Genomic DNA, 230,686 nt, shown 5'->3' on the forward strand with positions numbered 1-230,686 from the left:
CGGCTACTGCCGGTGTCATATAAAAATAAGAGGCAGACCAGTCTTTCTGATTAGCCTTATTATTTGTTTTGAAGATAGTGGTATCAATAGGTAATGATGCCTCAAACCTCTTCCTTGCCACGGGGTCTGTGATCATTCCCAATAGTTCAGACCTTAATTTTCCCAGCTCAATATGTAATGAATCGCCGGCCTTTCCCGGGTCAGTCATTACCCTTGTAGCAGCCTCCAGGTCATCTTCTTTAAAAGTACTGTCTTCCGGGTTCCATTCTGCTGCATGTAATACCCTGTCTTTCAATCCCCTTATATAATTTATTACGCTCTCGGACCTTGTTTGTGCCTGTTGTGCCAGAGGAAACCATTCATTTGCACGGGTTTTTGTACTCTCATCTTTTAAAGCCTCATTAAATGCTGCAAAAATGTTTTTATTTTTTTGTTCTATAGTTGCACTTGCTGCCGTTAAGCTATGGTCAACTGTTTTAAAAGCATTCAAAATCTCAGCCGATACATTTAGCGCCAGCAATGCTGTAAGCACTATGTACATCAGGTTGATCATTTTTTGCCGTGGCTCTTTAGGTAATGCCATAAAAAATCAGTATCTGTAATTTGTTTAAAGTTGAAATTATTATGCCTTTGCACCCTGCATTGCGCTAATCATATTGCCATATATCTGGTTTAACCTGCCAAGGTTATTTGCCAGCGTTGCAATTTGCTCTTTGGCTTTTATTGCATCCGTAGCTGTTGTATTCATGGCATTGGAGGCTTCATTCAGCTTTCCGTAAAACTGGTTAAGCGCTTTAAGATGATTATTGCTTTCCTGTAATTCCAACTCATAAATAGTATTTAAAGAAGATAAGTTCTTCGTTAAAACCTGGATTTGTTCATGAAACACTTTAGCGCCCTCAGAAGCATTGTTGAATGAGTTAGCTGAATTGGCCATGCCGGAATATGCGCTTTTAACGGCATCGAGCGCCTGCGCTGCTTCTTTTGTTTTTTGGGTATAATCGCCGGTGGCTTTTACCACGTCGCTTATTTCACCCATTTTTTCAACGGTGGTGCCCAATTTCTGAAAACCGGCGCTCAGCTTGCCCAGGTTTGCAGGCGTAATATCTGCTTCTTCAAGCATTTTTTCCATCGTTTTTAATGCGGGGTTTCCCTGTGGCACCGCGGCCGCAGCGCCAGCCAGCTTTACCTGGTGATCGTCTATAGCCGGATAATACATATATAATATGCCATATACCAGGAATACCGCAGCTTCAGTGCCCAAACCCAGTTTCAGGAAGAAATCTGCTGATGCGGTATGTAATAATTTTTGTAATGCACCCCATATAACAACTGCTGCTGCTATGGATACAAAGATGTCAACGACTCTGCTAACTTTTGGAGGAATTGCGGCTGCCATAACTTTATTTTTTATTGAAGGGTTTTACCTTTTTATATGATATTGAATTTTTACTATTTCCTGTATTGTGCCGGAAGATCGATAACACACCTGAACCCTATATAAGATTTGGTGGTATCCTGATATTCATACTGCCGGGTGCTGGTTTGAAGATAAAAACCAACATCCTTCCAGCTTCCGCCCCTTATTACCTTGCGTTTCATGCTTGGAGGATCTGTATCCAGCGCATTCCACTGAACATCCGGGTTCATGTCGTGCTGAAAATTATACGAACCTTCATAAAACAAAGAGTTTGTCCACTCAGAAACATTACCGGCCATATTATATAAGCCAAAATCGTTTGGCCAGTAGCTATCTGCCCTAACTGTATAAAAACCACCATCTTCAGGATAATTGCCGCGGCCAGGTTTAAAATTGGCCAGCAAACACCCTTTCTTATTTCTCAAATAATAATTACCCCATGGAAACATAGATTGTGTGCGGCCGCCTCTTGCTGCATATTCCCACTCTGCTTCTGACGGCAGGCGGAAATCGCTTTCCGGCGCTTTTTTATGACCTTCCAGATAACTGTTGAGATAATGGGTGCGCCAGTGGCAAAAAGCATTTGCCTGTTTCCAGTTTACGCCTACTACCGGATATTCGCCGTAAGAAGGGTGGGCGAAATATCTTTTGGTCATCGGTTCATTATAGGAATAAGAGAAATCCCTCATCCAGCATAATGTATCGGGGTAAATTTTTTGATTATAGCGATAGATGAAATCTTTACGCGGACGGCCTGCATTTTCCCTTTTTGCCGCTTCTTTTAAATTAAAACCCTGAACATTGTAAACAATCATATCAGGGTCTATATCCATTTTACCATATAACCTGTTATCAGGAGTGAGAATAAGATCGTTCAGTTTTTCGAGGGTTCCCTTATCGCCCCATTTAATGGAGGCGGCTCTTTTCCAGTCAATTGCAGTATCGCCGCCTGTTCCCGTTTTCATAAATCCTAAGCGAACGGCTGCAAGCGAATCCCTTACCCAGTAAACAAACTGGCGATATTCATTATTGGTAATTTCTGTTTTATCCATCCAAAACCCGCTGATAGAAACTTGTTTATTGCGTGCAGTGAAGTTATAATTCACATCTTCATCGCTGGGCCCCATGTGAAATGTACCCGGCGGAATATAAGACATGCCAAGCGGCCGCGTCATACTGCTTCTTGCAGCAGGCGCCACACCATGCAACTGACCATCACCAGCGATTGATTTCGACTTTCCCGATTTATTACAACTAACCACAGCTGTTGATAAAGCAGCAAGAAGTAATATTACAAAGCTTTGGTTTTTCATCCGTTTTCCTTGTTTCTGGCAAATTTTTGAATATGATTATCAATTGCAGATGTTAAAATTATTTTTATCCGGCTCTGCATAAGAAATATCAACGCTTAATAACACAAATTATTTTGTTGGTTGAAACTTTTTGTTATAAATCTTTAATTAATTGATTCTTAAATTCCTCAAAGCTGCCTGCAGGTTGAAGACAGTTATAATCTTCACAAATATATATTTTAGTTTGATTTGGTAAAATTACTTTTCCCTTAAGCAAAGGCCATTCTTCGTCCGGCTGGCCGGCACCCTGTATAACCTTTAAAGGAATGTGCTCCCTCAAAATTTTCTTTACCAAAGTAGTATAACCTTCCGCCATTACCACAATTTCTTTCAAACCATATACTAATAAAAGCATATTTAAATTCCATCTGGCGAAAGAAACCGGGTATTTCCCGGCGAAGTTGCCTATATACAGAATCATATCTTCCGACCGTTTCCTCCATTCGGGCAAATCAAAATAAACGGAAAGTTTGAGCAGATTTTCAGCCATCAATGCGTTGCCGGAAGGTGTGGCGCCATCATATAACTCAATCTTTCGAAGCAGCACATCTTTTTGGTTAACAGGAGTAAAATAAAAAAAGCGGTTATCCCTGTCGCTGAAAAGCTCAATGCATTTTTCACATAAAGTTTTGGCTTTCAATAAATAATCATTATTTGCGGTTACCTGTGCCAGCAAGATATATGCTTTTATGAGTGCGGCATAATCATCTGCAAAAGCAGGTTGCGGGTTGGCCGTTTTATTCCAGCTATGCAATAAGACGCTATCGCTTGAATGAAACAGGTATTTCTCAATAAAAGCAATATTATTTTGGGCGAGATTTAAATAGGCCTCATTGCCGAATGCAGCGTAAGCTTTGCATAAAGCAGTCAACATCAACGCATTCCACGATAGCAGCACTTTATTATCCAACCCCGGCTTTACACGTTTTTGCCTTGCCTTTAATAAAGTTCCTTTCGCATTTTCAAGTAGAAATGCAAGTTTCTCTTTATTTATTCCCAGGGAAGCTGCTACTGCTTCCGGGGTTTCAGGTTGCCACAAAATATTGGCGTCTTCCCAATTACCTGTTTCTGAAATATTAAATACCTGGCAAAATATTTCACTGTCTTCCCCCAGAAGTTCATCAATTTCCTGTTTGTTCCACACATAATATTTTCCTTCAACGCCTTCGCTGTCTGCATCAAGTGCACTGTAAAATCCACCTTCAGGATCAGTTAATTCAGTTTCAACAAAACCGATTGTTTCGGCTACAACTTTTGCGTAGGCATTATTTTTTGTGACTTGATAAGCTTCTGTATAAACATCAATCAGCAAAGCATTGTCGTACAGCATTTTTTCAAAATGCGGAATTTGCCAGCGCCTGTCGGTACTATACCGGCAAAAACCCCCGCCAAGATGATCGTAAATGCCGCCCATCATCATTTTATCAAGGGATAATAGCGCTGTTTTTAATGACCGCTCATTCCCGGAAAAGAAATAATCACGGAGCAAAAACAATATAGAAAATGTTTGCGGGAATTTTGGCGCCTGCCCAAAACCGCCCCATTCCCCATCTGCAACTTTTATAAGGTTCTCTGCAATTGCATTTGTTGTTGTTTTACCTATTGGAGGAGCTGCATTATTTAAATCCAGGCTATTGGCTTTCTGCAAATGCTGTGTAAGCGTTTCTGCCTGTTTGGTTATATCACCGCTTCTTTCATTATAAGCCTTGGAAATGGCCAACAAAACCTGCTGCCAGCTATTGCGGTTCATCATTGGTTTTGGAGGAAAATAGGTTCCGCCATAAAATGGCATCAGGCCTGGTGTTAAAAAAACATTTAGCGGCCATCCGCCACTGCCTGTAAGCGCCTGTACGGCATCCATATAAATATGATCAATATCCGGCCTTTCTTCCCTGTCTATCTTAATATTAATAAAGTTCTCGTTCATTATCTGCGCGGTTGCTTCATCCTCAAAACTTTCGCGTTCCATAACATGGCACCAATGGCAGGCAGAATAACCAATGCTAACCAATACCGGCTTATTTTCTTCCTTTGCTTTTTTAAGCGCTTCTTCACCCCAGGCATACCAGTTTACAGGATTGTGCGCATGCTGCAGCAGATAAGGGCTTGTTTCGTTTATAAGATTATTGGTGTATTTATGCTGAGTCATGTTGAATCCGTTTCTTCTAAAAATAAAAAATCCCGCTTTAACGGGATCTTTTAAAGCTTTATAGAGTTCTTACTTCTTTTTTGATTTGGAAGAAAGATAATTATCCAATGCAGAAATCATGCTTGGAGTTTGTGGCGCCGGAGCTTTAATCTCAACCTCCAAACCCGCCGCTTCGCCGGCTTTAACAGTGTTGTTTCCAAAGGCACCTATTAAAGTTCCGTTTTGTATAAACTTTGGATAGTTATCAAAAAGGCTGCGAATACCGCTTGGCGTAAAAAAACAGATAATATCAAAACTATTAGAGTCCATCACCACACGAACATCGTTGCTCACGGAGCGGTACATGAATGCAAGCTGAAAATCGCAGTTATTATTTTTCAACCAGCCTACAATTTCATTGTCCTGCTGATTTTCACTGCACACATATAAAAATTTCTCGTTCTCTTTATGTTTATTAATTACATCAAACATGCTTTTATTGGTACCATCGGTGCCATAAAAAACCTTGCGTTTGCGGTAAAGAATAAATTTCTGAAGATAGAGTGCCACAGCCTCAGTAATGCAGAAATATTTATTGTCCTGGCTAATAGAAACCTTCATTTCATCACACATCCTGAAAAAATGATCTATAGCATTGCGGCTTGTAAATATTATTGCTGAATATACATTTATATCAATCTTCTGCTTACGAAACTCCCTTGCTGAAATAGCTTCAAGTTTTATAAATGGATGGAAAGTTAACTTAACTGAATACTTGCGTTCTAATTCAAAGTAGGGAGATTTTTCGCTCTCGGGCTTTGGCTGAGTAATTAAAACTTGTACGGATCCTTTACCAGTAGATTTCTTTTCACCGTTTTTAATCATGCGTAGTGCTCGATTTATATAATAATTTATCTAATGCTGGTTTGCTGAAATAAAACCTTGTAAATGACAAGCAACGGTATTATTTCCACAGCGCAAAGGTAAACAAAAAAGTGAAACGCGGTTACACTAAGGTTTTTGCGGATGCGGGCTAATGAAACAATATATCTTACTGCCAGCGAAAAAACTACCAGGCATAACACTATTGTTATGGCTATGCTTTTTATTCCGTCGCTTGAATAAGCTATTAAAAACAAAAGCGGTATAACCAGTATGCCAAGCAGTTTGTTTACAAGAAAAACAACAAACCTGTATTCTGTGGCCGCTTCCTTTGCATTAAATACCCAGCCTGTGAAACTTATAACAAGATATTTTACGCTGTATGCCAATAATAAAATGCCTGTAGAATAAACAAATAATTCCCAAAAAGGCAGTGATGACCATTTTTCAGACCCGGCATATAAAGTAATAAAAATGCCACCGCATAAAGCAAACAATATGTTCAGCATAAAGGCAGGAAAAAAGTTTTGCGCCATTTGCTCCCGTGTTTGTGTTTGCCTGAAAGTTGCCTGGAAAGACAATGTAAAAATGCTGTCGAAATATTTGGGAAATGCAGCTTTTATAAGTGAAAGAAAGAACAGGATAAAAATGAGGATATAAAAAATTTCATCAGAGTTAGTAGCAGCTTTCTCTATGCCGGGCATTAACTTAATTTTTTTGGCTGGGGCTGAATCTTTTTTTGCAGCAGCTATTGCAGCCAGCCTTATCGAATCATGTTTAAGCGAATCTCTTTGCAGCGAATCGCGCTGTAATGAATCTGCACTATTTGGTTTAATTATTAATACACGCGTTGAATCTTTAACTGAATCAATTTTCTTAACAGAAGCTTTCGTACCAGAATCTTTAAGCGTTGCAGCATTCTTTTTTATTTGGTTCGTTTGAACAGTATCAGCCGCTTTCTTTCGGATACTTGTATCATTCAGCTTTTTCTGAATACCTGTATCATTCTTTTTTTTGCGAATGCCCGTATCCGTTAGTTTGCCGGGAATAATGGTGTCATGCAATGTTCTGCGAGCATTGGTGTCATTAATTTTTTTACGGCTTCCTGTATCCTGTGCCAACAGGAAAACAGGCAGCATCAAAAAAAATAATATTGCTGATAAATGTTTCAAAAGAATGCGCAAAAGTAATTTACCCAAACAAACAAGCATGCACATTTATACATTCATCGCCTAAATTTTTATTAAACTATTTTTGCAGCGGGCATTTATCCTAAACAACTTTATTAAAACACAATGGCAGGCATTTATATTCATATCCCTTTTTGCAGAAAAGCCTGTCACTATTGCAATTTTCATTTCTCTGTTTCGCAAAAGCTGCTGCCGCAAATGATAAATGCAATTGCCCATGAAATAATATTAAGGCATGAATACCTGAAAGAAAAAATTGAAACAATTTATTTCGGTGGCGGAACGCCATCGCTGCTGCAGCCGGATGATATTAATTTATTAATGGATAAAATGTTTTCAATTTTTGATGTTGAGCCTGATGCAGAAATTACACTGGAAGCAAATCCTGATGATATAACTGCACATAAATTATTAGCATGGAAAAGCGCGGGTATAAACCGGCTGAGCATTGGCACACAAAGTTTTTTAGAAGCCGACCTGCAATGGATGAACCGCGCCCATAATGCACAGCAGGCTTATGAAAGCCTTAAGCTTGCCATGCAAAATGGGTTTACAAATATTTCAACAGATTTTATTTACGGCACACCTGATTTAACCAATGAACAATGGCTGCAAAACCTTGAAACAGCGCAGGAATTAAACATTCCGCATCTTTCCTGCTATGCACTTACAGTTGAGCCAAATACGGCACTAAAAAAAATGATTGATTTGCAGAAAAAGAAAGATGTTGATGCAGAAAAGCAAAGCATTCAATTTGAATTATTGATGCAATGGGCCGCAAATAAAGGATATGAGCATTATGAAATTTCAAATTTTGCAAAACCTGGTTTCAAAAGCAGGCACAATAGCAGTTACTGGCAGGGAAAACACTACCTTGGTTTAGGGCCTTCGGCACATTCCTTTAATGGCAATACAAGACAATGGAACATTTCCAACAACGCATTATATATTGAAAGCATTAATAAAAATATCGTGCCGTTTGAAAAAGAAGAGCTTTCATCAACCCAAAAAATTAATGAATATTTAATGACGGCGTTAAGAACAAATGAAGGCATTGTATTGCCTCATCTTGAATTGTTATCAGATAAAGAAATTACAGCCGGTATTATTAAAGATGCACAAAGGTTTATCCGGCAACATTTGCTGGAAAGAAAAAACGATGCGTTAATACTTACATCAAAAGGAAAGTTGTTTGCAGATGGCATTGCAGCAGGCCTGTTCAGGTAAACATTTTATTTCAACCTGTATATAAGCCTTCCGTCAATAAAATCAGCCACCTGCTTATGTGCCAAAAGATTTATACCTATTGACCACCTGTTTTTTATGTTATACGTTAATCCCCAGCGATGATAAATTGTGTGATACAAATCGCGGTATGTTGTGTTGTAAACTTTTGTTTGCTTATGAATATAAAAGCCAAGCTCCTGGCTAAATGTAAACCTGTTCAATAAAAACCTGTGGCCAATTAATAAACCTGCAAAGGTGTTAGAAGAAGTATCGCCAACAACATATTCTTTTGTACTGCGCAAACCATCATCATAATAAATTTCTGCACCGGCAGTTAGCGCATCAATATTGCTTATTTGCTTTATGGCTGTAACAGATGTTCCTATTAAAAAATTTCTTGCAGCAGACGTATCTCTTTTATACCCGCTTTTGGGTGAATAAAATACGGCTGCTTCAAAATGCATGGGCTGATGGCGCCACGAAGTATCACTTGCATGTTTGTACACAGGCAGCCGGGTGGAATAAGCATAATACTGCAACCCGATGGATGCATTGATATAGTTTACACCAGCATTCGGTTCTTTAAATCCTGCATTCGAAGCATGAAAAAAACCACCCATTCCATATAAAGCAAAATGTTTACTGACAGGATAAGAAAGGCCAAGGTTTAACTGGAGATAGCTGTTAATATGCGTGCTGTAACTATGATTGAAAGGGTTTTTAATTTCATCATAAGGATTGGTAAAATAAGCCAGCCCGCCGCTTGCACGCAGCAATAATTTTAAACTATTGCCAACACGAAAATTTGGTTCAACAAAATAAGATAAGGCATAAGCCTGTCCTAAGAAATTACGGTTATAATTTGTGTAAGTAAAGCTGAAGCCGGTACGCGGATAAGAATTGTACCTGTTCTTTATAATACTATCAGTATGTAAATGCGAATACTCCAGTTCAAAACCATAAGGATTCACACCTTTTACATTTTCTACATGAACACTGTGGGCAAACATAAACCCAAAATGATAGCGGGCCGCTAACACAACCTGCTTTAAACTATCAGTATTATATCTCTTTTGTGCATTGGTATTTATGAATGCAGCAAGCAAAAAAAACAGCAACAGTTTTCGTAGAAGCATAGGCGAGTAGCTTCAAATGTAAAAAACAATTAAAGTTTTTGCAACAGTTCAAGGAATAAATGCATCCCTTTTAATTTTTCTTCTGAAACTTTATAAGAAATATTCTGCGTGTAATACGTATGCATATCATAGAAATCACAGGAAACATTCTGCAATACAGCATCAATGTTATTAATGCCTTCTGCATTTTTTTCATTAAATAATTTAAGAAAATCTGCAGGCAATTCCTTATTAGCTATCCAGGCTGCAAACACAAACGGCAAACCTGTCATGGCTATCCATTCGCCGGAAAGATCATAAATAAATTTTGATTTCTTTCTTTGCTTCAATGCCCGGTCGCCAATTAAAACGCCTGCCGTTGTACCTTTAATGTCTTCTGAAAAATCTTTTTGCGCATCTTCCATCACAATATTTTTTTTCCAGTGATTTTTCAGCAATACTTTAAAAAGGTTAACTGAAGTTCTGCTTTGATAGTCGAGCAAAACTTTTTCAACCTTATCTATTTCCACATCACTGAACAAACAAACGGAAGCCACATTGCCTTCCGCGCCAATACAATAATCTGAAACAATATGATATTCTTTTAACTGTGGTATTATTGCTACTGGCACAAGGCCCACATCAATGTCGCCATCAACCAATTGTCTTGCTATTTTGGAAGGATACTCTTTTATGAGTTCAATTTGCTGCATTAACCCGGCTGAATGTTCTACTCCAAATAATAAAGGTTTTGTATTAAGATAACTTACTGCCCCAACTTTAATCTTCTTCAATTGTTTAAATTAATTTTGCGTGCAAAAATAAACAGTCGGCAGCCGATAGTCAACAGTCAATAGTTAAAAAAGATGCTGTTGATATTGGCCATTGACGATGGACTGACAAATTATGGAACTTAATAATCTTACTGCCATTTCCCCGGTTGATGGCCGCTATCGCAAGCAGGTTGCACAACTTGATGAATATTTTTCAGAGTATGCTTTAATTAAATACCGCGTGCTTATTGAAATACGTTATTTTATTTTTCTGTCTGAAAAAAAGTTTTTTAAGCTCGATGCAAAGACGAAACAAAAACTGAATGCCATTGCAGAAAACTTTAGCCTGGGTGATGCTGAACAAATAAAACAAATTGAGGCAGTTACCAATCATGATGTGAAAGCCGTTGAATATTTTCTGAAACAGGAAATGGAGAAAACAGGCATTGCTGCTGAAAAGGAATGGGTGCATTTCGGGCTCACTTCACAGGACATTAATAATACAGCTATACCGCTAAGTTGGAAAAACTGTTTGGAACAGGAATATCTGCCTGCTGTTATCAATCTCCAGAAAAAAATAAACACGCTTGCTGAAAGCTGGAAAAACATTCCAATGCTGGCCCACACACACGGGCAGCCTGCATCGCCAACAAAACTCGGAAAAGAGTTTATGGTTTTTGTTGAACGTTTGCAAAACCAGGTGCAACTATTATCCGAAATTCCGGTTGCAGCAAAATTCGGCGGAGCCACCGGCAATTTTAATGCACATAAAATTGCATTTCCAAAAACTGACTGGTTAAAATTTGGCAATGAATTTATAGAAAGCCTCGGCATGCAGCGCCTTCAACACACCACACAAATTGAACATTACGATTATTTCGCAGCTTATTTTGATGGCATAAAACGCATTAATAATATTCTGATTGATTTATGCCGCGATATGTGGATGTATATAAGCATGGAATATTTTAAACAGAAGGTAAAGAAGAATGAAGTAGGCTCATCGGCCATGCCGCATAAAGTAAACCCGATTGATTTTGAAAATGCAGAAGGAAACCTGGGAATGGCCAATGCTATATTTGAACATTTTGCTGCAAAGCTGCCTGTAAGCCGTTTGCAAAGAGACCTCACTGATTCTACTGTTTTAAGAAATCTCGGTGTCCCTGTTGCACACACGCTTATTTCAATACGGTCAATTGAAAAAGGATTGGACAAGCTGCTGCTGAATGAACAAAAACTGAATGACGACCTTGAAGACAACTGGGCGGTTGTGGCCGAAGCTATTCAAACCATTTTAAGAAGGGAAAATTATCCAAACCCTTACGAGGCGCTGAAAGCGTTAACACGCGGTAATGCGGCGATTAATAAAACATCTATTCATAAATTTATTGACGGGCTTAAAATAAACGCTTCAATAAAAAAAGAACTGAAAAAAATTACGCCGCAAAACTATACAGGCATATAGCTTTTTGCCAATGCCTGTATTAAACAAACGCCTCCTGGCTTATTGCTTTGGTAAGCTTTAATCCTTCTTTTAAAACCTCCGGCCTTTTTAAAGATTCGATGGCTTCATTTGCCAGGCTGTTCAAAAGCTGCTTTTCTGCCTGCTTGTTTTGTTGTATAAGCCTCCTGGTTACTACAATCCGCAACAAAGTAGAAAGTTCCACTTTATGTTGCATCTGGTTTCTTTTTCTGTAAGTCATAATAGTATTTTTATAGGTTATTAATTGCAGCGCAAAATTGAAAATTATTGCAATGGGTAAAAAGCTCATTAAGGTAAAATGCAATTATTAAGCAACGAGGTGCTGAAAATTGAGTTTAAATTGAAAAGAGGAATATACCGGATTTGGATAATTATTAAAAGCTTATAAATATGTATAGAGGTAATTGCTGTGCAAATAATTTTTACTATTAGGTTTTAGCATTTATTTTTGCGGAAAATTAAATCTGATGGCTGAGCATAAATCTTCTGCAAACTATTGGCTTCGTTTTGTTGGCTGGTTAGTAGTTTTAGCTTTGTTTATTATTTTCTATCCCCAGTTATTGTGGATGTCTTTCCCGGGCATTGTCACCAATTTTGTGCTCGCACTTGGTTTAATGGATCTATAATTTATCCCATTAAATCAAGCAGTTCCTGCAATTCTCCATCGGTTTTTACCAATACATCCCTGGCTTTGCTGCCAAGGTTAGGCCCTACCACACCTGCCTGCTCCAGTTGGTCCATCAATCTTCCTGCGCGGTTGTAGCCTAATTTCATCCTGCGTTGTATAAGCGAAGTGCTTCCCATCTGGTTTTGAACAATCAGGCGTGCTGCATCTTCAAACAAGGGGTCACGATCACTTAGATCAAAATCTTTCCCATCCATCTCTTTTTCATCAGTATATTCCGGTAACTGGAATGCCTGCGGATAAGCTTGCTGTTCGCCAATAAATTCGCATACTTTTTCAACTTCAGGTGTATCAACAAAAGCACATTGTAAGCGCGTAAGTTCACCGTTATAACTAATCAGCATATCACCTTTGCCAATTAATTGTTCTGCGCCACCTGTATCAAGAATAGTGCGGCTGTCAATTTTAGATGAAACTTTAAACGCAATACGCGCAGGAAAATTAGCTTTAATAGTGCCTGTAATAATATTCACTGAAGGCCGTTGTGTAGCAATGATCAAATGAATGCCCACGGCACGGGCCAACTGCGCCAAACGTGCAATCGGCATTTCAATTTCCTTGCCTGCCGTCATAATTAAATCTGCAAATTCGTCAATTACCAATACAATAAATGGTAAAAATTCATGCCCCTTTTTCGGGTTGAGTTTACGATTTACAAATTTTTCGTTGTACTCTTTAATGTTGCGGCAACTGGCTTCTTTCAATAAATCATAACGGATATCCATTAATGTTGCCAATGCATTTAAAGTATGCACCACTTTTTTTGTATCCGTAATAATAGGCTCTTCTTCGCCTGGAAGCTTGGCAAGAAAATGCCGTTCAATAACCCGGTACAAACTCAACTCTACTTTCTTCGGATCAACCAAAATAAACTTTAGCTGCGATGGATGTTTTTTATACAGCAGGGAAACAAGCAGCGTATTTATACCAACCGATTTACCTTGCCCTGTTGCACCGGCCATTAATAAATGCGGCATGGCAGCAAGGTCAACAATAAAGTTTTCGTTATCAATTTTTTTACCAAGAGCAATGGGCAGTGAATAATTATTGTTTTTAAATTTTTCACTGTTCAGCAAAGTTTTCATGCTCACAATCGTCTTCTTCAGGTTAGGTACTTCTATACCAACCGTGCCGCGGCCGGGAATAGGGGCAATGATGCGAATGCCTAATGCTGCAAGGCTTAAAGCAATATCATCTTCCAGGTTTTTAATACGGCTGATGCGCACGCCCGGAGCCGGAACAATTTCATATAAAGTAACAGTGGGGCCCACCGTTGCCGCGATGCGCTGTATTAGAATATCATAGTTTTTTAGCGTATCTATAATTTGGTTCTTATTGGCTTCCAGCTCTGCCGGGTCATGTACAATTTTTTCACTGCCATGGGTTTCCAGTAAACTTAATTCCGGGTAATTATAATTGCGTAAATCTAAAGTGGGGTCGTAATTAACGGTTGCTAATTCATCGCTTCTTATTTCCAAAGCATGATCGTCAATCTGGATTTCTTTTGGTTCTTCAACAATTTGTTCATCTTCTCCTTCATCTTCAATAACCTCCTTTATTTCAAGCTCCATTTCAGTTGGCTGCAACGGCTTTTTCTGTTTCTGGTTATCTTTTGCAAGCCTTTCATTTTCCCCTGAATTTTCTATATGAATCAGCGGTGTTTCCATTTCTGTGCCGCTGTTTGTTTCATTTTTCTCTATTAAACCCAGGCCGGTTGATTCTTCGTTTGCTTCGGGCATGATAACAACGATGTTGCCATCTTCATGCACACCAGGCTTATCATTTTTAAGCTTGTTATTGTTGGTTAAAACATCATTTGCTCCGGTAGCATACTTTTCGTTTATTGAAACAGATTCCTCAGGTGTGTAATAAATATCATCATACTCTTCATTGAATATATTTTTATCATCCTGAAAAGAAGTTGCATTTTCAGTTGGTGTTAACTGTTGCTTTAATTTTCTTTCGGGCAACTTAAAACTGGGATTAAACCTCCATATAATATAAGCGAGAAAAACAACAATGAGCAGAGCGGCCGTGCCCACATTGCCAATTAACCGTACAAGCCCATCAACCATCAGGTCGCCGGCGGCGCCGCCCCAGGCAAAATTCCTGCCGAAGAAGAATGAAAATACAACGCTTAAAACAATGAGGCCGGCAATAAGATATCGCAGGTTACGGGCAAGGTTAAAAACCTTCTTTCCAAATAAAAGATTTACGCCTAACACGAAGAAGAAGGTGCAAAATAAAAAGGAAGCGATGCCGAAGCCGTCATTCATAAACAAGTCGGAAGCATAAGCACCAAGCACACCCAGCAGGTTATCTACATGCACATTATCGCGCACAAAAACACTTAATCCTGCTGCCACTTCATCCTGATCCTGTTGCCATGTAAAAAAGTAAGAAAGAAAAGCTATAGTAAGAAATGCACAAATAAGCAGGCTTACTGCGCCGGCTATTTTCGAAGTACGTTCATCTTTTACAACTTCTTTTATTGTTACTTCCTGTTCTTTATCAGGATTCAGTTTTTCAGCGCTGGGCGCTTTACTATTTTTCTTTTTTAACCTGTTAGCCATACCTCAATACAACAACAAATATAACGGAGTTAAATAAAGGGTTATTATTCTTTGAAAGGAGTGTGCGTAATTACCGGCGGTAAAAATAGTTTTCAACAATGAAGCAAATACGGTTTGCAATGGTTATAGCCATGACGGATATAACTATGAGAAAACGAATAACACTTGCTAATGAATATTAATAAGCGTTCTCTTCCCCTTTGAATATATTGAATATGGTAAGAAATATTATTCTTATATCAAGCATTAACGACCAGTTCTCCATATACCATATATCATGCTCTACTCTTTTCTCCATCAATACCGGGTTTGAGGTTTCACCGCGATAACCGTTTATTTGCGCCCAGCCTGTTACACCAGGCTTTAAAAAATGGCGAATCATATACTGCTCAATTAATTTGCTGTATTCTTCTGTATGCTTTAGCATGTGGGGGCGCGGGCCGCAAAGGCTCATGTCGCCCATGAATACATTAAAAAATTGAGGAAATTCATCAAGGCTTGTTTTTCGCATAAAAGCCCCGATTTTAGTAATGCGGCTATCATTCTTTTTGGCTTGCTTATAATCGCTGTCTTTATTAACCGCCATGCTGCGGAATTTCATACAGCGAAAAGTTTTATTATCCTTACCGGAACGATCCTGTATAAAAAAAACCGGCCCCTTTGAAGATAATTTAATCAGTATGCCTAATAAAGGTGTAAGCCATGACATTACGAAGATGATAACCAAACTGCTCACTATTATATCAAAAGCCCTTTTCTTAACGCGGTTAAAGAAAATATCCAACGGCTCATTTCGTAAAGCCATAATGGACATCTGGTTTAATTTATCAACTTCCACCAGGTTATAAACAGCGTTTGCTGGTGAAGTGCCTGCAGCAACAAAACGAAGGCGCACCATATTAGCTTCAGCCTTTTTTACCAGTTCAGGCAATTCAGGATGTTCAGAAGGCAAAACAGTAGAATAAATTTCACGCACTTTATTTTCAACGGCGTAATTAACACAATCCTTTATAGGAAAGAAAGGATCTTTTGTATCAGGCTGTTTAACGCCTGTGCCGTCAGAAAAAAAAGCAAGCAGCTCGTAAAATTTATCATTCTTATGAAAGTATTCGGCAAGCTGCTGGGCTTTATCATTATAGCCAATGATTGCTATTCGCCGGGGCGGCACCGTTTTAACGGTTATATTTTTTAAGAAGAATTCAGCTAAATAAGTTTGAAAGAAACGACTTATCAAAACAAAAAAGCCAGCTGTTACAAAATAAGCGGTGGCTGTACGGTTAAGAAATTCCAGTTTAAAGAAACCGTAGTTTATGAGTTGCATTAAACCATATAAAAAAAGTATTTGCACAGCAAGCACACGCCATGACTGGCGATAAGTTCTTTCAATTTCTGAAATTATATTATAAGTGTATAACCTGAAAAAATAGGCTATGCAAAGCCAGGATACATTAACTGTTATAATAGATAAAACAAAAAAAGAAATATTGTAATTATTGTAAGATATTAAAATACTTATTGTAGCAGCAAGGTTTATAAGCACAAAATCGGTAAGCAATAATACTGAACGTAAAAATTGAAATTCTTTGTTGCCCATTTTAATAAATTAAATAATTTTCACAGGGGCATCCGTTTCCAACCCTGGGTCAGGACTTGCAAAAATAGTGGATTAAAGTTTAAAATAAGCCAGAAATGTGCAGTTTTAAAAACCGGCACATTTTGCATGTAAAGAAAAACATAACTAACAATACAAATTCAATAATCATATTATTAAAATATTATGAGTTGCGTGCTTTGCCTTTGAATAAGATTTTATACATGCTTATAATCTCCAGCACGTGCTGTAAGAATTAGCAAAAAGATTTTACATAAGCTATCTTTATTAAACAAAACAAGGCTTAAAAAGATTGCTTATCTATTTTTTCAACTATAACATCTATGTTCAAAAAAGCTTTAATCACCGGCATTACCGGCCAGGATGGCGCTTATCTTACCGAATTATTGTTATCGAAAGGGTATGAAGTGCATGGTATAAAACGAAGAAGCTCTTCATTTAATACAGACCGCATAGACCATCTGTACCAGGACCCGCACGATAAAAATGTGCGGCTTAAACTGCATTATGGCGATCTTACAGATTCAGCCAATCTTATCCGCATCATACAGGAAGTTCAGCCCGATGAAATTTATAACCTTGGCGCCATGAGCCATGTAAAGGTGAGTTTTGATACACCTGAATATACAGCCAATGCTGATGGCATCGGTACGCTGAGAATACTGGAAGCCATAAGGTTATTGGGATTGATTAAAAAGACCCGCATTTACCAGGCTTCTACTTCTGAACTTTATGGCCTGGTGCAGGAGATACCCCAGAAAGAAACCACACCTTTTTATCCCCGTTCACCTTATGGGGTAGCTAAATTGTATGCTTACTGGATTACGGTAAATTACCGCGAATCTTACGGTATGTATGCCTGCAATGGCATCCTGTTTAACCATGAAAGCCCTTTGCGCGGTGAAACTTTTGTGAGCCGGAAAATTACCCGTGGTGTTGCCAAGATAGCGCTCGGCATGCAGGATAAATTATACATGGGAAACCTTGATGCCAAACGTGACTGGGGCCATGCTAAAGATTATGTGGAAGCTATGTGGCGCATACTACAACAAGAATCTCCTGATGACTATGTAATTGCCACAGGCATTACAACCGAAGTGCGTGAATTTGTAAGAATGGCTTTTGCCGAGCTCGGCATTACCATTGAATTCGAAGGAAAGGGTGATAAAGAAAAAGGTATTGTAGCCGCATGTTCAAACCCGGATTATGTACTGGAAACAGGAAGAGAAGTCGTTTGCATAGATCCTGCTTATTACAGGCCTGCAGAAGTTGAAATATTAATAGGCGATGCTACCAAAGCTAAAACAAAACTGCAATGGGAACCGGCATACACCCTTGCAACAATGGTGAAAGAAATGATGTGGTGTGACATTGAATTATTCAACAGGGAAAAACTATTGAAAGACGCAGGTTATATAATAAAAAATCAATTTGAGTGATCTTACTGTAAAATTCAAAAGCCGCCCTGAAGCGCAAATAACTATATCCAAAGTGAAGCCAATGCCAGCAATAAAGCAGGGATCATAACCATCACGCCTATCTTCAGAAACCGCCAGGCACTTACATCATGGCCTTCACGGCGCAATGCTGTAAGCCATAGAATAGTAGCAAGCGATCCGGTTACAGATAAATTTGGGCCGAGGTCAATCCCAATCAAAACTGCATTTCTTACAATAACAGGCACTGATGCTGTTTGTAATACGCTGCCGGCAATTAATCCTGCAGGAAGATTATTGGTAAAATTAGATGCAATGCCAATTCCGGCGCCACTTGTAATGGCGGCGCTGTTAGGCGATGTTGCCGTATAATGCATCAGAACATTAGTGATATTTCCTATTAAACCGGTTTTAATTAAAGCTTCTACAATTACAAACAGTCCTGCAACAAGCGGTAATATGCTCCACGAAATACCTTTAATTACATTTAAAGGTGATTCACGGGCAATCAACAAAACAATCAATGATGTTACAGCACCTGTTATCAATGTTGGCAAACCTAATTGTATATGAAAAGCAGATGCGAGTAACAATACTATAGCTGCCACACAAATACCACGGGCCGCCGCTTTTCCGCCTCTTGTTAAACGCGGCATTTCTATATTGGATTCTATAGGCTGCCTCAAAAATTTTCGCTGGGATTTATACAGCATTAAATAAGTAATGCCAATTGAAATGATTGAAGGCAGAATAAAATGCTCCAGCCAAACGAGTAACGACGGCAAATGCTTTCCATAAATTACAAGGTTTGCCGGGTTTGATATAGGCAACACAAACGAAGCCGCGTTGGCAATGAAAGCACATATAAAAAGATAGGGCATAGATTGTTTAACCTTTGCCGCTTTCATAGAGGCTGCTACGGCAGGCGTAAGCACAACAGCAGTGGCATCGTTGGATAAAAAAACCGTAACGATAATGCCCACCAGGTAAATCATTATAAACAATCTTCTGGCTGAACCATTTGCATGCTTTGTGGCTACCGCCGCCAGCCATTCAAACAATTTTTCTTCCCTTGCTGTTTCAGCCAGCAACATCATACCAGTAAGAAATAAATATACATCGGCGCCTTTTGCAATACCGGTGAATGCTTCCGCAGGAGAAATAAGCTGGGTTATTAATAAGATGAAAGCGGCGCATACAACCCAAATTGCCTCGTTTAATTTAAACGGCCTTATAATTACAAAGGCTGTTGTTATTATGGCTATAATCCAGATTGCTGCGTTGGGATTCATGTAATGAAGCCGCGAAATTATTGCTTAAATAATTGCGTATTGTATTTTAATAAATAATCTTCCACGGCAGGCCAATATGTTTAAAAGCAGAATGTTTAGAAACCTATATCTTTCACGCAAAAAATAATATGAGAAAGCTTGTGTATATTTTATTGCCTGTAATGATGAGCTGTAATACTTCAACCAGCATAATAAATATGAATGGCGCTTACACAATGGAAAAACAAAATTTTAAAGGCAACGATATTGATACGAGTTCAGTTGAAAACAACCAGCTTAAAATTTATGCAGGCAATGTTATGATGTACACGCTTGTAAACCCATTGCAGGATGTTTCCGCATTTGCAGTAGGAAAATTTTCTGTTAATGGAGATAAGCTGATAGAAAATATTACATATAACGCTACAGAAAACCTTCAAAGCGCCGACGTGTTTTCGGATACAGTGAACATTATAAAAAATGATACGGGTTATGTACAAACGATGTCGAAGGTAATGTCTGATAAAGGCGAAATAAAGATTACGGAAACCTACAAGTCAGCCGGTACCAACACACCTTCGTTGCTTGATGGAATCTGGAAACAGGTTTCTTCTTATGCCCTGCGCGGTAGCGATACCATTAAACACAGCGATATTGAATACAAAGCTTTTTATGCGGGGTATTTTTCGTATGGGGATTATTATACGGATTCCATACAGCAAAAAAGAACAGGCATCAGTTACGGAACATTTTCTATGGATAGCAACAACAACCTTACAGAAACCATTACCGCTTCAACCTGGCCGGAATTGAATGGAAAAACTTTTGTGCTGGATATTACAATCAATGACAGTGATGGCTTTACGCAAACGACGACTAATGCAACCGGGGATAAAGAAATTTCGGTGTATGAGAGGGTGAAATGATAAGAAGATAATTTTTATGTTGCCAGCTTTTGTGTTTTAATTAAGCACGGTTGTGTCACTCCCTTGTACTGATGTTTTTTATGGTGTCAATAGACCGTTTGCAAAAATCTTGTTTAATTACAGTGATTCTTTCACGCAATTCTCTGCGAAGAAGTGCGACGAAGTAGAGATTTTCAAAAGACATAAATTGATTCAATTACTCACAACAAAAAGTTCTTGTTCGGTTGTCTCCTCATCTGTTCCATTTTCCTTTTTAAATTTTTCTAATTCATCAATTAAATTAAATAAGCGTGCTTTCGCTTTACTTATTAAAGTAAAATATCGCATTGGTATAATTGTGATTGGACCTTCTTCAGATTTATCTTCTGCATTTGCATCAATACTTGACCCAAGAACGTAACAAGTAATTTTTGTATTACGATCGACCTTTCCACTTTTTCTTATTTCACGAGCATAATACATTGCTTGATCTTTTTCTTCACTTGATATTTGAAAGCCACCTCTTTTTAATTCAACAATTACTACTGCGCCAATGCTATTTATTTCGTGATCTTCATTAAAGGCATCTCTAGAATATATACCAATAGAAGCATTTGGCAGAATCACAAAATCAGGTCTTCTTTTTGGATTATCAATAACTCTTTCAGCAAAGAAATTTCTTATAATTGTTGATAATGTTCTATTTGAAATAAAACTTATCGACTCGAATTCTGGTCCAAAAATCCATAAACCTCTTTCAAACAAAGGTTGCAAGTCATGCAGTTCATCAGTCGTTGAATTATCAACAAGTCGTTCTAATTCTGTTACTAATTCCAGTCTCCATTTTAAGACGTTCAAAACCTTTTTAATATCGGTAATCGACCATTCTGCAAGTACAATATTTAACTCATCTATGTTGCCATGATTGAATTTTGATAACTTATCAAGTAGTGCATATCCAGACCTCGACTTTTCCATTACAGCAAGAACTTTAACTGTAGTTTCTAATTCATTTAAACCGAAAGTGGGGCAATCTTTTTGTAACTGATCAATAACATCACTAATTTCTTCTTTGACAAAATTTGGAAGGTTTCCTACATATTCTTTACTCGCAATAAAAGCTTCTGTTTTTCTTTCTTTGCGTGTCTCTGCTAGTAATAACAACAAATCATCATTAATAAAGTCTAATATATCTTGTCTGATTTTTAATATCTGAATTAGCATGAAATCCAGACCAATCTTGTTTGACAAAAGGTTTCAAAAAATCTGCTTCAATAACGTAAACATATTTTTTTGCTATTGGGTTTCTGCCATCTATTAATCTTCCATTAACTCCATCCCATGAAGGCGTGCCGACAAGTCTTCTTTGAACCCACCAAGCAACACCTTGTTGTTGTGTAGTTTTATATTTCTCTCCTTCAAACCTTCGAATTATGACTTTGCCAAGGTTTTCATAAGGGAATTCTTTTATAATATTTTGCGCATTTAAATCCATCAAATCAACTTTCGTAGTATTAACAATAATTGTAAATTCCGGATCAGCAACGAATTTTGATCCTATTAAATCAACAATACTTTGTTCGCGCAACTCATTGTTCTTTAAAATTCTTCCACTGATAGTTGTTCCGTGCCCTTTTTTCGGTTTTGTATCTTCAATTTTAATTTCAAATGGCTTGTCTGACTTAGATCTTTTGATAGAAGCTTTGGTGTAAATGTTATCTTTTATTGTTTCAAGTGTATATCCATCACAAAAGCAAAACATGGCATGTCTACCAACTCCGTTTTTTCCAAAAGCTAAGCGTTTTTTATTCTTACTGCCTGATGGAAATGTGACATCTTTACCTTGATGTTTAATTCTATTGTAATGAAGGTTGTTCCATCTTAACTTAAACTCTTCTGTTGTTAAACCAGTTCCATTATCTTTTATAAAAAATATATCATTGTTTTCTTCAGGATATCTAATCTCAACTTTAGTTGCACCAGCATCCCATGAATTTGCAACAAGCTCGATTATTGCTACACGAGGGTCTTGTATAATTTGACCTGCATGATAATCAAGAAAATTTTCTTCAAAAAGTAAAGGGATTGATTCACCATCTGGCTTAGCCATCATAAAAAGTTTATTGCTAATGTAATTAACACTTGTCATAAAAATTATCTTTATCTAATCCTTTCAAAAAATATTATATCATTTTTACTTACACCCTCACTCAATAAAAATCTTTTCATCTCTTCATCAAAACAAGAGCTCGAAACAATAAACTCATCAACTTCATCATCTGTTGGCGGCATAGCAAATTCATAAAAGAATTGATTTTCTTTTGCTGCACGTATTTCATCAATACTTACACGTAAAACATCAGCAATCATTTGCCGCAATTGTTTGCACGTTAAATTCATTCCAAACTTCTTAATCCATAAATCTTTTAATCCTAAAAATCCCGGTTCAGACAACTAAAACAACCGCCCCTGCGCATCGCCCGGCCTTTTAAACAAGCTTCTGTCCAAACTCCAGTCTTCTGCATTCATACCATAAAGTTTTCCATACTTGCGGTATTGCTGTGCCACTAATTGCGCAATCGGGCCTTCACCGCGCATACGCACACCCCAGCGCGTATCATTCACTTTGCCATCATGACTTTTTTCAATTAAATGCCAAACCTTATCTGCGCGTTCGGGAAAGTTTTTATAGAGCCAGTCGCGAAACAAAAATTTGATAGCGCCATTCAAACGTATAAACGTATAAGCTGTAAACGTTGCGCCATTATCCCTTGCCGCTTTCATGATGCGTTGCATTTCATGTTCATTCAATCCCGGTATCATTGGTCCCATCATAATGCCCATGCGCACGCCGGCAGAACTTAATTCATTGATCACCTTTAATTTTTGTTTGGCCGTTGTGGTCCGCGGTTCCATCACGCGTCTTAAATCTTCATTAAACGACGTTATAGACACCATGGCCGAAACAATATTCTTCCTGCCCATATCGGCCAGCACATCTTTATCTTTTAATATCCATGAATTTTTGGTAAGAATACCCACAGGCTGATTAAACTCGTTACATACTTCCAGTAAGCCTCTTGTTAAACGATATTTTTGTTCGGCAGGCTGGTAACAATCTGTATTGCCGCTTAACATGATGGGCGTGGCATCCCACTTCGGATGTTGTAAAAATTTACGCAATAACTGCGGCGCATTTTTCTTCACGATGATCTTTTGCTCAAAGTCTATTCCGGCGCTGTAACCCCAGTATTCATGCACATTGCGGGCATAACAATATATACAGCCATGTTCGCAGCCGGCATAAGGGTTCATACTGTAACTCATGCCCACATCAGGGCTTTCCACTTTGTTTACAATCGTTTTTACTTCCTGTTCCAGGTAAACGGTGGGCAATGTTTTTTCTTCCCAATCGTCAATGGCTTCAACATGTTCTTTGCTTACTTCATTAATTAAAAATTTGTTTTTTGTATTGAATTGTGCGCCGCGGCCATGATGATAGGTTGCCGCCTCGTCATGGTCTTTCGGGCGTGGTTTGGCATTGGGATTATCGGTTATGTTTTTCATGGACAATATTTTTAATTCACTTTGGTTTTTTAATGTTTGGCATTTATTTTCTCTGTACTTTTTAAACTACGCACAACTAACTATTAGAAATAAATAAACGTTGTTGCACAGAGGCACCCCTCTCCACTCCGTGGAGAGGGGCCGGGGGTGAGGTGTATCAATAAAATCTTTGCACTTTGCCATGTTTATCTTTCTGGTTGAATTCACTTTTGTTTTTTGTCACAAACAGACTTCGTTCCAATACATGTATTACGCAGGTTACCACGCCCCACACATGGCTGCGGTCATCAAAATTGTGAAGCTGGATATTACTCATGCGCTTATTGGCGCAGAGCAGTTCTACATACGTTGGGTTGCGTTGCAGCCTTCGCACCAATAACTCACCATCGAGTATGGCAACGATCAGTTTCCCGCTGGCTGGCCTTATGCTGCGGTCAACAATTAGAACATCGCCATTAAAAATGCCGTCTTCCATCATCGCATCGCCATTCATGCGAAAGAAAAAAGTGGCAGGCTTGTTTAAAATAAGCTGCTCGTTCAAATCAATACCGCGTTCCATATAATCATCGGCAGCAGCGGCAAAGCCATTGGCATTAGCCGTTTTTACATCGTGTTGTGAAAAGTTTTTGCTGCCGGCATAAGCGGCCTTATAACCTGGTTGTGTTTCCATATTGCAATATTTTTATGACTAATTTTTTTAGCAAATCTAAACTAAATGAATTAGCTTAGCGCTTTAGTAAGTAAAAAAAACAAATTGTATATATATGGAACAGCAAGTATTTTTTTCATCCGGTTTGCAGTTTGGAATGCCCAAATTTTTTGAATATTTATTAGTGGTTCATCCGGGCCAGGAAGTCTTTAGCCAGATAAAAGCGGAAAAGGAAAATTTTTCGCTGGAGTACAATGTGAGCATCGCAAGAAAAACACAACCGCATATAACGATTGCCAACTTTTTGGCTAAGGAAGCCATGGAAGAAACGCTGATTAAATGGATGTATAAGATCATCAGCCATCACAAAAGCTTTGATGTGATGATCAATAATTTCAGCGGGTTTCCGTCATCAAAAACTGTGTATGCACGCATCCAGGATCATGAGCCTTTTAAACAACTGGCAATCTCATTAAGGAAAATAAATGAGTACATTAATGATAATGGTTTTCCCAATGCCAAACTTATCAATCATCCGCATATAACAATTGCAAGAAGCCTGCAGCAACAAGTGTATGAAAAAGCCATTATGGATTATTCACGCAAAACATTCAATGCCCGCTTTGTGGTTGATGAGCTGGTCTTATTAAAGCGCCAGAATCAATATGACAAGTGCAGGCAGGTAAGCGTATTCAGGCTTGGCACGGCGTTGAATTAATGTGTCTGAACCGGGATTTGGATGGATTAAAGGATTAGCAGGATTAAGGGCAAAGCGGTTATGAAAATAGCATCTAAAAGTTTTAGAAGCTTGAAGAAGATTTTATGCAATTGCACCTAACCATCAAGGAACTACAGCTGAAGAATCAGCAGCACAAAAGATTAATCAAGGCGAAAGAAAAAAAGTGCGAATATCTTTTTTTCTTGAACTTCTCCTGCCCGACTGATGCCAGTCAGGCGGGGATCTTTTCCTTCAAGAAATTAAAATCTTCTGCCATAGGTTTTTCGTTTTGTAGTATTTCAACCCTTTCCCTTTTAAAGAAACTGAAATAAAGAAAACAATCATTAAAGTAAAAGTTCCCGTTTAGGGATAGGCATGAAAAATCCATTCATTATACAGGAATATTTAAGTGAGGCGGAAGCAAGGGCAGAAAAACATGTTTTACCTGCTGAATACTTATTAGTACTGCAGCCGCATGAAGCGCTTTGGGACGAAATCAAATCCATCAAAGAAAAATTTGCAACCGATTATAGCTGCGAACAGGCAAGAAAAGGTTTACCGCATATAACACTTGCCAGGTTCAAACAATTTCAATCAACAGAAACCCATATCAGGCATCATTTAAGAAATAATGCAAGAACCATAGCGCCGTTTAAAATTGAGCTGAAAGATTTTGGCAGCTTTCCATCGCATACTATCTATATAAATATCGCAAGCAAAGTGCCCATAATGAATGCCGTAAAAACCTTACGGCAAAACGCACAGAAATTTATGAAGATGGATAAAGACAATAAACCGCATTTCATAACGGAACCTCATTTAACTATCGCCAGGAAGTTACAGCCCTGGCAATACGAAAAGAGCTGGCTGGAATATGAACATGCCAATTTTCACGGCAGGTTTATTGCCGGTTATGCATTGCTTTTAAAAAGAAAGGCAGGTGAATATTATAAGCAGGTAGAAAAGTTTGCGTTTGAAGGTGTGAAAGAAGAAGTAAAACAGGCAAATTTATTTGACGCTGAAACTCCAGCCCTAAGAGTTAAGTGAGTCGCTAAAAATATAACCAACATGCAGCATCAGGAAACAATAGCACAACCGCACACGCCTACCGGTTCCCTTTCGAGAGGACGGAGGAGATATGCCGTTGTTGATTGCAACAGTTTCTATTGTTCGGCGGAACGTGTTTTTCGCCCGGAGCTGGCAGATAAACCGGTTATTGTTTTAAGTAATAATGATGGTTGTATCGTGAGCCGCAGTGATGAAGCCAAAGCTTTCGGCGTTGAAATGGCCGGCCCATATTTTAAGGCAAAGGAAATAATTGAAAGAAATAATATCACTACGTTTTCATCCAATTACAATTTATATGGCGATATGAGCTGGCGTGTAATGGAAACATTACGCATAATAATGGGCGAACAAAATGTGGAAGTATATTCTGTGGATGAAGCCTTTATTAACATGGATGCTGTGCCTTTTGAAGAACTTGATTTTGCTGCCTTGCAAATAAGAGAAACCGTTGAACAATGGACCGGCGTAAAAGTATCTGTTGGCGTGGCGCCTACAAAAACGCTGAGCAAGGTGGCCAATCATATTGCCAAACTTGATAAAGAGAAAACAAACTGTGTTACGGTTTTAAAAACAATGGAAGACGTAAACAGCGCCCTGTATAAAACACCTGTAGGCGATGTGTGGGGTGTGGGAAAGCAATATGCCAATAAACTGAAAGCCTTTGGCATCTATGATGCTTATCATTTAACCCAAATGCCTGAAGAATGGGCAAGAAAAAACCTGGGCGGTGTGGTGGGTTTGCGTTTGATAAAAGAACTGAAAGGCGAACCTTTTATCGTGATGGATGAAGAACTCGTTCAGAAAAAAATGATTGCTACCACACGCATGTTTGGCGCACCTGTAAAAGACAAACAAAGTATTAAAGAAGCTGTTGCTACCTATACATCAAGAGCCGCCGAAAAGCTGCGCCGCCAATTCGGCGCAGCTTCTGCGATAAGTGCATTTGTTGTTCCTAAAATGCCACGCTCAGGCGATGGCCATTTTTCGCACGGGCCAACTATTAGTGATCGCATTATGTTGCCGCATCCCACCTGTGTTACAAGTGAATTAATAAAAGCTGCCATGAAAATTATCGACCGCATTTATGAAGAAGGAAAGCTGTATAAAAAAGCGGGCGTTATGTTAAGCGGCATTATACAGGATACTTCTGTACAGGGAGATTTTTTTATTCCGAAAGAAAAAAACAATAACCGTATGCTTATGAGCATGATGGACAACATCAACTTTAGTATGCGGGATGACATACTGAAATTTGCCGCCAGCGGCACTAACCGCAACTGGAAAATGCGCCAGGAATTCCGCAGCCCGAGATATACTTCAAGATGGGACGAGTTATGTGAAGTGAGGTAACGATGAATTTGAAACCATAGCTGCCATAAAAATTCAACTGTACAAGTGTTGCGACGCAACCGTGCTTAACCGAAGTTCAATAGCTGGTCACCAAAAAAATTAAATAAAGATTAGTATGCCGGTTGAATTTTAATGCACACATTTGTTGCATGCAACTGCAGTTACAAAACATTGTTCCAACGCCTTTAAAAGATAAATTGCTGCAACGGCATTCTGATGTGTGGAATAAACAATTGCAATTAAATAATGCGGAATACATAAAAATTAAGGCGCCAAGCGGCACAGGCAAAACCACGCTCGTGCATATTCTCTATAAGCTGCGCAAGGATTATGATGGCAATGTTTTGCTGGATGATAAAAACCTTGCTACATTAAATGCAGATGAACTTGCCTTGCTGCGCCAGCAAAATATCAGCATCATTTTCCAGGACCTGCGGTTATTTCCTAATCTTACAGCGCGTGAAAATATTGAGCTCAACCGTGTATTGCAGCAGCCGTTGTATGAAAGCAATATGACTGATGAAATGGCGGCGCTGCTGGGCATTATGCACATCTTACATCAAAAAGCATCTATGTGCAGTTATGGTGAGCAGCAACGCGTTGCCATTATCCGCGCATTGATGCAGCCTTTTAAATGGCTGATAATGGATGAGCCTTTCAGTCATTTGGATAAGCATAATATTAATAAAGCTTCCGCTTTAATTGATGCGGAATGTAAAAAACGCAATGCCGGTTTTTTGTTGACCGATTTGGAAGACGATGAACATTTTAATTATACTCGATTGTTGAACTTATAAATTTTCTTGCCCCTCTCTTTTGGAGAGGGGTTGGGGTGAGGTTTTATGCTTAATCAACTTTTAAAAAAACTTATTCATGCAAGCAGCGGCCGCAGCCGCAATGCAATGGCTATCGTTGGTTTGTCTATTGCTTTGCTGCTTATATTATCTGCCGTGCAAATACAGGCAAATTATCAGCAGCTTTTATACACCAAAACCAGCCAGGACAGCATTGCAGACTTCCTCGTTATTAATAAAACTGTTACCGATAAAAACGTTGGCGCTGCCACTTTAAGTAATGCAGAAATAAATGATTTAAAACAACAACCATTCATTGAAAAAATAGGCACGCTCACACCCAGCCGTTTTAAAGTGGGCATACAAAGCATCAGCAAACAAATTCCTTTTTACAGCGACTTCTTTTTTGAAAGTGTGCCCGATGAATTTCTTGATGTAAACACACCGGCCTGGCAATGGAATGAAACCAGCAATTACATTCCAATGATCATTCCCAACATGTTTTTGGATATGTATAATTTTGGTTTTGCGCAAAGCCAGCACCTTCCACAGCTTTCACAGGATTTAATCACCAGCCTGCCTGTACAAATAAATATACAAACGCCAACAGGCACAGTAAACTATTATGGTAAAGTAGTTGGTTTCAGCGACCGTATTTCTTCTGTATTAGTGCCACAGCCATTCATGGATTGGGCCAATAAAAAATTCGGCGAAGCCATAAACCAACAGCCATCCCGCGTTATCATACAAACAAAAGATGCAGCAAGCCCGCAACTGGCCGGCTATTTAAAAGCGCATAATCTTTCAACCAATACAGAAAAAACGAGGTTTGAAAAATACCGCGGCATTATTACTACCGTTGTTGCTATTTCGTGGGTAATGGGCGGGCTCATGTTTTTATTTGCATTAATCGTGCTTACATTGTTTATACAACTTGCCATTGCATCAGCCAAAGAAGAAATTTATTTGCTCGTAACATTAGGTGCTTCACCTAAACAATTGCAACGTTTTTTACGCAGGCAGTTTCTTCCTGCCAATATTATTACCGTTATTGTTACGCTTGCAATAGTTGCGGCCTTACAGTTCACGCTGCAGAAAATATTGGCAACCCAAAATATTTATATAAGTGCTTATATATCTCTTTACACAATTATTGCTGCATTCATTATACTGTTACTTATTGGTTTTGTAAACAACCGCGCTATAAAAAAGTATATTCATTACAATAACTGATTTTATACTGCGTATAAATATTTTTATGTTACCGGCAGATTAACTAATGGCAGCACGGTTGCGTCGCATTACCGTCAACTGCATATTTTCATGGCGGCAACGGTTTCCTGTTCCTGCGTCAATATTTATTTTTTATTTCGGCGTAAAGCAATTTGTAGATTTGAACTATTATTGAGCGTATGGCTGAAGAGCACAAATTACCCACCATAAAAGAGATCGCCCAAAGGCTTAATATATCTGTATCCACTGTATCACGGGCTTTACACGATCATCCAAGCATTGGCCTGCGCACCAAGATGCGGGTGCAGCAATTGGCTGATGAATTAGGTTATGAGCCTAATAAAATTGCCATCTTCTTCAAACAAAGAAAAACGTATGCCATTGGCGTTGTGCTGCCCAGCTTAATCGAAGAGTTCTTTTCAAAAGCCATCAGTGGTATAGAAGATGTGGCCAGAAAAAATAAATATCATGTTTTCATTGGCCAGTCGCACGATGATGTGGAGATGGAAAAAGAAATTATTACTGCAATGAAAGACCAGCATGTGGATGGTTTAATTGTGAGCTTAAGCAAGCAAACGAAAAATTATGACCATTTTATGGCGCTGGAAAAATATAATATACCTGTTGTGTTTTTTGACCGGGTGCCTTCGCTATCCAATGTGCATAAAGTGGCATTTGATATGGTGAATGGCACTAAACAAATGCTTGAGTTTCTAATTAAAAAAGGACATCGGCGCATTGGTATTTTAAACGGCCCTGAAGAAATGATCTCATCCAAAGAACGCACTGAAACCTATAAACAGGTAATGATAAAAAACAGGATAAAGATAGATATGAGCTTGGTAGAATCAACTGATCTTTCACTGGAATCCACTGCTACGGCTGTTGAAAAAATGCTGTCTTTAAAACCCAGGCCAACCGCCGTAGTTGCGATCAATGATTATGTGGCGCTGGATGGTATTCGCCACGCAAAAAAATTAAACCTTGAATTAAATAAAGACATAACATTTGTGAGCTATGCCAATATTCCCATTACCTCTTTTTTGCAAGACCCGCCATTTGCATCGGTAGAACAATATCCTTATAAACAAGGCAGCATGGCGGCTGAAATTTTAATTGAACTGATGAACAATTCTTCTACATCTGAAAGTTTCCATAATATTCTTATTAACGGCGATCTTGTAATACACGCAACCGGGGAATAACCTATACATGAAAATACAGCAACCGTTTGCGCATTATTTTGCATTAATAGTTTTATATGTTTGGCTTCAGAAAAGGTTTACTTCTCATACTGCCTAAACTGAAATTATGATGAACGATATTTTACAGGCTTATGGTTTAATTACGCCTGGTTCCATTAAACCATTTGGGGACGGTTTAATTAACCATACATGGAAGATTGAAGATGAAAAAGGCAGTTTCATTTTACAAAAAATAAACACAGGCGTATTTAAGCATCCTGAATATATTTCAGAAAACATTAAAGCCGTTTCAGGCTATCTTTCGGTTCATCATCCCGCCTATTTTTTTTGCACACCAGTAACCACTACGCAGCTTGACGATCTTGTTTATACCAGTGAAGGCTGTTTCAGAATGTATCCTTTTATTAAAAATTCTCATACCATTAATGTAGCGGAAAATGCAGGGCAGGCATTTGAAGCGGCAAGAATGTTTGGAGAGCTTACAAAATTGCTGGCTGGTTTTCCGGTAGATAAATTGAAGATAACACTGCCCGATTTTCATAATATATCTCTTCGCTACAACGATTTCCTTAAAGCTGTTGTGCATGGTAATAAAGAACGTATTCAACAGTCTTCATCGCTTATAAATTTTTTAAAGAGCCAGCAGCATATTGTTGCAGAATATGAGCAGCTAAAAACATCCGGCGCTTTAAAACCAAGGGTCACTCATCACGATACCAAGATTAATAATGTATTGCTTGATGATAATAACAAAGGCATTTGCGTAATTGACCTCGACACTTTAATGCCCGGCTATTTTATAAGTGATGTGGGCGATATGATGCGTACTTATATTTCACCTTTTGGCGAAGAAGAAAAGAATTTTTCAAAACTTGAAATGCGGGAAGATTATTTTACCGCCATTGCTGAAGGCTACCTGTACGAAATGCGCAATGAATTAAATGAAGCTGAATTAAATCATTTTGTTTTTGCAGGAAAGTTTATGATCTACATGCAGGCATTGCGCTTTCTTACCGATTATCTTAATAATGACATTTACTATGGCCGTAAATATGAAGAACACAATTTTGTGCGTGCCGGCAACCAGGTGCATTTACTGCAATTGCTGATTGAGAAAGAAGCCAGGTTTCAGGAAATTACCAATCGTATCACTTTTCCTAAAAAAACCACCAGGCAAAACCATTAATTAACAACGCCACCGCTACCCTGATTTGTATATATTAAATTCACATAAACGATCCTTTAAAAACTTAATGCCCGGGTTTACTTCTCAAACATAATATTCATTGCTAACTTGCGCCTTGCATGTTTCAATCAAAAAAAAATATAATTGTTGGCAGAAACCCGGTTACAGAAGCGCTGCGGCAGCAATCGGGCGTTGATAAAATACTGCTGTTTAAAAATGCTTCCGGCGATGTGATCAATGAAATAAGAAAACTGGCGAGGGAACAAAATATTCCTGTTCAATATGTACCGAATGAAAAGCTGAACAGCCTTACCAATATCAATCACCAGGGCGTAATCGCCTATCGCTCAGCCGTTACTTACCAGGACCTTCAATCTGTTATCGACTGGGTAAATGATAAAGGTGAAACAGCGTTATTGTTAATGCTTGACGGCGTTACCGATGTGCGGAATATTGGCGCCATCGCCCGCAGCGCTGTTTGCTGCGGGGCACATGCCATTATTATTCCCGATAAAGGCGTTGGCGCTTTAAACGAAGATGCCGTAAAAAGCAGCGCCGGCGCTTTGGAGAAATTAAATATTTGCCGCGTAAACAGCTTGCTGAAGGCCGTGGATGATTTACACCTGAACGGCATTAAGGTTTTTACAAGTGAAATGAATGCAAAGCAAAAACCATATGAACTTGACCTCGCCGGGCCATGCTGCATCATTATGGGCAATGAAGAAAAAGGCGTTCAGTCTTATTTATCCAAAGCCGCCGATGCACATTTCACCATTCCCATGAAAGGTGAATTTGACTCGCTGAATGTTTCGGTTGCCGCAGGCATTATTTTGTATGAAACAATGAAACAAAGATTATAAATGGTTTGGGCACATTCATTTGTTTTATTAATAATTTTATATTTATTAGTAACTGATTGAAAAGCTTTGCTATAACTTCGCGGCGCAATAACACGCTGTTAATACAACGAGATGCTTAGAAAATCATGGTGGAAAATATTGAGTTTTGTTTTGCTGATGTACACTTGTATCATGGGCTTTCTCGTAAAAATACCGGTGCTCGACGGCCGGTTGCAGCAATCTATCCGTAACTTATTTTTCCATGTGCCCATGTGGTTTTGCATGATGGTGCTTTTCACGGTTTCTGTTATTTATGCAATTAAATCCTTAAACTCCGGCAAAATAATTCACGATCATTATGCAACTGAATATGCCCGCAGTGGTATTGTGTTTGGCGTTTTAGGGTTGATAACCGGGTCCATCTGGGCAAAATATCAATGGGGTGCATTCTGGAGCAGCGACCCCAAACAAAACGGCGCTGCTATTGCCATATTAATTTACCTGGCTTATTTTGTTTTAAGAGGCTCTGTTGATGATGAGAACAAACGTACGCGCTTAAGCGCTGTGTACAACATATTTGCTTTTGCCATGCTTTTTCCAACCATCTGGATTTTACCGCGATTGACAGAATCATTGCACCCGGGCGGGCAGGGCAGCGAAGGCAACCCCGCCTTGAATGGTTCAGACCTTGCACCACAAATGCGCCTGGTTTTCTGGCCGGCTGTTATTGGCTGGACCTTACTGGGCGTTTGGATAACCACCTTAAGAATAAGGTTACAATTGTATAAAGAAAAATTATTTGAATATGCTTAGGAAATTAGCGCTTCTTCTCTCTTTTTATTTTATAGCAGCAGGCAGCTATGCCCAGCAAATGGATTTATCAAAGGAAGAGCCTACTGATTTCATGAATGGCAGCGGGAAAATTTTTGTGGTAATGGCAGTGGCTGTTGTAATTGTTTTAGGGTTATTTATTTACATAATTAACCTCGACAGGAAGATTTCTAAACTTGAAAAAGAACGTCCTTCGAAAAGCTAAAAATTTTTTATTCATAAAAAACAAATGTTCATTAGTCTAATTTAAAATAATCTAACGATGGCAGACAAACACTATAATTTCTTTGAAAGTGTAACCCGGAGCTTTGACAAAGCAGCAAAGTTTACCCAATGGGAAAAGGGTATTCTCGATCAGATTAAAGCCTGCAACGCCGTTTACCGCATGCGGTTTCCCATTAAACGAGATGATGGTTCTATTGAGGTAATTGAAGCATACCGTGCTCAGCATTCACATCATAAAACACCCTGCAAGGGTGGTATAAGGTACAGCGAACTGGTTGACCAGGATGAAGTAATGGCGCTTGCTGCTTTAATGACCTACAAGTGTGCCATTGTAAACGTACCGTTTGGCGGCGCCAAAGGCGGTATTAAAATTAACCCGAGAGAATTCAGCGCGTGGGAACTGCAGAAAATTACACGACGTTATACTTCAGAATTGGTAAAAAAAGAATTTATCGGCCCGGGTACAGATGTGCCTGCACCCGATTATGGAACGGGTGAACGTGAAATGGCCTGGATACTGGACACTTACATGGCAATGCATCCCGGCGAAGTGGATGCTATGGGTTGTGTTACCGGCAAGCCCGTTGCCCAAGGTGGCGTAAGGGGAAGAAAAGAAGCTACCGGCCTCGGTGTTTTTTATGGCATACGCGAAGTTTGTTCCATGCCTGATGTAATGGAAAAATTAGGGCTTACAACAGGTATTGTTGGCAAGCGCATTGTTGTGCAGGGGCTTGGAAACGTTGGATATCATACCGCTAAATTTTTCAGGGAACATGGCGCCAAAATAGTAGCCATTGCAGAATTCGAAGGCGCTATTTACAATGAAGACGGGCTGAATGAAGAGGCCGTTTTCCAGCACAGGAAGAGCACTAAATCCATATTGGATTTCCCGGGCGCCACGAATTTAAAAGTAACCGGCGATGCACTTGAGCTGGAATGTGATATTCTTATTCCGGCAGCGCTTGAAAATGTTATTAATGGTGATAATGCTGCACGGGTTAAAGCTAAAATTATTGGTGAAGCGGCCAATGGCCCTTTAACACCCGATGCGGATGAAATCCTGTCTAAAAAAGGCGTGCTCGTTATTCCCGATATGTACCTGAATGCCGGCGGCGTAACGGTTTCTTATTTTGAATGGCTGAAAAATTTAAGCCATGTACGCTATGGCAGGATGGAAAAAAGGTTCACCGAAAATTTAAATAAACATATCATTGGCCAGCTGGAAGAACTTACCGGCAAAACCGTTGACAGCCGCGAAAAATTATTAATTGAACATGGGCCGGACGAGGTTGATCTTGTTTACAGCGGGCTTGAACAAACTATGATTGAAGCTACGCGTGAAATTATGGCCTGCTGGCATGCGAACGATAAAATACCTGACATGCGTACTGCAGCTTATGTTGTTGCTATCGATAAGGTAGGAACAAGCTATGCCGAATTAGGCATCTTCCCATAATTGTTACAAAAATTTTTTGGGAGATACACCAGCTTTGTTTGAGGCTGGTGTATCTTTTTTAGAATGGTTTGAAGATTATCTTTTCAAAAGCGTGCCATCAAATAATTTCAGGATACGTTTGTATTCATCTGTCCAACTGCTGGGTTCCACAAAACCATGATCTTCTACCGGGTAAGGCGCTATCTGCCAGTTATCTTTTCCCAGCTCAATCAGGCGTTGTGTTAAGCGCACCGCATCCTGGAAATTTACATTCACATCAACCATTCCATGACAAATGAGTAAATGGTTTTTTAAACCATTTGCGAAATTGATGGGCGAAGAGCGTGCATACGCAATGCTGTCAGTAAAAGGTTCATTTAAAATAGCAGCGGTATATTCATGGTTGTAATGCGCCCAGTCTGTCACCGGCCGCAAAGCTGCGCCCGCTTTGAAAACATCGGGCTGCGTGAACATAGCCATTAGTGTCATAAAACCACCATAGCTGCCGCCATACATGCCAATGCGTGTGGAATCAATCCCAAAATTTTGAACAAGGTAATGGGCGGCATCCACTTCATCATCCAGGTCTTTCCCACCCATATAACGGTAAATGCCGGTGCGCCAGTCGCGGCCATAACCGGCGCTGGCACGGTAATCAACATCCAAAACAGTGTAACCTTTATCAGCCAGCAAATTGTTGAACATCATTTCACGGAAATAATAACTCCACCAGTAATCCACGTTTTGCAGGTAACCGGCGCCATGCACAAAAATTACGGCTGCATTATTCTTTGTGCCGGGCCTCGGCTCATAAATACGCGCATAAACATTGGCGCCATCTCTTGCCTTAAAAGTAAAAATCTTCGTGTCACGCCACGGGTATAGTTTGAAAGAATCGCTCATTGCCTTATTGGTTACCCGCTGCGGCTTTGCACCAGGTTTTATTTCCTGCACATACAATTCCCAAGGCTTGGTTTGATAGGAATAACGATAAGCCAGGTATTTATTATCAGGTGATAAATACATTTCATAGCCGCCGGTGAGCGAAGTGAGTTTTGTTTTATTACTGCCATCAATATTTATCCTGTAAATATTTTGTTTGCCGGGATGCTCTTCGTTTGTTACGATGTAAAAGAACTTTTTATCAGTGCTTAAAATTGCTTTCTGAATTTCATAGTTGCCGCTCGTAACAGCATGCTTTTGATGTGTGTTGAAATTATAAGTGTATAAATGCGAATAGCCGGTTGCTTCGCTTTTAAAATAAAAGCTACTGTTGTTTATCCAGCCAATGTTGGCAGGTTCAAGCCAGGCAATGCCGGGCCCTGCAATCCAGGCATCATCACGCTGGTGATCTATTAAGCTAAGTTTGCCCGTGGCGGCATCCAGCTGCATTATCCAGCGGTCTTTCTGATCAAGCGAAAAAATATCAACTACACACACGCTGCCTTCATCATTCCATAAAACGCTTTCTATGCGCAGCTTTCTTTTATTGCCGGCAGAATCTTTTGCTTCGTTTGGATAATCCTTCACATAACCCGGTGTATAATGAATAAAAGGAATGGAGTCGGTTGAAATTTTTATAACCGTATCTTTCAATTTGTCAAAAACAAAAAAAGAAAAAGTTCCATCGGGCCTGCCAGCTTTTGTGCCCGCTGGTATTTCAGCAGTATATCCATCGCTGGTAACATAGTTGGGAACGATTGCCCGCCTGGCATCAGGATTCCTTTCAAATAAAGTATAGGCAATAAACCTTCCATCGCTGCTTACCGTTAATTGCTGCACGCTTTTATTGCCCGTATAAATCGTGCGAAGCGGCTTTTCTTCTTTGTTATTTTCAAGAAATTCTTTGCGGGCATCTTTTTTATCCTGCCTGCTTTTTATTACGGAAGAAGTACGCAGTGCCTCATCGTTCAGCCATTGCTGCTGTTTGGAAAACTGTTTGTCTTCGGCAGGTGCAGCGCCTTTTTTAAAATGCGCTAACTGTTTTGTATTGCCGGTTAAGGCATTCCATTCATACAGGTCATTATCTAAACGGTAAACAATTTTGTTATCATCTTTCAGAAATACCGGGTCCGATTCTTCTGCTGTTGTTTGCGTAACACGTACAATATTTTGGTTGGCTGTTGCAAGCAGGTAAACATCGTTGTTATGTATAAAAACAATTTTCGTTCTGGCTGCATTATGTCTTCCGTTATTAATATCTTCTGCAAGCTTTGCCGTAAGATAATTCTCCTTTTCTGTGCTGCCGCTTGCAAGCTGATAATTGTAAGCGGAATCGCTGCTGTTATTTTCCGGGTTCCAGCTAAAGTGAATGGATCTGCTATCGTAATTCCAAAATATTTGCGATGGCGAAGTACCAATCCATTTTGGATCACGCATTATTTGTTCAACGGTAAGCTGCGCATAAGAGGCAAAAGGCAACAGCAGCAAAAGTGGCAGAAATTTTTTCATATCGGAGGTAATTAAAAAGAGCCTGTAAAAAACATTGTGAATATAACCCGCTTAAAAGCCTTGCAGAAATTTTTTCGCCGGTTCATTCGTACATTTTTATTTTTCAATAGCCTCATGGAACCTCGCTATGCATATCTCCCTATGTAGCGAAAAGTTATTATGCCCGGTTTCATTCGTATCTGTTGCAATTTTAAGCACAAACAATTCACATTTTAAGTCGGTGTGCTTTTATGCATATATCCGCCTGCGGGCATGTAAACAAATTGATTTAGGTTTGCCTATACGGCGAATAAAACTTTCTCTATATATTGCCGCAAAAAATAAAAGATATACGAATGAAATTCATTGTTTCTTCTTCAGCTTTACTAAAACATCTGCAGCAGATAAACGGTGTGATAAATGCCAATACGGTGTTGCCTATTCTTGAAGATTTTTTGTTTGAAATTGAAGACAAAAAGCTCACCGTTGTTGCTACCGACCTTGAAACAGTGATGGGTGTTCAAATGGATGTGGAAAGTAAAACCGATGGTAAAATTTGCATACCTGCGCGTATTTTGATGGATTCATTAAAAAACATTTCAGACCAGCCGCTTACTTTTAATATAGACAAAAATTTTTCAGTTGAAATTACAAGCGATAACGGTAAGTATAAAATGATGGGTGAAAACCCTGATAACTTTCCCAAAGCGCCCGAAGCGGATGATGCCAACAACTTTACAGTTACCAGCAGCGCTTTGCTCAACGGCATTAATAAAACTTTATTTGCTGTAAGCAACGATGACCTGCGCCCTGCCATGACAGGTATTTTCTTTGAGCTTTCAAAAAATGCAGTGCAGTTTGTTGCAACCGATGCGCACAGGCTTGTTCGTTATAAAAGAACAGATGCTACCAATGCCAATGCAGACAGTTTTATCGTTCCAAAAAAACCTTTGAACCTGCTGAAGAATGCATTGCCTGATAATGATGATGAAATAACCGTAAGCTATAATAACAATCATTTTTTTGTGACGCATGGTGAAACAAGGCTGAGCTGCCGCCTGATAGATGCACGTTTCCCCGATTATAAAGTGGTGATACCGGCAGATAATCCTTATAAGCTTACTGTAAACCGCACCGATTTTCAAAGTGCATTGCGCCGTATTAATATCTTTAGTAATAAAAGCACTAACCAGGTTGTATTAAGCATAAACGGAAGTGAATTGCAGCTTACCGCGCAGGATGTTGATTTCAGTTCAGAAGGTAATGAACGTATGAATTGCGAGTATGACGGGGAAGATTTGCAGATTGCTTTTAATGCTAAATTTTTAATTGAACTTTTAAATGCTTCCGAAAGCGAGAATGTGGTGGTTGAATTATCCACTCCCAATAAAGCCGGTATAATAAAGCCAACTGAAAAAGAGGAGAATGAAGAGCTTTTAATGCTGGTGATGCCACTTATGTTAAACGTATAATATTTGATACAGCTTTATAAAATTAAAGGCCCGGTTTGAGGGCCTTTTTTATTTGACATAAGTATGAACCCTTGTGCGCAGCCTGCATTTTTTATTAAGAACATGCCGCCGTTTCACCTGTTATACAACCCAAAAACAATCTTATCTTTATTCAATATGAAAATAGCTTTGGCTTCACCATTATACCCGGCATCGATATATGACGCTATTAAACAACTGCAGACATTGGTGGAAGATGCGGCCCGGCAAAAAGCAGCCATCATTTGTTTCCCTGAAACCTATATTCCCGGCTATCCGCTTGATTTGGAAAATGTGAAAAAAACTTCGCCGGAAGTTTTAAAAGACGCTTTACAAAAAGCCTGTGAAATAGCAAGAGCAAATTCAATTGCCATTATCCTGCCAATGGATTGGTATGAGGATGAAAACTTTTTGAATGTGGCTTTTGTAATTTCAGGTAAAGGGAATGTGGCAGGTTATCAGCCCAAGGTGCAGCTTGACCCTTCGGAAGATAATGTATGGGTTGCAGGAAAGGGCAGGCAATTATTTGAAGTGCAGGATTTAAAATTTGGCATCGCCATTTGTCATGAAGGTTTTCGTTATCCTGAAACGGTACGGTGGGCGGCAAGGCAAGGCGCATCCATTGTTTTTCATCCGCATTTTGCCGGCAGTGATACTGAAGGTATTGAATTGAAAGAGTGGGGCAATGCGGGCAATCCTTATTATGAAAAAGCCATGATGATGCGTTCCATTGAAAACACTATATACTTTGCCAGCGTAAATTATGCAACCCGCTTCCAGGAATCCGCCACTTCTTTAATAAGCCCTGATGGTAAATGCATTGCCTGGCAGTTATATGGTAAAGCAGGCATATTGGTAGCGGATATTGAACCGGAGTTAGCCACGGGCAGGCTGGCTAAAAGGCTTAAAATAAATTATACCTGAATATTTCAAAGTATAAACAATTCATTATACCAAACCTTAACCATATTCTTAAACAACTTTAGGAAATATCCCATTCATACCTGTAATTTTATATTTTAATTGCGATAGCCCCGGTTTAACCTGATTGAATTATAAACGCTGCATAATTAAGGGATATGATTTTTAATGTGACGGAAAATTTTAATCCACACATTAAATTAAAACATTTTAAACTTCTTCTGGATATTGTATGTATCTTACTTAAGCCCGGGGCTATTAAAGGCTGTTAAAATGAATATTATTTTATTTAGAATTCCTAAATTTAGATGCTAAAGCATGGCGCTGAATATATTGTTTACCTATTGCTGATCTATGGAAAAATTTAGTAAGGAGAGAGCGCTTCAACTATTTAAGCAGAAGCTCAGGACTTTTGCTAACGCGCCGGACGAGGACTTAAATCAATTCGCTAATGTTATGCAAATAAAGCACTTTAACAAGGGCGAAGTGATTTTAAAAGAAGGACAGGTATGCAGGCATTTTTACTTCATCTTACAAGGTTGCATCCGCGGTTTCAGAATGAAAGACGGAAGGGAAGTAAATACAAACTTTTATTTTGAAGAAGACATTGCCAGCGATTTTATAAGCTTCCGTGATGAAACACCATCTAAATTCTATCTTGTTGCATTAGAAGAATGCATCGTTTATTGCGGCAGTAAAAAAGAAGCATCACCTGTTTTTTTAAATGAACCATCGCTTCATGCAATTTTGTTTCGTTTTTTCCAGGCTTTATATTTTAAACAAATGGAACATTCCAATGGATTCAGATTGCTTGATCCCGAAGAGCGTTATAAATATATGCTGGAACGAAACCCTCAATACCTTCAGCGCATTCCTTTAAGTTATCTCGCCTCTTATCTCGGCATGAGCCGCGAAACTTTATCGCGGATACGAAAGAAAAGAAGTTGAATTAATGGCTAATGAAATAGCTGACCGGGTTGCATTATTACAGTGGCGCGGGCTTTGTTTTAAATCAATCACTACTTTCTTATATTCTGCCACTATAAAAGCATAGAGAATTGCGAACCTTTTCATGCGCAATGAAATCTTTATAACAATAATGGTCGTATTTTTTTCTTTATTGAAGCAGGAGCTTACGCTGCCGTGTATAGTAAGAAAATTGAAAAGGATTGATTTTCGCTAATGCGCGATGCGTTTTACATTTGAACAATCATGCAGCTATCAAACAAAACTGTTCTTGTATTGGGCGCCAATTCCGATGTAGCTAAAGAAGCCATCAAATTATATATTAAAGAAGGATGCAGGGTTATAGCCGCATCAAGAAGCACAGATGAATTGAATGCATTTGCTGAACAGCAAGGCTTCATGGCAAATGTAATAGTACAGTATTTTGATGCCACTGCTTTTGATACGCATCAGCAGTTTTATAACAATCTTCCCTTCAAACCAAATATTGTATTGTATGCGGCAGGCTTTTTAAAAAATAATGAACAGGCAATGATTGACTGGGATGGCAGTTTTCAAATGATGAAAGTGCATTACTGCGGCGCTGTTTCTATTTTAAATATTATCGTTAATGATAAAAGTAATACCAGCCTTGAAAAAATTGTTGGTCTTTCTTCGCTTTCGGGTGTAAGGGGCAGGAAAAGCAATTTTATTTATGGCAGTACCAAATCTGCTTTTACACAATACCTTGCTGGCTTAAGGCAATATCTTTTTTCCCGAAATATAAGCGTGCATGTTATTGTAGCGGGATACATACGCAGCAAGATGACAGCCGGTCTTGACTTGCCTGAATCATTAATGCTGGAACCTTCTTTTATAGCAAAGCCAGTTGTTTATACGCCAGCCCGGTTTACTATTGTGCCCGGTTTTAAATGGAAAATTATTTATACTATTTTAAGGTTAATGCCGGAGAAATTAGTGGCGCGGTTGCCTTAACATCGGTTCATTAAATAAAACCATAAAGCCACGCATTTGCAGGGCTTATATTTAAATACATACTTGTAATAAATGTATTTATAATGGTGTTCCGGGCTATTTCTTTTTATCGAAAATGGTATCTATTTTTTTGCCGGCTTTCTTGGCAGCATCGCCCACGGCCTGCCCGGCATCTTTAACTGCATCTTTTGTATCCTGCCATGCATTATCAATAGCTTTTCCGGTTTTATCAAAAAAATTACCTGCCTTATTTACCACTTCTCCTTCCTCTAGTTTTATTGCGGCTTTATCTCTTTTTACTGTACCGTCGTTATAAACTACAACGCCGTTATCCAGCGTAATTTCTTTATCAACCACTACCCAGTCGTCGTTCCGCATTACCATGGTTTTACCATCTTTATAAATAACATCGCCTTCGGAGGGAGTATATACTTCGGTTGCAACAACAGTTGTAGTGTCAGCGGTAATATCGGTATCTGGCATCACTACCATTGTATCTTCAGCAGATGTATCAGATGATGAACTATTACAGGCGGCTAACAGCGCCATAAATACTACAGGAATAAATTTTTTCATGTGTAAGGTTTGGGATTGGATATTAAATTTTCGTGCCAAAAATTCATGCAATTAATACCGGTATTCTTAAAAAGGGGCAAATCTTGTTAAAACAATTATCCATTATTTGGTTGAACATTTTTGCAGGGCAATTCAATTTTTATATGCGTACCCTTACCAATGGCACTGTCAATGGTTAATTGCGCGTTAATCAATTTTGCTCTTTTTCTCAGGTTATGCAATCCTGCACCCGTTCCGTTTTTTAATTTATCATCCACATCAAACCCGTCACCATTATCTGTCACGGTCAGCCTCACTAAATCTTCCTCAGCCAAAAGCATCAGCCTTATTTCTTTGGCATTACTATGTTTTATCATATTATTCAGGATCTCCTGCACCATACGGTATAATATGATCACTTTATCATCTTCCAGAAATAAAATATCACCTTCTTTCTCAAAAATGGCAGTAAACAGTTCTGTTTTATTAATGCGCTCTATTTCTGTTTCTAACGCCTTACAAAGACCAATCTGCGCAACACGTTCACCATTCATGTTTACAGATAAAGTTCTTATATCTGTTATCAATTGATGGGTAAGTTCTTTTATTTCTTCCAGCCTTTGCGCGGTTTTATCTGTATCATTCAGCTTAATAGTATTCAGGTTCATTTTTATAATGCCGGCCACCTGGGCAATATTATCGTGCAGTTCATTGCTTATATGCTGCAGGGTTTGTTCCTGTATTTCAAGTTGGGTTTGGAGAAGGCTATGTTCAAATTGCGTTTCAAGCTGCTGTTTTTCCAATTTAAGCTTAAAAGATTTTTTTTGAAAAATGCCAAAAAAAATAAACAGGGCAACAGAAAGAAGTACTACTATAAGTGTACCGGTTACAACGAGGAATATTATTGTGTTATCATAAGCACCTACAGTGTTGGGCATAGGAAGCCGATTATGTAAGTTGAATATAATAATAAATTAAAACTTCTTTCTATCCACATTACGGCATCGCCTAAAATAATTTGGTTTTCGTTGTATAAATAAGCCCCAACGCCGTATGAAAAAAAGCTGCCGGCAAAAAAGAGAAGGTTACCCGCCGAAATCCAGAACATGGCCCGTTTTGAAAAGCCGAAAGTTGTATCATCCCTGAAGAGCTGAATAAAATATATTATAACCCAAGTAACCATTAAAGGAGACTCGATTAAAACATCAAGATACTTATAAAAATAATTCTGGCCGTTTAGTTGGAACTGGGTAAAAAACGAAAAAATAATAAATGGAAGTATAGAAATTCGGATCAATAGCCTTATCGTTTTTTGCTGTATTAAAGAAGCATACAATATTGACAGTATTGTGTACTCTAAAGGAGTGTAAATGGCAAATAGAAAACCGGAAATGAAATTATTATCAGATAAAAAAAACCTTGCTCCTTCGGTAATTAAACTTGCAAGGAGCAAGGGAATGAGAATCCAGACTTCTTTAGAGAAGCCTGTTATCCTTACTGTCAGAATGAAAAGCGAGGCGGCAATTAATAAATGATATAATAGCTCTAACAAAAATTTACTTTTTATTTAAAAAATCTGATATGTCACCGGGCGAAGAAGCTAATGTAAGGCTGCTTTTAACGCTCCATTTTTCAACACCATAAGTGGCAGGGTCATCTTTGTAATCATCAAGAATTTTTTTTGATTTGTCTGCACCAACAAAACACACTGTAAGGTTGCCATTATCATCAATTCCGAAAAGCCCCAAATAACTATCAAAACCTTTTAGATCAGCGATCGTTTTAAAATCGTCAAACTCACTTTTTGAAATGTAAAACCCGATAGGCTCATTTAAATCAATTTCTGGCGGCCCTGGAATAGTTGATAGAGCTTTGCTAACCTTTTTCATGAAGTCGTAATAATTAATAACGTAGCGTTTAATTTTATTGTACGGTTCCAATTGTTTTAAAGTAAATGGCATAATAGAATGGTTTGATTGTTAAAAAATACTAAGGTTAAAAAAATAAAATGCTTATTAAATTACTCTGTGCAACTTAAGTCTCATTTAAAATACTTGCTATTATTGTACTCTTACCCTGGTCTTAGATGTCATTTGCGAACCGTCTTCCTTTATAATTGTGGCAATTATAAATATATCTCCTTCCAAATCCTGATTTGGTGTAAATGTTGCATTGATTTTATTCCCTGGAACAAATTCTCCGTCAGGAGTTACTGTTCCGGCTTTTTCGCCTGCTAATGTAGTTGCAGAATAGAAGATGTTTTGGCCTGCACTTGGATAACCTTTATGCCTGAAGAGATTTACTTCTATTGGAAGGGTTGTATTTTTTTCCATTACATACTTTTCCGGGTTTATTATTATTGAATCGGGGTAGGCTTTCAGGAAATTAATAATTGTATCCCTTGAATAATCAGTCATTACGGTTGCTTTTAAAAGCACAGGGCCTGCAACTTGTCCTGTTTTCAATTTAAAATCTGCATACCTGTCTGTGTTTGTGGTAACAGACTCAGATTTTGAGGCGCCATTAATTGTACCTTCTGTTGTAGTAAGTGTGACTGACTGGTTAGCTGATGATTGCGGGTTAATCCTTACACGGATTAGTATTTCGGCATCGCTGTCAGCAAATGGATTAATAGGTTCAATTGAAGTAAAAGCTATTATATCATCAGGCTTCAATCCATCGTTAACTGTATAGCCTGAATTTTTTATGCAAGAAGTAATTAGCAGGATTGCTAAAGCAATAATAGGTATAAGTTGCTTTTTCATAGATTTATTTTAAATTAATTATTGCACGGGTTGGGGAAGTGAAACTTGTTTCAAGTTCTTCAGCGATTAATCGGATAAACCCAAACCTTTCACTTACTGTTGAAGGATTGATATTAGTTATGCTCAGTATTTTTTTGAAGGTTTTAAAATCTTTTCCAAATACAAAATTTTGCGTTACGAATTCTTTCCCTTCAAAGCTTAGTTCCGGGTGTGGAACTAATAAGAATTTGACAATAACGTCCGCGCCATCTGTGCCTGAACTTCTTCCTTCAAATGAAAGGTTTAAAATAGTTGTTTCCCCGTCTGGAAGGAAATCCGGAGTTGCTATTGCATTTTTGATTGTCATAATTGAAATATTTAGTGGTTATTTGATTTAGCTTCTTTTTGAAGTGTGGTTAAAGAGTTGGACTGCCCCGAGAGAAGTTTAACAATATTGAGATTGACTGACACGCCAAAGAATGGCGAGGCAACAAATTTTTTATTTGTGATTAGGGGATTTGGATCTTTCATGTAATAAAGCAAGGCGTTTGCGTCCACCTTTAAAAAGGCCCAAGGCCGTATTCCTAATCCCACAAGGCCAGCTTTATTTCCAAATACAGATCCAAGGCCCGAAATTTGACCATTCTTATTTGTGGTAATATCTTCTAATGTTAAGCCTACATTAGCACATAATCTTACTTTAAGGTTATCCCAGCCTTTTACATTTGAAAGCGGAACACTGTTGTTTACCGGACGGGCAAAAAAACTAAATGAAAAATAAGTAAGCCCATTATCAGTTTTTGGGGAATATCCATATCCAAAAGTTTGGGATGTATAAATACCGGCTTCTGTATCGTTATCATATACATTTGAACCCAGCACAGAAGTAAAGAATGTGTTGTTTAAAAAGGCTTCATTTACAACTTTTGGTATAGAGGCTATCGTATTTGAATTAAAAGATTTTAAATTTTTCCTGGTTTCGCTTAATTCGTCATTCACTTGTTTTAATAGCGAGGGGTCTATTTTTTTCAATTGCTGTTCAAACTCAGCATTCAATTTTAATGTATCAGTTCTTTCCAGAAAGCCTGAGAGGGTTTCTCCACTATTCAAATTAAAATAAGGCAACTCATTTTCCACTTTGTATAAAGAAGCAAAAAATTCACTGTTATAATTTAAAGCTTGTTCAATTTCATTTTTCTGTTGTAGCAATTCCGTTTTCTTGCTGCTGTCTTTAGCCAAAGATTTGTCAATTTTTTTCTTCTTTTCATTCAAGATGTTTATTACCAGGTTATCTAATGTAGATAGCCGTTCGGCTGCTTCCGAAAAATCTTTAAGGGCCTGACCTATGGGCTCTTTAGCATCCCTCAATATTTCATCTGCGGCTTTATAATCAATTTTGAAATTTTTAAGGTTGTTATCAGAAAAATAATCTTCATATAATTTATTAAAATCTTCAATGTTGATACCAGGATATTTAGAAGCAAAAAATATCTGTTGAATTTTGCTTACAAATACTTCGTCAACTGACATTGCTTCACTCAAGGAATCTCTTGTCTTTGATTTAAGCCTTGCGGTTTCTTTTACGTTTACATTTACTTTAAAATAATGATTGGGTTTTAAATACTTTGGTACAACTTCAGAAAAAATGCCTGTTTCATCAATTGAACTATCGAGGACTTTAAGAATCAGGGTATCATCATCTTTAACGTTTTTAGTAATATCTGTAATTACTACATCAATCTTTTGATTGGCTTTCATCCCAATTACCCTAAACGTAAACGGCTCATCAAAAGGAAACTTGCTTTTATTTTCAGTAAAGTCTTTTTTGCCCCAGTCAAATTCCACAACTTTCGTTTGCGCATGCGCAAATACAAAAGATAGTAAAAGGAATTTCAATAACACTATTTTTTTAATAGTTGCTTTCATGGTGTTCTTCAATTTTTTAGCGGAGAAATATTAAAATTGATTTTTAAACCTTTGCCAGTTCGCTGATTTTGTTATTGGTGATCCAGCCTATTATTTCTTCATTTTGATTTCCAGTTTCCGTTACAAAAACATCCTGGCATAAAGGATTGTTGATTAGCTTTTGGCTGGCTTCGAATAAAGTAGCAGTCTTTGAAATGTAGGATGCACTTTTGGTAATCTTATTTTTAAGATCATCGTTTGTATTATTTATCATTTGTTCCAACGAAATATCTTCGGGCTTTTTATCCTTTAACTGGTCGTACTTGCTGCTTATAAGTTTTCGTACGAATTCATTCACCGTGCTCTCATGAATTATATATCTGAGTACTTTTTTATCATTAAAAATCGGAAGCCGTTCCCCTTTTTTATTTGTGTCCATAAAATCTATCAGGTCTTTTTGAACATTAATATCTTTATCTTCTTTAGAAACAATATCCTTGTTGAAGCTTATATCGTTAAAGAGTATCATTACGCCGGGATCACTTACTTTAATAGCTTGCAATTTTTGGTCGGAATTTGTGATTTGCTTTACGAGATTGCCGGCCGCTTCAAAATTGGCTTTACCAAAATAAAAAGCTATTACTGTTCCCACCCAGGTTGCAATAACCGGCAATAAAGCATAGAAGGTGCCGGTTATTATACTAGTGGCCTGGCCAATCTTCTGTGGATCACCATCAGCTTGTTTTAGCAAAATAATTCCTGCAATAATTACTACAGTCGCAATAATGGCTAATACGATGCTTCCATAAATGAGTACCTTCGATGCTATGCTCCCACGCAATTTTTCATCGGGAGTGGCTGGTGTTTCTTCTGGCATAAGTTTTATTTTAGTTGCCTACTCTAAATCCCTTTTCGGCATATGGTATATTTACATTTCAAACTTCGATATTGCCAAAGCTTATTCAAACGTGAAAACCTTCAATTCCAACAGGGATTTTCCCCATCAAAACAGCGTATAAAAACGGTATTTACACAGGAAGAATTTAAGAAAGGGATGGTGTTTTCGGTAGCACGGTAGTCAATTATAAACCCGCTACGATATTACTTATTAATGCAGATAATTCCAAAAAATAAATGTATATGCTTTAAAAAAGAGTAATGACAATCCTCCGGGTATTATATAGTAATCAGTTCATAGCCGCAGCATCTGCTTCGTTTTCGTTCATGCCATTAACCGGCTTGTCTGAATAATAAATAGCTTCCACACCCGTAATGCTTTCTTTATCCGAAAGATTTAAAATCTTTAATTCTACAGCATGTTTGCCTGCGGGCAATTTATATTTCCAGGCAAGCTCATAACGGCGCGTAGTATAACTTGCCGGAAGCTCAGGCTTTTCAACCAGCTTGCCATCTACATATAATTCAGTATGAAAAACAAAATCTGTTAAGCTTCCCCATTGTGCTGTGTTGCCTGTTATTACAAAACCGGTTCCTTCATAGTTAAAACTTATGGCATCTTTTTTATCAGACCAGTTAACGGGTATTCTTGCAACCGGGTATAATCCATCAAAACTCTTTTCAAATTTTACAGCAGCGGGCTGTTGTGCTTTGATAGTAATATCGTCGCCAATCACACTTCCGCCATTTCTTTGTATGTTTTCCAACGCATGTTTATAGCCAATATCATACACATCATTAAGGTTCATGGTGGTGTATTTGAAATCTATATCTTCTGCTTCTTTCAATCCCTGTTTCCAGTAAGCCGGAATTTTATCATATCCTAACAAAGTGCCTAATATGCCGCCAACAGTTGAAGGATTGCAATCTGCATCCTGGCCGCATCGCGTTGCTATTTCCAACGATTTTGTAAAGTCATAATTTCCATATAACAAACCAATCACAACATACGCTGCATTTACGGTTGCATCAATATTAAAAGGGTGGAATACACCTTCGGGACAGGAAATATCATTGGCCCATTTTTTCTGCACTTCAAACCATGTGGCCTTCCAGTCGTTTGGATATTGCTTATGCCAGCCAATTACATCGTGAATACATTTATAAAAATTGCTTTGTGCAGGAATTGTTTTCAATGCTTCAGAAACGATATAATTTATATCTGATGAAGTAAATGCCAGCGTATACATGGCGCCTACATATACACCGCCATACCAGCCGTCGCCATAATTCATAATATGGCCAATTTTATCGCTGATGGCAGAGGCAACATTAGGCATGCCGGGACTCATAAGTCCTGCAAAATCGCTTTCTATCTGGTAGTCTATGCAGTCTGCATGTGGATTGTTTTCCCAGTAACCGCTTTGCGGCGCTTTTATGCCATGAAGAATATTATAACGTCCGGCCTGGTTAGCATGCCACAACATATATCCGGCATTGGCATAAGCGTTTGCAAAAGAATCCAGCGGGACATCAAGGCCATATTTTTCAAACACATCCACAAAGGTTAAATCCATATACAAATCATCATACAAACCGGGGTTATATATCATGTTATGTTTAAGCAAAGTATCATTCCATAATAGCTTTTGATAGTCGCCAATGAATGTGCCGTTAAACCGAAATTCATACGGGCCGCCAAATGTTACGCCGATGGTTTGCCCTGCCCAGCCGCCTTTTATTTTATTCTGTAATTGTTGTTTGGTAAAGGTTATATCTTTTGTTTGAGCAATGCCTTGTAAGGATGCAAGAACAGCTATTATGAGTATCATTTTTTTCATACCTGCATTTTATTTTTAGTTGAATTATTTAAATAAAAAACAAATTCATTTCAGGTGTTATAGCGGTTAAAATTGTATCTCATTTCTATGTGGTGCAGATGCCTGCGCACCCATGCGTGTTACAGAAATGGAAGCAGCCTTGCAGGCAAACGTCACCGCATCTAAAACAGGCAACCCCTCTGCAATAGCCACAGCCAATGCCCCGTTAAAAACATCACCGGCGGCTGTTGTATCAACTGCTTCAACAAGGGGCGCTGTTATCATTTCTGTTATTGTATCTGTTACTACCAGCGCACCTTTATCACCGAGAGTGATTATCACAATTCCTACTCCTTTTTGTTTAATAATATTTGCTGCCCGTATAGCAGACCCCATATCATTTATACTAATGCCGGAGAGCATTTCTGCTTCCTTTTTATTGGGTGTTATAATGGCTATATTTTTAAACAATGTTACCGGCAATTCACAAGCCGGTGCAGGGTTCAGAATAACTTTTACATTATTCGCCGATGCAAATGTGGCAACCCAACTAACTGTTTCAACCGGTATCTCAAGTTGCATTAAAACAATGGCTGCTCCTGCAATTTCTTTTGTTGCTTTTTCGAGGTCTTTTGGCGTAAGTGTTGCATTAGCGCCCGATGCAACAGTAATACAGTTGTCTGCATTTTTATCAACTGTTATTAGCGCAACGCCGGAAGGGTTTTTATCATCGGAAACTATAAACTGCGTATTGATGCCTTCTTCTTCAAACAATTGTATTGACTGCTTCCCGAAAATATCATTGCCTGTTTTGCATATCAAAGTAACCTTGCCATTCAGCCTTGCTGCAGCTACAGCCTGGTTAGCACCCTTGCCGCCGGGGTTCATAAAGAAAGTGCCTCCTAAAATAGTTTCACCGGGTTGGGGAAGATGATCTGTTTTTATCACCATATCCGTATTGGAACTTCCTATGATAAATATTGAAGTATTCATAATGGCTGTAACCGTTTTTATTGGAAGAATAAAAATAGAAGAACGTTTCCAGTTTTTGGCAAACGCTTTTAAGTTATAAAGGTTCAGATGCTTTGTGGAACTTACAAATGCCGCAAAAGCTGTTTAAATGTGGCAGGTAAAAATGCACGTAACGAAACACTTTTCATTATTTTCAGCTCTTCTTTAATATTGGTTTCGTTATCCAGGAATTTAAAAACCGCCTGCGGTGAATTGTTTTTAAAAAGCTGCGCAAACAAAACATCGCCACCCATCTTTTTATGTTTTAAAACATTCAGTAAAATGCCATCGTATAAACGAAACCGTTTATCAAACATTGATTGCAACAGCAATGGGTTTTTATCTTTTACCAGCGCTTCAATAATCTTTGCTGAATGTTTTTGAATGAACTGAAAAGTATAACCGCTGCTGCCCTTTGTTTGACCGCCAGCTGTACCAATGTTTATTACTCTTCCTTCGCCTTTTGAAAAAGCATAATTCGTCATGGGAATAATGCCGCTTTCTGTGTGCAGTAGTTTGTATTCATTAATCTCTAATTGCTTATTGATATGATGCGTGAGGGCATTATTATATTCATCATCATTCAAAATATTTTCAGAAAATAAAGTGTATTCAATTAATGCCCGGTTTTTGGCAACAGGTAAAACATACATGAATGCCGTTCCTTTTTCCTGGCTTACCCTGAAATCCATGAACGTTGCAATGCGTGCATCAAAAATATCATCAGCCGTTTCAATAAGCCAGCCCTTAAAATGTTGCCATAAAACATGAACATTTTTTTGACTTAATGCATCCTGTTTCCAGTTATTCAAGATGATACTGTTGAAAAGATAGTTTGAGTAGAATATACTATTGTTTGTTGTTATAGTAGCATATATTTCGTTGCTTGATATTGATTTTATCTCATCATATACAATATCAATATTTGAAAACTGTTTGGCTTTATCTAAAACGATTGCATATAAATCAATGCTGCGGATCATTTTATATTGATAAGGTTCGAGATCGTAACGTGCAGAAAATTCTTTTGAATAAAAATCTATTTGCTGCCAGCGATGATAAACAATATTTTCAAACAAGCCATTTTGCTTTTCCCAAAAACACCAGGTTCTGTCATTGATATTTTTTGCATCCTTATCAATCAATAATATTTTTTTCCGATTGAAGAAAGGATGCAGCATCATCCGGTGCAGAAGGCTAAGACCTGCACATCCTGCACCGGCGATGATATAATCATACTGTTGTTGCAAAGGATATTTGTGTTTACACGTGAATCGTCAAACGCCAATCGTGAAAGCTTTAAAGTCTGATTATTATTGGGGTATATTGACTCTTCAAATCTTTGTGCAAGTTAACGGCCTGACGCTTTGATACAGCTGACCGCGAACAGTTTTTAAAGTAATTCACGCGCTTACATTCACGTCTCACGTTTAACGATTCACGTCATCATTTATAAATAACTAAGATTTGTTTCAGGCGTTAATGCCGTAACAGTTTCATACATTAAACGAATGGTGTTTTCAATATCATCGCGATGCAGCATTTCAACAGTGGTATGCATGTAGCGCAATGGAATTGAAATTAAAACAGAAGGACAACCGTCGTTGGCATAAGCAAAGCTATCTGTATCCGTTCCAGTTGACCGGCTTAGTGTGCGCCATTGCACAGGAATTTTTTTCTTATCAGCAACGCCTTCCACAAACGCTAATAACTTGTTATGAATCGCAGGCGCATACGCTAATGCGGGGCCTTTGCTGCAGGCGATATCACCCTCAATAACTTTATTGATCATGGGCGTTGTTGTATCATGCGTTACATCAGTTACAATAGCAATGTTGGGTTTTATTCTGCGGGCAATCATTTCGGCGCCGCGAAGGCCGATTTCTTCCTGCACCGCATTTACAACATATAAACCAAATGGCAGTTTTGTTTTATTTTGTTTAATAAGCCTTGCTACTTCTGCAATCATAAAACCGCCAACACGGTTATCCATAGCACGGCCAATAAAATAATTGTTTGCCAGCTCATCAAAACCATCCTGGTAAGTAACCACAGCGCCAATATGAATGCCTAAATCCTGCACTTCTTTTTTGCTGCGGGCGCCGCAATCGAGAAATAAATTATCGGGTTTTGGCTGCGGTTCTTTTGCATCGGGTGATGAATGGCGCGTATGAATAGCCGGCCAGCCAAATACAGCTTTTACAGGGCCTTTTCTTCCGTGAATGGTTACACGCATGGCGGGCGCAATCTGGTGGTCAACACCGCCATTGCGTTTAAGATAAATTAAACCCTGGTCGTTTATATAATTTACAAACCAGCTTATTTCATCTGCATGCGCTTCTATCACCACCCTAAACGGCGCATCGGGATTAATTACGCCCACCGCAGTGCCATAAGGATCGGTAAAAGTTGTATCCACATAATCTTTGATATAGTTAAGCCAAGCCTTTTGGCCGCTGCTTTCAAAACCAACAGGCGATGCTGTATTGATATATTCTTTTAAGAAGCTGAGTGAATCTTTGCTGAATACTGTTTTATGCTTTGCTTTTGAATCTTTCTTTGCCATAATGAATGTAATTATAAATTGAAAACTATGTTGCTCAAAGATATGCTGTATGTAACAGTAATGCCACCAAGGCACCAAGGCATAAAGTCTTTATCTTAAGTTTATTTTTTCGTGCTTTAGCGTCTTTGTGGCAAAACACAACTTTTTAAGCCCACTTACTTAAGCATAGATTGATACACGGCATCCATTATATTCATGCGCACTTTTAATGTGCTGAGTTTACCGTTTGATCCGCCTTCGGGATTAACGCGGTTAGAAAGAAATATAAAGATGAGATCGTATTTGGGATCTACCCAAACGCTTATGCCCGTAAAGCCTGTATGGCCAAAAGTTTGCGGCGAAGCGCTTAAGCACGGATATGGAATATCTTCTTTTGCATTATCCTTTTCCGGTTTATCCCAACCCAAACCTCTGCGGCTTATGTTGCTGTGATACGCCGTAAAATAATCTATCGTTTCTTTCTTTAAATAGCGCACGCCATCCCACACACCGCCGTTTAAAAGCATCGTATATAAAATAGCAAGATCGTGCGCATTGCTGAACAAACCTGCATGGCCCGCAACACCGCCAAACATAGCAGAACCCGGATCATGCACATAACCTCTTAATAGTTGCAAACGGAAATATTGTTCATCCTCTGTTGGAGCAATGTTGTTTATGGCAATATGTTCGTTAGGTTTAAAAGTAGTGTTGTATAAATGCATGGGTTTATAGAATGTTTTGGCAACATATTCATTTAAAGGAACACCGGTTAACTGCTCTACTATTTTTCCGAGAAAAATAAAATCATTGTCGCTGTAAACATATCTTTTTGTTGGATATAATTTGCTTTGCAGTATGCGCTGATAAATAGTATCAACCCAGTCTTTGCGCATATACATGGTATCGGCAACATGCACCGTATAAACCGAATCGTCACTATAATGTTCAAAGTAACCCGGTAAAGGATCGCCCTTGGCATCAATTATTTCTTTATAGAATGGTATATAAGCCACCAACCGCGCCTGGTGCAGCAATACATCCCTTAAAGTTAAACCGCTTTTATTAGTGCCGCGAACCCAGGGCAAATAATAACCAAGTGTTTTATCAAGATCGAGCAAACCTTCTTCCCACAACTTCATTACCGATATGGTGGTGGCAGAAATTTTTGTTACAGAAGCAAGGTCATACACTGTTTGCGGCGTTGTTGGTTCATTGGTATAATAAGTGAGTTTACCATAAGCTTTATCCAAAACAATCTTATTATTTTTTACAACCATTACCACGCAGCCCGGTGTTGCATGTTTGGCAATAGCATCACTTGCCAGGCTATCGATTGTATAAAGTTTCGTACTGTCTAAACCCACTTCAGCAGGGCTTGCAGTTTGCAATTCTTTTAAGCCAAGGTTTACAATGCCATCGCCGTAATGAAAAGCATCGCAAACCGTTACAGGTAATTTACCAGATGCCACAAATTCACCCTCAAGCCAGGCAAATGCTGCTTCCTGGAAGATTGCATCATCTTCGTAGCAAGCCATAATATTATCTGCATCGCAAAAATTCTTTAAGGCATAAGGGTTGCCAAACAATAAGGTTAATGCTTTATTGTTAGCCTGCAGATTTTTAATAAGGCCAAGCGCATTTGCTGATAAACCAAAATTTCTTGCAGGGTATTTATTAAAATTATGTACGCCGATTATAACAGCATCATATTTGCCATTAACAGCTTTTTCTATGGAAGCCGCTAACGTAGCATTGTCGTTATAACTCATTAAATAAACATCAGCATTCTTTTCAATTTTAAGAAAAGTGGAAAGAGCGCTGCTTGTATCAAATTCGCCAACGCCTATGTATGCTATTTTCTTGCCGGGCTTAAGCGGAAATACATCAGCATCTTTCAGCCGCAATAAAGTGAAAGCATTTCTTGCAACCTTTCTTCTTAAAGGCAATACATTTTTATTTAAATCTTCATGCAGGTTATTTGGGTTGATATAGCCAGCCTTGTTTAAACCCAGGTTATATTTTGCAAGCAATACTTTTTTTACACGGTTATTAATATCAATTGAATCCAAAATTTTATTGGCGATAGCAGCCTGAATTCTTTGAATAGCCTGCGGTACATCACCGGGTAAACACAACATATCATTGCCGGCCAGTAAAGATTTTACGGCAGCATCACCTTGCGGATAATATTTGGCAACGCCCTGCATTTCCAGCGCATCAGTAAAAGAAATGCCTTTGAAACCAAGATCACGCCTTAAAAGATCAGTTACATTTTTTTGCGATAAAGATGTGGGAAGATGCGGCGTTTTATCAATAGCGGGAATGCTTAAATGCGCAATCATTACGCTGCCCACGCCTTCATTAAACAAAGTTTTGAAAGGATATAATTCAAGTGAATCCAGCGCACCAAACGATTTTGAAATAACCGGTAAGTCAAGATGTGAGTCAACGCTTACGTCGCCGTGGCCTGGAAAATGTTTGGCGCAGGCCATTACATTTTCTTCCTGCATGCCGCGCATTAATTGCGTGCCCAATAAAGCTACTTTGTATTTGTCTTCACCAAAAGAACGGAAATTGATTACAGGATTATTGGGATTATTATTAATGTCAACCACCGGCGCATAATTTACCTGTATGCCCATACGTTTGCATTGATCGCCTATGGCTTTACCCACTTCATAAGCAATGGCTGCATCCTGCACAGCGCCAATGGTAAGCTGATCGGGAAATTTAAAAACGCTGTCTGTCATGCGCATGCCCAAACCCGTTTCGCCATCAATGCAAACCATTAAAGGCGTTTGTGCTATTTGCTGAAAATAATTAATGTAGCCAGCCTGTTTTATTGGGCCACCCTGGAATAAACAAATGGAACCAATGTTATAATCACGAATAAGTTTCTCTACTTTATCATTCAAGTAAACCGGGCGTCCGGAAGCAACCGAGCTTTCGCGTACCACCATTAATTGCGCTATGCGCTGTACAGGCGTTAAAGAATTAAACACACTGTCAACCCATTGTTGCGAAGCTGCAGTTTGTTTATAGAACTTTTGAGCATTTAAAGAATGTAAGCTGATGATGCAGAGCAGGAAAAAGAATGCTTTCTTTAATTTCATTCGTACAAGTTTGTTTTTTCAATGGTCTCATGGAACGCGCTTATCATCCGCTGTGTGTAAAATACATTTTATATAGGCGTTTCATTCGTACTTATTAGTGATGATAAAGATTACCGTTTGTGCAATAATAAAAATTTAAAATAACTAAAGCCTTTAACGTTTTTACAATGTTTGCACAAATCCCGGGGGATTTTGAAAGCCGCGGGGTTTGTTGAGATTGAAACTATATTGCTTTGGCGGGCTATTTGATATATCATTTTAAAAAACGCATGAGCCTTTCTCTCTATAAAAAGAAAAGAAGCTTTACTAAAACACCGGAGCCCACAGGCGGCAAAGCTTTAAAAAATGAATTGCTGTTTGTGGTGCAGAAACACGATGCATCGCGCCTGCACTACGATTTCCGGTTAGAAATGGAAGGTGTTTTGAAAAGCTGGGCTGTGCCAAAAGGGCCTTCCCTCAACCCGGAAGACAAACGTTTGGCCATGATGGTAGAAGATCATCCTTTTGATTACAGAACATTTGAAGGCACTATTCCCGAAGGCAATTATGGCGCAGGCACTGTGATTGTTTGGGATGAAGGCACTTATACACCGCTGGAAGACACAGGCGACAAAAAAGAAAATGAGAAGACCCTGTTGAAACAATTAAAGGCCGGCAGCGTAAAGATCGTGATGCATGGAAAAAAACTAAAAGGTGAATTTGCTTTGGTGAAAACCAATTACCAAGGTGAGAATAGCTGGCTGCTGATTAAGCATAACGATAAATATGCATCTGAGAAAGATGTTACATTAAAAGATAAATCTGTTATTTCTAAAAAAACAATATCGCAGGTTGAAAAAACAAGCAATAAAATATGGGCGGGGAACCGCGCAAAAACAACGGAAAAAAAATCTGCAAAGCAGGTGAACAATAAATCTGCAAAGCAGGTGAACAATGCAAAGACAAAACCTGCAGTTAAAAAACGTGGCGTAACTGTAACAAAAAAGTGAAATCTATTATGCCGGAGTTGTCCGCTGCCCAAATTTCTCCATAATCAGCTTTAATCATAATTTTACCTGTTTTTAAAATTGTTTGAATTCGGTTAACGAATAATAATTTCAGGCAATTTGAGATAGGTTATGTTGTAATTAAAAAAGGAGATTAGAAGCATGGAACAAACAATAGCCTGCGCATCGCAGCAAAATATTAAACCAAGATATCAAAAGCCAAACTGGTTACGTGTAAAATTGCCTATTGGCGAAAATTATAAACATGTACGCAGCCTTGTAGATACGCATAAGCTTCACACTATTTGCGAAAGTGGCAACTGCCCCAATATGGGCGAATGCTGGGGAGCTGGTACGGCAACGTTCATGATATTGGGCAACATTTGTACCCGCAGTTGCGGGTTCTGCGCTGTGGCTACCGGCAGGCCGGAGCCGGTTGATTGGGATGAGCCGCAGCGTGTGGCAGAAGCCATTCATTTAATGAAAGTAAAACACGCTGTAATTACCAGCGTTGACCGTGATGAGTTGAAAGATGGCGGTTCAACTATATGGTATAACACGATCAAAGCTGTAAAAGCCTTAAATCCCGATACAACACTTGAAACGTTAATCCCGGATTTTAAAGGCATACACGAACAAATAGAAAAAGTTGCTGAAGCAGCGCCCGAAGTCATCAGCCATAATATGGAAACTGTTGAACGCCTTACACGCCAGGTCCGCATACAGGCAAAATACCGCCGCAGCCTGGAAGTGCTTAGGTATTTAAAGGAATTAGGCGTTCGCACCAAAACGGGTATTATGCTCGGCCTCGGCGAGACCAAAGAAGAAGTAATTGAAACCATGAACGATCTTGCCGCGGTAAACCTTGATGTGCTTACCCTCGGCCAATACCTGCAGCCCACAACCAGGCATTTGCCGGTTGAACGTTTTGTGCATCCTGATGAATTTGCCGAATTCAGAGAGATAGGCTATTCATTGGGTTTTGATTATGTAGAAAGCGGCCCGCTGGTACGCTCTTCCTATCACAGCGAAAAACATGTGGTGCCAGGCTATGGCAGGCAAATTTGGCTGGGCGAAAAGGTGAATTAATACGCTGTTTCCACAAAAAAGTATTAAATCTGTTTTAAAGAAAGCTTTACAATGCGAAAGCTTTCTTTTTATATTCAATTTACCTATTTTTGCGCCCCGTTTGCGGATGTGGCGAAACTGGCAGACGCACCAGACTTAGGATCTGGCGCCGCAAGGCATGTAGGTTCGATTCCTATCATCCGCACTTTTTTTGTTGTTGACAGGTTTATAAATTATTAGCTGATAGGTGTTTACTTATCAACTTGTCAAACCTTTCAACGATTTAACTTACTACATTATGGCAACTATTACACGCGAAAATATTGGACAGCTTAATGATAAGCTCACCGTAAATCTTTCAAAAGAAGACTATATGCCTTCTTTTGAAAAAAGCTTAAAATCTTATGCAAAAAATGCCAATATCCCCGGTTTTAGAAAAGGGATGGTTCCATCCAGTCTCGTAAAAAAAATGTATGGGCAATCTGTTTTTACAGATGAAGTTTTGCGTACCGTGGAAAAAGAATTGAATAACTACGTTGCTAATGAAAAGCTCGATATTCTTGCGCAGCCCATTCCTTTTGAAAATGATTCGCGCCAGCTTGATATGAACAATGCCGGCGATTACGCTTTTGCATTTGAAATTGGTTTAAAACCCGATATCAATATTAATCCAGGTGAACTTAAAGGCACTTTTTATAAAATACAGGTAGAAGACAATGTGGTGGAAGATGAAGTAAACCGCCTTCGTTCCCGCTATGGTAAAATGACGGAACCTGAAACCGTAAGCAACGAAGAAGATGTTTTGAATGTGAAATTTGCAGAAGCGGATGCTGAAGGCAATGCAATTGAAGGTGGCATTGAAAAAGATAATTCTTTACTGGTTAAATATTTTACGCCTGCAGTGCGGGAGCAACTGATGGGCAAAAAGAAAGATGATACTGTTCTCATTCAGCTTAACAAAGCTTTTGAAGATAAGGAAAGGGATTTTATAATGGAAGACCTTGGTTTGGATAAAGCTGATGCAGCTGCTACGGAGAAATTTTTTAATCTTACTATTACTAAAATTGGTTTTGTAGAAAAGGCTGAATTAAATGAAGAATTCTTCAAGGGCATTTATCCCGAAGGAAATGTAACCAACGAAGAAGAATTTCGCAATGCTGTGAAAGCAGATATTCAGAAATATTACGATGCTCAAAGCAGTAACCAGTTGCAGGATCAGTTATATCATCATTTGATTGATCATGTGCAGGTTGAATTTCCTGAAAAATTCCTGAAACGCTGGCTGGAAGTGAGTTCCGAAAAAGCAAAAACACCGGAAGAAGCCGAGAAAGAATTGCCTACCTTCTTAAACCAGCTTAAATGGACGTTGATCAGCAGCAAGCTGATTAATGAGAATGCCATAACGGTTGAAAGGGATGAGGTTAAAGATTATGCCATAAGGCAGATAAGCAGTTATATGCAGGGCCAAAGCCTGGGCGATATGCCCTGGCTGGATGAATATGCCAACCGCATGCTGAATGATCAGAAATTTGTTGAAGAAACGTATATGCGCCTTCAAACAGAAAAGCTGTTTAAGCTGCTGGAGGAAAAAGCCAATAAAACAGAAGAACCTATTTCGCTGGAAGAATTTGAGAAGAAGGTGCACGATCACCATCATCATTAATGTTAGCAACCGTAATTAGTTGTAAAAAATAAACAAACGGGTTTCAGTAGATTAAGCTGAAACCCGTTTTGATTTGGTATTCAAATTTTTTATTAAACCCGGAGATAAATCTACAATTACACATTTGGGTCATTCAGAATAAGTGTTGTAATGAAGGAATGTTTTCCGGCAATCTTGACTGATGGTGAATTGTTATAATAAATATTGAATCATTTTTAAAATGGTAAATGATTCTGTATGATTTGTAAAGAATTTGCCGGAGATTATCGAATTTATCGGTATAAATCGGTTTTCCTATTTCAGGATATTGCTTGAGAACTTTGATTTTTTCTTTTAATGTTGCAATAAACCTTTTTGCCGCCGTTGGTGAATCAATTGCTATAAAACTATAAATGTTTTTTAAATCATTAAGAGCTGGTCTTGTATAAAACAGGTTCACCATTCTTCAGATAGTTTATCAACCTGGTCTTCAGATAAGACTTCACTTTTTTCCATCGCTGCTAATCCCTTTTTTATTTTTTCAAGCAAAACAATCTCTTCAATAACGAGCTCCACATCCGTGAACTCTTCTTCAGGCATCGCTTCTATAACCTCTATGATTTGGCGCTTACTAATCATAAAATCCTTTATTCAAATTTAACGATTAAACACTAATATAAATTTAAAGTTGTCCTCAATTACATCAGCCATAAATCCCATCAATCACACCTTTAAATTTTTCCAGCACTACTTTTCTTTTCAGGCTCATTTTAGGAGTCATTTCGCCGGTTTCAAGGCTCCATTCGGCGGGCAGCAATTCAAATTTTTTTATCTGTTCCACATGGTTAAATTGCTGGTTCAGCTCTTCCACAACCGTTTCATATTTTTTTAATACTTCAGCATTCTTTACAGCATCCGCGTTAGAAGTGAAAGGAATATTATGCAATTCCATCCAGGTTTTTAAATAAGCAAAAGCGGGAACCACCAAGGCGCTTACAAATTTTTTACCCTCACCCACCACCATTATCTGCTCAATAAAAGGGCTGCCTTTAAATACATTTTCAAGCGCCTGCGGCGCCACATATTTGCCGCCGCTTGTTTTAAAAATCTCTTTTTTGCGGTCGGTTATTTTCAGGAATTTATTATCCACCCATGTCCCGATATCGCCGGTGTGCAGCCAGCCATCAATAACTGTATCGGCTGTAAGGTCGGGGCGCTTGTAATACCCTTTCATTACGGTAGGGCCTTTCACACAAATCTCACCATCTTCAGCAAGCTTTACTTCAAGGCCATCAATTGCAGGCCCAACAGTTCCTATAAGCGAGTCGCCCGGCGAGCTCCACCTGTTTACGGCAATAACAGGGCTGTTTTCCGTGGGGCCGTAGCCTTCATACACAGGTATTTTGGCCGCATTAAAAATGCGCAGCAGTTTTACCTGGCAGGCAGCGCCGCCGGTAATAATAAATTTAATATTGCCCCCAAGTGCTTCCCGCCATTTGCTCAGCACCAGTTTGTTGGCAATAGCAAGTTTTAGTTTATAAAATGATGATGCTGCGGCAGGCGTTGCATACTGTTCGGCAAGGCCAACACTCCAGAAAAACAATTGCTTTTTAATGCCGGTTAGCTGGCGGCCTGTTGTCATAATCCGCTCAAAAACTTTTTCCAGCAAACGCGGAACCGTTGTAAATCCATCGGGTTTAATTTCTTTTAAATTGGCGCCAATGGTATCAAGGCTTTCGGCATAATAAATTCCATTACCGCTAAATAAATAAATGTAGCTAACACATTTCTCAAAAATGTGATTCAACGGCAGAAAGCTCAGCACCTTGTATTGCGGCGCGTCAATAAACGGGAAGCTTTGCTTGCTGAAAATTACGTTGGTATAAATATTTTTATGTGTGAGCATTACACCTTTTGGCGTACCAGTTGTACCTGATGTATAAATAATAGTAGCCAGGTTTTCCGGCGAAATGGTTTTCTTAAGTTCTCCTGTTCTTGCACGGGATGCATCTGTTGCCAGCGCTGAAACAGCGGTCCATTTTTCAACGCCTTCAATATCATCAAAACTGTAAATTTTTTGTAGGGATGGAACATTGGGTTTAATGCTGTTTATTTTATCATACAATTCCTTATTGCTTACAAACATGTATTTAACCAATGCATCATTCAGTATAAATTGAATTTCGTTTATACCGGTTGTGGGGTACAGCGGTACAAGTACAGCGCCGGTTTGCTGTACGGCCAGGTCTGTAAAAATCCATTCGGGCCGGTTGTTACTTATAATGCCTATTTTATCCGATCCTTCATCGCTGTAATCGTTGCCGCTAATGCCTAATTCAATCAGGCCCGCAGTTAATTCGTCAACAATATTTTTTACTTCTTGTGTGCTGTATGTTTTCCATTGTCCATTCTCTTTAGCAGCAAGCATATCCTGTTTGGGAAAATGTTGTAGCTGGTGGTTGATGCAATCGAACAAACGTTTTATTTCCATTCTCAATCGTTGAAAAATAAAAATACAACTTTTGGCAGTTGGAAATCCGGCAATCCGTTTTAATTCACTGGCCGCATAATTAAACGGCCAAAACGAAGTAACACGTTATCTGTTAAATAATTATCATGTTCTTATCATTCAAAAAAATTTAAACAGTTGTTTAAATCCATTTCCTATTTTTGCGCCTTATTTAATTTTTCGTTTTATGCTTTCATGTATAAAACCAAGCTTTACAAAGGGATGGAGTTATGAGCAAGCAACCGGTAATAATTTTATTAGCGTTATATTTCTTTGTTAACCCCGCGCAGGCACAACAAACACAGGACTCAACTTTAACGGCAGCAACATTAAATGAATGCGTGCAATATGCTTTAGCGCACCAGCCACGCATACAGCAGTCGTTACTTGATGAGCAGATTGTTGATGCCAACATAAAAACAAAACTGTCAGAATGGTACCCACAGCTTAACCTTGATTATTCGCTGCAGCATTATTTTAAAACGCCGGTTTCTGTAATAAACGGCACCCCTGTTTCCACTGCCGCCAAAAATTTTTCAACTGCTTATTTTTCTGCTACGCAGAATATTTTTAACAGGGATGTTTTGCTGGCCAGCCAAACTGCAAAGAATGTGCGCACAGAAGCTTCGCAGCTTACAACCAATAATAAAATTTATTTATCGCTTAATGTGAGCAAGGCTTTTTATGACGTACTGCTTTCGCAGCAGCAGATTGATTTGGTTGACCAGGACATAACCCGTTTAAGCAGAAGTGTAAGAGATGCATATAATCAATATAAAGCAGGCGTAGTTGATAAAACAGATTATAAGCGGGCGCAGATTTTACTCAACAATGCGCAGGCTCAAAAGAAGCAATATGCCGAAGCAGTTAAATCAAAATTTTCAGTTTTAAAACTGCTGATGGGCTACCCGCAAAATGGTAGTTTTTCACTGGTGTATGACAGTGTTCAGTTAAGAAATGAAATTTTCCTTGATACGCTTCAGCAGGTAAATTATGAAACCCGCATAGAATACCAGATATTAAAAACCGAACAAAGCTTATTGCAGGCAAACCTCAAATATTATAAATGGGGTTTTATACCTAACATTTCTGCCTTCGGCAATTATAATTTCTATTATGCCAATAACGAGCTTTCCAAACTTTACAAGAACGATTTCCCATCTTCTTATGTGGGCATTTCTTTAGGCTTTCCTATTTTCCAGGGCTTTAAACGTACATCGCAGGTACGAAGCGCTCAGCTAACACTTGACAGGCTGCAATATAATTTTCAGTCATTGCGGGATTCTATTCAATCAGAATATACACAGGCGCTGGCTGCATATAAATCTGTTTTAAACGATTACAATGTGCAGCGTGAAAACCTTGACCTCGCAAACGATGTTTATAATACCATCAACTTACAATACAAAGCAGGCGTAAAAACCTATCTCGAAGTAATAGTGGCAGAAAGCGATTTGCGGGCGGCGCAGGTAAATTACCTGAATGCATTGTATGAAGTGTTGAGCAGCAAACTTGATGTACAAAAAGCACTGGGCATTTTAACTTATTAAGTATGAAACGTCCGTATAAAACGCTTTTTTCATACAGGGGAATGCACATCAGGGCGTTCCATGAGGCCATTAAAAAAACAAATATGCACGAATGAAACAAGGAGCACAAATTTTAGTTTTTTCGACGATGATAGCAGTTGCCGTTGCCTGCGGAACTAAAGAAAACAACCAGCCGCCACAGGCTGCACCGCCTGTATCTGTAAATATTGACACCGTGCAGCAGGCGCCGGCATTATATTACGACCAATATCCCGCCACCATAAATGCATTAAATCAGGTTGATATTCACGCACAGGTGAGCGGTTATATAACCGGTATTTATTTTAAAGACGGGCAGCACGTAACCAAAGGCCAGCGCCTTTATTCAATAGACCAGCAGAAATATGCTGGTGATTATAACCAGGCTATTGCCAATTTAAAAGTGTCAAAGGCTAACCTGGTGAAAGCACAGAAAAATGCTGACCGTTATCTTGAGCTTGATAAAAATGATGCCATTGCAAAGCAAACTGTTGATAATGCACTGGCAGACCTGGAGGCAGCAAAAATGTCTGTAGAAGCCGCAAAGGCAAGCGCTGCCGCCGTTGAAACCAACCTTCGCTATTCAAATATTTATGCCCCATTTAGCGGTGTAATTGGCATTTCACAAGTTAAACTGGGTTCTGCGGTTTCACCCGGCACCACTGTATTAAACACTATTTCATCAGAAACCTCGCTGGCAGTTGATTTTGCCGTAGATGAAAAAGAAATTCCGCGCTTTGTGAAACTGCAGCAACAGGGTGGCGCTGCCGCGGATTCAGTTTTTTCCATTACGTTGCCAGACGGCAGCGTTTACGATAAGCCGGGAAAAATTGCCCTGCTCGACCGTGCTGTTGACCCCCAAACAGGTACTATCCGCACCAGGCTTGAATTTTCCAATCCGGAAGGCGTTTTAAAACCCGGCATGACCTGTAATGTGCGCATAAAAAGCCTTAATAACAATGCCATTCTTATACCCACAAAAGCTATTACTGAACAAATGGGAGAATATTTTGTGTATGTGGTGGGCGATAGCAATAAAGCTGTTCAAACAAAAATTATCCCCGGCATGCAGATAAGAGAAAAGACTGTTGTGAAAGATGGATTAACAGCCGGTGAAAAAATAATAACGGATGGTGTGCAGAAGGTAAGAAGCGGCGCTGTTGTAAAACCAGCAGCCGATTCAGCACAAGTTCATTAAGCTCAATAGGATTTATGCAGTACAAGTGATGCGACGCAACCGTGCTTAACCGGAGTACTGCAGCTGGTAACCAAATAATTATTAAGAAGATTAGAAATGATTGCAGATACTTTTATAAAGCGGCCTGTAACGGCAATAGTTATTTCAATTGTAATTGTGTTGGTTGGTTTACTGGCAATATTGAATTTGCCGGTGAGCCAGTACCCTGAAATTACACCGCCGCAGGTGCAGATAACAGGAAGTTTTACCGGGGCTGATGCTCAAACCGTGGAGCAAACAGTAACCACGCCTATTGAATCGCAGGTGAATGGTTCGCCGGGCATGACCTACATGCAAAGTAACAGCACCAGCGATGGCCGCACAACCATTAATGCTTACTTCGACCTGAAAACCGATCCAAACATTGCCACGCTTGATGTTCAGAACCGCGTAAGCATAGCCTCTCCGCGCCTGCCGGATGAAGTGAAACAACTGGGTATAACCGTGCGTAAACGCAACCCAAGCATCCTCATGCTGGTGGCCATGTATTCTCCCAAGGGCACACACAGCGTACCTTTTATTGATAATTATACTAACATATACATAAGGGATGCATTACTGCGTGTGCCGGGTGTGGGTGATATTTTTACCCGTGCCGATGATTTCAGCATGCGTGTATGGCTGCAGCCCGATAAAATGGGCCAGCTTGGTTTAACCGCATCTGATATTACCAATGCTTTAAGGTCACAGAACGTTCAAATTGCTGCCGGCTCGGTTGGCGCGCCACCGCAGCAGGGCAGCCAGGCTTTTGAATACACCGTGCTTACCAACAGCCGCTTAAGCACAGAGGAAGAATTTAGAAATGTTATTATAAGAACAAACCCTTCAACCGGCGCCATTACTTATTTAAAAGATGTGGCAAGGGTGCAACTGGGTAAATTCAGCTATACCAGTAATTCTTTTGTTGATGGAAAAAAGGCTTCTTATCTCCTGATTTACCAGGCGCCGGGCAGTAATGCGCTTGATGTGGCCGAAGGTATTACCAAACAAATGGAAGTATTGAAAAAATCATTCCCTTATGACGTTGATTATGTGGTTCCATTTGAATCGGTTTCCGTGGTTAAGGTTTCTATTGATGAAGTGGTTAAAACCTTGCTGGAAGCATTGGCCCTGGTAACGTTAGTGGTGTTTTTATTTTTACAGAATTGGAGGGCAACCTTAATTCCCGTGCTTGCAATACCTGTTTCAATCATTGGCACATTTATATTCTTCATCCCGCTTGGATTTACCATTAATACACTAACCATGTTTGGTTTTGTACTGGCCATTGGCATAGTGGTGGATGATGCCATTGTGGTGGTGGAAGCAGTGCAGCATTATATTGATTCGGAAAAAATATCCGCTAAAGATGCCACCGCCAAAGCAATGCGGGATATATCGGGGCCGGTTGTGGCAATAGCATTAATATTGGCTGCGGTGTTTGTGCCGGTAGGCTTTATACCGGGAATTGTGGGCCGGCTGTACCAGCAGTTTGCCATTACCATTGCCATTTCAGTATTGATATCGGCATTTGTGGCTTTATCGCTCACACCAGCCTTGTGTTCAATAATGCTGAAACCTGAGCACCGGGAAGGCTCATCCCGAAATTGGTTAAACAGGTTTTTTTACGGCTTTAATAACTGGTTTCAACGAACAACTTATAAGTATTCAAATGGCGTATTAAAATCAATTAAGTATTCACGTTATGTGATTATAATACTGGTTTGCGTTGCAGTTGGCACCGTATTGCTTTTCAAATCAAAACCCACAGGGTTTTTACCGCAGGAAGATGAAGGCCGTTTATACATTACTTATGAATTGCCGGAAGCCTCTTCTACCGCCCGCAGCCTGGAAACATTACAGAAGATGATGGATATTGTTGGCTCCACGCCAGGCGTTGCCCACTTTGCAGCTTTGGGCGGTTTGAACGTGGTAACCTTTTCAAGCAAGAGTAACAGTGGCACCATCTTCACCCAGCTAAAACCCTGGGACACGAGAAAGGATAAGGCAGAACAATTGAACGGCATTATAGCATCGCTGCAAAAACAATTTGCCGGAATTAAAGAAGCAAATATTGTTGTAATTCCACCCCCCGCAATCCCAGGCCTTGGCTCAACAGGCGGGTTTACTTTTGAATTGCAGCAACAGGAAAGTACAGACAGTATCAAGCAATTTGAACAAGTAGTGCAATCATTTGTAGGCGCATTGAACCAGCGCCCCGAAATAAGCCGTGCATTTAGCTTTTTTACGGCAAAAACACCCGGCTATCGCGTTAAGGTTGACCGGGAAAAATGCGAAAAGATGGGTATAAATATCTCAGATGTTTATAATACGCTTTCAACATTTTTGGGCAGCAGTTATATAAACGACTTTACCATCTATGGCAGGAATTTTCGTGTAATGGCCCAGGCCGACAGCACGTACCGGGAAAATATTCAAAACCTTAATACCTATTATGTGCGCAACCAGCAGGGAACTATGGTGCCTTTAAGCACGTTAATTTCTTATAACACGGTTGAAAATCCGCCGCTGATCTCGCATTTTAATATGTTCAGAACGGCTGAAATAAATGGCAATGCAGCGCCGGGATACAGCAGTGGTGATGCCATTACTGCTTTGCGGGAAACAGCCGATAAAGTTTTGCCGGCTGGCTATGGATACGAGTTTGGCGGTTTATCGAGAGAAGAAGTAAATGCAGGTAATCAGTCAACTTTAATATTTGCACTGTCAATAGTATTTGTATTTCTTTTCCTTGCCGCTTTATATGAAAGCTGGAGTGTACCATTTTCTGTATTGCTGGCAGTGCCGCTTGGCGCTTTTGGCGCTATACTTACATTAAAGTTTACACCAAGCCTTTCCAATAATGTGTATGCGCAGATCGGGTTGATAACGCTCATTGGCCTTGCTGCTAAAAATGCCATACTTATTGTTGAATTTGCCAAAGAACGTGTGGACAATGGAATGGAATTAGTTAAAGCAACCATTGAAGCGGTTCGGTTACGTTTGCGGCCAATATTAATGACGTCCTTTGCATTTATTCTTGGTGTATTACCGCTTGCGTTGGCAAGCGGCGCCGGCGCACAGGCCCGTTCTACCATTGGGTTTACAGTATTAGGCGGTATGTTTTTTGCCACCTTGCTCGGTATTTTTATAATACCTGTATTATATGTGCTGATTACAAAAGTGGCTTACAGGAAGCGCTTAAAACAAAAGCGGGAAATAAGCTTAAGCGAGTAGATAAAAAGAAAGGACCAGGCTATAACTGTTACCCTGGTTTATCGCATAAAACAAGAGATTGTATAAAGGAGAAAGCATCCGACCGGATGCTTTCTCCTTTATATTTTGTTCAGGAAATTTATTAAACAGAACTTTTAATACGTTAATTCATTTTCTTTTTCAGGCTGCTAACCTGTTCCTGCAAATTGTTTACAAGGCCTGCAAGCTGGTTTACATCCCAGCGTTGCTGCGTATTGGCTTTTGTAATTACCATTTGAGCTTTCCAAACTTCAAGAATATCATCTGGATTAACATGGTAAGGCTCGTATTGTGGGTTATCACTCACAAGCGTGAGCTTGTTTTTATAGCGGTTGTTTTTCATAATACGTTTATATACGATGCCTTCATTTTTAGAAACAACTATATAAGTATTATTGGCCCTTATATCATCCATTGCAGCAACCCTTTCCCCAACAATTACGCTGCCGCTTGGCGTGGGCAGCATACTGTCGCCAATTATTTCAAAAGCCCGGTATTCGCCTGGTGCAAGCATAGGCAGCGTGAAAGTATTCAGCTCATCTATAAATTCCGGATCGGCATAACCGGCAAGATAACCGGCAGCAGCCTTAACCGGCACAAATTGTATTTCATTAATATCGCCCTGCAGTTTTAACTGGCGGCGTTTATCAATATAAGAGCCACCGCCTTTAAGCGCGGTGAGGTCTTTAAGCAGCAGTTCATCAAGGCTTAATTTAAAAATACTGCATAAATTTTCCAGTACGTCAAGCCTTGGTTCGGCCCGTTCTTCTTCATACGCGCCTACAAGCGAACGCTTGATTTTTAATTTATGCGCAAACTCTTCCTGCGTCCATCCGCGCAGCTTACGCAAATACTTCAGGTTTTTTCCGGCATAACTCATAGCTAATGCATTTAGCATGCAAAATACTAATTATTTTAGTTTGAATATTGTTTTTGATTAAAATTTTTCATACCCATCAAAGAAAACAAGCCACGCCGTAAAATAATACCGGCGCGGCTTGTTTAGCGTTCACAGCATTTAAGCTTTTGGTTGTTTCTTTTCGCCAAGCATTAATATTTCATTTACCTGAACTTCGGTAACGTACCGCTTGTTGCCATCTTTATCGGTATAGTTCCGGTTTACAAGCTTTCCTTCCAAAGCAATTTCACTGCCTTTAGATAAAAATTGCTCGGCTATTTCTGCCACTTTTCCCCAGGCAATAATATTGTGCCATTGCGTTTCTGTAATCTTTTCACCTTTGGCGCTGCGGTAGGTTTCATCGGTAGCAAGACTAAAACGGGCCATTTTTTTGCCGCTTTCTGTAGTGCGGATTTCGGGTTTATTACCAAGATTCCCAATAAGCTGGACTTTGTTTTTAAGTGCGTACATAAAATAATTTTTACAGTTTTTTAATTTGTTATCTCAATCACCGGCGGCGCCTTGCCGGTTGACAACACAAAGATGAACCGGTGTGAAAGCCTTAGTCGTATTTTATTCGTTTACTCACGGATGTAACCGTTTGTAAACGTTTGTATGTATGAAGTGATTATCTTTATAATGAATGATTGTATATGGAAGAACCTAAAACCTGCCTTCATTGCGGTAAAACCGTAAGAGGCCGCTCTGATAAAAAATTCTGTGATGATTACTGCCGCAATAATTATAATAACCAGCTAAAAGCCTTATCCAATAATTATGTACGCAACATTAATAATGCGCTTGGCAAAAACCGGCGGATATTAGAATCATTTCTTAATGGTGCAGAAGAAACAGGCAAAACCACCAAACAGCATTTACTGCAGCAAGGCTTTTCGTTTAAGTATATTACACATACATACGTAAACAAAAAAGGAAACACCTATTTTTTCTGTTACGATTATGGCTACCTGCAGCTTGACAATGACTGGTATCTTATCGTGCACAGGAAGAATGAATAATACAGATATGTGCTTACTGAAAATTTAGAAAATATCTTTCAATCAATCCTCATAACCGGCCTTATAATTAATAATGCTGCTTCATCTTAATAGCAAGGCACAAAAAATTATGCTGAAACCGAAAATTGCAAATACATTATAGTCATTCGCTTACCTGTTTCAAAAATAATTTTTCTTATAAAGCTTGTTATTATTTAAAATGATAATATATTTAGTGTCTTCTTCTCCAATCTGTACAATTTTAAATACGGCCTTATGGAAACTAATACCAATGCTCTTACTGTTGATGATTTAATCGTGCACTTCCTGAAACTGGAAGGCGTAAAATACATTTTCGGCGTGCCAGGCGGGGGGCTAATGAATATATTAAACACGCTAAAAAATAATGTGAGTGATCTTACATATTTTATTTGCCGGCATGAAACCGGCGCGGCTTATATGGCCGATGGCTATTACCGCGCAACGGGTAACCTGGGTGTTGTTATGGTAACAACGGGGCCCGGCGCAACCAATGCACTTACCGGGATAATGAATGCACAGGCAGATGGTTCAGCAGTATTATTAATTACCGGCGAAATAGACCAGCGATTTTATGGCATGGGTTATTTGCAGGAAGGCATTGATGCCTCACTGGATATTAAAGCCATTTATACGGCCGCTACGGGTTATAGCTCCATTATTACAAGCGGGTCGGATGCCGCAACTATTTTTAAGCAGGCCTTGCGTGATGCTTTATCAATTCCGGGGCAGGCAGCTCATGTAAGCCTTCCTGTAAATGTATCGCTTGAGCCTGTTTCAATTACATCGCTGCCAACTGCTGTCAGCGCTTACCGAACCAGCCCAAAAGGCACTCCTTTAGAAGATGTAAAAACAGCAATGGCATCCTTTCTTACTGCAAAAAAACCGTTATTACTATTGGGCAATGGCTGCAGGCAGGCGCTTTCAGATAATGCCACTTATAAAAGCCTTATACAATTTGTAGAAACTTACGGCATTCCTGTTATAACCACCGCCGATGGTAAAGGCGTTTTTTCTGAATTGCATGATCTTTCATTACGTGTATATGGCATTGCTGATTGCATGTGGCCATATTATTATTTTACGGATAAGGAAACACCATATGATGGCCTGATGGTGATTGGTTCTTCGCTTGGGGAATTATCTACAAATTCCTGGTCGCAAATCCTTGTTCCGCAGGTTGAAAATGCACCTTTTATACAGGTGGATATTAACCAGAAAATAATTGCCCGTTCTTTTGAGGTAACACAAGGCATTGTGGGTGAAGCAGGCGCTTTTATCAATGACCTGGCCAGCTTAATTCCTCAATTTCCTCCCGATGAAGAAGCCGTAACATTAAGGAAGCAGATAATCTCCAACATAAAAAATACCCATTCGCCTTTTGTAGACCCCAGTTTTGATTATAATTCAAATGCGAGCCCCATAAAACCTGCCGCATTAATGCGCGTGCTGCAATCAGGCTTGCCATCCGACAGTAAAATTTTTATAGACGCCGGTAATTGTGTTGGCTGGTCGGTTCATTTTCTTGCGATAGAACCGCCGGCTTCCATATTCACCGCACTTTCCATGGGCCCAATGGGATTTGCCGTGGGTGCTGTTGTGGGCGCTAAAATAGGCTGCCCAAATATTACCTGTGTAGGAATTGTTGGAGATGCAGCCATGCTGATGTTTGGTGCAGAAGTATCAACCGCAGCGCATTATAAAGCAGGCGCCATCTGGATTGTTCTTAACGATAATAACCTCAGTATGGTGAGCCAGGGCATGGAGCATTTTTATCCCGATAATACAAACCCCGGCGTCTGGACGGAATTATACGAATTAGGCAGTCCTGATATTGCAGGCTTTGCCAAAAGTCTTGGTGCAGAGGCCCATATTATTAATTCTCCGCAGGACCTTGAAAACATTCTGCCAACTGTATTAAGCAGGGCGAACAATGATGGCGTTCCACAGGTGATTGTTGCCAATATTGACAGGACAGCCATTCCGCCTTATTATAATGCCGAATACATCGTAACTGCATCTTCTCAAAATAATTAATCACTTCTCATTTTTAAAACATGACTACCAATTTACCTGATTATGATATTGCCATAGTTGGTGGCGGTACATCAGGAATTTACACTGCATGGCGCATGCTGCTTGAAGCAGACAGTTCACCAAAACTTAAGGGATGGAAAGAAAAACGTGGCCGGTTAAAGATTGGCATTTTTGAAAAAAGCAAACGCATTGGCGGAAGAATTTTATCGGCAAAAGCGCCCGGCCTGCCGGATGTTGTATGCGAGATAGGAGGCATGCGTTTTGTTTCTTCACAACAGCTTGTGCAGGGGCTTGTTCAAAATAAACTTAAACTGCCGGTACATGAACAAACAGTTGATGATCCGCATAATATAATCCTGCTTCGGGGTAAATACCTGCGTGAAAGCCAGCTTTCAGATCCGGATGTATTGCCATACCAGTTCACCGATGAAGAAACACAATGGCTAAAAAGCGGCAATAATAATGCGGGGAGTAACTTTTTAGGTTATGCCATCGAAAAACTATTACCTGATATTTTAAAACATATCGGTCCTGGTTTGCGCGATTATCTCGACGCACAGAAAATTGATGGCATTCCATTATACAAGCATGGCTTCTGGAATGTTATAGCGCCTTATTTAAGTCACGAAGCCTACCGGATAGCCGTAACTACTGTCGGTTACGATTGCCTTGGTTTTAACACCAATGCGGTTGACGCTATTTGTGAATACTTCGATTTTACGCCGGGTGTAAAATATTATTTGCTGAATGAAGGATATGAATCTGTTTTCTGGACACTTCAAAAGCAATTTGTGCAGCATGGAGGAGAAGTAATCATGCAAAAATCTCTTACCAGTTTTAACAGCGCCGCCCTGGCTGATGGTTCCACCGGGGTATCCCTTCATTTTGAAAACGAAACACAACCGGTTTCAGCAAGGGCGGTTGTGCTTGCTATGCCGCGAAGAAGCCTGGAACTGCTGGAACAGAAAGGCCCTGTTTTAGATCCGCAGATTGCCCCGCATTTCCAGTTCCTGCTTAATTCGGTTGCACCCATTCACTTGTACAAAATGTTCATCGCATATAATGAGCCCTGGTGGGAAAAAGAAGGCGTTACTGCCGGACGTTCATTAACGGATATACCGATCAGGCAATGTTATTATTGGGGAACCGAAGGCAAACAGCAAGGCGCGGACCCTAATAATACAAATGCCATTCTTATGGTGTATAATGATGCTTTGAGTTCTGATTTCTGGGGCGGGCTAAGGCATATACCGCTTGGCCCCGGCGATGCAAAACTTGAAGATTCTCCACTGGCTTTTAAGCCCAAAACCAATTTGCTTCATACAGCGGCAGTAAAGCAAAATGAATGGGATAACAGGCTTAATGCTAACTGGAAAAAATGTGTTGCCCCAAAAGCAATGGTAAAGGAAATGCACAGGCAGCTAATGATACTGCATAATGTAACCGATGCACCGGAACCGCTTGAAGCAGCATTTGTAGATTGGGGCGATGACCCGTTTGGCGGCGCCGTACATTTCTGGAACCCCGGCTATCAATCTTCAGAAATATTGCAGAAAATGATACAGCCGGTGGAAGATTTCCCCTGTTACATTTGTGGTGAAGCCTATTCCACCAATCAAACCTGGGTAGAAGGCGCACTTCAAACCGCAGAACTTGTTTTAAGAAAATTCGATATTTCCGAACCTGACTGGATTACAAAATCATGAGCACATTAATTCCCCGCATAACCGGCACAGGATGGTCTGTGCCTTCTGCCATACGAAAAAATGATGACCCTATTTTTGACTGGCTGCGCAAAAATTTGCCTGATCAAAATATGTTTGAAGGCTATGATGAACGTCATGTGCTTCAGCCAAACGAAGGATTGATTGATATTATGTTGCCTGCAGCAATTATGGCACTTGAAAACGCCGGCAAAAAACCCTGTGACATTGATATACTGCTGGGCTTCGGCTCCATCAGCGAATACGTTCAGCCAAACATGCTTGTGCAGGTGCATAAAGAATTAGGCTTATCATCCAATACCTGGGTAATACCAATCGGAAATGATTATTCCAATTATGCTTCCTGTCTTTTATTGGCCGATGCTTTGGTAAGGGCAGGAAGAGCGGCGAATATTCTTATCTGCCTTGGCGGTAACTGGACGAGGAATGTGGATTATCATACACCGCAATCCATAAGTGCAGCAGATGGCGCAGGCGCCGCCGTCGTAAGCTTAAGCGATGATGCTTCCAAATGGTTTGTGGCAGATTATTGCACGGTAACCAACAGCGCTAATTATGGAACCATGTTTACAAAGGCTGCGGAATACACTGTTCCTGATTTAGTTGGCTATCCCAAAATATATTCCAATCATTTTTTCCAGATAACAAAAGAAGGGCTAAAGGATTTTGGCACATTCGGTATGCAGCAGGCCATTACATCCGTGCCTGAGCTTTTAAAGAAAAATAATCTTACCGGTGCTGATATAAGTTTTATGCCACATCAAACATCGCAGGTTTTAGTTGATTACTGGTTAAAGCAAATAGTGCCGCAGCCTGCACAATGTTTAAGCACCATAAAAGAATTTGCCAACGTAACTGTAGCAACACATGCTTTAAACCTTGCCTGGTTTGAAGAAAATAAATCAATAGAAAAAGACAATCTTGTGATGCTGGCATTAGGCCCTGATATGCACGCCAACGCGATGCTGTTAAAAAGAAATGCTTAAATGTTTTATACAGCAAACTCCTGTTGCAGGTATTTTACTTTTGCAGCGGCGCCCCAGTTTCCATAAGCTTTAAGGGCACGCTGCAAGCTTTTTTTATAATCAAGGTTATGTTTCTTTTGCATACGCATTAAATGCTCCCATGCCAATGCGCTGTCTTGTATAAATCCTGCTTTTTCTGCACTGGCTGCAGCATCGGCAAACATTTTTTCAGCTTCATTAAACTTATTATCTGCTGCAGCTTTTATAGCCTGTAATAATAATGCTTTATGCAAAAAATTATCGGGGCAGTGCTTCATCCATGCATTAAATTTTTCAATGCTTTTATCCGCAACATCCATCATGGCAGCAGCACCTTCTTTACTATCCATTGCTATATATAAAATGGCTATTGCATAATATTGCTCCAGTTCCATATAACCCGGCTGGCTGAAAAATGCAGGTAATAATGGCAATGCCTTATTTCCCCATTCAATGGCTGCTGCCCAGTTGCCGGCATGCACATGCAACTTTAGTTTTGAAACATAGTAATAAGCTACCTGGTTAAACAAATCGGTTTCGCAAATGCTTGCAATATCTTTTTCTTCATCATACTTTTCATCAGTAAGCGATGTAAGTGAAGCGGTAAGCCCCTTAAAAGCTTTGGCCACCTGCTCTTCATGCTTAAGATGAAATGCTGCATTTACCACCATTTGGTTATTTCTTCCCGCATTATCAACAGCAGTTTTAATAATCTCATCCAGCGCAATGCCTGCTGTGCTTTTGAGCACAACAGTCAGCGATAAATTAAAGCAGGCATAAGTAATATCGCCTGATTTAAACCCTGCATCGGCGCCCTGCTGTGATTGAGAAATAAGCTCTTTTAATGGCCGCATCCATAAAGCTATAAACCAGCAATGAATAAATGTAACTCTCGCCTGCAATGCAAAACCGCTTTTCTTATCAACTGCTATTGCCAGGTTGCTCCATGCAAAAGCAGTTTCGGTATCGCCTGTAATTACTTTATGGATGATGGAATACATGGAATAAACTTCCGCTGCTGCATCGCCGTTTCCATTTTCAAGCGTAAGCAATAAACAGGTTACAGATATAAGTGCAAATATTTCGGGCTGCTGGCCCTGATGCGCAAAAGGAGCCAGCTCTAAAAGCATCCTGATAATGGTTTCAACCCTTGTATTCCGCAGCTTGCGCAGGTTGGTTAAATCTTCAATCTTACGGTTGGTCATCAGGGCGCTTATAACATTTAGCAGCCTGCCTGTTTTTTGCGAAACTGCATCCTTGTCCCGTTCAAATTCCTGGCCAAGCAAGGCCACGCCTTCCAGGCCTATATCAAGCGCCTGTTTAACAAACCCAAGCCTGAATAAACGTATGGCTTCTTTCTCAAGATAAGTTGCTGCCTTTTCATTTTCATCTGCATTCATCCAGTGGTGCGCAACCTGAACATAAAAAAGATTAAGATTGGCTGAAAAATTTTTTTCATACCATTCAGCGCATTTGCGATGAAGATGCCTGCGCTGTTCGCTCAGCGTCATTTCGTATGCCACTTCCGCTGCAACAGCATTATTAAAACTGTAGCCATCAAGATTGTCGACTACTTCTTTATGCGTAAACCCAGACTCCATTACTTCATTTAAAAAAGAAGGCACTAATTTTTTTTCAGAAGCAATAGGATATATGCTGTTTATAATTTTCTCGCTGAAGCGAAACCCTGCAACACTGCCTGCTTTCATGGATAATTGCGAGCCCGGGTTAAGGCGGTCTATCTTCCTGCGCAACGCTCCTCTTACCGTTTCAGGCAATGATATTTTTTGCGTCGTTATATTTTTATTGATGCGGCAATTATCGTTTTCAATCGTTATTAATTCCTGCGTCCGCAACGAATCAGCAAGCTCAATACAAAAGAAAGGATTGCCTTTTGCGATAGCATGCACGCTATTAAAAACTTCTTCAGATATACCTGCAACGCCCAATCTTTCACAAATAAGTTTTGCTTCTTCTTCTTCAGACAAAGCATTTAACACAATTGTTTTACACCCTTTATTTCTTAATAATTCTGTTTGTGCATTACCTGCCGTTTTTTGAAAAGCGAGCACAACAAAACATTGGCGGAGATAATTATTAATGGATTCAATTAGCTGCCATGAATTTTCTTCAAGCCACTGCGCGTCATCAATAATAATTATCAGAGGGTGCTCCTTCGCTTTTTCGTTCAGCAGTTCAAGCAAAAAATTATGTGTTGCTAAAACTCTCTGGCCGCCTGCCATAACCTGCACTTCATTACTGTCTGGTATATTTAAAGGCAATATTGCATTCAGCAGGCAGGCGCGGTAACCATATTTATTTACAAGGTGATCAGCTGCGTCTTCCTGGTATGCATGTAAACCAAGTATGCTAAAAAAAATTTCACTTAGAGCGCCGTATGGTGTGTTGCGCGAAAGAAACTTGCCCGAAGCGGAAACAATATTTATACCCCGCGCTTGCATCCTGGTTTTAAAATCGTCCAGTAATTTCGACTTACCCATTCCGCTATCTCCTTCCACAATTAAAGTATTGCAGGAGGTGCCATTTAAAGCGTTTTCAAAAGCACCTGATAACGCTTCAAGTTCTTTATTTCGGCTAAAGGAGCTATAAACATTTATACCGGAAGATTTTTTTACATTATCATCGGGTTCATATAATGCGGCTTTTTCACGGTGGCCTTTTAAGCTGTATAAAACAGGCGCCTTAAAGTTGATGGATTTGTTGGTTGAACTGTAGGTTAATTTATCACATAAAATTTTGTTTTTTGCTTTTTCTGCGAGACGTTCACTAAGGTTTACCACATCGCCTATAACGGTATATTGCCTTAAAAGATCATTACCAATTATACCGCAGTAAGCCATGCCTGTGCAAACGCCAATATTGTTTTCCATGTCTTCGTTTAAAAACAACTGGTTTATTTGCAATGAAAGGTTCACACCTCTTTCAGGATTATCATTATGCGCCGAAGGTGGCGGGCCAAAGCAAATAAGCATGTTTGATTCTTTCTCATCCATCCAAACCTGGTTTAATAAAGCATCATATTCATGCACAAGGTTTGTTACCATGGCAACGGTGGTTAACAGTTTGCTGCGGTTTTCAGAAGAGTGCATGCTTTCGTTGGGAAGTTTTACAAAAACAATTGTAACAGGCCTTATTTCCGCTATCCATTTAAGGCGTTCCCTGGTAATTGGGAAGGTGAGCGTTTTAGGAACAAAAGCTTTCAGTTTATTAACGGCATCTGCTGTTAACTGCAATTCCTTTACCTGCGGTATAGAAAAACGTTTTGGAATTTCTTTAAGTATATAAGTGTTGTATTCAAGCGGAACAGTTTGTAAATTTTTATCCAGGCATGCAAGCGCTTTTTCAGAAATAAGTATTTCATCGGGCGCTTTATTATGAGATGATAATGTAAGGTCATCGAATACCTGGCCTGAAAAATTAAAGAGCCAGTTGCCATCCACACCTTCCAGCTCCGTCATTTGCCAGTAGCCTGCAGATATAACTGCATGAAGTGATAACAATTCATTACGCTCATTGCGGGTGCTTTTTTTATTGAGTATTTCCTGTGCGCAGGCAGCCGCAACTGCAACGAATTTTTCTGCCTCCTCTTTATCGCCAAGCCACGCAGACATAAGCCCGTCTCCTGCAAAAAATAATGGCTGCCCGCCAAATTCAGTTATAATTTTAAGTAAGGATGAATAATGGTTTTGCAGTATGTCTGTAATGATCTCCACACCATGCAACTGGTCTTTCATAAGCTTGTTGCAAAGGCTTGAGAAATCGCAGATATCTATCCATAATAACGTTGCATAATTTTCAGTTGCAGGCGTTCCAAAATCCCGCAGCGGGTTTTCCGCAAATTGCTTTCGCAATATATAAGGCACAAAACTCACTGACAGCAAATCAGAACTATTCGATTCTTTGCTCTTCTTCATTGTCGTGCACGATTTAAATTATTCTAATTATTAAGGGCATTTGACTTGAAACAGCCAGTTATACAATCATAAGCACTTTTTTTGATGAATAAATACCCTTGTTAGCTGGCAGGAAATAAAGCCACACAATGTATAAAATTTAAAGCATACCTTATTATCATTTTTTATATTTATCCAATGCAGGAAAATGTTTTATTAACCGTCAATTGCGATACAATAAATTTTATTGCATAATCCGCGTTGCAATCTTCACTTCATCGGCAACAATACTGTCAATCATTTCAAATTCGTCGGTTATGCTTTTTAGATTGCGCAGCGAAATACGAACATCGCTTTGAACATCATATAAACCTTCATCAATTTCCTGCTGCCGCTGCTGCAATAGCTTCTGCACTTTATTAGTTATAGGTGCATTGCGGTTTGAGATAACGGTTTTCACAGGTTCTCCGTTTAAGATGCAAACAGTGCGCTTAAATTTTTCGTTTACATTATTTATCAAAGTGTCAAAATCGTCAGCCTTTATATCTTTTCCAAACCTGGTTATTAATGAAGATAAGGCTGCTATATGCGCCGTTAAAATATAACCGCTGGCAACAAACTGGTGATAAAACGAAAGCTTTGTGTCTCTTCTTTTTTCAGAAAGTATGCGCTGAAAATTATCGCTGAGGTTGGCAAGCGCCACAAAAGCTTCTTTTCGCACCGGCGTATAATTTGTTTTGAGCACTTCGGGCTGCCTTAATAAACCTGCTGCAACATTGAAATATTTTTTATTGGCATCAACAAAATTTTTTATGAGGTCTTTTGTTTGCTCGTGCTCCCATAAAGGAAATATCATAAAAGATGCAATGAATGCAATTACACAACCAATAGCAGTATCAATAAGCCTGTCGGTAACAACTACATTGAAATCAGACTGGTTTAAAAAATGAAAGCTGATGATAACGTAAATGGTAATGCAGGTGCAGCTTATGTAATAGTTAAGTTTTAGCAGGCTGTAAGCTATTACCATGGTGCAAAGCAACAGCAGGAAGGCCAGCGTATTATTGTTAATAAAATAGATGAAGGCGAATGATATGATTACACCGGTTATGGTGCCCAGCAAACGTTGTTTATTGCGTGTGCGTGAAATGCTGTAGGCAGGTTTTAATATGGTGGCGATGGTTAATAAGATCCAGTAACCGTGACCGAGCGGGAAGAATAACGAAACAAAATAACCTATAAGCATGGCGATGGTTACACGCAGTGCATGCCTGAACTGGCTTGATTTAAGCGATATATTTCCAATAAGCAGCGATGGAGATAATTCAGTATGTTTTACTTTAAGCTCTGCGCCCGGATAATCTTTATAATACCTTGTGGCAATGGTTTCGTAGCCCGAGAAATAATGAAGCCTTTTTATTCTTTCGCCCACATCCTGCACCGTAAAACGTATTTGCCGCAGTTTAATAAACAAAGGCAGCGTGTTTTTATTAAGCGCTTTCTTTCTTTGCAAAGCAAAAACATTAGAAAGCTTTTTTAGCTGCGCATTAATATCTGTATGTGCTTTTGATTGTTCATTAAACTGGATGGCATAGCCAATGCTGTTTAGCTCCTGGCTAAAAGCATGCAGCGAAGTTTCTATCTCCTGCAAAACTTCTGTATTATCAAAAGCTTTATGTATATCCTTATAATCCTGGTGCAGCGAAATAAGATGTTCAAACAGGTCTGCACTGTCGAGGAACATCATCATTAGTATTCTTCCTTTGGCAGTGGAATCAATCACCATTTCTCTTGTGTTCAGCAGCATTTCACGCATGCTGTCCTGCTCCTGCTGAATAGTGATTTGTTTCAGGCTTAGTTTATTATACAAATATTCATCATCGCGTTTTACTTTAAACAAGGCTGCAAGCGTTTCCACATATTCGGCAATAGAGCGCAGGCTTTCGCCCAACTGTATTTGTATATAACGATATGGCCGCAGGCGGTGCAGCAATAAACTCATTAAAAAATAACACATACCGCCTGCTGTAAACATCAGCCCGTTAAGCCAGGGGCTGCCAAAGCTCGACCGGCTGTCGATATTAAAAATAAAAACCAGCAAGGCAACCAGGCCCACTGAATTGGCACGTTTGCCATAAATACCGATAAGCGAAAAAAACAATCCAAACAATACTATAAAAATGGTTACAAGCACAGGATTGTGATGAAGTGAAATGGCAATTACAACCACTAAAAAATTAAGGCAGATGCTTGCAAGAATGGTATTACGGCGATGGGCAAACGGCCCGGGGCTGTCGGTTGATCCCACAACCAGTGCGCCAAGGGGAATGGCAGACAGCAGGCCCAGCATATCATATTGATATAAAATAAGGGCGGGAATAATGGCTGCCGCAGTTATGCGGATGCCCGTAAATAAATATTGGCTTGAAAATATTTTTTTGAAAGTAAGCTGGTAATCCATGCAGTTTGCAAACTTAAGAAAGTGCCAAAAACTTAAGTATTAAAGATAGCGCTAACAACTGTTTGAATTGATAAAATGAAGTTGTGTACATTTGCGCCCTCCATGGAAATAGAAATATTAAAATCGAAAATTCACCGCGCCGTTATTACGGAAGCAAATTTACAATATGTAGGCAGCTTAACGCTGGATGAAGACCTGATGGATGCCGCCAATATTATTGAGAATGAAAAAGTGCAGGTGGTGAATGTGAACAACGGTTCCAGGCTGGAAACCTATATTATTAAAGGTAAGCGTGGCAGCGGCACCGTTTGTTTAAACGGCCCGGCGGCAAGACATGGCGCTGTAGGCGATATAATAATTGTAATTGCTTACGCCACCATGGAATTTGAAGAAGCCAAAAAATTCAAACCCTGGCTTGTGTTTCCAAAGGAAGGAAACAGGTTGTAAGTTATTCAACCCGTAAATAAATCGATTTGAAAATTGATTTTATGGAACCAGCTATTATTAATTCAATTATAAGCATAACTTTTCTTATCGGATTATCAATATTGTATAATTATTTGGTTAATCGTAGAAAGGGGGTTTCAAAAAAAAATAAATTGATAATAATTGCTTGCACATTTTTGTTGGCATTCGTTATTCAGTTCTTCATAACAAGATTCATCTCTAACCAGGCAGTTCTATTAATATTTTTCGTTTTAGCACCCTTATTAGCATGTTTGCTATTCTCTAAATTATTCCTGCGAAAAGGTATCTATAACAACATTAGGTTCATTAATTCTGTATTGAATGCTACGGCAATTGTTAAATTTTGATTATTCATTTATAATAATCTAATACCATTGTCAAAACTCCCTATCTCGTAACCTTCTTTTAGCTGAAGCCGTTATTTTTGCGCCCAAAATTGAATAGTACTGGCGCGTAATAATGTTAATATAGCTTTGGTTGGTAACCCTAACAGCGGTAAATCCTCCTTATTTAATGCATTAACCGGCCTTAATCAAAAAGTAGGCAATTTCCCGGGCGTTACTGTTGATAAAAAAACAGGCATATCTAATTTAGATGAAAATGCCTCGGCTACTATTATTGACCTGCCCGGCACCTACAGCCTCTACCCGCGCCGCGACGATGAATGGGTAGCTTACAAGGTGCTGCTGCATGCTGATGAAAAAATTCATCCGGAAATAGTTTTACTCGTTGCCGATGCCAGTAACCTGAAACGTAATTTACTTTTCTGCAGCCAGGTGATCGATTTAAAATACCCCGTGGTAATTGCCCTTACCATGATGGACCTTGCCCGCAAAAAAGGCATTGAAATAGATGTTGCCGGTCTTTCTACCGAATTGGGCGTACCCGTAATTGCGGTAAACCCAAGAAAAAATAAGGGTATAGGCGAGCTGAAAAAAGTGCTGGCGCAAACAGCAAAACTGCATCAGCAGCCAAATAAGAGAGATTTTATAGATAACCTTGCGCTGGCGCCTTCCGCTATTGAAAAAGTGAAGCAGACTTTGCCGGGGATCAGCAATTATGAAGGCATCCATTATCTCATCAACCATGAGAATTTCGGCTTGCCCGATACCGTGAACGAAGTAATTGAGCAGGCGGAAATGGACAATAATTTCAATCCATCCAAAACCCAGGCGGAGGAAATCCTGCAACGCTATACGCGCATTAAGCAGGTAATGCAGCAAAACGTGGTAGAGCCCGATCCGCTGCAGCGCAAGTTATTTACGGAGCATCTTGATAATATTCTTTTAAACCGGATGTGGGGTTATATAATCCTGCTGGTGGTTTTATTCGTTTTGTTTCAGAGCATATTCTGGCTGGCGCAATACCCGATGGACTGGATTGACGGCGGCTTTGCGCAGTTGAATGGCTGGCTTAATAACACATTGCCTGCTGCATGGTGGAGCGACCTGCTTATAAACGGCCTGGTTGCGGGCCTTAACGGCATACTTGTTTTTGTGCCGCAGATAATGATATTATTTGGGTTGATAACAATTTTGGAAGATACCGGCTACATGGCCCGCATAAGTTTTTTGAGCGATAAGCTCATGCGCAAAGTGGGCCTGAACGGGAAAAGCGTAATGCCCATGATCAGTGGCTTTGCCTGCGCCGTGCCGGCCATTATGAGCACAAGGAATATTGAAAATAAAAAGGAGCGGTTGCTCACCATACTGGTTACGCCTTTAATGAGCTGCAGCGCCAGGCTACCGGTTTATACCATTCTTATTGCACTGGTAATTCCAAACACTTATTACTTAGGCTTTTTAAGCCTTCAGGGCCTGGTAATGATGGGGCTTTACCTTTTGGGAACAGTAATGGCATTAGTGGTGAGTTATGTGTTCAAGTTCATCATTAAAATGAAAGAGAAAAGCTATTTCATTTTAGAATTGCCCGTTTACCGTGCACCTCGCTGGAAAAATGTGGGCATTACCATGGTTGAAAAAGCCAAAATATTTGTGAGCGAAGCAGGAAGGGTAATTCTTTTCATAAGCCTGATATTATGGTTTTTGAGCAGTTATGGCCCGCCTTCGCGCATGGATGCGGTGAATGAAAAATATACAGTGCAGTTGCAGCAGCAGCAAAATATAAGCAAAGATTCCGTTGCTGAAATTGAAAAGCAATATGCATCGGCAAAGCTGCAGAATTCTTTTGCAGGCATTTTGGGTAAAACAATAGAACCTGTTATAAAGCCCCTGGGTTACGACTGGAAGATTGGTATTGCATTAATAACATCCTTTGCTGCACGGGAAGTTTTTGTTGGCACCATGGCAACCTTGTATAGTGTTGAAGATAAAGATAACAACACCCGCACGTTGCAGGAAAAAATGGAAAGCGCCGTGCATGAAGATGGCCGTAAGGTTTATACGCTGCCCGCAGCTTTATCGTTAATGGTGTTTTATGTTTTTGCCATGCAGTGCATGAGCACACTGGCGATTGTAAAAAGAGAAACCCGTACCTGGAAATGGCCGATTATTCAGTTTGTATATATGACAGGGCTTGCCTATTTAATGAGCCTTCTTGTTTATAACCTGTTTTAATTTCAGGGGTTTCTGAACAGCGCAATCAATATTAGATCTACTATTAAAACAGCAACGATTATAATGCTAAGCCTGTTTTGCAATAGCTTGGCCTGCCTGCTTTTTTCACTTCTTGAATTATAAATATTATAATGACTGAAGTAAAACCATTTATACAAACTTTTATTAGATGTGCTTGAAGAAAACAGCACTGTTTTAAGTATAATTAAAATAAGCAGTATTGCAGTAACTGCATAAATAATGTACTGATAGATCATAGCCATTGAATTTTTTTGTTGCAATGGCAAGCAGGAAACCGAAGCAATATACAAAAACCTGCCTGCTTTAAGGGCCGTAAGCTTTCACAATATCAATATTCCATTTTTCTTAATGTTGGCGCTTTGAACCAGGTTGCAATAACCACAGCTATCGTCATGCAGCCTCCAAAAATTACAGAAGGCACAACGCCTAATAGTTTAGCCATTAAACCGCTTTCAAACTGGCCAAATTCATTGCTGGAATTAATGAACATGGAGTTTACGCTCATTACGCGGCCACGCATATCATCCGGCGTTTTTAGCTGCATAATGGTACCGCGCACAACAACGCTTATCCCATCAAGCATGCCACTTATGAGCAGGGCAATAAAAGAAAGCACAAATAATTTTGATAAAGCAAAACATACAATGCAAACGCCAAAGCCAAACACGGCAAACAATAATTTATAGCCTTGCTTTTTCCGCATGGGAAATGCAGTAAGCAAAATAACGCTGCAAATAGAACCCATATCTGAAGCGCCGTTCAATATGCCAAAGCCTTCTGAACCAACCTTTAAAATATCGCGTGCAAAAACCGGGACCATAGCAACAGCGCCGCCAAAAAGTACAGCGAATAAATCAAGTGATAATGCCCCTAAAATTACTTTGGTTTTAAAAACAAAATTCAACCCTTCTTTTACACTCTCCCATGTTTTCTTTTCGGCCTTTTTATGCATAGGAGGCTTGGGCTTTATAAAAAAAAGAATAATAAATGCAATGATTATAAATGCTGCAATTACACCAAACGTACCGGTGTTACCCAGCATAGCAATTAAAAAACCACCCACCGCATGGCCGCTAACAGAAGCTGATAGATAAGCGCCCTGGTTCCAGGTAGTGGCATTTTGCAAAACATTTTTAGGGACAACCTGCGCCAGTATTACATTAAACACCGGCCCCGCAAATGAACGCACAATGCCGGTGCCAAAAACAATTGAATAAATTAAAACAGCAATAGTATGGTTTGTAAAAAACCCGCCTGCATGTCTTGTGGAAAGCAATAATAAGATTACTACTGCCAAAAAGTATAATGCTATGCCGCGCAACAGCAATTTTCGTTTTTCACTAAGGTCGATAACATGCCCTGCATACAAAGCCAGCGAAACTGCGGGCACTACTTCAGATAAACCTATTAAACCGATAGCGAAAGGCGCATTGGTTAAATTATAAATCCACCAGCCAAGCAATGTGGTGAGCATCCTTAAAGCCATTACAAAAGCAAACCTTCCCATTACAAGGTTTCGGAATTCGGGAATGCGTACAGCTATAAAAGCATCAGAAGATTCTTGTTTACTGCCGGTTGTTATTAAGCTCATGCGTAATTTAATAAAGCCGCAACGGCTTTAAAGCAGGCAAAAGTATTTTAAATTATAACAACCTGCCAGGTTCTTTAAAACTGCAGTATAAACGCAGTGCCTTCATCTTTTACACTATTCACATGAATATTGCCTTTGTGCAGCATCATTATCTGCTTGCATAAACTTAAGCCAATGCCGCTGCCGCTTTTTTTGGTGCTGAAGAAAGGAATGAAAATCTTATCGAGCACTTCGTCTTCAATACCGCTGCCGTTATCAATAACTTTTACCGCAACGCGGTTATGATCGCCACGGCTTGCGGTAAGAATAATTTTTGGTTCCGGTGTTTCTTTCACCGCTTCCATAGCATTCAGTAAAAGATTAATGAGCACCTGTTCAATTAAGTTAATATCTGCCTCTACCTGCAGTTCCGGGTCTTTTAAAATTATTTCAAGGTCAATATTCTTTTGCTGCAATGTTGGCTGCATTAAACGATGTTGCGTTTTAAATAAATCCTTCACATAAAACTTTTGCAAATTGGGCGCCGTTATCATGTTCAGGTTACGGTAGGTTTGCGCAAACTTCAATAAACCTTCGCTCCTGCGTTTAATGGTTTCCATGCCAAGTGAAAGATCTTCAAGTGTGCCCGTTTCATCATCTATTAATTCACTTGAATGTTGCAGCCTGTTTTTTAATGTATCGGCCAGCGATGAAATGGGCGCAACAGAGTTCATTATTTCATGCGTCATTACACGCAATAATTTTTGCCAGGCTTTGCTTTCTGTTTCATCCAGCGCTTCATTCACATTTTGAAATGCAATGAGCTTATACCTTTTATTATTGGTTTGAAAAGCAGTTGCCGAAACAAGTATTTTAAGCGCGTTCCTGTCAATATGAATATCGGTAATAGCACTATCCCCGGGTTTAAGATCCACCACCTGTGCACACAAAACCGCGTCGCGCTTGTCCAGGGATTGGATAGTTTTTAAATAAGGGATCTTTAAAAGTTTTTTCAGCGATTCATTCATCCACATTACGTTACCTGTTTCTATTTCATAAGAGAGGATGCCTGTATCCACCAGTTCCAGTATCTTTTGTAAATATTGATATTGCGTTTCCCGCTCATGGCTGATGAGCTTGAATGCTGAATTAATATCATTAAAACCCTGCCGCAGGTTCTGCACCTCAGCAGGCGCATGCTTTACATCAAAATGCCTTGAAAAATCCCTGTACTGAACGCCCTCCACAAACTGCTGTACTTCAATCTGCGATTTTTTCAAGAATTCATACAACCCATAAGATACGTAAGCCGCACCCAGCAGCACAATAAAGCCAAACAAAAATTGTGACTGCAACAGCAGGTAACAGGCTGCAAATATGAATGCTGAAAGCAGCGAAATGCGGATGATTAACCTTAATCCCGGTCTGTTATATATCATATTTACTTAGCCTCCTGTATAATGCTGTTCTTGTTAAACCCAATTCTTTAGCTGCCTTTGTAATATTGCCATTATGTTTTTCAATAACATGCAGAATTGTATTTTTTTCTATGGTGCTTAATTTATTATCATCATGCTCCGGTGTTTGCGTTATGGCGCTTTCTATGGGTGAGAAAAGCAGGTCTCTTTCTGTAAGCACTTCGCCATCGCTCATAATTATAGCGCGTTCCATGGTATATTGAAGTTCGCGCACATTGCCGGGGAAAGGATACTTCATTAGTTTTTCCAGCGCTGATTTATCTAATTCAATGGCAGCTTTCCTGTATTTGGCTGCATATTGTTTGGCAAAATGTTTGGCCAGTAAAATAATATCTTCTTTGCGCTGGCGCAAAGGTGGCAATGTTATTTCAACGGTGTTGATGCGATAGATCAAATCTTTCCTGAAACGGTTTTCATTTGCCAATTCCTGCAGCGGAACATTGGTAGCACATATCAGCCTTATATCTACAGGAATGGGCTGGTTTGTTCCCAAACGGGTAACCTGCCTGTTTTGCAAAACGGTTAGCAGTTTAGCCTGCTGCTGCAAGCTTATGTTGCCTATTTCATCCAAAAACAATGTGCCGCCGTTGGCTGCTTCAATGCGGCCAATACGGTCTTCCCGCGCATCGGTAAAAGCACCTTTTTTGTGACCGAACAATTCGCTTTCAAATAAGGTTTCGGTTAAGGCGCCCACATCCACTTTTATAAATGGCTGTTTGGCCCTTAACGATTTTTGATGAATAGCTTTTGCCGTTAAATCTTTACCGGTACCGTTCTCTCCCAAAATTAAAATATTGGCATCGGTGGGCGCTATTTTTTCAATCTTGAAAAAAATATTCTTCATGGCCTCGCTTTCAGCGAGCAGTTCTGTGCCAATTAAACTTTCTGCGCCTTCTTTATTAGCGGCTTCACCCGCGGCGCGTTTGGTTTTTTTAATGATGTCTGAAATGTTTGATATCAGCTTTTCATTATGCCAGGGTTTTAAAATAAAATCTGAAGCGCCTTCTTTTAATGAACGAACCGCAAGGTCTATATCTCCGTAAGCTGTTATCATGATAACGCAAACTTCTTTGTTCAGTTCCTTAATTCTTTTAAGCCAATAAATGCCTTCATTGCCGGTGTTAATGGATGACTTAAAATTCATGTCGAGCAATACGAGGTCGAAAGTGTTTTCTCTTAAAAGGGCCGGAAGGTTTTCAGGGTTCTTTTCTGTTACCACCTTTTTCACTTCTGTTTTTAATAATAGCCTCACCGCAATTAAAACATCCGGGTCATCGTCAATTACAAGTATAGATGTATTTTTCAAGCTCATTTTCCTGGTGCAATTTTTAAATTAATTAAAGTAGGGACTGTAAAAATTTATTTTACTGCGGCATTTAAAACATTTGGCATACCACAACGCTAAAATATTGGTTTTTAACTACTGACTGATTTTTAGCGATTTTTTGCCTGTATCAAAACCGGACAGTTTTTGTGTCACAAGCGAACAACAGCTTTAAAACAGTTTGGTGTAAGGTGTTGTTTTTCAACGGGATTTTAAAATTGGCACTTCGCTTTCTTTGCTATTGGCACAAAGATTTTTTATGCAACCTAAAAAAGAAAATTATTGGTTTATGTTCAGGTGGCTATTGTTGCTGAATGTGGTTTTAATAACTGCCATTGTGCTGGCGCACCCGGCTAAAAATAATACCGTGAAAAACGATGAGCCTTGTTGCAATTCAAAAAAAATAAAGGCTGAAGTGCTTAATGCAATAACCGTAAGATTAATGTAATAAAATAATTTTTAAAGTGGACAGAGTTATACAAAAGAAAAAATGGACAACGAAGAGAATTCTCACCATTGCGGGAATTGCAGCCATTGTACTATTAATTGCAGGCAGCATTTATTTTACCAGCGGCGGCAATAAATTAAATGTTGACACAGAACGCATTACTATAAGCGAGGTTACTAAAGGCAAGTTTCAGGAAAATATACCGGTTAATGGCGTGGTGCTGCCACAAACAACTATTTATTTGGACGCAGTTGAAGGCGGCCGCGTTGAAGAGAAATATGTGGACGACGGCGCCATGATGAAGAAAGGCGAACCTATTCTGCGTTTATCCAACACCGATTTGATGATGAACATGATGACCCAGCAAAACCAGGTGTATAATACCTTAACCCAAATGCAGATTAACAATAATGCGGCTCTCCAAAATACAGTGGGCAAACAAACGGCCATGGCTGATGTGGAAAGCCAGTTTAAAGAAGCCGAACGCATTTATAACCTGAATAAAGACCTGTATGCTAAAAAAGCAATAGGCTACCAGGAATATAAGAAATCGGAAAATGATTATAATTATTACCTGCAAAAGAAAAGGCTTTCCGAACAGATATTACAGCAGGATTCTGCTTACAGGCAGCAACAGGCAAAACAAGACAGGCAATCTTACCAGGGCTCGCAGGAAGCTTTGGAAATAATGCAAAAAAAGGTGGGCGATTTAATTGTGCGTGCCCCGGTTGATGGTCAGTTAACATCTCTCGATGCAGAAGTGGGCCAGAATAAAAACAAGGGCGAACGTTTGGGGCAAATAGATGTAATGGGCGGTTATAAAGTGCGTGTGGATGTGGACGAACATTATATTTCGAGGATTTATACCGGCCTGCGCGGCACCTTCACTTTTGCTGACAGCAATTATGTGCTTGAAATAAAGAAAGTTTATACACAGGTAACGAATGGCCGCTTCCAGGTGGATATGGAATTTGTGGGCAAAGTGCCAAAGGGCATTCGCCGCGGCCAGACCCTGCAGATATTACTGGCATTAAGCGATGAACGCACAGCAATACTGCTGCCACAAGGCGGCTTCTACCAGCAAACCGGCGGCAACTGGATATTTAAAGTGAGTGAGGATGGCAGCAGGGCTTACCGCGTGGACATTCAGTTAGGCAATAAAAACACAGACTATTATGAAGTGTTAAGCGGTTTACAGCCCGGCGACAAAGTGGTTACATCAAGCTATGAGAATTATGGCACAGATATGCAGGAGCTGGTGCTGAAGGGGAAATAGCTTGGGGCTGCGAGGTATGGGGTTTCAGGTATGGGGTTTCAGGTAGACGACATTCTTTCAATAAAGGCATAGATCATTTTTCTGATAGTAATAATCTCTTGCTGAAGTTCTTTGAATAGATTTTCAGGAATATAGTTTAAATCTTTCGACAGGATGAATTGATATTCTAACTCTGAACACGAACCTGCTGCAATGAATAAATATCGCTTCATTTCAGCGTTTGAACTTTTGCCGCATCCTTCTGCTATATTAGTTGGAATAGAAGATGAAGATCGGCGCATTTGTGAGGTAAGTGTATAAATTTCCTGTTGCGGAAAAGAAGCCGTGATTGTATAAACTGTAAGAGTGAGTTGATGACTTCTTTGCCAAATATTAAGTTCCTGGAAATCTCTCATAATGACGTAAGTTAATTATTTGTATATTATACAACCAAAGTCAGAAGCTGGCTGAAACCTCATGCCTGAAACCTGACACCAAATAAAAAACAACCAAACATGATAAAGATTTCAGATCTCGAAAAAGTTTATCGCACCGAAGAAGTAGAAACCGTTGCGCTGAATAAATTATCCTTCGAAGTAAAGGATGGAGAATTTGTTGCCGTAATGGGCCCGTCCGGCTGCGGAAAATCTACGCTGCTTAACATTCTTGGCCTGCTCGATGATCCTGATGCCGGCAGCTTTTTATTTAACCAGATTGAAGTGGCACATTTTAATGAACGCAAACGCGCCGACCTGCGCAAGCACAACATCGGCTTCGTATTCCAGAGCTTTAATTTGATTGACGAATTAACCGTATTTGAAAACGTTGAATTGCCATTGATTTATACCGGCGTTAAAACTGCAGAAAGAAAAAAACGTGTGGAAGAAGTGCTGGATAAAGTACAGATCATGCACCGCCGCAACCACTATCCGCAGCAATTATCGGGTGGCCAGCAGCAGCGTGTGGCCGTAGCAAGGGCTGTTGTAAACCATCCCAAATTAATATTGGCAGATGAACCTACCGGTAATCTCGATTCTAATAATGGTAACGAAGTAATGCAACTGCTTACGGAATTAAATGAGCAAGGCACTACCATCGTAATGGTTACGCACAGCGAGCACGATGCACGTTACAGCCACCGCATCATCCGCATGCTGGACGGACAAACGGTTACGGAGAATATATTGATATAGCCTTCAGCAGTCAGCTATCAGCAATATGTCTTACTGAAGGCTGTTTCTGGTTGCAGAAAGCTTGTGTTTATATCAGCCATCATCATATCAGAAATTAATTGCCATGTTCAGAAACTATTTTAAAATAGCCTGGCGCAATTTATGGCGCAGCAAAGGTTTTACGGTTATTAATATCCTTGGGCTTACCATTGGTATTACCTGCACTATACTTATTTTATTGTGGGTGCAGAATGAACTTACATACGATAAGTTTCAAAAGAACTATAATAATATTTACCAGGTAATTGCCAACCGTGATTTTAATAACCAGGTTTTTACTGACAGAAACATGGCGCTGCCGCTTGCTGATGCACTTGAAAAAAACCTGTCGCAGATAAAACATGCTGTAGTCACTACACACCGTCAGCAAAACCTGCTTGCATATAACAACAATAAAATAAAGAAAGAGGGTTACTATGTAAGCGATCATTTTTTTGATATTTTTTCATGGCACTTTGTAAAAGGCAATGCTGCAGCCTTAAAAGACCCCAACTCTATTATACTTACTGAAGATGCCGCAAAGGCATTTTTCGGAGACGCTGATCCTATTAATAAACTGCTTACCATTGATAATAGCCAGTCGGTTAAAGTGGCTGCAGTAGTTAAGCAAGCTCCTGATAATTCTACTTTCCAGTTCGACTGGATAATGCCTTTCAATTATAACGACCCCGGCACGAAAGCTTCTATGAATGAATGGGTAAATTCTTCATGGAATGTATTTATACAGGCAGTACCTGGCGCCGATACGGCTTTATTGAACAAGGACATCACTAAAATAAAAAGGTCGCATGGTCATGATGAAATCAGCAGCTACTTTGTTTTTCCCATGAGCCGCTGGCATTTATACAGCGATTTTGAAAACGGCAAAAACACGGGCGGCATGATTGAGTATGTTCGGTTGTTTTCTATTATTGCTGTTATTATTCTATTGATTGCCTGTATTAATTTCATGAACCTCTCTACTGCAAGAAGCGAAAAGCGTGCAAAGGAAGTTGGCATAAGGAAAACCCTGGGCTCAAACAGGAAACAATTAATTTCCCAATTTTACTGCGAGTCATTTATTTTAACACTGATTGCCTTTGTTCTTGCAATTATTGCCGTTGTTTTATTGCTGCCATCATTCAACTTAATGGTTGATAAACATCTTTCTTTAAATATAATGCAGCCTTCATTCTGGATAACGGCTTTTAGTATTGTTTTGCTTACGGCATTTGTTGCCGGCAATTATCCTGCATTGTATCTTTCTTCATTCAATCCTGTAAAAGTTTTAAAAGGAACAATTATTTCCGGTAAAAAAACAATCTTGCCAAGGCATATACTCGTTGTCTCCCAGTTTGTAATTTCTATATTGCTCATATCTGCAACCATTATTGTTTACCAGCAAATACAACATACAAAAGACCGCGATATGGGTTATAATCCCAACGGCCTTGTAATGATTCCGTCCACACCCGATGTTGATAAAAACTTTACTGTTATAAAACAACAGTTACTTGCATCGGGCATTATTAGCAGCGTTACGAGAACATCATCGCCAATTACTGAAGTTTGGTGGAATACAGGAGCGCCGGACTATGATGGGAAACCTGCAAATACAAATATTATTATGGGTGGATTAGCCACTGATGTAGATTTTGCAAAAACGATGAATGTAAAATTATTGCAGGGGCACGATTTTACGGGCACTCCCTCCGATTCAACCTCTATGATGTTGAACAAAGCGGCAGTAGATGCAATGAAGCTGAAAAACCCGGTTGGCATGCAAATGCGCTATGGCAAAACCTATACGGTAATTGGCGTAACTGATAACGTAATTATGACATCACCGTTTGAACCGGCGTATCCAATGCTAATGGTTTATGATGGAAGCAGCTCCGGCATGGCTACAATGCGTATAAAAAGCGGCGTGCCTGCACAAAAGGCAATTACATTGTTAGAAGTAGTGTTCAAAAAATATAACCCGTCAGTACCTTTTGAATACCAGTTTGTGGACCAGGAGTTTCAAAAGAAATTTATAACTGAAGAATTAATCGGAAAGCTCACGAATATTTTTTCTGTACTGGCAATTTTTATTTGCTGTCTTGGCCTTGCAGGGCTGGCCTCGTTTACCATAGAAAAACGTTTCCGCGAAATAGGCGTACGCAAAGTGCTTGGGGCAAGCGTTCAGCAATTGCTGGTTCTTATTTCAAAAGAGTTTTTAAAGCTTGTTGTAATTGCTTTTATAATTGCCGCACCACTTACCTATTGGCTAATGAACAACTGGCTGCATAATTATAATTATCGCATTACTATACACCTGTGGCTTTTTGCTGTTGTAGGAGTTGCTATGCTAATATTAACCTTAATTGTGGTGAGCTTAAATACAATAAAAGCTGCAATAACTAACCCTGTAAAGAGTTTGAGAACGGAATAAACCGGTCAACGGTCAACGGTAATCCTGGCATCAAAAAATCAGAAACGACTAAAAATGCTAAACAACTTTTTTAAAATCGCATTCAGGAACCTTTGGAAAAATAAAGGCTTTTCATTTATCAATATTGCCGGGCTTGCAGTGGGCATGGCCAGCGCCATCCTCATTTTATTATGGATACAAAATGAAATGAGCCATGATAAATTCTATGCAAAATCAGACAGGATTTATACCCTTAATAACCGCGATAAATTTAATGGCGAATTATGGGCATGGAACTCAACCCCGAAAATTTTAGCGCCTACTATAAAACATGAATTTCCAGATGTGGAAGAAGCGGTGCGTTATAACGATGCTACTTTTTTGTTTACGGTGGGCGAAAAACATTTGAATGTAGCCGGCGGCTTTAGCGATTCGGGTTTCTTCCGTGTATTTGATTTTCCTTTTATAAAAGGCAATCCTAATACGGCTTTGGATAAAATAAACAGCATTGTTATTACAGAAGATCTTTCCAAAAAACTATTTGGCAACGATGATGCTTTGGGCAAGGTTATTAAAATTGACAGCGCTGATTATTTTACCGTAACCGGTGTTTTAAAAAGCCTGCCGAATAATACAATTTTTGGTTTTGAATATTTATTGCCCTGGTCTTACATGAAAAAAATTGGATGGGATGATGAATACTGGGGCAATAATTCCGTAAGAAGTTATGTGCTGCTTAAGCCCAACGTAAAGCAGGCTGACTTTGACAGGAAGATAAAAAATGTAACCATCGATCATACTAAAAATGGCGAAGACCCTTCTACCACGCAGGTGTTTACGCAATTGTTCAGGGACCGCTGGCTATATTCCAAATCAGTAAACGGCCAGTATGTTGGCGGCCGCATTGAAACCGTAAAACTCTTCTTCATAATTGCTGCATTCATTCTTTTAATTGCCTGCATCAACTTTATGAATTTAAGCACGGCGCGCAGTGAAAAGCGTGCAAAAGAAGTAGGCATACGCAAGGTGGCTGGCGCGTATAAATCATCGCTGGTAAGCCAGTTCATCGGCGAAAGCATATTGCTTGCTTTTCTTGCCTTCCTGTTAGCAATTATAATTGTTGAAATAAGTTTACCAGGCTTCAACCACCTGGTTGATAAAAAACTTTACATCGATTTTGGTAATCCTTCTTTCTGGTTGTTTGCCATCGGCTTTGTTGTATTTACCGGCGTACTGGCAGGCAGCTACCCTGCATTTTATCTTTCTTCATTCAAACCGGTAAGTGTATTAAAAGGCACTTTCAAAGCAAGCCATGCATTGGTAACGCCAAGAAAAGTATTGGTTGTTTTGCAGTTCACTTTTGCCATAGCATTAATAATATGCACCATTATTGTTGGCAGGCAGATTAATTATGCGCAAGCACGCGATGCAGGTTATGTGCGTGATAAACTGGTGTACACTTACATACAGGGCGATGTGAACAGGCATTATGATTTAATAAGAAATGATTTGCTGGGCAGCGGCGCCGCTGTAGCCGTTACAAAATCTATGAGCCCCATCACACAGCGCTGGAGCGATAGCTGGGGCTGGGAATGGGATGGCTCTACAGGCGCAGATGATAAAACAGATTTTGTGATGATGGCCGCCGATGCAGATTTTGCAAAAACGATGGGCATTAAATTGGTGGAAGGCAGGGATATAGATGTATATAAATATGCCACTGATTCCACTGCCGCATTGCTTAATGAATCTGCGGTTAAAATAATGCGCTTAAAACATCCGGTAGGCGCTGTAATTAAAGGCCAGGGCGTTGACTGGCATGTGGTAGGCGTTATGAAAGATTTTATTTATGAATCGCCTTATGAAAAGGTAAACCAGTTAATTGTGATGGGCCCTAAATCGTGGTTTAATATCATTCATTTTAAATTGAACCCTGCTAATTCAACAGAGAAAAACCTAAAGCTTGCAGAAGGTGTATTTAAAAAATATAACCCGCAATATCCTGCAACATTCAACTTTGCCGATGAAGGATATGCTTTAAAATTCCAGGAAGAAAAACGTATTGGTACATTGGCGGCTTTATTTGCTGCATTAACCATTTTCATTTCATGCCTGGGCTTATTCGGGCTGGCTACTTACATGGCAGAAAACCGTATAAAAGAAATTGGCGTGCGCAAGGTATTAGGCGCATCTGTAGCAAGCATCACCACTTTATTATCCAAAGATTTTTTGAAGCTGGTAATTATTTCTATTGTTATAGCCACACCGGTTGCATGGTGGGCCATGTATGAATGGCTGAGCAATTACACCTATAAAATTGGCATTGAATGGTGGGTATTTATTGCAGCAGGTTTATTATCGGTTGCCATTGCATTGCTCACGGTAAGCTACCAGGCAATAAAAGCAGCAATTGCAAATCCATCAAAATCGCTGCGTACAGAGTAGTAAAAAAAGAAGCGTATAGCTTCCCGTAAAATTAAAATTCAAAATAGTCGTCCCGCCTTGACTTTTGATTTTTGATTTACAATTTAAAACTGCCTTTATGTTTAAAAACTATCTCACGATTGCATGGCGCAACTTAAAGCGCAATAAAATTTATGCTTTTATCAACATTGCTGGTTTAAGCATTGGCCTGGCCTGCGCCATGCTTATTTTATTGTATGTAAAAGATGAAGTAAGCTTTGACAGGTTTCATAATAATGTTGGTAATATTTATCGCATCGTATCAAAAAACAAGTATAACGGCCAGGAATATAAAAGCACCAATACGGGCTTTTTGCAAGGCTCGCGCTTTACACAAAATGTGCCTGGCATAAAAACGTTTGTGCGTGTGCAAAGCGGGGCTGAAGATATAAAAACCGGCACCGATGTGCAATCGCAGGACCTGCTGTATGTTGATTCAAGCTTCTTTAATGTATTTACGTTTCCGTTAATTGCCGGCAACCCGCAAACCTGTTTAAAAGAGCCGCGTTCCATTGTAATAAGTGAGGATATGGCGAAGAAACAATTTGGCACAACAGATGCCGTTGGCAAAGTAATAATGATTAAGGAAGACAGCGCTTTTCAGCCGTATAAAGTAACTGCCGTTGCCAGGCGCAGCCCGCAAAATTCATCCATTCGCTTTGAAGCGTTATTGCCTTTTAAAGAATCGGCGGACGATGCAAGGAACAATGACAACTGGTATAACTTCTTTTTGAACACATTTGTGGTGCTGCAACCCAGTGCCAATCTTAATACAGTAAATACGGAAATACAAAAGTTTTACGTTCGCGATGCCGGCCAGACTTTTAAGGAAATGACAGAAAAATATGGCGGTGGCGGCACCATGGGCGAATATTTTTTGCAGCCCTATATTGATATACACATGAACCCTGAACTGGGCGCGCAGAATGGAATGGTTAACGGCAGCAACCCAACATACGCTTATATTCTTTCAGGTATTGCCTTATTTGTGTTATTGATTGCATGCATCAATTTCATTAATCTTACGGTAGCGCGTTCAGTAAAGCGCGCAAAAGAAATTGGTATAAGAAAAGTGGTGGGCGGCGAAAGAAAGCAACTCATTCTGCAGTTCCTGGGTGAATCATTTTTGTTGTGCACCATTTCCTTTTTAATGGCCATCTGGCTGGTAATATTGGTATTGCCATTATTCAATAATCTTGCTAACAAAGCGCTTGCCATCAGCTATTTGCTTGATGCAAAACTGGTAGGCGGTTATATAATTCTTTATTTGCTTACAGGCATTTTAGCGGGCTTTTACCCTGCCCTGGTTTTATCGGGTTATAAACCGGTGGATACTTTATATAGCCGCTTTAATATTAAAGGCAAAAACTATTTACAAAAGTCGCTTGTTGTGTTGCAGTTTACGCTGGCGTCGTTCCTCATTATTGCCACATTTACTATTTATACGCAGTTTAATTATTTAACTACGGAAGATTTGGGTTATGATGACAGCAACCTTGTAATACTGCATAAAGACAGGCTTAAACATACGGATGCGGCTTTGTTTAAAAATGAGTTGCTGAAAAATTCAAACATACTTGGCGTTAGCGCAAAAAACGGCGGGCAATGGGGAACGGCTGCAAGAAACGCTATTGATACTACCATTCAATTTGCTTATGAAACGGTGGATGAGCATTACATTCCTTTATTAAAAATTCCATTGTTGCAGGGCCGTAATTTTTCTAAAGATTTTCCGGCAGATTCCACCCAATCTGTTATCGTAAATGAATCTTTTGTAAAGAAAGCCGGATGGAAAACGCCTATCGGGCAAACCGTAAACTTCTGGTACAACAACAATGAAACTTATACAGTAATTGGCGTGGTAAAAGATTATCATTTTGCCTCGCTTAATCAAAAAATAGGGCCGCAACTGTTTACTATGAAGAATGATAATATGTACGGCGATTATTATGTAAAGATTAAACCCGGTTCGGCAACAGCAAGCTTAAAATGGTTACGCAGTAAGTTTAAAGAATTTTACCCGCTAAGCCCATATACCTATAAATTTAAAGATGATGATAACAAGCGTGCCTACGATGATGTTGCCAAATGGAAACAGATAATGTTATTCAGCGCATTCCTTACCATATTTATTTCCTGCATTGGTTTATTTGGATTAAGCGTATTGTCGGCCGAAAAACGTACAAAAGAAATTGGTATAAGAAAAGTATTGGGCGCATCTGTAAATAACGTAGCTGCCATTCTTTCAAAAGATTTTTTAAAGCTGGTAGCCATTGCATTAATTGTTGCTGTTCCTGCGGCATATATGGCCGGTGATAAATGGCTGCAGAATTATCCTTACCGTATTACACAAAGCTGGTGGTTGTTTGCAGGCGCCGCGTTGCTTGTAATAATGATAGCATTAATAACGGTAAGTTTCCAGGCCATAAAAGCGGCGATGGCTAACCCGGTGAAGAGCCTGCGGACAGAATGATAGGATCGTCGGAGATGATAGAATAAAATTGCAAGGCGAAAACGCCTCGCAGAGCAGATTATAAGGATTGCACAACCAGTGAACTGAAGGTATTGAAAGATTTAAAGCTAACCTATGTTATGGATATTGCTGATGGCAAGATTACTGGCTGTTATCCGGGATAATAAAAAACATAGAAAAACACCAAATATATTTTCCATGCTTAGTAATTATATTAAAACCACCGTTCGCAACCTGCGGCGCAATAAAGTAAACACGCTGATAAATATTACAGGGCTTACAGTAAGCATAGCCTGTTGTATTGTTGTATATGTATTTATAAAGAATGAAAAGACATTCGATAATTTTCATTCCAAAGCCAGCCGCACGTACAGGATTGTATTTGATGATAAAACCGGTAATAATATTGAACATGGTGGTTATGTAAGCTTTCCTGTTGCAAAAGCGCTGCGTATCGATTTTCCGCAACTGGAAAATGTTACACAGGTATATGTACGCAACTATGGCGTAATTCAGATTCCATCTGCAAACGATACACGTAAATTATTTGATGAGCAGGAAATAACGTATGCCGACGAATATTTCTTCAAAACCTTCGATTTTCAATTGCTCGCAGGCAATAAGGATAATATTTTAAAATCCCCGGATGAAGTAGTGCTTACAAAAAGGCTTGCTGATAAATTTTTCGGAAAAGAATATGCGGATGCATATAACAGGGTTATTGGTAAAACCATCATCATCAATAAAAAGCCTTACCGTATTTCTGGCGTGCTGAAAGATATGCCGCGTAACAGCAACATTGCCTGCAATATGCTACTGCCATTTAAAGATTTTGAAAGGAATAATGCTGCCACCATGCAGAATTGGATCGACACCTATTCTGAACATTACGTGTTTGTAACGCTGCCTGAAAATTATACCCCGCAACAATTTGATAAAGCGCTTATTGGTTTCAAAAATAAACACCTGCCGGGTGAATATGCAAAGCGTATAACCTGGCATCCGCAGCTATTAACAAAAGTGCATACAGATGAAATGTATGGCGGCACTTATTATGCCACACCGTCTGTTTTAATTATAGCATTTATAACAATGGGCATAATTGTATTGCTTACAGCGTGTATTAATTTCATTAACCTGGCAACCGTGCAATCTTTAAAACGTGCAAAGGAGGTTGGTATAAGAAAAACGCTGGGCAGCAGGAAATACCAGCTCAGGCTGCAGTTTATGATTGAAACTTTTGTGCTTGTATTAATGGCATCAGCTTTTGCCGTGCTGCTGGCCAATTGGTTCCTGCAGCAGTTCAACCAATACCTTTTGTTTATTGTTGATCTTGGTTTGCATATTGATTTCAGCATTATTTTATTTCTTGCTATACTTGGTTTGATTATTACATTTTTTGCGGGATATTATCCTGCAAAAGTTTTATCGGGCTATGAACCGGCGAAAGCATTAAAGGGCGGCATACAAGCAAAATATACAAGTTTTAAAAGCAGGTTCTCCCTGCGCAAAGTATTGGTGGTAACGCAGTTTGTGGTAACGCAATTACTCATCATCGGCACTATAGTAGTTGCATCGCAAATAAAATATTTTTACAGTAAGGATTTGGGTTACGACAAAACAGGCGTATTAAACGTTGAAATGCCTGGCAATGATGAACAGAAGCTGGAACTTTTCAGGCAAACAATTGTGCGTAACGCTAACGTGCGTGACGTGTCGTTTAGTTCGGGCCCGCCAACATCTGCCGGTAACGGCTTTGGAAATATACGCTTGCCGGAAGCGCCTGCGGCAGATAATATTACTATGGAAAGAAAATTTACAGATAACAATTATCTTAAAACATATAAAATTCAATTGCTGGCAGGCAGGGATTTGTGGGAGAATGATAAGGTAACCTTAAGCGACAGTGCTGCCCGCTATAATATTTTAATCAATAATAAAGCTGTTACAGCATTAGGGTTTGCTTCGCCTGAAAAAGCTATAGGTAAAAATATAATTATTAATGACAGGGATGTGGCAACCATTGTTGGAGTTACGAAAGATTTTAATAATGCTGCTTTGCAAAATGAAGTCGCTCCCTGCGTGTTGTTTTATGGCACTAACTGGGTTAGCACAGCAGGTATAAGAATGAACAGGATAAATGATGCTGCAACAAATGATTTCATTCAGAAAGCCTGGGAAGCGGTTTATCCTGACAATATCTATAAATCAATGCCGCTTGATGAATATATGCATAAAAAGGCGTTCTATGTATTGGAAGATATAATGTACAAAGGATTTAAGATTTTTGTTGTGCTTTCCATTATTATCGGCTGCATGGGTTTGTATGGATTGATTGGTTTCCTGGCTGTACAGCGGCAAAAAGAAATAAGCATACGTAAAGTGCTGGGCGCTTCTGCCAAAAAGATTGTTTATATGTTTTCAATAGAATTTTTATGGCTGATAGGCATTGCATTTTTGGTGGCTGCACCACTTGGCTACCTGGCTATGACGTCGTGGCTGCAAGGCTTTGCCTACAGGATAAACTTAAGCCCCGTTTATTTTATAGCAGCCTTTCTTATCTCATTACTCATTGCAACGTTTACGGTAAGCTTTCAATCAATAAAGGCGGCGGTGGCAAACCCTGTGAAGAGTTTACGGAATGAATGAACCGGGCGTGAAGGTTCCGGGGCCGTTTTACTGTCCGCTCATAAGATTGCAACCGTACGGTATCGCACAGTTTTTATGCCGAATTGTATTTCAACTGATTGAAAATTAATTCTTTATCCCTTGGCACAGCTGTTGAAAGCTGAATAAGACTGTTTGGGAAATTTCATACCGGACAGTAATCAGCAAATCCCAACATCATGCTACAGCATTATTTCCCTGTGCGACACTTCGTAAGGACTGCCTGGCGAAACCTTGCCCGCAACAAGGTTTATTCATTCATCAATATTACAGGTATTGCTATTGGCCTTGCCACTTTTTGGCTAATTGCTTTATACGTGGGTGATGAACTGAGTTACGACCACCCGTTTACCAATGCTGACCGTATTTACCGCATAGCACAACATGCCAATTGGGAAGGCGGCAGCATGAACCTTGCTTTAAACCCGCCGCCACTTGCCCCTGCCCTGGCAGAAAAATTTCCGGAGGTTGAACAGGTTGTACGCATAGATGCTGAAGGCGGCGGCGTTATAAAATTTAATAAAGAAGCTCTTAAACAAAACGATATTTTCTTTGCCGATAACAGCTTCTTTAAAATATTCGATTATACATTTTTATATGGCAATGCAGCTTCTGCTTTGTCTCAGCCTAATTCAACAGTTATAACAGAAAGCCTCGCCAAAAAAATATTTGGGGATGTATCCGGAGCCTATAATCAAACTATCTATTTCGACGATAGCGGGCCTGTAAAAATTACGGGTGTTATAAAAGATGTTCCGCAGAATTCACACCTGCAGTTCAGCGGCGCCCGCTCTATGTATGCTATTCCAAACGATCAGAACACCTGGCAAAACCTTTACATGTATGATTATATTCTTTTAAAGAAAGGCGTTGATGTAAATGCGTTTGAAAAAAAGCTGAATGCTTTTGGCATGCAGACGATTGCCAAAGAAATGGGTATTAAGGATTATCGCATGGAACTGCAGCCATTAACTTCTATTCACCTGCACTCTAACCTTCAATATGAGTTTGGCAGCAACAGCAGCATAACCCGCATATATATTTTTATAGCCATCGGTTTTTTGATACTGCTGATTGCCCTCATCAATTATATGAACCTTTCTACGGCGCGTTCATCAACCCGTGTAAAAGAAATAGGGATAAGAAAAGTTATCGGCTCATCCCGCGGCAACCTGGTCGGTTTGTTTATTGCAGAAGCTTTGCTTGTAACATTTATTGCTGCTTTTATTGCAGTCTTTATTGTTGAGGCAAGCATGCCTTTCTTCAACCAGGTATCGGGAAAACAGTTGGACCTGTGGCGCTTTGGCACATTTTATACCATTGCTTTTGTGGGGGCATTTGCATTAATCGCCGGTTTTATCAGCGGCAGTTACCCGGCATTATTTCTCTCTCACTTTAAAACTATCCCATCTTTAAAAGGCCAGTTAGGCAATATGCAAACAAGTGCGCTGCTGCGTAAATCGCTTGTAGTATTTCAATTTGTAATAGCGGTATTTCTTATAAGCGGTTCTTTTATTATTTATAAGCAAATGCAGTATGTAAATAATAAAGACCTTGGCTTTAATAAAGCGCAGGTATTAACCTTTCATATTGATGATATGAAAGTGCGCAACGAAATTCCTGCTTTAAAAAATGCATTACTTCAAAGCCCGTTTATTGAAGATGTGGCAGTTGCCGGAAATGCTATTGGCGATAACTATCTCGGTGGCCACGATTTTGCATTTGAAAAGAATGGCGCGATGCAATCATCATCCACCATGGCAAAGCAATTATATGTGGATGATGATTTTTTGAAAACAATGAACATTCAATTATTACAGGGCCGTAATTTTTCAAAAGATATGCAGACCGATCAATACGGCGCCATGCTTATTAATGAAACATTAATGAAGCAACTGGGTTATACAAATGCTATTGGAAAAAAATCTGAATTCCGGGTAAACCAGTTTGCAGATATGAGCCATCGAAATATTATAGGCGTTGTAAAAGACTTTCATTTTTCATCATTGCAGCACAAAATAGAACCGATGGTATTAATGCTGCCGCCGGCAGCAAATGAACAGGATAATCTTTATGTAAAAATTGCAAAAGGTAAAATTGCGGAAGGCCTCGGTTATCTCAAAAAAACATACACCAAATTCGACAGCCAGAATACCACCGATTTTAATTTTCTTGATGAAGCTTTTGCTAAACAATATGCTGCGGAACAAAAGCAGGAACAACTTTCATTTGTATTTACCATGCTTGCTTTTATAATAGCCTGCCTGGGTTTAACGGGCCTTGTAATGTTTACGGTGTCACAGCGCATAAAAGAAATTGGCATAAGAAAAGTGCTGGGCGCATCTGTTGGTTCGGTAACCATGATGCTGGGTAAAAGTTTTATGCAACTGGTGTTAATAGCAACTGTAATAGCCATGCCGGTTGCCTGGTTTGCCATGCATAAATGGCTGCAGGATTTTGCTTATAGAATTGATATTAAATGGTGGATGTTTTTAATACCCGGTTTGATGGCAATATGTGTGGCGCTGGTTACGGTTTGCACACAAGCGGTAAAAGCAGCTTTGGCAAACCCGGTGAAAAGCTTGAGAACAGAATGATGAGGGTGAATGATAAAGAAATAAATAATCTGTAATTAGTGATAAATAATGAGAACAATAAAATAAATAATGCGAAGTTAAAAGCCTTCAACTTGTAGCATGATAAAAAATAACTTTCCATGTATCAAAACACATTCAAAAAATCCGCAGCATTTAAAATGGGTATCCCGCGAAAAGGGTTAAGCTCAAGCAGGTCTTTATCGCCGGTAATGATGCAAGATGCGTTTATTGCTATGGCAAGCTCAAGAAATTTATTGTCTTCCGGGTCGCGGCAGGCAGTAATAGTTTCAGATATTTCAGAAAAAACAGCAATTTCCCCGTATCCTTCTAAAATGTCTAATCTTGTTTCCAGGGAAATATATTTATCGAATTTATCTCTGATAAATGTGTCACAAAATTCATTATACGTTTCAATGCTTGCTGATACCTTTCCTATCTGTTTCACCCTTTCATACGCAAGCACCGGTTTTGACTGTTGTGAAAGAAATGCACTTATCAGTGTATTTGTATCAATAACAAAAAAACTATTTCTCATTCAGCAATTGTTGAAGAATTTCTTCTGTAAGCCCGTTCCTGGCAGCTTCTGCCCTTGCTTTAGTCAAAAGTTCTTCAAACCACGCTTCTTTATCAATTTGAGAAACAATTTCTATTTGTTTCTCAAAACTTTTTTCAAGCCGCTTTTTAATTTCAGTGGAAGATTTCCGCCATTTTCTGGCTGCAGCATCATCCACTTCAAGCACTATTCTTTCCATTTTGATAAATTTTACTTCCATTCAAATTTACAAACTACTTGTTATGTTTAGAAACTATTTCCCTGCACAACACTTAGTGAAAACCACCCGGCGCTGTTTGTGGAAAAATAAGAATACCGCTGCTGTTATAATTGCATTGGCAACAATCAGTTCCCAGGCCTTAAAAGCAGCTTTGGCAAACCCGGTGAAGAGTTTGAGAACAGAATGAATCGGTCAACAGTCAACGGTCAACAGTCAACAGTCAACCGTAAATCAGACATCAGAAATCTTCTTTTATGTTTAAAAATTATTTCAAAATCATCCGCCGCAGCATGGCCCGCAACAAGGCCATAACTTTTATCAATATTGCAGGGCTCGCATTGGGAATGGCTGTAACCGTTATTATAAGCTTATGGATATGGCGCGAATTGTCGTTCAACAAAAACTTTTCTAACTATAAAAGCATTTCGCAGGTTATGCTTACCGGCACTTTCAGTGGTGAAGTAAGCACAGATGCAGGATGTTCAATACCATTGGCTGCCGAACTGAAGAACAGGTTTGGTTCAGACTTTAAGCAGGTGGTGCTTACTTCAAAAACAGAAGATCATATTCTTGCAATCAGTGATGTGAAACTCAGCGCCAATGGCATTTTTGCCCAGCCGGGGTTTATTGATATGCTTGGCTTTCCGGCCATGAAAGGTTCCGTAAAAACACTGGATGATCCGTCATCAATTATCATCAGCGCTTCGCTTGCAAAAGCTTTGTTTGGCAATAAAGATGCTGTTGGAAAAATTATTAAAATAGATAATAAGGATAACCTGAAAATAACAGGTATTTATAATGATTTTTCTTCAAACTCTTCTTTTGCCAATCTGCAATATATCGGGTCATGGAATTATTTCATGCCAAAGAATGATGAGAAAAATAATGCCTGGAATGTTTGCTGGTATAATTTATATGTGCAGCTGAATAATGGTATTCATAACGATGATGTATCGCAAAAAATAGCTGGTTTAATGAGCGAACATCTTACAGATATAAAACCTGTGTTATTGCTTCACCCAATGGAAAAATGGCATCTGTATTCAACCTTTACAAATGGTGCAAATACAGGCGGCCAGGTTCAGTATGTATGGATGTTTGGGCTGATAGGATTTTTTGTGTTACTGCTGGCATGCATCAATTTTATGAATCTTTCCACAGCACGCAGCAGCAAGCGGGCAAAGGAAATAAGCATTTTAAAAACAATTGGTTCGCCAAGAAAACAACTGGTACTCCGCTTTATTGGCGAATCAGTTATTACAACAATTATTGCATTTATTATAAGCCTGGTTTTAGTACAGGTTAGTTTGCCCTGGTTCAATACACTTATCAGCGCTGATATTACAATACCATTCAATAATATTTATTTCTGCACTGCCAGCATTTTATTTGTGTTAGCCACAGGTATTGCTGCGGGTTTATATCCTGCATTTTATCTTTCTTCTTTCAAGCCTGTTAAAGTATTGAAAGGTGGCTTCCAGGCCGGAAAAGCTGCAGCAGTTTCACGAAAAGCATTGGTAATCGTGCAATTCTTTACTTCCATCTTTTTAATAACCTCAACGCTAATTGTTTTAAAGCAGTTGAATTATGCCAGGAACAGGCCTTTGGGTTATTCAGCAAATGGTTTAATAAATATTGCAATTAAAACACCTGAATTGCAAACGCATTATAATGCTTTCAGAAATGACCTATTGCAGTCAGGCGCTGATGTTAATGTTGCAGCATCTTCAGCGCCTGTAAACCAGTTAAAATTATCAGCAGGCGGATATTCATGGGATGGATTAGACCCTAATGTGCAGCCAGTTTTCGGGACTGTATCGGTTACAGAAGATTTTGCCAATACGGTACAATGGCGTTTTATAAAAGGCCGCAATTTTTCACGCAGTTTTATTACAGATTCATCGGGTGTTATATTGAATAAAAAAGCGCTGGATTATATGAACATTCACGACGCCGTTGGAAAGCAACTCGATTTCCGGGGCAATACTTTTACTATACTCGGCGTAATTGATGATGCCATAATGGGCTCCCCGTTTTCTTCAGTTGTTCCTACTGCTTTCTTTCTTGCGCAGCAGCCGATGAGCTATATAACGGTGAAGCTTTCTCCTTCAATAAGTGCACAACAGGCATTGCAAAAAGTGGAGAAGGTTTTTAAACAATATAGCCCTGCAGTGCCATTTGCATACAGTTTTGTTGATGATGATTATGCCAAACAGTTTCATGCTGTTGAAACAACGGCAACGCTTGCTACGGTGTTTGCTGTGCTGGCGATAACTATATCCTGCCTTGGTTTATATGCGCTGGCTTCATTCATGGCCGAACAGCGCATAAAAGAAATAGGCATCCGCAAAGTGCTGGGCGCATCGGTTACAGGTTTATGGAAATTGCTTACCGGCGAATTTGTTGTGCTGAACATCATTGCCTTTGTACTTGCAGTGCCGGTAGTTTGGTGGAGCATGAATGCATGGCTGAATGGTTATGTATATAGAACAACAATATCGTGGCAGGTGTTTGCTTTTGCAGCTGCTATAACGGTTGTAATAACATTGTTTACAGTAAGCTTCCAGGCAATAAAAGCTGCACTGGCAAACCCGGTAAAAAGTTTGAGAACGGAATAAAAAATAAAATCATGTTTAAACCCTATTTAAAAATTGCGTGGCGTAATCTTTTAAAAAATAAAAGTTTTTCGGCTGTAAATATTATTGGCCTTACCATTGGCATGGCTGCTGTATTATTAATATGGGCCTGGGTGCAGAATGAATTGAATTATGACAGGTTTTATAGCAATAGCAACGATTTATACAAGCTGTATAATAAATATGCCGATAATAATAATATTAATGTTTGGGACGTAACGGCAGGCCCAGCAGCAGCCGCTTTAAAACAAAATTATCCTGAAGTAAAGAATGCAGCCCGCATGTACTGGCCGATAGAAAGATTATTTACTTATGGCGATAAGCGCATCAAATCTTCGGGCAACGATGTAGATGCGCCATTTCTTTCCATGTTTGATTTTCCTTTGGTTGAAGGCAGCAGGAATAATTTGCTTAATGATGGAAATAACATAGTGCTTACGGCAAGCCTCGCTAAAAAGATTTTTGGGGCGGAAGACCCGTTAAATAAAATTATTACAGTAGATGATAAAGAACCTTATAAAGTAACGGGTGTTATAAAAGACCTGCCGGCTAATACCGATTTTAATTTCACTTATCTTATTCCTTTAACCAAAGCAGAGCTTTATTCAAACACCTGGAATTCTTATAGCTATTACAGTTATGTGCAATTGCAGCCCGGCACCGCAGTTAATAGTTTTAATAAAAAGCTGGAAAGTTTTGTAAAGAAATTTGTACCGGATGCAAAAACATCGCTCTTTGTTTATCCTATGTCTCAAATGCACCTGTATTCAAGGTTTGAAAACGGTGTGCCCGTTGGCGGTAAAATTGAAGAAGTGCGGCTGGTGGTTTTTATCGGCCTCATTATTTTACTTATTGCCTGTATCAATTTTATAAACTTAAGCACTGCCCGCAGCCAGAAACGTGCAAAAGAAGTGGGCGTAAGAAAAGTGATTGGCGCAAACCGGCAAAGCCTTGTGATGCAGTTTTTATCTGAATCAATTTTGCTTTCTTTTTTTGCTGGCCTCTTCGCAATAATTATTGTAAAGCTTACACTGCCTGCATTTAGCAATATTATAGGCAAACATTTTACCCTTAATTTTTTTGATCCTATTTTATGGGTTAGTCTCTTTTGTTTCATAGTTCTTACAGGAATGCTTGCCGGCATTTATCCTGCTATTTTTCTTTCTGCATTTAAACCGGTAAACATTTTAAAAAGCGCTTTAAGCGCCGGCAAGCGATCATTCAATCCAAGAAAAGTATTGGTGGTGGCGCAGTTTTCTACAGCCATTATTCTTATTGTATCAACCATTATTGTTTACCGGCAAATACAGTACGTTCAAAAAAGGAATATAGGGTACAACATTAACCGTTTAATAGAAGTGCCTGTTGAAGGTGATATAGATAAAAATTATCAGGTTATAAAAACGGAATTGATTAACAGCGGTGTTGTACAATCCGTTAGCCGGACGGGTTGGGGCATTACCATCGATGGTTCAAATTCAAGCGGCTTTGAATGGGGGAATACAACAGCACAACAAAACAATATTAATTTTTCGCTGGCGCGTACCGAAAACGATTTTATAAAAACACTGGGTTTAACATTGGTTGAGGGGCGTGATATTGATTATGTGCGGTTCCCTTCCGATAGCAATGCGGTGCTGCTAAACGAAACCGCGATAAAGGCAATGGGCTTAAAAAACCCTGTGGGAAAGCATATTAAGCAGGGCAATAAAACTTATATTATTACAGGTGTATTTAAAGATTTTATCGTGGGATCGCCTTATAACGATATTGGCCCTATGATGGTATTTGCGTCAAAGCATTGGCTGTTGAATATGATACTTCGTTTCAATGCTGATAAAAACATACAGCAATGCCTTCAAACAACTGAAACCATATTAAAGAAATATAATCCTGCCTACCCGTTTTCTTACCAGTTTGTTGACCAGGAATACCAGCAAAAATTTACGGATCAACAACAAACGGCTGCTTTGGCAGCATTGTTTTCAGGGCTCGCCATTTTTATTTCCTGCCTGGGATTATTAGGGCTTGCTTCCTATATGGCAGAAACAAGAATAAAAGAAATAGGCATCAGAAAAGTGCTTGGTGCAAGCGCTGTAAGTATAGCGGAATTGTTTTCAACGGAATTTATCACACTGATTGGAATTGCCATAATAATTGCTACACCGGTAACATGGTGGCTGATGAAAAACTGGCTGAATGATTTTACGTACAGAACCGATATTAAATGGTGGTATTTTCTGTTTGCCGGCATGGGCACGCTTATTCTTGCATTGCTTACAGTAAGCTTCCAGGCAATAAAAGCTGCACTGGCAAACCCGGTAAAAAGTTTGAGAACGGAATGAGGCAGCCAACATCAGCAGTTGACGGTCAACCATAAATCAGACATCAAAAAATCAAACATCACAAATCAACTTTTATGTTTAAAAATTATCTCAAAACTGCCTGGCGCAATTTGATGAAGAACAAAGCTTTTTCACTCATTAATATTTCGGGCTTAACCATTGGCATAACTGTTTGCATGATGATATTTCTTTTCATCATGAACGAGTTTAGTGTTGATAATTTTCATAAAGACGGCAGCCGCATTTACCGCGTAATGCGCGGCTTTAAAAATGAAGATAAAGTTCAACGCGTAGCCTATTTATCCGGCATGTATGCACCGGCTATCTTAAACGATTTTAAAGGCCAGGTTGAAAGTGCGGTGCGCATAAGCCAGAATGACAATTTATTTACGGTTGGCAATAAATCTTTTCATGAAAAGAAAGTGATTAATGCAGACAGTAACTTCTTCACCTTCTTTTCATTCCCTTTGGTAAAAGGCAATGCAACAACTGCTTTGCAGGATTTGCATAGTATTGTTTTAACTGAAACAAGCGCCAGGAAATATTTTGGAAGCGTTGATAATGCTGTTGGAAAAATTATCATGCTTGATAAGGGCACACCTTTAAAAGTTACAGGCATTGCAAAAGATGTTCCTTCCAATTCGCATATTGATTTTGACATGGTAGTGCCGCTTGAAAATTATAAAGACAGGAGTTGGATGACTGTTTGGATAAACAACGCGGTTTATACGTATATAAAGCTTGCGCCCAATACAAACCCTGCACAAATTGAAAAACAGTTTCCGCAGTTTATGGAAAAATATATGGGCAGCGATATGCGTAAATATGGCTTTCACCCAATGCTTTCATTAACTGCTTTAAAAGATGTTTATTTTGATAACGCCGCATTCGATTCAGCAAAACATGACGATAAAACCGTTGTATATATTTTTCTTTCCATTGCCGTTTTAATATTGCTGATAGCCTGCATTAATTTTATGAACCTTTCTACCATTCGTGCGGCAGAACGTTCAAAAGAAGTTGGCTTACGCAAAGTATTGGGCGCACTGCGCAATAACCTTGTTTGGCAGTTTATAGGCGAATCTGTTTTAATCACCGCTATTTCCTGCATCATATCCTTAGCGTTATTGCTGGTTGTATTGCCGTGGTATAACCAGCTGCTTGGTTATTCATTAATTGTTTCATTAAACACGTGGCCGCTGTATTTATTTCTTATTGGTGTAATTATAGTGGTTGGCTTTTTAGCGGGCAGTTACCCTGCATTCTTCTTATCAGCATTCTCGCCCATACAGGCATTAAAAGGCAAACTGCGCCTGGGCAAAGGCGGCTCCAGCTTCAGGCAGGCATTGGTTGTGGTTCAATTCAGCATATCGGTTTTTTTAATTGTCGGCACAATCATTATAACCAAACAAATGAGCTTTGTAAAAAACAAACAGCTTGGTTATAATAAAGAACAAACTGTTATTGTGCGCATAGACAATAATGATATTTATAATAACATAAATGCATTTAAAAACAATCTTCAAAACAATAGCAACGTTCAGTCAGTATCGGCAATGTCTGGCGAACCAGGCGGCTTTTTTGATGGTTATGCTTTTGACCTGGAAGGGCACAGCGAACGCATAAATGCAAGAACAGAGTTTGCCGATTTTGAGTTTGCAAAAACATTAGGTTTAAAAGTAATTGCGGGCAGGGATTTTTCAGCGCAATTTCCAACAGATACAGCCAGCGCTGTTTTGATAAATAGAACAGCGGCAACAAAATTTGGATGGACACCTGAACAGGCTATTGGCAAGTGGATAAAAAATACAGTGCGTGATGATGCAAACAGGAAAATTGTTGGTGTGGTTGATGACTTCAATTTTCAATCATTAAAAGAAAATATAGATGCGCTGGTAATTTCACCTGCCGAAGACAGGCGCGTTGTACTAATAAAATTAAAGGCCGGTAATTTACAACAGGGTATAGCGCTTGTAAAAGATGCATACACAAAACTTGTTCCTGCTTATCCTTTTGAATACACATTTCTTGATGAACAGTTTAATGATTTATACAAGAAAGACATTCGCCAGCAAACCATCTTAACTGTATTTGCCATGCTGGCAATTTTTGTTGCGTGCCTTGGTTTGTTTGGGCTTGCTTCATTCACTGCCACAAAACGGTTTAAAGAAATTGGTGTACGAAAAGTGCTGGGATCATCCGTCCAAAACATAGTTGTATTACTTTCAAAAGACTTATTAAAACCCGTATTGATTGCCACCTGCATTGCATTGCCGGTTGGGTATTGGGCGATGAATAAATGGCTGCAAAGCTTTGCATATAAAACTTCGGTGAACTGGTGGGTATTCCTGGCAGCGGCGGCAATCACATTTGGCATTGCCTTTATCACAGTAAGTTTTAAAGCAATAAAGGCAGCAACGGTGAACCCGGTTAAGAGTTTGAGAACGGAATGAGGCAGTCAACGGTAAACCGTAAATCAGGCATCAAAAAATCAAACATCATAAAATCAACTTGTATGTTTAAAAACTATCTCAAAACCGCATGGCGCAGTTTATGGAAAAATAAGTTTTATACCGCCATCAACATTCTTGGTTTGTCCATAGGGTTAACCACTGCCATTTTATTACTGTTATGGATACAGGATGAAAACAGCTATGATAAATTCAATAAAGATTATAACAGGATTTATAACCTGAGCGCCCACTTTGATGCCAACGGCAAGGAACAGGTTTGGGGTGGCGTGCCCGGGCCTTTGTATAAATATGCGCGTGCATTAGCACCTGTGGAAGCCGTTACGCGGGTAAATAGTGATTGGGGGGTAACATTTCATCAGCCAAATGATAAAAAGCTTATTTCAGGCCTTCATATAGCTTATGTGGACAGCAGCTTTTTTTCAATTTTTAATTTTAATACCATTAAAGGTGCGGCCAATAATTTGTTTACCGCTACCAATAATATCTTGCTTACAGAAAGGACAGCGAAAAAAATTTTTGGAACGGATGATGTTGTTGGCAAAGTGGTAAGCTGGGATACGGCAAACTTTATTGTTACAGGTGTGTTGCGCGACTTCCCGCAAAATTCTTCCCTGCGTTTTGATGCGGTATTCCCCATGAGTTTATATGCAAAAATGTTCACAGCTTGGGGCGGCAATGGCGACTGGAAAACCATCGATGAAGATCTTGGTAATTATGCTTATGATACATATGTAAAGCTGCAGCCCAACACCAATTTTGCAACCATTGAAAGCGCTTTAACCAAAGCTTATAAAGATGCACGCAACGGCGACAGCCAAACCAAATTTATGCTGCAGCCCCTGGCTGAAAAACATTTAATATCAGCCGATGGCAATAAATCTGGATTGCGCATTGTACAGGTATTCACCATTATCACCATTTTATTGCTGGCTATTGCTGCCGTTAATTATGTAAACCTGTCAACTGCACGGGCAATAGCAAGGGCCAGGGAAGTAAGTGTGCGCAAAATAATCGGTGCCAATAAATGGCAGCTATTCCTGCAGTTTGTTGCAGAAACAATTATCATATTCATTATTGCCGCAGCATTGGCGCTTGTTTTTGCAGGGCTGCTTATACCTGCTTATAATAATTTATCCGGCAAGTCACTGGAATTTTCGCTTGCCAATCCTTCTGTGTGGATGCTGGTGGGTATTGCCGTTGCAGGCACTTTAATTTTAGCAGGCGTTTACCCGGCTATTCATCTTTCTTCATTCGATCCCATCAATTCATTAAAAGGAAAATTAAACCAAAGCATTGGCAACATTTTATTAAGAAAAATATTGGTGGTTTTCCAGTTCGCTATTTCCGTAATACTAATCATCTGCACGTTGGTCATCGGCCGGCAAATGCAATATATAAGTAAAGTAAACCTGGGGTATAATAAAGAATATGTTTTTACCGTGCCGCTCAGCGATGAAGCGGTTAATCATATTGATGCTGTTAAAGCGGAGCTGAATAAAACACCTGTTATATCATCCACTTCTTTATCGAATGTTTATAATATAGCCGATTACGGCAGCTCAACCGGCGATATAGACTGGCCCGGAAAATCAAAAGACAACAGCATGATTGTAAGCAGCGCCAATGTTGACAAAGATTTTCTTCCTCTGATGAACTTTACATTCATTGAAGGTGGAAACTTTACGGGTACACCCTCTGATACATCTGCTTATGTTGTTAATGAAACCATGGTAAAACAAATGGGCATTAAGCCACCGTATGTAGGCCAGCAAATGAGCCTGCATGATGTGCCCGGCACAATAATCGGTGTAGTAAAAGATTTTCATTTTAAATCTTTAAAAGATAAAATCAGCCCGTTTGTTTTCTGGACACAACGTTGGAAAAGTTTTTTATATGTAAAAACTACTGCAACCGGCGCACAACGGGCGATAAAAGCAGTAGAGAAAATCTATAATAAATATCCCGGTGTAAATCCTTTCACTTACAGTTTTGTTGATTCAAAATTTGATGAGTTGTATAAAAGCGATAACCGCACCAAACTGCTGTTCAACATTTTTGCAGGCATAGCCATATTTATTTCATGTTTGGGTTTACTGGCGCTGGCAACTTATTCGGCACAACTACGCACCAAAGAAATTGGTGTAAGAAAAGTATTAGGCGCAAGTGCTGCAAATATTGTAAGCCTTTTGGGTAAAGATTTTATTGTGTTGGTGATTATAGCTATCGTTATAGCCATTCCGGTTGCCGCTTACAGTATGAATAAATGGCTGGAAAATTTTGCTTACAAAACGGATATAAGTTTCTGGCTGTTTGTAGTGGCGAGTTGTATTGCAGTAGGCATAGCTTTATTAACTATCGGCTTCCAGGCAATAAAAGCAGCGCTGGCAAACCCGGTGAAAAGTTTGCGAACGGAGTGACAGCCCATCCAAACCTTCCTGAAGGGAAGGCTTATAAACAGTTTGATTAAATGAAATAAATTAAATTATTAAACATTCTAAAAGGTCTTCTCCTTAGGAGAGGATTTTATGTTTAAAAACTATCTTAAAACTGCATGGCGAACTATTTCGCACAACAAAATTTATTCAGCCATAAACATACTTGGTTTAACAATAGGTTTATGCGCCTGCATGCTGGTGGCTACTGTTATGCTGGATGACTTGTCGTATGATAAACAATGGAGCCGGAGCAACGACCTCTACCGCATTATTTCAATAAATAAAATGGGCGATGGATTGTATGACCGTTCTTCATCCTCTTTAACAGGGCTGGTAACGGCATTGAAAAATAACTTTCCTGAAGTGGAAGCCGCCGCAGGTATCAGGAATACAGATACAAGATTAAAACTTGATAACAGTGATGCAAACGGCATTGAAGTAACCGCATTATCAGCCGACACTACTGTATGGCAAATGCTGGATTTACATGTGCTTGCCGGCAACCCGCGGCAATACATTGCCGGCGATAACAGGAACCTCATCATCACCGAAAGCTTCCGCAAAAAATTCTTTCCAAATGAAGACCCTGTTGGCAAAACTGTTTACAGCGTGCCGGTATATTCTGATAAATCAAATCCATATATTATTACAGGCGTAATTAAAAACCTGCCCGTAAATTCTGTGATGCGTGCCGAAGCTATTGAGATACACAAACCGAGCAATGATGAATTATACAAAAAACAATATGGTACTTTTTCTGAAAACTATATTTTATTAAAACCAGGCACAAACATTAAGCAATTCACTGCTAAAGTAAATAAATGGTATGCAGGTTTTGTAACAGTTAAAAAACCTTACCAGCATGAGTTTCAGCCCATACAAAATGTTTATCTGCATTCAGATTTTTCAGGTTATCAAACTATAAAAGGCGATTATAAAAACATCTACATTCTTTCAGGCGTAGCTATTTTATTGTTAGTAATTGCCTGCGTGAATTTTGTGAACCTTAGCACCGCAAGGGCATTGCAGCGTTTAAAAGAAACTGGTGTAAGAAAAATATTAGGCGCACAGCGAAAGCAACTGGTGTTTCAATTTCTCATGGAATCTTTCCTGTATTTTTTAATTGCTACAGCGCTGGCAACTATCATTTACCAGGTTTCATTGCCTTCGCTTGAACATTTCATTGGCCACAAGCTTGCACAAACATTCACCGCTTCTTATCATTTATTCCTGTATTGTTATGGCGGCGTGTTGTTCGTAAGCATTATAACAGGCATTTATCCTGCGTTGGTTTTATCTGCATTTAATCCTGCAGCCACTATAAAAGGCGAGTTGCTAAGCAATAGCCGCGGCAGCCAGAACATGGTAAGGAAAAGCCTTGTGGTATTGCAGTTTTCCATGTCTGTTATAGTATTGATTGCTTTGATCGTGGTGCAGCAGCAGGTTTCATTTTTAAAAAATAAAGATGTTGGGTATGATACGCACAACCTGTTAAGCATCGGCCAGGTTTCATGGGCAGGCAAAGGTGAATCATTTAAGAATGAGTTGCTGCAAAACCCGAATGTAGAAGCTGCAAGTATTACCTCATGGTTGCCTACGTTGGGCGCCGGATTCATGAGCTCGGAAATTGATGACCCAAATCATGCAGGTAATAAACTTAAAGTATGGTATATTAATGGCGATGTTGATTTAGATAAGGTGATGGGGCTTCGTTTAATAAAAGGCCGCCTGCTCGATAAAACATACAGCGCAGATATTTTTAACCCCGATTCACTGATGAGCATAAGCGACTCTGCAACGTATGCAAATGCAGCAAATCAGCAATCTTCATTAATTACCGCTTATACAGCAAAAGTATTGCAGGTTAAAGATTTGGGTATGCCGATAAGGCAGGCACACACAACGCCGGTGGGCATTATAAAAGATTTTAATAATGAATCGCTGAAAGAACCTATAAAACCCACTATCATTATTGCAGGCCCATCACCCAACTACGGCGGCATGTTGATAAAAGTAAAGCCGGGGCAGGAAAAAAAGGTAGCGGTGTCTGTTTCAAAACTATGGCGGCAATTTTATCCAAATAAATTACTGGAAATAAAATGGGTGGATGATATGCTGGCTGCGCAATACAAGACGGAAAGCAGGCTGCAACAACTCTTTTCATTCTTTAGCGGGCTAAGCATGTTCCTTGCAGCATTGGGTGTTTTGGGATTGATAATACAGGCCACTGCTCAACGCAAAAAAGAGATAGGGGTTCGTAAAGTTTTGGGCGCTTCCGTTACATCCATTGTTCGATTGTTTTCCATTGATTTTGTAAAGCTGGTTTTAATTGCTGTGCTTATTGCATCACCGGTGGCTTGGTGGCTGATGAATAAATGGTTGCTTGACTTTGCTTATCGCATACACATCAGCGGATGGGTTTTTATAATAGCAGGCGCTATTGCAGTTATAATTGCTTTATTAACTATCAGTATTCAATCCATAAAAGCAGCAATGGCTAATCCAATCAAAAGTTTAAGAACGGAATGATGAGATGAATGCACAGATGCATAATGAATTAATGTCGTTGATTTAAGAAAATACTCAATATTCCCGCCTGACCGAATCAGTCGGGCAGGAACAAAACAATACGCAATGTTCAATTATAAAAACTCTCGCAAATTGAACATTGGTTATTGTATATTTCAAAAATTAAACCTTAAGTAACGACATTGGATGATGATAAATTAAATAACGTGAAGCTCAAAGCTCACAGCCTGAAGCTCGAGCTTACAACTAAAATACAATCACCGTTTTACCAATGGCTTTCCCGCTTTCCTGCAAGCGATGCGCTGCTTTAAGGTTATCAGCGTTTAAACCATGCAATGTTTTATTCAGTGTTGTTTTCAATGTGCCATTATCAAACAACGCCGCAGCCTTATTAAGAATGTTATGCTGTTCTGTCATATCACCTGTTTGAAAAGTAGAACGCGTGAACATTAGCTCCCAGCTAAAGGTTACGCTTTTCCCTTTTAATTTATTTAAAGCAACCGGCTCTGCAGAACCCGTGATGGAAGCAATGTGGCCCTGCGGTTTTATAAGTTCCGCCATAGCATCCCAATAGGTATTGGTATTAACAAAATCGAGGATAAAATCAACATATTTAAAGCCTGCTTTTTGCACTTCGCTCACAAGGTCTTTATGGTTCACTACAATGTCTGCGCCCTGCTGTTTGCACCACTCAACCGTTTCAGGGCGTGAGGCTGTTGCAATCACCTTCAAACCTGCCACCTTCTTTGCTATTTGTATAGCAATAGAACCAACACCGCCGGCGCCACCGATTATTAAAATGCTTTTGTCTTTATCGCTTTCATTAATATGCATGCGGTCAAACATTACTTCCCAGGCTGTAAGCGTTGTAAGCGGCATGGCTGCGGCTTCTGCATCACTTAACCTGGCTGGCTTATTACCGGCAATCCTTTCATCTATTAACTGATATGCTGCATTACTGCCGGGTTTATTAATATCACCTGCATAGTAAACTTCATCGCCCTTTTTAAATAATGTAACTTCATTGCCCACAGCTTCCACAACACCCACAGCATCCCAGCCAATTATCTTTGGTGCATCAAGCACTTTATCCTTTGCACTGTTCTGTCTGATTTTAAAGTCAATCGGGTTTACGCTCACGGCTTTTATTTTTACCAGCAGGTCATGTTCCGCCGGTATGGGGATTGATGTTTCAAAATCAATAAAACTATCTGCCGCTTCTATTGGTAATGATGTTGTAAAGCCAACTGCTTTCATGTTGATATATTTTTTTAAAATGATAATACTTGTTGCTTATATAGCACCTCAAATATAACGGCTGAAGTTTATTTATTTTTTACTTAAGCTGCTGCCGGTTACAGTTGTAACAAGCACGCATTTTTATGCAATAGCTTAACTTTCGTTTTTTAAAAAAAGAAGCACTATGCAAAAAAAGGTTCAGCGTTATGCATCAATTACAGGTTTAAAAAAAGAAGACATAGCTTATTACAAAGAATTGCATGTTGCCGTTTGGCCCGGTGTTTTAAAACAGATAAAGCAAAGCAACATTCAAAACTATTCCATTTACCTGCAGGAAATTGATGGCAAACATTTTCTCTTTAGTTATTTTGAATATACAGGCGATGATTATGATGCGGATATGAAAAGAATGGCGGAAGACCCGGAAACACAGCGCTGGTGGAAAGAAACTGATCCCACGCAAATACCGTTACCTGACGCCGCAGCCAAAGGGCAGATATGGAGTTTTATGGAAGAAGTTTTTCACGAGGATTGATTTGTTTTTTAATATCCTTAATTAAAAACGGGCCTTTGCAATCTTAAAAAGAGGACTTGATAAAAAAAATTGTACGAACTTTGATATAGCTCAAACAATATATTATGGTTATTGAAGCTAAAAAGAAAACAGCAAAAGCTAAAAATAAAAGCAGCAAAGCAAACTTTGCAAAGCGCTCTCATTTTAGAGTAGTGCAAGAGTCTCCGGCAGTTACCAAAATAAATAAAGAAACTATCACTGAGGCTGTTAGAAAAGCCCTTGAAAAAGCTTCATAATAAAAGTAATTGTTTGCGTGCCTAAACAACCGGCTATACCCTGCGAATCACATGTTTTTATCAATTTCCCTTTTGATGAAGAATATAAGCCTCTTTATAAAGCATTGATTTTTGCAATTCACGACTGTGGTTTTGTTGCAAGATGCGCTCTTGAAACTATTGGTGCAGAAGAAGTAAGATTAAACAAGCTGTTTCGGATTATTAATGAATGTCAATATGGAATTCATGATATTTCGAGAGTGGAATTAGGCATGAAAAATAACCTGCCTCGCTTCAATATGCCTTTCGAAGCCGGCATATTTTGGGGCTGCCTTCAATATGGAAACCGAAGGCAAAAAGTAAAAAGAATTATGATAATAGATAGCATTGCTGCACGCTACAAAGATTCTCTGAGTGATATATCGGGCCAGGATATAAAAATTCATAAAGATGAGCCTGAAGAATTAATAAAAATCGTTCGTTCATGGCTCGGAAATAAAACAAATAAAATCCTGCCCGGCGGAACTGAAATGTGGAAGCATTACCAGGAATTTGAAGCAGCATTGCCAACTATTTGTAAGAACCTTTTCATAACACTTGAGGAGATTATCTCAGATGATTACTTTTCAACTTATATAAAGGTAATTGCTGACTGGCTGCGAGAAAAGAAGTATTCAATGTAACCATATATGGAATTGTTTTACACTTTTCCATCACCCTGCTTTCGAAAACCTCAGGATTTTACAGCATTATCTTAAACGCCACCGCATATTTACCAACAGCTTTATGCTGAAGTGAAGAAGGTACACTTAATGTTGTTGCATCGCCTTCTGTTTTGTATTTGATCTTTTCTTTCGGTGCATCCAGCAAAACAATTTTGCTCTTTTTATTCAATGCAATGCCTTTTAAATTGATGGCTGATGGCAACACAACATCATCAGCTTTATCATCACTCAACACATACACATACACCGTTTTTTTATCTTTCGATTGCAGGTATAAAATATTACCATCTTCATAAGGCGCCAATGGTTTTGTAGCATACACAGCTTCTCCATGCACCTTCATCCAGGCGCCGATTTCTTTTAAACGGCTGTATGCTGTATCGCTGTAATCGCCCAGCGGCGAAGGCCCAATGTTCAGCAACAAATTCCCGCCTCTTGATACAATGCGCAGCAATAAATGAATAATGGTATTAGTGGATTTATAATGATCATTCGGCACATAACTCCATGAATTGCCCATGGTAATACAGCTTTCCCAGGGATAAGGTAACGGCTCTTTAGGAACGGTTTGTTCAGGCGTAAGATAATTTTCAAATTCGCCGCTTACAGTCCTGTCAACCACTAATAAACCCGGCTGATGGCTGCGGGCCATTTTAGCAATGCGTGCCATATCAATATCCTGGTTATACCGGATGCCACGCTGCCAGTCAACATTCCTGTCAACAGTTTTTAAAGGCCTTACCCAGCCGCCATCAAGCCAAAGCACATCCACTTTTCCGTAGCCCGTCATTAATTCTTCAATCTGGTTATAGGTATAATCTTTAAACGCGTTCCATTTATCAGGATGTTTCGCCGGATCATAATTTACATTCCTGTCTTTTGGCGGAAAATAAGGCCACCAGTAATCGGGCGAATGCCAGTCTGGCTTGGAAAAATAAGCGCCCGTTAAGAAACCATCTTTGCGAAATGCCTCAAATATTTCCCTGGTTACATTAGCCCTTGCGTTTGATGAAAAAGGTGTTTTGGATGATGTGATCTTATAATCGGTTTGCTTTGTATCAAACATGCAAAAACCATCGTGATGTTTAGTGGTAAATATAACATACTTCATGCCCGCATCTTTTGCTGCCGCCGCCCATTTATCAGGATTAAAATTTACCGGGTTGAATGTGGTTTGCAGGTTTTCGTAAGCTTTTTTATATTCAAAATAGTCTTTTGAATACGGGCCGCGGCGCTGCGTCCAGCCTTCATCTTCCGGGCAAATGCTCCAGCTTTCCACCACGCCCCACTGGCTGTAAGTGCCCCAGTGCATGAATAAACCAAACTTTAAATCCTGCCATTCTTCTATCTTTTTTTCAACCAGCGTATCTGCCGGCTTCACATATTTTGTATTGAAATTATGTTCCTGCGCATTGACGGCAAACGCAAACAACAGCAGGCAGGCAAACGAAAATAATTTTCTCATAATGAATAAAATTTGAAACGCTAAATTATAACTGGCCAGATTTAAACAGGTGTATCAAGAGCCTCTTTTGCTTCTCAAACAACTTAATGTTTTTCTGCCGGAAATATACAGTTTAAAAATTTTTAACGCTTACGATTAAGCTATACAAGCCTAATATTTTTTACTTAATACAGAGTTGCCGATATTCGCAGTTAGAATCAGCTCTTCGTTTATGCGTCTTTCTTTCAACAATACAGAAACAGCATTTGCTTATAAATCCAATAAAGAATTGCAGGCCAGCCGTTTTCTTTTCGGCACTATGAACTACCCCTGGTTTTCTGCACTTGGTGTGAGGGTTACACCCTTTTTAATGAAAACAGGCCTGCCTGTTCATGGTATTATCCGCAAAACCATATTTAAGCAGTTTGTAGGCGGTGAAACGCTGGAACAAACGGCAGATGTTGCAAGAAGATTGGGCGAATATGGCGTTCAGGTAATCCTGGACTATGGCGTTGAAGCAAAAGAAGGCGAAGAAAATTTTGACCATGCAAGAGATGAATTTATCCGCGTTATTAATTATGCGGCCACGCAGCCAAATATTCCTTATATCAGTGTAAAAATTACCGGTATTGCCCGCTTTGAATTATTAAAAATAATGAACTCTGCCCCACGTTTGCGCAGCGGCATTCACGATCATGAGGAAGAAGGCGCTGAATGGGAAAGGGTGCGGGAACGCATGTATGACATTTGTGAAGTGGCAGCAGAAAAAAATGTAGGCGTTTTAATTGATGCAGAAGAAAGCTGGATACAGGACCCCATCGACCGGCTTTCTGTAGAAATGATGGAGATATTCAACCGCGAAAAATGTATTGTGTATAATACCATTCAGCTTTACCGGCACGACAGGCTTAACTTCCTGAGAATGTACCACAGCATTGCAAAGCAAAGAGGTTTTATACTCGGTGTAAAAATTGTTCGCGGTGCTTACATGGAAAAGGAAAGAACGAGGGCGCAGCTAATGGGCTATCCTTCACCTATTCAGCAGGATAAATCCTTCACCGATGGCGACTACAATACAGCCGTTGAATATTGCATTGATAATATCAACGATATAGCCACTATTATAGCCACACATAACGAATACAGCAACCTGCGCGCCGCAGAATTACTGGACGAAAAAGGTATTCCGCATAATCATAAGCATATACATTTTTCACAGCTTTATGGCATGAGCGATAATATAACTTTCAACCTCGCCAAAGCCGGTTATTCTGTGAGTAAATACCTGCCGTTTGGCCCCATTCGTGATGTAATTCCTTACCTTATGCGCCGGGCCCAGGAAAACAGCAGCATTAATGGCCAAACCAGCCGCGAAGTAATTTTAACACGCACAGAATTAAGACGCCGGGCAAAAGCGGCCAAGGCAGCCAAACATGCCGCTAAAGCGAAACCTGCGGTGTAGGAAGCTTCTTAACAATTTCAAATGATAATTCTTTATTCTAATTACAAAGGGCCAATTATCTTCGCGCCCAATAAAGTTCTTGGAAAGGATGATTACGAGAAGAAATATCAGGGTTAAAGTAATGCAGGTTTTATACCAGCTCGACAGCACAGGTAATATTTCAGATAATGAAGCTGTGAAAATTCTTGATACACGGCTCGATCAAACACCCCGCCTCTTTACCTATCTCATTTATTTTCTTACCGAAGTTGCCCGTTACGCAGAAAAAGATGCGGCTATGAGGGCGTCCAAACATCTTGCTACCGCAGAAGATAAAAATGTAAATACAAAGCTTTCCGGCAATACGGTATTGTGGACCATACTGGAAAACCATTCTTACATACAGGCAATGGCTAAATACAAGTTTAGCTTTGATTCTACGGAAGAATTTGTGCGCAGCACGTATGAAACGCTGGTTTCAACAGAAACATATAAAGCATACATTCATTTGCAAAGCAGGGATATTAAAAGTGAAAGGGATATGCTTGCCTATATTTTTTCTGACCTGATGCTGCCCGAAGAAAGCTTTGTGGCGCACATAGAAGAAATTTTCAGCAATTGGGATGATGATGCAGAAATGCTTAACACACTTATGTTAAGCCTGCTGCAAAAACCTTCCGGGTTAAGCCTGCAGCAAATGCCTGATGCAGAAAAGAAAATATTTGCAAAAGAATTACTTCAAACAGCTATCAATAAAAACGATTATATCTCCGGTTTAATTAAAGCCCGGCTGAAAAACTGGGACCCGGAACGCATTGCTGTACTGGACATGATATTGATGCAAATGGGCGTTTGCGAGTTTTTATACTTTCCCACCATTCCACCAAAAGTTACCATTAACGAATATATCGATCTTGCAAAAGATTACAGCACCGCGCAGAGCGGCCATTTTGTAAACGGCATTTTAGATGGCATTCATAAAGACCTGTTGGCGCAAAACAAGATTTTTAAAACAGATTTTAAATCAAAAAAGGCAAATTGAGAAAGCAGTACATTTGCCCTTTAATATGAAATATTTATTTTTTCTTATTATAACAGGCGTTGCCATTGCATCGTGCAACAGCGCTGCAGAAAGCAGCTCAAAAAACCTGGAAGCTTTGCTGAAAGATTCTTCAAAGTTTACCAGCATTCAATGGCAGGACACTGCTATTGATTTTGGCGCGAAGAAGATGGGCGAGGTGGTGAATATTACTTTCACCTGCAAAAACACCGGCGATAAACCCTTGTATTTAATTACGGTGCGCCCAAGCTGCGGCTGCACGGTGGCCGATTATACAAAGGAGCCAATAGCGCCGGGCAAGGAAGGAAAAATTGATGCACAATTCGACACAAAAAAGAGCCATCCGGGCGATGTGCGCAAAACAATATTCATAACGGCAAACAACAGTAACCGTGCACCGCAGTTCCTCGCATTTACAGGCACCATACTGGCCGATTCTTCAGCAAATAAATAATCTCAATTTTTTAATTAATAATTCCGAACAATGACACAAATGCTTACTGTTTTTTTAATGGCTTCGCCAGATGGCGGCCAGCCAAATTCAAGTTTTTCTTTAATAATGATGGGCGCTATTATCCTGGTGTTCTGGTTGTTTATGATCCGCCCACAGGCTAAAAAAGCAAAAGATCAGAAGAAATTTATAGAAAACCTTCAGAAAGGAGATAAAATTGTAACTATAGCAGGCATTCATGGCACGATAAATAAAATAAATGAAGACAACACTTTGCAGCTTGAAACCAGCCCCGGCAGTTATATGAAGATTGAAAGATCTGCTATCAGCATGGAATGGACTGCGCAGATAAATAAATCAACAGCGGACGCAGATAAAAAATAAATTAAGATATTTGCCTTTTTAAATCCGGGGTTTGTAAAAATTCCGGATTTTTTATTTTCATAAAAAACATGCATGCTTAAAATAGGATTAACCGGCGGAATGGGCAGCGGCAAAACAACTGTATCAAAAATATTCAGCGTATTGGGTATTCCTGTTTTTTATGCTGATGAAGCAGCCAAAAACATTATGAATGAAAATGCCGCTTTAAAAAAAGGCATTATTAATTTGTTTGGCAAAGAGGCTTACGTTAATAACATGCTGAACAGGAAGTACATTGCTGATGTTGTTTTTAATGATAAGTTTAAACTCGATCAATTGAATGCACTTGTTCATCCTGTAACTATTGCTGCAGCTGATGAATGGGCAAACGCACAATCATCTGCTTATGTAATTAAAGAAGCAGCTTTAATGTTTGAATCGCCTGCTGCAGCCAGCCTTGATTATATTATTGGCGTATATGCACCACAGCATTTGCGTTTGCAAAGAGTGATGAACCGGGATAATGTTTCGCGGGAAGCAGTGCTTGCCCGCATGAATAACCAGCTTGACGAAACTATTAAAATGAAGCTCTGTGATTTTGTTATCGTTAATGACGAACAAACTGCTGTGCTGCCGCAGGTGCTGGATTTGCATAAGAAGCTTTTGGAGATGGCAGGGTGAAGATTACCCCTAATGAATCTCTGAAAACGGTACATCGGCAATCGCATATTCTTTCCAGTCTTTATAATCAAAATGCCACCATTCATATTCATATACTTTAAACCCTTCGGCTTCCATTTTTGAGCGCAGCAGATCCCGCATTTTTCGCTGCACTGCTGTGCCACCGGTATAATCAGCGTAAGAACGCTCCGTCATCTCATCATAATTGCCCGTCATTTCAATTTCTTTTCCGGTTTTAAGATCATATAAACTTAAGTCAACAGCACAGCCGCGGTTATGCCTTGAACCGTTTTTGGGATTGGCAACAAATTTCTTTTTATCTGCAGGCGTTACATCCCAAAAAAGTTTGGTAATGCTCCAGGGCCTGTAGCCGTCAAACACAACGAGGCCATAACCCAATGGCTTCAGTGCTGCATTTACCCGCACCAATGCTTCAGCGGCCGGTCTTTGCAAAAAAGCCCTTGCTTCTTTATACATAGGCCTTCCAACAAAATTATTGCTGGTGGCATAGCGTATATCCAGATGAATGGTTGGGTCTAACTTAATCAGCTCAACTAAATCAGCCGGCCTGAAATTGCCTGCTTCCTGTGGCGGCTTTGTATGGCAGCTTTCAGCAGAAAATGATACCACGCATATAAACGCTATAAAAATAAATTTCATCTGTATATATTTTATTTTTTGATTTGGCCGGACGGAACTCCGCATATACATTCCTCTATGTGAGAAAAATTTATCTGCTCCGCTTCATACGAATAATTAAACAGCTGACAACTGTGCCCTGATTTAAAAACATCAGTAACAAAGATGCTTACAAAAGAACAGTTTTTCTTATAAATAGAATTGTGGCATGTTTTTTAAACTATCGCTGTCAGAAATGTCTGCGAATAATAGCGGCGATGTTAATATTTATATGCAGATGGCAGCTTCTGTATATTTTTGGCAATTGTAATTAAACTGGCTTATGCTTTATATTCCTTCTGCGGGGCGGTATGAAAATATGCAATATAACAGGTGTGGCAAAAGCGGAATATTGCTGCCAGCTATTTCATTAAGCCTTTCGCACAATTTTGGCACCATTGATATTTTTGAAGACGGCAGGAAGATCGTTCACCATGCTTTTGATAATGGCATTACACATTTTGACCTTTCCAATAACTATGGCCCTGCTGCCGGCAGTGCCGAAGAAAATTTTGGAAGAATACTGAAGCAGGATTTTACAGGCAATCTGCGCGATGAACTGTTTATATCTACCAAAGCCGGGTATGCTATGTGGGAAGGGCCTTATGGCAACTGGGGCTCCCGTAAGCATTTAATGGCAAGCTGCCATCACAGCTTAAAAAGAATGGGGCTTGAATATGTTGATATATTTTATTCTCACCGGCCCGATCCGGAAACTCCGGTTGAGGAAACGATGATGGCATTAGATTACATTGTGAGAAGTGGCAAAGCTTTGTATGCGGGCATTTGCAATTATGATGCTGAACAGGCAAAACAGGCTATTGACATATTAAAAAGCCTGGGCACGCCGTGTTTAATTCACCAGTCTGAGTGCTCTATGTTTATGCGTTGGAATGAAACGCACCTGCCGGAAGTGCTGGAAACAAATGGTGTAGGGCGCATCGCATCTTCATCCAAAGGATTGCTTGCGCACAGAAATTTACAGGGTATTTCTGCAGCTGCTGATAGGGCAAAACCCACTAATTTTTATATTAAAAAGCTAAACGAAATTGCGAGAAAACGCAATCAGTCGCTGGCGCAAATGTCGCTGGCCTGGCTGCTGAAAGATAAAAAAATAACGAGTGCGCTGATCAATGTAAACTCGAAAGAACAGTTGAACGATAATCTTTCAGCCCTCAATAACCTCCGGTTTGCTGAGGAAGAACTTGAGGCCATAGAAAAGGTGTTGGATTAGCCTGATGCTGCATTTATATTAACGCCTATATGAAGATATTCGCAACGTTTATTCTTAGCTGCTTTCCTGCCTTTGCATTAATGGCACAGCAGCCTGTATTTAATCTTAATGAACAGAAAATAGATTCGCTCCTAAGCAAAACTTACCCTGCACATTTACCAGGTATTTCAATTGGTATTGTTGATAATGGTAAAATAGTTTATAATAAAAGTTATGGTATCAGCAGTATAAGCACCGGCAACAAACTCACAGCTTCTTCCAATTTCAACATCTGTTCCTTAACCAAACAATTTACCGCAATAGCCATACTGCAACTGCAGCAAAAACATTTACTTTCTTTAAATGATAAGATCAGCAGGTTTTTCCCTGGTATGAATAAAAAGCTTGCAGACGTTATTACCATTAAACAATTACTAACGCACACTTCGGGCATCCCGGACCATTACGCTTACATTAATACAAGCGGCATGCAGCATGCGTATAATATTGATGTATATAACGCTGTTAAACATGCTGACAGCACATATTTTATGCCGGGCACAAAATTCCGTTACAGCAATACTGCCTATTGTTTGCTTGCACTGATAATAGAAAAATTAAGCGGCAAAACTTATAATGATTATATGGCTGAATATGTATTTAAACCCGCAGGCATGCAGCATACGATTATTTGGAATGAGCAGGCAACAATACAAAACGAAGTAACGGGTTATGAACGCGACAGCCTTGACAATTTAATTCAATCAGGACCTGGTGAACATATATTTTTTTCAACCGAAGGTGATGGTGGCATTTATACTTCTGTTACTGATTATATTAAATGGTTTAAAGCTTTGCAATCCGGCAAAGTATTCAGTAAAACAATTGTTGATGAAGCACGCAACCTTGAATTTATAATAGACAGAAATAAAAAAAACGGCTATGGTTTTGGCTGGTTTATTGATGAGCAGGATGCAGTGCGCAAAGTATATCACAGCGGCGATAACGGCGGTTTCAGAACCTATAGTTTCAGCATACCATCTTTAAATTACCTTGTTGTAATTTTTGCCAACCGCAACGATGTGAATGTTGAACAAATCGTTCAGCAAATTATAAACATGCAGTTTCCTTCATTAAAAAACTTTACACCCATTGAGGTGCTTACTTCATAAAGCGCACAGTTTAAATTTAATCGCCGCACCATTTTCCCGTTTTGCCTCATTATTTCCGTGTTTTGCCTCATTGTTACCATAACTTACAGCTTTAAGTTTTTAATTTGATCATCGATGGTGAACAAACGATCACTAACGGTTTTACTGCATATAATTGGATGTATAGTTTTTTTAGCGTTACCGGTTTTTCTAACTCCGGATTTTCCGCGTTCGCTTAATATTTTTAGCAACAGGCCTACACAAAGAGACCTTATTGCGTATGCATTAATGGTCTCTTTTTTTTACCTGAATTTTTTTGTGCTTATACCAAAGCTGTACGTTACAAAAAAATACGTTTCTTTTTTCAGCATTGTGCTTTTGTGCTTCCTCATTATTTCGCTTACGCCGTCCCTATTCATACCTGATAACAGGAGGCCGGAAGAAAATTTTCAACCCATGCCGCCACCTGCTGTTAATAATCCCAATAATACATCGCCCGGGCCGCAAGATTCTTTAAGAAGAATGCCACCTGAAGAAATGCGCAGGATGCCGCCGCCCCAGCAGTTTAACCGTTATCTTTTTGGCGTTCTTCACTACCTCTTCATTTTTATTGCCATTGTTTTTTTCACACTTATACTAACTATTAACAACAGGCTTAAACAGTCAGAAAAAGAAAAGCTGCAGGCTGAGCTGCGTTATTTAAAGGCACAGATCAACCCGCATTTTTTGTTCAATACACTTAATACTATTTATTCATTTGCCATTGAAAGATCAGCTGCTACAGCAACAGCAGTTGTTAAGCTTTCTGCTATGATGCGCTATATAATTAATGACTCTGGTAAAGATTTTGTTTTGCTTGAACAGGAAGTAAATTATATAAACGATTATATTGAATTACAAAGAATGCGTTTTGGAAATTCTATTGATCTTAATTTCAATATCAAGGGCAATACTTCGGGCAAAATGATTGCGCCGCTGATATTGATCCCTTTTATTGAAAACGCATTTAAATACGGCATAAATGCAGAAGAAGTTTCACTGATAAATATTGATGTAAATATTGATGATAACCAGTTGCAGATGATTGTTGAAAACAATAAGGTTAAGCTTGCAAAAGCACTCGAAGAACGCACCGGCCTGGGTATGGCAAACACAAAAAACAGGTTGCAGCTTGTATATCCCGGCAAGCATATCCTTATAGTTAAAGACGCAGATAAATTTTATGTTTCACTTACATTGAATTTAGAATGATATCAGCCATTGCAATAGATGATGAATTACCTGCATTAAAAGTGCTGGAAAATTTTTGCGGGCAAACAAATTTTATCAGCCTGCTAAAAACTTTTAATAAGCCACATGAGGCTTTAAGGTATTTGCAGCAATTCCCGGTTCCGCTTTTATTTCTCGATATTAATATGCCGGCCTTATCAGGCATAGACCTGTATAAGGCAACCGGCAAAAATGCAATGGCCATATTCACAACTGCATATAGTGAATACGCCGTTGAAGGATTTAATTTAAATGCGGTAGATTATCTTTTAAAGCCCTTTACTTTTGAGCGCTTTATGCAGGCCGTTAATAAAGCACAGGATTATTACAATTATGTGCATGCGCAAAAGCCGGATGAGCAATATATTTTTATACGGGCCGATTACAGCCTTATAAAAATTAAATTAAGCGATATTATTTTTATTGAAAGCCTTGATGATTATTTAAAAATTCATCTGCAAAACCAGCGGCCGGTTGTTGCAAGGTTAACCATGAAGGTTATGCTTGAAAAACTACCCGCAACAGAGTTTATACGTGTGCACCGGTCTTATATTGTATCGCTTAATTATATTCAAACAGTGCGCAATAAAACCATAACCGTTAACGGCGTTAATATACCTGTAAGCAGCAGCTACGAAAACGAATTCTTTAACCGCTTTAACAGGTAAGTTAATAACCTCTGAATTCTTTCCTTTTACCGCAAACATTTCACCGGGGCTGGTTTAATTATAATATTTGAGTTGCATTCCTCATTTAATAAATTAAACCATTATGGAAAGAAAAGAATTTTTAAAAAGAGGCTTTACTACGGCATTAAGCATGGCTGCCATTGCACCAATCATGAAAGCCTGCTCAAAAAATGCGGATTCCGGCTCCACAGATAATACTTCAGGTTCCTGCACTGATACACCTGAAGAAACGGAAGGCCCTTATCCAACACATACACCCTCGTCATTGGTAACAAGCGATATTACCAGCGACCGGAAAGGTGTTCCGCTTTCAATAAACATTACTGTGAACAACAGCAATGCAAGCTGTGCCGCTTTGGCTAATGCAATTGTTGATATATGGCATTGCGATGCCGATGGCAATTACTCTGAATACGGAAGCACGCAAATGCAATCATCTGATTATACATCTGTGCATTTTTTAAGAGGCAGGCAAACAACAAATACCAGCGGCCTGGTAACTTTCACATCAATATTTCCAGGCTGGTACCAGGGCAGGGCAACGCATATACATGTGCACATTTACAGTGCAGACGGCACGTCTCTGCTGGTAACGCAAATTGCCTTTCCGGCAGATGTTTGCAATACTGTTTATACAACAGCTACCACCTATTACACAAAAGGTACGCAGGATACAAGCAATGCGGAAGATGATATTTTCAGAGATTCCCTTGCATATGAATTAGCAACAGTTGAAGGCAACATTACCAATGGTTATACACTTACTCATCTTATAACAGTTGCAGCATGATAGAACAGTGTGAAGCCAAAATATTTTTAGCGAAAGACCGCAGCATAACCACAACTGGCTGGATGAAAAGCTGCGCTTTATTTAAGCAGCCTGCAATTAAAAATTCATTGTACGGCAATTTTTATAATGTGCAGGATGATGTGCTTTCTTCCCGCAGAACATTAAATTTTATTGCAGAAAATGATGCTGACCTTATAATATTACCGGTAGCCGGGTCAATTATTTATAATGACAATTATGGCAACAGTGCTATGATAGAAGGCGGCAAAATGCAATATTTTTCGGTTAAGAAAAATACGCAGGTAAAAATATTTAACCCTTATAACGACGTGTTTGTAAACTTCCTGCGTATATGGCTTAAACCAGGCAGCCTGAATGCTATTATTAACACAGCTTCTTTTTCGTTTGAGCGGGAAAACAATAAAAACAAATTACTGCACCTGTTTGTAAGTTATAATAACGAACAGCAGCCTGTAAATTTTTATATTGGCAAATTCGATGGCCGTAAAGATGTGCTTCACAAGGTTTGCAAACCGGGCAATATGGTTTTTATTTTTGTGATTGATGGCGCCTTTGAAGTGCAGTACCGCCTGCTTGAAACAAGGGATGCGCTCGCTTTATGGAATGTTGACAAAGTTGATATGGAAGCATTATCAAACAACGCTGTTGTATTAATGATTGATATGCCGGCAACAGCATAATAAGCGGGCGGATAGCAATAACAGCGCGCACATCGCTCCGGCCTTATTGCGCTAAATCTTATCTTTTTGTTCAAATACTTCAAGCAAAAGCAATAGTATTTTTGCAACTGATGAGTAAAAAGAAAATAGCTTATTCTGTGCTCGACCTCGCTGCGGTAACCGAAGGTTCAACGCCGGAGCACAGTTTTAAGAAAAGCCTTAAGCTTGCGCAATACACAGAGTCTTTAGGATATACACGTTACTGGCTGGCCGAACATCATAACATGGCCAGCATAGCCAGTTCGGCAACATCGGTATTAATAGGTTATATAGCAGGCGGCACAAAAACTATCCGCGTTGGTTCAGGCGGTATCATGCTGCCTAATCATTCTTCTTTAATTATTGCCGAACAATTTGGTACGTTAGGAAGTTTATATCCCGGCAGGATTGATCTTGGCCTCGGCCGTGCACCAGGCACAGACCAGTTGACTGCAATGGTTATACGCAAAAGCAATAACCTGCGGGCTGAAGATTTTCCGCAGCAGGTAATGGAATTAAAAACGTATTTCTCCAAAGAGAACAGCACCGCCAAAGTAAGGGCTATTCCGGGTGAAGGCGTTGATATTCCAATGTGGATTTTAGGATCAAGTACAGACAGCGCCCATCTCGCTGCTTATTTTGGAATGCCTTATGCTTTTGCCGGCCATTTTGCCCCGGCACAAATGCAAACTGCTTTTAGCATTTATACAAATGAGTTCAAACCTTCGGAGCAATTAAAAGAACCTTATATCATGGCTTGCGTTAACGCTATCGTTGCGGGTACAGACGATGAAGCAAATTACCTGGCCACGTCTGCATACCAGGCTTTTCTTGGCATACTGCGCGATAAACGGCAACTGCTTCAGCCACCTGTAAAAAACATGAACGATTTATGGACTGATGTGGAAGCAGCGCATGTAATGCAAATGCTTTCCGGTTCATTTATCGGCAGCGCTTCAACTATTCAAAAAGATATACAAAGTTTTGTTGCGCAAACCGGCGTTGATGAACTCATGTTCAATGCACATATTTATGATTTTGATGCAAAAATGCATTCCTATAAACTGGTGAGTGAGGTAATGCAAAGTGAGTTTGAAGTGTAAACCGGTCCATCATTTTTAGCCAGGATATGTTACGGCCCTTTTGTCCGCTTTCCGGTTACACACTGTACGATACCGTACAATTTTTTGCTGCATCCGTTTTTACAGGGCATTAGTTTTAAATAAGTTATACAGTGGCATTGTGGTTGTTAAATAGCATTGCATAATTATCACCCGCCAATTTGATGTTGCTTTATGATAAGAAATTTTTTAAAAATAGCCTGGAGAAACCTTGCAAGAAATAAGGTTTATTCTATTATCAATATTACCGGGCTTGCCATTGGCCTCTCGTGTTTTTTGCTGATCACATTGTATGTAATGGATGAGCTGAGTTATGATAGCTATTATCCAAATGCCAAAAATATTTACCGCATTAATTCAGATATACATTTTGGCAGTTCTATCCAGCACACTGCGCAAACCAGCGATGTGATGGGGCAATTGCTTAAAAAAGATTATCCCCAGGTAGAAAGCTATACGCGCATTTATACAAATGATGGTTATAAGCTCATAAGAAAAGGAAATGATTTTATTGATGAAGCGAAAGTGGCCAATGTTGATTCCACTTTTTTTGACATGTTCCGGTTGCCGGCCATTGCAGGTGATGTGCAGCATGGACTGGATGAGCCGAATACGGTTATCATAACTGCATCGGCTGCAAAAAAATATTTTGGAACCACGGATGTTGTTGGCAAAACCATTGAAATAAGAAGCAGTAAAAATCCTTTTTATAAAATAACGGCTGTTATAAAAGATGTTCCGCATAACACACATTTTAATTTCAATTTCTTCTTTTCTATGAAGAACGTAGATTATAAATGGGGACAGGCTTCCAGCCATAATTTTCTTACCTATATACGTTTAAGGCCAGGCACAGACCCTAAAGCTTTTGAAAAAAATTTTGATGCCTATATAGAAAAATATGTGGTGCCTGATGCAAAAAGATTTATGAGCATTAACACCATTGATGAATTCAGAAAGGCAGGCAACAACCTCGAATATTCGTTGATGCCAGTTACAAAAATCCACCTGTATTCAAATCGCAGCTTTGAGATAACACCGAGTGGTAATATTCAATATGTATATATATTTTCTGCTGTTGCGCTGTTTATATTACTCATTGCCTGCATCAATTTTATGAATCTCACCACAGCGCGTTCTGCTAACCGCGCAAAAGAAGTGGGCATAAGAAAAATGTTGGGAACAGAAAGAAAAGGCCTTATATGGCAGTTTCTTTTTGAATCCACAACCATGGTTTTTATTTCACTGGCAATTGCTGTTGCTGTTGTTTATGGAGTACTGCCTTCGTTTAACAGTGTGGCCGATAAGCAAATGAACATTACAGGTTTATTTTCGCCATATATATTGCCAATTCTTATTGCATTGCCTTTTATTGTTGGGCTGATGGCAGGCAGTTATCCTGCATTTTTCCTGTCATCTTTCAAACCCGTTGAAGTATTAAAAGGCAGGCTGAAGCTGGGCAGCAAAAGCGGCGGATTAAGAAGTGTGCTCGTGGTGTTTCAGTTTGCCACATCCATTATTTTAATTGTTGGAACAATTATTATATATGACCAACTGCATTACATTCAAAACAAAAACCTTGGCTATAATAAAGAAGAGGTTCTAATAGTAGATAAAGTATATGCATTAAATAACAATAAGGAAGCTTTTAAAGATGAAGTATTAAAAATGCCCGGCGTTATAAGTGCATCTATCAGCAGCTTTTTGCCGGTTTCCGATTCCTGGAGAAACAGCCATACTTTTTCGAGGGATGCTGTGCTGAATGCTGAAAATGGCATTGAGATACAGAACTGGAAGGTTGATTATGATTATATACCAACATTGGGCATGCAAGTTATAAAGGGAAGAAATTTTTCCAAAGATTTTGGAAGCGATTCTTCAGCGGTTATCATTAATGAAACCACGGCAAAATTTTTAGGGTATGCCGATCCTATTGGCAAAAAAATATACAGCTCTGATGCAGATGGGTATGGTAATACACTAGCCTATACAATTATTGGCGTGGTTAAAAATTTCAATTTTGAATCACTTCATCAGCAAGTGGGCCCGTTATGCCTTATGCTGAACAATAATAATTATGGAGGCTCAGCTATTTTTAAAGTGAATAGCGCACACATTCAAAACCTTATTGCACAAGCAGAAACCAAATGGAAAAGCTTTGCATCCGGGCTGCCTTTCAGCTATCGTTTTTTAAACGAGTCATTCAATCAAATGTACCGTGAAGAACAGCGCGTGGGTAAAATTGCCATTATATTTTCTGCACTGGCAATTTTTATTGCATGCCTTGGTTTATTCGGGCTTGCTACGTTTATAGCAGAACAAAGAACAAAAGAAATAGGCATACGGAAAGTTTTAGGCGCAAGCGTTAATAGCGTTGTAAGCATGCTGGGTAAAGATTTTATAAAGCTGGTGGCTATTGCATTTGTATTCGCAGCGCCACTTGCCTGGTGGGCCATGCATAACTGGCTTAATAATTTTGCTTATCGTATTAATATTGAATGGTGGATGTTTGCTGCAGCAGGCGCCATTGCTTTATTAATTGCATTGATAACAGTGAGCTTCCAGGCCATAAGAGCAGCTCTGGCAAACCCGGTTGAGTCGTTGCGAACAGAGTAACTTTTGGAAAGTTCTGTTCCAAACTTTCCAAAAGTTATAATAATGAATGTTGAATAGTAATAAACAACATTAGCCTCATGCGCATTGCCCGTCGCGCATGGCTCAAATCATTTCAGCAATCACCATATATAAGTAGCCGCAGCGCCTGCTGGTAAACTGGCCAGCGCTGCTTTATCTTTGAACTTTATATTAAAGTTTACGGCTGAAGCGCCATCATTCAATACGAGCAAAACCTTTTTGCCTTCGGGCGTTTTAAAGGCTACATTATATAAACCACCTATTGCATTTGAATTAATTCTTACCGAACCCGCGGGAACAAATTTGGAAACCTGCGCAATAATATAATAAGCTACATTTCTTGTAATGCTGCCATTGATGGTTAAAGCACCTTTGCATTGTGTGCAGCCACCCGGTGTGTGCGGCCCGAAAGATGCATTATTGGCAAGGTTCCATTCAAGCGCAACGCGGCCCCAGTTATTCATTGAACCTATTACCACATTTTTTACATGCCATAAAAAATCGCCGTCAAACTTTCCTTCAGATGAGGTCCACTGTTCTGTAAAGTACACATGTTTATTTGGGAAAGCATTATGTACTGTTGATAAAGCGTTTATATCACCTGCATATAAATGAAATGCAGAGCCATCAACATATTTGGCAGCATCTGCATCGTTTAAAATAGCCAGCGGGTATTCCGGTTTATCACAGTTATGATCATAAACAATTATTTTGGTATTGATATTTGCTGCTGCAAAGGCAGGCCCGAGATTATTCTTAATAAAATTAGCCTCATCGCCGGCAAGCATCAGCATGCTTGGGTTATTGCCCGGATGCAGCGGTTCGTTTTGTGGCGTAATGGCATCTATCGTTATACCTTCAGCTTTCATAGCCTGTATATATTTCACAAAATATTTTGCATATACATCGTAATACTTTGTGTACAGGCTGCCGCCTTTTGTATTGTTGTTGTCTTTCATCCAGGCGGGCGCACTCCAGGGTGTTGCCAGTATTTTTATAGATGGATTAATAGCAACGATTTCTTTTAATAAAGCAATAAGTTCTTTATCGTTTTCAAGGCTGAAGTGCTCAAGGTTTACATCGCCGGCCACATCATCATAACTAAAAACGTCAGCATTTAAATCTGATGCGCCAATGCTGATGCGGAGATAGCTTATGCCCGCAGAATTTGATTTATTACCAAACAATTCCTGTAGAAGATTTGCTTTAGCAGTTGCATCAAGCGAATTGATAGCCTGCGCGCTGCCGCCGGTTAATGTATAACCAAAACCATCAATGGTTTGATAGGTTGTTGTACTGTCAACTGTTATGGTTGAATAGGAATTCGTTGGTGCATTAAATGCTATTGAAGGTTGCTGCAGCAGTAAAACAGTTTGATCGGCTTTTGTTAGCCAGACGATGGCTGAATCCGGGTTAACCGCCGGTGGTTGCTCACCATTATTTGAATTAGTGTTTTTAGAGCAACCTGTAAAAGTTAATGCGGCCAATAATAAAAAAATATTCATACGCATATATTTAATTTAGTTTTTAATTGGCGTGCCGGTTTTATAAAATAATAAGCTGTTATTGTTCCTGGCAATTACTAACAGCTTTTCTCCATTAACCGTGTTCAGCCATTTTATATCGCGGAACTCTCCCTGTACATCGGGTAATATCGCTTTGGTAATACTAGTTTTTTCATCCAGAGAGAATATGGTTGGAAAAAGCGCATCATACCTTCCTTCATAAGGCATGGTTCCATAAAAGTTACCTCCGGCTATATACATATTACCGGGCAGTTGCGCAAAAGCAAATACCGGCGCCTGCTGTAAATCTTTGTTCAAATCAGCTTTTATAAACCCGCCTTTACCATCATTTATAAAACATGCAGAGCCTAAAGTTTCTGCTTTCAATTCAGTATAATCTTTAAATAAATCATAGAAAATATAATCAACCGTTTTACCGGCTACTTCCGCGTATGTTGAATAATATTTTTGCAGCACAGGCATAACTTTCTCCAGTTGGTCTTTTGCAAGAAATGTATATTCTTTCCCATCAATCGTATAACATAAAAGCTGTTCAACACTGCCATTCATATCAAAATCTTTCACATATAGTTTTACCGGGCCATTCTTACCCGCCCATAGTTTTGAATTATATCCCCAGTTGCCTGCAAGAATATCTGTGTTGCCATCTCCATTCACATCTGCTGCAAAAACTGTTTGCCATAAGCCGGTTGAATGCGCAATATCTGCTGCTGTAAATTTCCCATGATCATTCATAAAAACTTTTACCGGCATCCATTCGCCTGTTACAACCAGGTCTGCCCACCCATCGTGATTAAGGTCGGTAAATTTTGCCGATGTTACAACACCAAGGTTGAGCAGCTTTATTGTTTCATAGCCTGCTTCTGTAAACCTGGCTTTGCCATCATTTAAAAAAAGAAAAGAGTTTTGCGGAAGTCCAAAATCATTCGCCAGCGTACTTTCAATGGTACCAATAAAAATATCCGAATCGCCATCATGATCAATATCAGCAATTGCAACACATGATTTGTTGTACAACTTCTGCACCACAAAATCAGTCTTCTTTGTAAAATTGCCTTTGCCATCATTCAAATACAAACGGTCTTCCAGCAACTGAGGTGAATTACCTTGCGGCTTTCCGCCACCGCTTATAACAAGCACGTCTTTAAAGCCATTATTATCCGCATCGAATATTACGGCATCCATATCCTCGTATGCAGCATCACGATTGAATATCGCCGTATCAGCAGCTTTAAATGTTCCGTCTTTTTGCTGCACCATCATGGCGCCTGCATTGTTAGCTGCCCCGCAGGTATAAAAATCATCAAGGCCATCGTTATTAATGTCGCCCACCGCAATCTTTGGCCCGCGGGTACTTTCTTCATGCGGAATTAAATACTGTACGCTAAAATCAGAAAAGTTATCTTCCCTGTGTTTCCAGTTGCAGTTAACCTGTGCTGTAACATCTTCAAGCATTTGTTTTTTAGGAGAGAAAAATATGTTGTACTCAAAAGAATCAGCAGCATTTTTTTCTGCAACAATCAGTGGTTTATTTGCTGCAACATTTTTGATGAGCTGGTATTTTTGATTGGGCCAAACTATTAAAACGCTATCAATAGTTTTTACGGCATCTAACCCAAAATGCAATTTTGTATCGCAGGAAGATTGAAAGCCCCTTGTAAGTATTAATTCGCCATACTGCATTTGATTTATATGCATGCCTATAGAATCTGTGTGCGTGAAAACGTATGCTTTTGCACCTATTCCAAACTTATTCATGCTTTCTCCTTTAAAAGAGATATTGAGCACATTTTTTTTCTTTGATGTGTTCTTCAGTACAACAGCAGGCGAATTAATGCAGTTTATAACAAGATCAAGATTTCCATCACCATCAAGATCTGCATAAGCAGCACCATTATAATATCCTTTCATTTTGCCAGTGCCCCAATCATTGCTTACATCTTTGAAAGAACCGCTGGCATCGTTCTTAAAAAGAAACGGGTGCGATGCACCGTCGGGCATTTTTTCTATAGAAATTTTATCATAAGCATCAGAGGTATTACGGTCTGTTTTTGTTGAAAGATCAGAGATAAATTTTATATAATCCAGGTCGAGTGTACGCTTCACAATGCCGCTTGAAATAAACAGGTCTTTGTTGCCATCATTATCAAAATCTGCAAACAATGGCGCCCAGCTCCAGTCTGTTGCTGCCACACCTGCCATTAAAGCCTCATCGCTAAAACTTTCACCCTTACCATTATTTTTTTGCAGGCAATTTCTTGAAACCTGCTCCTGGTAACCATTTGACCTTATCTTGAAATTATACAATTCAACACTCTCATCGCTGCCATACATCTTCACTGTTTTTTCGTCGGGCGGCAACATGTCAACTGTCACAACATCAGGTTGCCCGTCATTGTTATAATCGGCAATATCATTACCCATGCTAAATCGTGAATAATGCCCGAAGTGTTTTGCACCGCTTTCCGTAAACGTGCCATTACCGTTATTGATATAATAATAATCGTTCTCATGAAAATCATTACCAATATAAATATCGTCCCATCCATCATTATTCATATCTGCAACAGAAATGCCCAGGCCATAACTGATATCGTTTTGATAAATGCCAGCCAACCTCGAAACATCCGTAAACATTCCTGTTGTGTTTATATCATTTCTGTATAAACGATCACCTGCTTTTGAATCAATATCATTGCGATGGCTCGTATCAGCTATATACGTGCCCGGGTTACGCTGTGACTGGTTTAGAACATAACAATCCAGGTCGCCATCATGATCGTAATCAAAAAAGGCAGCCTGTGTTGAATAGGCCACTAATGCTAATCCATATTTCTCCGCGCTTTCAGTAAAAGTGTTATTTCCGTTGTTTATAAATAGTTCATTCCTTCCTTTTAAATGATGCTCGCCGGTCATGGCGCACACATAAATATCCAATAAGCCATCGCCATTCACATCAGCCATCGCAGCACCGGTGCACCAGTCTGAAGTGCCCGCCACGCCTGCTTTCTGAGTTATATCTTCAAATTCAAAATCGCCTTTGTTCAGGTATAGTTTATTACCTGCATGATTGCTTGCCGTAAAATAAATATCAGGTAAACCATCATTGTTTATATCACCAATAGATACACCGCCGCCATTATAATAATAGAGATAGTATAATATGCCGAAAGCGCGATGTTCTTCAGGCTTATTTACAAAACTGATATTTGTTTTTGATGAGGGTAATTGCTCGAAAACACTGCCTGAATTTTTACAGGCTGTTATCGATGCACTTATTATAAGTAAGATAATAAAACTGTTTCTGTAACTTTTAAAAGTCATTTGTTGTTATGATTTCTTCTTTACAGAAGATGAATTTTGTTCTATAAATTTTTTTGTTTCATCGTTATAGATAGTAATGTAATGCGTTCTCATTTTTGCGTTCACTGTTTGCTTGTTTTGCAGTATGAAAGAAATTGAAGTTGATTCCTGCAAGGGCATGTGGCAATCAATACAATTATTCTTTACAACAGCATTTGATAACCCTTCTATTTGTTTATGTTGGCCCGTATGGCAACTCATGCATCGCTTCGAAAACAACGATGCATTCCCTGCCTCATTTTTATGCGGGTCATGACAAGTGGTACACGTCATCGTTTTACTTAACTGAAAACATTTGCTCGCCGATAAAATGCCCAACTGGTTGCCGTGCACATCCATTAAACCTGCATTTCTTGCAGCATCACTTATTGAATAATATTTATTCAAACTGTCGCCTGCAACAAATTGAAAAGGGTTCCTTTTTTCTTCCAGGCGGCCTGCATGACAAACACCGCAAACATCAAGTGATTGTGGTTTTGAAAGTTTATCTGGATTGATAATAAACATACCAATTGAATCATTCGGATGTTTTGTTTCATAAGCAACATGCTTTGCAGCAGGGCCATGACATCTTTCACAGCCAACCGTTAAAATCATTTTGGTTGAATCAAATGCAGGCGGCACATCAGGATTATAATTAATAGCTTCAGCATAAGTGCTGTGGCATTCGAGACAACGCGTGGTAACAGGCCTGTTGAAAATGATAGGCGACAAAGGATAACCCGGGCTGTTTGCCCATTGATGCACTTGTGTGAAATAGGAAACCGGCAGTTCTATAATATGATTGCCGATCCAGGATAAAAAAGTTTGCCCGTTTTTACCAGAACCGATTACAATATCAAACCTCCTGTTTACCACTTCTTTATTGTTGTGATAATAAACCTGGTAGAAACTATCGTTGCGTTTTTCAAGCTTTACAATTTTTCCGGCATCATATTGAAAGCTGTTTTTGCCGGGAATAAAACTGCCTTTTATGGTTTGGGCCGAAGCTGTTTGCGAAGTATAAAAATGAAATGAATTAAAATAGTTTTCTGTTATCTCTTTATGGCAACTGGCGCATGTTTGCGAACCTGCAAACTGATTAAAAGTTACAGTATCAATAATGCTGTTTGATGCAGTTTCCTGTTGTTGATTATTTTTATTTTGATCGCTGATACATTTTGAAAAAATGGTTAAGGCTGTTATAACCAAAGCGCTTATAAGAAAGGTTCTTTTATTTTGAAAGACTTTAATCATTATGCTTATCAACAAAATTAAAAAGCTGCTTTTTTACAGCAGCTTTTTAATCAACAAAGAGAAAATATTATTCTTTATTATCGTATAAACTTTTGATATCCGCTGCGGAAAGCGCCTCGCTATATAGCCTGAACTGATCAATAGCGCCGTTAAAATTGCCCATCCATGTTTGGCCAATATCCTCTGGTGTTTTGCCCAAGGCATACATGCCAGGGCCGCCTACAACAAGGCCTGCGAGTGAAGAAAAATCTAATTTACCACCATTATTATTGAATTTCCCAAAACCGTCTGGTAAATTGGTTGGCGTGGCGCCATCAACATACGGGGTAAGCGTTGAACTTGCTGAATCAAAAACAAATGCAAGATGATGCCAGTTACCATCTAAAACATGCGGCATTCTTTTATCAATATCGGATGCTTTTATAAATTCAAACCACTGATCATTCAGATAAAATTTAGCAGCAGCAGAATCTTTCGAGCTTGGGTTGCCTGCATCTTCAAATTCCAGGAAAATATCCTGGGCGGTCCAGATATCTTTAGAGGTTGCGAAGCCGAATGCAAACGTAGTGCCGCCACCGGCTTTATTAGGCCCATCTTTTTTTATCCAGAAAGCAATTGTAAAACTGGTTGATGTATTAAAATCATTGCCTGAAGGATAAACAATGTGACCATCAGCATCTGCATTCATCGCCTGGCCGGAAACGCCATCAACATAAGTTACATTAGTGTTTGTGCCAAAATTTGCTTTTGTACTGTCAACATTTGTTCCATCTAAAGCAATGAAAAATTTCAGTGGCCCGCCGGGAGGATTGGCATCTTTGGGATAATCGCCCAAAGGCGGCTGTTCCATTTTCTGGCAACTATTCATAAATAAGCCAATTGAAAAGAGCAGCGCAATATTTCTTATAATGATTTTCATATTAATAATCATTTTAAATAGTATTAGTAATTCGGATTTTGAACCAGCACGCCGCCTGAAAGATCAATAGCAGGCTGTGGAATCGGGTACCAGGCATTCCTGGATTGGTAACCCAAAGCGCCCAAAGCACTTTGTGCATCACCCCATCTTACAAGATCATAAAAACGGTAGCCTTCCATTGCAAATTCCCACCGGCGCTCATTTTTGATTGCCGTGCGCATCTGGCTTTGGCTTGTAAATGGAATAGGCGGAAGTGCATTGGGGTCTGAGCCTGAATTTCTCGCCCTTGCCCTTACCTGCTCCAGCATGGCAGCGGCAGTAGCGCCATCGCCCAATTCGTTGGAAGCTTCTGCCATCATCAGCAATACATCTGCATAACGAAGGATACGGTGATTGATCCAGTCTGCAGCGCCGGCATTATTTACCTGCCCTGTATAGGAGCGCATGGCAGGATCGGAGTACACTTTTTTATTCCAGTAAGGCTGGTCGAGAAATCCTGACTTACCGAGCGAATCTTTATTATAGGGCGGGATGGTAGCTCCATAACCACCTTCACCAGAGCCACCGTCGAATTCACCTGAATATAAAACTGTCATATTCTTCCTCGGATCAGCAGCACTCCAGTCGTTAACAAGGTTCTGTGTAGGTACATTCCAGCCCCAACCGAGGTTCCATTCAACAGAAGCGCCACCCTGCCGTATATTTTGGGAAGTGCCCCAGGCAACGCCATAATTAGGCGTTCCGTTTTGGCCTATCAAAGCCTGCATTTCAAAAATTGACTCTTTACTGTTTTTACCGGCGCCACTCAGCCCATCCTTCCACACATCATAAAACTTTGGCAGCAGGGCATATTCACCTGAAGCAATTACTTCCTGGCAGAGCTCTTTTACCCGTTGCCAGTTTTTTCTGAACAGGTATGTTTGCGCCCACAAAGTTTTGGCAGCTCCGCTTGTTAAACGGCCGGGATATTGGGAATTGCCCTGCGCATCATTCCAGTTTAAAGGCAGGTACATGGAAGCGGTATCAAGGTCTTTATCAATCTGCGCATAAATATCATCCACCTTGGCCTTGGGCCTGATACCATCGGCGGGGTTTGTATAGTAGTAATTAAGCAGCGGCACTTCGCCATAAGCTTTTACCAGTTCAAAAAAGGAGTATGCCCTGAAAAAATAAGCTTCGCCTACATTCCTGCGGGATGCTTCATCCGTTACCCCAAGAGAATCGGCAGAAAACAGCTCCTTGTTTGCCAGGTAAATCATGGTATAATGATCATTCCAATAAGTAGTAGTAGCCCAATCGTTCTTGGTATATTGAAATGTTTCAAATTCTGCATTTATTTCCGCGCCATCCGTTTGGCTGCTTCCCTTTTGTGCATCATCATCGCGAATGCTATGAAAGTCAAGCCAGGGCAAAGATGAAAAACCTGCGAGGCTTCTTAAATTACTGTATAACCCAAAACTTTGCGCTTCGAGTGTGCCCTGCTTCAGGTCATCGTAAGTTGCGGACAAAGGTTTCCTGTCAAGAAATTTTTTACAGCTACCCAATACAACGCTTGTCCCCAGGGCAATTAAAACAATATAAATATTTCTCTTTTTCATATTAATGCGTTATTAAATTAAAAGGTTGCATTTAATCCGAATGTAATAACCATAGGTATTGCGCCACCGGCTGCATCATAACCAAAAGACGTGGCATCCCCGCCATACTCTGCTGTGTAGCCTTTATTATTTTTCCATGTAATAAGGTTTTGTGCATTGGCATAAATCCTTATTCCTTTAATGTGCAGGCTCTGCAGTGTATTTTGTGAAAAGCTGTATGACAACTGGATATTTCTCAACCTGAAATAGCTTCCATCTTCAATATTATAGGTAGAACCCTGGTAGTTAACACGGTCTTTCTGGCTGATAATCGGCTCCCAGTTGGAAGTGCCTTCACCATGCCACCTGTTTAACTGGAAGGCTGCGTAGTTTACTCTCTGAAAAGGAGATTCCAGCGAATTCCAAACCCTGAATATTTCATTGCCATAAACGCCTGCACCGTCAATATCTAATGTAAAATTTTTGTAAGTAAGGCTTACAGAGGCGCCATACATAAAATCGGGTGATGGGTTTCCTATGAACGTTCTGTCACTGGCATCAATAACGCCGTCTCCATTTAAGTCGGCATATTTTCTATCGCCGGGCCTTACTTCACCTAAAGATGACTGGCTTGGCGATTTAATAATATCGGCGTAAGACTGGAAAATACCTATTTGCTTATAACCGAAAAATGAACCAATCGGGTGGCCGGGAGCCGTACGGCTAACGGCAGTACCATTGTTTTGAGAAACCCTGTCAATAATCCCGGAAGGAAGATCTTCTGCCAGGGAAACCACTTTATTCTGCATAAAAGTGATATTACCGGAAAAGCTGATACTGAAATCTTTGGAGACAGATTGGTTCCAGGTGGCCAGGAATTCTTCCCCTGTATTGCGAAGTGATCCCCCGTTGATAATTTCGCTTGGCAAACCTATGGCTGATCTATCCACATAAGTCATCAGGTCATTGGTTTTCCTGGTATAATAGGTTCCTTCAAAATGCAGCCTGTTATCAAAAGCATTTAACTCAATGCCAATATCTGCCGCATCAACTGTTTCCCAATGCAGGTCGGGGTTTACAAGATAACTTGCCTGGGCTGCATTGTAAATATAATTTCCAAAAACAGCAGCAACACCGGAAAGAAGTGAAGGATAAAAAGGATAAGGATAAGGATTGCTTGTACCAGGCTGGTTAGGCGTGCTTTGATTACCTAATACACCAATAGTACCATGTATTTTAAGATAATCGAATATTTTCTGATTAGCCATAAAACCTTCCCTGCTTATATCCCAGCCGGCGCCAACCGCCCAGAAAGCCTGGCTGCGGTTTTGAGGAGGCAATTGGGATGATGCATCATTGCGGAAAGAAGCATTAAGAAAATACTTGTTTTTATAACTGTATAAAGCCCTTGCGAGTTCTGATACCGTAGTTCTTTCATACTGGGAACTTGTGGCCAGCGTAAGGGCATCGCTTTCAAAACCGTTATTCAAATACCAGAATCTTTTATCATCCGGAATAGGTAATGAGCCGGGCGTATTGGAAGGTTTTGCAGTACCGCCGCGGTTAAAGTTGCCAAAATAATAAGTGGTAAACCCAGCAGTTAAAGTGAGCTTATGTACGCCGCCAAATGTGTTGGTGTAAGTTAATATCTCATCCTGCTGATACTTTTTATAGGTTTGATTATTCTCTTCCACCTGTGTTGACTGGCTATATAAATAAGGCGTATTGTTTACAGGATTGTAAGCATAATACAACGGTGTATATTTCCTGTAATCAATATAACTCTGGTCTGCATAGAAAGTGGAACGGAAATTAAGTTTGGGGGTAATATTTATATCGGCATAAATGCTCCCCACATACCTCATTTCCTGGTTAATTACTTTGTTCCAGGTGTTTTCAACTTCCAGTAAAGGATTTACAACACCTGAATTTTGAAGCGCCACATCAAGGCCTGAATAGAGGTTCTGGCTGATTGTATCAGTACCATACGGGTTTTGCACTACGAATGGCTGCAGCCCGGCAGAAACCTGTGGCATTACCTTTCTTGCATTATCCAATACAGAACCGGCATCATAAGGATTATTGGTTCTTGCTACGTTAAGATTGAACCCAACTTTTATAACCTTATTGAATTTGTATTCATCATTCAGGTTAACGGTCATCTTTGTTAATTTCTGGCGGATGACAATGCCTTCATCATATATATAACCCAAAGACATCCCGAACTTATTCTTTTCTGAAGAGGAAGATACATTCAGGCTGTTATTGCTGAACTGGCCAGACCTTGTAACAGCATCTATCCAATCTGTATTTGCAGTTAAAAAAGAATAATCGGGGGTAGGCGCATTATTGTTATCATTCTCTTCCTTAAACAGCATATCAAAACCTGCCGCATCCACCATTTTTATTTTATTCACCAATCTTTTAAAGCCATAAGAAGCATTAAAGTTCACAATGGTTTGACCGGCCTTTGCGCTTTTTGTTGTTATCACAATAGCACCGGTTGCGCCTCTTACACCAAAGATGGCCAGTGAAGACGGATCTTTCAAAACTTCAATAGACTGTATATCGTTTGGATTGAGGTAATCTATATTATCATTTAAAATTCCGTCAACCACATATAAGGGATGCACCTGTCCAATACTAACAGTACCGCGTATCCTGATATCCGGAGCGGCGCCGGGCGTACCATTATTAACAACAGAAAGACCGGTAACCTTTCCCTGCAATGAAGCTACCGGGTTTGGATTGGGCTTATCGGCAATTTCTTTACCTTGTATTGTAGATATAGACCCGGTGAGGTCTCTTTTCTGCGCGACACCATAACCTATAACCACCACATCTGTTAGCTGCGAAGACGTTGAGGTTAATGATATATCAATAGTTGTTCTGTTACCAACATTTACATCCTGCTCTTCAAAACCAACATAAGAAAATGTGAGAACATCGGAGGGCGATGCATTTATCTGGTAAACTCCCTCACTGTTTGTTACTACTCCTGTTTTGGTTCCTTTTTTCTGCACAGAAACTCCGGACAGCGGCTTGCCGCTTGAATCGGTTACAGTACCTGAAACCAGGTTCTGACCCTGGGCATGGCTATTAAAAGCACACAACAGCATTACGGTAAGTATTGCTGTTATACTTAGCCAACATTTGCGTTTTAAATAACTCATATAATTATTCAATTTTATTTCAGAGGTTAAAAGGATTTGGTGCGGTCCACAGAAGCAATTCCGAATTACTAACAACTTAATTTTCCAAGCAAACATTAATAAACCTTACTGGATTATTAAAGAGGCGGCAGGTTTATTCATTAACACTAAAGACACATCTTGCGCAAACAGTGCTGCAAACCACTGTAAATTCCTTAACACAAAATTGACTGTACATTATTGGGTATAATAAAAGTTTTACCGGGGTACTTTACAATATCCTAATCTTACCTAACAGTCGTTAGTAAATCCTATTTTTGTTATATGCAATCACACCAATTTGAAAACAGGTTTCAGCAAAAGATAGATGCTGAAACCAAAATTGAGCCGAAGGACTGGATGCCCGATGCTTACCGCAAAACATTGATTCGCCAGATAAGCCAGCATGCACACAGTGAAATCGTGGGCATGCTGCCCGAAGGTAACTGGATAAGCCGGGCGCCATCTTTAAAGCGCAAAGCCATCCTCCTGGCCAAAGTGCAGGATGAAGCCGGGCACGGCCTTTACCTTTATTCGGCCTGCGAAACGCTTGGCATTGCCCGCGAAGAAACCATTAATGACCTGCATAGCGGCAAAGCCAAATATTCATCCATTTTTAATTATCCCACTTTAACCTGGGCCGATATTGGCGCCATTGGCTGGCTGGTGGATGGCGCGGCCATTTTAAACCAGGTAATGCTTTGCCGCACATCGTATGGTCCTTATGCAAGAGCTATGGTAAGAATTTGTAAAGAAGAGAGCTTTCATCAACGGCAGGGCTTTGATATTTTACTGACCTTAAGCAATGGCACCGAAGCGCAAAAAACAATGTGCCAGGATGCTATTAACCGCTGGTGGTGGCCTTCGCTGATGATGTTTGGCCCAAAAGATTCTGAAAGCACCAATTCAGACCAAAGCATGAAGTGGAAGATCAAGCGCAAAACCAATGATGAATTGCGCCAGCAGTTTGTGGATATGTGCGCCGAACAGGTAAAAGTTTTAAATATGGTTTTGCCTGATAAAGATTTACAATGGAATGCAGCAAGGCAACATTACGATTTTGGCGGGATAGACTGGAATGAATTCTGGAACGTGGTAAAAGGCAACGGCCCCTGCAACAAAGAAAGACTGGCAGCCCGCCGCAAAGCGCATGATGACGGCGCCTGGGTTCGCGAAGCGGCAGCGGCTTATGCAGCAAAAAGAGCTAACAAACAGGAAATAAAAGCAGCATAATGCAATTAACTTCTATTCAAAATAAAATATATGAAATATGGGGTCAAAAAATAATACTTGGCTTTGACCTGGCCGCCATGTATGAAACAGAAACAAGAACTTTAAAACAGGCGGTAAAGCGAAACATTACAAGGTTCCCTGGAGATTTTATGTTTCAGCTTACAAAAAAAGAAGTTGAGAATATGGTATCACAAAATGTGATACCTTCTAAACAAAAATTAGGTGGCGCATTGCCCTTTGCATTTTACCGAACAGGGTGTGGCCATGCTTTCAAGTGTATTAAACAGCGAACGCGCCATACAGGTAAATATAATTATAATAAGAACTTTTGTTTTAGTGCGCCAATATGCACTGAATTATAAAGAGCTTGCTTCAAAATTGCCGGCATTAGAAAAAAAGTATAATAAAAATTTCAAAGTGGCTTTTGAGGCGTTGAATAAATTAATTGAAGAAAAAGAAAACCAGCTTTCTTTCGAGCGAAAGGAAAGAACTGGTTTTAAAAAATGATTTTGTTATGCAGCAGTTTATCAGAAAATTTTATTACGGCGATATTCCTGATGATATTTCAGGAGAAGGTTTGAAGCCTGCACAAACAGGAGAAAGTGCAGAAGAAGCATCCTGGCCTTTATGGGAAGTATTCATCCGCAGCAAACAAGGCCTTGACCATAAACATGCCGGCAGCCTGCATGCCGCCGATGCGCAAATGGCTATTGAAAACGCACGGGATGTTTATACCCGCCGTAATGAAGGTGTAAGTATTTGGGTAGTTGAAAGCAAATACATTCATGCATCCAATCCTGATGATGCAGAAAGCTTTTATGAACCGGCGAGCGACAAAGTTTACCGCCATCCTACGTTTTATGAATTGCCGGAGGCAGTGAGGAATATGTAGGTGTTAGTTGAGTAGTTGATTGGTTGATATGTATTGAAAAGAATAAATGTAGTTTATGAATGAGCATTCACATAAAAGTTTTACCGAGCTTGAAGTATGGAAAAAAGCAAGGGCCTTGAAAAACGAAATCAAAGAATTGTCAGAATCTTTTCCAGTGGAAGAGAAATACAGGTTAACCGATCAAATTATACGCTCGTCAAGAGGCATTAATGCCGCCGTTGCAGAAGGCCATGGACGATATACTTTCAAAGATCAGTTACATTTTTGCATAATTGCAAGAGGATCATTATCAGAAACTCACAATCACTTTATTGATGCCTTTGACTGCAAGTACATTACTGAAGACCGACTAAACTATTTCAAAAATAAGATTGAAGAAGTTGAAAGGCTTCTGAACGGATATATCGCTTACCTCAGAAAAAACGTATAAACATGTCTGTAGCTTCACATACAAAGAATAATCTGCAATCAGATCAACCAATCAACTACTCAACTACTCAACTACTCAACTACACCACGCATCTCGCTGATAACACCCTCATCCTGGCGCAGCGCAGCAGCGCGTGGTGCGGCCACGGGCCAATACTGGAACAGGATATTGCCATCACCAATATTTCATTGGACATTTTAGGGCAGGCAAGAAATTTTTACCAGTATGCGGCCCAACTTATCAACCAGTCAACCAATCAACCAATCAACTGCTCAACCATTCAACCTGCAACTGAAGACGCCCTTGCTTACCACCGCGACAGCCGTGAATTTAAAAACTGCCTGCTCGTTGAACAGGAAAATGGCGACTGGGGCAAAACCATATTGCGCTTATTTCTTTTCAGCAGTTATCAATATTTGCTGTACGAAAAATTGCAACACAGTAATGATGGGCAGCTCGCAGCCATAGCAGCAAAGGCATTAAAAGAAGTTGCGTACCATGTGCGATGGAGCAGTGAATGGGTAATTCGTTTGGGCGATGGAACAGGTGAAAGCCATCAGCGCATGGTAAATGCAATTGACGAACTTTGGCCTTACATTGATGAATTATTTATAAATGCAGGATATGAAGAGGCATTGCTTGAAGACAATATTGCAGTTGACGTTTCTGCGTTAAAAGAAAAATGGTTCGAAAAAATTTTACCCGTTTTTAATGAAGCAACTTTGCAGGCGCCGCAAAATATGTTTGCGAAAACCGGCGGTAAGCAAGGCATTCATTCAGAACAATTGGGTTACATACTTGCAGAAATGCAGTTCATGCAAAGAGCATATCCAAATTCAACGTGGTAAGCCTTGAAAGAAGTTATTATGATTCATGAAAAAGATATAACAGAAGATGCCTTACTGAAGATATTGGAAACGGTTACTGATCCTGAAGTACCGGTACTCTCCATTATTGACCTTGGTATTGTAAGAAAAATAGAAATCTCTGCATCCGGCAGTTTACAGGTTTTTATTACGCCAACCTATACCGGCTGCCCGGCAATGGATGTAATTAAAACAAACATCAGGCTGGTATTATTGGAGAATGGTTTTAATAACGCTGAAATAAAGACCGTTTTATCTCCCGTCTGGACAACCGATTGGATGACTAAAACGGGCAAACAAAAATTAAGAGATTATGGCATTGCACCGCCAAACATTAAACAGCAGGTTTGCACACTCGAAGCTTTTCAAAAAGATGAAGCCGTTCAGTGCCCGCATTGCAATTCCTATCATACTCACCTGGTAAGCCGCTTTGGTTCCACGCCCTGCAAAGCACTATATAAATGCGATGATTGCCTGGAGCCGTTCGATTATTTTAAATGTCATTAATTCGCACTTTATTTTCAAAATTATTTGACCAAATTTTTTGTTTTGATTATGTCAACTATTCTGTTTGAAGTAAAGGGCAACATTGGTTTTATAACATTAAACCGTCCCGAAAAATTAAATGCATTTAACCGCGAAATGGCTTTGTTGCTGCAGGAGAAATTAGATGAATGCAATAATTCAAAAGAAGTACGTTGCGTTTATTTAACGGGCAGCGGAAAAGGTTTTTGCGCCGGGCAGGACCTTGCCGAAGTTTCAGATTCCAGGGAAATGAATATTATTTTACGGGAACAATTCAATCCTATTGTTTCAAAAATCCGCAAGCTTGAAAAGCCTGTTATCGCTGCCATAAACGGCGTTGCTGCCGGCGCCGGCGCCAACATAGCTTTATGTTGCGATATAATTGTTGCAACAGCATCAGCTTCATTCATACAGGCTTTCAGCAAAATTGGTTTAATACCCGATAGCGGCGGCACATTTATGTTGCCACGATTAATTGGCTGGCAAAAAGCAAGCGCTTTAATGATGACAGGCGATAAAGTAAACGCAGATGAAGCAGAGCGATTAGGCATGATCTATAAAGTTTTTGCAGATGATGTTTTTGATATGGAAGCAAAGAAGCTCGCCGCAACACTTGCTGCAATGCCAACCCGTGGTTTATGGTTTACCAAACAGGCTTTAAACTGGGCATTGAGCCACACCTGGTATGAACAGCTTTCCAATGAAGATAAACTGCAGCAGCGTGCGGCTGATACCTGCGATTTTAAAGAAGGCGTTCAGGCTTTCCTCGAAAAAAGAAAACCGGTGTTTAAGGGGGAATAGCTTAGGGCCATGCGCCACAAGCTGTGAGCTTTTAACTTCATCTTATTCAGTTTACCATTCACATTCATTATTCACTTCGTAGCGCTTCTACGGGATTGGCTGTTGCAGCTTTTATTGCATGAAAACTTACGGTGAGCATTGTAATGATCAATACCGTTAATGCGGATAATAAAAATGGTGTTGCTGATAAGCCTGTGTTGTAAGGAAATATTTTCAACCATTTATCCATAAACAGGTAGGCAATTGGAAAAGCAATGAGGCATGAGATGCCAACCAGCGCAATAAAATTTCTTGTAACAAGCGGCACGATCTGTCCCACGCCTGCGCCCATAATTTTTCTTATGCTTAACTCTTTCCGGCGTTGCTGCGTGGTGAATGCAATCAGCCCCAGTAAACCAAGACAGGTAATGGCAATGGTAAGAATTGAAAATGCCGTAAATATTTTACCACGCTTTTGATCTGCAGCATACTGCGAATCAAAATCCTGGTCGAGAAAAGTATATTGAAAAACGATATCGGGAAATATCTTTTTCCAGGTGCTTTCAATTAATTTAACAACAGGTGTTATATTCTGTGCATTCAGCTTTAGCTGTACGCTGTTGCTTACCGGCTGGTAAAAAAGTATAAGCGGCGCAATAGGATTATACAATGATTGCTGGTTAAAATCTTTCACCACGCCTATCACTTCTGCATAATAGCCCGATGTATCGCCTGCAAACTTTACCCGCTTGCCAACAGCATCATTACCCCAGCCAAATTGCTGCGTCATTTTCTCGTTTACAATAATGCTGCGCAACGTATCGGAAAGGCCTGTAAAATTGCGGCCCTTCGCCATTTTCATTCCAAGCGTATTAATATAATTTTCATCAATAGCGTAATTGTTTACACCCTGCTCAACAAAACCATTTTTTGATTGCACGGAAAACAGTTGCAGGTTAATATTCTGGCCCGGCACTGCCTGTGCTGTACTTACACTTAATACCTGCGGCATATTGCGCATCTCGTTAGTAAACGCAGTTATCTTGCTGCGCATGTTGGGCCCGTTAATTCTAAGGTTCATTACCTGAGCTTTATTAAAGCCAAGGTCTTTATTGCGCAGATATTTTAACTGGCCATATACCACCCAGGTACATATAAGCATTATCATGGCAATGGAGAATTGCACTACTACCAGCACCCGCCTCAGCGTTACATTGCCTGATGCTTTTGACAAGCTGCCTTTGAGAATATTTACAGGATTGAATTTTGAAAGATAGAATGCAGGATAACTTCCACCCGCCAAACCCGTAAACGCAGCAACGCCTAACATTATCCATAATGTTTTTGGCTGCAACAAAGTAGCAAACGAAATAAACTTGCCCGAAATAGTATTAAAAGCCGGTAACAGCAATGCAATAATGCCGATGCTCAACAGCAAAGCAAAACATGCCGTTACAATAGATTCAACAAGAAACTGCGCCACTAATTGTTTTTGCGTAGAGCCGGCAACTTTTCTTATGCCTATTTCTTTTGCCCGCCTTGCAGAACGCGCCGTGGTAATGTTCATATAATTAATGCAGGCAATTAACAACATGAAAAATGCTACTGCTGCAAATATGTAGATGTACGACATGCTGCCCAGTTCTTCCGGTTCATTATCTGTATCCGCATGCAGGTGAATTGCCGTAACGGGTATAATACCAAACCGCATTTTTATATTGAACTGCGCAAATATGGAAGCAAGGTATTTATCATATACAGGCAATAATTTTTTTTCAAAACTGGCTGCACTCGTATTTGGTTTAAGCAGCACATAAGTATAAAATCCAAAGCCACCCCAGTTATTGGCAAAATCGGCAGGCAGCGAACTTCTTGAAATTAATATATTGAAAAGAAGATGTGAGTTTTTCGGAACGTCTTTTATAACTGCGGTTACTTTATATACATCGCCATTAATGTTCTCCAGTGTTTTTCCAACGTAGCTTTTATTCCTGCCAAAAAATTTCTCCGCAACAGATTGTGTAAGCACCATTGAGTTTGGCGCCACCAATGCTGTTTGCGGGCTGCCTTCAATAAACTTATGCGTAAAAACTTTGAAGATATTACTGTCAACAAAAAACACTTTGTTCTCATATAAACGCTGGTCGCCGTTTTTATACATAATATCGTTGCCGCCACCAGCGCCTACAAAACGAACGGCTTCTTCCACTTCCGGGTAATCTTTGTTCAAAGCTGCTCCCATTGGGAAAGGTGTAATGGCCCATCGCATCGTGTCTTTATCGGGCTCTTTTACATAAGCGTTTACACGATAAATGCGGTCAGCCTTTTCGTTGTACCGGTCATAGCTTAATTCATCAATGATATAAAATATCAATAACAGGCTGAATGAAATACCAATAGCAAGCCCGATGATATTTAAGAGGCTGTACCATTTGTCCCTTTTTAAGTTGCGCAACGCAACAAGCACAAGATTTTTTAGCATAATGAGCTTTGTTTAATTGTTATTAATCTTCATTTTCTATGTGCCCGTATGAAAGGGAGTTTTACTTATCCCAACGCATAAATATAACCGTCTGCGCTGCCAAAGTAAAGCATGCCATCATCTATCCATATTGTTGAAAAAATGCTTCCCATCTTGAGGAATTCTGTATAAAGCGGCGTTACATCGTTTTTATATTTTTCAATTATATCCGCCCTTATTTTATCCGAAGCATCCATAAAATCATGGTAATGCTGCTTACTGAAATCCGTCTGAAAGAGTTTTGAAACTTTGCCTGAACTAATATCCAGTTTGTAAACCATTCCATCTATACAACCGAAATATGCAGCGCTGTCGTTTAATGAAGCGCTGCTGAAAACATTTAGCGGAACCGGTGTTTCATAAAGTTTTGCACCATAGGTTTTTTCAAATCCAAGTATGCTGTGCGAATCAGACATGGTTACAATTAACCGTTCTGGTGAAAGGCTTGGCACACTCGTCCAGCTTCCGGGTTGATGATATACCCAATGGCCGCCACCATCTTTTATTTTCAATGCATATACATTGTAATCTCTTGAACAAAAAAATACCGTGCTGTCGTTAATGATTGCATTAAACTGCACTTCACCTAAAGGGAAATAATGCTCGCCGATTGTGTTGAATTTCCAGCGCAGCGTTCCGTCTTCATTAATGCAATAAAAGAAACCATCGAAGCTGCCTGCGAGAACTGCATCATCTGCAATAGCCGGCGATGCATGAACAATTCCGCCTGTTTTATATTTCCACAACAATTCTCCGGATAGCTGGCCTAATGCGTATATGTATCCATCGCCACAACCAAAATAAACGCGATTGTTATTAACAGCAGGTGATGACTGATAATAATCCCATGCATCATAAAATTTTTCTCCTGCTGTTTTAAATTGCCATCGTTGCTTACCGGTTGCTGCATCGAGCGCATAAAAAATACCATCCGTACTTATAAAGAAAACCATGTTATTATCTATGGCAACAGATGAGCGTATTTCACCGCCGGTTTTAAATTTCCATATAACAGCGCCATTGGTTTTATTTAACGCATAAAGATTACTGTCGCATGAACCTGTAATAAGCATATTGCCGGAGAGAACAGGCGAAGCAAATACATGGCCGCTGGTTTTGAATTTCCATTTAACAGCGGGTGCATTACTTACGGGCTTGGCTGATGTAAAATTTTTTTTATCGGGCGTTCTGCAGAATTGTTGCGCATATATATGACTGATTAAGAGCAATGCAGGTAAAGTTGCAATACATCTCTTTAAAAATTTTTTCATAAACATAAAGCCTTTTCCGGTTGCGGTTTATCTGCCAACTTACTGCGCTTTTATATTTCAGCAACAGGTAAACACATAAATGGTTGAATATTTATTTTGCAGGCAATAATTGTTGGAAGAATGAAGTCCGGTTAAATTTCTCAGACTTAAATCTTCCAATCCGTTTATTCCGTTCTCAAACTTTTCACCGGGTTGGCTATTGCTGCTTTTATGGTTTGCACGCTTAAAGTAATAAGTGCAATCATGAGCATGCCAAAACCACACAAAGCAAATATCCACCAGCTTATTGCTGTTCTGTAAGCAAAATCTTCAAGCCATTTATATATTGCCCACCATGCAACGGGTGCAGCAATTACAAAAGCTACCAATACCAGTTGCACAAAGTCTTTTGATAAGATGGAAATAATGTTGGTAACCGTTGCACCTAATATTTTTCTTATGTCTATTTCTTTTGTGCGTGTATTGATGGTGTACATCACAAGTCCTAATAAACCCAGGCAACTGATGAACACTGATAAGCCTGTTGCCCAACCCAGCAAACTTGCAGTGCGCTGTTCTGTTTCATAAAATTTGGCAATAGTTTCGTCTAAAAATTTATAACTGAAATCTTCTTCAGGATATAAACGATGATATGATTTTTGAATCTGCGCAATGGTGTTTTGCCATGATGCGCCCGCAGCTTGCGGCTGCAATAAAACATGGAAGAAATAACTTCCCGAACCGAGGCTGGAAAATACCAGCGGGCCAACTTCTGCGTGGAAAGACTGTTCATTAAAATCGTGCATTACACCAACAATGGGCAGCCTTCTTCCATTAAAATCAAGCAGCTTGCCCAACGCATTTTCCGGATGCTTAAAACCAAGCGATTTTGCGTAAGTTTCGTTTATTAAAAACTCTTTAATAGTATCGCTTTGCTGCACATTTCTGCCAGCTAATATTTTTATGTTGAATAGTTTCAGGTAATTGGTATCGCCCCAGCGCAACTGCACACTTTCTTTATTATCATTGGTTGCGCCGGCATAGCTTATACTGGTAAAAGCAGCGCCTTTATCTGCAGGTGTAAGAAATCCCATACTCGCTATTTGCACACCGGCAATATGCTTTATTTCATTCAGCAATACAGCGCGATGATCAGCCGCTGAATCGGTGCGGGGAACATTAAAACTTATAACCGCATCTTTTCTGAAACCCATATCAGCATTCAATGAATAATTGATTTGCCGGCTTACCATTACAGTAGCGATAATAAAGAACTGCGCAATCACAAACTGGGATACCGTTAATACTTTTCTTATCCACGCATGCCTCGTTTCATTGCTGAATGAAAAAGACTGATTCTTTAAAACCCGGACCGGTTTGTAACCTGATAAAATAAATGCCGGGTATAAGCCTGACAAAAAGCTTACAACAACAGCAAGCAACAATAAAAACAAAAAGATATAAGGCTGCCGCAACGGTTGAAATTTTAATCCCGGCGGAATAAAATCTGCAAATAATTTCAGCAGCACAGGAGCCAAACAAAAAGAAATAATACCGGCTGTTATAGTAAGCAAAAATGTTTCGCCTAAAAACTGGAAGATGAGCTGCTTTTTTGAGCTGCCCATTGTTTTGCGGATACCGATTTCTTTAGCGCGGCTTGCAGCATTGGCAGTTGTAAGATTGATAAAATTGATGCATGCAAGTATTAAGAGAAACGCAGCCACAGCCAGCAGTCCGTATAAAGTGGGTTTATGCGCCAGCCGCTGGTTAAACCCTGCATATAAAGCATTAAAATGAATATCGTTTAATGACTCCAAATGAAAACGCTGGTAGTTAAGGTCATCCTTATACGCATTCTTATTATACTTATTAAAAATATCGTTTAGCTGCTTTTCTGAACTGGAAATATCTGTGCCTGCAGCAAGTTTTATATATACAGAAGAATAAGCCATCCAGTCGTTCCACACATTCATCATAAAATCATCCTGCATGTGCGTTTGTGCTATCGTGGCAAAAGAGATAAACTCAACTGCATTAAAAGAAGTGCGGGCATTTAAGTCTTTTACAATACCGGTTACAGTGGCAGTAAAATCATCATTATATTTTATTTGCTTACCAATAATATCATTAATGTTGGCTGAAGGAAAATATTGCTTAGCCCTGCTTTCCGCAAGCACAACATGAAAAGGATCTTTCAATGAAGATTCAGGTGAACCAGCAAGCCATTTAAAAGGCAGCAGTGAAAAATATTGCGGGTTAGTAAAAACAATATCCGGCTGCTTTTTAAAAACAGCAGGCTGCGCTGAACCGGCTTTTACTACACTTACTTTCGCTGTTGCATCACCCTGGAACTGCATTAAGGGAACAACGGCTTCAACGCCTGTTGCTTCATTTTGTATGGCTGCACTTAAGGGCGCAGGCACAGCAGCAGAGTGGCCTTCATTTCCATTAAACTTCATATCCATTACAACACGGTAAATGCGGTCTGCATTGGTTTCAATTTTATCATAGCCCAGTTCAAACTGAACAATTAAAAAAATGATGAGCGCTGCGCTTACGCCAATTGATAAACCCAGTATGTTGATAGCTGTAAACGCTTTGTTGCGGGCAAATACGCGAAAGGCTGTTTTGAAGAAATTGTTGAACATAAAAGATAGTTTATTTTGCTGCAAGCCGTCTATCCTTAAATCCCTTCCTTTAGAGAAGATATTTAAGGATCGTGATTAATTGAATGCTGTTTATATATTCAGCGGCCTACCAGGTCTTCCCTTCGGGAAGGTTTGGATGGGCTGTCATTCTGTTCTCAAACTTTTAACAGGATTTGCCAATGCGGCTTTTATTGATTGAAAACTGATGGTAATTATTGCAATAATTACAGCCAGCAAACCTGCAACGGCAAAAACGCTCCATCCAATATTTATTTTATAGGCAAAATCCTGCAGCCATTTATCCATTGCATACCAGGCAACCGGCGTGGCAATAACAATGGCAACAATTACAAGTTTAATAAAGTCCCTTGCCAGCAATTGTATAACACTGCCCACACTTGCACCTAATACTTTTCTTACGCCTATCTCTTTTGTGCGCACCTGCGCTGTATAAGCTGCGAGCCCAAATAAACCAAGGCATGAAATAAAAATAGCTATGCCGGCAAATATGTTGAAGAGTAAACCGGTGCGTTGTTCTGCAGCATATAAGCGGTTAAAATTATCATCAAGAAAACTATATTTAAACGGATAGTTCGCGTTGTATTTCTTCCATTCTTTTTGGGCTGCAGCTATAGCCGCCGGTACATCTTTGCCCGTTGTTTTAATATAAATATTTCCATAGTTAAGCGGCTGCGCATAAAAAACGGCGGGTTTTATTCTTGTGCGCATAGAGGTAAAATGAAAATCTTTTACAACGCCTATTATCGTTCCTTCTGTTTCCCATAAACGCAGGCGTTTGCCAACCGGGTCTTTAATACGCATGGTTTTTACGGCTGTTTCATTCAATATAAAGTGCATGGAATCTGCAACAGCTCCGGTAAAATTGCCGCCTTGAATCAATTGCATTTTAAAGAAAGGGATAAAGTTTTTATTGATGTTGATAGGGCTTAGCATAACTGTTTCGCCGGTTTGTTTACCATCCCAATCATTATTACCGGTTTGATTACCAAAGTCGATTATATCGGCATTGGCAAACGTTACATCTTTTATACCTGGTTGCTTTAAAAGTTCAGCTTTAACAGCCTCGAGATGCCCGGCCATGTATATCATCTTCATTGATAAAACATTCTCCTTATCATAGCCTAATTGTTTTGAATTGATGTATTGCAATTGCTTGCCAATTACAATAGTTCCTGTTATAAGTATGATTGAAAAAGTAAACTGCACAACCACCAGCACTTTTCTGAATGCAGCATTACTGAAGTTTGCGTTAATCTTTCCCTTTAAAGCTTTTACCGGTTCAAAAGAAGACAATAATAATGCGGGATAAATGCTTGAAATAACAAGCGTGCCCGCAATAGTGCACAGTATTATTTTCCATATATGATAATCAGTAAAATTTAAAACAATTTCTTTGGATGCCACTGTATTGAAAACCGGTATTAAGCTGTAAACAAGTACAAGCGAAATGATAATAGCTATTACAAAAAGCAATGCTGTTTCTGTTATGAATTGCAGGAATAACTGCGTTCTTGCTGCGCCAACAATTTTTCTTAAGCTCACTTCTTTTGCACGCAGCATGGAGCGGGCCGTGGAAAGGTTTACGTAATTAATACAGGCAATTACCAGTATTAAAATAGCGATGATGGTAAACATACGTACAGTGCCAATGCCGCCGTCGCCATCATCGGCGCGGTATAAATGCACTTTATTAAGCGGCAGCCACACATAACCAATATCAGTATCATCCGGCTTAATGCTCAAATGCATGTTGCGCAGTTTTTTGGCAAAGCCTTCAAACGAAAAACCGGGCTGCAGCAGGAGATAAGTATTGTAATCAAAATTGCTGAAATCGTTATTGATGTTCTTTCCATCCGTATTACTGCTATAATTTTTTTCAGCAACAAGGCTCATGGGAAAAATCATATCTCCCTGTATGGTTGAATTTTTAGGAAAGTCTTTTATGATGCCGGTAACTTTAAAAGCATCTTTATATTCAGTAGTTATAACTTTTCCTATTGCATCATCATTTCCAAAAAACTTTTTGGCTGTTGTTTCAGTTAATACAACTGAACGGCTGTCGGGAAAGGGATTAGCTGCATTTCCTTTAATGATATTAAAATCAAACATTGAAAAAAATGAAGGATCAGTAACCACGGTCCTTTCATCACTGAATACTTTATCCCCGTATTTATATAAACCATAATAATAATTTTCCGTAACACGCACCACATCTTTTACACCGGGAATTTCTTTCTTTGCCATTTCACCTATCGGCGCTGTAGTTACTGTCCACAATTGCCTTGCCGAGCCGGTGGCCACCATATTTTCCAGCTTGATAATATTAGGTGCATTCTTGTGAAAACGGTCGTAACTATACTCATCCTGCACCCATAATAAAATGAGTAAACCAACGGTTAAGCCAATGCTTAACCCTGCAATATTGATGACAGAATAAAACTTATTCTTCACCAGGTTTCGCCAGGCGGTTTTAAAATAATTTTTAAACATACAAGTTGTTTTTTTGATGTCTGATTTACGGTTGGCCGTCAACTGTTGACCGTTGACTGCCTCATTCCGTTCTCAAACTCTTCACGGGATTAGCCACTGCCGCTTTTATGGATTGAAAGCTGATGGTAATTAAAGCAATAAGTATGGCTGAAATACCTGCTGCTAAAAATACCCACCAGCTTATCTCAATCCTGTATTGATAATTTTGCAACCAGTCGCGCATCATCCACCATGAAACCGGGAAAGCAACAAAACATGAAACAGCAACCAGCAATAAAAACTCTTTTGATATAAGCGCTGTAATACCAGAAACGCTTGCGCCCAATACTTTGCGTATGCCTATTTCTTTTGTTCTGCGTTCCGCTGTATAAGCAGCTAAACCAAACAATCCCAAACACGAGATAATTACAGCAAGCGCGGCAAATATTTTTGAAAGCCGGCTTATCAGTTGCTCATTCTGAAACATTTGGTTGAACTGCTCATCCACAAAATGATAAACGAAGGGATATGATGGATTATCTTTCTTTATTACCGCTTCAACTTGTTTAAGCGAAGCTTCAACATTTGTTTCATGCTTCAGCCGCACATATACCAGCGATGCATCTTCCGGCTTTACGCAAAAAAACATAACAGGGTCCGGCTTGCCATACATATCGCCATACATATAATCGTTTACAACGCCCACAACATTTAAAACAAGGTTGCTTGTATCACCATCCCAATGCAATGTTTTGCCAACAGCACTGCCTTTACCCATTAATTTTTCCAGCGACTGCGTGATCATTACATTCATCTTTTTTGATTGAATACTGTCGGTTTCAACAAGGTCTCTTCCACCCAGGATTTTTATGCCGGCTGTATTCATATAGCCCGGCGAAACAAAACGCGTGGATACCAGTATCTGGTTGTTGGATGCTTTACCTTCCCACGTAAGCCCGCCTGTGTTATTACCGCTGTATAATGTATTATAATTAGACAATGCAAGGCTTTCAATAATGTTTGTATTTAAAAGATCTTGCTTAACCACAGCATAATTCTTAGCCAGTTCGCTGTTCATTTCAATTTGCAGCAGGTTATTTTTATTAAAACCAAGGTTCCTGCTTTTTACATGCTGTATTTGCTGGTAAATAATAATGGTGCTTATAATAAGTATAATGGATACGGAAAATTGCACCACTACCAGCCCCTTTCTTATAAAATTGGCGCTGCCTGCCTTAAGCTTCAATCCTTTTAAAACAAATACGGGATTAAAGGAGGACAAGTATAATGACGGATAACTGCCTGCTACCAGCCCGCAAACAACAGTAATAGCAAGCAATGCCGCTATATGCAACGGACTATTTAAGCCTAACGAAAGTTCTTTTTGTACCAGTAAATTAAAGGCAGGCAATACCAGCGCCATAAGAATTAAGGCAAGCATTGCAGACAAAGCCGCCATGAACAGCGCTTCAGTTATAAACTGGAAGACGAGGCTTTGCCTGCCGGCGCCTAACACTTTTCGCACACCCACTTCTTTTGCACGCTTCTCGCTGCGCGCTGTGGAGAGGTTCATAAAATTAATGCAGGCTATTAGTAAAATAATCCATGCAATGGTGGTGAATAAATGCACATAAGTAATGCGCCCGCCACCCGTTTGCACACCGTTATCAAATTCATCGCGCAAATGCCAGTCGTGCAGCGACCATAAAAACGGCCTTGCTATAGATTTAGGTTCATGTTGCTGAATAAAATCATACAACAATTTATTTACTGAAGCTGCATTTACACCGGGCTTTAATTCAACAAAGGTGGATAAGCAGTTATTGCCCCAATACTGCGCCCATGATTGATTTTCATTATACCACACATCGAATGGCGAAACCCATTCAAAATTTACGGTTGAATTTTTGGGAATATCTTTTATAAGGCCTGTAATTATATAATCCTGCTTATTATCCACACGCACTGTTTTACCAAGTACATCTTTATCTGTACCAAAAAACTTCTTTGCTGTTGCCTGTGTAATAACCATAGAATGCAACTGGGAAAAAGCTGTTTTGGCATTGCCTTCCACAAACGGAAAAGTAAACATGCTGAACAAAGAAGCATCAACATAACTGCCAATGGCATACATTGATTTGTTGCCTATGGAAATAAGTTTTGATGAACCTTCACCTCCTAACCTGCATGTGTTGGCAACGCCAGGGATAGCCGATTGCATGGCTGGCGCCAACGGCACCGGTGTTGAACCAAATGTTGCTGTGTAAGCGTCATACTTTTGGTTTTCGCGGACAAAATATAGTTGGTCTTTTTTAGTATTGAACTGATCGAAGTTCAGTTCGTCTTCTACCCATAAAAAAATTAAACCGGCGCAGGCAATGCCAATGGCCAGCCCAAAAATATTTAAGAAGCTATAACCTTTATTTTTCCAAAGGTTTCTGAATGTTGTTTTGAACATAGATATTTATTTCTGATGTATTATTTAGCTTCAGGCTATGAGCTGCGAGCTTCTGACATCATGTTATATAATTCATCATTTCCATACAAACGTCATTATAATAATGCAGGGCGGCCATGTCAATAGCAAGGCCAACGATGTTTATGATGGAATATGCTTTGCGCTTCCATAAATTACGAAGTGCCTTGCAGGGAAATAGTTTTTAAACATATCTAATGTTTGATCTATTTAAACGCAGGTTTTAAGCTCATGTTTTCCTGCGCATCCTTCAACCCATTTAAATCCCGGCTCATGCCGCTCTCCTGCCGAGTGAACGCATTACTTGTCCATAATAATAATCAGACTTTATATTTTTAGCAGCATCGCCAATTTGTTTTCTTAAGGTTTCGCTATCCGGCATTTTATCAGCAATCTTCATCAGCATCTGGGCCTGGTAATAATCAGAACCTATCTTTCCTGCGTATTGTATCAGGCTGCTCCATGCCGCTTCATCTGTAATGTTTTCGTCTATCAGGCCAGAGAGTATGCTGTATTGATAATAATCGCTCTTTATGTTTTGTGCTGCAGCTATCGTTTTATCATAACGGTCTTTATTAAGCGTTTTATTTTTAAGCAGGGCGCTGATGATCTCAGATTTGTAATAGTCGCTGCCCATATTGCCTGCTATCTTCATAAGACCTGCAAACCTTGCATCAGAAATATCATTATTGCTTAATAGTTTTTTTACCACTTCGGCCTGATAGTAATCAGATTTCATATTACTTACAATGGTCATTACCTGCTGGTATTGTTTTTCATTAAGCGATGTATTGAGTAATTTTTTTACTGTTTCACTTTGATAATAATCGGAAGAAATGCTGTTTACAGTTTGCAGGTAAGCATTGGATGTAGCTTCATCGGCAAGAAAGGGGCCCATTACACCATCCAGTAATTCAGCTTTATAATAATCGCTGCTGAGGTACTGATTGGCCTTATTAAGCAGTGTAACCATTTCATCTTTTGAAAGCTTTTGATTTTTCAACAGGTAAGAGAGATACATTTCTTTTACATAATCACTTTTGAAGCGCTCCACTTCGCTCAATACGCCAGAAGTGCCTTTTTGAGCAAATATTCTTTGTACGCGGTTATCGGCATCCACACCATAATCAATCAGCAACTGCACGCAGTCTTCAACAAGCGCTTTATCTTCTGCAGTCAGCGTTGATTTTTTATTACCATTAACCGTATATAAAAGATTGCCTTTGCCATCTTCTTCCACTTCAAGCGACTGACCTTTTTTGCGATAATAGATGTACCCTTCATCAGATATCGACGTAATGCTTTTATCATCATCGCCAAGCTTTACATCGCCTTTAATAGTGAGCGTTAATTTTTCAGCGCTGTTCTTTACTTTTAAATTAAATACGTTGTTTAGTCTTGAGTAAGAAACCTCATTATTTTGCGCATGTATCAGCGCAACAAATGCAAAACATAACAGTAAACTTGAAATGATCTTTTTCATTATTTTATTTTTGTTGTTTTGGAGCTGTCAGTTGTGAGCTGTTAGCTATCAGCCTTGAGCTAAGACTTTTACGAATCCTTATCTCATCCCATCATTCCGTTCTTAAACTCTTTACCGGGTTGGCCACAGCCGCTTTGATTGTTTGAAAGCCAACTGCAATAGATGTTACAACAAGCGCGGCCAGGACAGCTACGGCAAAAACCCACCAGCTTATAGATGTTCTGTAAGCAAAATCCTGCAGCCATTTATTCATTAATAACCACGCTATTGGTGCAGCAATAAAAAATGCTACAACAATAAGTTTCAAAAAGTCTTTGGATAATATGAATGATATGTCTTTAACCGAAGCGCCCAACACTTTGCGAATGCCAATTTCTTTAGTCTTTTGTTCTATCATAAAAGACAGCAGGCCCACAAGGCCAAGTATATTAATGACTACAGACAGGAAAGTGAACAGGTTAAATAGATGCTGTGTGCGCTTTTCATTCTTATATAGTGAAGCAATATGCTGATCTAAAAAACTGGTTTCAAACAATTGATCGGGATATACAGATGTCCAGGCTTTTTCAATAGCGGCTAATGTGGCAGCCGAATATCCTTTGCTTAATTTTATACCGGCGTTATAATAAAAGAAAGGAAAATCAACCATTATTACCGGCGCCACGGCATCGTGCAGCGATGTTGTATTATAATCTTTCACCACGCCAACTACCGGCGCTGTTATATCGTACATGCCAAAAGTTACATACTTGCCTATTGCCTTTTCAGGAGAAGCAAAACCAAGCGCTTTTACAGCTTTTTCATTCAACACAAAAGCATAATGCTTTAAGGAATCCGGAATTGACAGATCAATATTGTGCTCATCAGTATCATCAATCCAGCGGCCTGCCAGCAGTTGCAGGTTATAGGTTTTTAAATAATTTTTATCAGAAGCTTTTACTTCCACATCAATCTTTTCAGAAGCATATTTTTCTTTAACATTAAAACCCGTAGATGCATTGTTATCTGCTATTGGCGCACCAAGCGAAAGGCTAACGTTGCTTACGCCCGGTATGGCGGCCAGCTTGTCTTTCAGCAATTTCAGTTGTTGCGGCTTATTTTCCGGAAGGCTTATATCCACCACATTATTCGTTATAAAACCCAGCGGTTGCGATTGTATAAAATTCATTTGCTTTGCCACCACCAAAGCGCCGATAATTAAAACCTGCGCCGTTAAAAACTGGAACACAACAAGGCTTCTTCTTAATGTAACAACAGAAGTTTTTGGCGTTATAGTTTTATTCTTTAAAGCAGTAATAGGATTGAAACCTGATAAAACAAATGCAGGATATAAACCAGACAGCAATGATACCGTAATCCATAAACCTGCCAAAAACAAAGCGCTCTTTATATGCAGCCAGTTAAGCGGAATATTTTTATCGAAGAATTTATTTAGCGGCGGCAGGAACAGATTAATAGATAAAGCAGCAACAATAAATACAAAAGCAGTAAGCAAAAAAGTTTCTGATAAGAATTGTTTGATTAAATGCTGCCTCGTTGCGCCCATGGTTTTACGCACGCCAACTTCTTTCGATTTTTTTATTGCAAGCGCCGTTGAAAGGTTTGTATAATTAATACAGGCTGATAAAATGAGGAACAAGCCTATAGCACCGATTAAATACAAATAGCTATAGTTAATGGTATAAGACGGGTTGCTGTTAGCATACAATTGATTGAAATGAATATCAGGCAATGGCTGCAGGCTGAATGCAGTGGTGGTGCCGTCATTATCTTTGTTAAGATGATCGTTGGCAATGCCAGCAAGTGCACGCTGCACCCGGCTTACTTTATTTTTATCGGATAATGCTATATACGTAAATCCTGAAGCGCTTAAGCCCCACTGATCTATTGGAAACCCGCCAATAAATTCAGGCCGCAATGATTTGTAAGAAACAATCATATTATACGGTAAATGCGTATTGGAAGGCGCATTTGCTATTACAGCAGCCACCTGCAGGTCAACAAGATTTAAAATTTTTATACGCTTGCCTACAGGGTTTTCATTACCAAAAAATTTACGGGCCGTTTCTTCCGTAAGAATGGCAAAGCCCGGTTCCGTAAGCGCTCTTTTTATATCGCCTTGTTGTACTGTTAAAGGAAACAGTTTGGGAAAAACAGAATCAGCAAAAACAATACTTGTTTCCCGTAATTTTTTGTTATCAAAAAAAACAGGCGCATTGCTTTGAAAATGAATTTGGGAAATAAGTTTTTCATCCGGCATAGCAGCCCGCAAGGCTGTTGCCAGCGGATATGGTGTGATAGGGTTATAGGTTTTGCCCGTTGGCCTTTCTACAGCTTTTACAATGCGGTAAATGTTTGTATCGTTACCTGCAGATTTATCAAAACTTGTTTCATGCAGAATGATCAAACCAATCAATATGCATGCAACCACGCTTATGTAAAGGCCAATAAAATTCAGCGCAAAAAAGCCTTTGTTCTTTTTTATATTTCGCCACGCGGTTAACAAATAATTTTTAAACATACGGTTGATTTCTAATGTTTGTTTTTTTGATGCCTGATTTACGATTGGCCGTTGACAGCCTCATTCCGTTCTCAAACTTTTCACCGGGTTAGCAACGGCCGCCCTTATTGCCTGTACGCTGATGGTTAATAAAGCTATAAGCAGCGCAACCAATGCAGTTATTAAAAATACCGTCCAGCTTATATGCGTGCGGTAAGCAAAACTTTGCAGCCATTTCTTCATAATAAACCAGGCCAGCGGCGATGCTATAATAATGGCAATGCTAACAAGCTTTAAAAAATCTGTTGAAAGCAAAGCAACGATGCTGGATACACTTGCTCCTAAAACTTTGCGCACGCCAATTTCTTTTATGCGTTGCTCGGCGCTGAAAGTGGCAAGGCCAAACAAACCAAGGCATGAAATAAGAATGGCGATGATAGTGAAGTCGCCCACAATGGCTGACAGCTTATTTTCCGCATCATAATTTTCCTGGAAATCCTTGTCAAGAAAACTGTAATCAAAAGGTTCTGAGGCATTAAGGCTGTGCCAGGTATTTTGAACAGCTTTTAAAGCCGCAGCCATATCATTTGATTTAATATGCACAATGGCATAATTAAACTGTGGCGGTATATTCAACATAAAACCGAAAGGGCCGATGGGCAGGTGAAGGTCTTCATAATGAAAATCTTTCACCACGCCAGCAATATTGAAATTATAAGTAATGTTATTAAAAGTGGAATGCAGTTTTTGATTAACAGCTTGCTGCGCATTGGCAAAACCTAAAGACTTTACAGAGCTTTCATTCAATACAACAGCAGCAGTTGTGGTATCCTGTGCATAATAATCATCTGAAAACATTCTGCCGGCAAGCAGTTTAATGCCGAGCGTTTGAAGAAAACGCGTATCAACATAATTCATCTTTACATCCTTGCCCTGCTGCATATCCTGGCCATCTTTAAAGAAAATATTATCTGCAACGTTTGCAATGCCGGGATAATACAATGATGCGCCAACATTGCTTACGTATGATTGTTTAAGCAGCTCGTCTTTTAATGCGCCGTACATTTCTTTTGCATGGCCGCTGCGCAATGGAATTACAACCTGCTGGTTTTGTTCAAATCCAAGATCGGCAGAACGAAGAAATTTCATTTGATTGTTGATAACAACAGAAGCTACAATCAATACAACAGAAATAATGAACTGAAAAACCACCAGCGTTTTACGCAGTGTAATGGCAGAAAGTGAATTGGAGAACTTGCCTTTTAAAACCCTTGCCGGGTTGAAAGAAGATAAATAAAATGCAGGATAACTGCCCGCTATCAATCCTGTAATTATGGCTAATGCAGCAAATGTGGCAATAAGGCCGGCATTATCTGTAAACGACAAGGCGAGCTGCTTTCCGGAAACCTGGTTAAACAAAGGCAATAACAATTTTGTAAATGCAAATGCAAGCAGTAAAGCAGTGAGGCTCATTAAAACTGCTTCGCCAAGAAATTGCGTTACCAGTAATTTTTTTTGTGCGCCTAATACTTTTCTTATGCCCACTTCCGCTGAACGTTTGGCAGATTGCGCGGTAGCAAGGTTCATGAAATTAATGCAGGCAATTAATAAAGTAAACAATGCGATGGAACCGAGAATGTATAAATACGTTACGCTGCCGCCCGGCGTAACATTGTTCTTCACATCTTCATTCAAATGAATTTGTTTAAGCGGAACGAGGAATTGCTTTTTTGAAAAACCTACAGCCTTTAAATCGTTGCCTGCATATTTTTCAATAAACGCGGGAAATTTAGCTTCAAGGTTGGCAACATTAGCACCGGGTTTTAGCTTAAGATAAGTAAAGAAGTAATTATTTGTTGCAAGATTGGGGCCCTGGCTTTTTATTCTTTCTTCCATAGCGCCGCCCATCATGCTCATAAAAAACCTGCCGTCAATATGCGAAGGTTTATTAATGGGTTTAAAAACACCTGTAACCATAAAATCATGATCACCGTTAGTGCTGCTGCTTATATGCACCACTTTATTTAATGCAGGCTGGCTGCCAAATAATTTCCTGGCAACATCTTCAGACAATACAACTGTATTAGGATTATTTAATGCAGATTGTGGTTGCCCCTCAACAAAATTGTAAGTAAACATTCTGAAGAAAGTTGAATCTGCGAGGTAGCCTTTGGTTTCATAAAAAGATTTTACACTGCCGCTACCTTCGTTGTATTGCAGCAATGTTTTATCTTCTCCAAAAAGCCTTGCAATTCTTGTGGATTGCTCTATTTCAGGAAAAACATTCTGCATGGTTTCTCCCAAAGCAGCCGGTGTATTCGGTAATTTTTTAAAATTTCCAAGGCCTATAAATTCACTCCCAACCTGGTAAATATTACCTGCATCTTTTTGATAAGTGTCATAACTCGTTTCATTTAAAATATACAGCGTTATCATTATACAGCAGGTAAGCCCTACTGATAAACCAATGATGTTTATAAATGAAAACATCTTGCTCTTCATTACGTTGCGCCACGCCGTTTTGAGGTAAGTTTTAAACATGAGATACCCGGTTTGGTTATAGAACTTTTCTATTACTATAACGCATAGCAATAACTGCCTGTGAAGTTTGCAACGTAAATGCCAAGCATATAAGAAATTGTTTTTTAATAGTTTAGGATTGACTAAATTGAAAAAGGTGTTCGATAATGAACACCTTTTTGTACGGCGGTGAACGAACTGGCAAAGCCAAAAATCAATAATGGCTTGTTTCGCTTTTACGAAAGCAACAGGCTGTTCGCTTTGCTATTTCAGCAGCGGCAGCACTTCGCTTATATCTACATTCGATCTTTTATCGTCTATATCAATCACTACCACATAGCCTTCGCCAATTCCGATATCGTTAATTGCATTTACAATTTTTTGCTGGTTGCTTACAGTTCTGTAACCATCTTCATTCCAGTCTTCAAAACTGCACAAACAACCCAGTGACGGCGTTTGCGGATAATAAGTTTGGTCTTTATAAAACTGGGGATCGATGGTAGTGCCATGCATAATAATCGCGTTTCTTCCAATTTGCCCGGCATAAAAACTTTCATATATATTATTATAGTTTTTCCACGATGCCGGCAATAAGGAAGCATATAAACCCAGGCTCCATGAAGAATCAATATAATTACTGTCTGCAAAAAAAGAGGAGGCTGTTATTTCAAATGGCAACTGTAATTGCAGGTTTTGCGTTGGGCCAATATATAAGAGCCTTGATACATCAAACCCACTGAAACGCAAGATGCCTTGCGGCGTATTGCCATTGGTTATATAAAAAGGATAATTTGTTATAGCCCTCGCCAGTTGCGATGTGTGAAAAAAACCGCCTGCCGGGTCCTTTAAAAATGTTCCATCGGGTTTGCGGATGAGTACCAGCCCTGCATAATCGCGGTTGCTGCGCTGCAGGCTGTAAATAACGGTTTTGCCGGGCAAAAAACTGCTATCAAAAATATCATACATCGGCGGCCGCTGTTGCGGTTTGCCGGCATAAATACGGCTTTTTAATAACCGCATTCCAATGCTGTTATCATAAGGAAACTTTTGTTTAATTAATGCAGCCACAACCTGTTTCCCTTTTACTGAATCGGCCCTTAAAACATATTCTGCACAGCGTATAAAAATAGCTGTGGATTTTGTTTGCTGCATTAATTGTAATGCCTGCGTTTTAAATTCTGTTTTATATAAAGAGAAAGTTGTTTCCAGTAAATTCTTTTGAAAATAAGCTGATAGCTGAGCGGCCTTGTTCCACGCAATTCCAAGCTTTTGCCTGGTAAAAGCATCTTTATATTGAAGCAATTCCATTGCCCATAAAGCATCGTTCCATTCGCCTTCATTATCATCATTCAGCGGATCCAGCAAATATTGTTTTATTGCCGTATCGGCAAGATAACGGTATCGGGCAGCCTTTGCGTCTTTTGTAGTAACCCTGCTGAATACCATGTCATCCGGCATAGGCGGTTGCGCTGATACAGCAGCAGAAAATAATAATGCAGCAATTAAAAAACAATATTTCATGAAAGCGAAACTACAGTACCGCATTGCAGTAATTTTCTTAAAGTTGTTAACAGCTGTGCAGGTGTTATAAAAATATTCATGCCTTAATTTTCAAGGCATTTTCCGCAGGTAAATAATCTATACCGCTTTCAACACTATCTGCCCGGCAATAAGCCTGCATTTTGTAAATTTGAATTTTGCAATATCCCTTTTATGGTAAAAAATATAAAAAGCACATCACTTGAAGAATTTTATAAAGAGGCTGCAAGGTTTACCGGTAAAAATATCAATAAGCTTTTGCCACCGGGCATTAATAAGGAAATAGGGCACTTCAATATTTTTGATATTGCAGAAACAATTGAATCGGTGAAACGAAAAGCGGTGATGCCTTATAACCGCAGGGCTTATTATAAAATAAGCCTTATTCGCGGCAAAAGCCGGGCAGAATATGCTGATAAGATTATTGAGATAGAAAAAAATGCGTTGTTATTTGCCACGCCCAAAGTGCCTTATTACTGGATACCGCTCGATAAGAAACTGCATGGAAACTTTTGCATATTCACAGATGAATTTTTAATAAAAAACAAAAGCGGCGTAGAGCTTGATGAATTACCCATTTTCAGGCCGGGAGGGTTTCCTGTATTTCTGTTAAATGATGCAGAAGCAGATGAAATCACATTGGTATTCAACAAAATGAAAAAGGAAATAGCATCTGATTATACTTATAAATATGATCTGCTGCGCAACTATGTACTGGAGCTTATACATTACGGTCAGAAGCTGCAGCCTGCTGTAATTGCGCAACACGGCTTTAATGCATCGGCCCGTGTTACATCTTTGTTTATTGAATTGCTGGAACGGCAATTTCCTATTGAATCGCCTGAACAAAAATTAAAGCTGCGCTCTGCAAAAGATTATGCTGAAAGGCTGGCCATTCATGTAAATCATCTCAATAAAGCATTGAAGGAAAACACAGGCAAAACAACCACTGCTTTTATAGGCAGCCGCATTATACAGGAAGCAAAAATTTTATTAAAGCAAACTGACTGGAACATATCTGAAATTGCTTATTGCCTGGGCTTTGAAGAAGTAGCACACTTTTCCAATTTCTTTAAAAGGCAAACTTCATTTGCACCTTTGTCATTCCGCTCGTGAAATAATTATTTGAATTTTGCAAACATTGGATTGATGCATGCAAACAACCTTTCTCTAACTTAAAGCAACTTTGCAGTAACAAATTCTATGAATATGAACACAAAAAACAAAGTGGCTTTAATTACAGGCGGAAGCCGTGGCCTTGGAAGAAATATGGCTATCAATATTGCCAAAAAAGGTATTGATGTTGTAATTACCTACCACAACAATAAAACAGAAGCCGATAAAGTTGTGGCAGAAATCCAGGCACTCGGCCAGAAGGCAGCGGCCTTTCAATTAGATACAAGTAATATTAAACTGTTTGATGGCTTTATTAAAGAGCTAACAACTTACCTGGATAAAGAAACAGGAAGCCCGAATTTCGACATTCTTGTAAACAATGCCGGAACCGGTTTTTACGGCGCTTTCACAGAAGCAACAGAAGAGCAGTTTGATGCTGCCCTGAATATTCATTTTAAGGGCGTATTTTTTCTGACGCAAAAAGCCCTGCCCTATATTAATGATGGCGGCCGTATCATAAACATTTCATCCGGGCTGGCAAGATTTTCTTTCCCCGGTTCTTCTGTTTATGCCTCCATGAAGAGCGCCATAGAAACACTTACACGCTACCTCGCGGTAGAATTAGGCCCGAGAAAAATAGCAGTCAATGTGGTTGCTCCGGGCGCTATTGCCACTGACTTTGGCGGCGGCCATGTAAGGGATAATAAGGAAACAAATCAGCGCATAGCAAGCCTTACAGCTTTGGGCCGTGTGGGTGAAGCTGATGATATTGGCGGCGTAGTTGCTTTCCTTTCTACAGAAGATGCAAGATGGATTAATGGCCAGCGCATTGAAGTTTCGGGTGGAATGATGCTGTAAATTTATGAATGTTGCAAGAGTTTATTTTAAGCCATAGATGTGCAATTTATCTGTGCATCTATGGCCATTATAACCTATATTGATACAATTTGTTCATTCTACAAACAACCTGTTCTTCCTCCATCAACCGGCAGGTTAATTCCATTAATATAGGATGCCGCAGGCGAACATAAAAATGCAACGGCAGCGCCAAATTCAAATGGCTCGCCAATACGGCCTGCAGGAATTGCTGCTGCTGTTTTTTTTATAAAATCTTCTTTACTAATGCCTTGTTCCCTGGCTTGCTTTCCTAAAATGGAATCCAATCTTTGCGTATTGGTAAAGCCAGGCAAAACATTGTTGATGGTAATGCCAAAACCAGCTATTTCATTGGCTAACGTTTTTGCCCAGTTGGCAACCGCAGCGCGTACAAGATTGGAAATGCCCAGGCCGTTTATCGGCTGTTTAACAGATGTTGAAACGATATTAATAATGCGGCCAAAACCTGCAGCCTTCATTCCCGGCATAACAAGCTGTGCCGTTATTTGATTACTGATAACATGTGTGCGGAACGCTTTTTCAATTTCGGCAGGATTCGTATCAATCATTGGGCCCGGCGGCGGGCCACCCGCATTATTTACAAGGATATGAATAGTATTAACCGTTTGAAGAAGGCTGGAAACAGATTGCTTTACTTCTTCTGTATTGGAAAGATCAAGCGCAAGCAAACGATGCTGCTGGCCTTTTGACGTATCGAAACTTTGTATGGCCTGCTGCAGTTTTTCTTTACTGCGGCTCACGGCAATAATGTTAGCGCCAAGCAATGCAATTTCCGCGGCAGAGGCAAAGCCAAGTCCCTGTGATGCCCCGCACACCAGCGCTGTTTTTCCGGTTAGGTCAAGATTCATTTTGTTGCAATTTATTAATGCTGCAAAGGAAGTAAAGTATTGTTGAACGATAACAAATTGCAGGCAGCATTGCTATTGCTTATCAACTCATGTCTTCATTTCTTCAATCAATACAATATTCGTTGTAGGCAAAAAAAATATCACGCAATCTTTATGCTGTCAATAAAATTTTATCAAGAAATAACTTATGAATAGTCAAAAGAAAACACCTGAACAAGGCATCTTAAAATCGATTGAAAAATTTAAAGCTGCCTGGAATATACATGATGCCGCAGCATTTGCACAGCTATTTACAGAAGATGCAGATTTCACAAATGTTTTTGGCCAGCAGTTTCGGGGAAGGCCAGCTATTGAGGCACAGCATGTGCCTATTTTTTCCACTATGTTTAAAGCAAGCAGCATTTCAATTCTAAAAACCGGTATAAGGTTTTTAAGTGAAACGCTTGCAGCAGTTGATGTAATCTGGAATATGAGCGGTGCAATGAATTTCATGGGTAACCCATGGCCCGACAGGAAGGGCTTAATGAGCCTGGTGATGCAGCGGAAAGGTGAAGAATGGTTTATACTCGTTATGCATAATATGGATTTGCCTGCAGTACCTGCGCCCGATCTAAAAAACACCGTTGCAGCAAATGGCTTTCATGCAAAAGCGTCGCTATAAATTTCAGAATTTATAATCTTCCCTTTCAGGATAGAAAACATCCAGCAACTCGCAATAAGTTATAGCGCGGCCACTGTGTTTTACGTTTGGCGGAATTACTGCGGCCTTGCCGGGTTCAAGTAATTCCGTTTTGCCGTCTATAGTTAATTCAAATGTTCCTTTCAGCACATGCGCGGTTTGTTCATGCACATGCGAGTGTTCAGGCACACCTGCGCCTGCATCAATCCTCCAATACATATAAGTGTTGGTGCCGGTATGAATTGCCCTTCCTTTATAACCGGGAAATACTTCTTTTTCATTCAGCGAATCAAGATCAATAAAAGCCATAATTTTTATTTGCTGTAAATATCCTGAAGTATGCCCACATGCAGAAAAAGCATTTCATCTTCATCTTTAAAAAATAAAGAATGCACCTTGTAAGATTGTTTCTTGTCTGCAATTACCGGTACAGTACTTGTATAATTTTGCACTATAAAATATCAACTATGAAACGCCCATGTAAAAATTCCACATTCAGGAGGGAATGTTTATTCGGCGTTCCCTGTCCGGCTGAGCCGTTTCAGGCGGGTATCTGGCTTAATTAAAAAATAAAAATAAACAGATGAAATACAGGCAACTATCAAACACCGGAGAAAAGCTTTCCGCAATTGGCTTAGGCTGCATGGGCATGAGCTTTGCTTATGGCCCGAGGAACGATGAAGAAAGTATTAAAGTATTGGAGAGAGCGCTGGAACTCGGCATTAATTTTTGGGACACTGCTGATATGTATGGCCAGGGGCATAATGAAGAGCTTATCTCCAAAGTGCTTGCCCCAAACCGCGATAAGGTTTTTATAGCCACTAAATTTGGCTTTCGTGTAAAAGAAAATGCAAGCGGGTTTGCAGGCACGCCCGGCACTTATTTCGACGGCCGCCCCGAATATGTAAAAGAGGCTGTTGAAAAAAGTTTGAAGCGTTTAAAGATTGATACAATCGATTTGTATTATGCACACCGCATTGACCCCAATGTTCCTGTTGAAGATATGGTTGGCGCAATGGCCCTTTTAGTGAAAGAAGGTAAAGTACGTTATCTCGGTTTATCAGAAGCTTCGGCATCATCCATCCGAAAAGCATACAAAGTGCATCCAATTGCTGCATTGCAAAGTGAATATTCTTTACTGACAAGAGATATTGAAGGTGAAATATTAAACACTATTCGTGAACTTGGAATAACGCTGGTGCCTTATTCACCGCTGGCAAGAGGATTGGTTACGGCAACCGTTACCGATAAAACAAAACTGGCGCAGGATGATTTTCGCAGAAGCCTGCCGCGTTTTGATGATGCACACTGGCAAAACAATCAGCAACTGGTGGATGAGTTTGCGGCTATAGCCAGTGTAAAGGGCTGCACACCATCGCAACTGGCTTTGGCCTGGGTGTTGGCGCAAGGCGAAGATATTATACCGATTCCCGGCACAAAGCGCATTAAATACCTTGAGGAAAATGCCAGCGCTGTTGATGTAAGCTTAACAGCGGATGATCTTGATGCAATAGAATCAGTTTTAGAAAAACATCCCGATACAGGCGCACGTTACAGCGAAGGCGCTATGAAACTGGTGAATCATTAAATTAAACAGGCCTGGTTTTAAAAAACCGGGCCTGTTTGCAACCATTTAATCATGCAAACGATATTTATAACCGGTGCAACAGATGGCATTGGAAAGCTTGCGGCTATTGAGCTTGCGGCAAAAGATAAAGAAGCAACAATGATTGTGCATGGCAGAAATAAAGCAAAGCTTGATGAGGTTATTGCAGCAATAAAACACGATAGCGGAAACGAACATATTGAAGGCTATGTTGCAGATTTTTCTTCATTGGCTGAAGTAAAACAACTGGCTGATGATGTTTTATTAAAGCATAGTTTCATTAATATTCTTATTAATAATGCAGGCGCCGGTTTCGCAGCACCGCGTTATGGTAAAGATGGCATGGAAACAAGGTTCACTGTAAATTATCTTGCCCCGTTTTTATTAACCAACCTGTTGCTTCCAGCCATTAAAAAAGCAGCGCCTTCACGAATTGTGAATGTGAGTTCTGCCGGCCAGTCTGCTATTAATTTTGATGATGTAATGCTTACAAAAAATTTTGATGGCGTTACGGCTTATACGCAAAGCAAGCTTGCATTAATTATGTTCACTTTTGATCTTGCAGAACAGTTGAAAGATGATAATGTAACTGTGAATGCATTGCATCCAGGAACTTATCTCGATACGAATATGGTAAATGATGCAGGCATTAAACCACTTGGTACAGCACAAAGCGGTGCTGATGCAGAAGTTTATCTTGCTACTTCTGAAGACTTAAAAAATATTACCGGGAAATATTTTAATATAAAAAAAGAAGCAAAAGTGCATACGCAGGCTTATGATTTAGAAGCTAGGGAAAAGTTGAGAGCGATAACACTGAAGCTTACCGATCTTATTTAAAGCGATAACCTTTGGAAAGGTCAAAACTTTCCAAAGGTTATTTAGAAAAAGTTATTTGCGTTTATCAATCTCTTCGCAAATAGAATTAAATATTTCATCAATGCTGCCTTCGCCTTTTAAATGCACCACTTTACTAAACTGGTTATAATAATCGGCAACAGCCCTGGTTTTCGTTTCATATTCTTCAATGCGGCTGCGGATAACAGATTCATTTGTATCATCAGAACGGCCGCTGCTCTCACCACGCTTAAGTAAACGTGTTACCAGCTCTTCTTCTGAAACATCTAAAGCCAGCATTACAGCAATGGATGTTTTTTTAAGCTGCAATAATTTATCCAGCGCTTCTGCCTGTGTGGCGGTACGGGGAAACCCATCAAATAAAAAGCCCGGCACATCTGGGTTTGTTTCCAATGCTGTGCTTATCATTCCAATAACCACTTCATCCGGCACCAACTGGCCTTTATCAATAAAATTTTTCGCTTCAAGGCCAAGCGGCGTTTGCTGTGCAATTTCACTGCGCAGCAAATCTCCTGTTGAAAGATGCTTTAATCCATATTTCCCAATCAGTTTTGTACTCTGCGTGCCTTTGCCGCTGCCCGGAGGGCCAAATAAAATTATATTAAACATTTGCTTGCTAAGGTAAGTGGCAAATATAAAGGCTTGTAGTTAAAAATCAGCACCTGCCACCGCAAAAGCCTTCTGCACAATTAATCAGCAGGACTGGCAGTTAATAATGAGCTGCATAATATTTGCGCTATTATCATCAGTTGATATTTATCATATCTTGTACAAACAATTCAAAAAACCATTATGAATAATAATACAAATAATCCCGACTATTCACATACAGACACCGGTAAAATTGTTGTGAGTAATGATGAATGGAAGAAAAGATTATCTCCTGAAATATATCGCGTTGCAAGGGATAAAGGCACTGAAAAGCCGTGGAGCAGCGAATATGAACTTTCAAAAGAAACCGGAACATATTACTGCGCTGTTTGCGGTAATGCTTTATTTGAAAGTGATACAAAATTTGAAAGCGGTTGTGGCTGGCCAAGTTTCTATAAACCCATCTCGAAAAGCTCTATTATATATGCGCCTGATAACAGTTATGGCATGCAGCGCACAGAAGTAATGTGCGGAAGGTGCGGCTCACATTTAGGCCATGTGTTTGATGATGGCCCGGCGCCAACAGGATTGCGTTATTGCATAAACGGTGTTGTGCTTGATTTTGAAAAGGCCAAAGCCGCCGAAGCAAACTTTGACCTTAAGCAGCAGGAAAAACAGGGTGGTAAAAAATAGTTCCTATAAATCGTCATATTTATAAACAGCATCCATTTCTGCACCGGGCTGCATATCAAACAGCGATTTAATAATGCCGTCTTTCAATCCATATACCCAGCCATGCAATACGGGCCGGTTGCCATATTTCCATGCCCGCTGAATAATAGATGTTTTGGCAAGTTTCATTACCTGCTCCTGCACATTTAATTCAACAAGCCGGTCAGTACGGGCTTCCATATCTTCTATACTTTCAAGCTCCTCCTGGTATAAACGGTAAACATCTTTAATATTCCTCAGCCACATGTTCAGCACCAAATCGTAATTGTGATTGCTCATGGCTGCTTTAACGCCGCCACAACCATAGTGGCCGCAAACAATTACATGGTTTACTTTAAGATGGTTTACTGCATAATCCAGCACACTCAGCAGGTTTACGTCGGTATGTATAACCAGGTTAGAAATATTGCGGTGCACAAAAATTTCGCCGGGTTGCGTACCGGTGATTTTATCGGCAGGCACACGGCTGTCGCTGCAACCTATCCATAAAAATTCAGGAGTTTGCAGCTTTGAAAGGCGGTTAAAATAATCCGGGTCTTCTTCTACCATTTCATGCGCCCAGCCTTTATTTTCCAGCAATAACTTTTCGTAAGGTGTCATTTTATATTAATTTAATTGATTGTTTAACTGATGGCTTTTCAATTTTGCATGTCTTGTTTTTGCCGGGCTTTTTTTAACGTGTGTCTTAATATTTTTAAGAGGTGCATGCTGTAAGAAATCATTGATTACTTCTATCACATCTTTATCAATAAAATCAGCTCTTGAAATATCAATTAATACAGATGAGTTCTCCGGCACTTGTTCCAACTTGTTTTTAAGCAGGGGCTTATTCAGGAAAGATACATCTTTTCTCAAACGGAACAGGTATTTGCTGTCATCATGCACAACAAAGAAAGACGTTTTAAAGTTGCTGCGCAACACAAAGAACAGGCCTACGCCAATGCCTATTACTATTCCTATCAGAAGATCTGTGAAAATGATTGCAGTAATAGTAACCACAAAAGGCACAAACTGATCAAAACCGCCACGGTACATTTCTTTAAATAAAGATGGTTTTGCCAGCTTATAGCCGGTATAAATAAGCACCGCTGCCAAAGCAGATAATGGAATAAGATTTATTAAGAAAGGAATTAAAGCCACTGCAAGCAGCAGCATAATTCCGTGCATAATGGTTGCTGCTTTTGTTCTGCCGCCGCCATTTATATTGGCAGAAGTTCTAACCACAACAGATGTTACGGGTAAACCACCAATCAGGCCACTTACGAGGTTACCTATGCCCTGTGCTTTTAACTCCCTGTCTTTTGGCGTTACACGTTTATAAGGATCAAGTTCATCAGAAGCTTCTATATTCAGCATAGTTTCAAGGCTTGCAACAATGGCAATGGTAATGCCGGTTATCCATATTTCAGGCATGCCTAAATATTTAAAATCAGGAAGCATAAAGAATGAAAAGAATTCACCTACACCATCGGCTGAAGGAATATTCACCAATTGGTTTTCGCGTAACTGCAATGAGCTGCCATTTGATAAAAACATATTCATAAGCACACCTGCAACTACCACAACAAGCGGCGCAGGAATAAGCTTGAAAATCTTTCCTTTTTTCACCAATACTTTATCCCAGAATATCTGTATGCCTAATGCAACAACGCCAATAATAATTGCCAGCGGAGTAATTTTTGAAAAGGTATGCCATATTCCGCTAAAGGTATTTTCTGAATCCTGCTGCGCAAAAGCATAGTCTCCTTCAAAATCGGCATCGTAGCCAAATAGATGCGGTATTTGTTTTAAGATAAGAATGATGCCTATGGCAGAAAGCATTCCTTTAATAACGTTTGTGGGAATATAATCGCCAAACACGCCGGCTTTTATGTAGCCTAAAATAATCTGTACAATACCTGCAATGATTACTGAAAGCAGGAAGGCTTCAAAGGCAGGAACTTTTAAAATACCTGCTGCAACAATGGCCGTTAAACCCGCAGCCGGCCCGCTAACGCTTAATTGCGAGCCACTAAAACTGCCTACAACAATACCGCCCACAATACCGGCAATTAATCCGGAAAATAAGGGCGCTCCTGAACCGAGGGCAATGCCTAAGCACAACGGCAATGCCACTAAAAACACAACAACAGATGCTGAAAAATCAGCACCAAAATTTTTGAAAATATTTTTCATTTTTCTTGATTTAGTATAAATAATAACAATGCACGGCAATGATACCGGCGGCAACAATCGTTATAATGCTTTATACTAAATGTTGGGAGGCGGTGTGGGCACTTCTGCAATATGCAGTTTAACCAAAACTGAGCGGGAATAAATACTAAGGTTATTGGTAGCAGCAAGCTCTTTTGCGGTTATGTCTAAAACAGGAAAGAAATGATGCGCTTCTTTTTCACCGCTGATTCTTTTACCGTAATCTGAGTTATGTGTAAGCTCTTCGGTAATCTGGTTATTAAAAAGCATAGCGCCTATCTGGCGTAATGGTATAACCTGCGTGCAAAGCACAACCAAACATATAACCGCTATGATTTTTCTAACCTTCATTTGGAGCTGCAAATAAAAAACACAATGAGAAAACAGCCAAAAAACTACCTGAAACTTAACAATAAAAAGACAATTGCCGGAAGCTGTTTAAATTGCTCATTCCATGAAACAGTATTGAGGTGCTTTGTAAATTTCTTATCAATTTTCACACCTGGAAAGCGCTATGTACAAAATATTCTTTTAGCTCAAACAGCTTCCTAAATGCTTAACCCGCCGCATATACTTATAACTTCGCCGGTTATATAAGCGCTCATATCGCTGGCAAGAAAAAGGGCAAGGTTTGCCACTTCATCGGCTTTGCCAAACCTGCCGAGTGGAATGTCTTTTAAAAAATTATCAGCGGCAGTACCTTCTTTTAAATAATGCGTCATATCAGTTTCAATAAAGCCCGGTGCGATAGCATTGCAGCGGATATTGCGGCTGCCAAGTTCAAGCGCTATCGATTTTGTAAATCCAATAATGCCAGCTTTTGATGCTGCATAACTTGCCTGGCCTGCATTGCCGCGAATACCAATAATGGAACTCATATTTATAATGTTGCCAGACCTTGCTTTTATCATTGGGCGAATAACCTGTTTGGTCATATTATAAACGCTGTTGAGGTTTACGTTTATTACATCATTCCATTGATCCGGTGCAAGGCGAAGCAGCAAATTATCTTTAGAGATACCTGCATTATTTATGCACACATCAATCTTTCCAAAGTCTTTCAACACATCATTCACCAAAGTTTCGCATTGTGCAAAATCGGCAGCATTGCTTTTATAACCCTTAACTTTTATACCGTCTTTATTTAATTCATTTTCCAGGGCAGCAGCTTTTTCAGCGCTGCTGTCGCTTATATATGTAAAGGCAACCTGGGCGCCGTTTTCAGCTAATTTTTTTACAATGGCTGCGCCAATTCCACGGGCAGCGCCGGTAACAATGCAAACTTTATCCTTCACCATAATATTTTATTTACTTAAAAATAAGCTGCAATGATAGCTACTAACTCTTACAGCCGGAAATTTTATTGTTATTAAAACAATGTACTAAAATAGAACAATAAGTTTTATGTATGACTGTAAAGTTTATATGTTTTACCGCACAAATAAATATCTTCTGTTAGCTAAATTTGTTGGTTTAATTTGTTTCGCTAAAAATTTTTGTTATGAGCGCAACTTCATCAATTCCTGTATTGAGCTGGAAGGAATGCATGCCTGATGCTGATTTTGTAATTAAAATAATAGATGATAAAAACATTCCTTCACGCATGAAAATTCCGCACCGCAACATTGGTTATAAAGTGGCGCTGTTGCTTGAAGGGAAAATGAGCGGCAATGTTGATTTCAGAAAATATGAAGTGGAAGGGCCTGCTGTTTTATTCTCATCACCAGAGCAGGTTGACCATTTAACAGGCCATAAAAATATCAAGATGATCCATATTGCTTTTAGCAAGGATTATCTTTTAAATGATGTAAGAACAACCTTGTCTTGCTGGGAATGCATGTTCAGCCAGATAGTGATACCCGTAATCAATAATAAAGACTTTAATGAACTGAAAACCTATGCCAGCCTTATGCAACAAGAGTTTGCAGAGCTGCGTCATCAAAAAGATTTAGTGATCAGGAACCTTTTAAATGCGTTCTTAATTACTGCAGCAAGACTGGGCACATGCAAAACAAAACTTGCAGTGATGAACTCATCACAGAATAAAATATTACAACAGTTCAGAACGCTGGTAGATGATCATTTTTTAAGCAAGACACAGGTAGCTGAATATGCTGATATGATCTACATTACACCAGGCCATTTGAATGATACAATTAAAATGGTAACCGGCAAAACAGCCAAGCAGCTTATTGATGAAAAAAGAATTACCGAAGCCAAACGTTTACTGTTTTGGGGAGAGCTTAATGCAAAACAAATTGCAGCACACCTGAACTTTGAAGATGATGCTTACTTCAACCGCTTCTTTAAAAAACATACGGGGCAAACACCTTTACTGTTTCAAAGAAATTCCCTTTAAAAGTGCAATAATTCCCTTGATTAAGTAAATAGTTTTCGCAATAACCTTTTCTACTTTTGCGAAATGAAATTGTTAACCTCATTGCTTAAAGTGAACTGTTGTTGTATAAGCATTGAACCTGAAACACTCGCTATATAACAACAAATAGGCAAGACAGCACCGGTTAAACCAATGCAACATTGCGTTGCACTCTTGCGATTTTCTTACCAATTACAAACAATTAAAATTTAAACGTATGATACGTCTAATAAAGGGTATTGTCCAAAGTCAACTGTTTATTTTAATAGCAGGCGCAATAATTATAGGCATCACATACAGTTGCAATGAATCTGCAGCAGAAAACAGCACCGGCGCTATGCCGCCGCCGCAATTGCCTGTGATTGATGTAAAGGCAGCGCCAGCTACCACTTATCAATTATTCCCTGCCTCAATAGAAGGGAAAGTTAATGTTGAAATAAGGCCGCAGGTAGATGGCTATTTACAAAAGATGTATGTGGATGAAGGCGCTTATGTAAAAGAAGGCCAGCCATTATTTAAAATAAATGATGCGCCATACATTGAGCAACTTAATAATGCAAAAGCAAGTTTGCAATCTGCTGAAGCAACATTGCAAAGAGCGAAGGTGGAGCTGGACCGTTTAACACCTCTCGTTGATAACAATGTTATATCTGATGTGCAGTTAAAAACAGCCAGGGCAAATTATGATGCCGCTGTTGCTGCCATTAGTCAAAACAAAGCAATAGTAAGCGCTGCACAGATCAATGTGGGTTATACTTTAATTAAAGCGCCGGTTAGTGGTTACATAGGAAAGATCCCGTATAAAACAGGCGCCCTTGTTGGCAAAACTTCTGCAGAGCCGCTTACTTTATTATCAGATGTAAGTGAAGTGTATGCTTATTTTTCTTTGAGTGAAGCTGATTTCATTGCTTTTAAAAACCAGTTTGAAGGCAATACAATTGAAGAAAAATTAAAGCATGTTCCGCCGGTGGAACTGCAGTTGGCCAATGATAGTTTATATAAGCTAAAAGGAAAAATAGAAACAGTAGAAGGGCAGTTTGATGAAACGACGGGCTCAATAAGTTTTCGTGCAACTTTTCCAAATGCATCCGGCGTTTTACGTTCCGGCAATACAGGTAAAATAAGAATTCCAAAATTATATACATCGGCATTGGTGGTACCGCAGGAAGCCACTTACGAAATACAGGACAAAGTATTTGTTTATGTAGTAAGCGACAGCAATAAGGTTACCGGCACGCCCATCAATGTTTCCGGCAAAACAGCTAACTATTACTTTGTTGACAGCAGCCTTGTATCCAACAGTAAAATTGTTTTATCCGGAATAACTAACCTTCGGGATGGAATGCTTATTAATCCACAACCTGTATCAACAGACAGCTTATTCAAAGCAAGGCCAATAAGTAATTTATAAAATTTGAAAGCCGGTGAAATACAGCGTGGATAAAGCTTTAGACAGGATATAGTTTTATTCACCGGCTTCAAATTCTTTCAGTAATCATTTAAAAAATTAGCAAGGCTGATGAGTGTATCTCATCAGCTAATAAAACTTTTATTCCTGATGTTAAAGCGATTTATTGAACGCCCGGTTTTATCAACCGTTGTATCAATCATATTATTGTTATTAGGCTGTATTTCTTTATACACACTGCCTATTACGCTTTTTCCTGACATAGCGCCGCCAAGCGTTGTAGTAACAGCATCTTATCCGGGCGCTAATGCTGAAGTGGTTGCACGTTCTGTGGCCACCCCGTTAGAGCAGGCTATTAATGGTGTAGAAAACATGACTTACATGACTTCCAATTCAAGCAATGATGGAAGCATGACACTTACAGTTTATTTCAGGCAGGGAACAGATCCTGACATTGCATCTGTGAATGTGCAGAACCGTGTTTCAAAAGCGGTAAGCCAGATACCGCAGGAAGTAATTCAATCGGGCATTTCAACACAAAAACAACAAAACAGCATCATCATGTTCGTTGCTTTGTCAAGCAAAGACAACACCTATGATGAAACTTTTCTGCAGAATTATATCAAGATAAACCTCATTCCGCAAATACAGCGCATACCGGGCGTTGGTGATGCGCAGGTATTTGGAACAAGGGATTATTCAATGCGTATATGGCTGAAGCCGGATAGGTTAACAGCAAACAATTTAACGCCACAGGATGTTACCAATGCCATACGTGATCAAAACCTTGAAGCAGCGCCGGGGCGCTTTGGTGAAAGCAGCACGCAAACATTTGAATATGTATTGAAATATAAAGGCAAGCTTAATAAGAATGAAGATTATGAGAACATCATTATTAAAGCTAATGCAGACGGTTCTTTTATAAGATTAAGAGATGTGGCCCGCGTTGAATTTGGCTCATTCACTTATTCATCAAGCAGCCGTTTGAATGACGGCCCCACTTCAGGCTTTGCTATATTTCAAACAGCCGGTTCAAATGCCAATGATATTCTTACCGAAGCTGAAAAACAGATCAAAGAATTCTCATCATCGCTGCCTGAAGGCGTTGAAACAACCATCATGTATAATTCAAAGGAGTTTCTTGATGCATCTATCGGGCAGGTGAGGGAAACATTGGTTATTGCCTTCATACTTGTATTCATCGTTGTGTTTATATTCCTTCAGGATTTTCGTTCCACACTTATACCAGCAATCGCTGTGCCGGTAGCTGTTATAGGCACCTTCTTTTTCATGCAGCTTTTTGGCTTTACCATTAACCTGCTTACCCTGTTTGCATTAGTGCTTGCAATTGGCATTGTGGTAGATGACGCCATTGTGGTAACCGAAGCTGTGCATACAAAAATGGAACAAACAAAACTGCCTGCCAGGGCGGCCACTATTCAATCTATGAATGAAATATCGGGCGCCATTGTTTCTATTACATTGGTAATGGCTGCAGTATTTATTCCTGTTGGATTTATGCAGGGCCCTGCCGGTGTTTTTTACAGGCAATTTGCGTTTACGCTGGCAATCGCCATTCTTATCTCGGCAGTTAATGCATTAACGCTAAGCCCCGCATTATGTGCATTGTTTTTAAAGAATGAAGAAGAAGGAAGCGGCAATAAAAAGAAAGGTTTTGCCAGCCGGTTCTTCCAGGCTTTCAACGCAGGTTTTTCTGTAATGACAAATCGTTACAAAAGCAGTATATCATTTTTATTAAAAAGAAAATGGGTGGCTGCTGGCGGATTGATTGTAATAACAATTACAACCATATTTCTTATACGGCAAACACCAACAGGCTTTATACCAACAGAAGACCAGGGCTTTATTTTATATGCAGTAAATGCACCTCCCGGAAGTTCGCTCGACAGGACACATAGGGCAACAGTAAAAATCGACAGTATTTTAAAACACTACTCATCTGTTTATAAAAAATACACCGTTGATGGTTTAAACTTTATTTCAAATGCCAATGCATCTCCTTATGCAGCAGGATTTGTGAGGTTAAAACCTTATAAAGAAAGAGGTGAAGTAAAAAGTATAGACCAGCTTACCAATTCCATGATGATGGATGTAAGCGCTGTAAAAGATGTAAATACTTTCTTTTTTACATTTCCCACGATTCAGGGTTTTGGTAATGTAAGCGGTTTTGAATTTATGCTGCAGGACAGGGGCAATCATTCGCTTGATGATCTTGGTAAAACAGCATACTCATTTATCGGCGCTTTAATGCAGCGGCCCGAAATAGCAGCGGCGTTTACCACTTTTTCAGTGGGTAATCCGCAGTTCCAGATTGAAGTTGATAATGAAAAAACAAAACAGCTTGGGGTAAATGTGAGCGACCTGCTGCAAACATTACAGGTTTATTACGGAAGCAGTTTTGTATCAGACTTTAACCGCTTTGGAAAATATTATCGCGTGATGGCGCAGGCCGATGTTCAGTACCGTGAAGACGCATCATCGCTCAATAACATTTTTGTAAAGAACAACAATAATGAAATGGTTCCCGTGAACACACTTGTAAAACTGAAACGTGTTTACGGCCCTGAAACCATTACACGCAATAATCTTTATAATGCTGTAAATATAAACGGTGCGCCCAAGCCGGGATACAGCACAGGCGATGCCATTAAAGCAATTGAAGAAACAGCCAAACAATCATTGCCCAAAGGATATTCTTATGAATGGACAGGCATGACCAGGGAAGAAATAGCCACGGGCAATCAAACAGCCATCGTGTTTTTGCTGAGCATACTGTTTGTTTACTTCATTTTGTCGGCGCAATATGAAAGTTATATCCTTCCGCTGGCCGTGATCTTTACCATTCCTGCCGGTATTTTAGGCGTATATGCATTTATAAAATTTGCCGGTATTGAAAGCAATATTTATGTACAGGTTGGATTGATAATGCTCGTGGGGTTATTATCTAAAAATGCGATACTTATTGTTGAATATGCCGTGCAGCGGCGAAGACAGGGCGCATCTATCATTGATGCAGCGCTCCAGGCATCGCAGCTTCGCCTTCGCCCTATATTAATGACATCCCTTGCTTTTATAGTTGGGTTATTACCATTGGTTTGGGCAACGGGTGCATCGGCTTTGGGCAATCGCTCTATTGGCACCGGCGCAGTGGGCGGAATGCTTACCGGTGTTGTATTTGGCGTATTCATCATCCCTGTTTTATATGTCATATTCCAATACCTGCAGGAAAAAGTAAGCAGTGCGTCAAAAAAAGCAGCGCCTGCATTAAGTGAATAATAAAAAAACAAGCAATGCAACGAATAAATCATTTGTATAAACTTCTATTTATATTTTTTATAAGCGCCTGTACTGTTGGGAAAGAATACCAGCGCCCGACAGTGCAGTTGCCTGAAACTTTTCAGGATAGCGTTACTGCTTCAGATTCAGGCATAGCAGCAATGGAATGGAGAACCTTTTTTAAAGATCCAACATTGATTGATTTAATTGATACGGCTCTAAGCAACAGTTATGATTTGCAGCTTGCTGTTAAGCATATTGAAGAAACAGAGGCATATATAAAGCAGGCTAAAATGAATTATGTTCCTTCTGTTGATGTTGCAGCAACCGCACTTACCACCAATCCTTCAAACAATAGCTTGAATGGTAAAAACCTTGAAAGTTTTATCGGGCAAAACCATGTTGAAGATTACACATTAAACGCAGCCGTATCCTGGGATGTTTATTCCTGGGGAAAAATAAAGTTGCAGAAAGAGGCAGCCCTGGCAGATTATCTTGCTTCTTATGAAGGCGCTAAAACTGTGAGGACAACACTGGTTGCCGAAATTGCAACGGGTTATTATAATCTTTTAATGCTGGATGAACAGCTTGCCATTGCGCAAAAAAATCTTGCATTAACCGATTCTCTTGTGCGGATGATGCAATTGCAAAAAGCTGCAGGGCAGGTAACAGAACTTGCCGTTCAGCAAACAGAGGTGCAAAAGCAAACAGCGGCGCTTTTAATACCGCAGCTTGAACAGCAGGTTGCTATACAGGAAAATGCTATTAAGATTTTATCGGGAAAACTGCCTGCAAAAATTTCGAGGAATGCTGATATCAATTCCATGTATGTGTGGGATGATCTTTCAACAGGGTTGCCTGCTGCATTATTAAGCCGAAGGCCCGATGTGCGGCAAAGTGAAATGGAATTGATGAAAGCCAATGCAAACGTGGGCGTAGCCAAAGCATCCATGTATCCCTCTTTAAATATTACAGCAAGCGGCGGATTGAATGCTTTTAAAAGCAATGCATGGTTTTCCATACCTGCATCGCTCTTTTTTTCTGCGGGCGCCAGCATTGCCCAGCCTGTATTGCAGCACAGAAATCTTAAAACAAAATATGAGGTATCTGCCATACACAGAGATGAAGCTGTAATAACATTTCGTCAAACAGTTTTAAAAGCCGGCGGCGAGGTGGTGAATGCATTGGTGCAATTAGATAAGTTAAAAGCGCAACAGCAAATTTCTTCCAACAGGGTTGATACACTGCACAAGGCAATTGGTAATGCTACGTTGCTGTTCAGAAGCGGCCTGGCAGATTACCTTGAAGTGCTTACTGCGCAAAGCAACTCGCTTTCAGCAGAGCTGACGCTGGCAGATATACAACGCCAGCGCTTATCAGCCGCAGTGGAATTATACCGTGCATTAGGCGGGGGATGGAAATAGCTGCTACGCCGGTTGTACATTTGAGCGCATTAACTGCAATATCTCATCAATATATTTCCGGTCGTTGCTTAACCTTGGCACTTTATGCTGGCCGCCTAATTTTCCTTTATGCTTCAGCCATAAATTAAAAATGCCATGCTTTAAACAATGTACAACGGGCAAGCGCAAGGCAATGTTTTTATGGCGCTTGGCTTCGTAATCGCTGTTGAGATTTTTTAATGATGAATCAAGTTCATGCACAAACTGCTCCATATTGGCCGGTTCTTTTTCAAACTCTATCAACCATTCATGGGCGCCATTATTTTTTTCGCTGAAATAAATGGGCGCAGCCGTATAATCATTTACAAGTGCGCCTGTTTTTTTACTGGCTGCGGCAATAGCCGCATCGGTATTTTCAACAATAATTTCTTCGCCAAAAGCATTAATAAAATGCCTGAGCCTGCCGGTAACTTTTATCCTGAAAGGAAATAATGTGGTGAATTGAATAGTATCGCCCACCAGGTAGCGCCATAAACCGCCGTTGGTGGAAATTACAAGCGCATATTGTTTTCCCAATTGTACTTTAGTCAATCCCACCGTTTCAGGATTTGGTTTGCCATATTCTTCAACGGGCATAAACTCATAAAAAATACCGTGGTTTAAAAACAACAGCATTCCTTCTTCATTAAGATTATCCTGCGCCGCAAAAAAACCTTCGCTTGCATTATACATTTCCATGTACTGAATGCCATCGCCCAGCAATCTTTTAAAATTTTCTTTGTACGGTGTAAACGATACGCCGCCATGCATATACAGTTCAAGATTGGGCCATACTTCCTTGGCAGTTTGTTTACCGGTTATTTCAAGAATGCGTTTTATTAAAACCTGCGTCCATGTGGGCACGCCGGATATAGATGTTACATTTTCATATATGGTTGACTGTGCAAGCGATTCAATTTTTGTTTCCCATTCATCCAATAATGCAATAGCAAGTTCAGGCGTGCGTATCCATTGTCCCCACACCGGCATGTTTTGCATCAGCACGGCGCTCAGGTCGCCAAAAAATATTTCTTCATTTAACTGGTTTACCTGGTGGCTGCCGCCAATTACCAGGCCTTTGCCGGTAAGTAAATTACTTTCAGGATTACATTGATAATAAAGCGTGAGCACATCTTTACCGGCCTGGTAATGACAGTCTTCCAGGCTTTCTTCCGTAACCGGGATAAACTTGCTTTTATCGCTTGTGGTGCCACTGCTTTTGGCAAACCAGTTTACTGGCGAACACCATAACTGGTTTTGCTCGCCGTTCATTAATTTTTGTATCCAGGGTTTTATATCATCATACTCATGAATAGGAATCGCTTCTTTAAACGCTTTTACTGTAAACAGGTTTTTCATGTTGTACTTCCTGCCAAAATCTGTATGTTGGCCATGTGTAACAAGGTCCTGCAAAATTTCACGCTGCGCCGTTATGGGATGGCTCATCCATTCTTCAATGCTGCTGTAGCGAAGGCGCACAAGCTTGGATATGGCAGGAGAAAGCAAGTTCATATCAATAGGGCAAATTAAAGAAATGGTTCTTAATAATGTGCAACACTTTATTAAAACAGCACAGTGCAGTACAATTCCGTTTTCAATATTAATTATCTTCATTTAAACTTGCTACATGAAGCTTATAATTTTATTGATTGCGCTTATTTACCCATTTCAACATTTTAATGCGCAAAGCATAAATCCTGATATTATCACAAAGCCCTGGAATGCCAAATGGATTGATGTGCCCAATACCAATCAGCATGGTTATGGCATTTATCATTTCAGAAAAGAAATTGTATTGAATGAAAAGCCTTCACAATTTATAATTCATGTATCTGCAGATAACCGGTATAAGTTATTTGTAAATGGAGAACTGGTTTCTATGGGGCCGGCAAAAGGTGATCTTTTTCACTGGAATTTTGAAACGGTTGACATAGCGCCTTATCTTAAAAAAGACAATAACATTATTGCTGCTTTGGTTTGGAATTTTGGCGATGTAAAAGCCGCCTGGCAGGCTTCATTTCAAACAGGTTTTATATTACAGGGCAATACAAAAGCAGAAGAAATTTTAAATACGAATAAAAGCTGGAAGTGTATTGAAGACAAAGCCTATTCGCCTTTGCAACCGCAACTGATATATGTTTATTACGCAGCCGGCGCCACAGAAAAAATTGACATGAATAAATATCCTGCCGGATGGGAAACACTAAATTTTAATGATGCCGGATGGATGAATGCACATGAATTATTCATAGGCAATCCCAAAACTGCCAATAACTGGAACTCAAGCTGGATGCTGGTTCCAAGGCCTATACCCATGATGGAATTAACGCCGCAGCGTTTGCAAAAAATAAGAGACCAGAAAAATATAGCTGTTGATGAAAACTTTTTAAAAGGCAATCATACTATAACCATCGCGGCCAATACAAAGGCACATATTTTAATTGACCAGGAATTTCTTACCAACGCTTTTCCTGTTTTGCAATTCAGTAAAGGAAAAGAAGCAGGCATAGAATTAACATACGCAGAAGCTTTATATATGGATGAACCCAATAATACAAACTGGCGTACACAAAATCAAAAGGGCAACCGCAATGAAATTGAAGGAAAACATATAGTGGGCGTGAAAGATGAAATTATTTCAAGTGGCGGTGAACATCAAACCTTTTCTTCTCTTTCTTACAGAACCTACCGTTATGTGGCAATAGATATAACAACAAAAGATGAAGCACTAACGCTTGATGATTTTTATGGCATATTTACAGGCTATCCTTTTAAATTCAATTCAACTTTTTCAAGCAGCGATGCTTCGCTTAATAAAATGCTGGAAGTTGGCTGGCGCACTGCAAGGTTAGATGCGTATGAAACTTATATGGATTGCCCTTACTATGAACAATTGCAATACATTGGCGATGCCCGCATACAGGCATTGGTTAGTTTATATAATTCCGGCGATGACAGGCTGATGCGCAACTGCATTCAGCAAATTGCCAATTCCACTTTAGCGGAAGGCATTACGGAAAGCCGTTTCCCGCACAGCATTCACCAGGAAATTCCAACATTTTCTTTGATATGGATAAGCATGTTGCATGATTATTTTATGTATCGTGGCGACAGCAGTTTTGTAAAAGATAAGCTGCGGGTTTCAAGGCAGGTTTTATCATTCTTTAATAAGCTGCAACAGGCTGATGGCAGTGTGCATAATGCACCCTACTGGGAGTTTACAGACTGGGCCGAAGCGCCGGGCTGGCAAAGCGGCGTGGGCCCGATTGACAGCAGCGGTAATTCTGCTTTGCTCGATCTTCAATTATTAATGGCTTATGAATCTGCTTATGATCTTGAAAAGAATATTGGAATGAATGATTATGCAGTTATGTATGAAAAACAAATTGCACAGCTTAAAAAAACCATTCAGCAAAAGTATTGGGATGATAACAGGAAAATCTTTGCAGATACAAAGGATAAAAAATATTATTCGCAACATGCAAATGCTCTGGCAATAATAACAGGTGTTGCCGAAAACAATATTGCAAAAGAAATTGGCAATAAACTGCTGCACGATTCATCGCTTGCAATTGCTTCTGTTTATTTCAGGTATTATTTATACCAGGCATTAAATAAAGCCGGTTTTGGCAACGATTATCTTAACTGGCTGGGTATATGGAAACAAAACCTTGCAATGGGTTTAACCACCTGGGCAGAGATGGACGATGTGAACCGGTCGCGTTCGGATTGCCATGCCTGGGGCAGCAGCCCAAATATTGAATTGTACAGGATTGTTTTGGGAATTGACAGCGATGCGCCAGGCTTCTCCAAAGTAAAAATTGAACCTCATTTAGGCGCATTAGCCAATGCATCTGGAACGATGCCACATCCAAAAGGTGATATAAAGGCAGTATATGTTTTAACCGATAATAAATGGAATGTAGATATAAATCTTCCGGCAACAATTACGGGGAAATTTGTTTGGAAAGGCAAAGAATATGCGCTAAAAACAGGTGCAAATAAATTTACGGTTGACAAGTAAACTTTATACGTAGTAAATATTTAATTTATACGTATAAATAATTATTTTTGCATAAATATTAAGTTATGGATGCAAAAATTACATTGAGCTTTAATGAAGCTGTTGCTACAAAAGCAAAAAAATATGCCGAGCGGAACAATGTAAGTTTAAGCAGGCTTGTTGAGTTTCTTTTAGAGAAGGTAACTTCTTCCGGCTATACATCTTTCGAAGAATTTCCTGTATCAGATTGGGTGAGGCAGGTTGCCGAAGGTGAAGCTGTGTATCAAACAAAATCCCGTTCACGTAAAGCATTGAAAAACGAATACTACGCTTCTAAAAAATGAAGGTTTTTGTTGATGCAAATATTCTTGTTTCTGTGTTGAATAAAGAGTACCCGCTTTTTACCCACAGCGCCCGCATATTAAGTCTTTCAGGCAATAATAACTTTGAAATTTATACTTCTCCTATATGCCTTGCCATTGCATTTTATTTTGCAGAAAAGAAACACAAAACAAAACCGGCAAGAGAGAAAATTGCCCTGTTGTGCCAGCATATTTTTATTGCCCCGGCAACACAAAGTGCTGTTGAAAAAACCATCGGCAATAAAAAAATAAATGATTTTGAAGACGGGCTTGAATATTACTCAGCCATAGAAAGTAACTGCAGCTATATTGTTACAGAAGATAAAAATGATTTTTATTTTTCTGAGATACCTGTAATGAATTCAAAAACTTTCTTTGAAAAGATTGTAGCCCGAAAATAAATATTACCAGTTACCCATGTGCTCTTTTACAATTCTTTCAGGGTCTTCCGGCTTATGTATTTCCCAATGAGGGTCATATTTTACAAACCAGCTAAGCCATAAGCTACGCGCCAGGCGCATGAGCGGTGGTTGAAGTATAACCAGTACGACAGCATTGCAGCCAAGCCACCAGAAAATACGGTTATCATTGGCCGAAATACCAATAAATATCCACCATAAAATAAAAGTTGCAACTGAAAAAGCAACGGTGAGGCCATAACTTACATAGCCGGTTCCATAATAAAAGCCAACTTCAAGATCGGTTGCCTGGCCGCATAAAGGGCAATGATCATGCATTTTCATGTATTCGCTGCCTTTTAAAGCGTAAGCATTTTTTGACTTGAAAATATCTCCGCGCCTGCAGCGGGGACAACGATTGGTAAGAACACTCAGCAGGTAAGATGGTTTATCTTTTGCCATCCTTAAAAAATTTGTGCAAAGTTAATTTTTTTACCGGTCAAAAGCCGTTAAAACTTTTTCCATCTGCATGCTGCGGCTACCCTTTATTAAAAAAGAGGTGTTTAGAAATTGCTGTTGCTGAATATAAGTGCCCGCCTCCTCAGCCGTGTTAAAATAAGGGAAAGATTGATGTGTTGTTTTAAAATTGCCGCCAACAAGGATCACATTTTCAAAATGATTCTTCTGAATGAGATTAACGAGATTTTCATGTTCATGCACACTTGTTTCACCTAATTCCATCATACCACCCAATACTAAAACCTTGTTATCAGCATGCATGTTTTTAAAATTTTCTATAGCGGCCTTCATGCTCGAAGGGTTGGCATTATAAGCATCAAGAATTATTTTATTCGAATCCTTTTCTATTAACTGCGACCGGCTGTTAGACGGTGCATAACTTTCAATAGCAGTTTGTATTTTTTCTTCCGGTACATTAAAATATTTGCCAACGGCAATAGCGCACAAAACGTTCGGAAGGTTATAATCGCCAACCAGGTTTGTTTTTATAGAGGCGAATGATGCACCTTTTGTAATTGCTGCTTCGAGAAATGGTTCCGAAGTTTTTACCTGTCCGCAAACAATTCCGTTTTTTGTGCCATACCAGGTTATATTATTAATACCCTTGCTCATTTCGTGCAGGTAATCATAATCGTCAAAAGCAAATACAACGCCGTTGTGCGCACGAATGAAATCATACAATTCTCCTTTTCCTTTTCTAACGCCTTCTATTCCGCCAAAACCTTCGAGGTGCGCTTTACCCACATTAGAAATGATTCCATGTGTTGGTTGCACTATTTTACAATAGCTTTCAATTTCTTTTTGATGATTGGCGCCCATTTCAATCACAGCCATTTGCGCATCGGGCTTTATCTTTAAAATTGTAAGTGGCACGCCAATATGGTTATTGAGGTTGCCAATAGTGGTGTAAGTTTTATAATAAGATGAAAGCACTGCATGAACCAGTTCTTTTGTAGTGGTTTTACCATTGCTTCCCGTAATTGCAATAAAAGGAATATTGAATTGCCCGCGGTGAAATTTAGCGAGCTGCTGCAGCGTATCAAGCACATCATCAACCCTGATTAACCGTTCATCTGTAGCATCAACATCTTCATCAATCACGGCATAAGCTGCGCCCAGTTCAAGCGCTTTTAATGCAAAAGCATTCCCATTAAAATTATCACCTTTCAATGCAAAAAAAATATCACCCTTGTTCAGCTTCCGCGTATCGGTTTGAACAGAAGAATACTGCCGGTAAATTGTGTATAGTTCAGGAATACTCAATGTAAAACATTTGCTGCAAGATAGTACGGCAGGTAATAATTGCCAACGTAAATGCCGGTTGAAAATGATAACATATTAATACAGTGATGCATTGTTTTTATTCTTCCATTCATTAAAAACTTTCATCGCATCTTCTTTACCCAATGCTATCATCGGAATTTTCCGGTTGGCAAAATCGTTGTTCATTTCGTGATAAATAAAAGAATCGTCAAACCCAATTCCCGCTGCATCGTAGCGGTCGCTGGCATAATATATAGTTTTTATTCGTGCCCAGTAAATAGCGCCCAGGCACATGGGGCAAGGCTCACACGATGCATATATTTCACAATCCGTGAGATGAAAATGATCAAGGTTTTTGCAGGCATCCCTTATGGCAACTATTTCTGCATGTGCCGTGGGATCGCTATCTGCAATAACACGGTTATTGCCCCTGCCCACAATTACGCCATCTTTTACAATAACACAGCCAAAAGGTCCGCCTTCGCCGTTTTCAATCCCTTTTGCCGCCATATCAATGGCTGCTTTCATGAATTTTTCTTCCTGCGTCATATACTTCATTTAATAAAGTAAGCAACAAAGAAACTTCTTTCTTAGCTTAAAACTTGCAACTCAATATTAACTTCGCCCTATGCAATTCGCAGATGTAATTGGCCAGCAGCATACAAAAAAGCATTTATTGGAAATGGTGGAGCAAAACCGCCTTAGCCATGCTTTACTTTTTCTTGGTAAAGAAGGAAGCGGCGCCCTGCCTTTGGCCCTGGCTTTTGCCGAATACATAAGTTTATTGCCCTTAGCAAAGGAAAGCGCAGGGCCGTCTTTATTTGGGGAACCTGTTGAAGAAATGAAACCGGTTTTTCCAAAAACACCGGAAGATGCCGACGGCTTCATGCAAAAGCAACCGGGTTTTTCTAAAGCCAATAATTATATCCATCCCGATATTCATTTTTCTTACCCGGTAATTCCCAAAAAATCCGGGGATAAACCCATCAGCACAGATTATGCAGAAGAATGGCGGGAATTTATTGGCCAAATGCCTTATGGCAATGTGTACGACTGGCTGCAGTTTATCGGCGCAGAAAACAAGCAGGGTAATATTACGGCAGAAGAATGCAACGACATCATCCGCAAACTGAACCTTAAAAGTTTTGAGAGCGAACATAAAGTATTGGTAATGTGGATGCCTGAATACCTTGGCAAAGAAGGCAACAAACTTTTAAAACTGATTGAAGAGCCGCCTGCAAATACGCTGTTCATCCTGGTTGCCGAAAATGAAGACCTCATTTTACAAACCATTTTAAGCCGCTGCCAGCTTGTAAAAATAAATGCGCCCGACACCGGCGATATTGCAGAAGCTTTGATAAAACGCGGCAACATTGATACCGCTGCAGCACATCAAACCGCTGCTATTGCGCAGGGAAATTATCGCGAAGCATTGCAGTTACTGCAAAATGCGTCCGAAGACTGGCAGAGTTTGCTGCGCGAATGGCTGAATGCTATTTTAAAAAATGGCCCGGCAGCCCAGGTAAAATGGATTGACGAGGTTAATAAACTTGGCCGCGAAAAACAAAAACAGTTTTTGCTCTATTTTATTCACCTCTTACAGCAAAGCATCCGCATACGTTTTGCCGGTAATAATGCCGTTTCTGTCGCCGAAACAGAAAGGGATTTTGCAGAGCGCCTCAATAAATTTGCCCAGGTAAACCACCAGCAGGCAATGATAGAAGAGCTGAACAAAGCTGTATATTACATTGAGCGCAATGCGAATGCGAAAATGCTTTTTCATGCGTTAACCATTAAATTATATCATCTTATACGAAACAATGCCTTAATTTTAACGCCTTAGGATTGCAAATATTTTTAATATTTGCAATATGTGAAGATGAGTTTTTGTGGAGCCGGCCAATGAACAATGGTCATCACGGTTGCGTCGCACACTGCGGCTGGGGGAATATATCCCGGCTGCGGTTTCAAATGCAAAAAGAGTTTACAAATACAAACGTTATACATTAATGAAACGTTTTTTAAATATAAACACTACAGTTCAACAGCATTCATGCAGTTGAAGTGATGCGACGCAACCGTGTCCAATACCCGTTCTGCTGCCGGTAACCCAAAAATCTTCATTAAAATAATTATTATTTTACTTGTTTAACTGAACATATACATGGGATGTGGCAATTGTGGCACGGGTAAACCTAACGGATGTAAAAGCAATGGCGGTTGCAACACTGGCAGTTGTAACCGTATGAATGTGCATGACTGGCTTTGGAACCTGCCGATGAGCGATACAGACAGCGCCTGCAAAATTGTGGAAGTGAGTTTTAACCAGGGCAGCCGCAAAGATTATTACCGCAATGCCAGCCTTCAATATTTTGAAAAGGGCGACATGGTTACCATTGAAGGCGTAAATGGCTTTGATGTGGGCGAAGTGAGCCTTACCGGCGAACTGGTGCGGTTACAACTGAAAAAGAAAAACATCAGCGAGTTCGGGATTGATATGAAGAAAATATTGCGCCTTAGCAATGAACGGGACCTGGAACTGTTTCATAAAAATAAAGCCCGGGAAAAAGAGGCGCTGATGAAAAGCCGCATTATTGCCAAAAACCTGAACCTTGACATGAAGCTGATTGAAGTGGAAATTCAGGCAGATGGCAAAAAAGGCACTTTTTTTTATACGGCTGACGACCGCGTTGATTTTCGTGAACTCATAAAACAATATGCCGGCGAATTTAAACTGAAGATTGAAATGCGGCAGGTGGGCATTCGCCAGGGCGCCGCCAAAGTAGGTGGAATTGGCAGTTGTGGCCGCGAACTTTGCTGCAGTACATGGCTTACTGATTTTAAAAGCGTTACCACCACCGCAGCACGTTATCAAAACCTTTCTATTAATCAAACCAAATTAAGCGGCCAGTGCGGCAGGCTTAAATGCTGTTTAAACTACGAGCTGGATACTTACCTGGATGCCCTGCAATATTTTCCTGATAATGCCGATGTGCTGGAAACAGCGAAAGGCACAGCTATTTTAATTAAAAAGGATATTTTCAAAAACCTGATGTGGTATATTTTGCAGGGAGGCGCAAAACATTACCCTTTAACGATTCGCCGGGTAAAGGAAATAAAACAGCTAAATGCAAAAGGTATAAAAGTGGATGACCTTCAGCCGGTTGAACTGGCGCCTGCAAAAGAAGTGGAACATGGCTTTGTTGATGTGGTGGGCCATTTAACTATCGGCAACCTGGAAAAAACCTCGCAGCGTAATAAAGAAAAACAAAGGCAGCAGCGCAGGGAAGGACAGGGAAAACAACCACAGCAGCAACACCAAAAAAAAGGGCAGCAGCAAGGACCGGCTTCGCAAAAAAACCAACAACAAAAACTGCAGCAACAACGGCCATCTCATTATCAAAAGCCTGGCAAACCGCAGTTGCGGCCACCTCAAAATCCCAACCAACCTAAAAATAAGCCGCCGCAAAAGAGGGATTCTTAAAAAGAATTAATTTTTATTCTGCCGCAGGTATATGCCCCCAGTTTTCGCCGCGTTTAATGCGGTAAACCTGCATATCACTTATTTTAAATTGCTTTACAAGCTGCCTCACAGGCTTTTGCTGGTTAAGCAGTTTTTTCAGCAGCATTACTTTGGTTACCGTAAGCTTTTCATTTCTTCCTGCTGCGCTAAGCCCAAGTTTCCGTTGTTGTTTTTCATGAATAACATAAGGGCTATTTTGCTGGTGCCTGTAGTTTTCTTCAGGTGTCATCCATTTAAGGTTGGCAGCACGGTTGTTTAATTTATTATAATCCATATGAGCAACCTTGGTTTGGCCCGATGTGGCTACCGGAAGAAAATAATCTGCTACCAGCCTGTGCACCAGTGCATGAAAATTAATAGTGCGGTATTTGCCATCCTGCTTATAAACCCGCGCCAGGTTATTTTTAAGTGATTTAAGAAGCACTTCTTTTTCCTTCACCGTTTTTTTATTGCCCCTTACCCCAGATAGCTGCGTTATTTCTTTTGTAACCTGCAAAACCTGTTTTTGAAGGCGGTCTATTGCAGCCTGTGTTTTAGGCAACCTTGGTTTAAAAAGCTTAAGCCGTATAATTTTGTAGCCGTTAATTTTTGATCCGTTCAGCAACCGGCCGTCAGTGTACCTGTTGCTGGTTTTAAGCCTGCCAAAGTTGGAAACAAATAGTTCCATTCTGTTTGTAAAGTCAAAACTGAACTCTACTTTTTTCCATTTTTCACCGGGAAAATCTTTTATCATTCTGAATTAAAGTTTTAAATAGCCTGATTTTAAGGGTCAGGGTTTTTAAAACAATTATTCAAAGCAATTGGTTGCAATAATGAAACCAAATTTCTTTCTGAATCAATCTTCTTTGTGTGCCCTCAGCAAACCATCCTGTAGCAAATCATTTTTCCTGTAATCTCTCAATTCTTTACGCAAACCTTTTCTTTCACTGCGGTTAAACTTATAAAGATGTTTAAGGTTTGGTTTGCCTGCATCCACCCAGGCAGAATACCAGAAATCTGCGACAAGATTAGCGGAATAATTCAACTGATCATTTACAGTGGTGGTTAAAGCTGCCGCATATTGTTTGGCAAAAGCATCAGTGTAAACTTTTGTTTTGCGGCCATAATACATGCGTTCTTCATATTTGGAACTGTCTGGAAAATTCTTGGCAACTTCCTTTTCTTTTTCAAACATTTCAGGCAATAAAGCATGCGCCCTTCTTACGGCCGTCCAAATAGTTTCACCTTTATTTTTTATATATGCAGCCTTGTGTTTTGAATGTAAATTATAATGGCTCAATTCGAGTTCAGGAATGGTTGATTCCCATAAAGCATGCAAACCTTTCTGGCCGGTAAGCTGGCCATCATAATTATTGGTTGTATGCAACGGCACACAGGCGTCTTCAATATAATGCGCCAGGTCAACCGCGTAAAAAACAATGCTGTCTGCATTACTTCTTTTTAAAGCATTCACCAGCGAATCATATTCAATTAAAACCTGGTAAGGCACAAAGCCATATTTTTTTAAAGTATCCCAGGTATATTTTTCAACAGCAGGCTGCACATCCCGCGGCATATAGAGCATGGCGCCGTTGCCATAATTTTCAATATCTATGAAATGCTTCGGGCCTTCATTCCTGTCAATATAACGGCGTTTATCCGGCCTGATTGATGTAATAGCAATCGTATCCATATTGGAAAAGAAAAAAAGGCGCACACATTTCGGCAATTTATATACGGCAAGCTGTGTGGCAGTCTGATGCGCATAAAACCCCCAGGAACAAAGGGAAACTATAACAATTGCACAGCAAATAAATACGAAGAAACGATTGAAATAAATTTTCATGGCACAAATGTAATTTGTAAGATCATCTGAATTTAACCGTAACAAAATGTAAACAAAAGTTTACTTTATTCATTCCATGAAATCTGCAAAGCCTTAGTTTTATTCAGATTTATACATTTCTTTTAATAAACAATTGCTTACTAAAGGTATATTTTTGCCACCCATGAGTGAAGCAGCGCAAAAATATGAAGCGGTCATTGGGCTTGAAGTGCATGCACGGTTATCTACCAAAAGCAAATTGTTTTGCAGTGATGCCAACAGTTATGGCGCTGCCCCCAATGAAAATGTTGGTGTAATTACATTGGCTCATCCGGGCATTTTACCCAAAACAAATAAGAAGGCAATTGAATACGCGGTTATGATGGGCATAGCCTGTAACTGCAGTATCAATCAAAAAAATTATTTTGCCCGCAAGCATTATTTCTATCCCGATCTGCCAAAAGGTTTTCAAACTTCACAGCACACAGTTCCTATATGCGGGCCTGGTTTTGTAACTATAAAAACTTCAACGGGCGAACGCAATGTAAAGCTGCATCATATTCACCTGGAAGAAGATGCCGGCAAGAGCATTCATGATATGGATGAAGATTACAGTTACATTGATTTAAACCGCGCCGGTACACCGTTAATTGAAATTGTTACCGAGCCCGATATGCATTCCGCAGAAGAAGCAGGATTATTTGTAACTGAATTAAGAAAACTCGTACGCTGGATAAATGTATGCGATGGCAACATGGAAGAAGGCAGCATGCGCTGCGATGCGAATGTTTCCATTCGTTTAAAAGGTGAAACAAAACTGGGCACCAAGGCTGAAGTAAAAAACCTAAATTCCATACGCAACGTAAGAAAGGCGATTGAATTTGAGATTGACCGTATGATTGGTATGCTTGAAAGGGGTGAAAAAATTTACCAGCAAACAAGAAGTTTTGATGCATCGAACGATACCACATTCGCCATTCGCGAAAAAGAGGAAGCAAACGATTACCGCTATTTTCCCGAGCCGGATTTGCCGCCAGTCAGTTTAAGCAATGAATATGTTATCAACATAAAAAATAATTTACCGGCATTGCCGCAGGTATTATATAAAAAGTATCAAACTGAATTTGGCTTAAACGAATACGATGCTGCGCAGCTTACACTGGAAAAAGAAATTGCAGATTATTTTGAATCGGTTATTCAGCATACAACTAATTATAAAGCTGCGGCCAACTGGATAAACGGCCCCATTAAACAATTGATAAACGAAGAAGGCATTTCGTTAAATACCGTTTCGGCAAACAGGCTTGCAGAGATGATTGAAATTGTAGATAAAGGGGAAGTGAGTTTTTCAAATGCAGCATCAAAATTGTTGCCTGCTATTATAAAGAACAATACTGAAAGCATTGCTGTGCTTGCATCTCAGCTTAATATTATTCAAACGGGCGATGCAGGCCAATTGCAGGAATGGGTGAATACGGTTATTAATAAAATGCCTGAAAAAGTAGCTGAATATAAAAAAGGTAAGAAAGGTTTGATTGGCCTGTTTGTTGGTGAAGTAAAAAAACTGAGCAAGGGGAGGGCAGACCTGAAATCTGTAACGCAGTTGCTGGAAGATGCATTAAAATCTTAAAAAACAGGCATTAAAAGATTGCACATTTTTATTTTAAATTTTTGACTTTAATTCAACATAATGAAATATCTAACCTGGGTTGCAGTTGCGCTGATAGTGTTTGCGGGATGCAAAAATGATGGCGGTGAAAACTTTACAGTAAGTGGTAAAATTACAAACCCTCAGTCAGACAGCGTTTATCTCGAAGAGCTTTCCTACAACACGCCCGAAACAAAAAAACTTGATTCGGCTAAAGTTGATAAAGACGGCAACTATACTTTAAAAGGAAGTTCCTCTCAGCAGAATTTATTTATGCTCGGGTTTAAAAATAATCCAACGGTTATCTTGATAAATGATGCAAAGGATATTAAAATAAATTTTGACCCTAATGGTTTTCATTTCCCTGAAGTAACAGGTTCTGCGGCAACAAAAGAGCTGTATACTTTTATAAAAGATTATTTTCAGAAAGATTCTGCGCTGGCTGTTACTTACCAGCAATTAAATGCGCTCACAGAAGAAACTGCGAAAGATTCAAACTATGTGCAAAACCTGCAACAGGATTATACCAATCGCATAACTGCGCTGGGCAACCTGTTATCTTCTACCATCAACAATTCTAAAAACCCGGCTGTTGTTTGTTTTGTTTTAGACAGGGCAAGAGGCGCTATGGCGCCGGAAGCACTGGCAGGGTTAGCAGAAAGTGCAGCCAAACGTTTTCCACAACATGCAGGTTTGGAAAGCTTTAAAACAGACCTCGCCAAGCAGGCTAATCCAAATGCTGATTATCCATTGCTAAACCAGCAGGCGCCGGATTTAACCATGGCTACGCCGGATGGCAAAAAAATCAGTATCAGTAATTTTAAAGGCAAATATGTATTGGTTGATTTTTGGGCAAGCTGGTGCGCCCCATGTCGCCAGGAAAATCCAAATGTAGTAGAAGCCTATAATAAGTTTAAGAATAAAAATTTCGATATTCTTGGCGTTTCGCTGGACGATGACAAAACAGCCTGGCTTAAAGCCATCCAGGACGACCATCTTGCCTGGACGCATATAAGCGACCTTCAATCGCCGAGCGCAGCGGCTTCATTGTATCATTTTGACGGCATTCCTTTTAATGTTTTGATTGATCCGCAGGGAAAGATTATTGCATCAGGCCTGCGCGGCCCAGCACTTGAACAAAAGCTTAATGAAGTGTTGCAGTAAGCACAGTATTCTTATAATTTTCTTTTAGCTGCAGGTGTGCGGAAAAATTCCGTACACCTGCAGTAATTTTTTTTGATAAGTAAATTTTACATGTTTACTTTGTTTCTCAAAGTGCTTTTATGAATGAATCTGAAAAGCTTTCAAGCGATCTGCATGATATAAAACAAATGATGGAGCGCAGCAGCCGTTTTATAAGTCTGAGCGGCTTAAGCGGTATTTCCGCTGGTGTGTGCGCTTTAATTGGCGCAACAGTTTCCGCAGATATAATTGAAAGGAATAAACGGGCCGTGCATAATTTAAAGGCTTCACTGGCTGATGCCGATTCCATCCTCTATGGCGATTTTTTGCATAGCCGTTTATTCCAGGTTGCAATGCTAACGTTTATTGCAGCATTGGTTACAGCTTTTATATTTACATATCAACGCAGTAAGAAAACAAACACGCCTATTTGGGGCACCACGGCAAAACGCCTTATTATTAATGTAACAGTGCCCGTTATTACCGGCGGCATATTTTTGCTGGCATTAATTAATAACGGTGTATTTGGTTTTATTGCGCCCGGCTGCTTAATATTTTACGGCCTCGGCATGCTAAATGCCAGTAAATACACGCTTCCTGAAACAAGGTATCTTGCATTCGGCGAAATTTTATTAGGCCTTATCAATTTATGTTTCATGGGATATGGTTTATATTTCTGGGCTGCAGGTTTTGGCTTACTCCATATCATATATGGTACGTTTATGTGGTGGAAATATGAACGCAACTGAAGAAGCAAAGCATGAAGAATCCAATCGAGAACTTAAATAAAATTTTTGACAGCCGCATACGGTTAGGCATAATGAGTGCGCTTATGGTAAATGCATCTATCAATTTTAATGACTTAAAACAGTTGATAAATGTTACAGATGGAAATCTTGCCAGCCACATAAAAGCGCTTGAAGAAAGCGGTTATATAAAAGTGCAGAAAGGGTTTATTGGCCGTAAAACCAATACGCTTTATTCAGCCACAAAATCTGGTGAAAAAGCTTTTCGTGCACATTTGGATGCGTTGGAGAAAATGATTAAGAACATAGAATAAAATTTTTTTACCTATTTACTTTGAACTTCAAAGTACTTTTAAAAATGAATGCAAAAGTATCATCTTCATCTATTTCATTAAGGCTTTGGCTTTGCTCCGCATTTGTTTTGTCGGTTGAAATATTTATTTATTCGCTTTTTACGGGGTTTTCCGATAGCATGACAGCACTATTTTTTTCTCTTCTGGCATCAACTGTTGGCAGCGTACCCGCATTTTTAGTGTTGCTGATATTCGTGCCCCTGATAAGAAAATTTAAATTCCGCTACGCCGATAGTTTATCAATTTTTATATTCCTGTTATTAATTATTGCTGCTGCTTACACATTGCCAGCAGCATTTATAATTGATAACCCCTTCAGCGAATACAGTTCCGTGCAGTCATTTTTACAAGCGGCCGCAATTTGCTTTGCCTTTGTTTTCTCGTCCATCCTTATTGCTTTTTTATGTAACCTGAAATATATCAACCTCTATTTTTTATCATCAAACAAAAACACACATACCATGCACGAAAATTCAATGCAGGCTCCTGCACAGCCAGGCGCAAATCCATACGCCAATAAAATATGGATAAAAGCAGTTACAACCGCAGGCCTTATCCTGCTAATGCTGATACCAACCGTATTTGTTTCCAACCTTGTTGAAGAAAGACAGGCGCGGCAGGAAGAAGTAAAAAACGAGGTAAGCGGCAAATGGGCGGGACAGCAAAATATCACGTTTCCTTACCTGTACATTCCTTACAGTGTAACAACCCAATCAAATGGCAAAACGATTGTACAGGAAAAATCTTTTTTAATTCTTCCTGAAAACCTGAATGTAAATGGATCAGTTACAGCAGAGCAGCGAAAACGTTCTATTTACAGTGTGCTTTTATATAACAGCGCATTACAGGCAAAAGGTAATTTTAAAATAGGGGTGCCGGAGGGTGTGGATGCATCAACAATTAACTGGGCCAATTCAAAAATATGTTTTGGTATTTCAGATTTTAAAGGCATTCAGCAGAAAGTTATTGTGAATGCAAACAACCAAGCCTATGATCTTTCTGCGGGGCTGCCAACAGATGAAATTGATACAACCGGCTTATCATCGCCCATACATTTATCAGCAGATAATATAGGCAAGGAAGTAAACTTTGAACTTCCGTTAAAAATAAAAGGCAGTGGCCAGTTACATTTTGCGCCGCTGGCTGGTAACAGTGAATTCAATATAACATCAAATTGGAACAGTCCTTCATTCGATGGCAATACTTTACCAGCAGAACGAACACTCGATAACAAAGGTTTTGAAGCAAGCTGGAATTTTAATAAAGCCAATCTTCCATTCAATACAGTTGTAAAAGATTTCAATTTTAAAAAGAATGATTACACATTTGGTGTGAGCCTTTTGCAGCCTACGGATCAATATGCAAAAACAATGCGCTGTGTTAAGTATGCATTGTTATTCATCGGCTTAACATTCTCCTTATTTTTTATTGTTGAGATTATGCAAAAGAAACCTTTTCATCCGGTGCAATATGTATTGGTTGGCCTGGCGCTTATTGTTTTTTATACATTATTGTTATCAATAAGCGAGTTTTTGCAATTTGATTTTGCTTATCTCCAGGCATCAATTGCAACTGTTTTATTAATAACGCTATATGCAAAAGGCCATTTCAAAAGCTGGAAAGTAGCAAGTGTTTTTGCAGGCTCTATTGGTTCCATTTACGGGTTCATATTTGTGCTGATAAGGCTTGAAGATACAGCGTTGTTGGTAGGAAGCATTGGCCTGTTCTGCATTCTTGCCTTAGCCATGTATGCAAGCCGGAAAATTAACTGGTATGGCAGCGCTGTACCGGCAAATGCAACTATATAAAATTAAGATGATATAAAAAGTTTTTGTTAATAAACTTTGAAATACAAAGTACTTTTTAAACTATTCTTACATTTGATATTCGAAACACAAAACAAACAGTTATGTTACCAATTAAAGTAGCGCTTCGCTCCATGCTTTCCCTGCCGGTTTTAAGAGAAGCCGATTTGCATTTTACAATTACGCTGGGCATCATCGCCTATATTGGAATTATATGGATAGTGCTGAAAACTTTTCAATACAATAAAACAAGGCATTAAGCAATAAAAGAATAATGATGGATGATTCCCAAACTGTTGTTTACCGGCAGGCATTGAATAAAACCTTCGCTGCAGCCTTCAGCGGCATAGGTTATTTTTTTAAAACAGAACGCAACGGCAAAATACAGGCCGCAGCCGCTTTATTGGCTATAGTTGCAGCTTTCTGGCTGCACATTTCTGCTGTTGAATGGATACTAATATTGTTTTGTATTGCTGCGGTAATTGCATTGGAAATGGTAAATACCGCACTTGAACATTTATGCAATCATGTTCATGAAGACTATCATCCTTCCATTAAAATCATAAAAGACGTTGCAGCAGGCGCCGTGCTATTTGCATCCATCACAAGTGTAATTACAGGACTAATCATTTTTATCCCGAAAATATTGCCGCTCTTAAAAAGCTAATTGAAAAATATTTATATGAAACTGAAAAAATTAAGCGACACAAAAAAGCTTGTTCTTATTTCATTAGGCTTTACACTATCGCTGCTTTTTGTTCGTGCATTTTACACAGGAGAACTTGCCTACTTCTTTTACCCCTGGAATTTATTCCTGGCAACAGTTCCGCTTTTCTTCAGCAGCTTATTAAAAAAGCAGGTGACAATCAACTATAAAAGCGTTTTGTATTTTATTCTATGGCTTTTGTTTTTGCCTAATGCACCATACCTCGTAACAGATATTTTCCATTTTGAACACAGGCCACTGGTGCCAATTTGGTTTGACCTGATGCTGGTGGTTTCCGGTGCATGGAATGGTATTTTACTGTGCATGTTATCCTTGTTCAGCGTTGAAAAATTTATAAGAAAAGTATGCAATAGAAAATATGTGAATGGCATTATGCTTTCTATTCTTGTGGCATGCGGTTACGGCATTTACATCGGGCGGTTTCTGCGTTTCAATAGCTGGGATGTTGTAACAGACCCGGCGGGGCTTTTAAAAGCTTCAACACATCACATTCATCATCCTGTACAAAGCCTTAACGTTTGGGTGTTTACCTTTTTGTTCGCCTCGTTTCTCAGCATCGTTTATTTCACCATAAAAAAACTGCCGCAGGCTTTACCACCGCGGCAGTTTTAAAATCGTTTTATCAATTCTAAAAATCAAATCCCAGGGAGAAATAAAACATAGGGCTTCCCCTGAAAATGCCACGCATTTCCCATGCCACATCTGCCCTTAAAAAATAACCCAGCAAAGTACTTCTTGCGCCAAAACCATAACCACCTGCAAAAGGGCCAATGCCACCGGCACGTACCCTTACAGAAAGAGGGTTAGGACCGCCAAAATCACCGCTTGGCCCGGGATAAATAACAGTGGGTCGTTTTATATTACTAAGCGGGCCGCTCCAGGCCGTGCCCAGGTCAATGAACTGTACCAACTGAAAATTTCTTACAAAAGCATTATTGATAGGGCTGTTAAAAAATGTTGAGAAAACGGGCAGCCTTAATTCACTGTTCAGCACAAGGTTATTACTGCCGTTTGCAACGTTTTGTTCAAATCCCCTGAGGTTTAAAGCCAATGTTTGAAATGCATACCGTACCGTTGGGTCTGCCGTATTCCTTTCATTGAATTTTGGAAAAACCCATCCATCGGTACCGCCGAGATAATAAATGAGTTTTGACTGGCCTAAAGAAAAATCGCCGGCGCCTCTCACGGCCCAAATAAAATTCCTGTAAATCTTTACATAGTTCCGTGCATCAAACCCAACGTTCATCAGGGTTTTCATGGTTTCTGAACTCTTGTTGGTTGGCAAAAAGAACTCGGTATAAATCTTCCAGCGCAGGCCGTTCCATATATTTTCTGTTGGGTTGATGGTATTATCATACACATATTCCAGCCTTGCCAGCGCCGTATTGGAAACAGAATCTTTCTCTTTTAAGGATGCCGGATTAGGATAACTGCCAAGATATAACGGGCGTAAAACACCAATATCTTTTCGCAGGCCAACCGTCATGGTTATGCGCTTGGTTTCATCAAAAGGATAGGAAACATTTGCCTGGTAAATATTGGTGATTACCATGTTGTCTATATAGTTCCTGTCATTTCCCATAGAGTCGGTTCCCCTGAAGAAGCCATTATAGTTGGTTATATTACTTCTGTAATATGTTAAGCCCCAGTCAATCCGCTTTCTGTAATTCTGATAAGAAACAAACACATCCTTGTCCGTTAATGAAGTGCCCAGCCTGAAACCGCCTATGAGCTTCACATCTTCCATAATATCGCTTACACCCACGCGGAAGGTGAAACTTACCGCATCACTGTTGTTTAAATAAATAGGCCCGGTTTGATTGTAACCCCCAAAAGGCTGGTAACGGTTAATCAATATATTGTTGGTAACGCCCGCCAATACATAATCTGCTTCAAATTTCTTCTTGTAGTCAAATAGCCTGGATTTGCTTAAATAGTTTATGCGCGGTGGCACGAGCGGCAATGATTGATCATTAGCTGGCCGCTCAATTCCTGAATTCGCAGAAGAATCTCTTTTCTCATCTTCAAACTCATTCTGAAACTGGCTTTTATTTTCAGGCTGTGCTTCTTCTTCCACCTGCACATTGGCGCCGCTTGCCAGTTTTTCAGCAGTTATCATCCTGCGCACATAATCGGTGGGCCTTGCGTTTATATTGCGTTTGCGCAGTGTGGTAGAATCAACACGCAGTTTGTATAAAAATTTATATTCGCCTTCCTGCCGCACCTCACTTACCTGGTCGTTATTACCGGCTACCCTCGTTTCCTGTAAACTGCTTTGATAGTTGGTTATAGGAAAAGTATAAGTGCTGTCCTGGTAAATTTTAAAATAGCTTATGCTATCCGGTTCAGCTTTTTGCCATGCGAGCAATGTTGAATCCATTTCTTTCGGGCCGGGATTGCGCAGCACTTCGTCTCCGATATAATATAAAGTATCCAGCCCGCCGGTTTGCGTAGTAAAGAATCCTGCCCAGCGGTTATTGATGCCGTTTTCATTGCTTACAAACGTAAAATGATTTTGATTGTATTGCATGGGATAACGGGCATCGCCATATTTCATGTTGGTGAGCTGGGTTATTTGCCTGAATTCGCTGTTGTTATTAATATCGGCAAGAAAAATATTGAAATGATTACGGCTCGGCAATACGGTGTCTGCGTTTGAAGCATTTACACCCGGCCTGTTGGAAGCGAAAATTACGCCCAGCCTTCCCGGAAAGGAAACAAATGTTGGATCGAGATCATCATATACATCATTTGTTATTTGCTTGATGGCGCCGTTATCAATTCTATATGTGTAAATATCGCTGTGGCCGTTATTTACAGCGCTTAACAAAAGCGTATTGGCGTTAAAAATAAAACCTGCATCGAGTATCTGGTCAAAACCTTCTATCTCCTGCTGAAACCGTTTAATGTTGGCAATCACGTCATACACAAACATATAGGTTTTGCCTTCTTTAGTATAAATGCACAAAAGGCGCGAACCTTTTCCATCCCATGCAAGAATTGGCATGTTAGGGTTCATATCGCCAACTATGGTGCGCACACCATAATCCAGCAACGTTTTTTCTTCGTAAAAATTATTAAAGTATTTAACCCGGTATTTACCTTTTGTAAACTGTACTACAGCATACGAATTATTTTTAGGGTTGGGATTGGCCGCAAAATGATAATAATCGCTTTTATATAAATCTTCCACCACCGCCAGCTTGCCGCGGGGGGCGTTTCGGCGTTGCTTAATGTCATCAACATAGCGCTGCTGTTCTTCTTCCATAAAATCGGCAAGCACATATTTAAACTTCTTTTTGGCAATGCGCGTAGATGCGGTATTTAAACTTTTATACAACCTTGCGAGGTATAAAAAATAAGTAACATTTTCTGGTTTATATTTCCTGGCTATGTAATACCAAAAGGCATGGCCGGCGAGTATTGGCTTGTCAAAGGCAAACTGGTAAAAATTGTTGTAATCACCGCTTAGAATAACGTTTTTCAGTTCGTCATCCCTTTCAATATTCCAATGTTCGGCCACATAATCCACGTAACCATCCGTTAGCCATTTAGGCAAATCGAGCAACGCCTGGTTACTGGCAAATTCGCCTACAGAGGCGCCAAATAAAATATTATCGGTAAGCACTTTGGCAATGCCCTGCCTTACCCTAAGGCGAAATGTATTGTGGTTACCGTCAAAATAAAGGGGGATTTTATTGTTAACAAGCGTGGTTAAACCTCCGGCGTTCTGCCAGTCGATGCCAAGGCCGATATTGCTGGTTTTATAGTCTTCATAGTTATTATAAATTACGATGGTTGCACGGCGCTGTAAGGAATAATCTACTTCATCTTCGATAGAATCTAATTCTTCTTCTGCAAGCTGAACCACAAATTTGGCAAGTTCCAGGCCGCCTTCGTTATAGTAAACATTAAAATTGGGGCTTTGATAAAATTTCCATGAAAACTTTTTGTATTGAACCCTGTTCTTTCCAAACTCAACCGTATTAACCTGTGCTGAAAGAAAAATTGGCAAAAGCAGCAGCGATACACTTAACGCGAATCCGTTTCTTAAACCTTTATTTTGCATATCTGTCTTTAAATCTTAAAATTAGCATAATTACTTGTAAAGCACTTGCAAACAACATGATAAAAGTAGAGCATTTTACATTCAATCCGCTTGCTGAAAACACCTACGTTTTGAGCAACGAAAAAGATGAAGCACTTATTATTGATCCCGGCTGTTATTTTACAGAGGAAGAAAGAATGCTTCAGGAATATATAACAACAAAAAGATTAAAACCGTTGCTATTGCTAAACACGCATTGCCACCTGGATCACGTTTTCGGCAATAACTGGGTGTATAAAACCTACGGGCTTGAGCTGCATCTTCACGAAGGTGAAGTGGTGGTGCTGGAAACAGCGCCGGCATCGGGTAATTTATACGGGCTTGGCTTTACGACTTATAAAGGGCCGCTGCATTTTTTGAAGGAGGGTGATGAAATTATTTTCGGTGATAATAAATTGAAGGTTTTATTCACGCCGGGCCATTCGCCTGCCAGTATTTGCTTTTACTGCGAAGCGCAGCATTTTATTATTGGCGGCGATGTTTTGTTTCAGGAAAGCATAGGCCGGTTCGATTTACCCGGAGGAAATGAACAAACGCTTTATAAAAGTATCCGCGAAAAACTATATGTTTTGCCTGATGAAACCATTGTTTACCCCGGCCACGGCGAACCAACAACCATTGGCCATGAAAAAAACTTTAATCCATTTGTAAGGCCTTAGCAGGTTTTGCATGATGGCGATGTTTACTTTCCAGGTATTTGGCATGAACAATTTCGCTCATAGGTTTTTCATAAACCTTGCTTTCAATCCATGATATCACATCAAGATAGGAGAAGGCCCTGGTTTCAAAACGGTTTTTTTCAAGGTGTTTAACCCTTGATAAAAAGATTTCCAGTTGCGGTTTCATTTGCCTTGTTGAAACTTTTAAAGAGTTCCTTATAAACTTGAATATTTCTTCTTCAACCACAGACAGGTTTTTCATCTTGGCCATGAAGCGGTAAACAGATCTTGTAAGCGATTCGATAATTGTATCGTTACCCAATTCATAATGTGCCATTAAATGCAGCAGGCGGGCGTAACATTGTAAATCTATACGAAGGTTACTATGATCATTAATAACCCGCTGCAAATAATCGATGCAGGTGTTATAATCACCGCTGCCAAAGTATAATACAGCAAATTTGTAATTAAATATAAGTATCCGGTGCAGGTCAACATATACAGCATATTCCCGCAGGCCGGCTTCTATGCGCGGCACCAGTTCCAGTCCTTTGGAGAAAGTACCCGTTATTAAATGCCAGTTTATTTCTGCGGCGCTTATGTAGATAAAAGTGTGCACGCGAAAATTATCATGCGTACTGGAAGACGGAGTGGTTGCGAATCTTTCAAAACGCTTCAGGATTTGCTGGAACATTTCATAATGTCGGAGATTAAACAAAGCGTTGAGCAGCGTATGCATTCCTTTTATATAATGGCCTGTTTCAACGGTTATCATTTCAGGCTCTTCATAAAAAAGATCAACCCATTTTTTACTGTAGCGGTAATACATTAAAAAGTCCTGCCGTATAAAAGCATACCAGCAATAACTTTGATAGAGGTACAAGCGCTCATAAAAATCGGTAATACTTTCAATATCGGGCGGCAGCATTTGTTTGAAGAAATACCGAACGCCTTTTTCATCTTCAATATTTCTTGCATAACCATTTTGCACATACCAGCGATATAAAAGCAATGCAAGATTTGACAACTTAATAACGTTGTTTATGTGCTCCCCTATGTCCAACGCTTCGTTGGCAAGTAATTCTGTTTTTTCAAGCGTGCTTCTTGTAATATGAAGCGTTTCAATTTTCTTTTCGAGCGATATTACCTGTGCCAGGAAATTATACTTATGGTTTGCCTTTGCTATTTCTTTTGCTTTTTCAAGCATTTTAAAGCTTTGCAGCTTAAGCCCCTTATAATATAAAACCCGCGCATTATCAAGCAACTCACTTAATTGTAAATCAATATTCACAGCCGCTTTCAGCAGCCTGAGGCTTGCCAGTAATTGTTTATACAAATGCGCTTTTAAATTAGCCAGTTGGGGTTTGGTAACAGGTTTTAACCGTTTCATCAAAATCTTTTCATCATAATCCTCCATTTTATCAAGCGCATCGAAAAGATGTACTATTTTGAGGTTCTCGTTAGAAGAACTTCGTTTTATATATAGTTTGAAATGCCTTTTTTCAGCCTTCTCAAGGCTTTTGATCAGTTGAAAAAGTGCATCTGTAAATCTGTTGGACATCATAACAAAAACTCTTTTAAAACCCTTTACCAATAAGGGTTACAGCTTTTTTTTAACGCTTTTGACGTAATCAAATTACGCCAAATTTTGTTTTACCCGGAATAACCGGTGAATTACTTTTACACCAGTTTAGTATTTCAAAGGCAGACAATCGTTAGAGAAGCAACCGGAAGAGGCCTGAAACTAAATCAAAAAAAGAAATTATTCGAACTTTTTCATATGGCAAGCAATCGTTAGAGGCCAGTCCGTTTCCACGGAAGGGCCATTTTTTTTTAGACGGCGGCTAAGATAATATATAATTTCAATTTTTCATTTCTTCCTGCACTTTTTCCGCCATCTTTCTTCAAACTATAAATTTATAAATAAAAAGGTGTTATAAAATGTGTTGGGCATCATTGTGCAATCAATCCTGTAATCCTTTACCAGCAAGGGTTTTTGCATTTTTCAGCGGGGTTAGCCGTAATCAAATTACACACATCTTTGTTTTTACAGGAGAAAACCGCGGCTTAATTTTACATCAGTTTAGAAATTCAAAGGCAGGCAATCGTTAGAGAAGCAATCGGAAGAGGCCGAATTCTAAACTACAACAAACGAATTTTTGAACTTTTTCATATGGCAAGCAATCGTTAGAGGCCAGTCCGTTTCCACGGAAGGGCCATTTTTTTTGGCGGTAGCTAAATTAACAGCTAATCTTATTCCTCCAAATCTTTTTTAATATTTTTTTTCCTGGCCCGCAAAAACCCGGTTTTGAAACCCTAGGAAATACGTTGGGCATCATAATACAACAGATCCTGTAATCCTTTGCCAGTAAGGGTTTTTGCGTTTTTCTGCATCTTTTGCCGTAATCAAACCGCCAACATCTTTGTTTTTACGGGAGAAAACTGCGGTTTAATTTTACACCAGTTTAGAAATTCAAAGGCAGGCAATCGTTAGAGAAGCAACCGGAAGAGGCCCGAATTCTAAACTATAACAAAGGAATTTTTGAACTTTTTCATATGGCAAGCAATCGTTAGAGGCCAGTCCGTTTCTACGGAAGGGCCATTTTTTTAGCGGGGCTAAATTAACAGTTAATTTAAATTTTCCAACTTTATTCTTCTTTTTTTCTTATTAATCTCAAAATTCCTGCAAAACAGCATTACCGAATTGAAGTAATTCACACTATCTTTCGCCTTCAACTACTATTATGTCAGCATTCGAAGTCATAGGAGGAAAAAGGTTAAGAGGAAGTATAACGCCACAGGGCGCAAAGAATGAAGCCCTTCAAATTATTTCTGCTGTTTTACTCACGGCTGAAAAGGTAACGATAAACAATGTTCCCGATATACTTGACGTAACCCGACTGATAGAATTACTGCAATTGCTTAACGTAAAGGTTGAGCGCCTTTCTAAAAACACTTACACTTTCCAGGCCGACGATGTGAACCCGGATTATTTTGGAACCAGTGATTTCAGGGACAAAAGCAGTAAAATGCGCGGCTCCGTTATGGTGGCCGGCCCCATGCTTGCCCGGTTTAAGAAAGCTTATATACCCAGGCCGGGCGGCGATAAAATAGGCCGCAGAAGGCTTGATACGCATATAATAGGATTTGAAAAGCTGGGTGCAAAATTTGAATACGATGAAAAACTGAACGAGTTTGTATTAAAAGCGCCTGAACTTAAAGGCACCTATATGCTGCTGGATGAACCTTCTGTAACCGGAACAGCCAATATTGTTATGGCCGCGGTTATGGCAAAAGGCACTACTACCATTTATCATGCCGCCTGTGAGCCATACTTGCAGCAATTATGTAAAATGCTTAACAGCATGGGCGCCAGGATAAAGGGTGTTGGCAGTAACTTACTGGAAATTGAAGGCGTTGAGAAGTTGCACGGCACCGAACACACCATGCTTCCTGATATGATAGAAGTGGGAAGCTTTATTGGCCTGGCAGCGATGACACAAAGCGAGATCACTATTAAAAATGCCGGCATTAAACATCTCGGCATCATACCTGATAAATTTCAACAGCTTGGCATAAAAATGGATTTCCGGGGAGATGACATCCACATTCCCCAGCAGGATTTATATGAAGTGCAGCGTTATTTTGATGGCAGCACCGTTAGTTTTTCCGATCATCCCTGGCCCGGCCTCACGCCTGATTTATTAAGCATTATACTCGTTACCGCCATCCATGCAAAAGGCAGCGTATTAATACATCAGAAAATGTTTGAAAGCCGGTTGTTTTTTGTAGATAAGCTTATTGATATGGGCGCTCAAATAATTCTTTGCGACCCGCACAGGGCGGTAGTTTTAGGTTTGGAAAGAAAACAGCAATTACGTGGTGTGGTTATGTCAAGCCCTGATATCCGTGCAGGCGTTTCGCTGTTGTTTACAGCTTTAAGTGCACGAGGCAAAAGTATTATTCAAAATATTGAGCAAATACACCGCGGTTACCAGGATATTGAGGATCGTTTAAGAGGCCTTGGCGCAGATATTAAAACGCTCCATTAAATTATTTTCCAGCGTCTTCTGTCAGGCGCTATAAATGTTTCAGCCTTTACTCGCCTGAAACCTGTGGCATTGGCTGCTTTAACAAACAATAATTATATTAATCGCGCCTAAAAGCTTATCTTCGTTGGAATTGAGCCGTAAAAGCATACTTAAGATAATCGTATTTTTTACTTCATTAAAAGTAAATCTTATCCTTCTCGCACTTTGTTTGTACTTACCTCAAGCATTACTAATTAAAAAATGTTTTCTATGAACATCTATGTTTCTAATTTGAGTTTTCACACAAGTGAAGAAGACCTGAAAGATTTATTTTCAAAGTATGGCAGCGTTACATCTGCAAAAATAATTATGGACAGAATGACGAACCGCTCCCGTGGTTTTGCTTTTGTGGAAATGCCCTCTGAAGAAGAAGGCAATGAAGCACTGAAAGGCCTGAACGGGAAAGAGGTGGAAGGACGTGCACTTTCTGTTTCGGTAGCACGTGAACGGGAAGAAAGAAGCGGTGGCAGAAACTCTTTTTCACGGCCAGGCAACAAACGCTCTTATTAAAATTATGGCATGAATAATAAACAAATTGCATTTGCGGGCGTATGGAACAAGTACCTGCCCGCAATACGCATCTTAATTAAAAAGGCAGCCGCGGCAGAACAGGTTATTACCATAAACCAGTCTGATATGGAACGGGCTGTTGGTATCAAAAAATCAGGGTACAGGTTTTCAATAGATTTTGTTAATGGCAGGCCAGACCTGCTGTATAGCAATAATGAAATTGCCCAGGCCCTAATAAGCGTATTAACAGAAGATGAAGTAATAAGAGAATATTTGTCAGGTAATAATTATACATTTTCATTTAACAATAAATATCAGCTTCAAATAAAAATAAACCTCACACAAAAAGAGGTAATGTCACCGGATGCGCAGGAAAATGCTGCACGGTGAATCAGTTCACAAAATGCTGATATTATCAATTATAATATCAGCATAAAATAAATAATCAGATTTTGGAATTTAAAGATTTAAAATTAGTTGCTCCTTTATTAAAAGCTTTGCAACAACAAGAGTACAAACACCCCACCCCCGTTCAGCAACAAGCTATACCGGTTGCATTATCCAACAAAGATTTACTGGCCTGCGCACAAACAGGTACGGGCAAAACAGCCGCTTTTGCATTACCCATTTTACAATTGCTTTTTAATGATAAAAAGAATGGCAATGCTTCAACCCACATAAGCGCCTTAATTCTTACACCCACAAGGGAACTGGCCATACAAATTGAAGAAAGCTTTAAAAGCTATGGCGCATATACAGGATTAAAAAGCTTTGCCGTTTATGGAGGTATAAGCCAATATCACCAGGTAAAAAAATTGCGCCAGGGTGTTGATATTTTAATAGCAACGCCGGGCCGCCTGCTCGATCTTGCTACGCAGCGTCTCATTACATTACAGCACATTAAAACGTTAGTGCTGGATGAGGCAGACCGTATGCTGGATATGGGTTTTATAAATGACGTAAGGAAAATATTAGCCCGGTTACCGCAGCAAAAACAAACCCTGTTTTTTTCTGCAACTATGCCGCCGGATATCATTCATTTATCGCAAAGCATTTTAGATAACCCGGTAAGTATAAATATAACTCCTGCATCTACTACCGCAGAAACCGTTGAACAGGCCGTTTATTTTGTAGAGAAAAGTGATAAAAGATCGCTGCTGATTCACCTGTTAAAAAATGACAGCATTGATACAGCCCTTGTGTTTACTGAAACAAAATTCGGGGCGGATAAATTATGCGCCGCATTGCGCAGGGAAAATATACGGGTGCAGGCTATTCATGGCGATAAAACACAGGCAGAACGCCAAAAAGCATTAAACAATTTTAAGAATAAACATATCAGCGTATTAATAGCAACGGATATTGCAGCAAGAGGAATAGACATTGAAAGCCTTCCATACGTAATAAACTATGAGCTGCCCAATATTCCTGAAACGTATGTGCACCGTATTGGCCGCACTGGCCGTGCCGGCATTAACGGAAAAGCCATTTCATTTTGCGGGATGGAAGAAAAAATGTTGCTGCGCGATATTCACAAGCTTATTGACCGGTCAATTCCGGTAATCAAAGACCACCCCTTTCAAATGGCAGAAGCAGATGCTTCCATGCAACCAAAAACGGTTATGCCTTTCCGGTCGTTGAACAGAAGGAGAGATAAAACTTTCAGGCAGCGATAACTAAACCAGGCGCTATTACACGAAAGCATTAAGTTATTAAAGGAAAATATATCATGTCAAAATCAAAAGAAACATTCAACAAAAAAGAAAAGGAGAAAAAAAGATTAAAGAAGAAACAGGAAAAAATGGAAAAAATGCAGGAGCGCAAAGCCAATGCAGAAAAGGGCAAATCGCTTGATGCAATGATGGCCTACGTAGATGAAAATGGTAACCTTTCTTCCACTCCGCCCGATCCCAAGAAAAGAAAAGTATTTAATCATGAAGATATGAATACCGGCGTGCCCGTGCGTGTTGAAGAAGATACAGAAAGGCAGGGCGTGGTTGATTTTTTTAATGATGCAAAAGGCTTTGGCTTTATTAAAGACGCTGTAACCAGGCAAAGTGTTTTTGTACATATAAACCAGTTATCAGAACCCATAAAAGAAAATGACAGGGTAAGTTTTCAAATGGAGCGCGGGCCTAAGGGCATGAATGCCGTGCAGGTAAAGAAATTACATTAAATCCCAATTCATCCTATTTATTCACTATATTAAAATTTCATTATGACAACAGAACAGATAGAAAAATTTTTCTCGGCAAATAATCATCCGGAAGTGCCGGTTAAAATAAGTTTCAAAACAAGAAATAATGTAACGGGTATTTTTATAAAAACACCCGATTTTGATGAGCTGAAAGCGAAGAATTTCTACCGCATTGTTTCTGAAGCCAATTTTGAACAATGGAAAAAATCGAAAGATTATAATTTATGCCGCATGTTTAATGGCTCTGAGTTTACAAAGTTGGCTATAGCCTAATTAAATTGCTGGCAGATTTTTTGTTTCCAATTTTTATAAGTGCATACAATTATAACCGGCTCCGGAAGTTTTATTCCGGCAAATATTATAAAGAACAATAGTTTTGAAAACTGCCTTTTTTATGATGAAAAAGGCAGTCTTATTCAACGCCAGCAGGCTGAAATAATTTCAAAATTTCAGCAGATAACAGGCATTGAAGAAAGGCGCTATGCCGATGCGGGCATGAACTCATCCTGCATGGCTGCCGAAGCCGGCGCTAAGGCTATTGCTGATGCCGGTATAGATGCCGAAACTATTGATCAGGTAATTGTTGCCCATAATTTTGGTGAAATAGGCAACGGCTGCATGCATTCAGAAATGGTTCCTTCCATTGCTTCCAGGGTTAAGCATAAACTTGGTATTAAAAACCCTTCCTGTGTGGCGTATGATATTTTATTTGGCTGCCCCGGCTGGCTGCAGGCGCTTATACAGGCTGATGCTTTTATAAAAAGCGGAATGGCTAAAAGATGCCTTGTTATTGGCACTGAAACTTTAAGCCGTGTAATTGACCCGCACGACAGGGACAGCATGATCTACAGCGATGGCGCCGGCGCCGTAATAGCCGAAGCATACAATGATAGTGACAGAGGCATTATAGGCACAAAAGCAGTGAGCTTTACCGGTGAAGAAGCAGATTATATATCTATGGGTAAATCAAACCACGCCGGTATTGATGACAGCATTCATTATTTAAAAATGAGAGGCCGCAAAGTGTACGAGTTTGCACTTAAAGAAGTTCCTGCGGCTATTAAGTGCTGCCTTGATGAATGTAACATAGCCATAAAAGAAGTGAAGAAAATCTTTATTCACCAGGCTAATGAAAAAATGGATGAAGCCATTATTGAACGGTTGTTTGGATTATACGGCATTGGGCATGCCCCAAAAAATATAATGCCCATGAATATTAAATGGCTCGGCAATAGTTCTGTTGCCACCATTCCCACCTTATTTGATATGGTTGTAAAAGGCGCATTCAAAGATCACAGTATAAGCAAGAATGATATTATTGTTTTTGCATCAGTGGGCGCAGGCATGAACATTAATGCGGTATGCTACCGCGTATAAGCATCTCCTCAACAGTTTATCATCCAATTTCTTTAAACCTGTATGCATTGTCATACTTATTTGCATCACCGCTTGCATGGCTGCTCATGCAAAGGCTGTTGCTTAATAATTACGCTTACCGCATATCAGTTAGTATATGGATATTTTTTGCAGCAGCAGCAGTTATTGCATTCTTAATTGCTTTTCTTACCATCTGCTATCATAGCATAAAGACCGCATTTGTTAACCCGGTTGAAACCTTGCGGAACGAATAGCAAATAAATTTTTACAGCTACTACCGGTAATCACTCGCCTGTTTTCTCTTCTTTGTTAATACCTATATTTAATGCATGGAAAAATTAAATATAGATGGAAAGGAATACAATAATATTTGTTTTACCTGCGGCACACGCTATAAAGAAACAGCACCCGCAGCCTGCACTGTTTGTGAAGATGAACGTCAGTATATTCCAATGACCGGCCAGCAATGGACAAGCTATGCTGCACTTGCTGAAAGCAAAACCATCCGTATCAATCAGCGATTTGAAAACTTGTTTGACCTGAAGATAATGCCAGCCTTTGCTATTGGCCAGAAAGCTTATTTAATTACATCGCCGCATGGCAATCTTTTATGGGATTGTATTCCATATCTTGATGAAGCAACGGTAACCTTTATTAATTCCAAAGGCGGGCTTAAAGGCATTGCTATTTCACATCCGCATTATTACAGTTTAATGGCAGCATGGGCTGCAACATTTAATTGCCCGGTTTATATTCATGAGGCAGATAAAGAATGGATAATGGATGATGCCGCCAACGTAAAAGTATGGAACGGAGAAGAGCAGGATTTATGGAATGGTATGAAGATCATTCATACAGGCGGGCATTTTGCGGGCAGCACAGTTTTGCACGCACCTCATTTGGGTGACAAAGGAAGTTTGCTGGTGGGCGATACACTGCAGATTGCACCAAGCCTCAAATTCATCAGCATGATGTATAGCTATCCCAATGTTATACCCTTGCCATTAAATACAATACTGCATATTTACAACAGGCTGGAAGCCCTGCAATACGATATGATGTACGGCGCTTTTGAATGGCAAACAATTGCCGCCGGCGCTAAACAGCTTTTTCAAAAATCGGTTAATGTATATCGCAATTTGGATAGCTTATAAAGCAGGCAAATGATAATCAAACTATCACAAAATGCAATAACTCAGTCAACAGTTAAATTGAATTATACATTTCAAAACCCTTATTCTGCACTTCAACCCGTTTCTGCAAAAACAATCTCTTCTTTTTAATAAATTTTGGGCTTCTATAATTATTTATAAAAGCGTTTATAGAAATGTAATTTTTATAAACGGTGTAACATTTATAATACACATCGTTTAACATAATAGCTATAGCATATTATAAGCATGAGTGCTATTAATAAAACGCAGGTTTAATATTTAAAAGACTGTTAACCTATGCTGATATTATTCATTTTCAGGTTGCTGGTTTTCCGTTTAAAACTCAACAGGAAAAATAAAAACAGGATTGAATAATTCCTTTAAAGCGGGCTTTCAGCAAGTTTAATCTTACATATTATTAAACGATATAACCATGAAATTTTTACTGTTCACCATTGCAGGTTTGCTGGCTGTTAAAAATAATTCATCCATACAGGAAGAAACGCCCTATGTTTTGGTGAAAACAAAAAATAATATTGCACTGTATGAACATTGGATCACCGGCGCTTTCAACACAAGCATAAGAGAATTAAAAGTTGAATTTGCCACAACCGCCGGTCATGAGAAAATTATTGCTTTACTGAAGAATGCTTCGCGTGGTAAGGACTGGAACAAAAATGCCGTTGCATTTAATACCATATTGCAATCAAACAATAGCTGGATAACCTACATACGCTACCGCATTCCATGGCCTTTTGATGACCAGGATATATGCATGCAATATCATGTGATACCGGGCAATAAAACCGGGCATGAAATACATTTTCAAAGCGTGGTGAGTGAACATTTTCCTGTCAATAAAAAGGTGACAAGGGTTGCAGGCGCTAAAGGCAAATGGTTGTTTAAAAATGGCGCCGATGGCAAAACACAAATAGTTTATACAATTGCTACAGAAAAAAGTTCACAAGTGCCAAAATGGGTGTCTGATCCGCTGGTGCAGAATAACCTTTTAGATGCCATGGATGCCTTAAAAAAAATTGTTGAAGATTATTAAAAAGCATAAACACAATACTGCATTACCGGCGGTAATTCATAGGCAAACTATTGATGCATAACACTTATAATTCATCCATAATATAATTTACTTAATTACAGAAAAAGACGATATTTTTGGAGTTGTATCACTTTAATCAATTAACAAGGTAGTTATTTCAAGTTTACAATTCTGACAGGGCTTTATTAATAACCCTGCACATAAAGCAACTCTTTATTCCAACATTTGATAACATGGTTTTATTCTTATTGAATATACCTGGAACTGAAATTAACAGCATGCATTAAATAATATTTTGTAACACTTAAAAACTGTTATTATGCATTTAAACAAAGTACAAGACAAGATCATTGAAGAATTTGAATCTATCATTGATCAGGTTAAAGGCAAATTCAGGTATTTCAGGCATTTTGCAAAGCTGGGTACATCGCTTCCCGAAACAACAACTGTGGAAAGAACGGATGATAAAATGATTAAGCTCACCAGGTCGAAAGTGTGGCTGGATGCGGCTTATAAAGATGGCAAAGTTTATTATGCAGGAGACAGTGACAGCAGCATCATTAAAGGCATTTTAATGTTGTACATAAAAGTTTTTTCAGGAAGAACCCCCAAAGAAATTATTGATTCGGATGTTTATTTCACGCATGAAATCAGCTTGCATAATTATTTACCTCCAGACAGGCGAAGCGAATTATCTTCCGTGCTGCAGCGCATGCGTGCCTTTGCGGCCAGGTTTAAAATTTCCAATTTAAATGCAGACGATTCCAACGTTTCACTGGCCGTTTAATACCTGCCGTTTTTAATATTGTTTATACCACTTCTCTTAAAAATACAACACCTTTCCCGCTGTCTTCGTTTTATAAATGCATAGATAGCGGGAACTGTAAATTATATTTTTTTAAAAGTTCTTATACTGTCTCAATGCATAATAACCAGCATGCAATGGGAAGTTAAATTGTGCAACAACTTAATTTCAATTATTATAATTTATAGCGAATTAATTTCTTTATATACATTTTAAAAAGAAAGAAAAACGTTGTAGGGTTTTTATGCATCTTATACGCAAGTTTCGCCTGTTGTATTGCCTGCTTTGAATTGTGGTATCTATGATACACCATGTCAGAGGTCCTCGCATAATAAATGGACCAGTTTCTTTCAGCATTTCTTTTCAGCATTTCTTTTTTATGCGCGGGTAAATAATTTTGAATGGTATTAATTGTTTTTGCGATATCCTTTATATGCTGGCCGTTTTGAAAATATTTTGATGTAATATTCTCATTATCATGAACACGATAATTAGCAAACTTTAAAGGCGTGAAAGCGAAAGGATAATGCGCTGCAATACGCACCCACATTTCCCAGTCTTCGCTGTAATGCACACCAAAAAAACCTCCCAGCTTTTCATACACTTCACGCTTTACAACAACAGACGGCGGCTGCAATTTTTGCCCCTGCGCAATTGTGTCTAACCAATCGGTTAAAATGCCCCGTTCATCTCCAATTTTTTCATTCGGGTAAAGAAATTCGCCTGCTTCATTCACATGCCAGAATGCACAGCAGGCTGCACCTGCCTGCGGAAAATCGGTAAACAGGCTTTCTATTGCTTTATAAAATCCGGCATCAACAAAATCATCGCCGTGCAGCAAGTGAACATAATATCCTTTAGCGCGGTTAATACAAGTTTCAAAATTGCGCAGGCTGCCCTGGTTTTTTTCCTGCCTGAAATAATCCACCCTTCCTTTACCTATTTTTTCAACAAGGGCTTTAACATCTGCATCTGTGCTGCAATCATCAACTACTTCAATCTGCATTTTATGTACACCTTCATCCTGCTGCAACACATTCTCCAAACAATGTTGTAAAAACTGCGAACAGTTATATGCAGGTATCATTACTGACCATAATGGCCTTTCAATGCTTGGATCAATTGGTTTGATAACAGGTGGAGATTTGGGGATTCGATAACTCATAATAATCAATATGCGTTAATCAAGAATAGTAGCTGATCCAATTCTGAATGCCTGCTTTGTAAGCAATCCTTTCTTCATTATTCAATAAAAATTTTTCCTGGTTTTTAAGAACTGATAATGCAGCTTTAAGCATGAATGCTTTATTCTTCGACATGTTTGATGAATGCATCCTGTAAACAGCTATTTTATTTTGATGATGAATAGCTGGCAGCTTCCTGCTGATACGCAGGTTGAGATCATAATCCTCGCAACTGTGCAATTGCGTATCAAAACAAAAATAAAAAAATAAATCACGGCGATACATCACGGTTGCCTCCATACCAATGTAATTGCCCTGCAATAATGAAAAATAAATCAAATCTGTTTTTGGTTCAGCAAGCTTAGTATTTAAATAGTTTCCTTTTTCATCAATCTTATCAAAGGTACCGGAAACAAAAGCCGCATCTTTATATGTATTAAAAAAATAGAGGTTTAATTCAACTGCCCCGGGATATAAATAATCATCAGCATCAAGAAAAACAATATAATCGCCTTTTGAAAACTGAACGCCGATATTCCGCGCCGCAGATAACCCAACTCTTTCAACACGCACATAACTAATGTCTTGAAATGCATCACAAACATTTTTGGTTTTGTCTGTTGATCCGTCATCTACCACCACAATTTCTATATTGTTATATGTTTGGCTGATGGCGCTGTTAATGGCTTCTTCTAAATAATGTGCCTGGTTATAACAGGGTATGATTATGGAAACAAGCGGTTGCTCTTTAATTGTTATTTCATTTAATAATTTCTGTGGAAAACTTAAGCAGGTTTCCTGTGTTTCGTTTTTACGTTTATTATAAAATCTTTTACCCGCTTTACATCCTTTTATTTCAGTAAACAGAGAAGAAAATTTACCGGCAATAATATTTTTAAATTCCTGTTTAAACCTGCTTCTGTAATAAGCCGGCAATGTTTTTCGAACACGCTTTATATTTCCTTTATGCCTGTATTTTTCATGCTGAACAAGCAATGCGCACACATGGCCTTTCATATAACTGAATAGCTGTTTACGCAAGTCTTCCAGGGTTTTGCGATGTTCATGAAAAACATATAAATGCGGGTAATAAACGCAGTTCCATCCTTCTGCCAAAATGCGGTACCACATTTCTGAATCGCCGCTGCAACCTGCAGCACCCACATCTAATCTTTCGTCAAATAAACCAACAAGATTGAAAGCCTCTTTTCGAAAAGCCATATTAGCACCTGCACCAACGTCCCACGCAGGAACACCTTCATCAACTGCAGTTAAAAAATATTTATGATCAAAAATAGTTGGTACATATCCTTTATTAAAACCCCAGTCTTTTTCAAAAATATATTGTGCTTCAGTACTTAATTCAGCCGGAATTACAAGCCCTGTAACAGCCATTGTAAGCGGGTTAGAAAAACAGCTTTTTATATTGCTTATCCAGTTAACGGGTATTTGTACATCATCATCGGTATAAGCGATAATATCATGCGAAGCACACTTAGCGCCGGTGTTTCGGGCAATGTCCAATCCTTTTCTTTCTTCACGTATATAACGAACATGCTGAAACTGTTCAACAATATTTTTTGAATCATCATTATCCGGTGCATTATCAACAATAACCAGTTCAAAATTGCTATCATCATTTTTTAATAAAGAAGAAATACATTTTTGCAAGGCCTGCGGCCTGTTGCGTGTGCATACAATAACAGATATTGGTGCACTTTCTTTGCTGAGATTTGTTTTAAAATCATCAATGCTTTTTGATAACAATTCATGCAGCGTAACAAAATCGCCCTGCTGTAAATATTGTTGCCAGTTATCATTATTATGTAAGTAAACAGCAATCGTTTTTTCAATTGATGATTTAATTGCATCAACTATGTTTTCGAAAAATTCTTGCTGATGCTCCATCCACACATGGCCTAAAGGAAATTGATTACACCAAATAACGATGTAATTATTGCCTGCATTGAGCTGCAACGTTTCAGCTTTGTCAAGTTCAATATGCGTTATTGTATAAGGTTGAAATTCTGCCATGCACTATTCTGGTTTTGCTTTTACAATTACAGGAAAAGATGGGCGCACGTAACCTATCCATTTTCCAAACCAGGCGGTATCGCTCCTGTAGTCTTGCACTTCAAATGATAAACAGGCTTCAAAATAAAACAAACGTTGCGTTGTGTTTTTTACAAATACAACAGAAATATAATAATTGCCATCGTTTAAAAAATTACCGGGAATATTGCAATCAACTTCATACAAACCATTATTGTATTTTTTGGGTTCGGAGCAAATATCAAAGATGCATTCGCCGCTGAACGTAAAAAGATGAACGCCTACAATAAGGCTTCCCGGATCAATATCCTTGTACCAAAATTCAAAATGAATGTGAAGCGGCGTGCGAATATCTACTATATCAAAGCCATCAATATAATCTGCGGTTAATGCCGCCTTTTTTATCCTGATATAATCGTTGCCCGGCGCTGATTCCGGTGCTTCGTAAGATTGATATGTGAAATTATTTTGTTGCTTTTTTAAATAATTACCAATGACTATTTCCGGTTTACCTTCATCAATAATTTCTCCCTGCTGTAATGTTATACAGCGATGGCAAAGGTTTTTCAGCGCCTGCATATTATGGCTAACAAACAAAACCGTTTTGCCCTGCTGCGATGAAACTTCTTTCATCTTGCCCAAACATTTACGTTGAAATTCCGCATCGCCAACAGCCAATACTTCATCAACAATTAAAATTTCAGGATCAAGATGTGCAGCCACAGCAAATGCAAGGCGCATATACATTCCGCTTGAGTAACGTTTAACAGGTGTATCAATAAATCTCTCAATGCCTGAAAAATCAATGATCTCATCAAGCCTGGATGTAATTTCCTTTTTATTCATACCGAGAATATTTCCATTCAGGTAAATATTCTCACGGCCTGTAAGTTCAATGTGAAAGCCCGTGCCTATTTCAAGTAAACTTGCAATTCTTCCGTTGCCATAAACGCATCCTGATGTTGGCAATGTAATGCGTGAAATAATTTTTAACAGTGTTGATTTGCCTGCACCATTATTGCCAATAAAACCTAACACTTCACCGCGCTGCACTTCAAAATTCACATTGCGCAAAGCCCATATTTCCTGCTTTGAATGTTCATTTATTTCATTGCTTACAGCAGGCCTTCGTTTTATCCAGTTAGCAAGGTCTTCCCTCAATCTGCCCGAACCTAATTTGCCCAGGCGGTAATATTTTGAAACATGCTCTGCCTTAATCATTAATGCGCTCATCAGATAATATCCATCAGTTTTGTTTCAAGCTTTTTAAATAAAGCAAGCCCGGTGATTAAAAGAATTATTGTGATTGCAGTTGCAACAAGCAATGGCTGTAACTGTAATGTGTTGGTTGAAAAAAATCCTGTTCTAAAAGTTTCAATAGCCGGTGTTAACGGGTTAAGCCAAAATATTGTTTTTAAATTTTCAGGAACTATTGATGCGGGATAAATAACGGGTGTTGCAAACATGAACAGGCGAATAATGAATTGCAATGCATAATCAAGGTCGCGGTAACGAGCTGTGATAACGCTGATGATTAAACCGGCGCCGAGCGCAAATGCCGCTGTAAGTAATAATATAAACGGCATTAAAATGATTGATGCTGATATATGCGCAGAATGGTCCACAGCAATAAACGCAACATATATTACAACAAATAAAGCCAGTTGCACCAGCATGCGTACCGTATGTGAAATAATATTGCTTAACGGAATAATCAGCCTTGGAAAATATACTTTTGAAAACAGGGTTGAATTGTGCAAAAACGTGTACATGGTGCTGTTAAGGCAATCGGAAAAATAACTCCAGATAATTATGCCGGGCAAATAAAACAGCAGCGGTGGAATGCCTTCCGTGGATATTTTCGCAATCTTTCCGAAAATGATATAATAGGTAATGGTTGTGAGAACAGGTTGTAATAAAATCCAGAACGGCCCTAAAATGGTTTGCTGATAGTTGGCAATAAGATCGCGGCGAACAAAGCGCAGCAGCAAATCTTTATACTGCCATATTTCTTTGAAGTCCCATTTAAATAAACTGATCTTATGATCAATCTTCCAATCCCATTGAAGGTTGTTGCTCACAAGTGAAATTTTCAAAAGCTAAAAATAAGATAAACTGCTTTTGATTTTTTGAAAAAAAGGTAACCGTACTATAAAATGCAGTAAGCGTAAAAAAAGCAAAGGGTATAATACAGGCTGTATTTTGTGGAGAATACCGGATTCGAACCGGTGACCTCTTGCATGCCATGCAAGCGCTCTAGCCAACTGAGCTAATTCCCCTTTTATTACTAAGATCTGCCCGCCATTAAATGCGGAGCGCAAAAATAATGGCCGATCAAATGCAGTCAAAATCAGATTTGGTTATTCCTCAAACTTTTTAAATAATGTGGTTGCCGTATGTCCGCCAAAACCAAATGTATTGTTCAGGGCATATTTAATATCCGCTGAAACAGATTCGCCCAAAACAATATTCAGGTCTTTTGAAATAGCTTCATCCAATTGTTTTGTATTAATGGTTGGTGGGACAATGCCATGTTTTAAAGCCAATATACAAATAATTGCCTCCGCAGCCCCGGCGCCTCCAAGCAAATGACCCGTCATTGATTTGGTAGCGCTTATATAAGGCCTTTTACTGCTGCCGCCAAACATGGCTTCAATAGCTACAGCTTCACTTAAATCACCCAGCTGGGTTGAT

Annotated in this window: 186 protein-coding genes, 2 tRNA genes and 1 pseudogene (2 of these 189 only partly in view); 105 read left to right on the forward strand and 84 right to left on the reverse strand. The window is 39.5% G+C overall.

Annotation, left to right across the window (positions count from 1 at the left end; translation table 11 throughout):
* The 6 genes from porM to BM015_RS09685 form a co-directional block, all read right to left on the reverse strand.
* A protein-coding gene (porM, locus tag BM015_RS09660; RefSeq protein ID WP_245751343.1) for a type IX secretion system motor protein PorM/GldM crosses the window boundary here: on the reverse strand, positions 1 to 583 show its 5' portion. Its footprint begins 956 nt before the window's first position; only the first 583 of its 1,539 coding nucleotides appear in the window; its start codon is at positions 581 to 583; the stop codon falls past the left edge of the window.
* 39 nt (positions 584 to 622) lie between these two features.
* Positions 623 to 1,399, reverse strand: a complete 777-nt coding sequence (porL, locus tag BM015_RS09665) for a type IX secretion system motor protein PorL/GldL (protein ID WP_090657779.1) — start codon at positions 1,397 to 1,399, stop codon at positions 623 to 625.
* Between the two features lie 53 nt (positions 1,400 to 1,452).
* Entirely contained in the window at positions 1,453 to 2,733 is a 1,281-nt protein-coding gene (gene porK / locus BM015_RS09670) for a T9SS ring complex lipoprotein PorK/GldK (RefSeq protein ID WP_090657781.1), read from the reverse strand.
* Between the two features lie 133 nt (positions 2,734 to 2,866).
* On the reverse strand, positions 2,867 to 4,921 hold the full coding sequence (locus tag BM015_RS09675) for a thioredoxin domain-containing protein (RefSeq protein WP_090657783.1): 2,055 nt from the start codon (positions 4,919 to 4,921) through the stop codon (positions 2,867 to 2,869).
* Between the two features lie 69 nt (positions 4,922 to 4,990).
* Positions 4,991 to 5,785, reverse strand: coding sequence for a uroporphyrinogen-III synthase (locus tag BM015_RS09680; protein WP_090657785.1), 795 nt, complete (start codon positions 5,783 to 5,785; stop codon positions 4,991 to 4,993).
* 26 nt (positions 5,786 to 5,811) lie between these two features.
* Positions 5,812 to 6,921 (reverse strand): DUF4271 domain-containing protein, encoded by a 1,110-nt coding sequence (locus tag BM015_RS09685; RefSeq protein WP_177191864.1) that lies wholly within the window; start codon positions 6,919 to 6,921, stop codon positions 5,812 to 5,814.
* Between the two features lie 156 nt (positions 6,922 to 7,077).
* On the opposite strand from BM015_RS09685, the gene hemW reads away from it, so the two are divergent.
* Positions 7,078 to 8,199, forward strand: coding sequence for a radical SAM family heme chaperone HemW (gene hemW, locus BM015_RS09690; protein ID WP_090657789.1), 1,122 nt, complete (start codon positions 7,078 to 7,080; stop codon positions 8,197 to 8,199).
* A 5-nt stretch (positions 8,200 to 8,204) separates the two neighbouring features.
* Here hemW and BM015_RS09695 read toward each other — a convergent pair whose 3' ends face one another.
* Together BM015_RS09695 and BM015_RS09700 are read right to left on the reverse strand one after the other, a co-directional pair.
* Entirely contained in the window at positions 8,205 to 9,335 is a 1,131-nt protein-coding gene (locus BM015_RS09695) for an acyloxyacyl hydrolase (RefSeq protein ID WP_090657791.1), read from the reverse strand.
* Between the two features lie 29 nt (positions 9,336 to 9,364).
* On the reverse strand, positions 9,365 to 10,108 hold the full coding sequence (locus BM015_RS09700; protein ID WP_090657793.1) for a menaquinone biosynthetic enzyme MqnA/MqnD family protein: 744 nt from the start codon (positions 10,106 to 10,108) through the stop codon (positions 9,365 to 9,367).
* 112 nt (positions 10,109 to 10,220) lie between these two features.
* On the opposite strand from BM015_RS09700, the gene purB reads away from it, so the two are divergent.
* Entirely contained in the window at positions 10,221 to 11,552 is a 1,332-nt protein-coding gene (gene purB / locus BM015_RS09705) for an adenylosuccinate lyase (RefSeq protein WP_090657795.1), read from the forward strand.
* Positions 11,553 to 11,571: 19 nt separating this feature from the next.
* On the opposite strand, the gene BM015_RS09710 is transcribed toward purB, so the two are convergent.
* Complete coding sequence (locus BM015_RS09710; RefSeq protein WP_143075813.1) at positions 11,572 to 11,790, reverse strand: hypothetical protein; 219 nt, start codon at positions 11,788 to 11,790, stop codon at positions 11,572 to 11,574.
* Between the two features lie 247 nt (positions 11,791 to 12,037).
* On the opposite strand from BM015_RS09710, the gene BM015_RS21555 reads away from it, so the two are divergent.
* A complete protein-coding gene (locus BM015_RS21555; RefSeq protein ID WP_177191865.1) occupies positions 12,038 to 12,196 on the forward strand; it encodes a hypothetical protein in 159 nt (52 codons plus the stop codon).
* A gap of 1 nt (position 12,197) precedes the next feature.
* Here BM015_RS21555 and BM015_RS09715 read toward each other — a convergent pair whose 3' ends face one another.
* Both BM015_RS09715 and BM015_RS09720 read right to left on the reverse strand, forming a co-directional pair.
* A complete protein-coding gene (locus tag BM015_RS09715) occupies positions 12,198 to 14,828 on the reverse strand; it encodes a DNA translocase FtsK (RefSeq protein ID WP_090657798.1) in 2,631 nt (876 codons plus the stop codon).
* 178 nt (positions 14,829 to 15,006) lie between these two features.
* Positions 15,007 to 16,422 (reverse strand): undecaprenyl-phosphate glucose phosphotransferase, encoded by a 1,416-nt coding sequence (locus tag BM015_RS09720; RefSeq protein ID WP_090657800.1) that lies wholly within the window; start codon positions 16,420 to 16,422, stop codon positions 15,007 to 15,009.
* A gap of 341 nt (positions 16,423 to 16,763) precedes the next feature.
* Here BM015_RS09720 and gmd point away from each other — a divergent pair, with 341 nt between their 5' ends.
* Positions 16,764 to 17,879, forward strand: a complete 1,116-nt coding sequence (gmd, locus tag BM015_RS09725) for a GDP-mannose 4,6-dehydratase (protein WP_090657802.1) — start codon at positions 16,764 to 16,766, stop codon at positions 17,877 to 17,879.
* 41 nt (positions 17,880 to 17,920) lie between these two features.
* Here gmd and BM015_RS09730 read toward each other — a convergent pair whose 3' ends face one another.
* Positions 17,921 to 19,168 (reverse strand): arsenic transporter, encoded by a 1,248-nt coding sequence (locus tag BM015_RS09730; protein ID WP_090657804.1) that lies wholly within the window; start codon positions 19,166 to 19,168, stop codon positions 17,921 to 17,923.
* Positions 19,169 to 19,296: 128 nt separating this feature from the next.
* Between BM015_RS09730 and BM015_RS09735 the strand changes: the two genes are divergently transcribed.
* On the forward strand, positions 19,297 to 20,073 hold the full coding sequence (locus BM015_RS09735) for a hypothetical protein (RefSeq protein WP_090657806.1): 777 nt from the start codon (positions 19,297 to 19,299) through the stop codon (positions 20,071 to 20,073).
* Positions 20,074 to 20,265: 192 nt separating this feature from the next.
* Here the strand turns inward: BM015_RS09735 and BM015_RS09740 are convergent, their stop codons facing one another.
* From BM015_RS09740 to BM015_RS09760, 5 genes are all read right to left on the reverse strand, one after another.
* Complete coding sequence (locus tag BM015_RS09740; protein ID WP_090657808.1) at positions 20,266 to 21,276, reverse strand: hypothetical protein; 1,011 nt, start codon at positions 21,274 to 21,276, stop codon at positions 20,266 to 20,268.
* Positions 21,227 to 22,201, reverse strand: a complete 975-nt coding sequence (locus tag BM015_RS09745) for an ATP-binding protein (protein WP_090657810.1) — start codon at positions 22,199 to 22,201, stop codon at positions 21,227 to 21,229. The genes BM015_RS09740 and BM015_RS09745 overlap by 50 nt, the downstream gene beginning before the upstream one ends.
* Before the next feature lie 11 nt (positions 22,202 to 22,212).
* A complete protein-coding gene (locus BM015_RS09750; protein WP_177191866.1) occupies positions 22,213 to 22,422 on the reverse strand; it encodes a hypothetical protein in 210 nt (69 codons plus the stop codon).
* An 84-nt stretch (positions 22,423 to 22,506) separates the two neighbouring features.
* Positions 22,507 to 23,619 (reverse strand): PA0069 family radical SAM protein, encoded by a 1,113-nt coding sequence (locus BM015_RS09755; protein WP_090657814.1) that lies wholly within the window; start codon positions 23,617 to 23,619, stop codon positions 22,507 to 22,509.
* A 157-nt stretch (positions 23,620 to 23,776) separates the two neighbouring features.
* The gene (locus tag BM015_RS09760; RefSeq protein ID WP_090657816.1) at positions 23,777 to 24,289 is read right to left on the reverse strand and encodes a LexA family protein; all 513 of its coding nucleotides are present in this window, start codon (positions 24,287 to 24,289) and stop codon (positions 23,777 to 23,779) included.
* A gap of 94 nt (positions 24,290 to 24,383) precedes the next feature.
* On the opposite strand from BM015_RS09760, the gene BM015_RS09765 reads away from it, so the two are divergent.
* The 11 genes from BM015_RS09765 (at position 24,384) to BM015_RS09815 (ending at position 35,173) form a co-directional block, all read left to right on the forward strand.
* Positions 24,384 to 24,986, forward strand: a complete 603-nt coding sequence (locus BM015_RS09765; RefSeq protein ID WP_090657818.1) for a 2'-5' RNA ligase family protein — start codon at positions 24,384 to 24,386, stop codon at positions 24,984 to 24,986.
* Positions 24,987 to 25,361: 375 nt separating this feature from the next.
* Positions 25,362 to 26,033 (forward strand): 2'-5' RNA ligase family protein, encoded by a 672-nt coding sequence (locus BM015_RS09770; protein WP_090657819.1) that lies wholly within the window; start codon positions 25,362 to 25,364, stop codon positions 26,031 to 26,033.
* A gap of 21 nt (positions 26,034 to 26,054) precedes the next feature.
* A complete protein-coding gene (locus tag BM015_RS09775) occupies positions 26,055 to 27,404 on the forward strand; it encodes a Y-family DNA polymerase (RefSeq protein ID WP_090657820.1) in 1,350 nt (449 codons plus the stop codon).
* A 149-nt stretch (positions 27,405 to 27,553) separates the two neighbouring features.
* Positions 27,554 to 28,201, forward strand: coding sequence for an ATP-binding cassette domain-containing protein (locus BM015_RS09780; RefSeq protein WP_090657822.1), 648 nt, complete (start codon positions 27,554 to 27,556; stop codon positions 28,199 to 28,201).
* 45 nt (positions 28,202 to 28,246) lie between these two features.
* Positions 28,247 to 29,431, forward strand: coding sequence for an ABC transporter permease family protein (locus BM015_RS09785; RefSeq protein WP_090657823.1), 1,185 nt, complete (start codon positions 28,247 to 28,249; stop codon positions 29,429 to 29,431).
* 179 nt (positions 29,432 to 29,610) lie between these two features.
* Positions 29,611 to 30,636 carry a LacI family DNA-binding transcriptional regulator gene (locus BM015_RS09790; RefSeq protein WP_090657824.1) on the forward strand — a complete coding sequence of 342 codons (1,026 nt, stop codon included), beginning with the start codon at positions 29,611 to 29,613 and terminating at the stop codon, positions 30,634 to 30,636.
* Positions 30,637 to 30,742: 106 nt separating this feature from the next.
* Positions 30,743 to 31,822, forward strand: coding sequence for a phosphotransferase enzyme family protein (locus tag BM015_RS09795; RefSeq protein ID WP_245751345.1), 1,080 nt, complete (start codon positions 30,743 to 30,745; stop codon positions 31,820 to 31,822).
* A 119-nt stretch (positions 31,823 to 31,941) separates the two neighbouring features.
* The gene (gene rlmB / locus BM015_RS09800; protein ID WP_090657828.1) at positions 31,942 to 32,682 is read left to right on the forward strand and encodes a 23S rRNA (guanosine(2251)-2'-O)-methyltransferase RlmB; all 741 of its coding nucleotides are present in this window, start codon (positions 31,942 to 31,944) and stop codon (positions 32,680 to 32,682) included.
* 111 nt (positions 32,683 to 32,793) lie between these two features.
* On the forward strand, positions 32,794 to 33,474 hold the full coding sequence (ccsA, locus tag BM015_RS09805) for a cytochrome c biogenesis protein (RefSeq protein WP_090657829.1): 681 nt from the start codon (positions 32,794 to 32,796) through the stop codon (positions 33,472 to 33,474).
* A complete protein-coding gene (locus BM015_RS09810) occupies positions 33,467 to 33,697 on the forward strand; it encodes a CcmD family protein (RefSeq protein WP_090657831.1) in 231 nt (76 codons plus the stop codon). The genes ccsA and BM015_RS09810 overlap by 8 nt, the downstream gene beginning before the upstream one ends.
* Before the next feature lie 57 nt (positions 33,698 to 33,754).
* Positions 33,755 to 35,173: a Glu/Leu/Phe/Val family dehydrogenase gene (locus tag BM015_RS09815; RefSeq protein WP_090657832.1), complete on the forward strand. Its 1,419-nt coding sequence runs from the start codon at positions 33,755 to 33,757 to the stop codon at positions 35,171 to 35,173.
* Positions 35,174 to 35,248: 75 nt separating this feature from the next.
* Here the strand turns inward: BM015_RS09815 and BM015_RS09820 are convergent, their stop codons facing one another.
* Positions 35,249 to 37,603: a S9 family peptidase gene (locus BM015_RS09820; protein WP_090657833.1), complete on the reverse strand. Its 2,355-nt coding sequence runs from the start codon at positions 37,601 to 37,603 to the stop codon at positions 35,249 to 35,251.
* 335 nt (positions 37,604 to 37,938) lie between these two features.
* Between BM015_RS09820 and dnaN the strand changes: the two genes are divergently transcribed.
* The 4 genes from dnaN (at position 37,939) to BM015_RS09840 (ending at position 41,934) form a co-directional block, all read left to right on the forward strand.
* Positions 37,939 to 39,054, forward strand: a complete 1,116-nt coding sequence (gene dnaN / locus BM015_RS09825; RefSeq protein ID WP_090657834.1) for a DNA polymerase III subunit beta — start codon at positions 37,939 to 37,941, stop codon at positions 39,052 to 39,054.
* 156 nt (positions 39,055 to 39,210) lie between these two features.
* Positions 39,211 to 39,996 carry a carbon-nitrogen hydrolase family protein gene (locus BM015_RS09830; protein WP_090658196.1) on the forward strand — a complete coding sequence of 262 codons (786 nt, stop codon included), beginning with the start codon at positions 39,211 to 39,213 and terminating at the stop codon, positions 39,994 to 39,996.
* Between the two features lie 453 nt (positions 39,997 to 40,449).
* On the forward strand, positions 40,450 to 40,941 hold the full coding sequence (locus BM015_RS09835; RefSeq protein WP_177191867.1) for a Crp/Fnr family transcriptional regulator: 492 nt from the start codon (positions 40,450 to 40,452) through the stop codon (positions 40,939 to 40,941).
* Between the two features lie 264 nt (positions 40,942 to 41,205).
* Positions 41,206 to 41,934: an SDR family NAD(P)-dependent oxidoreductase gene (locus BM015_RS09840; RefSeq protein ID WP_090657836.1), complete on the forward strand. Its 729-nt coding sequence runs from the start codon at positions 41,206 to 41,208 to the stop codon at positions 41,932 to 41,934.
* Positions 41,935 to 42,030: 96 nt separating this feature from the next.
* Here BM015_RS09840 and BM015_RS09845 read toward each other — a convergent pair whose 3' ends face one another.
* The 12 genes from BM015_RS09845 to BM015_RS09905 form a co-directional block, all read right to left on the reverse strand.
* Positions 42,031 to 42,510, reverse strand: coding sequence for a DUF6799 domain-containing protein (locus tag BM015_RS09845; RefSeq protein WP_090657837.1), 480 nt, complete (start codon positions 42,508 to 42,510; stop codon positions 42,031 to 42,033).
* Between the two features lie 95 nt (positions 42,511 to 42,605).
* Positions 42,606 to 43,427, reverse strand: coding sequence for a sensor histidine kinase (locus tag BM015_RS09850; RefSeq protein WP_090657838.1), 822 nt, complete (start codon positions 43,425 to 43,427; stop codon positions 42,606 to 42,608).
* 618 nt (positions 43,428 to 44,045) lie between these two features.
* Entirely contained in the window at positions 44,046 to 44,450 is a 405-nt protein-coding gene (locus BM015_RS09860; protein ID WP_090657840.1) for a hypothetical protein, read from the reverse strand.
* 99 nt (positions 44,451 to 44,549) lie between these two features.
* Positions 44,550 to 45,254, reverse strand: coding sequence for a hypothetical protein (locus BM015_RS09865; RefSeq protein ID WP_090657841.1), 705 nt, complete (start codon positions 45,252 to 45,254; stop codon positions 44,550 to 44,552).
* 4 nt (positions 45,255 to 45,258) lie between these two features.
* Complete coding sequence (locus BM015_RS09870; protein ID WP_090657842.1) at positions 45,259 to 45,600, reverse strand: hypothetical protein; 342 nt, start codon at positions 45,598 to 45,600, stop codon at positions 45,259 to 45,261.
* Positions 45,601 to 45,611: 11 nt separating this feature from the next.
* Positions 45,612 to 46,991 carry a coiled-coil domain-containing protein gene (locus tag BM015_RS09875; RefSeq protein ID WP_143075815.1) on the reverse strand — a complete coding sequence of 460 codons (1,380 nt, stop codon included), beginning with the start codon at positions 46,989 to 46,991 and terminating at the stop codon, positions 45,612 to 45,614.
* Between the two features lie 211 nt (positions 46,992 to 47,202).
* Positions 47,203 to 48,015: a hypothetical protein gene (locus BM015_RS09880; RefSeq protein ID WP_090657844.1), complete on the reverse strand. Its 813-nt coding sequence runs from the start codon at positions 48,013 to 48,015 to the stop codon at positions 47,203 to 47,205.
* Between the two features lie 310 nt (positions 48,016 to 48,325).
* Positions 48,326 to 49,876 carry an ADP-ribosylglycohydrolase family protein gene (locus BM015_RS09885; RefSeq protein WP_090657845.1) on the reverse strand — a complete coding sequence of 517 codons (1,551 nt, stop codon included), beginning with the start codon at positions 49,874 to 49,876 and terminating at the stop codon, positions 48,326 to 48,328.
* A gap of 66 nt (positions 49,877 to 49,942) precedes the next feature.
* A complete protein-coding gene (gene rbsK / locus BM015_RS09890; RefSeq protein WP_090657846.1) occupies positions 49,943 to 50,848 on the reverse strand; it encodes a ribokinase in 906 nt (301 codons plus the stop codon).
* Positions 50,849 to 50,949: 101 nt separating this feature from the next.
* Positions 50,950 to 52,116: a lycopene cyclase family protein gene (locus BM015_RS09895; RefSeq protein WP_090657847.1), complete on the reverse strand. Its 1,167-nt coding sequence runs from the start codon at positions 52,114 to 52,116 to the stop codon at positions 50,950 to 50,952.
* Between the two features lie 200 nt (positions 52,117 to 52,316).
* A complete protein-coding gene (locus tag BM015_RS09900; RefSeq protein ID WP_090657848.1) occupies positions 52,317 to 53,432 on the reverse strand; it encodes a M20/M25/M40 family metallo-hydrolase in 1,116 nt (371 codons plus the stop codon).
* A gap of 155 nt (positions 53,433 to 53,587) precedes the next feature.
* Positions 53,588 to 56,527, reverse strand: a complete 2,940-nt coding sequence (locus tag BM015_RS09905; protein ID WP_090657850.1) for a serine hydrolase domain-containing protein — start codon at positions 56,525 to 56,527, stop codon at positions 53,588 to 53,590.
* Positions 56,528 to 56,760: 233 nt separating this feature from the next.
* On the opposite strand from BM015_RS09905, the gene BM015_RS09910 reads away from it, so the two are divergent.
* The 4 genes from BM015_RS09910 (at position 56,761) to tig (ending at position 60,244) form a co-directional block, all read left to right on the forward strand.
* The gene (locus BM015_RS09910; protein WP_245751347.1) at positions 56,761 to 57,516 is read left to right on the forward strand and encodes a DNA polymerase ligase N-terminal domain-containing protein; all 756 of its coding nucleotides are present in this window, start codon (positions 56,761 to 56,763) and stop codon (positions 57,514 to 57,516) included.
* Positions 57,517 to 57,675: 159 nt separating this feature from the next.
* Entirely contained in the window at positions 57,676 to 58,602 is a 927-nt protein-coding gene (lipA, locus tag BM015_RS09915; RefSeq protein ID WP_090657852.1) for a lipoyl synthase, read from the forward strand.
* A gap of 102 nt (positions 58,603 to 58,704) precedes the next feature.
* A tRNA-Leu gene (locus tag BM015_RS09920) sits at positions 58,705 to 58,786 on the forward strand.
* Between the two features lie 93 nt (positions 58,787 to 58,879).
* Positions 58,880 to 60,244 (forward strand): trigger factor, encoded by a 1,365-nt coding sequence (gene tig, locus BM015_RS09925; protein ID WP_090657854.1) that lies wholly within the window; start codon positions 58,880 to 58,882, stop codon positions 60,242 to 60,244.
* Between the two features lie 133 nt (positions 60,245 to 60,377).
* On the opposite strand, the gene BM015_RS09930 is transcribed toward tig, so the two are convergent.
* From BM015_RS09930 to BM015_RS09940, 3 genes are all read right to left on the reverse strand, one after another.
* Entirely contained in the window at positions 60,378 to 60,686 is a 309-nt protein-coding gene (locus BM015_RS09930) for a type II toxin-antitoxin system RelE/ParE family toxin (RefSeq protein ID WP_090657856.1), read from the reverse strand.
* On the reverse strand, positions 60,680 to 60,862 hold the full coding sequence (locus BM015_RS09935; protein ID WP_090657858.1) for a hypothetical protein: 183 nt from the start codon (positions 60,860 to 60,862) through the stop codon (positions 60,680 to 60,682). The genes BM015_RS09930 and BM015_RS09935 overlap by 7 nt, the downstream gene beginning before the upstream one ends.
* Positions 60,863 to 60,926: 64 nt before the next feature.
* Entirely contained in the window at positions 60,927 to 62,714 is a 1,788-nt protein-coding gene (locus BM015_RS09940) for an AMP-dependent synthetase/ligase (protein ID WP_090657860.1), read from the reverse strand.
* Between the two features lie 248 nt (positions 62,715 to 62,962).
* Here BM015_RS09940 and BM015_RS09945 point away from each other — a divergent pair, with 248 nt between their 5' ends.
* The 3 genes from BM015_RS09945 (at position 62,963) to BM015_RS09955 (ending at position 68,753) form a co-directional block, all read left to right on the forward strand.
* Positions 62,963 to 64,282, forward strand: coding sequence for a TolC family protein (locus BM015_RS09945; RefSeq protein ID WP_090657863.1), 1,320 nt, complete (start codon positions 62,963 to 62,965; stop codon positions 64,280 to 64,282).
* 91 nt (positions 64,283 to 64,373) lie between these two features.
* Positions 64,374 to 65,498: an efflux RND transporter periplasmic adaptor subunit gene (locus BM015_RS09950; RefSeq protein ID WP_090657865.1), complete on the forward strand. Its 1,125-nt coding sequence runs from the start codon at positions 64,374 to 64,376 to the stop codon at positions 65,496 to 65,498.
* 96 nt (positions 65,499 to 65,594) lie between these two features.
* Positions 65,595 to 68,753: an efflux RND transporter permease subunit gene (locus BM015_RS09955; RefSeq protein WP_090657867.1), complete on the forward strand. Its 3,159-nt coding sequence runs from the start codon at positions 65,595 to 65,597 to the stop codon at positions 68,751 to 68,753.
* A 142-nt stretch (positions 68,754 to 68,895) separates the two neighbouring features.
* Here BM015_RS09955 and BM015_RS09960 read toward each other — a convergent pair whose 3' ends face one another.
* Positions 68,896 to 69,669 carry an XRE family transcriptional regulator gene (locus BM015_RS09960; protein WP_245751349.1) on the reverse strand — a complete coding sequence of 258 codons (774 nt, stop codon included), beginning with the start codon at positions 69,667 to 69,669 and terminating at the stop codon, positions 68,896 to 68,898.
* A gap of 120 nt (positions 69,670 to 69,789) precedes the next feature.
* Positions 69,790 to 70,140 carry a single-stranded DNA-binding protein gene (locus BM015_RS09965; protein WP_090657871.1) on the reverse strand — a complete coding sequence of 117 codons (351 nt, stop codon included), beginning with the start codon at positions 70,138 to 70,140 and terminating at the stop codon, positions 69,790 to 69,792.
* 182 nt (positions 70,141 to 70,322) lie between these two features.
* Between BM015_RS09965 and BM015_RS09970 the strand changes: the two genes are divergently transcribed.
* The 4 genes from BM015_RS09970 (at position 70,323) to BM015_RS09985 (ending at position 75,453) form a co-directional block, all read left to right on the forward strand.
* Entirely contained in the window at positions 70,323 to 70,688 is a 366-nt protein-coding gene (locus BM015_RS09970) for a hypothetical protein (RefSeq protein WP_090657873.1), read from the forward strand.
* 255 nt (positions 70,689 to 70,943) lie between these two features.
* Complete coding sequence (locus BM015_RS09975; protein WP_090657875.1) at positions 70,944 to 72,743, forward strand: thiamine pyrophosphate-binding protein; 1,800 nt, start codon at positions 70,944 to 70,946, stop codon at positions 72,741 to 72,743.
* Between the two features lie 20 nt (positions 72,744 to 72,763).
* Positions 72,764 to 74,449: a flavin monoamine oxidase family protein gene (locus BM015_RS09980; protein WP_090657877.1), complete on the forward strand. Its 1,686-nt coding sequence runs from the start codon at positions 72,764 to 72,766 to the stop codon at positions 74,447 to 74,449.
* Positions 74,446 to 75,453, forward strand: a complete 1,008-nt coding sequence (locus tag BM015_RS09985) for a 3-oxoacyl-[acyl-carrier-protein] synthase III C-terminal domain-containing protein (protein WP_090657879.1) — start codon at positions 74,446 to 74,448, stop codon at positions 75,451 to 75,453. The genes BM015_RS09980 and BM015_RS09985 overlap by 4 nt, the downstream gene beginning before the upstream one ends.
* 5 nt (positions 75,454 to 75,458) lie before the next feature.
* On the opposite strand, the gene BM015_RS09990 is transcribed toward BM015_RS09985, so the two are convergent.
* Positions 75,459 to 79,406, reverse strand: a complete 3,948-nt coding sequence (locus tag BM015_RS09990) for an AAA and adenylate/guanylate cyclase domain-containing protein (protein WP_090657881.1) — start codon at positions 79,404 to 79,406, stop codon at positions 75,459 to 75,461.
* A gap of 223 nt (positions 79,407 to 79,629) precedes the next feature.
* Positions 79,630 to 81,846: an FUSC family protein gene (locus tag BM015_RS09995; protein ID WP_090657883.1), complete on the reverse strand. Its 2,217-nt coding sequence runs from the start codon at positions 81,844 to 81,846 to the stop codon at positions 79,630 to 79,632.
* A gap of 102 nt (positions 81,847 to 81,948) precedes the next feature.
* On the opposite strand from BM015_RS09995, the gene panD reads away from it, so the two are divergent.
* On the forward strand, positions 81,949 to 82,293 hold the full coding sequence (panD, locus tag BM015_RS10000; protein ID WP_090657885.1) for an aspartate 1-decarboxylase: 345 nt from the start codon (positions 81,949 to 81,951) through the stop codon (positions 82,291 to 82,293).
* A 494-nt stretch (positions 82,294 to 82,787) separates the two neighbouring features.
* Positions 82,788 to 84,890, forward strand: coding sequence for a ferrous iron transport protein B (gene feoB, locus BM015_RS10005; RefSeq protein WP_245751351.1), 2,103 nt, complete (start codon positions 82,788 to 82,790; stop codon positions 84,888 to 84,890).
* 2 nt (positions 84,891 to 84,892) lie between these two features.
* Here feoB and BM015_RS10010 read toward each other — a convergent pair whose 3' ends face one another.
* The 4 genes from BM015_RS10010 to BM015_RS10025 all read right to left on the reverse strand — a co-directional run bounded on the left by BM015_RS10010 (position 84,893) and on the right by BM015_RS10025 (position 89,271).
* Entirely contained in the window at positions 84,893 to 85,153 is a 261-nt protein-coding gene (locus BM015_RS10010) for a hypothetical protein (RefSeq protein WP_143075816.1), read from the reverse strand.
* 86 nt (positions 85,154 to 85,239) lie between these two features.
* On the reverse strand, positions 85,240 to 86,502 hold the full coding sequence (locus tag BM015_RS10015; protein ID WP_090657891.1) for an MFS transporter: 1,263 nt from the start codon (positions 86,500 to 86,502) through the stop codon (positions 85,240 to 85,242).
* Between the two features lie 74 nt (positions 86,503 to 86,576).
* Positions 86,577 to 87,920, reverse strand: a complete 1,344-nt coding sequence (locus BM015_RS10020; RefSeq protein ID WP_090657893.1) for a sensor histidine kinase — start codon at positions 87,918 to 87,920, stop codon at positions 86,577 to 86,579.
* A complete protein-coding gene (locus BM015_RS10025) occupies positions 87,910 to 89,271 on the reverse strand; it encodes a sigma-54-dependent transcriptional regulator (RefSeq protein WP_090657895.1) in 1,362 nt (453 codons plus the stop codon). Before BM015_RS10025 ends, BM015_RS10020 begins: the two co-directional genes overlap by 11 nt.
* A gap of 271 nt (positions 89,272 to 89,542) precedes the next feature.
* On the opposite strand from BM015_RS10025, the gene BM015_RS10030 reads away from it, so the two are divergent.
* Positions 89,543 to 89,731: a hypothetical protein gene (locus BM015_RS10030; RefSeq protein ID WP_090657897.1), complete on the forward strand. Its 189-nt coding sequence runs from the start codon at positions 89,543 to 89,545 to the stop codon at positions 89,729 to 89,731.
* A 16-nt stretch (positions 89,732 to 89,747) separates the two neighbouring features.
* Positions 89,748 to 91,007, forward strand: a complete 1,260-nt coding sequence (locus BM015_RS10035) for an efflux RND transporter periplasmic adaptor subunit (RefSeq protein ID WP_090657899.1) — start codon at positions 89,748 to 89,750, stop codon at positions 91,005 to 91,007.
* A 38-nt stretch (positions 91,008 to 91,045) separates the two neighbouring features.
* On the opposite strand, the gene BM015_RS10040 is transcribed toward BM015_RS10035, so the two are convergent.
* Positions 91,046 to 91,402, reverse strand: a complete 357-nt coding sequence (locus tag BM015_RS10040; RefSeq protein ID WP_090657901.1) for a four helix bundle protein — start codon at positions 91,400 to 91,402, stop codon at positions 91,046 to 91,048.
* A gap of 99 nt (positions 91,403 to 91,501) precedes the next feature.
* Between BM015_RS10040 and BM015_RS10045 the strand changes: the two genes are divergently transcribed.
* From BM015_RS10045 to BM015_RS10070, 6 genes are all read left to right on the forward strand, one after another.
* The gene (locus BM015_RS10045; RefSeq protein ID WP_090657903.1) at positions 91,502 to 92,179 is read left to right on the forward strand and encodes an ABC transporter ATP-binding protein; all 678 of its coding nucleotides are present in this window, start codon (positions 91,502 to 91,504) and stop codon (positions 92,177 to 92,179) included.
* A 103-nt stretch (positions 92,180 to 92,282) separates the two neighbouring features.
* Positions 92,283 to 94,631, forward strand: a complete 2,349-nt coding sequence (locus BM015_RS10050) for an ABC transporter permease (protein WP_090657905.1) — start codon at positions 92,283 to 92,285, stop codon at positions 94,629 to 94,631.
* A 54-nt stretch (positions 94,632 to 94,685) separates the two neighbouring features.
* Positions 94,686 to 97,055 carry an ABC transporter permease gene (locus BM015_RS10055; RefSeq protein WP_090657907.1) on the forward strand — a complete coding sequence of 790 codons (2,370 nt, stop codon included), beginning with the start codon at positions 94,686 to 94,688 and terminating at the stop codon, positions 97,053 to 97,055.
* 97 nt (positions 97,056 to 97,152) lie between these two features.
* On the forward strand, positions 97,153 to 99,546 hold the full coding sequence (locus BM015_RS10060) for an ABC transporter permease (protein WP_090657909.1): 2,394 nt from the start codon (positions 97,153 to 97,155) through the stop codon (positions 99,544 to 99,546).
* Between the two features lie 114 nt (positions 99,547 to 99,660).
* Complete coding sequence (locus BM015_RS10065; RefSeq protein ID WP_090657911.1) at positions 99,661 to 102,195, forward strand: ABC transporter permease; 2,535 nt, start codon at positions 99,661 to 99,663, stop codon at positions 102,193 to 102,195.
* 197 nt (positions 102,196 to 102,392) lie between these two features.
* Positions 102,393 to 104,810, forward strand: a complete 2,418-nt coding sequence (locus BM015_RS10070) for an ABC transporter permease (RefSeq protein WP_090657913.1) — start codon at positions 102,393 to 102,395, stop codon at positions 104,808 to 104,810.
* 124 nt (positions 104,811 to 104,934) lie between these two features.
* Here the strand turns inward: BM015_RS10070 and BM015_RS10075 are convergent, their stop codons facing one another.
* A complete protein-coding gene (locus BM015_RS10075) occupies positions 104,935 to 105,345 on the reverse strand; it encodes a putative toxin-antitoxin system toxin component, PIN family (RefSeq protein ID WP_090657915.1) in 411 nt (136 codons plus the stop codon).
* Positions 105,335 to 105,562 (reverse strand): hypothetical protein, encoded by a 228-nt coding sequence (locus tag BM015_RS10080; protein ID WP_143075817.1) that lies wholly within the window; start codon positions 105,560 to 105,562, stop codon positions 105,335 to 105,337. Before BM015_RS10080 ends, BM015_RS10075 begins: the two co-directional genes overlap by 11 nt.
* Before the next feature lie 275 nt (positions 105,563 to 105,837).
* Between BM015_RS10080 and BM015_RS10085 the strand changes: the two genes are divergently transcribed.
* From BM015_RS10085 to BM015_RS10105, 5 genes are all read left to right on the forward strand, one after another.
* Positions 105,838 to 108,201, forward strand: coding sequence for an ABC transporter permease (locus BM015_RS10085; RefSeq protein ID WP_090657919.1), 2,364 nt, complete (start codon positions 105,838 to 105,840; stop codon positions 108,199 to 108,201).
* A gap of 11 nt (positions 108,202 to 108,212) precedes the next feature.
* Positions 108,213 to 110,564, forward strand: a complete 2,352-nt coding sequence (locus tag BM015_RS10090) for an ABC transporter permease (RefSeq protein ID WP_143075818.1) — start codon at positions 108,213 to 108,215, stop codon at positions 110,562 to 110,564.
* Between the two features lie 74 nt (positions 110,565 to 110,638).
* Positions 110,639 to 113,017, forward strand: coding sequence for an ABC transporter permease (locus BM015_RS10095; RefSeq protein ID WP_090657923.1), 2,379 nt, complete (start codon positions 110,639 to 110,641; stop codon positions 113,015 to 113,017).
* Positions 113,018 to 113,079: 62 nt separating this feature from the next.
* Complete coding sequence (locus BM015_RS10100; protein ID WP_090658200.1) at positions 113,080 to 115,455, forward strand: ABC transporter permease; 2,376 nt, start codon at positions 113,080 to 113,082, stop codon at positions 115,453 to 115,455.
* Positions 115,456 to 115,563: 108 nt separating this feature from the next.
* On the forward strand, positions 115,564 to 118,002 hold the full coding sequence (locus BM015_RS10105) for an FtsX-like permease family protein (protein WP_090657926.1): 2,439 nt from the start codon (positions 115,564 to 115,566) through the stop codon (positions 118,000 to 118,002).
* A 246-nt stretch (positions 118,003 to 118,248) separates the two neighbouring features.
* Here BM015_RS10105 and BM015_RS10110 read toward each other — a convergent pair whose 3' ends face one another.
* Positions 118,249 to 119,259, reverse strand: coding sequence for a zinc-binding alcohol dehydrogenase family protein (locus tag BM015_RS10110; protein ID WP_090657928.1), 1,011 nt, complete (start codon positions 119,257 to 119,259; stop codon positions 118,249 to 118,251).
* A 166-nt stretch (positions 119,260 to 119,425) separates the two neighbouring features.
* Here BM015_RS10110 and BM015_RS10115 point away from each other — a divergent pair, with 166 nt between their 5' ends.
* The 3 genes from BM015_RS10115 to BM015_RS10120 all read left to right on the forward strand — a co-directional run bounded on the left by BM015_RS10115 (position 119,426) and on the right by BM015_RS10120 (position 120,713).
* Complete coding sequence (locus BM015_RS10115; protein WP_090657930.1) at positions 119,426 to 119,776, forward strand: L-rhamnose mutarotase; 351 nt, start codon at positions 119,426 to 119,428, stop codon at positions 119,774 to 119,776.
* 104 nt (positions 119,777 to 119,880) lie between these two features.
* Entirely contained in the window at positions 119,881 to 120,051 is a 171-nt protein-coding gene (locus BM015_RS21560) for a hypothetical protein (protein WP_177191868.1), read from the forward strand.
* A 17-nt stretch (positions 120,052 to 120,068) separates the two neighbouring features.
* Positions 120,069 to 120,713, forward strand: a complete 645-nt coding sequence (locus BM015_RS10120) for a hypothetical protein (protein ID WP_090657932.1) — start codon at positions 120,069 to 120,071, stop codon at positions 120,711 to 120,713.
* A 58-nt stretch (positions 120,714 to 120,771) separates the two neighbouring features.
* Here the strand turns inward: BM015_RS10120 and BM015_RS10125 are convergent, their stop codons facing one another.
* Positions 120,772 to 122,220, reverse strand: coding sequence for an alpha-L-fucosidase (locus BM015_RS10125; RefSeq protein WP_090657934.1), 1,449 nt, complete (start codon positions 122,218 to 122,220; stop codon positions 120,772 to 120,774).
* Positions 122,221 to 122,431: 211 nt separating this feature from the next.
* Here BM015_RS10125 and BM015_RS10130 point away from each other — a divergent pair, with 211 nt between their 5' ends.
* From BM015_RS10130 to coaE, 5 genes are all read left to right on the forward strand, one after another.
* A complete protein-coding gene (locus BM015_RS10130) occupies positions 122,432 to 123,661 on the forward strand; it encodes a proline dehydrogenase family protein (RefSeq protein ID WP_090657936.1) in 1,230 nt (409 codons plus the stop codon).
* Between the two features lie 88 nt (positions 123,662 to 123,749).
* The gene (gene nusB / locus BM015_RS10135; protein ID WP_090657938.1) at positions 123,750 to 124,682 is read left to right on the forward strand and encodes a transcription antitermination factor NusB; all 933 of its coding nucleotides are present in this window, start codon (positions 123,750 to 123,752) and stop codon (positions 124,680 to 124,682) included.
* Between the two features lie 25 nt (positions 124,683 to 124,707).
* Positions 124,708 to 125,154: a DUF1573 domain-containing protein gene (locus tag BM015_RS10140; RefSeq protein WP_177191869.1), complete on the forward strand. Its 447-nt coding sequence runs from the start codon at positions 124,708 to 124,710 to the stop codon at positions 125,152 to 125,154.
* Positions 125,155 to 125,184: 30 nt separating this feature from the next.
* Positions 125,185 to 125,535, forward strand: a complete 351-nt coding sequence (gene yajC, locus BM015_RS10145; RefSeq protein WP_245751352.1) for a preprotein translocase subunit YajC — start codon at positions 125,185 to 125,187, stop codon at positions 125,533 to 125,535.
* 72 nt (positions 125,536 to 125,607) lie between these two features.
* A complete protein-coding gene (gene coaE, locus BM015_RS10150) occupies positions 125,608 to 126,195 on the forward strand; it encodes a dephospho-CoA kinase (RefSeq protein WP_090657942.1) in 588 nt (195 codons plus the stop codon).
* Between the two features lie 9 nt (positions 126,196 to 126,204).
* Here the strand turns inward: coaE and BM015_RS10155 are convergent, their stop codons facing one another.
* Complete coding sequence (locus BM015_RS10155) at positions 126,205 to 126,855, reverse strand: M15 family metallopeptidase (protein ID WP_090657944.1); 651 nt, start codon at positions 126,853 to 126,855, stop codon at positions 126,205 to 126,207.
* A gap of 301 nt (positions 126,856 to 127,156) precedes the next feature.
* On the opposite strand from BM015_RS10155, the gene BM015_RS10160 reads away from it, so the two are divergent.
* The 8 genes from BM015_RS10160 (at position 127,157) to BM015_RS10195 (ending at position 136,441) form a co-directional block, all read left to right on the forward strand.
* Positions 127,157 to 128,107, forward strand: a complete 951-nt coding sequence (locus tag BM015_RS10160; protein ID WP_177191871.1) for an aldo/keto reductase — start codon at positions 127,157 to 127,159, stop codon at positions 128,105 to 128,107.
* 29 nt (positions 128,108 to 128,136) lie between these two features.
* A complete protein-coding gene (locus BM015_RS10165; RefSeq protein ID WP_090657946.1) occupies positions 128,137 to 129,258 on the forward strand; it encodes a serine hydrolase domain-containing protein in 1,122 nt (373 codons plus the stop codon).
* 114 nt (positions 129,259 to 129,372) lie between these two features.
* Complete coding sequence (locus BM015_RS10170; protein WP_090657948.1) at positions 129,373 to 130,488, forward strand: sensor histidine kinase; 1,116 nt, start codon at positions 129,373 to 129,375, stop codon at positions 130,486 to 130,488.
* Positions 130,485 to 131,174 (forward strand): LytR/AlgR family response regulator transcription factor, encoded by a 690-nt coding sequence (locus BM015_RS10175; protein ID WP_090657950.1) that lies wholly within the window; start codon positions 130,485 to 130,487, stop codon positions 131,172 to 131,174. Before BM015_RS10170 ends, BM015_RS10175 begins: the two co-directional genes overlap by 4 nt.
* Positions 131,175 to 131,277: 103 nt before the next feature.
* Positions 131,278 to 131,985 (forward strand): dioxygenase family protein, encoded by a 708-nt coding sequence (locus tag BM015_RS10180; protein WP_090657952.1) that lies wholly within the window; start codon positions 131,278 to 131,280, stop codon positions 131,983 to 131,985.
* Positions 131,982 to 132,686 carry a pirin family protein gene (locus tag BM015_RS10185; RefSeq protein ID WP_090657954.1) on the forward strand — a complete coding sequence of 235 codons (705 nt, stop codon included), beginning with the start codon at positions 131,982 to 131,984 and terminating at the stop codon, positions 132,684 to 132,686. The genes BM015_RS10180 and BM015_RS10185 overlap by 4 nt, the downstream gene beginning before the upstream one ends.
* Positions 132,687 to 132,796: 110 nt before the next feature.
* Positions 132,797 to 133,807, forward strand: coding sequence for an LLM class flavin-dependent oxidoreductase (locus BM015_RS10190; protein WP_090657956.1), 1,011 nt, complete (start codon positions 132,797 to 132,799; stop codon positions 133,805 to 133,807).
* A gap of 192 nt (positions 133,808 to 133,999) precedes the next feature.
* Positions 134,000 to 136,441, forward strand: coding sequence for an ABC transporter permease (locus BM015_RS10195; protein ID WP_090657958.1), 2,442 nt, complete (start codon positions 134,000 to 134,002; stop codon positions 136,439 to 136,441).
* Between the two features lie 119 nt (positions 136,442 to 136,560).
* Here BM015_RS10195 and BM015_RS10200 read toward each other — a convergent pair whose 3' ends face one another.
* From BM015_RS10200 to BM015_RS10225, 6 genes are all read right to left on the reverse strand, one after another.
* Positions 136,561 to 137,964, reverse strand: coding sequence for a glycoside hydrolase family 30 protein (locus tag BM015_RS10200; protein ID WP_090657960.1), 1,404 nt, complete (start codon positions 137,962 to 137,964; stop codon positions 136,561 to 136,563).
* Positions 137,965 to 137,979: 15 nt separating this feature from the next.
* Positions 137,980 to 141,309 (reverse strand): VCBS repeat-containing protein, encoded by a 3,330-nt coding sequence (locus BM015_RS10205; RefSeq protein ID WP_090657962.1) that lies wholly within the window; start codon positions 141,307 to 141,309, stop codon positions 137,980 to 137,982.
* Between the two features lie 6 nt (positions 141,310 to 141,315).
* Complete coding sequence (locus BM015_RS10210; RefSeq protein ID WP_090657964.1) at positions 141,316 to 142,584, reverse strand: multiheme c-type cytochrome; 1,269 nt, start codon at positions 142,582 to 142,584, stop codon at positions 141,316 to 141,318.
* Positions 142,585 to 142,651: 67 nt separating this feature from the next.
* On the reverse strand, positions 142,652 to 143,503 hold the full coding sequence (locus BM015_RS10215; protein ID WP_177191872.1) for a LamG domain-containing protein: 852 nt from the start codon (positions 143,501 to 143,503) through the stop codon (positions 142,652 to 142,654).
* Between the two features lie 23 nt (positions 143,504 to 143,526).
* Positions 143,527 to 145,101, reverse strand: a complete 1,575-nt coding sequence (locus BM015_RS10220; protein WP_090657968.1) for a RagB/SusD family nutrient uptake outer membrane protein — start codon at positions 145,099 to 145,101, stop codon at positions 143,527 to 143,529.
* Between the two features lie 17 nt (positions 145,102 to 145,118).
* A complete protein-coding gene (locus BM015_RS10225; RefSeq protein ID WP_177191873.1) occupies positions 145,119 to 148,253 on the reverse strand; it encodes a SusC/RagA family TonB-linked outer membrane protein in 3,135 nt (1,044 codons plus the stop codon).
* A gap of 303 nt (positions 148,254 to 148,556) precedes the next feature.
* Between BM015_RS10225 and paaA the strand changes: the two genes are divergently transcribed.
* From paaA to BM015_RS10260, 8 genes and pseudogenes are all read left to right on the forward strand, one after another.
* On the forward strand, positions 148,557 to 149,504 hold the full coding sequence (paaA, locus tag BM015_RS10230; RefSeq protein WP_090657971.1) for a 1,2-phenylacetyl-CoA epoxidase subunit PaaA: 948 nt from the start codon (positions 148,557 to 148,559) through the stop codon (positions 149,502 to 149,504).
* A 77-nt stretch (positions 149,505 to 149,581) separates the two neighbouring features.
* Positions 149,582 to 149,701 (forward strand): annotated as a pseudogene (locus BM015_RS21845) (ORF6N domain-containing protein); the annotation flags it as partial.
* Positions 149,702 to 149,726: 25 nt separating this feature from the next.
* Positions 149,727 to 150,011: a hypothetical protein gene (locus tag BM015_RS21850; RefSeq protein ID WP_245751362.1), complete on the forward strand. Its 285-nt coding sequence runs from the start codon at positions 149,727 to 149,729 to the stop codon at positions 150,009 to 150,011.
* 7 nt (positions 150,012 to 150,018) lie between these two features.
* Positions 150,019 to 150,396 (forward strand): 1,2-phenylacetyl-CoA epoxidase subunit PaaB, encoded by a 378-nt coding sequence (gene paaB, locus BM015_RS10240; protein ID WP_090657973.1) that lies wholly within the window; start codon positions 150,019 to 150,021, stop codon positions 150,394 to 150,396.
* Positions 150,397 to 150,451: 55 nt separating this feature from the next.
* On the forward strand, positions 150,452 to 150,826 hold the full coding sequence (locus tag BM015_RS10245) for a four helix bundle protein (RefSeq protein ID WP_090657976.1): 375 nt from the start codon (positions 150,452 to 150,454) through the stop codon (positions 150,824 to 150,826).
* A gap of 2 nt (positions 150,827 to 150,828) precedes the next feature.
* Complete coding sequence (gene paaC / locus BM015_RS10250) at positions 150,829 to 151,674, forward strand: 1,2-phenylacetyl-CoA epoxidase subunit PaaC (RefSeq protein ID WP_090657978.1); 846 nt, start codon at positions 150,829 to 150,831, stop codon at positions 151,672 to 151,674.
* A gap of 18 nt (positions 151,675 to 151,692) precedes the next feature.
* On the forward strand, positions 151,693 to 152,199 hold the full coding sequence (gene paaD, locus BM015_RS10255) for a 1,2-phenylacetyl-CoA epoxidase subunit PaaD (RefSeq protein ID WP_090657979.1): 507 nt from the start codon (positions 151,693 to 151,695) through the stop codon (positions 152,197 to 152,199).
* Positions 152,200 to 152,247: 48 nt separating this feature from the next.
* Positions 152,248 to 153,018: an enoyl-CoA hydratase-related protein gene (locus BM015_RS10260; protein WP_177191874.1), complete on the forward strand. Its 771-nt coding sequence runs from the start codon at positions 152,248 to 152,250 to the stop codon at positions 153,016 to 153,018.
* Positions 153,019 to 153,085: 67 nt separating this feature from the next.
* On the opposite strand, the gene BM015_RS10265 is transcribed toward BM015_RS10260, so the two are convergent.
* The 9 genes from BM015_RS10265 to BM015_RS10305 form a co-directional block, all read right to left on the reverse strand.
* Complete coding sequence (locus BM015_RS10265; protein ID WP_090657982.1) at positions 153,086 to 155,479, reverse strand: ABC transporter permease; 2,394 nt, start codon at positions 155,477 to 155,479, stop codon at positions 153,086 to 153,088.
* 65 nt (positions 155,480 to 155,544) lie between these two features.
* On the reverse strand, positions 155,545 to 156,789 hold the full coding sequence (locus BM015_RS10270) for an outer membrane protein assembly factor BamB (protein ID WP_177191875.1): 1,245 nt from the start codon (positions 156,787 to 156,789) through the stop codon (positions 155,545 to 155,547).
* A 164-nt stretch (positions 156,790 to 156,953) separates the two neighbouring features.
* Entirely contained in the window at positions 156,954 to 159,416 is a 2,463-nt protein-coding gene (locus tag BM015_RS10275; protein ID WP_090657986.1) for an ABC transporter permease, read from the reverse strand.
* Between the two features lie 144 nt (positions 159,417 to 159,560).
* Entirely contained in the window at positions 159,561 to 161,927 is a 2,367-nt protein-coding gene (locus BM015_RS10280) for an ABC transporter permease (protein ID WP_090658207.1), read from the reverse strand.
* A 61-nt stretch (positions 161,928 to 161,988) separates the two neighbouring features.
* Positions 161,989 to 164,364, reverse strand: coding sequence for an ABC transporter permease (locus BM015_RS10285; protein WP_090657989.1), 2,376 nt, complete (start codon positions 164,362 to 164,364; stop codon positions 161,989 to 161,991).
* Positions 164,365 to 164,653: 289 nt separating this feature from the next.
* Entirely contained in the window at positions 164,654 to 165,865 is a 1,212-nt protein-coding gene (locus tag BM015_RS10290; RefSeq protein ID WP_090657991.1) for a hypothetical protein, read from the reverse strand.
* 91 nt (positions 165,866 to 165,956) lie between these two features.
* Entirely contained in the window at positions 165,957 to 168,386 is a 2,430-nt protein-coding gene (locus BM015_RS10295) for an ABC transporter permease (protein ID WP_090657993.1), read from the reverse strand.
* Positions 168,387 to 168,446: 60 nt separating this feature from the next.
* The gene (locus BM015_RS10300; RefSeq protein WP_090657995.1) at positions 168,447 to 170,906 is read right to left on the reverse strand and encodes an ABC transporter permease; all 2,460 of its coding nucleotides are present in this window, start codon (positions 170,904 to 170,906) and stop codon (positions 168,447 to 168,449) included.
* Between the two features lie 243 nt (positions 170,907 to 171,149).
* On the reverse strand, positions 171,150 to 172,406 hold the full coding sequence (locus tag BM015_RS10305) for a hypothetical protein (RefSeq protein ID WP_143075819.1): 1,257 nt from the start codon (positions 172,404 to 172,406) through the stop codon (positions 171,150 to 171,152).
* A 192-nt stretch (positions 172,407 to 172,598) separates the two neighbouring features.
* Between BM015_RS10305 and BM015_RS10310 the strand changes: the two genes are divergently transcribed.
* Positions 172,599 to 173,540, forward strand: a complete 942-nt coding sequence (locus BM015_RS10310) for a helix-turn-helix domain-containing protein (protein ID WP_090657999.1) — start codon at positions 172,599 to 172,601, stop codon at positions 173,538 to 173,540.
* 93 nt (positions 173,541 to 173,633) lie between these two features.
* Complete coding sequence (locus BM015_RS10315) at positions 173,634 to 174,398, forward strand: SDR family oxidoreductase (protein WP_090658209.1); 765 nt, start codon at positions 173,634 to 173,636, stop codon at positions 174,396 to 174,398.
* A gap of 98 nt (positions 174,399 to 174,496) precedes the next feature.
* Here the strand turns inward: BM015_RS10315 and BM015_RS10320 are convergent, their stop codons facing one another.
* Complete coding sequence (locus BM015_RS10320) at positions 174,497 to 175,285, reverse strand: SDR family oxidoreductase (protein WP_090658001.1); 789 nt, start codon at positions 175,283 to 175,285, stop codon at positions 174,497 to 174,499.
* Between the two features lie 187 nt (positions 175,286 to 175,472).
* Between BM015_RS10320 and BM015_RS10325 the strand changes: the two genes are divergently transcribed.
* Positions 175,473 to 175,946 (forward strand): SgcJ/EcaC family oxidoreductase, encoded by a 474-nt coding sequence (locus BM015_RS10325; protein WP_090658003.1) that lies wholly within the window; start codon positions 175,473 to 175,475, stop codon positions 175,944 to 175,946.
* Between the two features lie 3 nt (positions 175,947 to 175,949).
* Here BM015_RS10325 and BM015_RS10330 read toward each other — a convergent pair whose 3' ends face one another.
* Positions 175,950 to 176,273, reverse strand: coding sequence for a cupin domain-containing protein (locus tag BM015_RS10330; RefSeq protein ID WP_090658005.1), 324 nt, complete (start codon positions 176,271 to 176,273; stop codon positions 175,950 to 175,952).
* Between the two features lie 5 nt (positions 176,274 to 176,278).
* Positions 176,279 to 176,416 (reverse strand): hypothetical protein, encoded by a 138-nt coding sequence (locus BM015_RS21565; protein ID WP_177191876.1) that lies wholly within the window; start codon positions 176,414 to 176,416, stop codon positions 176,279 to 176,281.
* A 131-nt stretch (positions 176,417 to 176,547) separates the two neighbouring features.
* Here BM015_RS21565 and BM015_RS10335 point away from each other — a divergent pair, with 131 nt between their 5' ends.
* Positions 176,548 to 177,552: an aldo/keto reductase gene (locus tag BM015_RS10335; protein WP_090658007.1), complete on the forward strand. Its 1,005-nt coding sequence runs from the start codon at positions 176,548 to 176,550 to the stop codon at positions 177,550 to 177,552.
* A 51-nt stretch (positions 177,553 to 177,603) separates the two neighbouring features.
* Positions 177,604 to 178,410, forward strand: a complete 807-nt coding sequence (locus BM015_RS10340; protein ID WP_090658009.1) for an SDR family oxidoreductase — start codon at positions 177,604 to 177,606, stop codon at positions 178,408 to 178,410.
* A 51-nt stretch (positions 178,411 to 178,461) separates the two neighbouring features.
* On the opposite strand, the gene BM015_RS10345 is transcribed toward BM015_RS10340, so the two are convergent.
* The gene (locus tag BM015_RS10345) at positions 178,462 to 179,037 is read right to left on the reverse strand and encodes an adenylate kinase (protein ID WP_090658011.1); all 576 of its coding nucleotides are present in this window, start codon (positions 179,035 to 179,037) and stop codon (positions 178,462 to 178,464) included.
* A 183-nt stretch (positions 179,038 to 179,220) separates the two neighbouring features.
* On the opposite strand from BM015_RS10345, the gene msrB reads away from it, so the two are divergent.
* Positions 179,221 to 179,712 carry a peptide-methionine (R)-S-oxide reductase MsrB gene (gene msrB / locus BM015_RS10350; RefSeq protein WP_090658014.1) on the forward strand — a complete coding sequence of 164 codons (492 nt, stop codon included), beginning with the start codon at positions 179,221 to 179,223 and terminating at the stop codon, positions 179,710 to 179,712.
* A 3-nt stretch (positions 179,713 to 179,715) separates the two neighbouring features.
* On the opposite strand, the gene BM015_RS10355 is transcribed toward msrB, so the two are convergent.
* The 4 genes from BM015_RS10355 to fabG all read right to left on the reverse strand — a co-directional run bounded on the left by BM015_RS10355 (position 179,716) and on the right by fabG (position 183,242).
* Positions 179,716 to 180,351, reverse strand: a complete 636-nt coding sequence (locus tag BM015_RS10355; RefSeq protein ID WP_090658016.1) for a carbonic anhydrase — start codon at positions 180,349 to 180,351, stop codon at positions 179,716 to 179,718.
* 6 nt (positions 180,352 to 180,357) lie between these two features.
* A complete protein-coding gene (locus BM015_RS10360; RefSeq protein WP_090658018.1) occupies positions 180,358 to 181,926 on the reverse strand; it encodes a SulP family inorganic anion transporter in 1,569 nt (522 codons plus the stop codon).
* Positions 181,927 to 182,001: 75 nt separating this feature from the next.
* Positions 182,002 to 182,295: a hypothetical protein gene (locus BM015_RS10365; protein WP_090658020.1), complete on the reverse strand. Its 294-nt coding sequence runs from the start codon at positions 182,293 to 182,295 to the stop codon at positions 182,002 to 182,004.
* 197 nt (positions 182,296 to 182,492) lie between these two features.
* Complete coding sequence (fabG, locus tag BM015_RS10375; protein WP_090658024.1) at positions 182,493 to 183,242, reverse strand: 3-oxoacyl-[acyl-carrier-protein] reductase; 750 nt, start codon at positions 183,240 to 183,242, stop codon at positions 182,493 to 182,495.
* 203 nt (positions 183,243 to 183,445) lie between these two features.
* Between fabG and BM015_RS10380 the strand changes: the two genes are divergently transcribed.
* The 4 genes from BM015_RS10380 (at position 183,446) to BM015_RS10395 (ending at position 190,450) form a co-directional block, all read left to right on the forward strand.
* On the forward strand, positions 183,446 to 184,303 hold the full coding sequence (locus BM015_RS10380; RefSeq protein ID WP_090658026.1) for a helix-turn-helix domain-containing protein: 858 nt from the start codon (positions 183,446 to 183,448) through the stop codon (positions 184,301 to 184,303).
* 235 nt (positions 184,304 to 184,538) lie between these two features.
* Positions 184,539 to 185,732, forward strand: a complete 1,194-nt coding sequence (locus tag BM015_RS10385) for an efflux RND transporter periplasmic adaptor subunit (RefSeq protein ID WP_090658211.1) — start codon at positions 184,539 to 184,541, stop codon at positions 185,730 to 185,732.
* Positions 185,733 to 185,879: 147 nt separating this feature from the next.
* Complete coding sequence (locus BM015_RS10390; protein WP_090658027.1) at positions 185,880 to 189,026, forward strand: efflux RND transporter permease subunit; 3,147 nt, start codon at positions 185,880 to 185,882, stop codon at positions 189,024 to 189,026.
* A gap of 14 nt (positions 189,027 to 189,040) precedes the next feature.
* Entirely contained in the window at positions 189,041 to 190,450 is a 1,410-nt protein-coding gene (locus tag BM015_RS10395; protein ID WP_090658029.1) for an efflux transporter outer membrane subunit, read from the forward strand.
* Between the two features lie 3 nt (positions 190,451 to 190,453).
* On the opposite strand, the gene BM015_RS10400 is transcribed toward BM015_RS10395, so the two are convergent.
* Entirely contained in the window at positions 190,454 to 191,980 is a 1,527-nt protein-coding gene (locus BM015_RS10400) for a GH3 auxin-responsive promoter family protein (protein WP_090658213.1), read from the reverse strand.
* Between the two features lie 115 nt (positions 191,981 to 192,095).
* Between BM015_RS10400 and BM015_RS10405 the strand changes: the two genes are divergently transcribed.
* From BM015_RS10405 to BM015_RS10415, 3 genes are all read left to right on the forward strand, one after another.
* On the forward strand, positions 192,096 to 194,492 hold the full coding sequence (locus BM015_RS10405; RefSeq protein ID WP_090658030.1) for an alpha-L-rhamnosidase-related protein: 2,397 nt from the start codon (positions 192,096 to 192,098) through the stop codon (positions 194,490 to 194,492).
* Positions 194,493 to 194,557: 65 nt separating this feature from the next.
* A complete protein-coding gene (locus tag BM015_RS10410; protein ID WP_090658032.1) occupies positions 194,558 to 194,815 on the forward strand; it encodes a DUF6364 family protein in 258 nt (85 codons plus the stop codon).
* Entirely contained in the window at positions 194,812 to 195,234 is a 423-nt protein-coding gene (locus tag BM015_RS10415; RefSeq protein WP_090658034.1) for a PIN domain-containing protein, read from the forward strand. Before BM015_RS10410 ends, BM015_RS10415 begins: the two co-directional genes overlap by 4 nt.
* Positions 195,235 to 195,237: 3 nt before the next feature.
* Here the strand turns inward: BM015_RS10415 and BM015_RS10420 are convergent, their stop codons facing one another.
* From BM015_RS10420 to BM015_RS10430, 3 genes are all read right to left on the reverse strand, one after another.
* Positions 195,238 to 195,693, reverse strand: coding sequence for a DUF983 domain-containing protein (locus BM015_RS10420; RefSeq protein ID WP_090658036.1), 456 nt, complete (start codon positions 195,691 to 195,693; stop codon positions 195,238 to 195,240).
* Positions 195,694 to 195,723: 30 nt separating this feature from the next.
* Positions 195,724 to 197,013, reverse strand: a complete 1,290-nt coding sequence (locus tag BM015_RS10425) for a UDP-N-acetylmuramoyl-tripeptide--D-alanyl-D-alanine ligase (RefSeq protein WP_090658038.1) — start codon at positions 197,011 to 197,013, stop codon at positions 195,724 to 195,726.
* A 75-nt stretch (positions 197,014 to 197,088) separates the two neighbouring features.
* Positions 197,089 to 197,562 carry a nucleoside deaminase gene (locus BM015_RS10430; protein ID WP_090658040.1) on the reverse strand — a complete coding sequence of 158 codons (474 nt, stop codon included), beginning with the start codon at positions 197,560 to 197,562 and terminating at the stop codon, positions 197,089 to 197,091.
* Between the two features lie 79 nt (positions 197,563 to 197,641).
* Here BM015_RS10430 and BM015_RS10435 point away from each other — a divergent pair, with 79 nt between their 5' ends.
* Both BM015_RS10435 and BM015_RS10440 read left to right on the forward strand, forming a co-directional pair.
* Positions 197,642 to 198,856, forward strand: a complete 1,215-nt coding sequence (locus tag BM015_RS10435; protein WP_090658042.1) for a DNA polymerase III subunit — start codon at positions 197,642 to 197,644, stop codon at positions 198,854 to 198,856.
* A gap of 321 nt (positions 198,857 to 199,177) precedes the next feature.
* Positions 199,178 to 200,497, forward strand: coding sequence for a PSP1 domain-containing protein (locus BM015_RS10440; protein WP_090658044.1), 1,320 nt, complete (start codon positions 199,178 to 199,180; stop codon positions 200,495 to 200,497).
* Between the two features lie 13 nt (positions 200,498 to 200,510).
* On the opposite strand, the gene BM015_RS10445 is transcribed toward BM015_RS10440, so the two are convergent.
* Positions 200,511 to 201,269 carry an HNH endonuclease gene (locus BM015_RS10445; RefSeq protein ID WP_090658046.1) on the reverse strand — a complete coding sequence of 253 codons (759 nt, stop codon included), beginning with the start codon at positions 201,267 to 201,269 and terminating at the stop codon, positions 200,511 to 200,513.
* 102 nt (positions 201,270 to 201,371) lie between these two features.
* Positions 201,372 to 202,361, reverse strand: coding sequence for a zinc dependent phospholipase C family protein (locus BM015_RS10450; RefSeq protein ID WP_090658048.1), 990 nt, complete (start codon positions 202,359 to 202,361; stop codon positions 201,372 to 201,374).
* 163 nt (positions 202,362 to 202,524) lie between these two features.
* Between BM015_RS10450 and gatB the strand changes: the two genes are divergently transcribed.
* From gatB to BM015_RS10485, 8 genes are all read left to right on the forward strand, one after another.
* The gene (gene gatB, locus BM015_RS10455) at positions 202,525 to 203,970 is read left to right on the forward strand and encodes an Asp-tRNA(Asn)/Glu-tRNA(Gln) amidotransferase subunit GatB (RefSeq protein WP_090658050.1); all 1,446 of its coding nucleotides are present in this window, start codon (positions 202,525 to 202,527) and stop codon (positions 203,968 to 203,970) included.
* Between the two features lie 60 nt (positions 203,971 to 204,030).
* Positions 204,031 to 205,152 (forward strand): AhpC/TSA family protein, encoded by a 1,122-nt coding sequence (locus tag BM015_RS10460; protein ID WP_090658052.1) that lies wholly within the window; start codon positions 204,031 to 204,033, stop codon positions 205,150 to 205,152.
* A gap of 119 nt (positions 205,153 to 205,271) precedes the next feature.
* Positions 205,272 to 205,919, forward strand: a complete 648-nt coding sequence (locus tag BM015_RS10465) for a hypothetical protein (RefSeq protein WP_090658054.1) — start codon at positions 205,272 to 205,274, stop codon at positions 205,917 to 205,919.
* Positions 205,920 to 205,930: 11 nt separating this feature from the next.
* The gene (locus BM015_RS10470) at positions 205,931 to 206,230 is read left to right on the forward strand and encodes a winged helix-turn-helix domain-containing protein (protein ID WP_090658057.1); all 300 of its coding nucleotides are present in this window, start codon (positions 205,931 to 205,933) and stop codon (positions 206,228 to 206,230) included.
* 44 nt (positions 206,231 to 206,274) lie between these two features.
* Positions 206,275 to 208,077: a cell envelope integrity protein CreD gene (gene creD / locus BM015_RS10475; protein WP_090658059.1), complete on the forward strand. Its 1,803-nt coding sequence runs from the start codon at positions 206,275 to 206,277 to the stop codon at positions 208,075 to 208,077.
* 101 nt (positions 208,078 to 208,178) lie between these two features.
* Positions 208,179 to 208,334, forward strand: coding sequence for a hypothetical protein (locus BM015_RS21570; protein ID WP_177191877.1), 156 nt, complete (start codon positions 208,179 to 208,181; stop codon positions 208,332 to 208,334).
* Between the two features lie 14 nt (positions 208,335 to 208,348).
* Entirely contained in the window at positions 208,349 to 208,741 is a 393-nt protein-coding gene (locus tag BM015_RS10480) for a diacylglycerol kinase family protein (protein WP_245751353.1), read from the forward strand.
* A 15-nt stretch (positions 208,742 to 208,756) separates the two neighbouring features.
* Positions 208,757 to 209,413, forward strand: a complete 657-nt coding sequence (locus BM015_RS10485; RefSeq protein WP_143075820.1) for a DUF1361 domain-containing protein — start codon at positions 208,757 to 208,759, stop codon at positions 209,411 to 209,413.
* A gap of 16 nt (positions 209,414 to 209,429) precedes the next feature.
* Here BM015_RS10485 and BM015_RS10490 read toward each other — a convergent pair whose 3' ends face one another.
* Positions 209,430 to 212,870 (reverse strand): hypothetical protein, encoded by a 3,441-nt coding sequence (locus tag BM015_RS10490; protein ID WP_245751355.1) that lies wholly within the window; start codon positions 212,868 to 212,870, stop codon positions 209,430 to 209,432.
* A 56-nt stretch (positions 212,871 to 212,926) separates the two neighbouring features.
* On the opposite strand from BM015_RS10490, the gene BM015_RS10495 reads away from it, so the two are divergent.
* Positions 212,927 to 213,568: an MBL fold metallo-hydrolase gene (locus BM015_RS10495; protein ID WP_090658066.1), complete on the forward strand. Its 642-nt coding sequence runs from the start codon at positions 212,927 to 212,929 to the stop codon at positions 213,566 to 213,568.
* Here BM015_RS10495 and BM015_RS10500 read toward each other — a convergent pair.
* A complete protein-coding gene (locus BM015_RS10500; protein ID WP_245751357.1) occupies positions 213,546 to 215,132 on the reverse strand; it encodes a hypothetical protein in 1,587 nt (528 codons plus the stop codon). The two genes, BM015_RS10495 and BM015_RS10500, sit on opposite strands and share 23 nt — an antisense overlap.
* A 1,180-nt stretch (positions 215,133 to 216,312) precedes the next feature.
* On the opposite strand from BM015_RS10500, the gene murA reads away from it, so the two are divergent.
* The 11 genes from murA to BM015_RS10555 all read left to right on the forward strand — a co-directional run bounded on the left by murA (position 216,313) and on the right by BM015_RS10555 (position 224,738).
* Positions 216,313 to 217,620, forward strand: a complete 1,308-nt coding sequence (gene murA, locus BM015_RS10505) for a UDP-N-acetylglucosamine 1-carboxyvinyltransferase (protein ID WP_090658069.1) — start codon at positions 216,313 to 216,315, stop codon at positions 217,618 to 217,620.
* Positions 217,621 to 217,869: 249 nt separating this feature from the next.
* Positions 217,870 to 218,169 (forward strand): RNA recognition motif domain-containing protein, encoded by a 300-nt coding sequence (locus BM015_RS10510; RefSeq protein ID WP_090658072.1) that lies wholly within the window; start codon positions 217,870 to 217,872, stop codon positions 218,167 to 218,169.
* A gap of 9 nt (positions 218,170 to 218,178) precedes the next feature.
* Entirely contained in the window at positions 218,179 to 218,559 is a 381-nt protein-coding gene (locus tag BM015_RS10515; protein WP_090658074.1) for a hypothetical protein, read from the forward strand.
* Between the two features lie 62 nt (positions 218,560 to 218,621).
* Positions 218,622 to 219,845, forward strand: coding sequence for a DEAD/DEAH box helicase (locus BM015_RS10520; RefSeq protein ID WP_090658077.1), 1,224 nt, complete (start codon positions 218,622 to 218,624; stop codon positions 219,843 to 219,845).
* 53 nt (positions 219,846 to 219,898) lie between these two features.
* Positions 219,899 to 220,345: a cold-shock protein gene (locus BM015_RS10525; protein ID WP_090658079.1), complete on the forward strand. Its 447-nt coding sequence runs from the start codon at positions 219,899 to 219,901 to the stop codon at positions 220,343 to 220,345.
* Between the two features lie 42 nt (positions 220,346 to 220,387).
* Positions 220,388 to 220,639, forward strand: a complete 252-nt coding sequence (locus BM015_RS10530; RefSeq protein ID WP_090658081.1) for a short-chain dehydrogenase — start codon at positions 220,388 to 220,390, stop codon at positions 220,637 to 220,639.
* Positions 220,640 to 220,678: 39 nt separating this feature from the next.
* Complete coding sequence (locus BM015_RS10535; protein ID WP_090658083.1) at positions 220,679 to 221,743, forward strand: 3-oxoacyl-ACP synthase III family protein; 1,065 nt, start codon at positions 220,679 to 220,681, stop codon at positions 221,741 to 221,743.
* Entirely contained in the window at positions 221,728 to 221,997 is a 270-nt protein-coding gene (locus tag BM015_RS10540) for a hypothetical protein (RefSeq protein WP_090658085.1), read from the forward strand. The genes BM015_RS10535 and BM015_RS10540 overlap by 16 nt, the downstream gene beginning before the upstream one ends.
* A gap of 75 nt (positions 221,998 to 222,072) precedes the next feature.
* Positions 222,073 to 222,897 carry an MBL fold metallo-hydrolase gene (locus BM015_RS10545; protein WP_090658087.1) on the forward strand — a complete coding sequence of 275 codons (825 nt, stop codon included), beginning with the start codon at positions 222,073 to 222,075 and terminating at the stop codon, positions 222,895 to 222,897.
* A 433-nt stretch (positions 222,898 to 223,330) separates the two neighbouring features.
* A complete protein-coding gene (locus BM015_RS10550) occupies positions 223,331 to 223,951 on the forward strand; it encodes an START domain-containing protein (RefSeq protein ID WP_090658088.1) in 621 nt (206 codons plus the stop codon).
* A gap of 319 nt (positions 223,952 to 224,270) precedes the next feature.
* The gene (locus BM015_RS10555) at positions 224,271 to 224,738 is read left to right on the forward strand and encodes a SufE family protein (protein WP_090658090.1); all 468 of its coding nucleotides are present in this window, start codon (positions 224,271 to 224,273) and stop codon (positions 224,736 to 224,738) included.
* Positions 224,739 to 224,931: 193 nt separating this feature from the next.
* Here BM015_RS10555 and BM015_RS10560 read toward each other — a convergent pair whose 3' ends face one another.
* From BM015_RS10560 to fabF, 6 genes are all read right to left on the reverse strand, one after another.
* Positions 224,932 to 225,921 carry a glycosyltransferase family 2 protein gene (locus BM015_RS10560; RefSeq protein WP_090658092.1) on the reverse strand — a complete coding sequence of 330 codons (990 nt, stop codon included), beginning with the start codon at positions 225,919 to 225,921 and terminating at the stop codon, positions 224,932 to 224,934.
* 19 nt (positions 225,922 to 225,940) lie between these two features.
* Complete coding sequence (locus BM015_RS10565; RefSeq protein ID WP_090658094.1) at positions 225,941 to 227,974, reverse strand: glycosyltransferase family 2 protein; 2,034 nt, start codon at positions 227,972 to 227,974, stop codon at positions 225,941 to 225,943.
* A 3-nt stretch (positions 227,975 to 227,977) separates the two neighbouring features.
* On the reverse strand, positions 227,978 to 229,225 hold the full coding sequence (locus tag BM015_RS10570) for an ABC transporter ATP-binding protein (protein ID WP_090658096.1): 1,248 nt from the start codon (positions 229,223 to 229,225) through the stop codon (positions 227,978 to 227,980).
* Positions 229,225 to 230,073 carry an ABC transporter permease gene (locus tag BM015_RS10575; RefSeq protein ID WP_177191878.1) on the reverse strand — a complete coding sequence of 283 codons (849 nt, stop codon included), beginning with the start codon at positions 230,071 to 230,073 and terminating at the stop codon, positions 229,225 to 229,227. Before BM015_RS10575 ends, BM015_RS10570 begins: the two co-directional genes overlap by 1 nt.
* Before the next feature lie 124 nt (positions 230,074 to 230,197).
* Positions 230,198 to 230,271 (reverse strand) — tRNA-Ala (locus tag BM015_RS10580).
* An 81-nt stretch (positions 230,272 to 230,352) separates the two neighbouring features.
* Positions 230,353 to 230,686, reverse strand: partial view of a beta-ketoacyl-ACP synthase II gene (fabF, locus tag BM015_RS10585; protein WP_090658100.1) — the 3' end only. Its footprint extends 920 nt past the window's final position; 334 of the gene's 1,254 nt are visible here — the last part of the coding sequence; its start codon lies off the right edge, out of view; the stop codon is at positions 230,353 to 230,355.

The organism is Parafilimonas terrae (genome assembly GCF_900115755.1).
Classification (GTDB): Bacteria; Bacteroidota; Bacteroidia; order Chitinophagales; family Chitinophagaceae; genus Parafilimonas; species Parafilimonas terrae.

What these genes read in the sequence shown, in the direction of transcription:
- BM015_RS09785 (WP_090657823.1), top strand. Translation starts at nt 28,247, where the DNA reads ATGCTTAATCAACTTTTAAAAAAACTTATTCATGCAAGCAGCGGCCGC.
- BM015_RS10215 (WP_177191872.1), bottom strand. Translation starts at nt 143,503, where the DNA reads ATGAAAATCATTATAAGAAATATTGCGCTGCTCTTTTCAATTGGCTTA.
- lipA (WP_090657852.1), top strand. Translation starts at nt 57,676, where the DNA reads ATGGAACAAACAATAGCCTGCGCATCGCAGCAAAATATTAAACCAAGA.
- BM015_RS09950 (WP_090657865.1), top strand. Translation starts at nt 64,374, where the DNA reads ATGAAACAAGGAGCACAAATTTTAGTTTTTTCGACGATGATAGCAGTT.
- BM015_RS10260 (WP_177191874.1), top strand. Translation starts at nt 152,248, where the DNA reads ATGTCAACTATTCTGTTTGAAGTAAAGGGCAACATTGGTTTTATAACA.
- BM015_RS10050 (WP_090657905.1), top strand. Translation starts at nt 92,283, where the DNA reads ATGTTCAGAAACTATTTTAAAATAGCCTGGCGCAATTTATGGCGCAGC.
- BM015_RS10555 (WP_090658090.1), top strand. Translation starts at nt 224,271, where the DNA reads ATGCATTTAAACAAAGTACAAGACAAGATCATTGAAGAATTTGAATCT.
- BM015_RS09955 (WP_090657867.1), top strand. Translation starts at nt 65,595, where the DNA reads ATGATTGCAGATACTTTTATAAAGCGGCCTGTAACGGCAATAGTTATT.
- BM015_RS09835 (WP_177191867.1), top strand. Translation starts at nt 40,450, where the DNA reads ATGCAAATAAAGCACTTTAACAAGGGCGAAGTGATTTTAAAAGAAGGA.
- BM015_RS09810 (WP_090657831.1), top strand. Translation starts at nt 33,467, where the DNA reads ATGCTTAGGAAATTAGCGCTTCTTCTCTCTTTTTATTTTATAGCAGCA.
- BM015_RS21570 (WP_177191877.1), top strand. Translation starts at nt 208,179, where the DNA reads ATGTTACCAATTAAAGTAGCGCTTCGCTCCATGCTTTCCCTGCCGGTT.
- BM015_RS10515 (WP_090658074.1), top strand. Translation starts at nt 218,179, where the DNA reads ATGAATAATAAACAAATTGCATTTGCGGGCGTATGGAACAAGTACCTG.
- BM015_RS09870 (WP_090657842.1), bottom strand. Translation starts at nt 45,600, where the DNA reads ATGACAATCAAAAATGCAATAGCAACTCCGGATTTCCTTCCAGACGGG.
- BM015_RS10175 (WP_090657950.1), top strand. Translation starts at nt 130,485, where the DNA reads ATGATATCAGCCATTGCAATAGATGATGAATTACCTGCATTAAAAGTG.
- BM015_RS09935 (WP_090657858.1), bottom strand. Translation starts at nt 60,862, where the DNA reads ATGATTAGTAAGCGCCAAATCATAGAGGTTATAGAAGCGATGCCTGAA.
- gmd (WP_090657802.1), top strand. Translation starts at nt 16,764, where the DNA reads ATGTTCAAAAAAGCTTTAATCACCGGCATTACCGGCCAGGATGGCGCT.
- BM015_RS09980 (WP_090657877.1), top strand. Translation starts at nt 72,764, where the DNA reads ATGACTACCAATTTACCTGATTATGATATTGCCATAGTTGGTGGCGGT.
- BM015_RS10190 (WP_090657956.1), top strand. Translation starts at nt 132,797, where the DNA reads ATGAGTAAAAAGAAAATAGCTTATTCTGTGCTCGACCTCGCTGCGGTA.
- BM015_RS10140 (WP_177191869.1), top strand. Translation starts at nt 124,708, where the DNA reads ATGAAATATTTATTTTTTCTTATTATAACAGGCGTTGCCATTGCATCG.
- BM015_RS10090 (WP_143075818.1), top strand. Translation starts at nt 108,213, where the DNA reads ATGTTTAAACCCTATTTAAAAATTGCGTGGCGTAATCTTTTAAAAAAT.
- BM015_RS10070 (WP_090657913.1), top strand. Translation starts at nt 102,393, where the DNA reads ATGCTACAGCATTATTTCCCTGTGCGACACTTCGTAAGGACTGCCTGG.
- BM015_RS10380 (WP_090658026.1), top strand. Translation starts at nt 183,446, where the DNA reads ATGAGCGCAACTTCATCAATTCCTGTATTGAGCTGGAAGGAATGCATG.
- BM015_RS10270 (WP_177191875.1), bottom strand. Translation starts at nt 156,789, where the DNA reads ATGAAAAAATTTTTAAAGAGATGTATTGCAACTTTACCTGCATTGCTC.
- BM015_RS09860 (WP_090657840.1), bottom strand. Translation starts at nt 44,450, where the DNA reads ATGCCATTTACTTTAAAACAATTGGAACCGTACAATAAAATTAAACGC.
- yajC (WP_245751352.1), top strand. Translation starts at nt 125,185, where the DNA reads ATGACACAAATGCTTACTGTTTTTTTAATGGCTTCGCCAGATGGCGGC.
- hemW (WP_090657789.1), top strand. Translation starts at nt 7,078, where the DNA reads ATGGCAGGCATTTATATTCATATCCCTTTTTGCAGAAAAGCCTGTCAC.
- BM015_RS10485 (WP_143075820.1), top strand. Translation starts at nt 208,757, where the DNA reads ATGAAACTGAAAAAATTAAGCGACACAAAAAAGCTTGTTCTTATTTCA.
- BM015_RS09740 (WP_090657808.1), bottom strand. Translation starts at nt 21,276, where the DNA reads ATGCTAATTCAGATATTAAAAATCAGACAAGATATATTAGACTTTATT.
- msrB (WP_090658014.1), top strand. Translation starts at nt 179,221, where the DNA reads ATGAATAATAATACAAATAATCCCGACTATTCACATACAGACACCGGT.
- BM015_RS09960 (WP_245751349.1), bottom strand. Translation starts at nt 69,669, where the DNA reads ATGCTAAATGCATTAGCTATGAGTTATGCCGGAAAAAACCTGAAGTAT.
- BM015_RS09815 (WP_090657832.1), top strand. Translation starts at nt 33,755, where the DNA reads ATGGCAGACAAACACTATAATTTCTTTGAAAGTGTAACCCGGAGCTTT.
- BM015_RS09990 (WP_090657881.1), bottom strand. Translation starts at nt 79,406, where the DNA reads ATGAAGAAGAGCAAAGAATCGAATAGTTCTGATTTGCTGTCAGTGAGT.
- BM015_RS10545 (WP_090658087.1), top strand. Translation starts at nt 222,073, where the DNA reads ATGGAAAAATTAAATATAGATGGAAAGGAATACAATAATATTTGTTTT.
- BM015_RS10280 (WP_090658207.1), bottom strand. Translation starts at nt 161,927, where the DNA reads ATGTTTAAAAATTATTTTAAAACCGCCTGGCGAAACCTGGTGAAGAAT.
- BM015_RS10525 (WP_090658079.1), top strand. Translation starts at nt 219,899, where the DNA reads ATGTCAAAATCAAAAGAAACATTCAACAAAAAAGAAAAGGAGAAAAAA.
- BM015_RS10365 (WP_090658020.1), bottom strand. Translation starts at nt 182,295, where the DNA reads ATGAAGGTTAGAAAAATCATAGCGGTTATATGTTTGGTTGTGCTTTGC.
- BM015_RS09940 (WP_090657860.1), bottom strand. Translation starts at nt 62,714, where the DNA reads ATGGAAATAAAACGTTTGTTCGATTGCATCAACCACCAGCTACAACAT.
- BM015_RS10490 (WP_245751355.1), bottom strand. Translation starts at nt 212,870, where the DNA reads ATGCAAAATAAAGGTTTAAGAAACGGATTCGCGTTAAGTGTATCGCTG.
- porK (WP_090657781.1), bottom strand. Translation starts at nt 2,733, where the DNA reads ATGAAAAACCAAAGCTTTGTAATATTACTTCTTGCTGCTTTATCAACA.
- BM015_RS09675 (WP_090657783.1), bottom strand. Translation starts at nt 4,921, where the DNA reads ATGACTCAGCATAAATACACCAATAATCTTATAAACGAAACAAGCCCT.
- BM015_RS10285 (WP_090657989.1), bottom strand. Translation starts at nt 164,364, where the DNA reads ATGTTCAAAACAACATTCAGAAACCTTTGGAAAAATAAAGGTTATAGC.
- BM015_RS10155 (WP_090657944.1), bottom strand. Translation starts at nt 126,855, where the DNA reads ATGAAATTTATTTTTATAGCGTTTATATGCGTGGTATCATTTTCTGCT.
- BM015_RS10245 (WP_090657976.1), top strand. Translation starts at nt 150,452, where the DNA reads ATGAATGAGCATTCACATAAAAGTTTTACCGAGCTTGAAGTATGGAAA.
- BM015_RS10355 (WP_090658016.1), bottom strand. Translation starts at nt 180,351, where the DNA reads ATGACACCTTACGAAAAGTTATTGCTGGAAAATAAAGGCTGGGCGCAT.
- BM015_RS10055 (WP_090657907.1), top strand. Translation starts at nt 94,686, where the DNA reads ATGCTAAACAACTTTTTTAAAATCGCATTCAGGAACCTTTGGAAAAAT.
- BM015_RS10205 (WP_090657962.1), bottom strand. Translation starts at nt 141,309, where the DNA reads ATGACTTTTAAAAGTTACAGAAACAGTTTTATTATCTTACTTATAATA.
- BM015_RS09820 (WP_090657833.1), bottom strand. Translation starts at nt 37,603, where the DNA reads ATGAAAAAATTTCTGCCACTTTTGCTGCTGTTGCCTTTTGCCTCTTAT.
- BM015_RS10040 (WP_090657901.1), bottom strand. Translation starts at nt 91,402, where the DNA reads ATGAGAGATTTCCAGGAACTTAATATTTGGCAAAGAAGTCATCAACTC.
- BM015_RS10315 (WP_090658209.1), top strand. Translation starts at nt 173,634, where the DNA reads ATGAACACAAAAAACAAAGTGGCTTTAATTACAGGCGGAAGCCGTGGC.
- BM015_RS10125 (WP_090657934.1), bottom strand. Translation starts at nt 122,220, where the DNA reads ATGAGAAAATTATTTTCGTTTGCCTGCCTGCTGTTGTTTGCGTTTGCC.
- BM015_RS10305 (WP_143075819.1), bottom strand. Translation starts at nt 172,406, where the DNA reads ATGAAATATTGTTTTTTAATTGCTGCATTATTATTTTCTGCTGCTGTA.
- BM015_RS10225 (WP_177191873.1), bottom strand. Translation starts at nt 148,253, where the DNA reads ATGAGTTATTTAAAACGCAAATGTTGGCTAAGTATAACAGCAATACTT.
- BM015_RS09975 (WP_090657875.1), top strand. Translation starts at nt 70,944, where the DNA reads ATGGAAACTAATACCAATGCTCTTACTGTTGATGATTTAATCGTGCAC.
- BM015_RS09845 (WP_090657837.1), bottom strand. Translation starts at nt 42,510, where the DNA reads ATGAAAAAATTTATTCCTGTAGTATTTATGGCGCTGTTAGCCGCCTGT.
- gatB (WP_090658050.1), top strand. Translation starts at nt 202,525, where the DNA reads ATGAGTGAAGCAGCGCAAAAATATGAAGCGGTCATTGGGCTTGAAGTG.
- paaA (WP_090657971.1), top strand. Translation starts at nt 148,557, where the DNA reads ATGCAATCACACCAATTTGAAAACAGGTTTCAGCAAAAGATAGATGCT.
- BM015_RS10385 (WP_090658211.1), top strand. Translation starts at nt 184,539, where the DNA reads ATGATACGTCTAATAAAGGGTATTGTCCAAAGTCAACTGTTTATTTTA.
- BM015_RS10200 (WP_090657960.1), bottom strand. Translation starts at nt 137,964, where the DNA reads ATGAATATTTTTTTATTATTGGCCGCATTAACTTTTACAGGTTGCTCT.
- creD (WP_090658059.1), top strand. Translation starts at nt 206,275, where the DNA reads ATGAATGCAAAAGTATCATCTTCATCTATTTCATTAAGGCTTTGGCTT.
- BM015_RS10290 (WP_090657991.1), bottom strand. Translation starts at nt 165,865, where the DNA reads ATGAAAAAGATCATTTCAAGTTTACTGTTATGTTTTGCATTTGTTGCG.
- tig (WP_090657854.1), top strand. Translation starts at nt 58,880, where the DNA reads ATGGCAACTATTACACGCGAAAATATTGGACAGCTTAATGATAAGCTC.
- BM015_RS09730 (WP_090657804.1), bottom strand. Translation starts at nt 19,168, where the DNA reads ATGAATCCCAACGCAGCAATCTGGATTATAGCCATAATAACAACAGCC.
- paaB (WP_090657973.1), top strand. Translation starts at nt 150,019, where the DNA reads ATGCAGCAGTTTATCAGAAAATTTTATTACGGCGATATTCCTGATGAT.
- BM015_RS09775 (WP_090657820.1), top strand. Translation starts at nt 26,055, where the DNA reads ATGCAGCATCAGGAAACAATAGCACAACCGCACACGCCTACCGGTTCC.
- BM015_RS10395 (WP_090658029.1), top strand. Translation starts at nt 189,041, where the DNA reads ATGCAACGAATAAATCATTTGTATAAACTTCTATTTATATTTTTTATA.
- BM015_RS10065 (WP_090657911.1), top strand. Translation starts at nt 99,661, where the DNA reads ATGTTATGGATATTGCTGATGGCAAGATTACTGGCTGTTATCCGGGAT.
- BM015_RS10465 (WP_090658054.1), top strand. Translation starts at nt 205,272, where the DNA reads ATGAATGAATCTGAAAAGCTTTCAAGCGATCTGCATGATATAAAACAA.
- BM015_RS09830 (WP_090658196.1), top strand. Translation starts at nt 39,211, where the DNA reads ATGAAAATAGCTTTGGCTTCACCATTATACCCGGCATCGATATATGAC.
- BM015_RS10275 (WP_090657986.1), bottom strand. Translation starts at nt 159,416, where the DNA reads ATGTTCAACAATTTCTTCAAAACAGCCTTTCGCGTATTTGCCCGCAAC.
- BM015_RS09930 (WP_090657856.1), bottom strand. Translation starts at nt 60,686, where the DNA reads ATGGTGAACCTGTTTTATACAAGACCAGCTCTTAATGATTTAAAAAAC.
- BM015_RS10045 (WP_090657903.1), top strand. Translation starts at nt 91,502, where the DNA reads ATGATAAAGATTTCAGATCTCGAAAAAGTTTATCGCACCGAAGAAGTA.
- BM015_RS10110 (WP_090657928.1), bottom strand. Translation starts at nt 119,259, where the DNA reads ATGAAAGCAGTTGGCTTTACAACATCATTACCAATAGAAGCGGCAGAT.
- BM015_RS10115 (WP_090657930.1), top strand. Translation starts at nt 119,426, where the DNA reads ATGCAAAAAAAGGTTCAGCGTTATGCATCAATTACAGGTTTAAAAAAA.
- BM015_RS10420 (WP_090658036.1), bottom strand. Translation starts at nt 195,693, where the DNA reads ATGGCAAAAGATAAACCATCTTACCTGCTGAGTGTTCTTACCAATCGT.
- nusB (WP_090657938.1), top strand. Translation starts at nt 123,750, where the DNA reads ATGATTACGAGAAGAAATATCAGGGTTAAAGTAATGCAGGTTTTATAC.
- BM015_RS10560 (WP_090658092.1), bottom strand. Translation starts at nt 225,921, where the DNA reads ATGAGTTATCGAATCCCCAAATCTCCACCTGTTATCAAACCAATTGAT.
- BM015_RS10340 (WP_090658009.1), top strand. Translation starts at nt 177,604, where the DNA reads ATGCAAACGATATTTATAACCGGTGCAACAGATGGCATTGGAAAGCTT.
- BM015_RS09995 (WP_090657883.1), bottom strand. Translation starts at nt 81,846, where the DNA reads ATGGATTACCAGCTTACTTTCAAAAAAATATTTTCAAGCCAATATTTA.
- BM015_RS09965 (WP_090657871.1), bottom strand. Translation starts at nt 70,140, where the DNA reads ATGTACGCACTTAAAAACAAAGTCCAGCTTATTGGGAATCTTGGTAAT.
- BM015_RS10015 (WP_090657891.1), bottom strand. Translation starts at nt 86,502, where the DNA reads ATGAGCTTAATAACAACCGGCAGTAAACAAGAATCTTCTGATGCTTTT.
- BM015_RS10030 (WP_090657897.1), top strand. Translation starts at nt 89,543, where the DNA reads ATGCAACCTAAAAAAGAAAATTATTGGTTTATGTTCAGGTGGCTATTG.
- paaD (WP_090657979.1), top strand. Translation starts at nt 151,693, where the DNA reads ATGATTCATGAAAAAGATATAACAGAAGATGCCTTACTGAAGATATTG.
- BM015_RS09790 (WP_090657824.1), top strand. Translation starts at nt 29,611, where the DNA reads ATGGCTGAAGAGCACAAATTACCCACCATAAAAGAGATCGCCCAAAGG.
- BM015_RS10220 (WP_090657968.1), bottom strand. Translation starts at nt 145,101, where the DNA reads ATGAAAAAGAGAAATATTTATATTGTTTTAATTGCCCTGGGGACAAGC.
- BM015_RS09735 (WP_090657806.1), top strand. Translation starts at nt 19,297, where the DNA reads ATGAGAAAGCTTGTGTATATTTTATTGCCTGTAATGATGAGCTGTAAT.
- BM015_RS10165 (WP_090657946.1), top strand. Translation starts at nt 128,137, where the DNA reads ATGAAGATATTCGCAACGTTTATTCTTAGCTGCTTTCCTGCCTTTGCA.
- BM015_RS10095 (WP_090657923.1), top strand. Translation starts at nt 110,639, where the DNA reads ATGTTTAAAAATTATCTCAAAACTGCCTGGCGCAATTTGATGAAGAAC.
- BM015_RS09680 (WP_090657785.1), bottom strand. Translation starts at nt 5,785, where the DNA reads ATGATTAAAAACGGTGAAAAGAAATCTACTGGTAAAGGATCCGTACAA.
- rbsK (WP_090657846.1), bottom strand. Translation starts at nt 50,848, where the DNA reads ATGAATACTTCAATATTTATCATAGGAAGTTCCAATACGGATATGGTG.
- dnaN (WP_090657834.1), top strand. Translation starts at nt 37,939, where the DNA reads ATGAAATTCATTGTTTCTTCTTCAGCTTTACTAAAACATCTGCAGCAG.
- BM015_RS10195 (WP_090657958.1), top strand. Translation starts at nt 134,000, where the DNA reads ATGATAAGAAATTTTTTAAAAATAGCCTGGAGAAACCTTGCAAGAAAT.
- BM015_RS10570 (WP_090658096.1), bottom strand. Translation starts at nt 229,225, where the DNA reads ATGAGCGCATTAATGATTAAGGCAGAGCATGTTTCAAAATATTACCGC.
- BM015_RS10550 (WP_090658088.1), top strand. Translation starts at nt 223,331, where the DNA reads ATGAAATTTTTACTGTTCACCATTGCAGGTTTGCTGGCTGTTAAAAAT.
- BM015_RS10100 (WP_090658200.1), top strand. Translation starts at nt 113,080, where the DNA reads ATGTTTAAAAACTATCTCAAAACCGCATGGCGCAGTTTATGGAAAAAT.
- BM015_RS09685 (WP_177191864.1), bottom strand. Translation starts at nt 6,921, where the DNA reads ATGCTGCCTGTTTTCCTGTTGGCACAGGATACAGGAAGCCGTAAAAAA.
- BM015_RS10210 (WP_090657964.1), bottom strand. Translation starts at nt 142,584, where the DNA reads ATGATTAAAGTCTTTCAAAATAAAAGAACCTTTCTTATAAGCGCTTTG.
- BM015_RS10265 (WP_090657982.1), bottom strand. Translation starts at nt 155,479, where the DNA reads ATGCTAAAAAATCTTGTGCTTGTTGCGTTGCGCAACTTAAAAAGGGAC.
- BM015_RS09795 (WP_245751345.1), top strand. Translation starts at nt 30,743, where the DNA reads ATGATGAACGATATTTTACAGGCTTATGGTTTAATTACGCCTGGTTCC.
- BM015_RS09760 (WP_090657816.1), bottom strand. Translation starts at nt 24,289, where the DNA reads ATGGAAACACAACCAGGTTATAAGGCCGCTTATGCCGGCAGCAAAAAC.
- BM015_RS10510 (WP_090658072.1), top strand. Translation starts at nt 217,870, where the DNA reads ATGAACATCTATGTTTCTAATTTGAGTTTTCACACAAGTGAAGAAGAC.
- BM015_RS09755 (WP_090657814.1), bottom strand. Translation starts at nt 23,619, where the DNA reads ATGAAAAACATAACCGATAATCCCAATGCCAAACCACGCCCGAAAGAC.
- paaC (WP_090657978.1), top strand. Translation starts at nt 150,829, where the DNA reads ATGTCTGTAGCTTCACATACAAAGAATAATCTGCAATCAGATCAACCA.
- rlmB (WP_090657828.1), top strand. Translation starts at nt 31,942, where the DNA reads ATGTTTCAATCAAAAAAAAATATAATTGTTGGCAGAAACCCGGTTACA.
- BM015_RS10080 (WP_143075817.1), bottom strand. Translation starts at nt 105,562, where the DNA reads ATGGAAAGAATAGTGCTTGAAGTGGATGATGCTGCAGCCAGAAAATGG.
- BM015_RS21560 (WP_177191868.1), top strand. Translation starts at nt 119,881, where the DNA reads ATGGTTATTGAAGCTAAAAAGAAAACAGCAAAAGCTAAAAATAAAAGC.
- BM015_RS09715 (WP_090657798.1), bottom strand. Translation starts at nt 14,828, where the DNA reads ATGGCTAACAGGTTAAAAAAGAAAAATAGTAAAGCGCCCAGCGCTGAA.
- BM015_RS09885 (WP_090657845.1), bottom strand. Translation starts at nt 49,876, where the DNA reads ATGAAAAAAATGATACTCATAATAGCTGTTCTTGCATCCTTACAAGGC.
- BM015_RS10495 (WP_090658066.1), top strand. Translation starts at nt 212,927, where the DNA reads ATGATAAAAGTAGAGCATTTTACATTCAATCCGCTTGCTGAAAACACC.
- murA (WP_090658069.1), top strand. Translation starts at nt 216,313, where the DNA reads ATGTCAGCATTCGAAGTCATAGGAGGAAAAAGGTTAAGAGGAAGTATA.
- BM015_RS09905 (WP_090657850.1), bottom strand. Translation starts at nt 56,527, where the DNA reads ATGAAATTAAAGAAAGCATTCTTTTTCCTGCTCTGCATCATCAGCTTA.
- BM015_RS10010 (WP_143075816.1), bottom strand. Translation starts at nt 85,153, where the DNA reads ATGGCTATGATCTATCAGTACATTATTTATGCAGTTACTGCAATACTG.
- BM015_RS10430 (WP_090658040.1), bottom strand. Translation starts at nt 197,562, where the DNA reads ATGACGCAGGAAGAAAAATTCATGAAAGCAGCCATTGATATGGCGGCA.
- BM015_RS10160 (WP_177191871.1), top strand. Translation starts at nt 127,157, where the DNA reads ATGCTTTATATTCCTTCTGCGGGGCGGTATGAAAATATGCAATATAAC.
- BM015_RS09985 (WP_090657879.1), top strand. Translation starts at nt 74,446, where the DNA reads ATGAGCACATTAATTCCCCGCATAACCGGCACAGGATGGTCTGTGCCT.
- ccsA (WP_090657829.1), top strand. Translation starts at nt 32,794, where the DNA reads ATGCTTAGAAAATCATGGTGGAAAATATTGAGTTTTGTTTTGCTGATG.
- BM015_RS09720 (WP_090657800.1), bottom strand. Translation starts at nt 16,422, where the DNA reads ATGGGCAACAAAGAATTTCAATTTTTACGTTCAGTATTATTGCTTACC.
- BM015_RS10300 (WP_090657995.1), bottom strand. Translation starts at nt 170,906, where the DNA reads ATGTTTAAAACTTACCTCAAAACGGCGTGGCGCAACGTAATGAAGAGC.
- purB (WP_090657795.1), top strand. Translation starts at nt 10,221, where the DNA reads ATGGAACTTAATAATCTTACTGCCATTTCCCCGGTTGATGGCCGCTAT.
- BM015_RS10020 (WP_090657893.1), bottom strand. Translation starts at nt 87,920, where the DNA reads ATGATATATAACAGACCGGGATTAAGGTTAATCATCCGCATTTCGCTG.
- BM015_RS10480 (WP_245751353.1), top strand. Translation starts at nt 208,349, where the DNA reads ATGATGGATGATTCCCAAACTGTTGTTTACCGGCAGGCATTGAATAAA.
- BM015_RS10445 (WP_090658046.1), bottom strand. Translation starts at nt 201,269, where the DNA reads ATGATAAAAGATTTTCCCGGTGAAAAATGGAAAAAAGTAGAGTTCAGT.
- BM015_RS09695 (WP_090657791.1), bottom strand. Translation starts at nt 9,335, where the DNA reads ATGCTTCTACGAAAACTGTTGCTGTTTTTTTTGCTTGCTGCATTCATA.
- BM015_RS10540 (WP_090658085.1), top strand. Translation starts at nt 221,728, where the DNA reads ATGCTACCGCGTATAAGCATCTCCTCAACAGTTTATCATCCAATTTCT.
- BM015_RS10130 (WP_090657936.1), top strand. Translation starts at nt 122,432, where the DNA reads ATGCGTCTTTCTTTCAACAATACAGAAACAGCATTTGCTTATAAATCC.
- BM015_RS09765 (WP_090657818.1), top strand. Translation starts at nt 24,384, where the DNA reads ATGGAACAGCAAGTATTTTTTTCATCCGGTTTGCAGTTTGGAATGCCC.
- BM015_RS10075 (WP_090657915.1), bottom strand. Translation starts at nt 105,345, where the DNA reads ATGAGAAATAGTTTTTTTGTTATTGATACAAATACACTGATAAGTGCA.
- BM015_RS09840 (WP_090657836.1), top strand. Translation starts at nt 41,206, where the DNA reads ATGCAGCTATCAAACAAAACTGTTCTTGTATTGGGCGCCAATTCCGAT.
- BM015_RS10435 (WP_090658042.1), top strand. Translation starts at nt 197,642, where the DNA reads ATGCAATTCGCAGATGTAATTGGCCAGCAGCATACAAAAAAGCATTTA.
- BM015_RS10360 (WP_090658018.1), bottom strand. Translation starts at nt 181,926, where the DNA reads ATGAAAAATATTTTCAAAAATTTTGGTGCTGATTTTTCAGCATCTGTT.
- BM015_RS09970 (WP_090657873.1), top strand. Translation starts at nt 70,323, where the DNA reads ATGGAAGAACCTAAAACCTGCCTTCATTGCGGTAAAACCGTAAGAGGC.
- BM015_RS10180 (WP_090657952.1), top strand. Translation starts at nt 131,278, where the DNA reads ATGGAAAGAAAAGAATTTTTAAAAAGAGGCTTTACTACGGCATTAAGC.
- BM015_RS10320 (WP_090658001.1), bottom strand. Translation starts at nt 175,285, where the DNA reads ATGAATCTTGACCTAACCGGAAAAACAGCGCTGGTGTGCGGGGCATCA.
- BM015_RS10335 (WP_090658007.1), top strand. Translation starts at nt 176,548, where the DNA reads ATGAAATACAGGCAACTATCAAACACCGGAGAAAAGCTTTCCGCAATT.
- BM015_RS10405 (WP_090658030.1), top strand. Translation starts at nt 192,096, where the DNA reads ATGAAGCTTATAATTTTATTGATTGCGCTTATTTACCCATTTCAACAT.
- BM015_RS09880 (WP_090657844.1), bottom strand. Translation starts at nt 48,015, where the DNA reads ATGCCAGAAGAAACACCAGCCACTCCCGATGAAAAATTGCGTGGGAGC.
- BM015_RS10185 (WP_090657954.1), top strand. Translation starts at nt 131,982, where the DNA reads ATGATAGAACAGTGTGAAGCCAAAATATTTTTAGCGAAAGACCGCAGC.
- BM015_RS10390 (WP_090658027.1), top strand. Translation starts at nt 185,880, where the DNA reads ATGTTAAAGCGATTTATTGAACGCCCGGTTTTATCAACCGTTGTATCA.
- BM015_RS10470 (WP_090658057.1), top strand. Translation starts at nt 205,931, where the DNA reads ATGAAGAATCCAATCGAGAACTTAAATAAAATTTTTGACAGCCGCATA.
- coaE (WP_090657942.1), top strand. Translation starts at nt 125,608, where the DNA reads ATGCTTAAAATAGGATTAACCGGCGGAATGGGCAGCGGCAAAACAACT.
- BM015_RS10415 (WP_090658034.1), top strand. Translation starts at nt 194,812, where the DNA reads ATGAAGGTTTTTGTTGATGCAAATATTCTTGTTTCTGTGTTGAATAAA.
- BM015_RS09780 (WP_090657822.1), top strand. Translation starts at nt 27,554, where the DNA reads ATGCAACTGCAGTTACAAAACATTGTTCCAACGCCTTTAAAAGATAAA.
- BM015_RS09945 (WP_090657863.1), top strand. Translation starts at nt 62,963, where the DNA reads ATGAGCAAGCAACCGGTAATAATTTTATTAGCGTTATATTTCTTTGTT.
- BM015_RS10450 (WP_090658048.1), bottom strand. Translation starts at nt 202,361, where the DNA reads ATGAAAATTTATTTCAATCGTTTCTTCGTATTTATTTGCTGTGCAATT.
- BM015_RS09865 (WP_090657841.1), bottom strand. Translation starts at nt 45,254, where the DNA reads ATGAAAAAGCAACTTATACCTATTATTGCTTTAGCAATCCTGCTAATT.
- BM015_RS10345 (WP_090658011.1), bottom strand. Translation starts at nt 179,037, where the DNA reads ATGTTTAATATAATTTTATTTGGCCCTCCGGGCAGCGGCAAAGGCACG.
- BM015_RS10025 (WP_090657895.1), bottom strand. Translation starts at nt 89,271, where the DNA reads ATGAGCTTGAAAAATACATCTATACTTGTAATTGACGATGACCCGGAT.
- BM015_RS10410 (WP_090658032.1), top strand. Translation starts at nt 194,558, where the DNA reads ATGGATGCAAAAATTACATTGAGCTTTAATGAAGCTGTTGCTACAAAA.
- BM015_RS10085 (WP_090657919.1), top strand. Translation starts at nt 105,838, where the DNA reads ATGTTTAAAAATTATTTCAAAATCATCCGCCGCAGCATGGCCCGCAAC.
- BM015_RS10325 (WP_090658003.1), top strand. Translation starts at nt 175,473, where the DNA reads ATGAATAGTCAAAAGAAAACACCTGAACAAGGCATCTTAAAATCGATT.
- BM015_RS10060 (WP_090657909.1), top strand. Translation starts at nt 97,153, where the DNA reads ATGTTTAAAAACTATCTCACGATTGCATGGCGCAACTTAAAGCGCAAT.
- BM015_RS10440 (WP_090658044.1), top strand. Translation starts at nt 199,178, where the DNA reads ATGGGATGTGGCAATTGTGGCACGGGTAAACCTAACGGATGTAAAAGC.
- BM015_RS10330 (WP_090658005.1), bottom strand. Translation starts at nt 176,273, where the DNA reads ATGGCTTTTATTGATCTTGATTCGCTGAATGAAAAAGAAGTATTTCCC.
- BM015_RS09710 (WP_143075813.1), bottom strand. Translation starts at nt 11,790, where the DNA reads ATGACTTACAGAAAAAGAAACCAGATGCAACATAAAGTGGAACTTTCT.
- BM015_RS09750 (WP_177191866.1), bottom strand. Translation starts at nt 22,422, where the DNA reads ATGATTGCTGATGTTTTACGTGTAAGTATTGATGAAATACGTGCAGCA.
- BM015_RS21555 (WP_177191865.1), top strand. Translation starts at nt 12,038, where the DNA reads ATGGCTGAGCATAAATCTTCTGCAAACTATTGGCTTCGTTTTGTTGGC.
- BM015_RS10105 (WP_090657926.1), top strand. Translation starts at nt 115,564, where the DNA reads ATGTTTAAAAACTATCTTAAAACTGCATGGCGAACTATTTCGCACAAC.
- BM015_RS10400 (WP_090658213.1), bottom strand. Translation starts at nt 191,980, where the DNA reads ATGAACTTGCTTTCTCCTGCCATATCCAAGCTTGTGCGCCTTCGCTAC.
- BM015_RS10295 (WP_090657993.1), bottom strand. Translation starts at nt 168,386, where the DNA reads ATGTTTAAAAATTATTTGTTAACCGCGTGGCGAAATATAAAAAAGAAC.
- BM015_RS10500 (WP_245751357.1), bottom strand. Translation starts at nt 215,132, where the DNA reads ATGATGTCCAACAGATTTACAGATGCACTTTTTCAACTGATCAAAAGC.
- BM015_RS09900 (WP_090657848.1), bottom strand. Translation starts at nt 53,432, where the DNA reads ATGGCAAAGAAAGATTCAAAAGCAAAGCATAAAACAGTATTCAGCAAA.
- fabG (WP_090658024.1), bottom strand. Translation starts at nt 183,242, where the DNA reads ATGGTGAAGGATAAAGTTTGCATTGTTACCGGCGCTGCCCGTGGAATT.
- BM015_RS09875 (WP_143075815.1), bottom strand. Translation starts at nt 46,991, where the DNA reads ATGAAAGCCAATCAAAAGATTGATGTAGTAATTACAGATATTACTAAA.
- BM015_RS10310 (WP_090657999.1), top strand. Translation starts at nt 172,599, where the DNA reads ATGGTAAAAAATATAAAAAGCACATCACTTGAAGAATTTTATAAAGAG.
- BM015_RS09745 (WP_090657810.1), bottom strand. Translation starts at nt 22,201, where the DNA reads ATGACAAGTGTTAATTACATTAGCAATAAACTTTTTATGATGGCTAAG.
- porL (WP_090657779.1), bottom strand. Translation starts at nt 1,399, where the DNA reads ATGGCAGCCGCAATTCCTCCAAAAGTTAGCAGAGTCGTTGACATCTTT.
- BM015_RS10565 (WP_090658094.1), bottom strand. Translation starts at nt 227,974, where the DNA reads ATGGCAGAATTTCAACCTTATACAATAACGCATATTGAACTTGACAAA.
- BM015_RS10460 (WP_090658052.1), top strand. Translation starts at nt 204,031, where the DNA reads ATGAAATATCTAACCTGGGTTGCAGTTGCGCTGATAGTGTTTGCGGGA.
- BM015_RS10170 (WP_090657948.1), top strand. Translation starts at nt 129,373, where the DNA reads ATGGTGAACAAACGATCACTAACGGTTTTACTGCATATAATTGGATGT.
- panD (WP_090657885.1), top strand. Translation starts at nt 81,949, where the DNA reads ATGGAAATAGAAATATTAAAATCGAAAATTCACCGCGCCGTTATTACG.
- BM015_RS09770 (WP_090657819.1), top strand. Translation starts at nt 25,362, where the DNA reads ATGAAAAATCCATTCATTATACAGGAATATTTAAGTGAGGCGGAAGCA.
- BM015_RS09850 (WP_090657838.1), bottom strand. Translation starts at nt 43,427, where the DNA reads ATGCCCAACACTGTAGGTGCTTATGATAACACAATAATATTCCTCGTT.
- BM015_RS10530 (WP_090658081.1), top strand. Translation starts at nt 220,388, where the DNA reads ATGACAACAGAACAGATAGAAAAATTTTTCTCGGCAAATAATCATCCG.